We start from the raw sequence: 230686 nt of genomic DNA, 5'->3' as shown, positions 1-230686 counted from the left end.
CCTTTGATGTTCAGGACATCATTGAGGGTCATGTTGAGGGCTGTTATCTCTGTTGCTGTGAGGTTCCTTCCCAGGACTGCCTGGAGCTCTGCCATGAGGGTCTGGAGTGACTTTCCACTGTAGAATTCTAGTATAATATCTTCCATTGTCCTGTTTATTCCTGAGAGTGCCTGTGTCACTGAGAGGAATGTGTTGTTACCGGCGCTTATTCTTGGAACAGTGGCCATTGATTTTACCATGATGGTAACCTGTGTCTGGTTCAGGTCCCTTCCAAATACGTAGAGACCCAGTGGCATCATTGTACCCTCGAGTTCCCTTATGTAGTCGTCGATTCTATCAACCAGTTCATCAGGGTCAAGGTTGAGGTCCATGATTGTCTCAAGGTGGAGCTGGACTGCCTTCTCCCTTATGAGCCTTATCTCCTCTGACCTGTTGCCTGGCGCTGCATGGTACTGGTCTATGAGTGTCTTGAGTGATGCGAGGTCCCCGTAGATGGCTGTTGCCTCAAGTGGTGGTGTGAGATGGCTTATGCTCACAGCAAGGCCCCTTCTCTTGGCATGTATGACTTCCCCGACACCATCCATGATGTAGATGTAGATGCTTGGCACGTCTCCAAGGCATATGTCAGGGTAATCTGCACCTGATAGTGCTGACTCCTTCCTTGGGAGCCACTCATAGGTGCCGTGGCGTCCGAGGTGTATCATTGCATCTGCACCGAACTCTGTCTGGAGGTATGCGTAGAAGGCGAGGTACTGGTGGTGGGGTGGCACTATCTGGCTGTGGTAGAGTTTATCCACGTCACCTTCCCATCCGCGCTGTGGTTGAGGACCCACAAAGACGTTTCCATAGAACATGCCTGGTATAACAATGTACCTCTTACCGTTCCTCGTAACCGTCATTATGTTTCCTGGTGGTGCTCCCCATCCACATAGCCCCGGAACATTGAGGGCTAGGAATGCTGATTTTGCACTGTAGAAAACATCCCACTGGTTCAGGCCACTGTAAATATTCCTGAGGGCGTTGTAGGCCCTGTTAACCTGGTTCTTTGCCTCTGAGGCGTTGCTGATCTGCATATCATCTATTGTTGTTATCAGTGAACTCTGCCATCTGTCGAGTGTTTCGAGGAGTTTCGGGTTTCGGGTGGAGTACCTGAAGAGTGCCTCAATGTAGCCGAAAGGTCCCTCCTCGATTTCTTTCCTTGCAAGCTCAGGTAGTCTGCTGTACCAATCCATGTACCTCTCCACGTCCCAGAGTATGGTTGAATTTGCAAGCCTCTCAAGTTCACCCGGAGCCCAGTTTGCAATGTTAAGTCCCCTCGTCATCATCTCTGTGAGTAGATCCTCAACACCTGAAGGTGCCCCTGTAACGGTGTAGCTGTTTTCCCTCAGAAGGTGGAGTATCTCGAGTATTGATGATGGACCGTCAAGGTAACTTGCACCTGCAAGGTTCTGTTTCCCGGGTGGATAGTTGTAGTAGATGAGTGCAACCTTTTTATCTGCATTTGAGAGGAACCTTAACCGCAGCCAGGAGGATACCCTGTCTGCAAAGGTTTCCACGCGCTCATCCATTGGCTGGTAGTATTCAACCTCGAGGCCTGTTACCGGGTCTATGGTCTTTCTGGTGGATGCTGTTACCATGGTGAGTATCTGGCCCTGGAACTCTGGTAGCACCATCTGGCTGGTTATGCTTGTGAAGTCCATTCCTGAATCTGAGATGTACCATGTTTCCTCACTGTCAGAGACCACAAGTGGTCTGAAGACCAGTATATTGTTGTCCATAATCATCCTTTCAGCGATTGCTGCGGTTGCGCCCCCAAGCTTAAATGACTGGAGTGTTATGAGCCCCTGGATCCTTGTCCTGTTTTGAGAGTCAAAGAAGTAGCTCCTCATTGCGTTTATGACTGGTGTTCCATCAACAGGGTTACCCTGGGCTATTGTTGCTATGACATTTATGCCCCTTGAATCCATTTCGCTGATGAGTCTGTCGAGCATGAGGAGGTCGCCTCGTTCCCATGTGAGTGCCATCCATGAGGTTATGCCCACAGTGGGTCTTCCAGGTGTTAAGAACTGTTCGTAGTCTGTGAAGTTGTAGTAAAGTCTGCCGTTGCGGTAGAGGGCATACTTCGGAACTATGACTGGTTCTGTGAAGTTGTAGCCTCTTCCAGGGAATGCCAGTGCCAGGAGGTACATGAGGCCCTGCTCCCTGTTTTCAGGTGACGCTGTGTCTGATGTTTTGTATTCCTGGAATTTAAGGTAGGATGCCATTGCAGGGTACTGCTGCTGCAGCTCCCTCAGCACCATCAGCGGTGTCTTTGGTGGTACCGCCCTTGAAACCGAATCAAAGATTGCCTGGAGCTGGGTGTCTGTCAGTTCTGTGCCATTGGCATCAACGAACCTTGTATTGTTTATGTTTGTGAGTCTTGTAACCGGGAAGCAGTAGTATGGACTGGGGTAGGCCGCTATCACCTTACCAGCAAGTTTTCCCTGATTCTTCATTGACATCAGAAGGTCGGGTACGGGGCCGCCTGGGCCGTTTGCTGTCTGGACATTGCTTATGTAGATTATATCAGCCCATTCTATTAGCTGTTCTGTCTCTGTGAGGTTCAGCTTTGCCTGGTCCGTATTTCTCACCTTTATGGTTATTTCGGGGTGTTTCTGCATTATGTTTTTCACTGGCTGGATGAGCTGGCCTGCCTCTGTTGGCCAGGATATTATTAAAAACTTTATCTCGGTTGGATCGAAGACCCTGACACCGGCCACTGGTTCATCCATATCATCGAAGATATTGTTAGCGTTTACATCTGCATAGAGCCTTCCAGTTATCCTTGAATCCCTGAGTGATGCTTCAAGAACCATTTTTCCACTTCTTGCAGAGGCCTTTGATGATGCTGATACTGTCACCCTGAGCATGTCATCGAATCGGTGCCTTTCGGGGAGTGTCCGGCCATCGACCCAGACAACATGACTGTCACCGGTCACATTTTCGAATACAAATATCCCCTCGCTGTCTGTGGTGTTAAATGGGGTTCCTCCTTCACCCCCCTCCATCTCTGCTGCCATGCTTGATCCCTGCAGCATGAAAAAGAAAACCACTGCTATCATTAGAGTAACAATCTGTTTTCTAATTCTTTTCACCTCCTTTATGTTTTTACATTCTGGCTATGATAACAGGAATTATTTAAGACTTGTTATTAATTTTTTTATTACTAATCTGGGGTTGGATAAAGATTGAGTAATATTATGTTGGAAAAATAATACATTCAAAGCAGGTTAACGCATAATTAATGTAATATTAATTTTGAACTTATATATTACTCACTTATGTGATTCAGAAAATAAAAAATTTTTATAAATAGAATGTTAACCTGAAAGCCCCTCTAATAGTTCAATGAATCCATAACTGATTAATCAGCCATGGGAATAATTTACGTGGCATTCAATGCCCTTCTTTATAATAAATATTTTTAATATATTAATGCGCTAGAGATCAGATAATTTGGGCGTGGTGGCTGTGATCTCACCTGCTGGGGGATGCCAGATATCAAGTATCTTCACTCCTTTCGAGACAAACAGGTAATCGATCTGGTATTTCCTCCCATCAGGTGTCCTGAATGTGAAGGGATCTTCCTCTTCCATGAGAACATCCCTGAATCCAAGTTCAGATAGTCTTCCAGCCATCTTCTCTGCAAGCAGGGCTAACCTCCTCAGAGATGGGCTAAAGTTCTTATTGATGTTAAAGTCACCACCAATGATGATCATGTCCCTGCTCTCCTCAATGTATTCATAGAGGAGTTCGAGAAAGCCGGAAAAATCCCTTTCTTTTGGTCCGATGCAGTTGTATATGCTGAAGAGGGGGAGACACCTTCCCCCGATTTCTATTATGCAGGAAACATAAAAATCTTCTATACAGTGGTTCTCTGAACTTTCAAGATAGTTCCTTTTCATGGAATCCGGCGTGAGATCCTTATGAAGAAGCAACGCGTTCATCTCCCCGCGGAGGGTATGGTAATTCCTCCTTACTTCGTTGGGTATCATGTATACCTCCTGGAAAAATCCAGCATCAAATTCCAGTTCCCCCATATAACTCCAGAGGTTCCTCCGGCGGTAGGATGCCCGGTTCAGGTTCCATGTCAGAACTTTAAGTTCCATTAAATCACCCCATATGAAACATTGTGATCATCCTGACTTAAAGCACGCCAGAAAGATTTATATACGGAAAAATGTAATATATTACCTAAACATGTAATATATTACCAGACGGAGTTTTTGAGAAGATGAAAATAAATAAAATCTACACAGTAACAGGCATCATAGCACTTATGGGGCTTCTTGCAACACTATCAGGCCTTCTGAACCAGAAAACGTACCTTAATGACTCGTTATCAGCCACAGCGCAGATGATGGGCCAGGACCTTGTAACACTCACCATAGGCATACCACTTATAATCATTTCAGCATACCTCAGCAGTTCCTCAGCTAAAGCCAGGCTGCTCTGGATGGGTGGAATGTTCTACTTCACCTACACCTATGCCTCCATGGCCTTCCTGGCATCCTATAACAGCCTGTTCCTCATATACGTGGGCATACTATCTCTATCACTGTACGGACTGATGGGGGAACTGTTCACAACGACTTCCCGGGTTAAGGCTGATGAAAGCAAATCACGGGTCACAGCAGTCTACCTGACCCTCACCGGCTTGATGGTTGGAGCCATGTGGATTAAGATGATCACAGATTCCATGATAACCGGCATACCCCCTGAGGCCCTTGAGGGATACACAACCCTCGTCATACAGGCACTCGACCTGGGCGTGGTGGTTCCAGCCGCCCTCCTGACATCATACCTCCTGTTGAAGCGAGAAAAGTGGGGCTACATCCTTGCACCGGTATTCCTTGTTAAGGTATCGCTGCTGGGGACAGCCATACTCTCAATGGTGGCCTTCATGGCCATGAAGGGTGTCTCCTTCAGCTGGGGGCAGGCCTCTTTCTTTATGGTCCTCACCATCACCGGCATAGGTGTCACAGGGGGTTTCTACCGTGGAATGACAATAGGAGTTGAGAGCTGATGAAGGATATGCAGGAAATAAGAGATGCGCACGGAGAAACAAGGGAGTCCATGGAGAGGTACATACTTGTAGCTCACTTCCTCATCGAGCAGCGCTGGAGCTATATAGTGAGCCGCGAGTTCCTCGAAGATGACATAACAGCAAAGCAGTGGCTCTTCCTGGTGATCCTTGGAAACGTGTTTGAAAGGCCCCCCTCAATGCAGGAGATGGCCGATGCCATGAGCACCACCCACCAGAACGTCAAGCAGCTCGCAGTTCGCCTCGAGGATAAGGGACTCATAAAAATAAATCAGGACCCCGAAAACAGGAGGATAATGCGCCTCGAGCCGACAGAGAGGTTCCATGAATTCTGGGCTGGCAGAGATGAGAGGGACACCCACACAGTGAAATCTCTCTTCAATTCACTTGACGATGAAGAGGTCAAAAGCCTGTTTAACATATTTTCAAAGCTTGAGGAAGCCTCAAAGCAGCGATATATGGAATACCGCAAGAGATGATCATATGTTAAGAAAAAGATTTGAAATGGAAGTTAGAGAAGAACTCAGAAAAGTTCATAGTCTGAATGAGAGGGAACTGCCAGGGTTACTTGCAGGATACCTCGAAGCCTCCGGTCTCCCCCATGACCCTCAAAACCTCCTGATCAGGTGGGCTGACTCAAAAATAAGGAGAGGAGCCCGGTGGATGAATGTAGACATGACCCAGATCAATAGCCCAGCACCCTTCAGGAGCGTTTACATAAATGGGCGTTTTTTCGGAATCCCCCTTGAGGGCCTCGATATTTATTCCAGAGGCCGTGGAGAGATGATCATCAGGGCCATGAAATTTTTTAAGGTTGCAGAGGAGCGTGGAGCTCCAATGGACCAGTCGGCCCTTGTAACCCTGCTCTCAGAGGCCCCCTTCCTCCCATCCCTTTTCCTTGCAGGGTGTACAGAATGGTCCCAGCTGGATGATAAAATGGTTGAGGGTAAGATAATGGATCACGGCATTGTCGCTGGTGGCCTCTTCACCTTCGATGACCACGGCAGATTCCAGAAATTCCACACCGAGGACAGGTACTGTGCGGAGTTTGGCATGGAACAGCACCCATGGAGCGTTGAGGTGCTATCCTATCAGGATATGGGTGGTTTCATCTATCCCGCAGAGTGCACTGCAACCTGGCACCTCCCTGAGGGTGACCTGAAGTACTTCCACGGAAGGATCAGATACGCAAAGTTCAACATAAGGACGCTTTAACTGTCCGGATCACTCATGGATTGAAGAAAATTCAGGGCACTTTAAATATATTATGAAACATAGGAGATACTGTTATGAAAGAACTCTATCCATTCATTTTCAGAAGAAAATCCACGAGAAAGTACAGGGGCCCTGCATCAGAGGATGAACTCAGGGAGATTGAAGACCACCTGGGGAAACTTGAACCCCTGCTTGAGGATGTTGATACAGAATTCAGGGTCCTCGGGAGGGAGGATGTTAAGACACGGATGCAGCCGCCGGCCCCACACTACATAGCCGCCTTCTCAGATGGTGATCCTGGTAAAACAAATGTTGGCTTCATGCTCCAGCAGATGGACCTCAGAATCTCAGGGATGGGCCTCGGGAGCTGCTGGCAGGGAATCCCCCGACTGAGGGACCATGTTAAGTCGGACCTTGATTTCGTCATACTGCTGGCCTTTGGTGCTGCCGCTGAACCCGTCCACAGGGAGCATTCAGAGTTCAAGAGGAAGCCCCTCAGTGAGATAACAGAGATTAAAGGGATGGATGATATCCTCGAGGCTGTGAGACTTGCCCCCTCCGCTGTTAACAACCAGCCATGGTACCTGACCGGTGGTAATGGGAAGATCCATGCATACTGCAGAATCCAGAACCCCCTCAAGAGGCGCCTTGTGGGGAGATGGAACCCCATCGATATGGGGATAGCCCTTGCACACCTCAGGATCTCACTTGAGTACCACGGTTACAGGTCTGAATTCAGAGTTCTTGATGACGTGGATGAACTCAAAGACTACACCTACACCGGCACATTCATCTATGGTGCTGAAAATGGCCAGTAAAATTCTGGTGGAATTCCTGGGGGATAAGAAATTTAAAAATTCTGAGTTCGTGGCTGGCATTGTAGCCAACCTCGTCCTCCTCTACATCATAAACAGTGTGATGAGCTGGGATATCTCCTTCATTGCAGATTCCTTCAGGGACATTACACCACTATTAAATGCTGTGGTGGGTGCCAGTCTGGCTGCCAATGCCCTTTTCATGGTATACAGGAAGCAATGGTTCGGACCTTCATGCAGATTATCCTGAGTGCACTGGGGTACCTTATGGTATCATCCCTTTACAGTGTCTTCCCCTTCACCTTCAGGAACGTCTACGTGTTCTACTCTGTCAGGTTCGCACTCCTTGTTGCGATGGTCGTCCTTGCTGTGGCTGTATTCCTTTATGGCCTCAAATTTGTGCTGAAGTTCATCCTGAGGATTGATGTGCATCAGGGAATCAGTCCCTGAATATGGCTGATGCCGTGTTCATCGCAGAACCCGCCCTTATCAGTGCAGCCACTGCAGCGGCCTCTGCAAGTTCCCCCTCTGTTATACCTGCCTCAAGGGCCTCTTCTGCGTGTCTCCTTGTGCACGCATCACACCTGACTGCAACCGAACAGGCCACTGATATGAGAAGTTTCTCCCTCTCTGTGAGTTTACCCTCAGATCTAACTGCTTCCCTGAAGTTTTTGAATGCATCTGCAACTGCAGGTAGTTCCTCGAGAAATCTGTCTGCTCCTGTCTTCATGTTCCTTAAAGTGGCATCATCCCTTAAATACCTTAGGGTATGGGGATGCCATGGGGACACCTTGATGGGTTCCTTAGGTACCTCCTGAGGGCTGCCTCTGTTTCCCCAAAGAGCTCATGCTTCATGCGGGAGGCCTCCTCATAGGATGATTCAAGGTCCATTCCGAGGACGTTGTGGAAGAAGCACTCCAGTATCATGTGCCTCCTGAGTATCATCTCTGCAATCTCCCTTCCCTCATCTGTGAGTTCAGCCCCCATGTAGGGTGGTAGATGACAAGACCCATTTCATGGAGCCTCTTGAGCATCTGTGTTACGCTGGCTGGTCTGACATTCATTCTTGATGACAGGTCAGAGGTTTTAACGATCCCGTGACTCCTTAACCTGTATAATGTCTCGAGGTAGTTTTCCATGCTCCTTGTTAGTTCCATAAAGACACCAATTGAATATATATTCAAAACCTATTTAAGTTTTGCCATTCATATCAATGAAAGGTGATGGATGTGCTTGAGATACAGGTGCATGAGATAAGGGGTAAGTGCCCTGTGTACCGGGAGGGGGACCGGATAATAGTTGACGACCCAGAGATAGACCTTGAAAGGACAGACGCCCTCTGCACACACGCCCTATCCACGCTCCTGCACTACACCACAATCCTCGAGAGGAACTGGTGCCCGGTTGAGCTTGGACTCACAGTGGACGGCGATGAGGAGCACGCCTACATGCAGTGCGTGGACCCCGGTGAACCCTACACAGAGGGCGGCACAGTCATATTCAGGGTCAGGAGACTGAAATAAACACTGAAAAGTGGGAACATGTTCTCAGATTGCAGATTCGGATCCGTGACATACAGGGGACGTGAATACCGATCAGACATCGTGGTGCACGTTGATGGGACCGTGACACCAAGGAGGAAGGAGATATCAAGGAGAAAACATGGAACATCCCATCTCATGGCAGAGGAGGAACTCCATGAACTCCTGGAAGAGAAGCCCGACTCAATAATCATAGGCTCAGGGATACATGGAGCCCTTAAAACCGGGTTCAGATCAGAAGCAACTGTACTCCCAACCTGTGAGGCCATAAAAAGGTACAATGATGAGAGAAGTGCCGGTAAAAGGGTTGCAGCCATAATACATGTGACCTGCTAATCCACCAGGCCCTCCATGCGCAGCCGGGTCCAGTAGTACCCAAGCATCCTCCTCCTTTCAGCGAAGTCCGGCATCTCCGATTCAAGGATGGCCCAGAACCTCGGGCTGTGATTCATCTCCAGGAGGTGGGCCATTTCATGGAGCACAACGTACTCCACCATCCCCTCCGGGAGGTGGGAGAGGAGCGTGTTGAAGCTGAGGTTGCCCCTGGAGCTGCAGCTACCCCAGCGGGACTTCATCCTCCTGAAGCGGACCCTCCCATAATCTACACCCAGGACATCCGAGTAATGGTCCAGGAAGCCCCTGACAAGGGTCCTCAGCTCACCATCCCGCCGGTACTCCAGTTCGAGGTCAGATGCCCTCTCAAGCATCTCATGGAACTCATGGATCTTCCTCTGGATCCAGTCACCCCTTGATGATAGAACATCCATGGGGTCCCCCCTGAAATCTGCGGGGAGTATCAGGCGGAGGCTGTCGAATCTAAGCTCAATCCTCGGGTTCTTAACCCTCCTGTATAGGACCTCACATCTGACCTCCAGGTCTCCCACAATTAAACTGTCCATTCTATCACTGATACCTCTCAAATATATCCATAAGGGCCTCCTGGGCCTCATCGACGGCCCTTATCCTGTCCGGCGTATCATCTGGGAGGTTCCTCATGAGGAATCGCCTTATGATCCTCATAACCTCCCTTTTAACCATCTCCTTCTCTGTCCATCCAGGGAAAATTCTCCCATCGACCTCCCCTGTGAGGTCAACAGCATATTCCTTCAGTTTATCCTCTGGTATGCCACTCCCCCGGAGGGTCATCAGGACCGCGAACTCCTTCATGTTAAGCCTTCTGAATGTCCTCCTCTGAGGTTATAAAATTCATCATCCTTATATTTCAGTCCACAGAAATATCATCCCGGAGTGTTAAAGATGAAGGTTCCAAGATGCATGAGTACACAGCACCCAGACAACGTGAATCCTCCATTTTTTGCAGAAGAACCTGAACTGGGCGGTGAAGACGAGATAAGGGAGGCCTACTACGTCTTCTCGCACCTGGGATGTGACGAACAGATGTGGGACTGTGAGGGCAAGGAAGTGGACAACTACGTTGTTAAGAAGCTCCTCACAAAGTACCAGGCCTTCTTCCAGGACCATGTCCTCGGCGAGGATCTGAGGCTCACCCTGAGGGTTCCCAACCCCACAGTCGAGAGGGCCGAGGCAAAGATACTCCTGGAGACCCTTGAGAGCATACCAAGATCCTATGACACCGCAAGCCTCTTCTACGGAATGGACGTGGCCCCGGTCTTCGAGGTCATACTCCCCATGACCTCATCAAGCAGCTGCCTCAACCGGATCCACAGCTACTACCTGGACTTCGTTAAGGGCAAGGAGAGGCTGCAGCTTGCAGATGGTGTGACCGTCAAGGAGTGGATAGGTGAATTCCGGCCCGACGAGATAAACGTTATCCCCCTCTTCGAGGACCATGAGGGGATGCTGAACGCCGGTAAGATCACGGGAGAGTACCTTGATGGTAAGGACATCATGGAGCAGAGGGTCTTCCTTGCAAGGTCAGACCCTGCCATGAACTATGGTATGATATCAGCCACACTCCTCAACAGGATAGCCCTCTCAGACTTCAGGGACCTTGAGGAAGAGACCGGAGTTAAACTCTACCCGATAATAGGTATGGGTTCAGCCCCCTTCAGGGGTAACCTCCGCCCGGATAATGTGAGGGACGTTACAGGTGAATACAGGGGGGCCCACACATTCACTGTACAGTCATCCTTCAAGTACGACCATGAACCATCAGAGGTCATTAAGGGCATAAAGCAGCTCAGGTCTGTTAAACCTGGCAGGGCAGCTGAAATTGAAGGTGGAAGGGTCCTTGAGATAATCTCAGACTACTGCAGGGAGTACAGGAGGCAGGTCATGGACCTCGTGGACATCATAAACAGGGTTGCCAGGTACGTGCCAGGGAGGAGGAAGAGGAAGCTCCACATAGGACTCTTCGGATACTCGAGGAGCATGGGCAACGTTTCACTCCCACGTGCCATAACCTTCACAGCAGCCCTGTACTCACTGGGAGTTCCCCCCGAGCTCCTCGGGTTCAACGCACTATCATCAGGTGACCTTGAATTCATTGAGGAGGCCTGCCCTGGACTTAGGAGGGACCTACATGATGCTGCAAGGTACGTCAACCCTGAATCACCATTCCTGAGCCCTGAGGTTAAATCAGCCTTTGAGGAGTACCTTGAACCCGAGTATGATGAGGGGCACATGAAAACCACTGAGGAGATCATAAGGGCCCTCAGGATCAACAGGACAGCTAACCTCCAGGAGCTCATCCTTGAGGCTGCAAGCCAGAGGAAGTTCCTAGGCTAAAACCCTCACAATTTCTTCATTTTAAGCGCTGCCACCCCCATTCAGCATCCTTTAGATGATGATTCTGGAAGCATCCATAGACCCGTGTTCTTATGGTTTGATTTTGCTTGATCTATGAGTTTTGGGTTCCGGAAGCATCCATAGATCCGTTTTCATGATGGGCTGCCTGATAGAAATATTAAAATAGTTTCACTGACATAATAACTGTTATGGGGGTGTTTTATGGATAATGTTGAAAGAATTAGAATGATTGAGAAGTCCCCTATAAGTTTTGAGGGGCTCAGGAAGCTGAACATGGCAGCCGGGACCCTGCACCTCATTCAGGGGCTTCTGATGGTTGCACTGGGTTACCTGCTGACCTGGGACAGGGACATCTACACGTTCTACCTGAAGTTCAAGGTACTCTCACTGAATCCGCCGTCATTCCAGGTCCTTCCCAGCCCTGAGGTGGCCTTCACGGTGAGCTACCTGGGTGTGATCCTTGCATCCTTCCTTCTGATATCTGCGGTGGCCCACTTCACAATAGCCTTCCTCAGGAATGAGAGCTACGTTGAGAACCTTAAGAGGGGTATGAACCCCTACCGCTGGTACGAGTATGCTCTCTCAAGTTCAATAATGATAGTGATACTGGCCACCTTCGTGGGGGTGTGGGATCTCTGGTCACTTGTGATGATCTTCGTCCTCAATGCATCAATGATCATGTTCGGGTACCTCATGGAGAAGATCAACCAGTACACCGAGAGGATCGACTGGTCACCCTACATCCTTGGGTGCATCTCCGGGTTCACCCCGTGGGTGGTCATTGCAGCCTACTTCATCGCCGCCCTGGGCTCCGCCGAGACACAGCCACCTGACTTCGTCTACCTCACACTGCTCATCTACTTTGTGATGTTCAACACATTCTCCATCAACATGCTGCTGCAGTACAGGGGTGTCGGTAAATGGAGGGACTACCTCTACGGTGAGAGGGTCTACATCATACTGAGCCTTGTTGCAAAGACCCTGCTGGCCTGGCTGGTGTTCATAGGGGTGTTCTCACCCTTCTAGGTTTTATTTTTTTAAAACTGTTTCTGGAGACATTTTAAGTTCAGCGCCATGAAAACCGAAAAGTATTTATATGGGTTCCATGTAAGTTTATCTTGCCGATATGAGCTCTTTTTAAGCATAGTCCCGTGGGGTAATGGCAATCCTGATGGACTCTGGATCCATCGATAGCGGTTCGACTCCGCTCGGGACTATCCCCCCATAACACCCCCCTTTTATCGAAACCTATTTATGAAGAACATCACCACCTAATAACTGTCATAGTCCCGTGGGGTAGTGGTAATCCTGCTGGGCTTTGGACCCGGCGACAGCGGTTCGACTCCGCTCGGGACTATCAAACCACTGATTCTGTGTTTAAAATGGAGGAACTACTGGTAATAGGCGTCAACACCCGGCCTGTGGCTGAATCAGCCTTCAGATTGGGGTACAGGGTCTACTCTGCAGGATACTACTGCACAGCAGACTTCAAACACTACACCGAAAGAAGGTGCATGCTGAATGAGCGGAGCGGTGAAAGCTGCGGGAGATTCCATGAGAACTTCAGCCAGGAAAAGCTCCTCGAAGCAGCCGCAGATTTTATTGATAGGGCTGATGGGATAATACCCCTGACAGGTGCACCCCAGCTTCCCTGGGGGAAGGTGATTGGCAACTCCCGGACTGATCACGTGGAGGATAAGTACCGCCTCTACAGGAGGATCAGGAACTCGTACCCCACACCCGAGACACACCTCATCAGTGACCCGGCCGAGGCCATGGAGATTGTATCTGCGGGGGAGAAGAAGTACATCGCAAAGCCGGTCTCCGGGGCTGGAGGGTTCGGTGTCACAGATCATCATGAAATGGATGGGGAGTTCATCCTCCAGGAGTACATTGAGGGCGTCCCGGTGAGTGCCTCTGTTCTTTCAACCGGAGAGGAGGCCATGACTGTCCTTACGAGCAGACAGATCATAGACAGGAAAGTCCCTGGATTTGAGGGACAGTTCATCTACGCCGGTAACATTACACCCGGGCCATCAGGAGAGATTGAGGAGCTTGCCAGTGACCTCATACTTGACCTATCACTCCGCGGATCCAACGGCGTCGACCTAATCATGAGGGACTCCGAGCTGTATGTTATAGAGGTAAACCCGCGGATACAGGGGACCTTTGAGTGTGCTGAGGCATCCCTGGGGATCAACATGGTGGATGCCCATATCAGGGCGTGTATGGGGGAGCTTATAGAAAAACCGGAGCCCCAGAGGTATGCTGTTAAGAGGATAATCTATGCCCCTGCAAGGTGCCGTGTTGGTGAGATAGAAACTCCAGGGGCCCATGACCTTCCGGTCAAGGGGGCCATCATTGAGGAGGGTGAACCCCTCGTGACCGTGCTTGCCACCCACAGGTCCAGGGAGGATGCAGAGAGGCTTGCATCAGGTATCTGCTCCAGGGTTAAGGAGGAAATCCATTACCTTTAACAGGTAAACTGAACATCTCCCCGGATCTTAAGGAAAAAATTGGATTCACTTCTGACTGGTACCTGATGGAGCTGATTTCTTAATGCATCTGCCATGAAATCTAAGAGCTAATTTAATTACACCTGTTTTGCAGGTATCCATGTATTTTCAATGTCTATCTCCAGCCCTTACTTTTATATGATCATTAGCCGGATCTAGTGTCTCGCGGTTCACCGGTCGGTGCATGGATATCTCTCAGAATATGGCATCAGATTATGCCAAGAAGGAGGAGTATCAGTATTATGGTGCCTATCGTTATGAGCACGGTGCTCAGAATCATGCCACCTGTCATTAAAAGGAAAAGTTTGGCCCTTCTATCAGGGTCCTTAAGATACTCCTTAAGCGGATCCTTGCTCATTACATCAACCTCCCTAAAGCTCCCTCACCAGGAACATGTACTGTGTAACCGTTGGAAACCTCGCCCTCAGCACCCTCATCTCTGGTCTGTAGATATAGATCTCATCACCCTCATCATCCCTCTCAAGGACCTCCGAGACCACCCTCACCTCAATATCCCCGGCTATCCTTGCACCGGAGGTATCGGATTCTATCTCAATGTATATGGGAAGCCTCAGCCTCCTTGCCTCATCCTCAGTCAGCATCCCCTGGAGGTCCTCAAGTTCAGCCCATTTGAACCTGTGCCTGGTGCCGTCAGCCCCCATGACATGGGGTTTCTCCTCCCTGAGGAGCTCCTCGAGGGTCTTCCTCCTTGAGGGAAGATGACGGTTGAGGTTGAAGATCTCCTTCTTCACCAGCCTGTCTGATCTGTCACCCCTCATCCTATTAGGCTATGTTTTATATTCTATAAAAGATTAATATCTTAACCTGATGGAGGGTGGACCTTGGATATTGATATCGAGCAGTGCAGGGAAAATGATAAGATAAAGGAGATAATAAGCAGCAGCGGACTCCCCATAAAGTATATAAAGCTCCTTTTAAGGCTCTCAGATGGGATATACATAAACGGCGTCAACTACAATGTGAAGATAGAAGACGGGATCTCAGTCATCCTCATATCCTCAAAGCCGGAGAACAGGACAGGGGTCTTCAGGACAGGGGCCCTCACCAACATATTCTACCGTGTACGTGAAATGGAAAAGGAGAATGAGGAGATAAGGACCGAGACCCGGGTGAAGGATAATCTCATAGAGTTAAGGATAAATATCCAGTAGGGGTGATGCCGGATGGATCCTGAGGAGTATCACAGGATTCTCAGTGGACTCGCAGACTTTCAGGATCTTGACACCTCAACCATAGCCTCCACAAGGAGTTCACTGGTGGAACTGAAGGATAGAAGGGACCAGCTTCTTGAAATCAAAAAAGAACTGAAGAAGGATATCAGGGGCGTTGAGAGATACTACCTCGACAGGATGGCTGAGATAAGGAGTGATGTTGAGGAGCTGAGGGAGGGCTCATCAGGACTCAGAAGGATCATTGCAGGTAACCCTGCCGCGGCCCAGGCCCGGGCCATGAAGCAGCTGAAGCGGAACCGTGAATCCCTTGTGAGAACCTACCGGGACCTCTGGAGTACACAGAGGAACTCATTGAATACATTGATGACCTGATGATTGAACTCTACGAGGAAATAAAAAGCTTCTTTGGATAAAATATACCCTAAGAGAAATCCTAAAAACTTTTGAATACGTTGAAAGTATCAAGGTGAAGCGCCCCCAACTGAGAAATAAGAGGACATCATCTGAGGAAACTGCGGCAATCTAAAAATAAATTAGTGGGTTAATTCAACTGGTAGGATTATGAGGACACCCAGAAGGTCGTTCCTGCTGATTTTCCCATCTGCAGCAGCTACGAAGGTTGCATGGTCTGCCTTGCGGTCCATGCTTATGGGCAGGGGTGTCTCCTCACCTGCAGCTATCGGGTGACCCAGGGGGTTCGTGGCGTAGGCGCACATGAATACTATGTGGTTCGCAGGTATACTGACCTCCTTGATCTTAACCGGCTTCACCTCGCCGGCCCTCACCTCAACGTCCTCATCTGCAATGATGGCCCTGAGATTCCCGTAGACCTCACCCATCTTGAAGTCCGCGAGTTCCCTCCTGTATTTCTCCTCGGCCTCACGGACCTGGCCGAGCCTTGTGAGTATCCTAACCATCACTCCATCTCCATGGATTTCTTTATCATCTTCAACCGCACGAAGTTCTCCCTCTCCATCTCCTCGAGCCTCATCTCAATGTACTTGACAGTGTTCTTGAGCCTCGGGATTATGATGTGTTCAAGGGCGTTAACCCTTCGCTTGGTTGACTCTATCTCACCGGCAAGGAGCCTTATGGTCTTCTCGATCTCACCGAGTTCTATTATGAGTGCCAGGGACTCCTCGAATTTCTTTGCTGCCTCGTCGAGTTTTACTGATGTGTCCACAAGGCCGTATCCACGTTCAACCACGGTCCTCTGTGTTGCCCTTGCATCGACCACAGGTACAACGACACCCATTATACTCCTTGAGTCTATGTCGACCTCCACGGACTCCCTCACTGACATTGCAGCCCTCTCAACTGCAGTGTCACCCATCAGTATCTGGGCCTCAGTGAGGTCAGAGAAGGCCTCCTTGAGGTGCTCCTCCACCTTTTCACGGGAACCCTTAACCCGCTCAAGGATGTTGAAGAACTCCATGATAAGGGCGTTCCTCTTCTCCTTGAGGAGACTGTAACCCTTGACAGCGAGTTTCTCACGCTGCTTGAGTTTAAGGAGCTCCATCCTTGTGGGGTTGATCCCCTCAATCATTTCCTGTGCCATTGGCTAACTCTCCTGAAAAAGGATAATGGGGTCGTTACTCGGCACCCGGGAGGTACTTGGGTATGTGCTCCTCACGGACCCTCTTGAGTTCGGATCTTGGGAGGAGTGATAGCAGTTCCCATCCAAGGTTGAGGGTCTCCTCTATGGAGCGGTCCTCGTCACGTGCCTGGGTGATGAACCGTTTCTCAAATTCATCGGCGAATTTGAGGAACTTCCGGTCCCTCTCTGTGAGGGCCTCCTCACCCACAACAGCCATGAGGTCCCTGAGATCACGTCCCTCGGCGTAGGCACTGTATAGCTGGTCTGAGACACCACTGTGGTCCTCACGTGTCCTTCCCTCTCCGATACCACCACTCATGAGCCTGGATAGTGATGGAAGCACATCCACCGGCGGGTAGATACCCTTACGGTGGAGGTCACGGCTCAGTACTATCTGGCCCTCGGTGATGTAACCTGTCAGGTCGGGTATCGGGTGTGTGATGTCGTCCTGTGGCATGACAAGTATGGGCATCTGTGTGATTGAGCCCTCCTTGCCGACTATACGTCCTGCCCTCTCATAGAGGCTTGCAAGGTCGGTGTACATGTACCCCGGGTAACCCCTTCGTCCGGGTACCTCCTCCCTCGCAGCTGAGATCTCCCTGAGGGCCTCACAGTAGTTGGTGAGGTCAGTGAGTATAACCAGGACGTGCATGTCGTGTTCGAAGGCGAAGTACTCTGCCGTTGTGAGTGCCATCCTCGGTGTAATGATACGCTCAATGGCAGGGTCGTCTGCCAGGTTCATGAAGACCGTAACACGCTCAAGGGCCCCTGTCCTCTCAAAGTCCCTCATGAAGTAGTTTGCCTCTTCGTGGGTGATACCCATGGCTGCGAAGATAACTGCGAATTCACTCTCCTCTGCGAGAACCTTGGCCTGCCTTGCGATCTGGGCTGCCAGTTCGTTGTGTGGAAGCCCTGAACCTGAGAATATGGGCAGTTTCTGTCCCCTGACCAGGGTGTTCATCCCGTCGATGGTTGATATACCTGTCTGTATGAACTCTGCAGGGAACTCCCTTGCAGCAGGGTTCATTGGGCTACCGTTGATGTCGAGTTCCTTCTCGGGTATGATCTCGGGGCCGCCATCTATTGGTTTACCGGTACCGTCGAATATCCGGCCCATCATGTCCAGGGATACGCCGATCTTAGCGGTTTCACCTGTGAACCTTATCTTTGTTGTCTCTGTGTTGAGGTCACTGGTACCCTCAAAGACCTGTACGACTGCAAGGTCCTCCCTGACTTCCAGCACCTGTCCCCTTCTCTTCTCACCTGTGGGTGTTTCAATCTCAACTATCTCACTGTAGGCAACCCCTTCAACACCCTCAACGATCATTAGAGGACCTGAGACCTCTGTGACTGTGGTGTATTCCCGGGTTTTGATGTTAACGTTCATCTTCACACCTCACTACATTCCTTGACGATCCTTTCCTGGATCTCCTTGATCCTTGCAGGGAATTCCTCTTCAGGTATGTACTTCATACGCCCTATGTCCTCCTTAACAGGGAGGGATATTATGTCAGCGGCGGGTGCCCCCTTCTCGAGGGCTGCTGTTGCATTCCTGTGGAACATTATGATGGTCCTGAGCATCTCGAACTGCTTTGATGGTGAGCAGTAGGTGTCCACCTCGTGGTAGGCGTTCTGCTGGAGGAAGTCTTCCCTTATCATCCTGGTTGTCTCAAGGGTTATCCTCTCCCTGTCTGGAAGTGCGTCGGGTCCGACGAGCTGAACGATCTCCTGGAGCTCTGCCTCCTTCTGGAGGAGGGCCATTGCCTCGTCCCTCACACTCCTCCATTCAGGGTCCACGTTGCTGGCCCACCAGTCCTGGACACTGTCAATGTAGAGTGAGTAGCTCTGAAGCCAGTCTATGGCAGGGAAGTGACGCTTGTCTGCCAGTGATGCGTCAAGGGCCCAGAACACCTTACATATCCTGAGGGTGTTCTGTGTGACAGGCTCTGAGAGGTCCCCGCCAGGTGGTGAAACCGCACCAACAACTGATACTGAGGCTATCTTATCCTCTGATCCTATGGTGGTGACCCTTCCTGCACGCTCATAGAACTGTGCAAGCCTTGATGCGAGGTATGCTGGGTATCCCTCTTCACCTGGCATCTCCTCGAGCCTTCCTGAGATCTCCCTCATTGCCTCGGCCCACCTTGAGGTTGAGTCTGCCATGAGGGCGACGTCGTATCCCATGTCCCTGAAGTACTCGGCTATGGTTATACCTGTGTACACACAGGCCTCCCTTGCAGCCACCGGCATGTTTGAGGTGTTTGCTATGAGCACTGTCCTGTCCATGAGGGGGTTACCTGTCTTGGGGTCCTCCAGTTCAGGGAACTCCTTGAGAACCTCGGTCATCTCGTTACCCCTCTCACCGCATCCAACATAGACGATTATGTCTGCGTCGGCCCACTTTGCCAGCTGCTGCTGTGTAACTGTTTTACCTGAACCGAAGGGTCCTGGTATGGCTGCTGTACCCCCCTTGGCTACTGAGAAGAAGGTGTCCTGTGCCCTCTGACCTGTTATGAGGGGGACGTCAGGGTCAAGTTTCTTCTTGTAGGGTCGGCCCTTCCTTACAGGCCACTTCTGTAGCATCTGAATCTTTTCTGTTCCCCTCCCGGTTTCAACCTCTGCTATATCATCAAGCACGGTGTATTCGCCCTGGGGGGCTATCATTGTGAGTTTACCTTCAATGTTTGGTGGGACCATTATCCTGTGGGTTATTGAGGATGTCTCCTCAACCTCACCGATTATGTCCCCTCCCTTAACCATCTGGCCCTCCAGGGCTGTGGGTTTGAAGGTCCATTTCTTATCCTTTGGAAGTGATGGTACGTCCACTCCCCTCTCTATGTAGTCTCCGGTGAGTGCCTTGATGTTCTCGAGGGGTCTCTGGATACCGTCGAAGATTGAACCCAGTATTCCAGGTCCCAGTTCCACGGATAGTGGGCCGCCTGTTCTTTCAACGGTCTCTCCAGGTTTTATACCTGCGGTTTCCTCATAGACCTGAATTGTTGCTGTGTCACCCTCAAGTTCAATGATTTCTCCTATGAGCTTGTCTTCACCCACCTTAACCATTTCATACATCTGGGATCCTCTCATCCCCTCGGCGATGATAACAGGACCCGCTATTTTTATAATCCTTCCTTCCTGTGTCATTTTACCATCTCAACCCCAATAACTCTTTTAATAAGGTCCCTCAGTGGATCTGTTTCACGTTCTGAGGGGCCTGTCTTGTCTGGTATCTCTATTATCATTGGTAATGCGCTTGAACTTGTGGTTTCCTCTATAAATTCCCTCAGTTCATCACCAATCTTTTCTGTGACGATTATTATGGAGAAGCCATCACTTACAAGTTTTCTTATGGTTTCCTCTGCCTCTTCAGGTGTTTCAACGACGTAGCCTTCCCTGACGCCTCCGAGTCTGAACCCTGTTACAGTGTCCCTGTCACCAACCACTGCAATATTTGAAGTCATACTAACATCTCCTTAACCATTGCTTCAGGAAATCCTGGCTCCCTCTTGCTCCTTGCTATGACCTTGAGGTTCTTCACCTCAACTTCCTTCCTGCTGAGGAACCCTATCATCGGACCAACACCGAAGGGCTTCTTGACTGCAAAGTTCCTTGCCATCCTGTTGAGGTTGTCCTCAAGGACACGCTCGAATACAGCCACTGAACCCGTTGATGTGTACTCTGAGAGGGCCTCTGATAGCATCTGACCGTAATCTGTACCCTCAAGGCCGCTTATAACTCCACTGACATCCTCTGATTCCATGAGGTCCTTGAGTTTCCATTCCCTGATCTGGTAGCCGTGGGGTACTATGTATGGACTTATGTCATCGTAGCTGAGGCCATCTGCCTTTGCACGGAGTATTATTTTAAGGTTGGATATGTCAACCATGGTCCCGAAGTAGGTGTGTAGCATCTTTGTGTTGTCATCTGATGGACTTCCAACTGCCCTTATGAGTCCCTCAAGGAACCTCTTATCAAGAGCTGCCTCCATTGGGAGGAGCATGCCTGTCTCCTCGTAGTCAGATAGGGCGTCCCCAAGTACATCGGCGTACTCTGTACCCTCAAGGCCTGTTACAACCTCCTGGACACTTGAAGCGTCTGCAAGGCCCTCGATAATCTCATAGATCTCACCTCCAGGGACAAGGAGGTCCAGTGTCTCCTCGGCACTGAGACCGGCGGCCTTTGCTGTTATGAGGCTCTTGATGTTCCTCACATCCCATCTCTTCAGGTTTGCCCTGAAGGGGTCCCTTATGGATGCTGGTGCTATCTGGGATACCATCTCATAGGTCTCTGCAAGCTGACTCTCAAGGGCCTTCTCAATGGGAAACCTGTCAATGTATCTGGAGTAGTCAGGGAGTCCCCGGAGGTAGTTCTTGAACTCCTCCATGGACTCGGTTTCAAGGATCTCTGATAGCTGTTTCTCATTTAGTAGGCGTCCTATTCGTGCCCTGACTCTGGCGTTAGGGTATGCGAAGGGGAATAGATCTAATACAGGCCTTATAGTTGCTATTACAACAATAGCACCTATAATTGCCCCTCCCAGGAGGATTAAGCCTATAAAAGGTTCTATTGAAGGGAATCCGAGCGCTGTTACAATTGTTGTGATGCTGTCAGCCATCTGTTATCTCCCCTTTTATTCGAAAAGAACCCTGGCCACCTCTGAACGTAGAGCCTTTCTGAAACGGGACATCCTGGCCTCTATTGTGTTGTTAACCTCTATCAGACCATCCTTTGTCCTTACCAATGCTCCTCCAATGGTTCTGATGCTGTCTCCAACCTCCAGGGTTGTTTTTTTGCCTGTTTCGGCTTCCACTTCAGCTGCGATTTTGTCGAGTCCAGGGTCATGGGACCTGTCGTCCTCCTTCATGCTGACAACAAGGTCGCCTCCACCTATCTCAACCGCTGCCTCCTTTATCATGCCCCTGAGGGCAGTGAGGTATTCCTCATTGGAGGTGGATGCCAGGTTTTCAAGTTCCTCTTCAGCCCTTTTGAAGGCCTCCTGTATTACCTCTTCCCTTGCCTCCAGTTCTGCACGCCTTGCATTCATCTTGGCCTCTGAGATTATCTGCTGGTACCTCATATCAGCCTGCTTCCTGGCTGATTCGAGTATGCGTTCACTGACAATCTGGGCCCTTTTTTCGCCCTCCTTCAGTATACCTGCAGCTTCCTCTTCAGCTTCCTGAATTATGGCGTTAGCCTTTGCCTGAGCCTCTGACATTATACTGGAGACAATTTTTTCGGCTCCGGAACTCATCTAATTAGCCTCCTAGTATTCCGCCGAAGACCAGGAGAAGTATGGCGATCAGGAAACCATAGATAGCCTGTGTCTCTGAAAGGGCTGCGAATATAACACCCCTCGCGAACATGTCAGGATCCTCTGCAACTGCACCCACTGATGATGCTGATGTTATACCCTGACCCATACCTGAACCAAGACCTGCGAATCCTATGGCTGCACCTGCACCCACGGCAACAAGTCCGGCTGTAACATCCAGTCCCTTTCCTCCTCCAAGGAGTCCTGAGAACACCAGGAGAAGTATGGCGATCAGGAAACCATAGATAGCCTGTGTCTCTGAAAGGGCTGCGAATATAATACCCCTCGCGAACATGTCAGGATCCTCTGCAACTGCACCAACACTTCCTGCGGCTGCTATACCCTGACCTAATCCTGAACCAAGACCTGCGAATCCTACTGCAACTCCAGCACCTATTGCTGCTAAAGCAGTTCCTAATGCTATTTCAACCATTCTATTTACCTCCTTATCTTAGTGAAGTTTCTTTCAGCACGAAATGCATTGAATTTGTTTTTTCCACCCATGTAGAACTGGGCGAAGAATTCAACATAATGTAGACGAAGTGAGTTTATGAAGGCACCAAGGCTCTGGAAGGCGTTGTTGGCTATGTGCCCGAACACGAATATTATCGGGGCAAGTACCACTCCGATGACGGGTATCATCTCATAGCTGAGGCCCGTGAGGATGTTCACGGTCATGGCTATACCACCCGTTGATAGACACAGTGCAAGGAGCCTTGCATATGAGAGTAGAGTACCAAGGAACCCGGATATATCCATTAGCCCGAAGAGGCCGTTGTAGTAGATTAGCATGGCGAAGGCCAGGACTATCACTGGCGCCCCGACAATCATGCCCCCAAGCAGGTATAGGATTATACCGAGTTCAAGGATCAGCCATACAATCTGGGATCCGAGGGCATCCCTCATGTTCCCGAGCCTTATGTTGTTCCTTGCGCCTAATATGAGACCAAAGTTTATGTGGAGAACACCCACGGTGAGTGCCATTATCAGTATGTTCTGGGGGTTCACAAATGCGTCTATTGCCGGTATAACCGTTGGCAGTGTTATGTTGAGGAACCGTGGGAAGAAGTCCCCTATGAACCCGTTGGCGACCATCCCGAGTATGAATGCCCACACACCACAGGACATCATGATGATACCGAAGTTCCTCATGAAGTTGTTGACCTTACCCAGACCCCTGTAGAGTATTAAACCTATCAGGGCGTCGATTATACCGTAACCGGCATCTGTAAGGCAGAACCCGAAGAAGAATGGGAACACGAAGGCCATGAAGATCGTCGGGTCGATCTCGTTGTACTTTAGTGGTGAGTACATCTCAACGAAGGTCTCGTAGGGCTTTGCAAATCTCGGGTTGTCCAGGAGCACCGGTACCTCCTCAGGGTCTGGTTCCTCCAGGTCTGTCACGCAGTGGCCCTTAGATGATTCCTCAACCACGGCGATGACCCTATCAGCCTCCTTGAGGGGGACCCATGCCTCCAGCATCACCGTCTTCCTTGTTTCGCCGAAATGGGAGAATACCTCATTTCTCTCCTTCTCTATTTCAAGCTGTTCCTTGAGGACAAGGAGCTCGTCCTCCCATTCAGCGTTTATATCCCTTAATTTTGAGATGATCTCCTGTCGTTCCCTGCTGATCTCCTCAAGGCGGGTCTTTGAGGAAGATATGATCTCTGATGGTCTGCCACGGAGTTCACTGATCTCAAATCTTTCGAATTCCATCCTCCGGAGGACAGATGCTATGCTGTCCGCATGTTTCTTCAGTGTTACAATGATCAGAACACGTTCATCCCTGTTTTCTCCCTCTTTGTCAGATACTATCAGTTCTTCTGTGATCTCTGCAAGTTTCTCTCTGAGTTCCGGGAGGTTCTCAGCCGTTATCCTTCCTGCGATTCCTGTTATGTACTCTGAATCATGGAGATCGGAAAAATCAATATCAAAATCCTTCAGTTTTTCTGCAACAGATAGGCTTGATTCGACAGTGGACTTTTCTGAATCAAGCTCATTCAATTTTTCTTCCATAACCCTGGTCTCTGACTCGACCCTTCCCAGGATCTCCTCAGCCCTTTTGATGAGGGATTCTGTGTCCATTTCCTCAACCTCCCTCTTCTCGAATATCGGGGGGTTGATGAACTCCCTTATGGTATCCCTTAGACCCTTCTCCTCGGCTGCGACTGAGCCCAGGAAGTCCAGGATACCGGTGGTCTTCATGAGGAGAGATGACACCCTTCCGGTGTATGGTGTCGCCCTTGATGGTTTCAGTATCTGGCGCCACTCTGCATCCTGCTGGATGCGCTCTGAGATATCATCTATCTGGGTTACACCCTCCTCATGCAAGGAACGAACCACCGAATCCGAGTACTGATCCAGGGTTATGATCTTGAGTTTTCGCATCCTTGCCGGTAGAAACATGTCACTCACACTACAAGATACTTTTCACAATAACACTGGCAGCCTCCGGGACCTTCCCCATTGCCGCTGATTTCATTGTCTCCACTTCACGCTTTGCCTTCCCTGAGATTTCAATGGCTTCCTTCCTGGCCCTTTCCTCTGCCTCCAGTATTATCTCATCGCCCTTCTCACTGGCCTCTCGCTCTGCCTTCTCAAGGAGCTCCGCTGATCTGTTCCTGGCGTCTTCGAGTAACTGGGATGATTTTTCTCTGGCCTCCTGTATCAACCTGTCAGCATCATTCTCAGCCTTCTTTATGGTAGTGATAGCTTCAGATATCGTTGTCATATGAATCACCCTATTAATGCAAAGGTCTATTTCGTGGTATATTTATCTTTTACTATTTTATTCAAAAGTCACCTAATCCTATTCAGTTAACCAAGCCTTTTAAATCCCTCCTGCTATTAATTGAGTCATTCTATGAAATTTAACCGGAATTGAAGTTCTTATATGAATCTCCAGTACCTATTAGCAATCCATATGGGCTTAATGGGATGAAACCTACTCGGGCATGGGCTCCAGGTCGGCTCCAGCCGAAAGGTCTCTCTCCTCTTCGCCGTCGTAGTGTATTTCTTCGATTTCGAAGAATTTTCTGAAGGCTGGTTCCCTGACCTTTTCCTCGTATACGTGGGATATGAGTCCGGGTAGGCGTCCTATCATGAAGAGTCCTGCGCCTGTCCTCCAGTCGAAGCCCATATCTGAGAGTATGCCGGCGTTGGCCCCATCAACGTTCATGCGGACGCCCTTGCGCTTCAGTAGTATCTCCTGGACCTCCATGGCAAGGGCTGTGTGTGGCCCCACACAGTCGTAATCCTCTGCAAGTTCCAGTAACCGGACAGCCCGGGGGTCCGCGTTATGGTACCGGTGCCCGAACCCCGGAACCCTCCTGTTGGCCTGGAGGTGATCATCAACCAGCCTCACCGCAGCATCAGGGATCTCATCCTCAGAATCACAGGATGAAACCGTCTCCTGGAAAAGCTTCATGGAACGCTCAATGGCACCAGCATGATTCTTACCAAAGGCCAGAAGACCCCCCGCAATACAGGCATGAACCGGGGAACCAGCCGAAGCAATCATACGGGCAGCCTGAGTACTCGGAGGGGTGACACCATGATCACAGAAGGACACCAGGACAGCCTCAAGCATACGGGCAACATTCTGAGGGGGCAGCTCACCCCTTATCAAAAGATAAACCATCTCAGAAAAGGAAACACCACCAATCAGATCCTCCTGAGAATAACCCCTCGTAACAATACGGTTAGGCTCAACACGCGTAATGGAGGTCCTCCACCTTGGGGAACCCACCCTGAATACATTCTCAAGTGATTCCTTTCCTATAGCCATTCATTCACCTCAGAGATCTATTGTTGCCCTCCTGGGCTCCACACAGCATGCCAGCCTCATTGAGACTATCCTCACACCGCTGGCCCTCTGGGGCCCCACATTAACCATGGCCCCCATGGCTGTAGTGGATCCCCCAAGACCAAGGGGTCCTGTCCCGGTACTGTTAAGGGATTGTGTGATATGCTCCTCAATCCCGGACTGTTCGTCAAGACTTCGTGTTGCCATGGCCCTGAGCATAAGGCCAGTGGCCTCAAAATGAGTTCTCCCGACACCTATAACCGGTATGCATGGTGTGCATCCCAGCATCGGGACCTCTGTTTTCATCCATGTTATAACTTCCTCAAATACTTTTCTATAACTGTGTCTGTGGAATATCCTCCTTGTCCTCGCCCTTATCTCGGGGCCTCCTCCCAGCATGAGTACATGGATCTTAACCCCGTCACCGGGTGCTGAATCCACCAGGAAGGGTGCTGGTGGGAGTTTCGCTGGATCACTATACAGTCCCCTGCTCTGCTCTATCCTCTCCACCTCATCACCCCTTACAGCCATTGGGCGTCCCGGGAGTTCCCTGAGGCCCTCCTCAACACCCCTCTTCAGGTGGTTGAAGAAGCCTGCGGGTAGACTGGCGTCCTCCCCCACCTCCACTATCAGGTGGGGTATCCCTGTATCATCACAGAGGGGTCTTCCCTCTCTCCCTGCTATGCGGGCGTTTTCAATTAGAAGTTCAAGTACCCATGCAGATCTCTCATCCTCCTCCACCTCAAGGGCCCTCTCATAGGCCCTGAGGACGTCGGGGGAGTAGGTGGTTGATGCCTGGATGATGGCATCCCTGACCCTCGCAGCGAGATCCAAGCTATCCTCCCCCCACCGGTATGGAGAGGTCACCGCCCTCAGATAGTACTGCCTCAGGGTAGTAGCGCTCTATCATGTCCCTCACAAGGACAACCTGCCTTATCCTCTCACGGGCCTGGGCCTCGGTGGTTTCCCAGCCATGGTGCCCTGCCACGGAGCCCCCAGTCTTGAGGTAGACAGGTGCTGCGTACCTTATGATATCCGGAACCTCGTAGTGCCTTATGAATCCCCCTGAGGACTTCGGGTTCTCTGTGTGAACATCAATTGAAATGTCAATGGCCTCCCTGAGTGATGCCAGCATCGGTATCTGGAGGTCCCTCACCGGATTCAGGGAGTCCGCACCGATATCCTGGAGCAGCCTTGCTGAGGCAGGATTTCCGTGGCCGCAGTGGGCCGAGACCTTAAGGTGGAGGTCGGCTGGAAGTTCACCGTCGGCCCGCATCCTTCCAAGAACCCAGAGGAGCCCCTCGTCATAGACCACTATACCCCTGACGCCGAGTTCAGCTGCCCTCTTAACGTCCTCCACTGCGTAGACAAGGTTATCGTATCCCCTGAGCCTGTAGCCTATCCTTGCACCCTCGGGGGTCCTTGCGGAGGCACTGGTATCATAGGTCGCCCTTGGCCCTACGCTCAGGAAGAGTTCGATTCCTGTCTCCCTGGCCATCCCTGCCATCTCCTCGATCTCGGTGTCAGTGAGGAGCATTATGCCCCGGGTCTGTGTGACCCTGTGGACCCTTACATCCTGCTGCTCCATTGCATCTATGAGGGCTGCCATGGTGCCGGGCCTCTGTATGCCCGGGACCTCGAATCTGTACTGGCCTCCATCACTGAACCTCTTCTCTGATTCGCCCCTGGGGGCCCCTATTCCAATCCTATCAAGGTATCTGCGGGTTTCTTCCAATTTTTCACCTCCAGTTTAACTTTGCCCGTGTGGGATTTCCATGTCATCCGGATCATTTGCCTGACAGTTCCAGGATCACAGACCATGTTCTAGCATCACTTAAGGATCCCAGGCCCAGAGCCTGATCACCCACCCAACAACTCAAGCATCACCTCAGTAACAGGTTCCTGATCAGCCTCTCCTGTAACCTCAAGCCTTTCTGTATCATATCCAGGGTTCAGTTCCCTGAACTTCTCAACAATATCATCCCAGGTGTAGGGTTCCTCTGGTTCACCCCTGGGGAGCTCCCTGTAAGCTGTGAGGACATCACCGTTTCTGAGCCTTACAGTCACCCTTGAGGGCCTCATGTTCCGGAGTTCCTCCAGAGCAGGGTCAACCTCAATCCTTATCCTGGAGGCCATCTCCCTGCATACTTCACCTTCAAGGTCTTCAACCCTCAGCTCTCCCGACTCAAGCATTATTGCCAACGACACCGGGAGGCTCTGCCGCACCGCCTCCACAGTAGCCGGGGAGTAGCTGTCATGCTCCGCTGCGATCCTGTAGGTTGAGACAGTTACCTCCTCTATCTCCGATGCACTGAAATCGTTCTCCATGATTATCTCAGCTGCAGCATCCAGGGTGGAGTGCAGGTGCCTGCAGACAGGGTACCTCTTGAGGTAAACGTCCCTTATGTGGAAAGCCCCTATTTCTGGCGTTTCATTTATGTTTTGACCCTCCGGACGGCACATTGCACGCAGGAATCCCTCATCTCCCTCGATAACCGACTCTGCGCCTGTGAAGCCATGGGAGGCTAGCCTGGCAGATATCAGTCCGGACTGGGCTGCCCTTCCAGGGTGAAGGTGCTTTGCCATGGTCCCTGCATGGTCCGATTCCAGGAGTCCTGCTGCCTGGGTGGCTGCGATCCCCAGGGCATTGACGACGGCATCCACATCAGAGCATATGATACTTGAGGCCGCTGCTGCGGCTCCGAATGTTCCGCAGGTCCCCGTTGTATGGAATCCAAGTTCCCTGTGCCCTGGATTTGCGAGGATGCCCATGAAGATGGCGACCTCGTATCCTGCCACCATGGCTGTTATGAGGTCCCTGAAGGTCGCCCCGCTGGTCTCTGCAGCTGCAAGGGCCGCAGGGATCACACATGATCCCGGGTGCATCTGGGCCCCACGGTGTCCATCATCAAGGTCAAGGTTATGGGCGAATATGCCGTTGAGGAGGGCCGCCCTTTCAGCGTCACCCCTCCCATGACCTATGATGGTGGCCCCGCCTGAGCCTTTACCCATGGCCCTCAGTGCCATCAGACCACTCCTCTCAGAGGAGCCCCTCATTGCAACTCCAAGGAAGTCTAGGAAGCATATCCTGGCCATTTCAATGGCATCGCCGGGAATGTCACTGTATGAGAGTGATGATACAAACTCTGCAAGTTTTCTGGTCATCATTGATCCTACTATCTTGCCTTTAAATATAACAGTGATTGTTATAAATCTTCCCATTTTTTATTAAAGTGGGCTGATTGCCGGGTGCTGCTGCTCTCAGTGGCTTCGAAGGGCGGGGAGCTGATCCCCATCCTCACCAGCTGCTTTGAGAGGTGCCTTCTTGCACAGGTTGGCACCTCATAGTATCCCCCAGTAAGTGGCCTCTCAATGGCTCTCCTGACCTTCTCTGAGCTTCTGAGCCTCCTTCCACATGAGGGGCACTTGAATCCCTTGTTCCTCCCGGCAGATTTCATGCGTTTACCGCAGGTGCAGATGGGGTTTTCCTCAACGTAAAGATCTGCAAGGCTTTCTATATGGATCTTCTCGATGTTAAGGGTCCCCTGTGCTCCAATGCCCCCGTAGACCGTGACTACATCTCCGGGTATGAGTTCAAGGATGATCTTCCTGAAGTCCTTTGTGGGCTCGTAGGCTCCACATTCAATCTGGCCGGATTCATCACCAAGGGTGAAGAACACATGACCTCCCTCGATCACCCTCGGACCGTCGACCACCTCCCCCCTCACCCTGTAGCATCCGAAGGTCTCCATGTCCGCGATCCTCACTGCATCCTGTATGTGCTGGTCGGTGTGCTGGTTGGTCTCAAAGATGCAGTGCCTTTCAATCTCCTCGTCAACACAGACCATCTCCATAGCCCTCAGTAGGACCTCGGGGGACTCTCCCCTTATACCATAGAGTATGGGGCAGGGTGTGTGGGGTTCTATTGCAATGTAGTCTCCATCGATGTTATCAAAGGTTTCAGTCCCTGTTGCCTCATCCATCCTTGCAACCGACTCAGGGTCGATACGTCTGGGTTTACCATAGTTCTCAGGGACCCTGTAGGTCAGAAGCTCATAGGTGGAGTCATCCAGGGGGCACCCAATGGCTGCAAGGGCCCCTATGATACCCCTCCCCTTCTTGAAGCCGTGCACCTCTGCACCGACCTTCTCTGCGAGCCTCCGGGCGTCCTCTATCCTGAGTATCAGCCTTATGGCTGACAGGGCAAATTCCCTCATCTCATCTGTGATCTCGCCTGTGTGGAATACAACACCCGGGTTGGTCCTCTCCCTATCAAGCTCGGCAAGTTCCGCCACCACTTGAAGGACGATGCCCTTTATGGTGTTAATATCCTCAGGGGATTCTGCAAGCACAGTGAAGGTGACTGCACCGTTGCCACGGGTCTTGTGGGGTGCGAAGGGGTTGAGCCTTATCAGCCGGGGATGTCCCTCAAGGGAGAAACCGCAACTTTTAAGTTCCTGGATTATGACACATGATATATAGGTTGTGCACATCCCTTCAGGGGAATCTGTATCATCTATACCAACATGAAGCCTGTACATTACATTCACCTGGTGATATGATTGGATGGATCAGTTAAAAGGGAGCATGTATTACGTGAGATACATGAACTTCTTGCCAGCAACGGGTTTGAGACATCACACATATATGAGCGGAGCTGCTTCGACCTCATGGCAAGAAGGAAACTATTACTTCTATTGCTTAAGGTCCTTGTAAACATTGATGGTATAAATAGTTTGCAGGCCCATGAGATAAGAACCCTTGCACATACCTTCCTTGCCTCACCAATTATCATAGGGGTGAGGTCAAAGACAGAACCCCTTGAGGAGGATGTTGTCTATGAAAGGCACGGTATCCCTGCAGTGGCCCCCGAGACCTTCAGGAACATGGTGGTTGATGGTGAGTACCCTGAGATAATCGCTGACCGGGGAGGCTACTATGTTCATATAGACGGTAAAACCCTCAGGGAGGTCCGTGAGGAGTACAACCTCTCACTCAAGGACCTGGCTGACCTCGCCCATGTCTCCAGGAAGACCATCTACAAGTATGAGAATGGACTTGCAAGGGCATCACCCGAGACAGCCATGATCCTGGAGGAGATACTTAACATCAGGATAACCCTCTCCATCGACATATTCGGTGTACCCGAGAGGGATGAAATTGAGATAAAACCATCAGGTAGACTTGCTGATATTGGCTTTGGCATGATAGAAACCCACAAAACCCCCTTTGATGCTGTGGCAAAGGAGATCAGGTTTGATAATACTGTGATAACCAACCTTGAGAAGCAGAGGGATTCAAGGACCCTGCGGAGGATGGCTGTCCCCCTCAAGGATCTTTCCCTTGTAAGTGGCTCTGAGTCAGTGTTCATAATCGATAATCCCAGGATAAGTGAAAACATTGAGGGAATCCCCGTCATCAAGAGCTGGGAAATCGGTGAAATGGAGAGCAGCAAGGAGTTCCTCAAGGTCATAGCCGAGAGAAAAACCTGCAGTTAGTCTATGAACTGAGTCGAGCTCTGCATGTGGGTGACATCCCTCTGCCGGGCATGCTGTGGAAGACCTGTTTAATCAAATATCATGAGCTTTCAATAGAATACCGCCTTTTTCAATATCTCGCAACAGGCAACCAAAAAATGGATTGGAAGGGTCAGTAATAGTCCCAGACAGTAACCTCCCAGTCCTCAATCTCATAGGCGTATACAGATATGCAGTAGTATCCCGGGCCCCCTGAAACCTCGATCATTCTCTTCTTCCTTTTCGGTGACTCTTTTGGACCCCAATCAGCGGTGCCCGATGCCAGGATCTGGCCGTCCCTGAGGACATCCACTGTCACAGTGTTCACATCATAATTGATTATTGGTGCAGCCGAAATCACCACCTTGAACTTGTTTCCCCTGATATCAACGCACCTGTAATCAGATCCAGACCCGGTGAAGCTCATAACCCTGTGCCATGATGGGCCCTGAGGGCTTCCGGTCACCCCCTCGTCACCCTCAATGGTGACATCATAGTGGTCCACAGTGGACCTTTTGAGGAAAACACCGGAGAGGAATCCCAGAGATCCTATGAGAACAAAACATGCCACGATAAGTACCTTTGTTGTATTATCCAAGATTTACACCTCCCGAGATCATATGGATAAAAATTCTGTGATAACAGCGACCTGAAAGCTGTGGACGGATTAACTCAGCTCCCGAAACCTGACCTCTTACTGCAGACACACACCTGCTTCATCACCTCCAGTGCAGCTCTAACTCCAGAGAATCCATTACCTCCCGAAGAGTTCGTTAAAGGTCTCCCTTGCCTCGGATACAGATGCAACACCCACTGCGACCATATCCACATAGTCAAGACCCCCTATGAATTCAAAGGCCTCCGCTGGTGGGATTATACCCGCTGCAAGGACCTTCTCAGCGACCACTGTTTTCCCGAGTTCATTGAGGAGCCCTCCGAGTTCCTTCCGCTCATCATCAAGGAAGACAGGAAAATCTGTCATGTAGCCAAGTCTGTTGACGGGGATCATGTAGAGTTCGAAGTTATCAACACCCTCATCAATCAGCCTCACCGTTGTCTCCCGTGGCATGGTCGTTGCAAGGCCCCTTAGCATCCCCTCAACACCATCCAGAATCTCAGCAACCTCAGAGGCTTCAAGAAGATCTGTGTAGTGTTCATCAAGAAGCACTGCAGCGGACCCAAGGTCTGAGAGGGTCTGGAGGTCCTCCTCAAGGTGTTCATGCCGCAGTGTACCCATGAGGGTGAACTCACAGCCGGCGTTCCTCGCCATCTCAAGGGCCTCAAGGACCTGCCCCTCGGGTATGATCTGGAAACCCCTCACACCCATCCCATATGATTCGATAATCACCTCCGCAATGGCCTCTGGCCTGTTTTTGAGGTCCATCTCATAGAGCCTTGACCTGTGCCCGAAGTAGGTTGGGGCTGTGAAGGGTGCACTTCCAAGGAATGTTTCCGGCAGTTCCATGCCATCGACGGTGACCGATCCGCTGAACATGATAATTCATCCTCCTCTGATGGGATATTGCAGCGGGCACCCCCATGTGATGCACACTGGCAGAGGTGCCTGCTGATCCCACCCATAATTATAATATACCCTACCTCTATAGATTCTTTTATCATTCTATAAAATCTTCATTGTGATAAGTGTGGTGAAATATATGTCCAGGATGAAAGTGCTTATTGCTGATTCCATCAATGAAAAGGGAATATCTGAACTTGAAGAGGTGGCGGAGGTTGTGGTCAACACCACCATAACCCCTGATGAGCTCCTTGATGCCATAAAGGACTTTGATGCCATCGTTGTAAGGAGCAGGACGAAGGTTACACGTGAAGTCATAGAGGCGGCTCCTCGCCTCAAGATAATAGCGAGGGCCGGTGTGGGTGTTGACAACGTTGATGTTAAGGCCGCCACCGAACGCGGTATAATGGTGATAAACGCCCCCGAGTCCACATCCATAACGGTTGCAGAGCACTCAATCGGTCTCATGCTGGCACTCGCAAGGAAGATTTCGATTGCGGACAGATCCGTGAAGGAGGGTAAATGGGAGAAGAACCGGTTCATGGGTATCGAGCTCAACGGTAAGACCCTGGGTATAATCGGTATGGGCCGTATAGGCTCACAGGTCGTTGTGAGGACAAAGGCCTTCGGCATGGACATACTGGTCTATGACCCCTACATAAGCAGGGAGGCCGCCGAGGAGATGGGTGTGACCGTCACAGACCTTGAAACCCTCCTGAGGGAATCCGACATAGTGACCATACACGTCCCCCTCACCCCTGAGACAAGGCACCTCATATCAGATGATGAATTCAAATTGATGAAGGAAACCGCCTTCATAGTGAACTGTGCCCGTGGAGGTATAATCGATGAGGACGCCCTCTACAGGGCCCTTAAGGATGGTGAGATAGCCGGCGCAGCCCTTGACGTATTTGAGGAGGAACCACCTGAGGGCAGCCCACTCCTTGAACTTGAAAATGTTGTCCTGACACCCCACATAGGAGCCTCAACCGCCGAGGCCCAGAGGGACGCCGCCATCATAGTTGCAAATGAGATAAAAACTGTTTTTCAGGGCGGTGCACCGAGGAACGTTCTAAACATGCCTGTGATGGACTCAGAGACCTACAAGTCCCTCAAGCCTTACATTGAACTGGCAGAGAAGATTGGGGCCATCATTGCACAGGCACTCCCGGGTAACATAGAGAAACTGGATGTCACATACTGCGGTGAACTGGCGGAGATGCAGTTCGACATCCTCACAAGGACCATGCTCCAGGCCATACTCAACCCCATACTCACAGAACCCGTTAACCTCATAAACGCCCCCACCATTGCAAAGAAGAGGGGCATCATGGTTACAGAGGCCCGCAGGTCTGAGTCAGATGGTTACAGGTCAATCATAATCGCCACTGCAGCCTCAGATAAGGGCGAGTTCAGTGTTGAGGCGACACACATCAAGGAACCCACAATAATCGGGATCAACGGTTACAGGGTCGATGTGAAACCGGAGGGTACCATGATAATAGCACGCTACAGGGACCTGCCGGGTACCATCGGTGCCATAGGAACAAAGCTCGGCCAGCACGGTATAAACATTGCAACCATGCAGGTCGGCAGGAAGGAGATCGGCGGTGAGGCTGTGATGGTCCTCAAGGTAGATCAGAGTGTCCCTGCAGAGGTCATCGAAGAGGTTAAGAAGCTGGACAACGTGGATGATGCGGTTGCAATAGAGATCTAAACTCATATCCTGAGATCCAGCCATTACCTTTTTCTTATACCTTTATCCCCACAGAAGATCCAGTTCATGTTTTTTCTTATAAAACCTTTATCCCCCTGAATCTCATTTCATGGTTTCCTTGAGAGACGGACACACGTCTGACTCCGAAGCTCCTGCCACCATCCAATCCCCTGTTTAGTTGCAGACATCCTGTCAATCAGGGAACAACCTCAAAATCTACAGGATCACCGTTCCTTGTGTATGCCGCCACGGTATCCATGGTGTAGGGGTGGGCTATTATAATGTGGAACAGCCCATTCTTTGAAAAGAAGTGCAGATCTGCAGCTGATGGGAGGTTCACAGGTCCCGGGTGGGAGTGGACAGACCCAACAGCACCGGTGAAGGGTGGGAGCATGAGCACATCCATGACAGCCCCCTCATCTGATGTCTCTGATGGGAGAAATATCAGGCCGGTCACGTGGAGCACCTCACCCTCCTGCCTTCCCTCAAGGAGGGCTGCGAATTCATGGGGATGGGATCTTCTGGCTATCTCCAGGGCCTCATCCATGACCTCAGAATCAACGACGACACGTCTGATCGGTTTAAACCCGGCTAAAGCAAATATCTTCTCAATTAAACCCATATGATACACTCAGATAAGATTCTTACTCCCCATCATGCCAGCTAGCCCCCACACAGGATACACTCAGATACTCTTCTTACCTGCTATTTCATGAGGCCCTCAAAGAATTCTTCTGTGAAGAGGGGGAGTTCAAGGTCAACCTTCACCCTCATCCTCACAGCAGATACCTCCTCATCCCTCAGGGGGTTGTATCCCGTAACCGTGTGGGGTACGCGGTAGATCCCCACACCCCTCCTCTGCCATGCTGGGACCCTGGAGATGTTCACTCCCCTCTCGAAGAGCAGTTCATGGAGGGAATCATGCTTCAATCCATGGAGCTTCCGGGCGGCACTTCTGGCCCCAACCTCCCGACGGAGGGTCCAGTAGGCGTAGCTGTTTAGGCAGTTCCTCCAGGACTCATCCTGCCTTGACCTGAAGTATTCCGGGACAAGGTCTGAAGAGATGGGTATCACCCGGCAGTCAAAGGAAACCGGCTTAACAGGTGAAAAACCTGCCTCCAGTGCACTCATGGTGAATGATGATGATGCAAAACCCGCGAATACCGAGTCAAGCTTCTCAACCCTCCCTGCGAATGGTACAGAGTCAAGGAGCACGTTTATCTCATCAGAGAAGGTGTATATGAGGGTGGGGCTGAATTCATCCATGATGTCCTGGCATGTTCCGACCATGAGGTCCCTGAAGGCCTCATCGTAGGGCCTCTCAAAGTCAAGGGACTCTGTGAGCCTGTGGAATCCCCTGCCATCAAGTCTCAGGATGATCCTTGATGATGGTGGTGCCCTGAGCCTGGAGTAGACCTCATGTTCACGCATAGGATGACCAGCCATCATGTTCCAATGTGCATGTTTTCGCTGAGTGACTTGAGGAGTTTTATTGCTGAGTATGCCGCCATAACACTGGTTTTGGGGTTAACAGAGCAGCGGACATTCTCTGTTATTGTCTTGAACTCACCGAAATCCCCCCTGACCGTCACCTCATGGACGTTGCGGTCAACTGCAGGGTCGGCTATTATCTCAACATCAATGTCACGGTTGCATGCAAGGCTGAGGGCCGCGGCAACATTAATGTTAAGCGGGAACTTCTTAACGGCCTCGGATGCCCTGCCCCTGTAGAGGACCTTCTTCTCATCCATGCTTATTCCCAGTGACCTTGGAGGTTTCCTTGTGACGAGTTTAACAGATTCAATGTTCCCCATGGATGCGGCCTTGAGACCGTCAAGGCCCACTATGGCTCCTGATGGGACATGGATCGTTGCATCATTCATGGATGCCAGTTCAACCAGCATCTTTCTGAGTTCAGGGTCCATGAGGGCCCCTACGCTCATGACAACAACATCCTTCCCTGCCTCAAGTATCTCCGGGACAAGGTCCCTCACTGCCTCCGGCGAAGCGGCCTCAACCACGAGGTCCACATCAGAGAGCATGTCGGCAACATCGAGCACTGCCCTCCCATCAACCATTGAGGCAAGGTTCTCTGCCCGCTCAAGGTCCCTGTCATAGAAGAAGCCGAGTTTAACCGGTACCCTGCCATCCCTCACGAAACCCGTGATGAGGTTGGCTATTGCGCCGCAGCCAACTATACCCACCATCATCAGTATCACGCGAAAATAAGATCAGGATTCAAGGGGATTCACTTTCTTCTCCACTGAGACCTCGGGTGATATTATCAGTATATCCCCAACTGCCTGTACCCTGTCATAGTTTATGTCTATGATGCCCTCCTCCTGTATGGGCCTTATCTCATCGGATTCAGGCACTATCCTTATGCTTGTCTTGAGGACATCCTTTATGCCCACGTTCTTCTTGTCATGCCTCATTGGCCTCACCTTGAGGGTTGAGACGCGTCCCTTCTTGATGTTGAGGACAACATCCTGGACCCTTCCAACGTACTTACCCCTTGATGTGTATATTTCAAGTCCATATAAACTGGATAATTCAACCATTTTTCCACCACCAGACAGTTAACAGGGGCTCCACTGCATAACCCTACTGTTGCTTAATATTATTGTTTATAGCTTAAATACTTATAGGGAAATAATAGATCAGTGCAGCGGCAGAAAAGAGGCCGTTTCTTCATGATTGTGGATAGTGATTGGAATGTGGGATACCAGTAAGGATTACAGGCTCATGGTTGCAGTTAAGGCAGTTGACCTCTTCAGGAGAACCCTTGAATCCGGGGGATTCAGGGGACAGTGGAAGAAGAAGGCCGCCCTTCAGGCTGCCAGTGAAATCGAGAGGATACTTCAGGGCCTCACCTATTCCTACATGGAACCGGAGGACCTCGCCTCAAGTCCCGAGGTCACCGGGATCAGGGAGAAGGTTGAGGAGATAGTTGAGGCCCTGGGCGGTGAGGACTGGAGCCGGAGGTTCCTTGAGGAGGCCCCACGTGAGGAGAGGGAGAAAGTTGAGGAGAACATTGCAAGGGTGCGCTTCTCCCTGAACACCCTTGGAAACCTTGACAGGAGGCTCATGCTCGGAAAAATATCTGACCCTGTCATCGCAGTTGACATAATTGCCGGTGAGGTCATGAGCGTCGGTGGACACCCATCAGCAGATAAGCTGCAGGTGTGCAACGTGAATGCTGGTGGTAGGTCCATAAAGGTCGTCACCAATGACCCTGATGTCCGTGAGAAGGACCGTGTCGCTGTGGCCCTCCTACCCCCGCAGAACTTCATGGGCGTGACAAGCGAGGGGATGTTCCTCGGTGTTGATGGCGTTCTGAGGGATGTTGAAGGGGAACCAGGTGAAATACCCAGGGGGATACCCCTGGAGGCCCTTAACGAAACCCGAAACCTTGTTGAGGAGTTCCTGAAGAGTTAACCCTCAAGGGTTCCCTTATTACCGCCCTGCAAACGCCGCTGCAGCTGCCACAGTCTCTTGGGGTTCTGCAACCGGCATCCATCAATCTGTCCTCAAAATCTGTCCTCAAGTTTCAGCTCATAGGTGGGGTAGTGTCCTGAATAGTCAACTCTCAAGTCCCTCTGCCCTGCAGTCCTCAACGAGTCTCTCCATCAGCTCTCTGTCCGGGCCCCTGTGGTAGTAGAGCATGAAGTTCGGTCTGAATCCTATGAGACTGTAGGGTATCTCCGGTCAATGGAGGCTATGAAGGCTGCTATTTCAGGGATCTCGTGGTCATTGATTCCAGGGATCACCAACGTCCTGAAAACCCTTATCCTTTTTTTGGAAGTTTCTGCAAGGTGGGCTGCGTTTCGGAGTACCGGTCCCGCTGGTGCTCCGGTGAGGTTCCTGTGAAGTTCATCTGAAAGGGCCTTTATCTCAAAGCTGAAGAGGGATGCTAATCTTATGAGCCTCCTTAATGCTCCAGGGTTGAGAATCCATTTGTTGCGAGGATAACACTAACATCAATTTCTTCCTTTACTCGCCTTACCATTTCCTCAATGTAGGGAGTGTGTATGGATGGTTCTCCCCCTGTGAAGCTGAGATTGGAAATGTGCCCATGTGATTCAATCACGCTGATGGCCTCAAGTGCAAGTTCCTCTGGTTCAATGTGTCCCCTGTAGATCCAGCCAGACTGGGGGTACTGGGATATACGGTAGGCGTTACAGTAGGCGCACCTGAATGGGCAGCAGAGTAGTGTCACTGAATAACTTCTGAGGGTTTCTGAGACGGATGTATAGGCTATTTCAGTCTCTGATGCGCCGCACACGCCCCTTTCACCATCCCTTCGATTTGCACCGCACCTCCACTCGCAGAGCATGCATCTTCCATGTTCATCCATGGTAGTAGTTTATGGGAGCTGATTAATACGCTTTCTGTTGAGGAAAGGAATTTCATGCAGCTGGTGAATATTCAAAAAGTGGTGGATACTGGTATATTAAAAAAATAAAAGTGGAATGGGTTTATGCTACCTGCCAGTAGCTGGATGTCCTCTTAACGTACCTGTAGGTCCAGTAGTATCTCCACTTGTATCTCCATTTACCGCGGTACCTGTACCACTTCTTGTACCACTTCTTCACCTTCTCCTTGACATAGTAGGTGAGGGTCACCGGCTTCATGATTGTGTAGCTTGCTGAGGATATCGCTGATGATGCGCCGTTAACAACTGCCATGAATCGAAGTGTTGTTGATTTGTTTAGAAACAGTGGCACTGTGTACCTTGTGCTGTTGACCGTTGGTGTTGAGCCATCGGTTGTGTAGTATATTGTTGAGTTTGCAGGGCCTGTGAGTGTCACAGTGACATTGTTGCGGTATATTCCTGATGCAGGGCTTGCAGATGGTGCTGCTGGTGTTGATGTGACTGTCACTGGTGTGAGGTCGCCCACGGTAATGGTGTAGAGTCCTGCTGGCAGCTCGCATGTGAATTCCACTTCTTCGGTTTCTCCTGTGCCAAGGGTCACTTCCCTGCTTTCCTTCACCTCACCGTTGATCTTAAGCTCAGCTGTGTAGTCCCCTGCAACACCAGTGTTTGTGACGTTAACCTTTACTGTCACGTTGAGGGGTGCGCTGCCATTTATGGGGTTAACTGTGAGGTTTGAGAGTTCGAAGTGTGGTTGCAGGTCCACTGTGAGGTTGGTGCTGGCCAGTGTAGTTTCATTCTCAATTCCGCCGGTTGAATTAAGCTGGAATGCCACTGAACTTGCCCTTACCTTGAAGACCTTACCGGTTGCATTCTCAACGACGAAGAGCCATCTGTAACTCCTTCCATCCTCCATGTAGAGCTTTGCTGCCCCCTGGGGTACAGGTGCACCTGTGAAGGAGCTGAGCCAGACGGTCTGAACATCTTCCGGTACTGTGTAACTTGCTGAGGGTCCGCTGAGGTCACCCGTGTAGTACCAATTTATGGTTGATCCTGTGATGTTACCCTCAAGGAGTTCAAGCTTTGCATCAACTGCTACTGTAGGATCAACGTCCTGAAGGTCATCACTGTAGTTAACGTCAACGATTATCTGCGTGGGGTCCGATGCGTTCTGGTGCATTGTCAGGTTAACAGCATTGGCGGGTATAGCTGCTGCTGATGCACCTGAAATACCTGCGGCAAATGCAAGCAGGACCAGTAACGGTAGCACAATATATTTATCTTTCAATGTTTCACCTCCACATTATTTTTCAATTTTAGATTGATATACTTTATATAAAAATTTTTTGAAATAATTAAAATCATAAAATTTAAATCTAATAGTTTATTTTATTATGAAGTTATATATGGACAACAATGTTAAGTATATCTAAAAATCAATTTTAGCTCCCTTAGTTTAGAAATAGCATACTATAAATTCTTAAATCTATTTAGAATGTTCTTATGAATCAAATTAATTCAAATTCGAAGTGCCATTTTTTTTATTAAAAAATAAGTAAATAGGATTTTTTTATTAAAAGCTTTGGATGGCTCAGGGCCGTTCATCCAGGTATTGCGGATTCATGATGGCATGAACACCGTTATATCCCATATTAATCCTTAGGATCTGATATGAATTCATTCAATATATTTCAGAATTAAAATGAGGGATCACAGTGGATTGAATCAGTTTCCATTGAGCACTATCAGCTTTGTGCGTGTCATGTCCCTTATTGCGTACTTCACACCCTCCTTACCCATCCCACTGCACTTGAATCCGCCGAAGGGCATGTGGTCAACCCGGAAGGTGGGCTGCTTGTTTACAAGAACTGTGCCGGCCTCAATTTCAGTGGCCATCCTCAGGGCTGTCCTTATGTTCTCTGTGAAGACACCTGCCTGGAGGGCATAGCAGGTCCCGTTGGCAATTTCTATGGCCTCATCAGCATCTGCAAACCTTATTATCGGGGATACCGGGCCAAAGGTTTCCCTTTCAACAACCTCCATCCCTGGCAGCACACGGTCCAGCACGGTGGGTTCAACAAAGTTACCCCTCCTTGAACCGCCACAGAGGAGCTCGGCTCCATCCTCAACCGCAGCCAGGATAACCCTCTCAACCTCCCTGGCAGCACCCTCATTTATCAGGGGGCCCACATCGGTTCCCATATCCATGGGGTCTCCAGCCCTCAACCCCTTCGTTCTATCCACGAGCTTATCTGCGAACTCGTCGGCCACGTCCTCATGGACTATCATCCGCTTAACAGCTATGCAGACCTGTCCAGAGTAGAGGTAGGAGCCCCTCGCAGCGGCCTCCACTGCAGAGTCAACATCAGCGTCATCCATAACAATTAGGGGGTCATTGCCTCCCAGTTCAAGTGTAACCCTCTTCATGGAGGCCCTTCCAGATATGTACCTCCCAACCTCAACACTTCCAGTGAAGCTTATCTTATCAATGAGGGGGCTGTCGATGATAACATCCCCCACCTCTGAGCCCCTCCCTGTTACAGCGTTAACAGCGCCAGCCGGGAAGTGCTGGCTGAGGATCCATGCAAGCTTCAGTGCAGATAGGGGGGCCTCAAGGGATGGCTTCAGGATCGTGGTGTTGCCTGCTGCAAGGGCCGCTCCAACCTTGTGTATTGCAAGGTTGAGGGGATAGTTGAAGGGGGTTATCGCAGCCACAACCCCCAGGGGTATCCTGAGAGTGAAGCCCAGGAGGCCCCTTCCACCTATACCCGCATCCATGGGGATGGATTCACCGTAGAGCCTTCCTGCCTCCTCTGCACACAGCCGGGCAGTTTCAACTGACCTCTTAACCTCGTCACGTGAGAACCTTATGGGTTTACCTGACTCAAGGGTTATCAGCCTTGCAAACCCATCCATCTCTGCCTTCAGTTCATCCGCAACGTCATAGAGTTTCTCAGATATCTTCCTGGCCGATAGGTCAGCCATTGCATCCCTGGCCCGGTGGGCCGCCATGATGGCCCTCTCAACATCATTTCGACCCGCAAGTGGAACTGTATCCACCTCATCCCCATTGAAGGGGTTCCTGACTGTGAAGATTCTATCTCCTCCAGCCCCTTCACCATCAATAATCATCTCCATACTGAAAAACACCCCACCAGAAATGATGAGAGCATCCTAGAACTTGCTCTTAAGTCCCTTTATCGAGTTTGTAACATTCTGGACATCAGAGTTCATGGCTGTTTCAGATCCCCTGACATAGTTACGGTACCATACAACCGCCACTGTTACGATGACTATTATACCCCCGAATACAAGTATGAGTTCAGCGGATCCCTGACCTGATTCATCGGCAATTACTTCAAACAAAGCCTTAACCTCCTATGGTGCCATGCTACTTACAAGTGTCATTCCGAAACTTCCTATCACATAGAATATTGCATATGCCATTATGGAAAGCGGAACAGCGAATTTAACACCCTTCCTTGCACTCCCATACATTATGATGCCTATCAGGAGCCCTGCTATTATGGAGTGTATTATTATGTAGCCTGAAGCAGCGATCTTTGCAGCCCCCAGTATGGGGTTTGGTTTCCCGACTGACTCCATGAAACCTGAGTAGACCATTATCATCCCCAGGGCGAAGGGCGCTGCGATTATGGCTGCTACGATAAGGAACATGACTGACATCATGACGTTGGCCTTCCTCTCCCTCTTAAGTGCGAGTACCGCCCTCAGGTCCTCTGCAACAGTCTCAATAACATCTGATAGACTTCCACCAGCCCTTCTGCCCTCAAGTATCATTCTGAAGGTCCTGTCAAGGTTTTTTGACTTCAGGCGCTCGCTCATTGAGAGTATGGCCTCATCGAATGTTCTACCAATCTTTATCTCAATAACAGCCCTCTTAAGTTCATCATAGAGGGGTCCCTCTCCCTGTTTGGACACATCCTCAAGGGCTGATTCAAGTCCCACACCTGCCCTCAGGAGGGAGGCTATCTGCCTCAGGAAGTCCGGTGTTGACTGTTCTATGGCATCAACGCGCCTCTCCATCATGATAAAAATGTATGCACCCAGCATTATTGATGGGAGAGAGAATCCTATTAAAACTGCGAGGATAATGTTTAAACCGATAAGAGCTGCGACAACAGATGCGAGAACCGCGAAGAGGGCCCCTCCAAGGAATGCCAGGGTTACTATCTCTGATGCCTTTACATAGAGGCCTGTCCTTATCAGGGTCTCCTGCAGCCTCAGGAGCAGCCTATCAGGTATTATGTTCTCAAGGGCATCGCTCAAGGGTTTCAGTGCACTTGGTAGTACTGCCATCTCAACACCACATTCCAGAAGATCATCCAGGTAATTATGTTACTAACTATCTGGCGCCTATTATTTATAATTACTTACCAGATCAGGTAGCCATCAGAGTTAATAAGCATCTACATATCAATCCAGGACATCAGGCAGGCGGTTCATAACACCCCCACCAACCATCACCATATCCTCAACCCGCACCCCGAACTCGCCAGGGATGTATATGCCTGGTTCCACCGTCAGGACCATCCCCCTCCTGAGGATCGTCTCATCACCGGCTGCCAGGGATGGTTTCTCATGGACATCCAGCCCCACCCCATGACCTGTCGAGTGTATGAAGTTCTCACCGTACCCATATTCCTCTATAACGCCCCTTACAGCACTATCAACATCACATGCCCTTGCACCCGGCTTAAGGGCCCTCACCCCTGCCCGTTTAGCTTCAAGGACCATTTCAAGTACTTCATGTTCCCTTTCACCCTCAACGATTGTCCTTGTGGTGTCAGAGTGGTAGCCTTCCCTTACAGCCCCCCAGTCGATGAGTACCGGTGATCCGGTTGTCTCTGCTGCTGGCACCGCATGGGGGATGCTTGACCTCACCGAGGATGCCACTATGGTGTCAAAGGAGACCTCCTCAGAACCAGCTACACGCATACTGTAATCCAGTCTGGCAGCTATTTCAATTTCACTCCCCACAAGTTCAAGGCTTCTGAATGAGTCCTCTGCTATCCTGAGGGCCTCCTCCATTTTTTTAAGTTCCTCCCGGTCTTTGACCATCCGGAGATCTGATACCGGATCCATGACCCTGAAGTCCCCTCCTATTCCAAGCCTCTCAAGGATGCCCACAGGGGTTGCTGGCTCAACAAGTACTCCTTTGAGGTCAAGGGATTCACCCACATCCGACAGCCTCCTGAAGGTCCTCACATCAACAGAGGATTTCGCCAATGCTGATTCTCTATCCATTTCACTCACAAGGAGTGCAGGTTCATCCTGAAGGATCAGGAATGCTGTGGCTGTTGGCATGAATCCAGAGAGGTAGTATATATTCTCCCTTGCAGTTATAAGGGCCCTTTCACCCTCCTCATGAACATTCTCAAGAGCATATTCGATCCTGTTCAACCTATCACCCTTTCATGCATTCTACCTAATCAATCCATGAGGACAGATGCTTACCTATCATCTCCCTCATTATGCCTTCAAGTTCATCCATCACCGGCCCCGGGACCTTAACCTCAATGGGGAGGGGTATGTGACCAAACTCCCTGTCAATGAAGGTTTCACCTGCAAAACTGACACTTCTGCGGTACCTTGGATGGAAGTGCCAGTGCACCTCGGGGTCTGGATCCTCTGATCTGAAGGCAGAGTTCTTAAAGCAGCTCCAGTTGAAGAGGTCCGGATTGAAAAGTTCCCTCAGGGCAGACTCAAGGCCCCTCAGAACCCCGGCAAAATCGGCCCACTCCTCACCTGAGAGCTCCGAAAGGTCCCTGCACTTCCTCCTGAGGGCCACTACGCATGCTCCAAGGTACCGCTGACTGGGTGCAAGGTATATTATCCAGTGCCGTGTTCTGGCAAGCTCACGCCCATAGTAACCATCCAGGCCACAGTATTCACAGGAAGCCAAAGGAAACACCACGCATCATTAACAAGCTTTATATTAAGAATATGTCCACTTATATCTATAGAAGATAGCATCACTGATGAAGGTATTGAGTCCCCATCAATGAAGTGCGTTAATTCTGATCTGTGGTGGTGAAGTTGGGGGAACTTAGGAAATTCGTTACAAGTGAATTCGTATTTGGGGAAGGGGCAAGGTTTTTTGCTGGGAGATACGCCCTGAACCTCGGAGCCGAGAGGGTCCTCCTTGTGACCGACAGGGGATTAATAAAGGGGACTGGCCTTGTTGATGATGTCGGCTCATCCCTTGATGATGAGGGCCTCGAGTACGTCATTTTTGATGATGTCACGCCCAACCCCCGTGACCATGAGGTCATGGAGGGGGCTGCGGTCTTCGATGCCGAGGAATGCAACATGATAGTTGCCCTGGGTGGTGGAAGCCCCATTGACTGTGCAAAGGCCATAGGGGCGGCTGTATCAAACAGGATGCATGTGCTTGACTTTGAGGGTGTTGATATGATCCCCACCCCATCGGTTCCAATAATATGCATCCCAACCACTGCAGGGACAGGGGCGGATGTCTCCCAGTTTGCAATCATCCTCGACACCAGCAGGATGGTGAAGATTGCCATCATAAGCAAGGCAATGGTACCAGACGCATCACTCATAGACCCTGAGACCACCGTCACCATGGACAGGAAACTCACAGCTGCAACAGGTATGGATGCCCTTGCCCATGCCATCGAGGCCTATGTATCCAATGCGAGCTTCCATCTGACAGACCTCAACGCCCTGGACGCCATCAGGATCATAGGCAGGTGCCTCCCATCTGCCGTTGATGAACCAGAAAACATGGAGTACCGCGAGGCTATGATGCTTGCAAGCCTCGAGGCTGGCCTTGCATTCTCAAATGCCAGCCTGGGACTTGTCCATGCAATGGCCCACAGCCTCGGAGGAAAACTTGACATGCCCCACGGCGAGGCCAATGCACTGCTCCTTGAGCATGTGATAGAATTCAACTACCCTGGAGCCACTGAAAGGTACCTTGAAATCGCGCGGGCGATGGGCCTAAGTGGTTCAGGGCCCGGTGAACTCACCGAGTACATTGGAGAGTTCAGATCCCACCTAGGGATCGATATGACCCTCAGGGACCTGGGGGTCAGGGAGGAGGACATACCCGGCCTTGCAGAGACCTCCATGAGGGATCCCTGCATTGTAACAAACCCTGTGAAGCCCTCCCGTGAAGATGTTGAGACCATATTCAGGAGGGCCCTCTGAGGTGTTGATGAGATGTCTGATAGGGACTGGGAAACACTCAGGGAGAAGATAATCGGATTCGGTGAAAAGTCCGTAAGGAAAAGCTACTACCCCCGACTTCAGGAGTCAATGGCCGAACTTGAGAGGTTCAGGAAACTCCTTGACTGCACAGATGACGCCATATTCCTTGTTAAAATCCCTGGCGGGGAACTCGTGGACGCCAACCGTTCAGCCTGTGAAAGGCTAGGATACTCCACCAGGAACATACCCGGACACGCGGTATATGACCTCCTGCCCCCAGAAATCCACGATACATTTAGGAGGATACTGGATGGTGAGGATGATAAGGTTACCCTGGAGGGCCATCTGCTTAAGAGGGATGGCGAGGAGGTGCCCGTCGAGATAAAGGTAAACATACTTGACTTTAAGGGTGACAGATACGCTGTCCTGGTTGCTAGGGATATAACCGAGAGGCTGAGGATGGAGTCAGAGCTTATGAAATCCCTGAGGGAGAAGGAGGTCCTGCTGAGTGAGATACACCACAGGGTCAAGAACAACCTCCAGATAATATCAAGTCTTCTCAGCCTCCAGAGCCATTGCACCGATGACCCCTCATGCAGGGCCATCCTTTCAGAGAGCCAGGACAGGATAAGGTCAATGGCACTCATACATGAACAGCTCTACCGCTCAGGGGACTTCAGTTCCATAGACTTCTCATCCTATGCTTCAAGACTCCTTAAGAACCTTAGAAGGTCATACGCCCCTGAAAAGGACATCGAGTTATCACTGGAAACTGAAAGTGTGAAGCTCGGCCTTGAAACATCAATACCCCTGGGGCTCATACTCAGCGAACTGGTGACCAATGCCCTCAAACATGCATTTAAGGGAAGGGATAATGGTAGTATAACTGTCAAATTTAAAAGGGATGATGATTACTGCGTCCTTGAGGTCATAGATGATGGTGTGGGATTCAAGGAGGATGAACTAAGGAACAGCCCCTCACTGGGCTTTAAACTTGTTGAAATACTCACCGAACAGCTGGACGGATCATTGAAATACTCTGGAGAGAATGGAGGGCTCTTCAGGATAAGGTTCAGGGAGCCCCTCTACAGGGACAGAATGGGTGATTAAGTTTTTAATAATTCAAGGAATTCTTATAGGAGTCTCAGGGCTTTATAACAGATTAAGTTTTATTTTAATAATTCAAAGAATTCTTATAGGAGTCTCAGGGCTTTATGACATCTTAAAAAGACCATAAGGTTTTTGTATCCTTGCGGCTGGTGAAGGTTTATTTCAGGGCACAGTCAAAAGCCCATGGAAAGCATTATAAATGGTGCTCGATGTTAATATGAATATGGTTAGATTCAGCAGGGGAGAGGTCAGGGACATTCTCGTGTCCATGGTTGTAATTGCAGGCGTATTCGCCTACGTCTTCTCAGGAAAGAACATTGCGGCTGCACTGGTTCTCCTTCCAGCAACCCTTATAACGGTTGGCCTTGGATTTGTCCTCCACGAGATAGCCCATAAACTGATGGCCATAAGGTACGGTTACTGGGCAGAATACAGGTTATGGCCTGAGGGCCTTCTACTTGCACTGGTAACAGCCTACTTCGGATTTGTATTTGCAGCACCCGGGGCGGTCTACATCCATGGCAGCTACATTGAGAGGGATGTGAACGGTAAGATATCCCTTGCAGGACCCCTAACAAATATACTCCTCGCGATCATGTTCCTCATGGTATCCACGCTACTCCCATCACCCCTAAACCAGGTGGCATTCCTTGGATACGCTGTTAACAGCTTCCTGGCCCTTTTCAACCTCATACCCCTCGCAGTGCTAGATGGGGCCAAGGTTTTCAGGTGGAACCCCCTGATATGGCTTCTGGCAGCTGCGGCTGCATTTGGGCTGACCTTCAACAGCATGCTGAGTGGTTAACATGTTCCATGATATTCCCGTCAGGTACATTGGATGCACCCACAGGGCCATGAGGCCCTCCGAGACCCTGAAGGCCTTCGGAGACAGACTCTCCATGATAGGTGTCACCAGGATCACCGAGATAACACACCTTGACCGCATAGGCATACCTGTATTCTCCGCCATAAGGCCAACTGCCGAGGAGGGGGCTGTGAGCATATACGCAGGTAAGGGGGCCACCAGGACACAGGCAAGGGCCTCCGCCATGATGGAGGCCTTCGAAAGGTACTCAGCAGAAAGAAAGCCCCTGGATGAAACATTCAGGGCACACCGTGAGGACTGTGAAGGTCTTGATCCTGAGTCACTGATACTCCCCCCATCGGCTGACCTGGAATCTGAACTGGAGTGGATCAATGCCAGGACCCTGACCTCTGATGAGGAGGTCCCTGTACCCGCAAATGCTGTTTTTCACCCCTACAATCCCCCTGAAGGCTGTATGAGCCTTTTCAGGTCAAACACCAATGGACTTGCATCCGGGAATGTCATGGAGGAGGCCATATTCCATGGCTTGATGGAAGTGATTGAAAGGGATGCATGGAGCCTCTTTGAGGCGAGGAGGGGTCCTAAAGTGGAGGTTGACTGCTCAGGGGCAGATAATGATATAATAGCCGGACTCCTTGAGAAGTTCCGTGCCGCCGGGGTGGAGGTGACCCTGGTTGACCTGACAGCAGACACAGGGGTTGCGACGGTGGCAGCGGTTGCAGATGACACCGTCCTGAGGGACCCTGCACTCCTCACCATGGGCGTGGGCACCCACCTTGACCCTGAAATCGCAGTTATAAGGGCCCTTACAGAGGTCGCCCAGAGCAGGGCCACCCAGATACATGGAACCCGTGAGGACACCGTCAGGGCAGAGTTCATGAGACGTGCCGGATATGAGCGTATGAAGAGACTCAACAGGCACTGGTTCGGTGAAGCAGATGACACCATCGCCCTGGATGACATGGAGGACCTCTCAACAAGGTCATTCATGGGGGACCTTGAGATAACCCTAAAGAAACTGCGTGAAGCCGGGCTGAAGGATGTCCTCTACGTTGACCTGACACGTGATGTGGGGGTCCCGGTGGTGAGGGTCATAGTTCCCGGGCTTGAGGTCTTCTCTGTTGACCCTGAACGTGTGGGTGGTCGCATCCTGTCCTAGACTGGGGGCCTTTAAGGGAAGGCTACCACTCTGATATAACCTGATTGCATCTAAAGGATTAATTATCAGCGACGAGATACCAACACACATGCATGGTAAGAAAATAATCATCTTCACGGGACCATCCCTCTCACACCTGGAGGCCTCAGCTATCCTTGAAGCAGACTACAGGCCACCCGTGAGGAGGGGTGACATCCAGGAGGCCATGAAGGAGAACCCTGACATAATAGGGATAATAGACGGTGTTTTCCACCAGAGCCCTGCTGTTGGTCACAGGGAAATCATTGATGCCCTCCGGAAGGGTGTGAAGGTTGTTGGAGGGGCCAGCATGGGGGCCCTGAGGGCCTCAGAGCTCAGTGAACTCGGAATGGTGGGTGTTGGCCGCATCTTCACATCATACCTTGAGGGTGAAATTGAATCAGATGATGATGTTGCAGTGGCCTTCAACCCTGAAAACCTGGAGCCCCTCTCTGACTCCCTCGTAAGCATAGAATTCAACCTTAAAAGAGCCCTCAGGAGGGGTGTGATAGGTGACCCTGACTTCAGGGAACTTATGGATACCGCCAGGAAGATATTCTACCCCATCAGAAACTACAGGAGGATCCTCCATGAAGCCAGGATCCCAGATGATGTTAAGGAATCCCTGCTTTTATTCCTTGAATCAGAGGGCAGGGACCTTAAAAGGGAGGATGCCCTTGAGGTCATCCATCACATAAGGAAACTTGCATATGGATCAGAAAGCAAGGACTGAATACATGAAAAGAGAACATATATCCAAGTCATGGATCTGGTATCATGGATCTTGAATCAAAGGTTGAAAGGGTTAAGATGGCCCTCATGGGTGAGAAGGTAGCTGCTGGATTCTCAGGTGGTGCTGACAGCACAGCTCTCCTTGACATGGCTGCGGATGTTGCTGATACTGTTGTCGCATTCACCGTGGATACGGGTGCGATGCCCAGGGGCTTCATTGAGGGGGCTTCATCTATAGCCAGGGATATTGGCGTTGAACATGTGGTGCTTAAGATGAACCTCCTTGATAACCCTGAATTTACGAAAAACGCTGCTAACCGGTGCTTTGTATGTAAGAAAATTATGTACAGTTCCATAATCAGTGAAGCCCGTAAGCGCGGCCTTGATGTGGTTGTAGACGGCACAACTGCAAGTGACATGTTCGAGGACCGTCCCGGGGTCCTTGTGAATCGCATGTTTGGAATAAAAACACCGCTACTCGACGCCGGGATGAAGAGGAGTGACGTGATTGAATACCTCAGATCCAGGGGGCTTGAATATCTGGATGAGACCACCTGCCTCGCAACTAGGATCCGGACCGGCGAGGAAATCACTCCCGAGATTATAAACAGGGTTTCCTATGCTGAAAGCCTCATCAGGGGCTTATATGGTGATGGGAGGATCCGTGTCCGCCACGAAGGAGGATCCGCCATAATAGAGGTTGATGAGCCAGAGAGGCTCCTGGAGGCAGCCATAATCAGGCACCTTGATGATGAGCTGAGGGCCGTTGGATTCAGCAGGGTCCTTCTTGACCTTACAGGACCTAGAAAGACCCCTGATGATGCCATGATCTACAGGCCCTGCCGTGATGCCGAATCGAGGATAATGTTTGAGGTTAAACTGCCCTACAGCATTGATATTGCAGGGACCTGCAGGGAACTCCTGGATAAGGAGCCCAGGTGTTCAGAGAAGATGGGGGTCATAATGCTGGAGGTTGGTGATGGGAACCTCACCATCTTCAGGAACGGGAAGATAGTTGCAAGGAGGGTCACAGACAGGGAGGAAGCAGAGGATCTCCTCCTTGAGGTGCTCCCCCACATAGTAAGGGGCATGTCAGTTAATGAAACTGTAAGTGAGTAAGTTCACGTGCCAGTCTTAAACTCTGAACTAAAGAACCTCACACCAAAAGGAATAATCTAAATCCAAAAAAAATAAACCCCTGAACTAAAGAACCCTCCTCACATTCTCATCAACCCTTCTCCTGAAGGATGTCATCCTCCTGAGGAGGCCCCTTGAGTCCGGGCCCCTCAAAATCAGGTCCTCCCCAATACTGAACTGGACACCGTCAGCGCTTATCTCATTAAAGACCAACTCAACCTCATTAGACTCGTCAGGGATGTCATTGGTCCTCACATTGTAGTCAAGAAGTAGTTCATCATGTTCAAGGACATCTGAAACAGCAGACTTAAGTGTCATCTCCAGTACATCCAGGAAGGTTTCAATGACCGGGAGGCCGTTCCACCAGCAGTACCCGAGGAGCATCTTGAGCTGTATATCCCTTATTGAGACCTCAGCATGGTTCTTAACAGCAACCGTGAGAAGCCCCCTTGAGGTTCTCAGTGTTATCCTCTGGTCAGTCATTTCCATCAATGAGAGCATTTATAAGGTCATTGGCCCTTGCAAGCCCAACGAGGTCTCCTTCATAGTCGATGATGGGTATCTGCTCAATCTTCCTCCTCTTCATCTTCTCTGCGCAGGAAGTTACAGTTGTTGATGTGGTTGCAGTCACAATATCAGTTGTGGCAACATCCCTGACCTCCTTGTCAGGGAATTTCAGCTGATTCTTTATAACATATAGGACGTTCTTGCTGTCCCATGACCACCTGTCACCCTCTGTACCCACCGAGGTGTTGTGGACCGTGCTCTCTGAGACCACCTCACTCTCATTTATGAAGTCTGTCTCTGTGAGGACACCTGAAAGTTTTCCGCTGTTATTGAGGGCAAGGAGCACCTTTAACCTGAAGTACCTCATTATCTCGAAGGCCACATTGAGTGGCGTCCTGTCCCATGTTGTGGGGATGTTGCGTGTCATGTAATTCTCAACAGGTTCATCGATGTCCATCTCAGCGATGGCCCCTGCAACAAGGTCATAGCTTGTCACTATACCAACAAGCCTGTCCCCCTCCACAACAGGGACCCTGCGGATGTTGTTCTCCAGCATCCTCTCTGCGGCCACCCTGACGTCATCATCAGGGGATACTGTGACCGGGTTTCTTGTCATTATGAGGGCTATCTGCTCCTCGTCAGGGTTTTCAACAAGATCAGATCTCGTTATTATACCTACAAGTTCTTCTGTCCCCTTCTTAACTACAGGAAGCCCTGAAACATTTTTCTTTCTCATGAGTTCAAGGGCTGTTGCCCTGTTCCCCGGAACAGTAACATAGTGTATGTTCTCTGACATTATCTCCTTTACAAGCATGACAAACACCAGAAGTAATCAATAAAAAAAATTTTTCAGTGAACCACCAGGACCGGGCAGCCTGCGGATCTTACAACTTTCTCGGCCACACTTCCCAGGAGGAACCTGTCAAGGCCGTGTTTGCCTGATGTGCCCATCACCACAAGGTCCACACCCTCCTTCTCCACTGTCCTGAGTATGGCCTCTGCAGGTGAACCCTCATCGGTCCTCAGTGTCAATTTTATATCCGCCCCTGACTCCTCAACGAGCTTTTTAACGGCCTCCAGGGACCTTGAGGCCTCCTCCTCAAGCATCTCCCTCAGTCTTATTATGAGGTCGTCTGCTGGTAGACCCACCAGTGAAGATGTCTCCATAACAGTTAAAGCGATTATTTCAGCTCCACTTTCCCTGGCAATCCATATTGCATGTTCAGCCGCCTTGTTGGCATGTTTTGAGCCGTCGGTCGGGAGCAGGATTTTACTGTACATAGCCTCACCTCTTAACTGGTTTACCTTTTATTATTAAGTATATTATATTTTTCGATTCGGTCCGGTTTATGATTGAAAGGCAGGGATCCTCTGACATCTTCTCAACAAGGATAAGGTCCGCGGGGAAGCCCTCCTCAATTACCCCTGTGCCTGTGAAATCTGATGTGTTGGATGTGGCCATCCTCAGCACCTCCCGCGGGGGGAAGTAGCTGCGTGTGCATCCCCTTGTGACCTTGAGTGTGTATTCCATCTCACGCAGCATGTCAGGGGAGTTGAACATTAGGTTGTCTGTGCCAAGGAGGAGGTTGATGCCCATCTCATGCAGCCTCCTGATGGGGGGTATCCCCGATGAGAGCGCCCCGTTGGACCTTGGGCAGAGTACAACAGACGCCCCGCTCTCCTTCACAAGTTCAAGGTCTCCCCTGACAGGGTTTGTGAGGTGTACAAGGAGTTTGAATCCTGCGTTGATGGCCCTTTCAACCTCACTCATACCTGTATCCTCAATGGATCTTCTCTGTGACTCAATGTGCTCTGCAACGTGTATGGATGCTATCTTTCCTGCCCTTTCACATTCCTCAACGATTATTGATGCCGCTTCATCGGTTATCTCACCCATACCACTGGGGGCGAATCCATCTGAAACCCTGAGGACCCGCCTGACCTGACGGCGGATTTCAGCAGGGGACGCCCCCTCATCAAAGACCACGGGATCCCTTCCAAGTACAATCCCTGAGATGGGGAGGTCAGCGAGGGCCTCCCTGAGGAGTTCAACCCCCCCGGTACCACCTTCCCGGTAGTCAATGAATGACCCTGTCCCGTGTGTTATCATGTCCCTGGCCGTTCTTCTCATTGACTCCACGAGCACCCCTGGAGATGAAGATTCCAGTATCCTGTGCTTAAGGCCATGGGGGGGTCTAACTATATCCTCGAGTGGCATTCCATCACCCACATCAAGGGCGACTGAGTCACCAATGTGGACGTGTGAATTTACGAGTGCCGGGCAGACGATGAGATCTGAGGCATCTATTCTGTCGCCTGAGGTGACAGTTTCATCTGTTATCTCCTTTATTATGCCATCCTCAATCACCAGGTTCATCCGCTGGGGTGCAAGTTCCGGGCCCCTCAGGATGGTTCCATTTTCAACCACAAGCATGTTCATTATATAAGTTCAGGATCTTCTTTAATGCTTTCTGGACCAACATGGTTCTCGAGAAACAGGGCAAGAAAAAAGCAGGAAACCTCAGCTTAAGCAAAAAAAGAAAAGAGAGTAAAAAGATTAAAACTTCCTCAGATTGTTTGTTTCAGACTTCTCAGCGACCCTGTTGTAGTAGTCCACCTTAACCGTGCCCCTGTAGTACTTGTAGTATATCTTAAGTGTGGTGCTTGCACCCGGGTTGAGGGTCCCGGTGTAAACCTGTCTGTAGTTCTTTGTTGAGTAGCTGCCATACCAGACCCTTGTGTAGAAGTTCCTGGCAGCGACTGTGCCCTGATTCCTGATGTATATGTACAGTGTGCTACCTGACTTTCTGATCCCTGTGACCACAAGGTCCGGTTTCGGGTTTCCAACGGTTAATGTCTTCTTTTTAACTGATATGAGGCCATGGGGGTCTGTAGCTGTTAATGAGACCGTGTAGTAGCCCTCGGATGAGTAGGTGTGTGTCACATCAGGACCAGTGGCGGTTGAACCATCACCAAAGTTCCATTTAAGTGTCAGTTCGTCCCCATCAGGGTCATATGAGGTTGAAGTGAATGCAAATGTTCTGATTGATGTTGAGCCACAGTAGGCGTAGGTGAAGTCAGCCACAGGTTTGCTTCCTGTGAAGCTGGGCCTGTTCTTTGTTATGTACCATTCCTCTGCAGCTGCATCATCGTAGGGTGTTGTCTCGTTTACCCTTGGGAATGTTCCGTTCCAGTCCCCGACGAAGGCTGCGTATCCATGATCGTTGCGCCATATCAGTGTTCCATTGCATTCCGTGCTCTGATTTATAACCTCGTAGTTCTGCTGGTTGGCCTCATAGAAGTTCCTGGCGCCATTGAGGAAGTCATAAATTATCTCGGCGCCATCCCATGCAGTTGCATAGTAGTTGGCCCCTGCCCCTGTGAACATCCTTGCAAAATTGTACACCGTTTCCACAGGGTTTTTAACCTCATACTCCTCAACCCACCCGGTTGAGAAGCATGCGTGGAGTAGAATTGCGGGTATGCCCTCCTTGAAGGGGGCATAGAATGTGGTGCCGTTCACCATCATCATGTCACCGGCACCCCATATGTGCCCATCCCTTGCAACAAGGCTGAATGGGGGAGTGGCGTTGCCTCCACGGCCATCATAGTGACCCGCCATGTAGCCGCCGTGTCCAGCGTAGATCACTGCATCTGCCCCGTACATGCCTTTGAGTATGTTCTTGACAGTTGCATTGCTCCTGTAGAGTTCAAGGACCTGGTAGCCCCTATTTTTGAGGGTCGTTGCAACCTTCTTTGCCTCATCATACATGTCAGGGCTGTCGGAGAGGCTATCTGCTATTATGAGTATGTGGGCCTCTGCCACTGGAAGTGTGATGACTGATGCAATGATGAGTGCTGCGAGCATGAATCCTGGTATCTTCATCATTCTCACCAGTCAAACCCTATGGATTCACCTAAACTTAAATATATTAATGGGTCTTGGTGCCATGGTTCACATAGCAGTCAGTTTCCATGGTATTCGTCAAGGGCCTTCACTGTTATTTTCCCCATGCGGACTGCTTCAATGGCATTCAGGGCGGCCCTGGCCCCGGCGAGTGTCGTGACGTAGGGTATTCCCAGTTCAACCGCCATCCTCCTTATGAGGTAGCCGTCATCGGCTGACTGCTTCCCTGATGGTGTATTTATTATGAGACCAACTTCACCGTTGAGGATGGCGTCCCTGATGTTTGGTGACCCCTGGCTCACCTTCCTCACAACCTCTATATCTGCTATGTCACTGACTGCCCTGGCCGTTCCCCTGGTTGCCATGATCCTGAAGCCAAGTTCATCGGCCTTTTTAACGATATCTGCTATCTTATCCTTGTCCTGGTCTCTGACACTTATGAAGACCTTCCCCTCGTTGAGGAGGTCCATGCTGGCTGAGAGCTGGGACTTGTAGTAGGCTATCCCAAAGTTCTCATCTATTCCCATGGCCTCACCCGTTGATTTCATCTCAGGGCCCAGGACAGAATCTGCTCCGGGGAGCTTTATGAATGGGAATACAGACTCCTTCACAGCCACATGTTCCACATCCTTCTCCTCTGTGAGGCCAAGGTCCCTTAGCTTCGCACCCATCATGAGCCTTGCAGCAATCTTGGCGAGGGGGACCCCTGTGGCCTTGCTGACGAAGGGCACTGTACGGCTTGCCCTCGGGTTTGCCTCGAGTATGTAGACCGAAGGATCTGAGTCTGGCTTGACAGCGTACTGTATGTTTATGAGACCCACCACCTCGAGTTCGAGGGCCAGTTTCCTCGTGTAATCCTTTATGGTATCAATTATGTCCACAGGGATGCTCTGTGGTGGTATAACGCAGGCTGAGTCTCCTGAATGAACTCCTGCCTCCTCTATATGCTCCATTATACCCCCTATGTAGACGTCGGTGCCGTCGCAGAGTGCATCCACGTCCACTTCTATGGCATCCTCCAGGAACTTATCCACCAGTATGGGGTGTTCGGGGGATACCCGGACTGCCTCCCTCATGTACTCCTCAAGTTCCTCATCATCATAGACTATCTCCATTGCCCTTCCACCCAGGACATAGGAGGGCCTTACGAGTACAGGGTAGCCTATGCGTTCGGCCACGGCCCTTGCATCCTCAAAGGACTTGGCGATTCCATAGGGTGCCTGGGGTATTCCAAGTTTGTTTAAGACCTCTGTGAACCTTTCACGGTCCTCGACCCGATCTATGCTCTCATGGGGTGTTCCAAGTATCCTCACACCAGCCTCAGCCAGGGGGACCGCCAGGTTTATGGATGTCTGACCGCCGAACTGGACAACAACACCCTCAGGTTTCTCCTTCTCTATGATGGCCAGGACGTCCTCGAGGGTTAGGGGCTCAAAGTAGAGCTTATCTGAGATGTCATAGTCTGTACTCACCGTTTCCGGGTTGTTGTTCACCATTATGGTCTCATATCCATCCTCACTGAGGGCCATGGCAGCGTGCACACAGCAGTAATCGAACTCTATTCCCTGGCCTATCCTTATGGGCCCTGAACCTATGATGAGGACCTTCCTGCGGTCTGATACCTCCACCTCATCTTCAAGGTCATAGCAGCCATAGTAGTAGGGTGTCCTGGCCTCAAACTCCGCTGCACATGTATCAACCATCTTGTAGACCGGTTTTATGTTATGTTCAAGCCTCAGGGCCCTGATACCTGATTCATCCATGCCTGTGATGGATGCCAGTCTGGAATCTGAAAAGCCCATCCTCTTGGCCCTGAGGAGTATACGGGGGTCCTCCAGGGCTTCCCTGGTGAGGGATGATTCAAATTCAGCTATGTTCCTTATCTTCTGCAGGAAGAAGGGGTCTATCCTGGTTAGCCCATGTATCTCCTCTATGCTCATACCATCCCTGAGGGCAGTGTAGACCTGGAAGAGCCTCTGGTCCGTTGGATTTTCAAGGTCCGCCCGGGTGTATGGTGTCTCAGTGAATCCGTCTGCACCGATGTCCAGGGACCTTATGGCCTTGTTGAGGGACTCCTCAAGGGTTCTCCCTATGGCCATGACCTCCCCCGTGGACTTCATCTGAACCCCTATCTCTCTGCTTATTCCCTTGAACTTGTCAAATGGCCAGCGGGGGATCTTTGTGACCACGTAATCGATTGTGGGCTCGAATGATGCTGGTGTCTCCTTTGTGATGTCGTTCTGTATCTCATCGAGGGTCATTCCAACAGCGATCTTGGCTGCGATCTTGGCTATTGGGTAACCCGTGGCCTTTGATGCCAGTGCACTGCTCCTGCTTACCCTTGGGTTCACCTCTATGACCTTGTACTCCCCTGTCTCCGGGTGGACAGCGAACTGTATGTTGCAGCCACCCTCTATCTTGAGGGCCCTTATGATCTTTATGGCCGCATCCCTTAGCCTCTGGTTGTCCTCATCGCTGAGGGTCTGGGCAGGTGCAACCACCACGCTTTCACCTGTGTGTATACCCATGGGGTCGATGTTCTCCATGTTACAGACGATTATGCAGGTGTCATTGCGGTCCCTCATAACCTCATACTCAAATTCCTTCCACCCAAGCACTGACTGATCAATGAGAACCTGGTTGATGAAGCTCATCTCAAGGCCCCGGGTTGATATCTCGATGAGTTCATCCCTGTTGTGGGCCACCCCCCCACCTGTGCCCCCCAGGGTGAAGGCGGGCCTCACTATCACAGGATAGCCTATCTCCTCGACCGCCTCAAGGGCCTCTTCAACTGAACTGACGGCCCTGGCTGCAGGTACCGGTTCGTTGAGCTTCTTCATGAAGCTGTCAAAGAGGTCACGGTCCTCCACCCTCCTTATGGTCTCAATGGATGAACCTATGACCCGGACCCCCTCAAGTGCTCCCATCTCTGCAAGACCTGTTGCAACGTTGAGTCCTGTCTGACCCCCCATTGTTGGGAGTACTGCGTCAGGTTTCTCCTTCTCGATTATCCTTGCAACTATCTCGGGTGTGAGGGGTTCTACGTAGACCCTGTCGGCCATGTCCATGTCTGTCTGTATGGTTGCAGGGTTGGAGTTAACAAGTACAGTCTCTATACCCTCCTCCCGGAGTGATTTGCATGCCTGAGAGCCAGAGTAGTCAAATTCTGCTGCCTGCCCTATCTGTATAGGGCCAGACCCTATGATAAGTACCTTATTGATGCTTTCATCCCGCGGCATTTTATCCCCATTCCTCTCTTAATATTCCCTTAAAACATCCAAAAAGCGATCAAACATGTTCACTGTGTCGTGTGGCCCTGGACCCGCCTCAGGGTGATACTGGACACTGAATACAGGGAGTTCCCTGTGCTCTATACCCTCAGGTGTTCCGTCGTTTAGGTTCAGCTGTGTTATCTCTATGTCAGTGCCCCTCACTGAATCAGGGTCAACCGTGAAGCCATGGTTCTGGGAGGTTATTGAAACCGTCCCGCTCTTCAGGTCCTTCACAGGCTGGTTTATGCCCCTGTGACCGAACTTCATCTTGTATATGCGGGCCCCGAAGGCCAGTGAGATTATCTGCTGTCCGAGGCATATACCGAATATGGGTAGGCGTTCTGACAGCGTTTTAACCGTGTCTATGGCATCCCTCACCCTTGTGGGGTCCCCTGGTCCGCTTGATATGAGGAGACCGTCGGGCTCGTAATCCATTATCTCGGCTGGTGATGTATTGTAGGGTACCACCACAACCCCCAGATCCCTCTCAAGGAGGGCGTCTATGCTGTTCCTCTTGATTCCGCAGTCAACTATCACAACCCTCCTTGAGGCATCCTCATTCATGATGACCGGTTCCCTTACGCACACCATGTCCACAAGGTCTATTTCGGTTATATCTGGCTGTTTCACCGCCATTTCAAGCAGTTCATCGTCATCAATCTCCTCGGTTGCCAGGGCCCCCTTCATTGCACCCCTCTCCCTTATCTTTATTGTCAGGGCGCGTGTATCCACTCCAGCTATTCCAGGGATTTCATATTCCTCCAGGAACTCGGGGAGGGTCTTCTCTGAGAGGCTGTGTGAGGGTGCAGGGCACATTTCCCTGACGATGAGGCCCTCGGCCTTTATCCCATCTGACTGGTACCACTCCTTGGAGACGCCATAGTTACCCTGCAGTGGATAGGTTGGCATCAGTATCTGCCCCTTGTATGATGGATCTGTGAGTGACTCAACATATCCAGTCATCCCGGTTGCAAAGACGACTTCTCCGGTTTTCACTGTCTCAGATCCGAATGCTTCTCCTCTGATTATGGTACCATCTTCCAAGGCGAGTTTCGCTTCTTTAAACATTTCACCACCATGATCCTGATTTCCTTTGATTAGATTAGAATGGCCGATATTCCTTGCCATGGAGCGAATCAGTCTGGAGATCCATCCTCATGACCACAGCATCCTCTCCATCCTCATAATAGTTCTCTATTATCTTTTCCTCACTGAAGCCAAGGGCCCGGTAGAATTTTATGGCCCCCGTATTTCTTGCCCTTACCTCCAGTTTAATATTTTTAATGTGAAATTTTTCAAATATACTTATGGCTGCCATGACCAGTGCCGCCCCAACACCCCTCCTGCGGTAATCTTTATCAACTGCAAGTGAGATAATATGACCCTCATCCTCAAAACGGATCCAGAATATTATGAATCCAACGACCCTCCCATCCACCTGGGCCACGAGGAAGCCTGCTCCAAGGTTGTAGATATCCCTGAGGAGGTGGGCAGGGTATGGGTCCGTGAAGGAGTCCCTTTCAATCTTAAGAACCGTCTTAAGGTCCTGTGGTCTGAACTCTCTTATTATCATCTCTATCTCCGTGGTATCAATGTGGAAGGATCTTGCAGTTTACATAATCAGGTGCTCAGGGCCGGGAACCCGGGTTGTTGAGGTCGGTGCAGGCAGGTTCCTCTATGTTTCAGATTACATCAGGAAACATTCAAAAGTTGATCTGGTTCTTACAGATATTAAACCTTCCCATGGGGGAATTGTATGTGATGATATCACGTCCCCAAGGATGGATCTATACAGGGGGGCCTCAGTAATATACTCCATAAGACCACCTGGAGAGATCCACAGCCCCCTCATGAGGGTCGCCAATGCCGTGGGTGCCCGGCTAATAATCAAACCCCTCACAGGGGAGGATATTGTAACTGAAAGGAAGATGAAGCTTGTGAACTATGGCAGGACCTACTTCTATGAATACCTGCCTCAAGCCACAGCCGATAGATCCCCATGAATGGCTATGAATACCTGCCTCAAGCCACAGCCGATAGATCCCCATGAATGGGAGGATAGGTACCCTGAAATACCTGAGTTAGTTCTGAGCACCTATATTTTATTTATTTACTGAGATGGATATGATAATGTTACTGAAGCAGCATTGAACAGATATAAGAACAACGTTCAAAAATGACTGGACTTAAACAGAAAATGAACTTATCAATGAAGGGTTAATTAAAGATTAAAGACGTGTTCAAAATGAGATGGGCTGATATGAGTGTTGATGAAGTTTTAAAGGAACTTAAAACGTCCAGAAATGGTTTAAGCCGAGAAGAGGCATTGAGGAGGCTTGAAGAGTACGGTAGGAACGAGCTTGTTGAGGAGAAAAAGGCAGGTCCACTGAAGCTCTTCCTCAGCCAGTTCATGGACATACTCATAATACTCCTCATTGTGGCTGCAGCTGCATCCTACTTTGTGGGTGACGTCCTTGACTCCGCAGTTATCCTCTTTGTTGTGGTTGTGAACGCCACCGTTGGTTTCATTCAGGAGTACCGTGCAGAGCGTGCCATGGAAAAACTCAAGGGTCTGGTATCGACAGAGGCTGTGGTCGTAAGGGATGGTGAGACCATGAGGATCCCTGCCTCTGAGCTCACACCAGGCGACATAGTGATCATAGAGGAGGGAGACAATGTACCTGCCGACCTCAGGCTGATAGAAACCTATGATCTCCGGATAGACGAATCAGCCCTAACCGGCGAATCAATACCCGTCCGTAAGACCCATGAAAACCCTGAAGATAAGAGGGATGTTATTGCATTCATGGACTCCCACGTTGTCTCAGGAAGAGGTAAGGGGGCTGTGATAGCCACAGGCATGGAGACATCAATGGGTAAAATAGCCAGGATGATACAGGCGGATGAGGGCAAAACACCCCTCCAGGAGAAGATAATCTCCCTCGGGAAGAGCCTAGGCCTCATAGCTGTGTTAGTATGTGCCCTGGTGTTTGCAATACAGTTCCTCCGCGGGCTGCCACTTGTGGACACCTTCATGACAGCAGTCTCCCTTGCAGTCGCATCTGTACCTGAGGGGCTGCCGGCAATACTCACACTGACCCTTGCCCTTGGAATGCAGAGGATGGCCAAAAGCAACGCCATAGTGAGGAGGCTCCTTGCAGTTGAGACCCTCGGGTCATGCTCGGTGATCTGCACAGACAAGACAGGTACACTCACCCACAACCGGATGACCGTGAGGGAATCAGAGCTCACATCCCCTGAAATGGCCCTCAAGGTATGCGCCCTCTGTAACAACGCCACGGTATCAGATGGGGCGGTGATCGGGGACCCCACGGATGCCGCCATACTTAGCTTCGCGGCTGAGAAGGGTTACCTGCGGGATGAACTCGAAAGGAAGTACCCCCGGCTGGCAGAGATACCCCTTGACAGTACAAGGAAAAGGATGAGCACCATAAACCAGCTGGAGGATGGGCGCTACCTCCTGGTGAAGGGCGCCCCCGAGATAATACTAAGAATGTGCCGTTACATCGACAGCGGGGAAGGTGTTGAGGAACTTACCGATGAAGAAGTGGAAAGGTGGCTCTCCCGCCTCAATGATATGACCTCAAGGGCCCTGAGGGTGCTTGCACTGGCATACAGGAAACTCCCTGATGGGGATGATGAGGAGAAGGACCTTGTTTTCGTCGGCCTTGTTGGTATGATGGATCCGCCCAGAAAGGAGGCCGCAGAGGCCATAGAAACATGTAAGAGAGCTGGTATAAAGGTTGTTATGATTACAGGGGACCACAGGGATACCGCTGTCGCCATAGCACGTGAACTGGGACTCATGGATAACGGTATGGCCCTCACAGGGAGGGAGCTTGATGAGATCAGTGACGAGGAGTTCAATGAAATCGTTGAGGATGTCAGGGTCTATGCACGTGTTTTCCCTGAGCAGAAGGTCAGAATAGTTGAGGCCCTCCAGGGCAGGGGCCACGTTGTTGCAATGACCGGTGATGGGGTTAACGACGCCCCGGCCCTCAAGAAGGCCGCCATAGGTGTGGCTATGGGTAGCGGTACAGATGTTGCCAGGGAATCATCCGACATGGTCCTTCAGGATGATAACTTCGCAACCATCGTCAGGGCTGTTAAGGAGGGCAGGACGATATTTGATAACATAAGACGTTTTGTTAAGTTTCAGCTCTCAACAAACGTTGGAGCCATCCTGACAATTGTATCAGCCTCCCTCATCAACCTCCCTGTCCCCTTCAACCCCATACAGATACTCTGGATCAACATAATAATGGATGGACCCCCTGCACAGTCCCTGGGTGTTGAGCCCCCAGAGTCAGATATAATGCTCCGAAAACCTGAACGTGAGGAGATACTCCCAAGGAGGAACCTCCTCAGGATAATCCTCGCAGGTGCTGTGATGGCTGCCGGTACACTGGGGCTCTACATGTACATGCTATCATCAGGGGCGGGTATTGAGAGGGCCATGACTGTTGCCTTCACGGTATTCGTCATATTCCAGATATTCAACGTGTTCAACTGCAAGTCACGGACTGGCCTGTCAAACAGGGCCCTCATACTTGCCGTTGTGGCATCACTGCTGCTGCAGATCCTTGTGATCTACATCGCACCCCTTGAGGGGATATTCAGGACCGTGCCGCTATCAGCGGGTGACTGGGTACTCATAGTCCTTGTGGCATCACTGATACTCATCCTTGAGGCCATACTGAGATTCGTCGATGGAAGAAAATGAATTCAGAGACAGAGGAATCAATGAGAAAAACACCAAAGACACCACCCACGGAGAAAAAAATCATGCAAAATCCCGGAACACGCAAAAACACCAAAGACACCACCCCAGGAAAAAAAACCCTGTCTGTCCTCGTTATGGCGGGAACCCGGGACGCCAGGAGGATAATATCCTGGCTCTCAGGGATCCCAGGGGTTGAGGTGACAGCGACCACGACAACAGATCATGGAGCTGAACTTGCAGAGAAGGCAGGGGCCTCAAGGACAGTTACAGGGCCCCTTGACAGTGAAGGGCTCAGTGAACTCATACTTAAAACTGGTGCACGTCTTCTGATTGACGCCACCCACCCCTTTGCAGTCCAGGCCACAGGGAATGCCCTCATGGCCTGCAGGGACACTGAAACCTTCTATGTGAGGTTCGAGAGGCCCGAGGTTAACCCTGAGGGAGTTATAAGGGTTAAATCATTCATGGAGGCCGGTGACGTGGCTTCGTCCCTGCTGGGGGATGATGAGCTGGTGATGCACCTTGCAGGTGTATCAACCCTGGGAGATGTCCTCAGATCCCTTGAACCCGAAAGGGTCGCTGTCCGTGTACTCCCATCCACATCATCCATTGAGAAATGCCTCCAGCTGGGTGTCCCTGCCAGCCAGATAATAGCAATGCAGGGGAGGTTCTCGGCTGAAATGAACCTTGCCCTCCTGCGAGAATACCGTGCAGGTGCCGTTATAACAAAGGAGAGTGGTGAGACAGGGGGACTCCCTGAGAAGGTTGAAGCTGCATCTGAACTCGGCATACCCCTTATACTCGTGGAGAGGCCCAGGGTGAACCTTGATGGAGAGGCTGTCTTCAGTGACATGAGCAGCCTCAGGGAGCATGTTCTGAAGATTCTCAGGGATATTAGGTGAGCCAGTGATTGCACTGGAAATCACAGTGAATCCTTTAACTACCGGTTTTCAAAGAGGACAACTTCAACCTCCTCTCCCTCACCTATGATCTCAACGTTCTTGGGGACCTCAATGTAGCCATCGGCCCCTGCCAGGGCTGCCACCGCACCCGAATCCTTGAATATGGGGTGTGCATAATCACCATTCACCCTCACAAGGGCATAGTGAACACGGCCCCTTGATGAGTGGAGCCTATCTGCAAGTTTAAGGGTTTTAACCTGCCCTGATGATGCCTTTTTACCTGAAAGTTTCCTGAGGAATGGTTCTATGAGTGACATGAAAACTATGAGTGCTGATACAGGGAAACCCGGGAGTCCAACAACAATTTTATCATCAACCACCCCGACTATGGTGGGTTTACCAGGCTTTATTGAGATACCATGGATAACCACCCGGCCCAGTTCATCCAGGACCTCCGAAAGTATATCTCCTGGCCCTGCAGAGGTCCCCCCGGATGTTATGACTATGTCAGCCTCCTCAAGGCCCCTGAGGATGGCATCCCTGAGCTCTCCATAGTTATCCCTCACTATACCACCATTTTTAACAGCACAGCCAGCCTCCTTCAGGGCGGATGAAAGACCCATAGAATTTGAATCAAATATTTTACCAGGTTCTAAATGTCCTGAGGGGTCAATGAGTTCATTACCTGTGGATATAACATATACAGATGGCTTTGAAACCACATTGACCCGGGTTATCCCTGCAGCTGAGAGTGCTGCTATTTTATCGGGTGAAAGTAGGGTTCCAGCCCTGAGGAGGATGCTTCCAGCCCTTATATCAGATCCCCTTGCAGCTATGTGCTGTGATGGGTACGCTGGCCTCTGGATGTAAACCAGGTCACCGTCCTCCTCAGTATACTCCACCATGACCACAGCATCTGCACCCTGAGGTACAGGAGCCCCTGTACTTATCCTTGTGCACAACCCCTCAGCGACCTCAAGGGAAGGTACCGATCCAGCCTCAACGGTCTCAATGCACCTCAAGGTGGCAGGGTTCTCCTCGTCCGCCCCGAAGGTGTCCTCAGCCCTCACAGCGTAGCCGTCTCTGGAGGCCCTGTCAAAGGGTGGGAGGTCCAGCGGACTTTCAGTGTCATCAGCAAGCACCCTTCCAGCAGCATCCAGTATATCAACGGTTTCAGTGCCCTGGCTGTAGAGTTCATTGAACAGTTTCCCTGTTATTCTCCTGGCATCATCCAGATCGATTATCTCAAGAAATTCAACACCCATCAAATCACCGCGAATCTAGTCTCCTGAGCAATTTATTTATATCTGCATGGGTAATAAATTATAATGTCTATTTCTTTGATTGCTGGATATCCAATTCCATTAAAATCAAAGTTAACCAACGAAAATCAGGAGGAGAGTATTTGAGTAGAGGACATCAAACACAGGAAGTCAGGCGTGTTAGGACCCCGAGGAGGGGTGAGATACCTGGAGTTGTTGAACAGATAATGGGCCACGGAAAACTGAAGGTGAGATGTGCCGATGGCCATATAAGGCTCGGTCGTATCCCAGGGAAGATGAAAAAGAGGATATGGATACGTGAAGGGGACGTGGTCCTTGTTAAGCCCTGGGAATTCCAGAGCGAAGAGAAAGCAGATATCGTATGGAGATACACCCGTACAGAGTCAAACTGGCTTGAAAGGAAGGGTTACCTTAAACTCTGAAGTTGATTTTAATGGACCCCCAGGAAACAGAAAAGGCTCCTGAGATCAGGGCCCTTAAATCCAGGGCAGTCAACAGGGTTGATTCTGATCTTGGCCGGATGGAGGCTGTTAAAAGATTAAAGGGTGTTGAGGACCGCCGGGTCGGTAGCGAGGTCTTTGATGAGCTGACCCTGAAAACTCTCTACAAGCTGGCGAATTCAGGTTACCTTGCTGTTCTCAACGGTGCTGTGAGTACCGGGAAGGAGGCCAATGTCTTCAAGGGCATCACAGACACCGATGAATTCGTTGCAGTCAAGATCTACAGGGTGGCCACATCCGACTTCAAGAAGATGCAGTACTACATCCAGGGGGACCCACGATTCAAGGTCAGGACAACTAACAGGCGGCAGCTGGTCCAGGCATGGGTTAACAAGGAATTCAGGAACCTTAAGAGGGCCCTTGAGGCAGAGGTCCGTGTACCGGAACCCGTCACTGCAAGGGACAATGTGCTCCTAATGGAATTCATAGGGGAAGATGGGGTTCCAGCGCCCACCATGAGGGACGCCCCACCCGAGGACCCCGAGGAAGCCCTTGAAACAATACTTGAATACATGTACCGCCTCTATAATGTGGCCAGACTTGTGCATGGGGATCTATCATTCTTCAACATACTCAACCATTGCGGTGAACCCGTAATAATAGATGTATCCCAGGCAATGGTACTCGAACATCCCCTTGCCGGCGAACTCCTTGAAAGGGACATAGAGAACATGGTACGTGACTTCAGGAGGATAGGGGTTTCTGTAAGTGCAGATTATATGAGGGAAAGGATAACTGGAAAGTAAATTATAACAGACAGCCCCCGGGGGGAATAAGGTAACATATATACATGCAAAGACCATTATGATGGTGGAGGTCCCTGCCAGGTAATAAACAGTGAATCATGGACACGAAGCCCCTGATAATCATCAGAATCATAATAACCAGGAAAATATAATCCATAAACTATTTATTTCATTGAGGTGAATGAAATGCCTGCCGAAGAATACATTAAAATACCCCGTGAGAGGGTTGGAGTTTTAATAGGCAAAAATGGTGAGGTTAAGGCAAAGATAGAGCGCCTGACCCAGACTGAACTGGAGATTGACAGTGAAACCGGTGCAGTTACTCTCATACCACAGGATGAACTTGATGACCCGCTCTCACCATGGAAGGCCAGACACATTGTAAGGGCCATAGGGAGGGGTTTCAACCCGGAGGTTGCCCTGAGGCTCCTTGATGACGATGTAGCCCTGGACGTCATCAAGATAACCGACTATGTCGGTAAATCCAAGAAGGCCATTGCAAGGCAGAAGGGTCGTGTAATCGGCCGTGAAGGGATAACAAGACGCATAATCCACGACATGACAGGAGTGGACATATCGGTCTACGGCAAGACAGTCTCGCTCATAGGAGAATTTGAGAAACTTGCTGTTGCCAGGGAAGCCGTTGAAATGATACTTAATGGCGCAAGGCACAAATCTGTGTACGCATTTCTTGAAAAGAAGAAGCAGGAACTGAAAATGAAGGAGTTTCAGGAAGGCGCTAAATTAATGTAAACTCCACCATAATCCTAATTTTTATGGGTTTTAACTTCAATTATTCTAATGATACCCTCCAAACTGCATCTTCTGTAATAGTTACATATAGGAGTATAAGTTTATATGCCATGAATTACACATATATAGATATGAACATGGCAGTCCCCATGTATTAATCCCATGAAAAAATCTTTAAAGGAGGCGAATTTTTGGCTAGGCAAGCTTTGGATCTCTTTGATGAAGGATTCCAGGAACTCACCCCCTCAGAATTCTTCAGAAAAAACAAGCAGATGCTTGGTTTTACCGGGAAAATAAGGTCACTCACAATAGTCTTCCACGAACTCATAACCAACAGCTTTGACGCTGCCGAAGAGGCAGGTATACTCCCTGAAATCAAAATAGACCTCAAGAGGATAGGGAAGGACCACTACATACTTAGACACCAGGACAACGGGCCAGGTATACCTGAAAAGTACATCCCAAAGGTCTTCTGTACCATGTTCGCAGGGTCAAAGTTCAGGAACATCCAGTCCAGGGGACAGCAGGGACTCGGATGCAGTGGCTGTGTGCTTCTATCACAGATGACCACAGGTAAACCCGTGAAGGTCATCTCGGGTACAATGGAAAACGGAGAACTCAAGGGAGTCAAAATGACCCTCAAGATGGACGTTAAAAAGAACCAGGGCCTCATACTCGAAAAGGAGGAGGTCGAAGTCGATGGTACCGGTGTCTGCATAGAACTCCACTTCAAGGACGTCTCCTACTCACTCTCAGAACAGGGAGCCTACGAGTACATAAGGAGGACAATGATAGCCAACCCCCATGCAAGGATAATATTCAATGACCCGACAGGGAACCGTTACGTCTTCAACAGGGCGTCAGACGTCATCCCCCCAATGCCCAAGGAGGTCCCCCCCCCCCCGGGGGGTGTCACCGCCGATGACCTCATATTCATGGCAAAACACACCGATAAAAGGCGATTCAGGAGCATGCTGACAAGCAACCTGTCAAGGATGTCCTCCAAGAAGATCAAGGAACTGGAGGAACTTACAGGAATAGACCTCAACAAAAGACCAAAGGACATGAAGTGGGAGGAGGCAGAGCAGATAGTTGAAGCCTTCAAGAAGATGAAGTTCATGTCACCACCAACCTCAGGCCTCATACCCATAGGAGAGGAACAGATTGAGAAGGGTATGAAGGAGATACTCCAGCCAGAGTTCACAGCCACGGTAACAAGGAAACCAAAGACCTACCGTGGGGGTATAGCCTTCATAGTTGAGGCGGGTATCGCCTACGGTGGAAACTCAGGAAGACTGGTCGGTGATCAGAGGAAGGCTGAGATAATGAGGTTCGCCAACAGGGTACCCCTCACCTTCGACGCCGGAAGCTGCGCAATAACAGAGGGCGTTAAGAGCCTCGACTGGAGGCGTTACGGTATAAGGGACCTTGAAAATGCACCCATAAGCATATTCGTCAATGTGGTGTCAACCAACGTCCCCTACCTATCAACCGGTAAACAGAGTGTGTCACCTGAACCCGAGATACTCGGAGAGATCAGGCAGGCCACCATGATAGTTGCAAGGAAGCTCTACAAGTACCTCAGGAAGAAGAAGGCCGCCAAGGAGGAGGCCCAGAGGGCAAAGATCTTTGAGACCTATGTGCCCGTAATCATAAAGCAGGCCGCTCTCCTTGCAGAGAGGGAAGAACCAGATTACAGAGAACTGCTCGACACAGTTACAAGAAGGGCGAAACTTGAAATTCTGGGGGAATCACTGAATGAATAGAAGAGAGATAGCCATTAACAAACTCAAAAGTCTTGGAGACGTTATACTCGATGATGTGACCCGTGGTAGGATCCCCAGGATAAAGGTCCCCTCAAGGGGTACATCCAACATAATCTACGATGAAGATAAGAGGCACTACGTCCTTGGGGACCGCTACGGTACACGTTCAATGGGTAACGTTAAGCAGATCAAGAAGATAGGGCAGATGCTCTACACAGCCAACTTCTGCAAGGACCTCGTTGCAAGGGAGAAAACAGCCACCCTCAGGGAACTCTACTACATCTCCGAGGGGTGGGAGGTGGACTTTGCAGACCAGCAGGAGTCCAACATCGTTGGAGAGGACCTTGAGGTTACCCTGGGTATGACCAGGGAGGAACTCGGCCTGATGCCCGAGGAGGATGGGGCCTCTGTCTACGGAGCCCTGACCGTCCGTGAGGGTGATATAGAAATAGACGCCCTCAGATCAGGTAAATCAGGCTACAACATATCCCCAACCATCGATGAAGTTGAATTTGTTGACCATGATGTTGAACGAGTCATTGCAGTTGAGACAATGGGTATGTTCCACCGTCTCGTTCAGGAGAAGGCCTACAAGAAGTTCGATGCCCTCATAGTGGGGCTGAAGGGTCAGGCCGCAAGGGCGACAAGGAGGTTCATCAAGAGGGTCAACGAGGAACTGAACCTTCCGGTTTACATCTGCAACGACGGAGACCCATGGGGATTCCACATCGCCATGGTTATAATCTCAGGCAGTGCAAAACTCGCCCATGTAAACCATCAGCTTGCAACCCCAGATGCAAAGTTCCTGGGCGTAACTGCAAGTGACATAATAAACTATGACCTTCCAACTGATCCACTCAAGGATATCGATGTTGTGAGGCTCAAGGAGCTTCTCCACGACCCAAGGTACAGGGATGAGTTCTGGAAGACAGAGATCAGGAAGATGCTCAAGATCGGTAAGAAGGCAGAACAGCAGTCATTCTCAAAATACGGTCTTGAGTATGTTGTGGACACATATCTTCCAGAGAAGCTCGAGGCTGTGGAAAACCAGTAGCCTGACAGCCTAATTTTTTATTTTAAATTCATTATCTTTTCTATTTTAATTGCCGGTAGCAAGGATCAGATAATACCTGCCACCGGCTATGAAAACATATCAGCAACAACTATCCACTGATCTGATACCCTCACACCTCTTTCTGGAGTTAAACATCAACTCAAAACATTTCTCTAAATCCTGTTTTCACTGGAAGATCCTCCTGCCTATCCTTTTCCGTAGGAAGGCATTGAAAGACACTGAAAATTATCAGGGAGGTCCTCTAATCCCGGATCCTCAAGCCAATGCATTTTAGATAAGTATATAAAATAATCCATGAAAAAATAGTATCAGTTAATAATTAAACTCAAAGAGGTTTCCCTGGAAACACTGCTTTTCAGGGAATAGGAGGTTTTTTTAAATGATATCTGTAGCCATTAACGGGTATGGGACAATAGGAAAGAGAGTTGCTGATGCTGTAGCTGCCCAGGACGACATGAAGGTCGTTGGTGTCAGCAAGACAAAACCTGATTTTGAGGCAAGGGTTGCAATAGAAAAGGGATATGACCTCTACATCAGCATCCCTGAACGTGAGAATCTCTTTGACGAGGCAGGCATACCTGTGAGCGGTACCGTGGAGGAGATGCTGGAGGAAGCCGATATAGTGGTCGATGCAACACCTGAGGGTATAGGTGCAAAGAACCTTGAAATGTACAGGGAAAAGGGTATAAAGGCCATATTTCAGGGCGGTGAAAAACACGACGCCATAGGACTATCCTTCAACTCCTTTGCAAACTATGAGGAATCACTTGGAGCAGACTATACCCGTGTGGTTTCATGCAACACGACAGGACTCTGCAGAACCCTCAAGCCCATTGATGACCTCTGTGGCATAAAGAAGGTAAGGGCTGTTATGGTGAGGAGGGGTGCAGACCCTGTGCAGGTCAAAAAGGGGCCGATAAACGCAATAGTACCAAACCCCCCAACGGTTCCATCACACCATGGCCCGGACCTCAAGACCGTCATGAAGGGTGTTAACATCCACACGGTGGCCCTCCTGGTGCCAACAACACTGATGCACCAGCACAACATAATGGTTGAACTGGAGGACCCTGTTGAGGCCGATGAGATAAAGGCCCGCCTGGATGAGACCACCAGGGTCATGCTTGTCAGGGCCTCCGAGGGTCTCGCATCAACGGCTGAGATAATGGAGTATGCCAAGGAACTTGGAAGGTCAAGGAACGACCTATTCGAGATACCTGTATGGGAGGAGTCAATAAACGTTGTTGACGGGGAACTCTTCTATATGCAGGCCGTCCATCAGGAGTCAGATGCTGTGCCTGAGAGTGTGGATGCCATAAGGGCACTCCTCGAGCTCGAGGAGGACAACATGAGGTCCATCATGAAGACCAACAGGGCCATGGGTATCCTCTAATCATCCCCCCTTTGGAGTGGTGCTGCCTTTGATAAGGGTTGGCCCCGCAGGTAACCCTGTTGGTTACCGTGGGAGCACAGTCAATGTCTTCGGCAAGATCAGGGCCATGGGACTGGACGCCTACGAGTACCAGGCAACCTATGGCCTGAGGTTAAAGAACGAGAACGCGGTCAGGATCCATGAAAACTCAGTGAAGAATGATGTTCTTGTCTCGATGCACGGACCATACTATATAAACCTCTCATCGGCCAAGAAGGAGACCGTTGAAAAATCCATTGAACGCCTATTTGACTGTGTAGTTACAGGGAAACTGATGGGGGCCTACAGGATCGTATTCCACCCGGGTTTCTATGGTGAACAGGGAAAAGCAGGGGCCCTCGATCTATGCAGGAGGGCGCTTGGTGAGCTCATTGAACGCCTCCATGGTGCAGGGATCAGGGAATTCACACTCGCACCCGAGACAACCGGTAAGAGGTCACAGGTGGGAAGCCTCGATGAGATAATAAAGCTTTCAGAGGAATTCGATGAGGTCATGCCCACAATAGACTTCGCACATATACATGCAAGGGGTGGTGGATGTATAAGGGACGCCAGAGGTTACATGGAGATACTTGACAGGGTCGAGTCAAGACTCGGATCCCATCAACTTCACTGCCACTTCACAGGGATAGAGTACACCGACGCCGGGGAGAGGAAGCATCACAGCCTCTCCGAGGGCTACGGGCCTCCAGTAGAACCCCTCATAGAAGTTCTTGTAGATGGCGGCTGGGAAGCCACCATAATCTCAGAGACACCCATGAAGGACGCTGATGCCATGAAAATAAAGGCCATCATCAATGAATACTTGAAGAGAGAATAGAGCTTGTATCCAAGGGATCTCATCAAGTCTCCCTGAGTCGTGAGCCAATGAATACCTGAAGAGAGAATAGAGCTTCGAAAATAGGTAAGGGGGTAGGTGACTCATTAAGCCATGCACACAATTATCTATCTTTCTGAAAACCTAAAGGTTTATACAGCCACGCGCACAATTTATCTATGATGAGTTTATTTCTGAAATATGTCACAGTATCAGAATTTGTTTCTGAAGAACAGGTGATGTGGTGAAATTCAACAATATAATCTATGACCCCCAGGTATCCGATAAAAAGTTTCCAGTGCAGACATCAGACCCTGAAAGGGAGGCGAAACTTGTTGTGCTGCAGCCAGTTGGATACCCCTTTGTATGCAACCTCATGGATGCTCCAAGGATAGACGCCGTTAACAAGGAGCTCTTTGAGATATACGCCAGGGACCAGTGGGAGGGCTTCAGGGCAGCTGAGGGTTCATACCTATTTGACCAGAAACTTCTCCCAGATTATGCCTTCAAGATAATAAGGGCCCATCCTGACGGCTCAAAGATAACCAGAAACACCTCAATAATACTCCTCGAGAACGAGCGGGAGGAATTCCATGAGATCAGAAGCAGCATCACCATGGATGACGTCATCGGACAGGAGGACGCCAAGATAAAATGCAGGATAATCATGAAGTACCTTGAAGATCCTGACCGCTTCAGGGACTGGGCGCCCAGGAACGTCCTCTTCCATGGAAGCCCTGGGACAGGTAAGACCATGCTCGCAAAGTCCCTTGCAAATGAACTGAAGGTCCCCCTCTACCTCATAAAGGCCACGAGCCTCATAGGAGAACATGTGGGTGATGGTGCAAGACAGATACATGAGCTATATGAACTCGCATCAAAGACAGCCCCCTCAGTCATATTCATAGATGAAATGGACGCCATTGGCCTTGACAGGAGATATCAGTCCCTCCGTGGAGACGTATCAGAGGTAGTAAACGCCCTACTGACAGAGATGGATGGTATAAACCAGAACTGGGGCGTTGTAACAATAGGGGCCACCAACAACCCTGAACTACTTGATAAGGCCATAAGAAGCCGTTTTGAAGAGGAAATTGAGTTCAAGCTGCCGGATGATGATGAGAGAAGACTGATGCTTGAGAAGTACATCGAAACCATGCCCCTCCATGTTGATTTTCCTGTTGACAAACTTGTAAAGCTCACCAGAGGAATGTCCGGGAGGGATATAAAGGACAGGGTTCTTAAGACAGCCCTCCACAGGGCCATAGCAGAGGACAGTGAATCTGTTAGGCCTGAACACATAGAGTACGCCCTTAAGGAGCGTAAGGTCTCAGGCGAACCCAAACACATGTTTGCCTGAAAAAATTTTTTTATTTAGAGAGCCTTCTAAGACCACACATAAAGAATTTCATTTAAGAATACTTATTTTAGATTCCTGCAGTTAAAGAGTTCCGCGCACATGCTCAAAAAGTTATCATCACCCCTCTCAGCCGCCTCACGGATACTGATGGCTATATCATGGAATATCTTATCCACTATGGACCGGCTGAGACCATCAATAACCCTCTCAGGGTCAGAGGAGTTCATAATCTTATTAAGGGCCCTTTCAGCCTCACGCCTCCGGATTAACTCCATGTTACCCCTCACCTCTGCAAGGAGTGGTTCAACCTCCAGGTGCTTGAGGGAACTCAGGAGGAGCTTAAGTTCACTTTCAACAATTCTTTCAGCCTCCTTCGCCTCGGCCTCCCTCCTTCTCCGGTTCTCTTCCGCCACACCCCTGAGGTCATCGATTGTGAAGAGTCTGATGCCAAGTTCCCTCACTGATTCCTCTATGTCACGTGGGTTGGCTATGTCCACCATGACCACGGATGATCTCCTCTCTGGTGGTATTGCATCCCTGACACGTTCACGGGTCAGTATGTGGTGGGGTGATCCTGTGGCGCTTATAATGACGTCCGCGTCCCTGAGGGCCCTGTTGAGTCTGTCGAAGTGTATAGCATCCCCACCGAGTTCACACGCCAGCTGGTAGGCCCTCTCATAGGTCCTGTTGGCCACCATGATTGCGCTGAGGTGCTTCTCTGCAAGTGCCCTTGCAACCAGGGTCCCCATTTTACCGGCCCCTATGACAAGGACCTTCCTGCATTTCAGATCCCCCTGTATGGATTCTGCAAGGTCAACCGCTGCTGATCCTATGGAAACAGAGCCCCTGTTTATCTGAGTCTTCCTCCGGACTGTCTGCCCCACATGGACTGCCTTGGTGAACACCATGTCAAGGACCGGGCCGCAGGTCCCCTCACGTAGGGCCTGAACCCTTGCAGCCTTTATCTGGCCGAGTATCTGGTCCTCCCCTATTATCATGGATTCAAGACCTGATGCAAGTCTAAGGATATGACGGAGGGCATCTTCGTCCCCTTCAACTGTAAATCCATCGAAGTCAAATCCTTCAGGTATATACCTGACTAAAATGTAGTATTCGATGCGGTTGCAGGTCCTTATCGGGACCTTCTCCATCACAACTCCCAGGGACTCAAGTTCATCCACAAGTGCCTGCATCCTCTCATGGGAGGACTCCATGGTCTTCACATCGGATGTCTTGTGGTCCAGCCTTATGTTGAGAATCACCTGCAACCCCCCACCATATCCCTGATTATGATTTCAGCCCTTTCAATTGCCCCATCAAGGTCTCCCCCTTCAATCATCTCCTTCACCAGGGGATCCTCAGAAATTTCATAGAGTATGCGGCGCCTCTCCCTGTGATCACATGTCTCCGCCATTAGAACCCTCCTGGCCCTGTCCTGGACCTCGATCATGAGAAGGTCCTCAGGGTTGATGGCCTCCTGGATCCTCTTCCTCAGATACCTTGCCATTAGGGGGCTCCTTGTCCCTGTGAAGATCGAGACTGAAACATCTCCAATGCTGAAGGTGGCAGGGACCACAACATTGCCCCTTGAGGGTTCATCTGCCCGGTTTAGTAGTTTACCATCTGCAAGACGGGTTACCCTCTCATTCAGGTCCTCATCTGCACTTGCAGCCACAATGAGGTCAGCCCAGTCCACCCAGTACTCAAGGTTATCCCTACCTGCATGGATGGTTCCCTCAATTTCTGATGTGCCTATAACAGCTACCTCTGCTCCCGCCTCAAGGAATCTCTCAGCCCTCCTCCTCCCCACCGCACCGGAGCCTACGATGAGGACCCTTCTACCATCCATGTCTATGTAGAGGGGTGTGAGGGACATCATATCATCCGTCAGAGGGACTTCATTCTCAGTATCTTCATCGCAGTCCTGAGGTCGTTGCCTGCCTCCTCAAGGGCCTTCATGGCCTCCTCGGGGGTTACATGGAATGCATCTGCCAGGGCCTTCACGCTCTCGGTGTCAGGTGCTGATGTGCCCACGAGTTCCTCGGAGAGTTTCTTCTTGAGTTCCATGTACTCCTCTGTGGTCATGTTTATCCTCTTCATGGCCATGTCCCTGAGGGGGCATGGTTTTGATGGCTTGCAGCACCATACCAGGGACCCGAAGCATGTCCCCTGGCCCTCGCCGAGCCTTGTTCTCTTTGCGAATGACTCCTTGATTTCAATGTAATCCTGGGGTGTGAGTCCTGCCTCCTCAAGGGCTATCATTATGGGGCAGGGTTTAACCGGTGGGCAGCAGAAGGTGAGTGCCCTCTTATCACCACCCCTGCAAACATGGGATGGTGCATCGCTCCATACCAAACAAAGTCCTCCTTTATTAATTATATTTATTCAATTAATAAGACGTCATGGTTGACAGATACTTTTAATGCCTTTAATTACAGTTTAATAAATAATTTTGGTAATAAATTGTCCCAGATCAGGGGGGTTATCTACTCCCTGAGCATCTTGCTCTTCTCGTCTGGTGTGAGGTCGCCGACGATTGACTCGGGGTCACCTGTCTTCAGAATCCTGCCACCCCTCATGAGGGATGCCCTGTCACATACATCCAGTACAAAGTCCATGTCATGGGATATTATGAGGAAGGTCTGATTAAGTTCCTCCCTTGCCTTGAGGATGGAGTCTGTGACCTGCACCCTGGTTATGGGGTCCATTGTACCTGTTGGCTCGTCAAGTATTATTATGCGGGGCTCCTTGATTAGGACCTGTGCAAGGGCCACCCTGTGCCTTTCACCACCTGAGAGCTCATCAGGATACTTGCTCAGGATGCTCTCGGCGTATTTCTCGTCGAATCCGACAGCCTTCAGGACATATACAGCCTTCATTCTGGCGAATTCAGCTGGAAGCTCCAGACTTATGGCCTCTGTGAGGTTGCCAAGGACATCCCTGTGGGGGTAGAGGCTGTACTCCTGGTGGAGTATCCCAAGGTAGGGTGTTACACGGCCACGGCCGAGGGGACCCTTCTCTGTCATGTCAATCCATTCATCACCGAGCCTGACACATACCTTCCCGCTGCTGGGCTCTGTGATGCCTATTATTATCCTTGAGAGGGTTGTCTTCCCTGCCCCGCTGAGGCCCACAACACCGAAGATCTCTCCCTCATAGACCGTGAGGTTAACGCCATCAACTGCCTTAACAACACCCCTGTCAATGGAGTAGTAGTGTTTCTTGACGTCAATCATCTTTATTATGGGGTTCTTCTGTTCGAATTCCTTGGCCTTTTCAGGGGCGGGTACCTGTTCCATGAACTTGGCGACCACTGCATCGGGGTCTCCCTCCTCAACAATTTCACCCTTCTCGATCCATATGGCGTAGTCTGAGAGGTCGCTCATAACCTCTGGCCAGTGGGAGGTTATGATCATAGTGATGCCCTTGTCCTTGACGCCCTCAATGAGTGCGTCGTGTATCAGTTCCGCTGTCTGGGGGTCCAGTGTACCTGTTGGTTCATCGGCCAGGAAGAGCATGGGCTCCTTTGCAAGCTGTCGTGCCAGTACGACCCTCTGTTTTTCACCGCCACTAAGGTCCCTTGCAATGTGGGTTATCCTGTGGCTCATCTGGGTCATCTCAAGGAGCTCAAGGGCCCGGTAGAGGGCTGTCTCATATTCAACTTCGGGCATTGATTTTATGACGTTATCAATTACTGTGTCATCCTCGTAAAGGGCGAAGGTCCTCTGCAGCATGATGGCTATCCTTCTCCTAACCGCAGAGAATATCTTCTTGTCACAGTTCCAGAAGTCGACCTCCTGCAGTGCGAAATTTGATCCGCATGAGCATTCCCTGCCATCAAAGGATGGTGGCTCCACTCGAAGGCATTCAGGACATATGGCGACGTTGTAGATCACGCGGCCACTGTCAGGCCGGTACTCCTTCATACCACGGAGCATGTTGATGAGAACTGATTTTCCGGCTCCACTCCTTCCGAGTATGCCCAGAACCTTGCCCTCATCGATTTCTACGCTGATATCCCTCAGAACCTCAACACCCTTAAACTTCTTTGTGACATTTTCCAGCTTTATGAAAGACATTTGCTCACCCTCAGCTACCAGAATTAACATCGTCAGTAAACATGAATCTGTATATTCTTTTGATGAAGGGACTATTAAAATTTTCCTAAATTTTTAGTCTGAATTAAATTTAAGTTCCCTGAGATCGAAGCCGAGTCTGCCGGATATTGCTGCCCTTGCAACGGACACAGCATCAGCTCCGGCTGCAAGCATTGCCCTCGCGGATTCGAGATCCCTCACCGAGTTGTTACCTATGAGGACGGAGTCCCCCTTGACCTCTGAAACTGTAGATACGAGTTCAAGGTCAGCCCGATCCTCCCCGTGCTTCATTGCATCGAGGTGGATGTAGTCGACCCCAATGTCAGCCAGCATCTCAACCACCATGACGGTTTCAACTCCAGGTACATTTCCACGTATCTTGACTGAAACCTGGGATCTGGCCTTCCCCTTGACCTCAGCTGTGAAGTCCTCCAGGAATTCAGGGTCAAGGAGCATCGCCTGGCCGGCCCCTATCTCTGTTATCTCTGGCTGTCTGCAGTGTGCATTGATCTCAACAACATCTACAGACTCAATTGAGGATATATCAACTATCCTTTCAGGTTCAAGGGCCCTGAGATTCACTGAAACCCTCACATCTGAGTGTTCCCTTATCCTTAAGGCCTCATGCTCGATGATTGACCTCAGTTCAGAACAGTCAAAATCAAATTCAGGTCTGCCCCGCTGAGCTATTAGCCTGCCGGCCCTTGAGGTTTCTCTATCTGCATTGTAACCTCCAAGGGTGACCATATCGAATCCATAGGGGATAAGCTTCAGACAGAATTCCGCGTCACTTATTCCTGCCATGGGGGCTAGGACCCTTATAGTATCAGCAACCCTGATTTTATGAGGCATCAAAGGGCAATTACTCCTTCATCACATGGACAAGGTCATAGGTGAAGCCGCCCCTTATCTCCTCGAGGGCCAGGTCAGCCAGGCCAGCAGCCTTCTCGGCTGTTGGGGCCTTACCTATACCTGCCTTAAGTGCCACGTTTATTTCATCATCTATCTCATTGATTATCCGTAGAAGCCCCTGAGGTTCAAGGCCATTGCACGGGGACATGAAGTTGTCTCCCCCTATGAAGAAGAGAAGGGCTCCCTCATTTATCAGCTTCTTCATCAGGAAGTGCTGAACCCGGTTCACGATGAAGGATGTGTCATAGGCAGGTACAATATCGGTCATTGTCTCTGTGATGCCGTTGATATCGATGTGGGCTATCTGCACGTAACCCTCATCCACAAGACCGTCAATGGCAAGGACCTCCTTCCTCTCCTCTGACTGGGCACCTCCATGACTCTGAAGAGCCCTTGAAGCGTTCCTCTGAGCATCGTAGGGTGTCTCAGCGGCACCAACACCCATGCTAACGGTTATCGGGTACCTGTTGCCTATGGACTTCTGTATCTTGCGGTGGTCCTCGAGGTCCATCCCATTGGTAACTGCAAGCATGTTATCGAATCTTGTGAAGAACACCAGCCCCTGGTGGGCAGCGAACTGGCGCTGAAGGTCAGCGTAGAGTTCTGCCTGCAGTATCTGGAGATCAGCCTCATTACGGGGGGTTGGTGTGACTGTCCATGGCCCATAGTTGTCTATCTGAATTAAGGTCATCTGTATCATAATATTTCACCCAAAAGTATTCTGGCCAACATTATTTTATCCCCTATGTTTTTCATGTTGGTCTTTGTTATCGTCACCTCTTTTATTAGTTTTTCTATTTCCCCCCTGAGACCTGAATCGGTTTCATCGATTACCAGCCTGTCAAGGAAATCTCCATAGATCTCTGCAACACCGAGACTTGAGGCCTCATAGCCCTTAGCCTCCATGAATTTGCCGGCTGGACCGCTGAAGGGTCTCCCGCCAGTAAAGGGGGATACGGCAGATACATTCACCCTTTTGAGTGAATCAACGACCCCCTCCATCTGTATGATTGGCCCTATGGATGTGACAGGGTTTGATGGGCCAAGTATAACCATGTCTGCCGATTCAATGGCATCAAGTACACCTGGGGCGGGTTTAACCCTGCTGAATTTCACATCAATGACAGCCGGTTCAGATCTCCGCTCAACAAGGAACTCATGGAACTCCATATCACCCTCGTCGGTGACTATCACTATGTCAGATTCCTCATTGCTCATGGGCAGAACCCTTGATTTAACTCCCAGGGCCCTGGACTGTACCTCAACCACCCTGTGAAGGGGCATCTCCCCCATGAGGATGGTCTTCTGTATCTTAAATGCCCTGTCCCTGTCCCCTATCCTCAGGAGTTCAGGGCATCCGAGTTCCCTGAGGGCCTCATGGGTGATGAAGGTATCACCCTCCACACCATACCATGTCTCCTCATTGATGATACCCGCGAGGGTGTAGAGAACCGTGTCAATGTCAGGGGCTACATAAACTCCGGAAAAGTAGCCGTTCTCAACTGTGTTCACTATAACTGTTATCTCCTCGGGATCAACGACCCTGACGAGCCCCTGCAGCAGTTTAGGTGTTCCTGTACCTCCTGATAGAACAGTTATCATTGATTAACTCCCAAAAGGCAATTTTCATTCCTACCTTGGATCAGTCCCTGAAAGCGTCCATTTCCCTTGGCCTTAAGAGTGGTTTGATGCCTCCAGAGGATCTCAGGTGCCCCCAGGGGTAACCCCTGATAATAACGGCTGGTACGCCTTCATCTGCCTGACCCATTACAAGGGATGCCGCAGCTGCAAGTTCATCTGCAACTGCAACCCTCGTTGTCTGAAGGCTCCTCCCATAGAGGTCCGTCTCACCCTTCCGGTCCCATAGGGGTGAAAGACCCGCGACACCCACAGCAACCCCTACAGCGCCCTCCCTGAAGGGCCTTCCCTGGGTGTCAGATATTATGACGGCAAGTTCCCTTCCGGTGGCCTCCTTCAGTGTTTTCAGAATCCTCTCTGCACTCCCATCTGGGTTAACTGGGAGGGGTGTTGCAAGGCCATCGTCAACGTTGGACTCGTCAATACCGGCGTTTGCACACACAAAACCGTGGCGGGTCTCAGAGACTATAAAGTCATGGCCGATCCTGATTATTTCACTGGACTCCCCCAGGATCGCTTCAACGAGTGATGGGTCCTTACCGGTTCTCTTTGCCATATCCAGCGCCCTGGAGGATGGTTCGATTCCTTCAAGGTCTATTATGTTGCCCTCTGCCTTCGACACTACTGTCTCTGCGATCACGATTATGTCGCCATCAAGGAGATCTTCACCGGTCCCTCTTAGGGCATTGATGATGAGACATGCTATGTCATCACCCTCCCCCACCAGGGGCATGCCCTCCACTCCAATTAAGGTTATTTCCATTCAAGCACCCTTATTACTCCCTTGCTGCCAGCTTCCATCCGTCACCGACATTGAATGCAGCTGCGGCTGTAATCGGGTGGGTGAAGGAGGCAAAGACCCCCCTGTTGAGTATGAATTCAGCTGCCTCCTCCGGGCTTCCTGCATCGAATTCTGTGGGTGCTGGCTCTGTCTGTTCATAGGTGGAGATGTACATTGCTGTGTCCTCAGGGACCCTGCTAACCCTTATTCCGTCTGCAGTCACTATGCCTATGAATGCCTCTGATCCGTTGATTGCCGCTGCTATGCGTGGTGTGTTGAGTTCATCCTTCTCATAGTCCATTGCAAGGAGTGAAAGGCCTATGGCGTCCCTCAGGTTCATGCCAAGAGCCACCTTATCTGCAATGGTGTCTGTATGGGAGCCGTTGGATACAACCGCAGTATCACCAACTATCCTTATGCAGTTGTAGGCTATGTATGGGTTCCTGAAGACGTCCCCCTCATGTCCCTCAACAGGGACAACTGCCACCCTATCCTCATGTATGCTGGTTGTCCTGTTGGGGAATGATCTGCTTGAAACCCTGTATGCCACAAAGGAGCCCTTACTGTTTCTTCCGACTGCAAGTATTCTTCCAAGATACAAAAAAACCACCACTTCAAATTTTTTTTATGTGAACATGAAGGCAATGACTAGGAGGGTGTCCTCACAGCCATTTCAACTGGAAGGTCAGGGGGTGTGGTTATTATTATGGCCCCCTCCCTTGGCCTTATTATTATTTCCCCCTCATCTATGACCCTGGTGTGGACGGCAACCGCACCGTTCCTTATGCGGTCCGACATGTCAACGCCGTTCACGGTGACCCTCCTGAGGCCTGCCACCGGGATGAGGTAGTACTCTGAGGGCCCTGTGTTCTCACTTATCTCAGGTTTTCCAGATGCCTCTCCAGCCCCCCCTCCAGAGAATGTTGCTGTTACAACGAGGAAGATCAGTATTGTGAAGAGTATGTCAATGAAGGGAACCATGTTGAATCTGGGCTTCCCGTGTACCTTGTTCCTGTACCTTTCTGTATCAAGAACCATCCTATCACTGTCTCAGCTTACTTTCAATGATCTCGGCACTCCTACCGCACCTTTCAATTATAATGTTGTTTATGCTCTTCTCAAGCATGCTTGGCTTGAATGCCACCACCAAATTGGCATCGGGTTCATCAACGACCCGGACACTCACCACGCCATCGGATTCCATGAGGGCCTTCACCACGTCTTCCACATCATCATCAACCCTTATCCTCATAACAGCGTAGCCCCAGTTTGTCATCTTCTTTATGAGCTCAATCTTGTCTATCTCATCATCGATCTTTCCTGTTATGTATGAGTACAGTGGCATCAGGATTATGGCAACGGCGAGTCCGAGTATTGTTGTTATCAGGGCCACATAGATACCCTCAGCCATTGCAGCAGGGTCGGCGTTAACCCCCAGGGCCCTGAAGGTGTACCATATCCCTATAACCGTCCCTATCAGACCCAGCATGGGGGCCACCTCTATGATTGTCCTCAGGGTCCCGAGGCCCCTGGTCATGTTGCTCATCTCCACGATGAACACCCGTTCCATGGCATCTTCAACCTCTGAACGGTTACGGTACCCTATTTTAAGGGCCTCTGATATTATCTTGGATACGGGGTTCTGGTACTGGCCTATCTCTCTGAGGGCCTCCAGGGCCCCGCCCTTCTCCATGGACTCATTGACAGCCCCTATTATCTGGGGAGTGCTTACACGTGAAATCTTCCTCAGGTAGTGTATCTTCTCAAGTGCTGTGATGAATCCATAGATTCCTATCAGTGCTATGATGTAGGTGATAACACCACCACTACGGAACATCTCAAGCACTGTGCCGAAAAAGTTGATAACCGGATCGAGAAACATTTTTCTGCCTCACCTGATGGGATATTATAATCGATGTCTATTTAAGAATAGTGGTTTCAATCTAGTGCTGCGAAGGACACTGTGCAATCACGACACTGCTGAAGGCAAGATTAAAGAAATAGATATTGGCCCCAAGGTCCTAGAGTCGCCAGCAAAAACAATATACTTGACATAATTGGCCTTTTAATTGAATGTTCATCCCCTAAAATCTGCCATAACCCCCCAGGGCACTTCATTCACTGCTTCTTCCTCTGAACTGTTGCCCAGGACCTCCTTACAAACCCTGGCAGTTCCTCATATGTGAAAGATTCTAGGAATTTCCTTGTGCGCGGGTCAGCCGGGTAACCGGACCCAATATCACCGAGTTTCCTGTTCTTCTTCTTTATTTTCTCTATTTCAAGGTCCCTTTCGACTTTGGCCATTATGGATGCTGCAGCCACGGGGTAGTACCTTGTATCTGCACCATGCTCTGCAGTGACCTCAATTTCCCCGAAGTGTGACCGGATCTCCTCCTCAAGCCTCTCTGGCTTAACATCCACCGAGTCAATGATCACACGGTCAGGCCGGGCCTCTGCTATTATCCTCTTTATGGCTATCTTCTCTATCTCATTGAGGTTGAAGCCCATTTCACGCATTCTGTCAATGTCAGAGGCCGAGATCTTAACCGTGAATACCCTGGATATTCTCCTTATCTTCCTTGCAAGGAACCGTCTCCTCTCTGGTGTGAGCTTCTTGGAGTCCTTCACACCCATCTTGCGGAGTATGGAGAACTTCCTCTCAGGGATCATCACACCAGCGACAACCAGGGGGCCTATCACCGGTCCCCTTCCAGCCTCATCAATCCCGAGAACCTTCATCCGCTCGAGGCCCCTTCAAGTCTAAAAAAATATTATTTCATGGCCTTGAGCCTTACCTCTGGTTCGAGGGCCCTTGGCTCTGCAGCAACTATCGCGGCTCCCTTGGCAACCACCGTCATTGGGTCATCTGATATCTCCACAGGGATACCCACCTCATCGTAGATCCTTTCCTTAAGACCCCTCAGCTGTGATGTTCCGCCAACAACCACTGTCTTGTTGTAAACCCCGGATATGAGTTCGGGTGAGAGCCTCTCCAGGACCTCTGCGATGGAGTTTACGATACCCTTCACAACGGGTTCAGCTGCCTCTGCAACCATCTCTGAATCGATTTCAACCTTTTTGGGTTTGTTGGTTTCCATGCACTTTCCTATGACCACTGTTTTGAGGTTTTCAAGGTCCTCATCGCATTTGACCATTCCGACCTCTATCTTTGCCTTTTCTGCTTCATGGATGCCTATCTCAACATTGAATTTATCCTTAACAAGTTCCACTATGTTGCTGTCTATGTCGTCTCCACCAACCCTTATTGTCTGGATATCAGTTATCCCGCCGAGGGATATCACCACGATGTCACTTGAACCGGCGCCGATGTCAATCACCATGGTCCCTGATGCCTCGGCTATTGGAAGACCCGCCCCTATGGCTGCTGCAAGCCCTTCACTTATAACGAGGACGTAGCTGGCTCCGGCCTTCCTTCCTATCTCCTCAACGGCGTTCCTCTCCACCTCTGATGCGTCGCCGGGTATGCCTATAACTATCCGGTCTATGGAATCAGAGTCACCGGCACCCAGCTCCATTGCATAGACCAGCAGGGCTTCTGCCTGAGCCACACTCTCAATAACGCCCTTCCTCAGTGGTCTCACTGCAACTATATCCTCAGGGGTCCTCCCTAGCATCATCTTTGCCTCTTCACCAACTGCAAGGACATAGGATGGGTCATCCTTCTTGACAGCCACCACAGATGGGATCTTGTAGATATCAAATTTATCCCCTGCCGGCTTGGCAACGACAGTGTTGAGTGTACCCAGATCTATCCCGAGGGTGTTGGTGATGGCGCTCTTCTTTTCAGGTTTTTCTTCAGATTTCTTTCCAAATGAAAACATGTCACTCCTCCTCAAATATGTCTTTAAAGTCAACTGCAAATATGTTGTTACGGGATGCTATTTCAGCTATCCTCTCAACGTCCCCCCTTTCATGGACAGAGATGAGAAGTGTTACAAGTACAACGTCTGTAACCTTGAAGAGGGGGTCTATGATGTTCCTTATTACTGCAGGAAGCTTCTCTGTTAGATAAACGTCAGTCTCGATGAAACCGCTTGTTTTATCTTCAAGTATGAAGGAGAAACCCACATCGTTCTTTTCAGCTTCACCTGCAAATTTCTTCATATAGTTCTCAGGTGCAACAAGAAGGACAAGGTTGGGTTCATTCTCAACGTAGTAGGGGGCTATCTTAATGTAGGCTCCCCCCTTCTCCTTACAGATAAGTGAAAGGTCCCTTATCTTGTTGCTGTCACCATAAAGCATGATTAGGTCGAACCTCTTCCTTAAGAAGGAGTCTCTGATGGTAACGTGTTCCCTGAAGACTATCCTTACAAGGTCCCTTGATGATATTGCCTCATATGCCACAGAGTTAACCATATCCTCATTACCTGCAATGACACACCACAACCTATCTGAACTCTGGGCCGTTGAGACCTGTGCCGCCTTTCTGAGAACCTTTATCTTACTCTCTATCATCACCATCACATCTACCAGAAGGAACTCATGAATGAAGTTCACCCTCTCAGAGGGAAGTTAATCTTTAACTTGGATTACATTTACTCTTCAGTACATGAGTATATATATCTTTCACCAGAATATTCACATTCTGAGATTCTCACATGGCCCATGGAGAAAACCATGTGAATCCTATCCAGATGTTCAGGTGAGTTATTTGTTTGTAAAGGGTGTTACAAAGAGGGTCAGCTTCCTTGTGAGTGTGGCGACCATTCCCCTGCTACTTGGTTACCACGCCATAAGCATACTCATGTTCACGTTTATAGCCTTCATGATGCAGTTCTTCAGGGACCCCGAGAGGACACCCCCCTCTGATGAGAACCTCATTGTTGCCCCAGCCGATGGGAGGCGCCTTTCAGGTAAGATAGACAGGATAGAAGTGGTTGGATCAGACTACCCCCTCATTGACAGGATATTCCCTGATGGGGGTGGTGGTATCCTCATAAGTACCTTCATGTCACCCTTCGATGTCCATGTTAACAGGGCCCCTGTCTCTGGTAGGGTTGTATACACCGAGCATGTTGATGGAAGGTTCAGAGTGGCCCGTTCGAAGATACTGACTGAAAACGAAAAAAACTTAATTGTGATAAAAACAGATTATGGAAACGTTGGTGTTGTCCAGATAGCGGGCTTCGTTGCAAGGAGAATCGTGCAGTACGTTGAAGAGGGTGAATATGTGGAGAGGGGCGACCGTATAGGTATGATAAGATTCGGCTCCCGCGTGGACCTCGTACTCCCTGAGAACTGTGAGGTGCTTGTGAGGACGGGTTCAAGGCCCATGGCTGGGGAGACTGCTGTTGCAAGGTTCAATCCAGAGTGAGAAGGTATATGGACTGTGAATATAAGAAGGTGGCAGCTCATGAACGATAAGAAAATAACCTCATTTATAGCCCTTCCCGATCTTTTATCAATGTTAAATGCATCCTCAGGTTATCTTTCCATTCTGCTATCCATTAACGGCGCCCTCAAACCTGCATGCATAATGATGCTCATGGCAGTATTATTTGATTCCCTTGATGGATGGGTTGCGCGGAAAAGAGGAAGAAGGGACATCCACGGATTCGGTAAAAACATGGATTCCCTTTCGGATGTAATCTCCTTTGGTGTCGCCCCCTCAATTCTCATGTATTCAGCTGCTGCTGATTTTCGATATATTAATATATTAGTGGGTCTCTTAATAGTATTATGTGGTATACTGAGACTTTCAAGGTTCAATGTTCTCATAGGGGGTGGGAAGAACTTCACGGGTCTGCCAATACCTGTAGCGGCCGTTATAGTATCATCATTTTATCTCACGGGATTTTACAGTGAACTGAGCGCTGCATCCATAATGGTTTTAGTTTCGGTTCTAATGATAAGCAGCATAGAATACCCTAAGGTGAGTGATAGGGGGGCCATTGTCGCCCTCATACTGATAATCGCAGCCATAATCTCGGTTGCAACCGGAGAAATCCTAGGAGTCGCCAGGGTTGTCGCAGGTCCCGTGGCAATTATACTTTTCATCGCTACTTTGACCTATATTGCAGTACCTATAATATCTAAAAGAGACGTGATCTAGATGCTGGACAAGATTAAGGGTAATGATAGGGAGAAGAATAATCCTCCTGATCTCCGTAAAAATGATAAAGGTAAAGGTGATTCTGACATTGGGGGTAAACTGAAGGGACTTGTGGGTAAATTCAGCGGTGGTGGGTCTGATAAGAAAAAACTCCGCCCCATGCCCAAACCCCGCCCCAGACTGAAGCCTCCTGAGAAGCCAGAAGATCAGAAGGCCCCCAGGAAGCCCCTTAAGGGTGGTGAAAAGCCGCGGCTAGGTAGTGAGAAACCAAGGCCAAGACTCACACCACCCCCCAGGAAGCCAGATGGTCCTTCAGGGGGTATAGGTAGGAGAATACCCGAGGAGGATCAGAGAACCATAATCGGCGCCCTTGTATTCGGGCTCATAATCCTTGTGCTTGCAGGGGCAGGGTACTACTTCCTGGTCTACCAGCCATACCAGGAGACCCTGCAGAATGCCAAGGCAACAAAGATCGCTGAGGTTGACGCCCTCTTCAAGGGGCCCCTTGCAACTGATCCGCAGAAACAGGCCATACTTGCCCAGATAGACGCCGCGGTGACGCCTGAGGAGGCCCTTGCAGTTGATGTTGTGGGGCCAGCCACCCAGTCCTGGCGCACCTATCAGAACCAGCAGATAAACATCAAGAAGGACCGCGTGGGCAGGGTAATGGTGAACTACACCGATAACGATCAGGAAAAGCGTGTTATAATGAAGGTGGACGATGCCAAGAAATTTGTGAGCCAGGCAGATGCAACAGTCCTTGCCAACACACAGATCCAGACACCTGACACGGTTGCAGTCCCCATCATGATAACCAGGCTGCAGGCTGCCGGTGGACTTATAAGTGTTGGGGACATGGTGGACGTCTACCTAAACCAGAATGCGACCGGGAACAACTCATCGCCGGCGGCATCAACACCCCGTATAAGTGGTGCCACTGTGCTTGCAATTCTCCGCTCAAAGGACAGCGGAGCCGTTGATGCACGAATACTGAACACCCAGAGACTGACCCTGAACAGTATAACGTCACAGAGTGAAAACGAGAGGGCCTCATCAACGGATGTTGAACAGCTCTTAAGGGCAGCTGCATCCGGCGGTCTCAATGAGGCAGAGATCAACGCCATACTCCAGAACTATGGTATAAGGCTATCAGATTATGAGAGATCATCAAACCTCGGTGAACTGGACACCAACTACCTCATCATACTGGAGGTTCCAAGGGAGGATGTCCTGTTCCTGATACAGAACATGAACAGCATAATCCTTACAGTGCCAACACAGAATGCACCACAGTGGATGATACAGGAGCTGCAACGTATATACGGTTAATCAAAAAATTTATTAAACTTTTATTTAATATTCTGTGTGGGGACGTTTATGAAAAAATGGTTGTGCATGGCTATACTGACAATATTTATTATTTCTGTCATGGGAGTCTCAGATACCGGCTCAGCTGCAAAGCAGACCTGGGTCAAGGAGAAGCCAGAGGCGACAAGTTTCAGGCTGAAGGACCTCACCGCAGTTATCACCGTCAGGATAAAGAATAACGACAACAACGTCCAGTACTTCAAGATAGGGCAGGTATACCAGGGAAGTCTCTCTGAGAACAGCACCATAAGATGGCTCATCCAGTGGACAGACCCTGCAGCGGTCAAGATGGTTAAATCAAGGACCCCCCAGCTTGGAGGGGACTACGGATGGAAGATAAAACCCGGGGAAACAAAGACCGTCTCCTTCGGTCTTCAGGCCACAGGTGACATGGGGGAGATACCCAGCTACATCATAAACGTTGAATCTGATGACAGTAACTACTGGCCCCTCATAAACGAACCAGGTCTCATGGCCTCCTGGTTCATGCCAAATGAGATAGAGGTGCTGAACCCATCACTTGACCTCAAATACTGGAAGGGCACCTTCGGATTCACACTGGTAAATCTTGATGAGGAAACAGTCTCCGGAATAGTTAGGGCCCCAATCGCCCCTGCCAACTCCAAGCTCATATACAGCAGCCCGAAGGCCTTCGTGGATGACGACCTCTTTGTGGGTACACAGGTGGCTGCCTGGGATGTCACCATGGAACCAGAGACATCACAGAGGTTTGTCTACACCTATGAATGGCCAGCCAAGGTCAGTGGTAATGGCTCAACTGGCAGCGGATACTATCCTCCAGGTACCCTCTCTGGATCCACAGGCCCATCAACACCGTCCACTTCAGGAGCTAAAACAGGTGCTCCCTACGGGCCCCTTGTGATTGGTGTGCTGGTAACAGCCGCCGCAGTTGCATACACAAGGATCATACGCTGATCCAACCACAAAACTTTTCATTTTTCAGAAAATGAGAGCATCAACCCTTCTGATAATCACCGGCATGTTCATAGTATCCCTCTACGCCCTCATTGAGGTGAGTTTTTATTCATCCCAGGTAACCGTTCACAGCCCTGACGTCAGTGTTCCTATTATTGAAATACCATCCATAAACCTCACAGAGACCATCAACAACAGGTCAGTCTTCTATGGGGTGTACCATGAACCCATGTCCTACCCTCCCGGAAACCGGACCGTTATACTCTTCGGGCACAGGACCCTCTATGGATCACCATTCCTCCACCTGGATAAACTCAGGGCAGGGGACAGGGTATACCTGAACTGGCCGTCCATAGGATTCGCTGAATACCGCGTCAACAGTTCATTCATCGTACCTGCATCCTACCAGATGCCAGTGAATCAGGGCGCTAAACTTTTCCTCATAACATGCCACCCCCTGGGATCCACCAGGGAGCGGCTGATAGTTGAGTGTCACCTGGAGAATATAAAGCCATACCAGAGGAATATCCGGGTTGACAACCCCAAGGGCTACTACGCCATCCTGATAATCCTTGGCTTCCTAGCTGCAGGGCTCCTGGTTACACACTTCTACCCTGTTGATGAGGACCGGAGGTTCCTCCTTGCCGCGGTCATCGGATTGACCGTATTCCTGGTGCTGGGATACCTGTTCCCCATACCACCAGAATTCATATCTGATAGGCTCATGGAATTCAACAACATCCTCGGCGTTTGAAGTAAGTAGAGTTAAAGGTGTTTGATATGAAGGAACCTGGAGAGAAGTACTTTTCAAACCTTTCAGACAGGGAGAGGGCCATATTTGAGGGAGGCATAAGTATGGGGGCCCTCTTCCACCAGTTCACCGGGACACCTGTCAGCCTCAGGACAGCCGATGGACTTGAGAGTGCCATCAGTGAATCCATAAAACTTCAGCCAGCCATCAGGGACGCTGAGGTCCATATAGACAGGGATATGATCAGAAAAACTGTCGGGGAATTCGGTTACGTGTCCCTGACAGGGGAGATGCTAAGTGTGAGGCTGACCGTGGAGTGCGGTTCAGAGAGGATCAGAGTCCGTATGGAGTACATAGAGGAACTCAAATACCCGCTGATGTACATAGAGGACTGAGCAAAATAGCTATATGCTGGTGGACCCGGCTCATCATGACTGCACTGATCGGATAAAATTATGCAGAACAGATAGCTATGTACTGGTGGACCAGTATTTGACTCCCCTACCCTTGAAGGGAAACACGAGATATTATTATAATTTGATTTATAGATAATATTATCTTGATTAATTATTTAAATTCTGAAGGCAAAGCTAAGATAAGAACCATGATGGAAGATGACCATGATAAAGATAGATTCAGATCTCTGTAAGGGATGTGACATATGCAGGGAGTTCTGCCCCGAAGGGGTCTATGTTAGATCAGAGGAACTCAACAGGAAGGGTGTGCATGAGCCAGTCCCCAAGAATCTGGAAGAATGCACGGGATGCAAGCTCTGCATGCTCCTCTGCCCAGATCAGGCGATAGTGGTGTATGAAGATGACTGAAGAGTACTTCATTCAGGGAAATGATGCCTGCGCACGTGGAGCCATAAAGGCAGGTTGCAGGTTCTTCGCCGGCTACCCCATCACCCCATCAACCGAGATAGCAGAGGAAATGGCCCTACTCCTCCCCCGGGAAGGTGGTGTTTTTGTACAGATGGAGGATGAGATAGGGGCCCTGGGGGCTGTTATCGGTGCTGTCTGGAGTGGTGTCAGGGGGATGACCGCCACATCAGGACCCGGGTTTTCCCTCATGCAGGAGCACGTGGGATACGCCGCCATGACAGAAACGCCCCTGGTGATAGTGAACGTCCAGAGGGGCTCACCATCAACAGGACAGCCCACAATGGCATCCCAGAGCGACATGATGCAGGCAAGGTGGGGCTCCCACGGGGACTACGAGATCATAGCACTCTCCCCCTCATCTGTGCAGGAGTGCTTTGATTTCACGGTCCGTGCCTTCAACCTTGCAGAGGAATACAGGGTTCCGGTGATGGTCATGGGGGATGAAATAGTGGGCCACATGAGGGAGAAGATAACCATACCAGACCGTGTGAAGATCAGGAAAAGGAGGGGTCCCTCAGTTCCCCCGGAAGAGTTCCTCCCCTTCAGGGCCCCGGAGGATGGTGTCCCGGAGATGCCAGCCTTTGGTGACGGCTACAGGATACCCGTAACGGGGTTAACACACGATGAGAGGGGCTACCCGGACGCATCAAACCCCGAGGGACATCACAGACTGGTTAAGAGGCTCTGTGACAAGATACTCAGGCACCGGGACAGGATAACCGATGTCCATGAGGACCTGACAGAGGATGCTGATATAACTGTTATCTCCTATGGAGCCCCCTCACGTTCAGTTGCAACCGCCGTCAAGATGGCCCGGGAGGAGGGTGTCAGGGCAGGTTACCTGAAGATCAACACTCCATGGCCCTTCCCTGAAAAGGAAGTGAGGGCTGCTGCAGAGAGATCCGGGAAGCTCCTTGTGGTTGAGATGAACCTCGGCCAGATGTTCTATGAGGTTCAGCGTGTTGCCGCAGGGATGGCTGAGGTTGAACTCCTCCCAAAGATTGGTGGAGAGATACACAGGCCAGAGGAGATCCTCAATATGATTCGGAAGATGAACAGATAGGAGTGTTTAGATGGAGAAAAGAGAAAACCCTTACCTAAGGTATCTCAGAAGGGAGAGGCTTCCACACATATTCTGTGCAGGTTGCGGCAATGGAATAGTCCTCAACAGCTTCTTCAAGGGCATGGAGATGGCTGGCCTTGACTTTGAAAACATTGCCATGGTCTCAGGTATAGGCTGCTCCTCAAGGATTCCAGGTTACGTTAACTGTGACTCACTCCACACAACCCATGGAAGGCCCATATCCTTTGCAACCGGTCTCAAGCTCGGCAACCCATCCCTCGACGTGGTTGTATTCACAGGTGATGGTGACGCCGCCGCCATAGGGGGTAACCACCTCATCCATGGTGCGAGGCGGAACATCGACATGACGGTGATCTGTATCAACAACAGCATATATGGGATGACCGGCGGTCAGATAAGCCCCACATCTCCAGAGGGGAGCTATGGGAGCACAGCACCATACGGGGCCCTCGAAGAACCCTTTGACCTTGCAGAACTTGTAACCGCCGCAGGGGCAAGTTATGTAGCCCGATGGACCACCGCACATCCCCTCCAGCTTGCAAACTCCATAAAGAAGGGGCTGAAGAATCGTGGTTTCTCATTCATAGAGGCTGTATCCCAGTGCCCCACCTACTTCGGGAGGAAGAACAGGATGCGCTCCCCGGTGGAGATGATGAAATTCATGAAGGAGAACAGCCTTAACAGGAGGAAGGCCCTTAAGATGGAGCCCCATGAGGTTGAGGGTAAAATCATGGTTGGAGAATTTGTAAACAGGCCTCAGCCTGAACTCTGCGAAAAGATCTGCAGTATGGTCGATGAGAAGTCAGGCAGGGCACCTGCAACAAGAACAGCTTACCGGGATGATTAAAGTGAGGAAAGAAATCAGAATAGCTGGATTCGGTGGACAGGGAGTTATACTTGCAGGCATAGTCCTTGGCAAGGCTGCAAGCCTTTATGATGGCCTATACGCCGTTCAGACCCAGTCCTATGGTCCCGAGGCCAGGGGAGGGGCGTCAAGGGCTGAGGTTGTGATAAGTGACCAGGAAATAGACTACCCCAAGGTCCAGAGCCCGGACATACTCGTTGCCATGTCCCATCAGGCCCTCATGACATACATGGACGACCTCAAGATGGGAGGGACCCTCATAGTTGACCCTGATATGGTTGTTGAGGCTGAAATAGAGGACTTCATCAGGAAACGGAATGTTCAATACTTCAGGGCACCTGCAACAAGAACAGCCGAGGAAAGGGTTGGCATAACCATCGTCGCCAACATGGTCATGATGGGAGCCCTCACCGAGGCAACAGGGATCGTTAGCGTCAGGGCCGCTGAGGAGGCCATAAAGGACAGCGTACCGCCAGGCACCGAGGAGAAGAACCTCATGGCATTCCAGGCCGGCCGTGAACTTATTGGAGGGAAATAGATGAAATTCTATGAGTACAGCGCCAAGGAGATATTCAGGGCCGAGGGTATAAACACGCCCCGTGGAGGTGTTGCAGAGACCCCTGAAGAAGCTGAAAGGATAGCCGCTGAACTGGGGTGTGAGGTTGCAGTCAAATCCCAGGTCCTTACAGGTGGGAGGGGGAAGGCAGGTGGTATAAGGTTCGCATCCCCCTCCACTGCCGCCGAGGTTACAGGGGACCTCCTTTCATCAGAGGTCCGTGGTGAAGCAGTTGAGAAGGTCCTCATAGAGGAGAAGATACCCATAGACCGGGAGCTCTATGTGAGTGCCGTCATTGACCGGACAGCGAAGAAGCCCCTCATAATGGCCAGCGCAGAGGGTGGTGTTGATATAGAGGAACTGGCAGCAAGCTCCCCCGAGAAGATCGTGCGCTACCATGTAAACCCCCTCGATGAGTTCCTCCCCTATGAGGCCAGGGAGATCGCAAGGAAGATGGGACTTGAAAGTGAACTTATACCCCCGGTTGGTGGAGTGATCTGGAAACTGTATCATCTCTTCAGGAAGTACGATGCCAGGCTTGCAGAGATAAACCCCCTTGTAATATCAGGGGATAAGGTCATTGCAGCTGATGCAAAGCTGGAGGTGGATGACGACTCCATTTACCGCCACAGAGAATTTATGGAAATGGATGAGTATGAGCCTGAGGAGTTTGCCTTCGTAAAGCTCGACGGAGATGTTGCGGTTATAGGCAACGGTGCAGGGTTAACCCTCACCGCAATGGACCTCATAAAACTGAAGGGTGGGGAACCTGCCACCTTCCTCGACATCGGTGGTGGTGCCTCAGAGGACGTCATAAGGAGAGCCCTTGACCTTGTCATATCCCATCCCTCAGTGCGGGTTGTATTCCTGAACGTCCTTGGCGGTATAACGAGGGCCGATGATGTTGCCAGGGGTGTTGTGAACGCCCTGAGGGATGCCAGGAGAAACGTCCCCCTTGTGATACGCCTGACCGGAACCAATGAGGAGGAGGGTCAGAGGATCCTCAGGGAGGCCGGGATCCCCTTCGAGACGTCCCTCGAGAGGGCTGCTGAGAAGGCTGTGGAGATATCAAAGACCCTCTAAGTTCTATTCTCCCCTTCTGATTTTTTCTGAGACATTAAATGCCTGAATTCTACCCTTTTATGATTTTTTCTATCCCTGCAGCATCTGTTTTTATGTGCATTAGTTCATCAGGGGATGGTCCTCTTAACGGTGACTGTGTGGGCCATGACAAGGGCCGATATTATTATATAGGTCAGGAGGGCTGCTGAGTTAAATGACCTGTTGAATATGAAGAGTCCCACAATGCTCTGTGAAAGGAAAGCTGCAAGGGACCCTATGAGGAGAGCCTCTCTCCCAAGATACATCCTGCTACCGTTAAGCCTCTGCTCCTGATATTTCCTTAGAACCGTTAAACCAGAGAATGTGACGATCATGACCCATGATAGGAGGAACAGGAGCCCGAAGAATCCTGCATCAAAGGCCACCGCAAATATACCGGGTAGCATGTAGTCAATGTAGTCCTTCTTAACCACCAGGACCCCATAGAATATGTGGTATGGGAGCCCCAGGTTCTGGATCATGGTTACGGGCAGAGTGATGTATCCATCGGCACCGCCCAGGCAGGCAGATTTCCAGTAACAGGAACCCTGCACATGCCCCCAGAAGGTCGTATTTTTAAGTACCAGTGAAAGGCTTGGAACCGTGTTCTCCTCGAGCCTAGTGATCCTCAGCATTGGACTCAGAACACTCTTATTGAGGACCCTTGAGAGGAACTCAAGGAGGGCGAATCCAGCCACACCCGCAAGGATGAATGATATGACTGAATTTCTGGTTATTCTAGTGCTCCTCCTGAAACTCTTTGACATCAAAAGATAACCGAAGGCCCATCCCAGCAGCCAGAGCACCAGGAATGACCTGTGCATCAGTCCACCGGAAATGGCTATTACGAAGAATAGTAGAAGGGAAAGCTTCTTAACGGATGCTGATCCTATACCTGCCTCTGTGAGGAGGTTTGAGGATGCAACCATTGTAACCCAGAATAAAACCGCGAAGGGCCCGAATGGGTGGGTGAATTCATGGTGTGATAGGAAGGGTAGGAGAAGGAATGCTGCGTCAGCTGAGAATATAAGTGCGAGTATTACTGTCAGGACTGTGCCCAGGAACATGACAAGGCTGAGGGGCACCGCCACCACATTGAAGAGCAGAATTATGCCGACGTGGATTATCAATGCAACTTCCAGGATGAACTGAAGGTTATTCTGAGCTATCAACATAATTAGGAGATATTGTATAATCCTCAATATATATTATGGTCCCTGATTGCTGATTTAAGGGTCCGTTTCCGGAAGGTAATCCATGAACTGCACTCTAAAAATTTTTATGGGGATGCGATCCCCATGATATAGTTGTAGATGCTCTGCAGGAAGGCGTATATCTGGTCCAGTATACCTGACCCTCCGACCTGCTGGCTAACACCCTCCAGCCTCTGTTTGAATTCTGTGAGGTTTCCCTGAACCCTCTGTGATGCTGCAACCGAATCAGCCACCTGCTGGACCTGTGTATCTGTGAGGTTAATGTTCATCTGCTGTGATACATCAACCACGACCCTCTGTATGTCTGTGGGGTCCTGGAGGTTCTGATCCCGGGTCCTGTTTTTAACCTCATCGAAGAGCTCAGCCACCCTATCCCCTGTGGTGTTGGTCTCGTTCACAAGGCTGCTCTGGAGGTATATCTCCTCAACAGATGCCCTCTTGGCCTCCTCTGGTATCTGCTCTCCAACTGCAACCTCATATGATTTCAGGACCCCTGCAAGTGCAGCCTCCCCTGATGCAGGTACCGGGGAGGTTACAACAACGTAGCCACGATCTATCCCGGATGACCTGAGGGCGCTTGCATACATTTCAGGTGTTACAACCCGTATCTTACTGGTATCCACCGAGACCTTGATCCCGTCCCTGTAGGAGAGGTCCACCATTGCACAGGACAGTATCTGCGATGGTGAATATACACGGCCAGTTACCCCCCTTGAAACCTCGTTGACCTCTGATGCTGTTACAACCTTAACATTGGCACCCTGAAGGTCCCTATCTGTCTTTGATTTGAAGTAATCCATCACGGCACTTTTGTATGATGGATTGCTGTTTGTGGCCTCCCCCAGTGTCACAGAAAACCCTGAAACCGCAAATACGGGGGCGGCCACAAGGAATGCTATTAGCAGTAATGGAATAGCCTGCCTCATAAATTACCACCTCATTATTAATTATCGTGGAGGAATTATTTAATGCTGGTCTCCTAAGCCAGAAGAACCACCCTGCTCTCCCGTGACCCATCCACAATTTCCATTCCAGATGCAGCTGCAAGTTCCTCTGCAAATTCATGGACCTCATAGAAGAGGGGCATGTTCTCTATATCAAGGCGTCTGCGTGAGTAGCCTATGTACATGTAGGCCTTCACCTCAACAAAGTCTGGCCTGGCCGCCTCTATCATCCTGGCGAAGCCCTCAGGATCCTTCATGTTGATGTTCCTCACCGCTGTGATTCTGATGACCTTCCTGCAGTTGAATGATGGCATGAGTTCAAGGGAACCTTTGAGAAGATCCCAGGCCCCAGGTACCTGTGGCCTGCAGATTTCCTCGTAGGTGTCCCTTTCAGGGGCGTCGAGGGATATGTAGAGCTGTGTGGGTTCCTCAGAAAGTTTCTCAAGGTTCATGGGTGCCAGTCCATTGGTTACAAGGAACGTTGTGAAGTTTCTCCTGTGAAATTCCCTCAGGAGTCCATCCATGTCAGGGTAGAGCATCGGTTCCCCTGCAAGTGATATGGCTGCATTTGTCGGATCCTGAGACTCCATCACCTTGATTTTATCTGCTCTTTCGTTGCCAAGGTATCCGCATAACAGTTTCCTCTGCGCCTCTATTGCCCCCTCAATTATATCTGCCGGTTCATCATGGGGGCCATCCCATGTTTTTCCTGTTGATGAGAGGTCCCTCCAGCAGAACAGACATTTCTGCTGGCAGAATGGCACACTTGGAGACATCTGGAGGCATCTGTGGCTCCTGATTCCATAGAATTTCTCTTTGTAGCATGCTCCCTCGTTGACTATGCTCTTCTTTGTCCAGAGGCAAGTTTTAACCGCTGAGTGTCTGTGCTCTCCCACGAAGCGGTATCCCATCCTCTCCATTCTCCTTCTCTGAGATTCTTCCAGGTACATTGCCAACCCATCTCTCACATTTTTCCATCTCTCTTCGATATGATTTCTGTAGCTCCATTTAAATAATATATGTAAGAACATGAACTCCGCCTTCAATTTCTTCTGCACTTCCGGGCTCCATTTATAAATTATGTAAGGGGACAAATCATGTGCATCCAATCCACAACCTGCAGAAATGATGAGAATATAATCTCTAAATGTCCCCATTTTTAATTGTTTAAAATCCTTCTTTTCAGATTATAAGGCCCATGAAGAGTCTCTGATGCAATCAGATCTATTAAAATGCCCTTAATTATAAGTGCAGTTCTAATTGGATTTAAAAGACTTTTATGCTTTTCCAAGGCCACATATTCCGTATTCAAGAAAAATAAGGCCTTTTAACAGATTATCGAGGGCCTGTCATCAATTCTTGATCAGAGTCCTCCGAATGGTAAAAAAAGCATTATATAAGCCTTTTTGTCTTATTCTGGAAACAAAGGTTTATATATGGTTGTGATGTGATTAAGGTTCATGGTAAGGTCGGCGGGTAGACCCCGCCATCAGTGGAGGCGGTAAGATTAAGAGACACTCGCGTTACCTCGCTCTGCTTGCACTTGCAGTAGCAGTGAGTACCATACCAATCGGGGAGATGGGATTTTCAGAAGCCGGTGGCGATAAGATAACAGCAAAGTCCACTTCCCTCCCAAAGGTTGATGCGGCATCCAAGTACAAGAGGTACACAAAGGTCCATGCTTCAAGGGACACCTCAAAGAAGTACAGCTACAGGACTTCAACAAAGAAGAAGTACAGAACAAAGGCTGCCTATAAGACAAAGACAAGGAAAAAATACAGGGGCCATGCAGCCTACACCACAACAGCCAGAAAAGCGTACACAAGGGCTGTGAGCTCCGAGGAACTCAATGACCTCCAGGGCGATGAGGGCCTTGAGAAGCTTGCATCCTACATCAACAAAAACCTGAACCACAGATCAGGCGGCCCACACACAGCTGAAGGCGTTGAGAAGACAGGATACGGGGACTGCTGGGGACTCTCTGACTGGGCTGCCAGGAAACTTGCAGCAAACGGCTACAAGGTTAAGGTCGTGCAGGGTGCAACCTCAGCATCATCAAGGCACAGGTGGCTCCACGTCTACTCAGAGGATCGGTGGACAAGCTTTGAACCGTCACTGGTAACCAAACGCTATGGAAGTAAACATTATACTGCAACCTGTGGTCGCGCAACAACCGTTGTTAAGACCTACAACATGTAGTATAATGTTTACGCTTTATTTTTTTACTGCCTTTTCACCAATAATATGGTTTCTGCCCGGCACAGCCACAACATGAGTATATGACAAACAAAAAAACCAAACCCGGCAGATCAGCACCATCCACCATATTTTTATAATGCACCTCAGTCATACTATGAGATATCCATTACAATCATGCTGGAGGATTTGGAGTTGAAGGACACACCCATCGTCATACTGAATTTTAAAACATACCTCGAATCAACAGGTGAAAGAGCCCTTGAACTTGCATCAACATGCCAGGAGGTGGCAGATGAGACCGGCGTTAACATGGCTGTGGCACCGCAGCACATGGATCTCCACCGGGTGAGTGGGGCTGTGGAAATACCTGTACTGGCACAGCACATAGACCCCGTTGATGCAGGTGGACACACAGGGAGCGTCCTTGCAGAGTGCGCCAGGGCCTCAGGTGCAGATGGTACCCTCATAAACCATTCCGAGAGGAGGATGCAGCTTGCAGACATCGAATGGGTTGTATCAAGGATGAGGGAACTTGAGATGATGTCGGTGGTGTGCACAAACAACGTCATGACAACTGCTGCTGCCGCCGCCCTTGGACCTGACTTCGTGGCTGTTGAACCACCTGAACTCATAGGATCCGGGATACCGGTGTCAAAGGCCGAACCTGAGGTTATAACCGGAAGTGTTGATGCGGTTAGGAGGGTGAACCCTGAAGTCAGTGTGCTCTGCGGTGCAGGAATATCCACAGGCGATGACCTGAAGGCTGCTGTTGAACTGGGGGCCGAGGGTGTTCTACTTGCATCAGGAATTATCCTGGCTGAAAGTCCACGGGACGCCCTTCTGGACCTTGTAAGCAAAGTCTGATGGTGATCCAGGTGTCCTGTAAATTTAAAACCATGGATGACATTGAAGTTACGGGAAAGACCGTACTTGTCCGTGTTGACATAAATTCGCCTGTTGACCCCAATGATGGGACCATACTCGATGATACAAGGATCAGGTTACATTCAGAGACCATAAGGGAACTCTCAGAGAGGGGTGCCAGGACAATTGTGATGGCCCACCAGAGCAGGCCCGGAAAGAACGATTTCACAACACTGGAACAACATGCCCGGGTACTTTCAGAGATACTGGGGAGGCCCGTCAGGTACGTTGAGGACATATTCGGGTCCTCTGCAAGGGAGAGCATCTCAGGGCTGGAGGATGGTGAGATAATCCTCCTTGAGAACGTCCGCTTCTACTCAGAGGAGGTCCTCAAGAGGGACCCTGAGGAGCAGGCAGAGACCCACCTGGTTAGAAAGCTGGCACCACTCCTGGACTACTTCATCAATGACGCCTTTGCGGCGGCCCACAGGTCCCAGCCTTCCCTTGTTGGCTTTGCACTGAGGGTGCCCTCGGCTGCGGGTCGTGTGATGGAAAGGGAACTCCGTACACTTCAGGGAGCCCTAGAGAATGTTGAAAGGCCATGTGTCTATGTCCTGGGTGGGGTGAAGGTTGATGACTCCATAATGGTCATGAAGAACGTCCTTGAAAACGGCAGCGCAGACCTTGTTCTCACAACAGGGCTTGTTGCCAACATATTCCTGGCTGGCTGCGGAGTTAAGATAGGTAAGGTAAATATGGACTTCATCAGGAGCAGGGGATACTGTGACTTCATCAAGGTGGCGAAGAAACTGAAGAAGCGCTTCCCTGAAAAGATACTTGTACCTGTGGATGTGGCTGTCTGCAGGGAGGGTAAGAGGGTTGATGTCCCTGTTAAAAAGATACCCAACTATCCCATACAGGACATCGGGATGGAAACCATAAAGCTCTACGCCAGGAGGATACGTGAGGCCAGTACCCTCTTTGCAAATGGACCTGCAGGTGTATTCGAGAACCCTGAATTCAGCATAGGGACCGAGGACATACTGAATGCAATATCCTCATCAGAGGGTTTCTCAATAATAGGTGGTGGTCACCTCGCTGCTGCAGCCGTGAAGATGGGCTTTGAGGACAGGATAAACCATATCAGCAGCGGCGGCGGCGCCAGCATAAGTTTACTTGCGGGGGAGGAGCTTCCAGCAGTTAGGGTGCTTGAGGAATCCATGCAACCCTAACCACAAACTATATAAATGAGTAGTTACTAACATTGGAAATGCCTCGGTAGCTCAGTCTGGTGGAGCGCGAGACTTGTAATCTCGTGGTCGCGGGTTCAATTCCCGTCCGGGGCTTCAGAAAGGGACCATAGGGTAGCTTGGTCGATCCTTTGGGCTTTGGGAGCCTGAGACCCCGGTTCAAATCCGGGTGGTCCCATCCACAAAGCTTAAATATACATCATGTCCAACGATGTATATCAACCCGCCTTAGCTCAATTGGCAGAGCATCGGACTGTAGATCCGAGGGTTGCTGGTTCAAGTCCGGCAGGCGGGACTTCACAAAATGGTGTGAAAGCTTTAAATACCAGAAAAATAGAACTCATAACATGTATGTCATACAGCAATGGAAAAGTATATAAGCAGGTAACGAGAGAACATGATATGCTCTCATTCTGGAGACCTGCCCTGGTGGTGTAGGGGCTATCATGCGGGCCTGTCGAGCCCGCGACTCGGGTTCAATTCCCGGCCAGGGCGTTCCTCGAGGGCCCGTAGCTCAGTCTGGCAGAGCGCTTGGCTTTTAACCAAGTGGTCGCGGGTTCAATTCCCGTCGGGCCCGCTATCTAATTTTACTGTGACTTTTTATCTGGAGGACTAAATTGTGAAGAGGGAGATCTTGAAACACCAGCTGGTTCCGGAACACGTAGTTTTGAATGAATCTGAAGCAAAGAGGGTGCTTAAAGAGCTCGATGCGCATCCAGAACAGCTTCCAAAAATAAAAACAACAGACCCTGTGGCCAAGGCCATAGGTGCCAGGAGGGGGGATATAGTGAAGATAATCCGTAAAAGTCCGACTGCAGAGGAATTCGTAACTTACAGGCTTGTTCAGGACTAGTTTTTAAGATTAGCGCTGCAGGATCATTTCATCATTTAATTTGTTTTGGAGGAAGTCCATGAAAAAAAGTGCATGGGGATTGGTAGACGCGTTTTTTGATAAATACGACCTGGTGGACCACCACATCCATTCATACAACGACTTCGTTAGTAACCGCATACAGGAGATAATAGATACAAGTGAACCCATAGAACTGGAGCAGGGAAAGTACCGGGTTGAGACAGGAAAGGTTAGCATAGAGAAGCCCTTCATCAAGGAGGCCGACGGTTCAAAGAGCAAGATATATCCCACGGAGGCAAGGCTGAGGAACCTCACATACTCGGCCCACATGAGCCTGGAGATGAGGCTCATCAAGGAGGGCGGGCCTGAAACAGAATTTGAGAAGGTGTACATCGGTGAACTGCCTGTGATGCTGAAATCCGAGATATGCCACCTCCATGGCCTCAACAGAAAGGAACTCATTGAGAAGGGCGAGGACCCTGCAGACCCGGGAGGTTACTTCATTGTTAACGGATCAGAGAGGTCCATCGTCACAATGGAGGAGATAGCCCCCAACAAGATAATCCTTGAGAGAATCGGCGAAGAGGATGAAAACAGGGCGAGGGCAATAGTAACATCCATAAGGAGCGGATTCAGGGCCAGAATATCCCTCGAGTACCGTAAGCCAAGGAAGACCGGTGTTTTCCTGAGGATATCCTTCCCATACGTTCCAGGGGAAATCCCACTTGTCATACTACTCAGGGCCCTTGGACTTGCAACTGACCAGCAAATCATCACAGCCATATCAGACGACTTCAACTACCAGATGATAGCTGCAGACGATATACAGGTCTCCCTTGAAAAGCTCAACCTCAACAAAAAGGAGATGGATGAGCTTGATGAAGAGGATATGAAGGAGTACCTCATAAGAAGCGCCATAAAGTACATCGGTAACCGGGTCGCCAAGGGCATGACCGAGGACTACCGTATAAAAAGGGCTGAAGACGTTATAGACCGCTACCTCCTGCCCCATATAGGAACAGGACCCGAAAAGAGGCTCGAGAAGGCAACATACCTTGCTGAGATGACCGAGATGCTCCTGCAGGTCATATCAGGGGAGCGCAAACCCCATGACAAGGACCACTACACGAACAAGAGGCTCAGGGTTTCAGGCGACCTCATGGAGGACCTCCTAAGGGTGGCCTTCACAAGTCTCAGCAGGGATATGAGCTACCAGCTCGAGAGGAGCCTTGCGAGGGGTAAGGAGCCGTCCGTCAAGCAGGCTGTGAGATCCGATGTGCTGACAGAGAACCTCAAACACGCCATTGCAACCGGTAACTGGGTTGGTGGAAGGGCAGGTGTGAGCCAGCTGCTGGACAGGACAAGTTACATGGGTACACTCTCACACATGAGGAGGGTCGTTTCACCCCTCAGCAGGAGCCAGCCACACTTCGAGGCAAGGGACCTTCACCCGACCCAGTTCGGTAAGATCTGTCCTAATGAGACCCCTGAGGGTCCAAACTGTGGTCTTGTTAAGAACCTCGCCCTGCTGGCAAAGATATCCGAGGGCTCAGATGCCAGTGAGGTGGAGGAGATCATAAAAAAGATGGGGGTTGTGAACTAATTTTTCACCGGGAGGCTGTTAAGTGAGTAAAACCAAAATCTACATTAACGGGAAGCTTATAGGGAGCTGTGAAAACCCTGAAGAATTTGTTGAAGAGATGAGGGAGAAGAGAAGATCAGGAGAAGTCTCCCCTGAAATGAACATAACCCATTACCCTGAAAATCATGAGATATACATATTCACAGACCCTGGAAGGGCCAGGAGGCCCCTTATCATAGTTAAGGACGGGGACCCCCTACTCACAGACGAACACCTTGAAAGGCTGGAATCAGGTGAAATGTCATGGGACGACCTCATAGCTGAGGGTGTAATAGAGTACCTGGATGCAGAGGAGGAAGAAAACTCCTACATAGCCATGAGCCCCGATGAGGTCACCGACGAGCACACACACCTCGAAATAGACCCATCCACCATGCTCGGTATCTGTGCAGGTATCATCCCCTTTGCAAACCACAACTCATCACCAAGGAACACCATGGAGGCGGGGATGACCAAGCAGGCCCTTGGTCTCTACGCATCAAACTATGACCTTAGGACAGATACGCGTGCACACCTCCTCCACCACCCCCAGGTCCCAATAGTCAAGACAAGGATAATAGATGTAACAGGCTACGATGAAAGACCATCAGGTCAGAACTTCGTTGTTGCTGTAATGTCCTATGAGGGCTACAACATGGAGGACGCCCTCATACTCAACAAGGCATCCCTCGAGAGGGGCCTTGCAAGGTCCTCATTCTTCAGGTCCTATGAGGCCGCCGAGAGGAGATACCCTGGTGGTCAGGAGGACCGCTTCGAGATACCGGAGAAGGGCGTCAGGGGCTACAGGTCAGAGAGCGACTACAGGCACCTTGACGAGGACGGCATAATAAACCCCGAGACAGAGGTGTCATCAGGCGACGTCCTGATAGGTAAAACATCACCTCCACGTTTCCTTGAAGAGATAGATGAATTCGGGACCGTGGCAGAACGAAGAAGGGAAACATCAGTAACTGTACGCCATGGAGAAAGGGGTATAGTAGACGCTGTCCTGCTCACAGAAACCGTTGAGGGTAGCAGACTCGCCAAGATCAGGGTCAGGGAACAGAGACAGCCCGAACTCGGTGACAAGTTCGCCTCAAGGCACGGTCAGAAGGGGGTTGTCGGACTCATAGTATCCCAGGAGGACATGCCATTCACCGAGGACGGAGTAGTCCCGGACCTCATAGTAAACCCCCATGCCATACCATCAAGGATGTCTGTGGGACAGGTCCTTGAGATGCTGGCAGGTAAGGCTGCCTGCATGGAGGGCCGCAGGGTGGATGGAACACCCTTCACAGGTGAAGACGAAGATGACATAAAGGAGGCCCTCAGGGCAAATGGATTTGAAAGTGCAGGTGTTGAATCACTCTACAACGGCATAACCGGTGAGAGGATAGAGGCTGAAATATTCATTGGAGTGGCTTACTACCAGAAACTGCACCACATGACAACAGACAAGGTGTATGCACGATCCAGGGGTCCGGTCCAGGTCCTCACAAGACAGCCCACAGAGGGAAGGGCAAGGGAAGGAGGTCTCAGATTCGGTGAAATGGAAAGGGACTGCCTCATCGCACATGGAGCTGCCCTCGCCCTTAAGGAGAGACTTCTTGATGAATCAGACAAATATGAGGCACTGGTATGTGCAGAGTGTGGTATGGTGGCAGTCTATGACAAGATAAGGGACAAGAAGTACTGTCCAATATGTGAGGACTCGGAATCATTCCCTGTGGAGGTATCATACGCCTTCAAATTACTGCTGGACGAACTCAAGAGTCTCTGCATCTTCCCGAAACTCATACTGGAAGATAAGGCATGATGATGAATTTAAGGGAATAAATCAAAGGAGAGAATACCTTGAGAGGAATTTTAAAGAAAATTTCCCAGATAAACTTTGGCCTCATGTCCCCCGAGGACATCAGGAAGATGTCCGTGGCCCAGATCGTCACCCCGGACACCTATGACGAGGATGGGTACCCCATAGAGAACGGGCTGATGGATCCCAGGCTTGGTGTGATAGACCCAAGCCTCCGCTGCAGGACCTGCGGCGCCAAGGGTGGGGAGTGCCCGGGACACTTCGGAAGCATAAACCTTGCAAGACCCGTCATACACGTGGGATTCGCAGACACCATACACAAGATCCTGCGATCAACGTGCAGAAAATGCAGCAGGGTCCTCCTCACAGAGACTGAAATCGAGGAATACCGTCAGAGGATCCTTGATGCAATGGAGAAGGAGGAAAGCCTCACACCCATAATAAAGGAGATATACACAGAGGCGCGCCGTGATAAGTGCCCCCACTGTGAGGAGGAACAGGAGGAGATCAAACTCGACAAGCCAGTCTCAATCGTCGAGGGAGACTACAAGCTCACAGCCAGTGAGGTGAGGGAGCGTCTTGAGAGGATAAGTGATGACGACGCCCTCATCCTCGGTGTCAACCCCGAGGTTGCAAGGCCAGAATGGATGGTCCTGACAGTCCTCCCGGTCCCCCCTGTAACTGTGAGACCCTCAATCACCCTCGAGACCGGTGAAAGGTCAGAGGACGACCTCACCCATAAACTGGTTGATATACTGAGGATAAACCAGCGCCTCAAGGAGAACATGGAGGCAGGGGCGCCCCAGCTGATCGTGGAGGACCTGTGGGAACTCCTCCAGTACCATGTGACAACCTACTTCGACAATGAGGCCTCAGGTGTCCCCCCTGCAAGGCACCGATCCGGAAGGCCCCTCAAGACCCTGGCCCAGAGGCTCAAGGGTAAGGAGGGACGGTTCAGGAGCAACCTTTCAGGTAAGAGGGTTAACTTCTCTGCCCGTACCGTCATCTCCCCTGACCCCAACATCAGCATAAACGAGGTGGGTGTCCCTGAAATCATAGCCAGGGAGGTCACCGTACCCGTCTACGTCACAGAATGGAACATAGACCGTATGAGGGAGTACATCGAGAACGGGCCGGACATCCACCCGGGAGCCAACTACGTCATAAGACCCGACGGACGCAAGATAAGGATCTACAATGAGACCAAGGAAGTCGTCCTTGAGAACCTCAAACCCGGATACATAGTGGAGAGGCACCTCAAGGACGGTGACATCGTACTCTTTAACCGTCAGCCATCCCTCCACAGGATGTCCATGATGGCCCACGAGGTCCGTGTACTGCCCTACAAGACCTTCCGCCTCAACCTGTGTGTCTGCCCCCCATACAACGCAGACTTTGACGGTGACGAGATGAACATGCACGTGTTCCAGACTGAGGAGTCCCGGGCAGAGGCCAAGACCCTGATGCGTGTCCAGGAGCACATACTATCACCGAGGTTCGGTGGGCCCATAATAGGTGGTATACACGACCATATATCCGGGGCCTACCTCCTCACAAGGAAGAGAGCAGTCTTCAGTGAGGAGAAGGTCTTCCAGATCCTCAAGAAGGCGGGGCTGCCACTTCCAGACAGGAGGGGACGTGACTGGACAGGCAAGGAGATCTTCAGCATGGTTCTCCCCGATGACCTCAACATGGTCTACCGGGCCGAGATCTGCAGGAAGTGCGAGGAATGCCTTGAAATGGAATGTGAAAACGATGCCTACGTTGTGATAGAAAACGGGCAGCTGATTTCAGGGGTCATCGACGAGAAGGCCTACGGTGCCTTCGCAGGTAAGATCCTTGACCACATAGTCAAGGAGTACGGCGCCGACGCCGCAAGGGAATTCCTTGACTCAGCAACCAAGCTCGCAATAGCCGGTATAATGCACGCAGGTTTCACCACAAGTACCAACGATGAGGAGATCCCTGAGGAGGCACGTGAAAGAATAGAGGCCCACCTGCGGAACGCGGAGGCAAGGGTGGACCAGCTCATTGAGGCCTACGAGAACGGTGAACTCGAGCCGCTACCAGGAAGGAGCCTCGAGGAGACTCTGGAGATGAAGATAATGCAGGTCCTCGGTGAAGCAAGGGACAAGTCAGGGGAAATCGCAGAGAGCTACTTTGACATGGACGAGAACCACGCAGTAATCATGGCACTTACAGGTGCAAGGGGTTCAATGCTCAACCTCACCCAGATAACAGCCTGTGTGGGACAGCAGTCAGTCAGGGGTGGCCGTATCAGCAGGGGATACGACAACCGGACACTCCCCCACTTCAAGAAGGGAGAGCTCGGTGCTAAGTCCCGCGGATTCGTGCACTCAAGTTACAAGGAGGGACTTGACCCCATAGAATTCTTCTTCCATGCCATGGGGGGAAGAGAGGGTCTCGTTGATACAGCCATCCGTACAGCTCAGAGCGGTTACATGCAGAGGCGTCTCGTAAACGCCCTCCAGGACCTCACAGTCGATGAGGACGGCAGGGTAGTTGATAACAGGGGTGTTATAATACAGAACCGCTTCGGTGAGGATGGCGTTGATCCGGCAAAGAGTGACTATGGAAGGGTAGTGGACCTCGACAAACTCGTAGAGGAGATAAGGCTCAAGTCAAAGGGGTAAGGTGATTCTGTGCAGGACATTATAGGGAAGATAGAGGATTACTCCTCAAAGAACGGGATCATCCTCCCGGATCCGGTGGTGGAATATGTGGCCCGGATTGCCGATGAGGATAAGCTGAAGGAATCCGAGCTCCAGGAGATGGTGAGGCTCTTCAGCAGAATAGCTGAGAGAAACCAGGGCCTTGAGGATGATGAACTCCTGGATGCAGTGGAGGAGGATTATCAGCGGATACTCAAGGTCCAGGCGCTCGTCAAAAGGAAGAGGGCCAAGTTCCCCCCGAAACTCATTGAGGATATAGCTGAGGCCGTGAAGAAGCATGAACTCAGTGACGATGAACTGGATGAGCTCATAAGAAGTGTCAGGAGAGCCTATGACCGGGCCAGGGTTGAGGCCGGTGAGGCCGTTGGGACGGTGGCAGCCCAGTCAGTGGGTGAGCCAGGTACCCAGATGACAATGCGTACCTTCCACTATGCAGGTGTGGCAGAGCTCAACGTTACACTGGGTCTTCCAAGGCTCATAGAGATCGTTGACGCCAGGAAGAAGATATCCACGCCAACAATGAGCATCTACTTCGAGGGGGACCTCAGGTACGATGAGGAATTCGTGCGAAGGAAGGCCAACAAGATAGGTAAGAGCACCCTGAACGATGTGCTTAAAAATTTCAGCATCCAGTACGCTGACATGTCAGTTGTTGCTGAACTGGATGATGAAAAAATCCAGGAGAAGCACCTTGAATATGATGAGATACTGGCCAAGGTGGAAAAAACTTTTAAGAAAGTAGAAATAGATAACAACACACTGAGATTTGAACCCGCGAAACCCACCATAAGGGAGCTAAGGCTACTCGCAGATAAGGTGAGGAAACTCCAGATAAGCGGGGTTAAAAACATAGGAAAGGTGGTTATCCGTAAAGAGGATGATGAATGGGTAATCCACACTGAGGGTTCAAACCTTGGAGCTGTTCTTAAAGAAGAGGGTGTGGATAAGGTCCGGACTACAACCAACGATATACATGAGATAGAGACAGTCCTGGGCATAGAGGCAGCTAGAAACGCGATAATACACGAAGCAAAGAGGACCATGGAGGAACAGGGGCTAACAGTCGACATAAGGCACATAATGCTCGTTGCAGATATGATGACCGCTGATGGATCTGTCAAGTCCATTGGAAGGCACGGTATTAGTGGTGAAAAAGCAAGCGTTCTTGCAAGGGCTTCTTTTGAGGAAACCGGTAAGCACCTTCTGAGAGCAAGTATCAGGGGCGAGGTGGACCACCTCACCGGTATCATAGAGAACATTATTATAGGGCAACCTATACCCTTGGGTACAGGTTCCGTTAGTGTAGTAATGAAAGAAAGAAAATAGGAGGCAGTAGATGGACATAGATAGAGGAATACGAGTCGCTGTAGATACTGGTAATGTTATCCTTGGATCAAAGAGGACAATTCAGAGCCTCAAACTGGGTAAGGGTAAACTGGTGGTGATGGCCAGCAACATTCCAGAGGACCTCAAGGAGGACATAGAATACTATGCGAAGCTATCAGAGATTCCAGTTTACACCCATGAAGGCACCAGTGTTGAACTGGGCTCTGTCTGCGGTAAACCATTCACCGTGGGGGCCCTCTTAATCCAGGATCCAGGTGATTCAACAATACTGGAAATGGTGGGGTAGGTTGCTGTGACTATCAAATTTACCACAAATGAGATAAGGTACATTGCACTCTTTGAGAGCATGACCGGTGCAATGGTGAAGGACTGCATCGTGGATGATGAAAACGGCAAGGTAACATTCCTTGTCAAGAAGGGCGATATGGGTCTGGCCATAGGCAAAAAGGGAAGCACAGTTGCCAAGGTCCAGAAGGCCCTTGATAAGGGTGTTGAAGTAATAGAACACTCAAACGACCCCGTGGAGTTCATAAAGAACCTCATGGCACCCGCAAAGGTCAGGAGTATCAGGATACTCCAGAAGGAAAACGGTGAAAAGATAGCCACAGTCGAAACAGACCCCAAGAACAAGAGAATCGCCATTGGACGTGGCGGCCAGAACATAGAGAGGGCCAGACTTCTGGCCAGAAGACAGCATAACATAAGCAATATCATAATAAAATAATCTTTACAGGAGGAATCTTATTTGCCAGGACTTTTCGCAGCAAAGAAACTTAAAAGCAAGAGGCAGAAGTTCAAATGGAAGGACACACACTACAAGAGGAGATCACTGCGCCTTGACGTTAAGGCAGACCCCCTTGAGGGAGCACCACAGGCCAGGGGCATAGTGATCGAGAAGGTTGGTATAGAGGCAAAACAGCCAAACTCAGCCATAAGGAAATGTGTCAGGGTCCAGCTCATAAAGAACGGAAAACAGATCACCGCCTTCGCACCTGGAGACGGCGCCATTGGTTTTATCGATGAACACGATGAGGTTGTTGTTGAGGGCATAGGTGGACCTTCAGGAAGGTCCATGGGTGACATACCCGGTGTCAGGTGGAAGGTGACAAAGGTCAACAACGTATCCCTGCAGGAAATGGTTAAAGGGAAAATAGAAAAACCTGTGAGGTAATCCTTATGAGTTTAGTTTTTGATAAATGGGAACTGGACGAGGTCAAGGTTGAGGATATGGGCCTCGCCAAGTACATATGCCTTGACAGCATACTCGTCCCCCACACCATGGGAAGACACGTCAAGAGACAGTTCGCAAAGTCAAAGGTCTCCATTGTTGAGAGGCTCATAAACAAGGTGATGAGGACAGAAAGGAACTCTGGTAAAAAGAACAAGGCCTACAAGATAGTGCAGGAAGCCTTTGAAATCATAAACCGGAGGACAAAGGAGAACCCTGTCCAGGTCCTTGTCAAGGCCGTTGAAAACACCTCACCCAGGGAGGAGACCACAAGGATCAAGTACGGTGGTATAGGTTACCAGGTCGCAGTTGACATCTCCCCCCAGAGGAGGGTGGACCTCTCACTGGGATTCATAACCAAGGGCGCAATGCAGGCAGCATTCAAGAACAAGAAGTCCATAGAGGAGTGCCTTGCGAATGAGATAATGCTGGCTGCAGAGTACGACACAAGAAGCTTCGCGATTCAGAAGAAGGAAGAGAAAGAAAGGATAGCCAGATCCGCACATTAAACTTACAGGTGGTTTTAGTGAGCAGACGTGCAAAAATGATTAGTAAGATTAAGGAGCTCATGTACCAGCCAGAGTACATCCGTAACATCGGTATAGTGGCACACATTGACCACGGGAAAACAACACTCTCCGACAACCTCCTGGCTGGTGCTGGGATGATCTCCGCTGAACTGGCAGGGGATCAGCGCTTCCTTGACTTCGACGAACAGGAACAGGCAAGGGGTATCACCATTGACGCTGCGAACGTCTCAATGGTCCACTCCTACGAGGGAAATGAATACCTCATAAACCTCATCGACACACCAGGTCACGTTGACTTCGGGGGTGACGTTACAAGGGCCATGAGGGCCGTTGACGGTGCAGTTGTTGTTGTATGTGCCGTTGAGGGCATAATGCCCCAGACAGAAACCGTGCTAAGGCAGGCCCTCAAGGAAAACGTGAGACCCGTCCTCTTCATAAACAAGGTTGACAGGCTCATAAACGAACTTAAACTTGACGCCAGTGAGCTCCAGGAGAGGTTCGTGAAGATCATAGCAAATGCAAACAAACTCATCAAGAACATGGCCCCTGAGGAGTTCAGGGACAAATGGCAGGTCCGTGTTGAGGATGGGAGTGTCGCCTTCGGTTCAGCCTACCACAACTGGGCGATAAACGTCCCCATAATGCAGGAGACAGGCATAAACTTCAACGACATCTACGAGTACTGTAAGGGGGACAACCAGAAGGAACTTGCCCAGAAGGTGCCGCTACACCAGGTCCTTCTTGGAATGGTTGTTGAACACCTGCCAAGCCCCGCCGATTCCCAGGCATACAGGGTCCCAATAATATGGTCCGGGGACCTTGAAAGCGAAGAGGGACAGGCCATGCTAAAAACAGACCCTGAAGGCCCCCTTGCAGTGATGGTAACCGATGTGAGTATAGACAAACACGCCGGGGAAGTCGCCACGGGACGTGTCTATGGTGGAACAATAGAGAAGGGAAGCGAGGTCTTCCTTGTGGGTTCCCACAGCAAGGCACGTGTACAGCAGGTCGGTGTCTACATGGGACCAGAGAGGGTTAACACCGACAAGGTCCCTGCAGGTAACATCGTGGCCATAACAGGTGCCAAGAATGCAGTTGCAGGTGAAACAATCTGCGACACCGGCAGGAAGATAAAGGCCTTTGAGGGCCTTGAACACATCTCCGAACCAGTGGTTACAGTTGCAGTTGAGGCCAAGAACACCAAGGACCTTCCAAAGCTCATAGAGGTACTCAGGCAGGTCGGTAAGGAGGACCCAACCGTAAGGGTTGAAATAAACGAGGAGACCGGTGAACACCTCATCTCAGGTATGGGTGAACTCCACCTTGAGATCATAGCCTACAGGATCAACGAGAAGGGTGTTGAGATAGAGACATCAGAACCGATAGTCGTCTACAGGGAGACCGTTGCAGGTACCGCAGGACCCGTTGAGGGTAAATCACCCAACAAACACAACCGCTTCTACATAGAAATTGAACCAGTTGAAGAATCAGTGATGCAAGCTATACAGGAAGGTAAGATAAAAGAAGGTCGTGTAAAGGGTAAGGAGATGGCCAAGAACTTCATAGAGGCAGGTATGGATAAGGAGGAAGCCAGAAGGGTCTGGGATGTCTATGAGAAGAACATCTTCATCAACATGACCCGTGGTATCCAGTACCTCGACGAGATCAAGGAGCTCCTCATGGACGGATTTGAGAGTGCAATGGACAACGGCCCACTGGCCAAGGAGAAGGTCATGGGGGTTAAGATAAAACTCATGGACGCCAAGATCCACGAGGACGCTGTCCACAGGGGTCCCGCACAGGTCCTTCCAGCCATAAGGAAGGGTATATTCGGTGCCATGATGTCTGCAGAGCCAGTGCTCCTTGAACCCATACAGAAGGTATTCATCAACGTGCCACAGGATTACATGGGAAGCGCGACACGTGAGATACAGAACAGGCGTGGACAGATCGTCAACATGACCCAGGAGGGTGACATGGTAACCGTTGAATCCACTGTACCAGTGGCGGAGATGTTTGGATTCGCAGGCGATATCAGGTCAGCCACCGAGGGACGATGTCTCTGGTCAACAGAGAACGCTGGATTCGAGAGACTTCCAAACGAACTGCAGCACACCATAATAAGGGAGGTAAGGACCAGGAAGGGTCTGAGTCCTGAACCCTACAGGGCAGACCACTACCTGGGTTAATCCCATTAAACTTATATAATTAAAAAGAATATAGGAAATTACCTTAGACAAACAGCATGCCCATTTGCTGGATCTAAAAAATCAGGCTAAACCATCATATATGGAGGTATATTATGGCTAAAGAAAAAGAACACATGAACCTGGCGTTTATTGGACACGTAGACCACGGAAAATCCACACTAGTGGGACACCTGCTCCTGCAGGCCGGAGCAATCGCCGAACAGCAGTTAGCTGACGGTGAAGACAAGTTCAGGTTTGTCATGGACAGGCTCTCCGAGGAAAGGGAAAGAGGAGTTACAATCGACCTTGCACACGCCAAATTCGAAACAGACAAGTACGAGTTCACAATCGTGGACTGCCCCGGACACCGTGACTTCGTTAAGAACATGATCACAGGTGCGTCCCAGGCAGACGCAGCAGTCCTAGTAGTTGCAGTGGACGACGGTGTAATGCCCCAGACCAAGGAACACGTGTTCCTATCAAGGACACTGGGTATAAACCAGCTCATAGTCGCCATCAACAAGATGGACCTCGTCAACTACGACGAAGAGAAATTCAACGCCCTCAAGGATGAGGTTGCAGCCCTAATCAAAACAGTGGGTTACAAGCCAAGCGACGTTGAATTCATCCCACTCTCCGCCTTTGAAGGGGACAACATAACATCAAAGAGCGAAAACACCCCATGGTACAAGGGTAAAACACTCGTTGAAGCCCTTGACGACCTTGAAGCACCCGAAAAGCCTGTGGACCTTCCACTGAGGATCCCTATACAGGACGTCTACTCCATCACAGGTGTCGGTACCGTCCCAGTGGGACGTGTAGAGACAGGTGTCCTCAAGAAGGGTGAAAATGTCATATTCGAACCTGCAGGTGTAAGTGGAGAGGTCAAATCCATCGAAATGCACCATGAGATGATCGAACAGGCCGAACCTGGTGACAACATAGGTTTCAACGTCAGGGGTGTCGGTAAAAACGACATCAGAAGGGGAGACGTCGCAGGACACCTGGACAACCCGCCAAAGGTTGCCAAGGAGTTCACGGCACAGATCGTTGTTCTCCAGCACCCAGGTGTCATAACAGTGGGTTACACACCTGTATTCCACTGTCACACAGCACAGGTTGCCTGTACCTTCCTTGAACTGGTGCAGAAGATGAACCCTGCAACAGGTCAGGTGGAAGAGGAAAACCCTGACTTCCTGAAAACAGGTAACGCTGCTGTTGTGAAGGTCAAACCAACCAAGCCACTGGTCATCGAGAAGATAAAGGACATCCCACACATGGGAAGATTCGCCATAAGGGACATGGGACAGACAGTGGCTGCTGGAATGTGCATAGACCTCGTACCAGCAAAATAAACCCACCTCTTCCCTTTTTTACAGGAGGATTTAAATGCACAAAGCAAGGATTAAACTGACAGGGACAGACCCTGAAAAACTGGCATACGTCTGTGACCAGCTCAAGAAGATTGCTGAGAGGACAGGCGTGGACATGTCAGGCCCAATACCCCTCCCAACCAAGAGGCTCGTGGTTCCAACAAGGAAATCCCCTGATGGTGAGGGAACCGCAACCTGGGAGAAATGGGAGATGAGGATCCACAAGAGGCTTGTGGGTATAGAGGCCGATGAAAGGGCCATGCGTCAGGTCATGAAGGTCAACGTGCCTGACAATGTCAGCATCGAAATCGAACTCAAAAGTTAACTGGGGTGCAAACCCCTCTAACTAAATTCACCCACCAAAAACTATATAAATAAGAGTTTATCAATCTCTTTTATCTGACACTGCCGGGATAGCCTAGCCAGGTAAGGCGCGGGACTTGAGATCCCGTGGAGATTCTCTCCGCCTGGGTTCAAATCCCAGTCCCGGCGCTTAAAAAACTTTTTTCTGAATTAAAATCATAACTGTTCTGCCGGGATAGCCTAGCCAGGTAAGGCGCAAGACTGGAAATCTTGTGGAGCTCTGCTCCTCCTGGGTTCAAATCCCAGTCCCGGCGTGGAAAATAGGAGGAAGTGACCGCCTCTGGGTGGCGGTCAGGACCCTTAAAAATAAATAATCAGGTGTTTTCTTCTGAATCCCCTTTTTTAATTTCCGGAAACTTTAAAACGAGGGGTTCCTCTTCCATCGCACCAGCGTCATGAACCACACAGTCCTCTATCCTTGCAGTTATCATGGATGGATCCTCAACATCAACCATGTCCACAAGTTCAACCTGTCTCCTGAACCTCTCTATGGCCTCCTCAGGCATGTTCTCAATGTATGGTATTGCACCGGTTGCACCGATGATCCTTCCTGTTTCTCCATCAACACCATTTTCGTGGAGGGCCTTCATGGTCTGTCCTGTGATGTGTCCCATGACCTCTGCACCGCATACAAGGAGGAATCGCAGGTTGGGGTTTGCGATCACATTTCCAACAACCTTCTCTATTCCAAGGTTCTCTGTGTGCAGTGAACCTGAAATTGCAGCGCCCGCCTTCACAGGCTCATCTTCCATGTGAGAGCCCAGGGTGACAACCGCAACCGGACTTTCTGCGTCGCCAACCACATAGTCCCCTACTATGTGGGGCCAGTCTTCAGGTACGGGTTTCTTTTCAGCCATCAGAAACACCTCTTTAACCGTCAGTTAATTTTTAACTTCCGGTTAAAATTTAACTTGGAGTTAATATTATATAAAACTTCCGGTAAAAATGTTTTAAACCACCGGAACAGATATTCATAGACATGCAGGTGAATCAACATGGCGCCCTCAAGACGCGAACGTGAAAGGGAAAGGAGACGGGAACAGATCATAAGGGCCGCAGAGAAGGCATTCTTTGCAAGGGGATACGACAGGGTGACCATGGATGAAATAGCCAGGGAGGCAGATGTCAACAAGGCCCTCCTCTACTACTACTTCAAAAACAAGGAATCCCTCTTCCTAGCAGTGAACCTCTACGGTGTCCGTATACTCCACAGGATGTACAGAATGTGCATGGAGCTTGACACAGATGGATATGGTAAGGTCAGGGCCATGGTGGAGGCCCTCTACATCTTCTCAAAGGAACACCCAGATTACTTCAGGGTATACTGCTACAGTGGCACCGAGAGGTTCGAGCTGAGTGAAGCTGATGATGCGAAGGAGATAGTGGACCTCCGTACAGGAATGTGGAGGCTCATGGTTGAGGCCATAATGGAGGGCATGAAGGACGGCAGCATCCGCAGCGACCTCGACCCTGTAGAGTTGTCAATATACATCCATACACTGGCCATAAATGCCCTGAACCTTGATTTCACATCCAGGATGGTCCTGGAGGCCAGGAATATAAGCAGGGACAGGTTCTGGGAGGACCTTGAGGTTTTCATTGAATCAGCCCTCAGGCCCCGGTGATAAAACCCCCCAAAAAACAGCAGCTCAAACATCACCACATAAGTATATAAGGTTTTAGATACATAAGGGTATTAAAAGTTAAAGAGAGGAACGAATAAAAATGGATAATGATAATAACTTTGTGATAATAAACAACAGTCGAAAGGATAAAAAGAGTCTGGGACTCCTTGTTGATGGTCCAAATATGCTCAGAAAGGAATTCTGTTCAGACCTTGAATTTGTGAAGAACCTCCTCTTTGACAGGGGAAACCTCAAGATAGGAAAGGTGCTCCTGAACCAGTACGCCTCAGATAAGCTGATCGAGGCAGTCGTGAACCAGGGATTCTCACCCATGATAGTTGCAGGTGATGTGGATGTTCAGCTCGCAGTTGAAGCCTTTGAACTCATACACAACCCCAACATCGATGTGGTTGCAATTATGACAAGGAACGCCGACTTCCTCCCCCTAATAAACATAGCAAAGGAGAACGGGAAGGAGACCCTGGTTATAGGTGCAGAGCCAGGTTTCAGCGTAGCACTCCAGAACTCAGCAGACGACTCCATAATCCTTGGAAGCGAAGGGGTGTAGATGTGTACCGACGAATACTGATACCCACAGACGGCTCAGAGGACGCCAGGAAGGCAACGCTGCACGCATTCCACATGGCAGGGATGAGCGGAGCAGACATACTGGGTATAAGTGTCGTTGACACATCCTACAGAGAACTCTGGGACGAGGATATCAGCAGACGCCTCGAGGAGATAATGAGGAAACAGTCAGAGAATGCAATATCCATCCTTAAGGAAGAATTCAGCTCCCAGCAGGAGCTGGGCCATCTGAAGGGGACCCGTCTTGATACGGTTATACTTGAGGGTAACCCTGCAGAGGTGATCCTTGAGGTCATGGAGGAGGAGGACGTGGACCTGGTTGTGATGGGTAGCTCAGGCAAACACGGACTTGATCGCATAATATCCGGAAGTATAACAAGGAAGGTTCTTAAATCAGCCACAAAGCCCGTTATGGTCGTTGGTTAACGGTGATTATAATGATAGGTAAAAGGACACTGAATGATGAGAAACTTGCACTGATAACCTTTACAGGACCCCTCAGTAAGACACAGGAGGTCCTTGAAGAGGTTTCAGACTTTGTATCATCAAGTGATAAACTTGAAGCTGACGGTAACCCCACACTGATATTCTACACAGCACCCCTCAAGGACGAGGGAAGATACGATGTGGGTATACCTGTAAAGGGCGACTCCGAGGGTGACGGAAAGATAAGGGTAGTCACAATACCAGGCCATACTGTGATATTCACAGAATACTCAGAAGACCGTGAGGAGGCCTACCGAAGGCTCATAGAATACGTCGAGGAGAACTGTCTTGACGTAATAGGTGCGCCGCGGGAGGTCCTCCATGGGGATGTGAGGGAGATCCAGTTCCCTGTGGTCCTTTAAATGTTACCTCACATCATTGAGAACAGCTTACTGGAATTCACTGATTTTTTTCCCTTACTATTCTTTCATAAATAAAGAAACGTTCACTGTTCTATTTTCAAGAAACTACAGCTAAAATCACCGGTTCTCCTCAACTATATCCCTGAATGAGTCAACCACGTACTGAACCTGCTCCTCTGTCATTCCATAGATGCTGCACTTGAACCACTTTGTCTGACCCCTCCTTATTCCAACTATACCCCTCTTCTTAAGTTCCTCATAGAGGAAAAAGCCCTTCCTTGGATGTGAAGCCGCTATCTCATGGAATACTGGGGTTTCAAACCTTACAAGATCATGCTCCTTGGGCCTCACACCCAGCTGCTCTATACCCCCAATATCCTCAAGTTCAGAGACCAGGTAACGTGTCTTCTCAACCTCCTCGTCCCAGCGTGAAACCCTCTCCCTCACATAGGGCAGGGAGGCCATGAGGGTTGCCAGTGGCGCGCCCCTTGATGTGCAGCCCAGGAGTTCAAGCTCCTTCTTCTCATGCCTCCCGGACCTCCTCAGTACAAGGTCCTCCCACTCAGATCTCATCCCGAGAACACCTATCGGTCCGGAGGCTGCCATGCTCTTGTGACCGCTCCCAACAACAAAGTCAACCCCGAGTTCCCTGAGGTTAACAGGGAGCCTCCCCATGGAATAGGCGCAGTTTAGGAGTAATGGAACCCCCAGCTTCCTGCATACGTCCGCCACGCCCCGTGCATCTGTCAGGTTCCCGTAGTTACCATCGACATGGGTGAGAACCGCAAGCTTAACCTCAACCCTGTCAAGGGTCTCCTCAAGGACCTCCCTGTAGGCCTCGGGTGTTACCTCATAGGTGGGGTGTCCACTCGACGGAACCTCAACGATTTCAAGGCCGTTCCTCTCAGCTGCAAGGTGTGTGGTGTAGTGGGCATTTCCATCAACAACAACGGTGTCGCCCCTATCACAGAGTGCATGCATCACCGCAAATTTACCCTCCCTTGCACCATGAACCGTCCTCACGGCATCAGAGCCGGTGAACTCTGCAAGGTCATCCAGGAAGCAGTTTACCGCGGGCCTTGTGACCTTGTCCAGTCTGCCGTCGCAGTAGTCACAGACACTGTAACCATCCCCGAATTCATACAGGGCCTTCCTTGCAGCGGCAGGGAGAACACCACCACGCTGTAGGGGGTTGAGGTTGAGGTTATCCCTTTCAAGTTTTCTTGTAAGACCATAATCAGCGCATTCCATGATAATCACCAAGTAAGTCAATTATCCTCCCGTAAACCCTGTCCCGTTTCTCAGGATCAACAACAAATACCCTTATGTCCTCCCTCTTTTTTATACTTTGAAGGGTTCTCCTGTGAACCGCTGCGATGAGGAGGACATCAGAGTTGAGGGCCTCGTCAACAGCCCTCCTGAATTCCTGGCTCTTAAGCTCCATGGGACCGATTTCATCTATGACGAGACAGTCATCCTCATCCAGGGACCTCCTGATTGCCGGGACAGCCAATTCATCCATGGCCGCTAAATTTACGCCGTACCTGCCAATACGTGGCCCCTCTGTTTCCAGTGACGCGAGGAGAGCCCTCCTGCCCGATGCTATGTCAACGACCTCGAAACCCCACCTTGAACCACCCACCCTCACCTCGGGTGTTATGATCCCTCCAACCGAAAGGCCCTTACCCTCAAGGTAGTCCCTCAGCCTTCCAACCATGGTGCTCTTCCCGCTGCCGGGTCTCCCTGTGATCAGTATCTTCATGAGAACCCTCCTAGATAATGTTTTCAAGGCCCTCCCTCAGGGCCCACCTTCTGGCCTCCTCAAGCTCCTCAAGGTAGAGGGGGCGGTTGATCTCAGGGTAAGCTGAAGCCCTGTAGAGGGGGCGGTACTGGCCCATTATGTTCATCACAGTGTCTGTGCCCAGGTTCTCTGCCACCCATGAAATGATGGGCATGGTGCAGCATTCAAGGTGCCCTGGAAGTACCAGGTGCCTTATTATCATGTCCTCCCCTGCTATCATGAGGTGGTTCCTGGATACGACCTCAAAGTAGTCATGGACACCGGCAAGTCTCTCTGCACATTCACTGTTGCCGAACTTGAAGTCTGTGAGGTACAGGTCCGCAGCACCCATTATGAGCCTGACTGATTCCGTGGACATGTACATGTTACTGTTCCATACAACGGGTACACTGATGGACACCACTGAGAGGACCCGGAGGATGTATGGGAGTGCCGGTGTCGGGTCTCCTCCCACAAAGTTGACGTTCGCTGCTCCCATGCGCCTCCTTTCCTCTATGATCGCTGCCAGTTCATCCACCTCAATGTGTCTGCCGGTGGATGGGTTCTGGGATATGTCCCAGTTCTGACAGAAGACACACCGCATGGTGCAGCCTGAAAAGAAGACGGTATGGCTTGGTACCAGTGGTGCCTCCTCCCCGTAGTGAAGGAACTCCGATGCCACGCGGGGCCCCATGACGCCGCAGCGTCCACTCTCCATCTGGCGGTTAACGCCGCACCTCCAGGGGCACAGTGAACACTCCCCAAGGATTCTTTCAGCGATTTCAATCTTAAGATCGAGGAAAGACCTGTCACACGCCCCTGAACACTCCATACCTGCCTCTATCCTTTCATGTTCCATCCAGAGCTCAGAGATCCCTGAGTCCCCGTGAAAGGATGCTGGGGTCCTGGAGGCGACAAGGAACCTTGCATCCCTAATCCCGTCCCTTACAGACAGGTAGTGTTGAAGTGCATCCTTCAGTGACATGACCCTTAATGTGCCTATCCCGTGACATGTACTTCCTCAAACATGAGAGGTGCTGTTACAAAGCCCCCCACCTGTCTCCTTTCAAGGTCCGTTGATGAGGCCTTCATCATGAGCTCAAATATGTTTCCTGAGAGCATTGCCTTCTTAACAGGCGTGAATTCCCCTGCTTCCACCATGAATGCATTGTTGGCCTCCACCGAGAAGTCACCGGATATTGGATTTGCGGTGTGGGCACCCAGGACATCTGTCACGAATATCCCCATGAAATCCTCCAGTTGGACTGTCCTGTTAAATTCAAGTATTAAGTTAGTGGTTGAGACAGCTGGAACCTCCATGTAGCCCCTCAGACCATTACCTGTACTCTCAACCCTCCCCTTTGATGCTGTGTAGATGTTATGCAGGTATCCCCTCAGAATTCCATCCTCCACAAGGACTGTCCGCTGGGAGGGTGTCCCCTCACCATCAAAGGGGGCTGATCCAAGGCCACCCTCCATGGTGCCGTCATCGTACACTGAGAGACCCTCACTGGTGACCCGGCTCCCAAGCCTATCCGCCAGGACGGACCTCCCCCTCTGAACATTATCTGCGCTGAATGCTGCTGCGAATGTTCCAAGAAGTCCTGCAGCTGCATGGTAGTCCAGGACCGCTGGAATCTTACCGCCCTCAATACTCCTGCCACCAACCGAATCCTTTGCAATCCTGCAGGCCCTTCCAGCTATCCACTCAGGGTCGATGTCAAGTTTACAGGAGGAATCTGACTCGTAGGCCGTTGTCTTCATACCATTCCCCTCAGCTGTCACAGAGATGTGGGCTGAGAAGACTGTTGAAGCTGATGATGCCTCAACACCCTCCGAGTTTACTATAAATGTTTCAATCCGGGAAGCTGTGAAGCCGCCGCTTGTGGGTTTGCATCCCTCCTCCAGGACCCTCTCAATCATTCTACCGGCCATCTCCACTGAGTCCTCAACTTCAAGGTCACTGAAGGACCTGTCATGGATTCCCTTAACCGAGGGATATGTGGAGGGTTCAGAGAAGCCGAAGTTTTCATCAGGATCCGCGAGCCTAAGGTTCTGGGCCGCCATCCTCACAGCAGCATCAACTCCCCCAGGATCCGATGTGTAGGCAAATCCCATCCGCCCCTCCTTCAGGATACGGATACCTATCCCTGTCATGGATTCAATCTTACCAAAGTCTATGAGGTCACGCTGGATCTCGACCTCCAGTGTCTTCTCCCTTTCAATGTAGACCTCAGCCATTTCACCATATTTTAAGGCACGTTTAACAGCCTCTTCACCGATCCCCAACATAGGTCACACCCCCAAGAATCTCTGGACAGCCTCTGCAACCCCCTCTCCATGGGCCGCAGAGGTTACATAATCCGCAATCGCCTTCAGTTCAGGGTCTGCATTTGCAACCGCGACCCTGAACCCTGCATGTTCAATGAACTCCAGATCGTTTTCACTGTCGCCTATTGCCATGACATCATCCATCCCCAGTCCCATGGATTCCAGCAGGATCTCCATGGATGAGCCCTTATTCACTGCAGGGTCTGTAAGGTGTATGGCAAAGCCCGTGTCATAGACCTCAACATCGAAGCCACTGAGTGCCTCCCTCACAGTGTCTGCAGGTACATCCCGGGTCAGTGCTATCTCAGACACCCTCAGGTCAGAGAAGGGTACCTTCCTGACAGGGTAAATCCCTTTGAGGTGACTGTAGGCCCTCTCAGCCTTACTCATATCACCCAGAACCCTCACCTCGTCATTGATGTACAGTACACCACCATTTTCAGCCACAACTCCTCCAGTGGTTCCCATCAGGATAGATGTTGCCATTGCAAAGCAGAGGATATTGCCGGTAACTATTATAACAGGCACCCCCGCTTCCTCAGCGCCCCTGAGGGCCCTCACAGCCTCCAGGGACAGCCTCCTCTCTCTGTCTGTTATGGTGCCGTCGATGTCAACTGCAATGGCCCTCATCCTGACACCTAGAATGAGCTGTACCTGTAGGCTATGTTACAGGTGCCCTCCCTTGACACCATGCAAGCACCGATGGGACTGGTGGGGGTGCACTCAGTCCTGAAGAGTTTGCATTCCTCTGGCCTTGCAACACCCCTCAGCACCGCACCGCAGATGCATCCCGCAGGTGTATCAACCGTATCCTCAACATCTATATCGAACTTCTCCCTTGCATTGAATTCCGAGAACTCATCCCTTATCTCATACACCGATTCCGGTATGACCGGGAATCCCCTCCACTCCCTCTCGGTTACATAGAAGACCTCATCCATCGCCCTCTGGGCCTTAAGGTTACCCTCAGGTCTCACGGCCCTCTTATACTCGTTCTCAACCTTCGCCTCCCCCCTCTCGATCTGGCGGAGTATCATGTAGACCGCCATGAGTATATCGAGGGGGTTGAAGCCTGCTATGACCTGTGGTATACCATAGTCCCTTGAGAATGGCTCATATGGCTTCATACCGATTATGGTTGACACGTGTCCGGGTTCTATGAGGGCGTTGAGGTTCACCTCACCGGACTCTATGAGGAACCTGAGGGCGGGTGGTATGAGCCTGTGGCAAGATAGGACCGAGAAGTTCTCAGGTGGTCCTGAGAGTATCTCTGAGGCTGTTGTTGGTGCGGTGGTCTCAAATCCTGCTGCCATGAATACGACTTCCCTGTCGAGTTTCCTTGCTATCTCCACCGCGTTGCTCACACCATAGACTATCCTGACATCCGCGCCGTCTGCCCTTGCATCTGCAAGGGACCCCCTGGAACCCGGGACGCGGAGCATGTCACCGAAGGTTGTTATTGTGACGCCCTGCCTTGCAAGTTCAATGCACTCGTCGATTTCCCTTGCCGGGACACAGCATACCGGACAGCCCGGCCCTGCCACCACCTCAACCTCTTCAGGGAGGAGGGATCGTACACCATGCTGCATTATTGTGTGCTCATGTGATCCACATACATGCATTATCTTGACTGGACGTGATATCTCCTGTATCCTTGAAACCAGTTCCCTTGAAAGATTCTTCATATGACCACCATTACAGTTAAAGATCTATTTATCATGATCATATATATATCTGGATGGGCATATCAGCAATCCTATCATGCGCAGTTACAACAAACAGGGATGAGATCAGGAGGGATGGTCTCTTCGGGCTCCTGAGTATACTCATCCTCACATTATTCATGTTTATGGGCCCTGTTGGACCCCTCACGGGTCTGGTCCTCATTGCACTGTACGGTGTTTACCTCTGGATCCTTATAAAAAAACAGAGGGGCTACTACAGCAGCCACCTCATGGACCATGGCGAGGTTGACGTGAAAACCGTCATCTACGCTATCACCGGATTCCTGGGGCTTGTGGTGTTCTGCAGGATCCTGGTATACAGTGCTGTGGGTATTGCTGAGGTCATGAATGTTCCTGAGATGATAATAGGCCTCTTTGCCCTTGCAATAGGCACCAGCCTCGCTGAACTGCTCGTTGCTGTTAACTCTGCAATGAAACATATGTGCAGTCTCTCCCTGGGGACCGTCCTTGGTAGCAACATATTCAACATCCTGATAGGCATAGGGGTCCCGTCCCTCTTTGTTAAGATCCCTGTTGAGCCACTATCACTCATGCTTGACGCCCCGGTGCTCATAGGGGTGACACTGGCCGTCATGTACTTCATGTGGACGGATATGGAGCTCAGGAGAGTTGAGGGGGCTGCACTTATAACAGTTTACGTTTTATACGCTGTAATCAGAATAACACTTACACGGTAGGCTTTTGCACTGAGAACAACAATTAGACACCGGTGCATGTAATGACCATGTTCCATTAAGTTGCACTGAGAACAACCTTTAAACTGTGCTGTCCGCCATATACTAAAAACAGTAAACCACTCAAAAAATAAAAAATTAGGGAAATATTTTTATCTTCTCCTTGACATGGCTGAACCCGCAGCCAGGAGCATGAGGCCCGCCATAAGTGCAGCTACCGGAACACCCGTTGGCTGCATCGGCACCTTGCCTGGTGAAGGTCCTGGACCCGGTGAGGGTTCTGTGACCTCAATTTCGACCTCTGTTGTGTTGTTACCTGTGCTTGATGAGCCTGAGCTCACCGTTGCCACGTTGATGAATGTGCCGCGCCTTATCATCTGGGCCACTATTTCAAGGACCGCTGTTGAACCCGCTGGCAGGTCACCTATCATCCAGACGCCGGTTACCGGGTTGTATGAACCAACCGTAGCACTGGATGAAACATACCTCATTGAATCGGGTAGCCTGTCAACGACTGTCGTGTTGAGTGCAGTGTCAGGGCCACTGTTTGTCACTGTTAATGTGAATTTAACGTTCTGTCCGACACGTACAGCCCGTCTATCAGCCTTCTTAGTTATGTTAAGCTCGGCCCGTGGATTGGCTGTGACGGTGGCATTTGCGTCCCTATCAGGGTTCGGGTTGTAGGTCTCAGCCGTGACATTAGCAATGTTGGTCACAGTAGTGTTACTCACAACGACCCGGGCAATAATCTCAAGAGCCGCTGTAACACCCCTGGCAAGGTCCCCAACAGTCCAGACACCTGTTGTGGCGTTGTAAGTTCCCTGTGTAGCACCGTGAGTGATGTATGCAAGACCTGATGGTAACAGGTCATTAACAACAACACCCACAGAATCATCAGGACCCATATTCGTGACTGAAACCACGAAACTCACAGTATCATTGAAGTTAAGCACCGTCGCATTAGCCACCTTATCTATCACAAGATAGGCAGCCTCCGGAATGTCTACTGTGACGTTCGCAGTGTTGTTTTCAGGGTAGGGGTCGAACTGGTCCCCGACTGCCTGCACCCTGTTTATCAGTTCACCGGTGGTGTTCACGAGTACCGTGAAGTTGAGGGTTGCTGATGCGCCACCTGCAAGGTCTCCAACTATCCATATGCACGCAAGAGGATAGCATATACCCTGTGAAATCGCATGTGACTGGTGTACCAGTCCAGATGGCAGTATTTCTGTCACCGTAACCCCCGTCGCATCGTCGGGTCCATTGTTTGTAACCCTCACGAAGAAGGTTATCTGGTCACCGAAGTTCGGTGTGCTGTTTGACACCGTCTTTGTGATTGATATGTCTGATGATGGGTTCACAGTGAGTAGGGCTGTTGCATTGTTGTTTGAGATCAGTGGATCGTACTGGTCAGCTGATGCATTCACATAATTCGTGAATATTGCAGCAGCATTGGCAATTACCTCAAGCATCAGGGTTGCTGATGCGCCATTTGCAAGGTTACCCACAGTCCAGACTCCGCCTGCAAATGTTCCCTGTGAGGCACTGTGACTGAGCAGTGAGAGTCCTGCTGGCAGAATATCTGTTACAGCGACGCCTGTCGCATCGTTAGGTCCATTGTTGGTGACTGTAACCGTGAAGTTGGTGACCTGTCCATTGTTGATGGGTGTTACCAGGACCGTCTTCTGTACTGCGATATCTGCCAGGGCAGCTGCATTTAAGGCCCCTGCAGCATGGTTGTTTGTCATGTCAGGGTCATACTCATTGCTGGTGACTGAAACCGTGTTTACCATCTCACCAGTGGCATTGACCAGGACGGTGAGGTTCAGTGTCTCTGATGCGCCGGGTGCAAGGGAATCAACCGTCCAGACATTGAACTCTGGGAAGTAGATACCTGCAGATGCGCTGTGGGACTGGTAGACGAGACCCGGTGACATTGTATCAACTGTCCTCACAACCGTGGCGGTGTCCGGTCCAAGGTTCGTTACCGTTATGTAGAACACCACGGTATCACCGAATTCAGGTTCGGTGCTGCTAAAATTCAGGTTCGGTGCTGCTAACTGTCTTCGTGATCTTAACATCCGCGCTTGGCCTCACATCGACTGTAACCGCGTCAACATTGTCCCCTGGCAGCGGATCTGGAAGCTCTGATGATACGTTAACTATGTTAGTCTGGAAGCCTGCCTGGGTTGCCCTTACAAGGAGTGTGAGGGTCGCCTGGAACAGCGCCGGTAGTGAACCGACCTCCCAGACACCTGTGGTTGCGTTGAAAGATCCCTGTGTAACTGTGTATGATACTATTGAGAGTCCTGCTGGTAGTAGGTCTGAGACCACAACATTTGATGGTGTGTCTGGACCCGCATTCCTCACGATTATCGTAAAGGTGGCTGTCTCACCGTTGTTTATAACCGGGCTGTCAACGGTCTTCTGGATGTTCAGATCCGCTGAGACTGCGTTAAGTGTTGATACTGCGTCGTTGTTTGTCATGTCAGGGTCATACTCGTTACCAGTGACTGAAACCGTGTTATTTGAATCACCTGTTGTGTTCACAAGGACCGTGAGGTTCATCAGGGCTGATGCACCCTCATTCAGTGCTCCGATGTCCCAGACACCGGTTGTGGCGTTGTAGGTTCCCTGTGTGACGCTGTGGCTGAGGTATACGAGGCCCGGTGAGAGTATGTCGCTAACGGTTACACCTGTGGCGTTGCTTGGTCCTAGGTTTGTAACGGCAACTGTGAAGGTAACATTGGATCCGAAGTTCGGTCTCGCGTTATCCACGCGCTTAACTATACGCAGGTCAGCCACCGGGATTCCCAGAACATCAACCGTGTCATTGTTGTTATCAGGGTTCGGGTCAAAGTTCGGTGATGTGATGTTTGCAAAGTTTGTCATTAAGCCTGTTGCGTTGACCCTGGCGATTATTGTGAGTGTCGCTATTTCAAGGTAGTTCAGTGCACCAACATTCCATGTGCCCATGGAGTAGGCGCCCTTGGATGGTGTTGCGCTTATGAGTATCAGTCCAGCCGGTAGAACATCCTCCACCACAACTCCTGCTGCGTTATCAGGTCCCCTGTTGCTCACAGTGATTGTGTACTGGATTGTATCACCCACATAGGGTTCCGGATTGCTAACAGACTTGTCTATGGTTAGGTCTGATGCTGGTGGAGAATTCAGTGTCGCTGAGGCGTAGTTGTTTGCCATGTTGGGGTCAAAGACGTCACCTGTGACGTTGGCGTTGTTGATGATTGTTCCAGTTGATGTGACTGTGGCCGTGATATTCAGTGTTACTGTTTCAAAGTATCCGAGGTTCCCTATGGTCCATATACCCGTTGTACTGTTATAGGTTCCCCTGGATGCTGTTGCTGATACGAAGCTCAGCTGTGATGGCAGGAGATCAGTTACATAAACACCCGTTGCATTGTTTGGTCCGTAGTTCACAACTGTAACTGTGAATTTGACGGTGCCCCCGATGTTGGGTGCTGTGTTATTAACCGTTTTTGCAATTGCAAGGTCAGCCTTCTCAAGCGCCCTGATGGTGATATTCTCACCGAAGTCTGAGTTGTAGTGGTAGCTTGAGCCGCTCCTGTCGGTTATGAGACCAAAGAGTCTGGTCACCCCTGCACCTGTAACATTGAAGAGCCAGACAGATACGAAGTTAGTCTGGCCCGGTGCATCGAGGCGTACATTGTTGCTCGTGTTTGGTCCATATGTCACCGTCACGTTGATGGGCTGGAGAATAGCCGGGTTGTAGTTGGTAAGTGGAAGGTTAACAATATCATAGCCCGCTGATGCTGTCGTGGACACCACTGTGACTGCAATCACATCCCCAATAGCAGGTGTCGGGTTACTCACACTTATGGATACCACATCGTTACGGTTCTGTGAGACAAGTTTCTCAAGATAGAGTGTTCCATTGATGGTGTCAGGTGAACCCGTGTTTGTCCCTCCAACCGTCACAGTATAATTCCTGGATGTCAGATAGGCCAGTGAATTCCTTGAGACTTCAACAAGGTAGAACACATCCACCGTTGCACCAGGTGCTATATCACCCAGGTACTTGCTGGCTGTTTCATTCGCCGCCAGGTAGATGTAGGGATTGGTTGAAGTGAATGTGATGTTGGCTGTTACATTGTTGGCAGTGGTCAGGGCATTGTTCTTGACATGTACCTGGATGAGGTACTGATTGGGGCCGACGTTCACATTGTTATGGTCAAGCCCGATGATATCCCATGAACCCTTGGTCAGGTTCAGGGCTCCGAGTCTGAAGTCTGCCCTGGCTCTTCCTGACTCATCAAGGGTTACAGTGCTGGATGGTATCACGTGTCCAGGTGCAACTGCTGAGACAATAAATGTCCGATCGGCTGCCTGGAAACTCACAGAGTAACTTCCATCCGGACCTGTTACCCCGGATGCCACACTGGAACCATTAACTGAGGCCACGTTTATAACTGCACCCTCAAAGGGATCTGTACTGTTACACTGTGTCACAGTTCCAGTTATGAGTGCATTAGAATCAGTCTGATTGTCAGAATCGGCGGCACTTACTGTTCCAATGGTAAGAATCACCAGAAGAATCGAAAGTGCCAGTGTAAATCTCTTCATTTTTCACCCCCCTTTAAATTTTTTTACACATTTATTTATTATGTGGAGGGAGATATTTATAATCTTCTAATTTAATGCCCAGAACGGCCTTCAGGAAGATTTTATATTTAATTCCGGAGGTGGGGGGTCAGAAGGTGATATACATCACCCAACACCGGTCAGTGCAGGTACCCTCCAGAGAAAGTTGCGTCGAATAGCATTATTTTGCATCCCACATATACATCAGATGGGTGATCCATGCCTAAATCGAATGAATTTTATAGATGGTCATAGAATCAAAACTTATGAAGTCCGTGGTTTTCATTGGTAGGGGCCTCGCTGAATACATCGATATGTTCAGCCTGGATCCCATGGAACTGGAGGGCAGCAGGATACTTGACTGTGCTGCAGGTGTGAGCTCATTCCGGAGCGAAATGGATGAGATGGGATTCAGTGTAACAGCCGTGGACCCCCTCTACAGCAGGACCCCCGATGAAATTAAAAAACTGGCATGCGAAAGTTTCAGGAGCCACACCATGAACCATAGGGACTTTTTAAGGGATTTCAGGGTTGATGGGATCCCTGTTGAGGATTACCGGAGGATGGTTTTCAGAAGATTCCTGGATGACTATAAAAGGAACCCATCAGAGTACATAGCCGGTGAACTCCCCTTTCTCCCATTTGATGATGGGGAATTTGACCTGGTGGTCTCTGCAAATTTCCTTTTCCTGTATGAGGACCTGCTGGACTACAGTTTCCATGTTGAATCTGTGAGGGAGATGCTCAGGATCGGGAAAGAGGTTAGAATATTTCCTGTGTACAATATACACAGAAGAAAGCGTTCTTTACACCTTAAACCATTGATGGATGAATTTAATGATTATGACATTGAGGTCAGGAAGGTTAAGTACCATGAGGAGGCCGGCTGTAATGAAATGTTAATCATAAAATAAATGTTGAGGTTTCATTAGAGAATGCTGAGAGTATGTTAAAAATATTTCAATCCCATTTTGGTCTGATTTTAACCCTGATCTTTTATTCGTTATATCTATGTATAGCGAAGCGAATTCCCTTAGAATTTATTTCCATACTATTCAGTCCATTTTAAAGCTAGACTGTGTACTATATATATTTTCTGATTTTTTCTATTTCCATACTATTCAGTCCATTTTAAAGCTTTGTGCTCAACCACAATCTCACACAGTTCAAAGCGGAATTTCCATACTATTCAGTCCATTTTAAAGCTCTTTCTTTTTTTCGGAAACTTATCCGGGCCCTTATTATTTCCATACTATTCAGTCCATTTTAAAGCTTTTTTTGAAAGTTTTCTTTTTCATTTTATCACCTTGAATTTCCATACTATTCAGTCCATTTTAAAGCAATGGATAGAGAACCCGTTTTCTGAGTATCCACATGAATTTCCATACTATTCAGTCCATTTTAAAGCCCGGTATGAAGTACCAGAAAGGTGGCACTTCACATAATTTCCATACTATTCAGTCCATTTTAAAGCAAACCACCCCACAGGGCCCCCAGAACCTCCTGTTGAATTTCCATACTATTCAGTCCATTTTAAAGCAAGGCAATTGCGATGCTTAAATTCGAAAAAAATCCCAATTTCCATACTATTCAGTCCATTTTAAAGCCTAAAATGTCCGTCCCCAGAAGAGTACCTTGTGAACATAATTTCCATACTATTCAGTCCATTTTAAAGCCCTCTACTTTTATCCACCACAGTAACTCCCTGGATCCCATATTTCCATACTATTCAGTCCATTTTAAAGCGAGGTCTTTCCGGCTACAGATTGTCTGCATCCTCTTATTTCCATACTATTCAGTCCATTTTAAAGCTAGTCCCCCCTCGACCTCCTCGGGGGCGCTGGAAGATATTTCCATACTATTCAGTCCATTTTAAAGCGTGGTTGTGGTGGGTGTTGTGTGGTGGGGGTTGGATATTTCCATACTATTCAGTCCATTTTAAAGCCAAGGAAGTAGCAGCCATGAATGAGGAAGAGGAGAAAAATTTCCATACTATTCAGTCCATTTTAAAGCGGGATTGTCACCCTCCCCCTCTCATCAGGGAGGCCCGATTTCCATACTATTCAGTCCATTTTAAAGCCCTTGGTATGGGGCTATTTCAATGATTTGGATCCTCAAATTTCCATACTATTCAGTCCATTTTAAAGCCCATTTGAGCCCCATTTGAGCCCCATTTAGGCCCTATATTTCCATACTATTCAGTCCATTTTAAAGCTTTTGTGTTCGACCACGATCTCACACACCCCAAAGCGAAATTTCCATACTATTCAGTCCATTTTAAAGCCCAGGGAATGTAGTTAGTAGAATAGATGAAAAAATCAGAATTTCCATACTATTCAGTCCATTTTAAAGCGATCAGGACTTATGGTGTAGTTTACAATACTTAGCTGAAATTCTTCAATTTCCATACTATTCAGTCCATTTTAAAGCGCCTCTGTGAAGGCTTTGTACCTATTCAACATGTCCAATTTCCATACTATTCAGTCCATTTTAAAGCCTGGAAACCCAAGGAGACGAAGCCATAACCGAAGCAAATTTCCATACTATTCAGTCCATTTTAAAGCCTCATGAGTATACCACTCTACATTATGCGGCAGCGTAATTTCCATACTATTCAGTCCATTTTAAAGCATATGGGTGAAATCCTTGTCAGCATAGAGGAAGGTGTATTTCCATACTATTCAGTCCATTTTAAAGCCCACAACCACACCAGACACCCTAACCATAACCATAGACAAATTTCCATACTATTCAGTCCATTTTAAAGCCGAGCCAATTATTCTGTTTTTAGGTCAAAAATTCCCTAAAAATGCTTTGTTTCAACAAATTTATAAGTCTACCTATAATAGTGAGTTCTATTTATAAAGGCTGACTTAAAGTATAAAGCCAATAGTGTTCTTTTCAATTCCAAGAACATGTAAAGAAACATATTTTTTGCTGGGAAATTCATAAATCATCACAGAGTCACAGGTCTCATCTATCAATTCATGGAGACCTGTTTGTATCTCATTAAACTGAGCTTTACTAACCTCCCCCTCAAATACTGAGTTCTGTCTCCAGTGCAGATACATTTTCAAAAATTTATGAACCTTGTTAACTCTTTTGACATCAACATCATAAACTACAAGAAGGTACACCCAATCACCTTTAATGCTAAAATGAAGTTAAAATAGAAATTTTTAATTAGAAATTTTTAATTACCACCATGTCTTGAAACTTTCATATTTCTGATCGCCCAAAACATGTTTTATCAATTTATAGGCCTCAAGCCTCATCAGATACTTATATGATACCTTTCTTTTGAGTTTGGGGTGCTTTATAGTTGTTTCAAGCTTGGCCTGATACTCCTTAAGAAAAATCTGTTTACCCCTATCTTTAAGCATTACACCAACATCCCTATCAAAGTCCTTCTCCGAAATCATGTTATTATTTACCAGTTTAAAGATTACTCTGCCAACTATTAAAGGTTTAAAAATATCTGCTATGTCCAGAGCAAGCGAGAACCTCCTTTCAGCAGGTTCATGCAAAAAACTAATAGACGGATGGAGATATGTATGATATATCTCAGATAATGCTGACACATACAACAGAGAATTACCAAAAGATAAAAGGGCATTTAATTCTGTTGTTGGCGGTCTTATTTCACGTTTGCCCATTTTAAATCTTTTAAGGATGCAGTTAAAGCTTTGATAATAAGAATTCCACATGCGCCCTTCATTACTCATTACCTGAGCAACATCCCCTTCCACAACCTCTTTCTCTATCATATCAATATATTCGCTAACATCCTTTCCTCTCTTTTTATAGTACTTCATTGCCTTGAGTAAGTTATGTTTAATGCCCAGTACCATCTCCCTGGCGATTTCTGATCTTTTCATGGGATCTAGATAATGCTCTGACTGCTTTACCACTACAAGTCCAGAGTTGAGCTGTATGCGTGGGTATAAAGACCCTTCATAATAACCATATTTATTGAAAAAATTGACTGGGATGCCCTTTTTCATCAATATAGATGATGCTCCTGATTTAATTGAAATTTTACCATAACAGTTTATCTCGTTTATGCGGTTTATTGGCAAAGCCTTCTTAACGTCTTTATTGATAAAATATAACGTATTTCCCTGCCTGGACAGTATCCCATGGGAGGTTATATACAAAGGGTCCTTCATTGAATCACCTGTTTAAATCATGCAGAACTCATAATAACTACATCTACGACAGTAACGTTTAAAAACTGGCTCAGGAGGAGACTTCATTTTAACAACATTTTTTATGCCTTTAACGATTTTCTCGATTTCGGATTCTACTTCAGGCGTTAAGTTGATTTCTTCCCTCTTCTTTTCAGTAGGATACACAAGCACTCCCTTCACATTTTTCCCTGTGAATTTTCGTATATACCATAAATAATAGTAAAGCTGATACCTGACCGGCTCTTCAAGCCTGCTCGACTTTTTTATTTCGAAAATAGTCAGATTTTTCTTATTCATGAAATCTATAGAGATATCTCCGAAGTTTATGCTCTTCTTTTCTCTTGAGAAAGATTTCTCATGAAGGAGCCTCCCCATCTGTATGTCTTCGTTATCATAGTTCATGTTTATCTGGTTCGCAAAGAACCATAACTCTCGCTTACAGGCCACATAATATTGAACCATGACACCGGTTACTTTCATGAAATCACTTCTAAGCTATATAATGTTCCAGTCTTCCACATCAACAACCTCAAACCCGTATTCATAGCTATAATTGACCCCATGAATAAGGTAGAACGTTTTCATGTCATCAACCTTGCCTTCACGCAGCATCTTGACAAATAGCCATTTATATATTCCCACAGTATTTTCAAACTTATCAGGATCCTCCTCGTCGAAAAATGTGGCTGGGACTACATCAATTTTTTCAAATCTTTCATCAATATCTCTAATTGAAAGTAAACGTGAAACTTGTTCAATGTTCTCAGTCTTGAAGCGAATGGTGTAAGGACCCCTCTTTATGATTTCATCATACTTATTATAACCATTTTTGAGTTTTCTATCGAAAGAAAGGTTAATTGATTCTATCTCAAGGAGTGATCTGTAAAGATTAAGAACCATTTTACTCATTTCACCTAGGGATGGCTCTCCATCAGTTATTATCCGCTTTGAACACTCTATTAATTCCCATCCATAGGGATAAACCCATCTACCTTTTTCAGTTTCTGCTTCTATAAAGGTCTCTATGTAAACTTCACCCACTTTATCAGGATCTTTAGACCTGTTTATTCTACCCAGTCTCTGAGTTAATGCATCTATAGGTGCTATTTCAGTGAAAAGTACATCAAAATCTATGTCCAAGGAAATTTCTACTACTTGTGTCGCTACGACGACTAAGCCCTTGTTTTCCCATCTTTCTTTAAGCTCAATTTCGCTTTCTTTCTGTTTTCTATGAGCCTTAGTAAACTGAGAATGATAAAGAATCAAATCTGAATCCTGATCAAATGAATCACTCGTTCTGAAGCTTCCAGACTTTTTCAGTGCTCTGTAAACTTCTCTTGATTTATCAACAGTGTTAAGAACAACGAGGACCTTCTTGTTATCATTAAATTTACTTATTATGCTATCTATCTTATCAAGAACCGAAGAATCCTCAATCTTCATTGAGAATGGTCTGTGCTCAAAAAGATCCTCATCAGTTATCAGAGAATATGTTAGACCCTCTAAAAGAATATCCTCCATATTTTCAGGAAATGTTGCGCTCATTATAGCAAATTTACATCCCCTGCTGATAAGTTCGCCCAATATTCTTTTCAGGGCACCCATCATCTGCCAGTCATATGAATGAACCTCATCGACAATTAGAATGCAGTTTTCTATATTCAGTTGAGAAAGAGGCCACTTATAAACATTGAAAAAACTCAAAAGAAAGGAATCCAGTGTGGAAACTGTTATGGGCTTTGAAAAGGTTTTGCTAATTATCCTTTCCTTCCATATTCTCTCCTGATCATCGTTATATTCTTCCGCGAGTATAATAGAAGATGATCCGTGCAATATACCCACTTTATCTTTTCCAAAGTAGTCCTTAAGACGTTTATACATTGAATTGCTAGTTACCTGCGTGGGCATTGTATATATAATCTTGGTGTGTTTATTTTTCATGTTATTTAAGGCCCAGAGGAGGGCTGCCTCGGTTTTACCTTCCCCTGTTGGTATCTTTATAAAAATGTTGTCTGAACTTTTAGAAGCAACGAGCTGGAATCTCTTTAAACCATGAAATTCATGACCTCTTAAAGATGCCCTGGACCTTATCTTATTAATAAGTTCATCCGCAGAAATCATGTCTCCATCAGGTTCATAAGATCCGCTTGAAAGCCAGTCAGCTCTAATTAGGTTTCCTGTGATGAAACCATAGAGCTCTTTTATTTTTTTCTTTTTGGAATGATCAACCTGGTTGAGTGTGCTGTTGAGGTTATCAATTATCCCTTCTTCCATGGAGGCCCATGAAAAGGTTTCCCTCAACAAATTGTATGGATTCCCGGATGGCAAATTAAATTTGAATTCATATGGGCATGGTTTATTAAAAAATTCCTTATAATAATCTTTATATTTATTAGCAAACTCTAAGGTCTGTTTAAAAAATTTTGGGGGCTTTAGTCCTGCGAACCTTTCATCTGCATAGATGTCCTCATGAAGAAGCGTGTGGTGTGATAATATCGAAAGAGTGATGTAGTCAACACCGTCAATTTTTGGTATTTCAAGATTATAAGTAAAATAGATGGAATACAATGGGTGATATGACTTTTGTCCATTTAAAATTTTATCATTATAGAATTCAAGGGTTCCCTTACCTATATCATGGAAAAAAACCGCAAAAAATAATATGTCCAACAGTAACTGCCTTTTGATTTTGTGTCTTTTTGCAAATGAATCAAATGTCTCCGTATTTTCCTTGATAAATTTCCTTAATGATTCTAAAGCCCCCTTTGTATGATCTTCCAGAGTGAATGATTTATCATCATTGGTTTTCGCTATAAGATTTTCTTCAAAAAAAGAAGGATCTATGTCATACAATTCCTTAAATCTGCTTCTATGATCGCTGACAAAATCCTTTAAGTCCATCATTGGCATCATTGAACCCGTTACTATGAGTAAAAAGCCTAGATCAAAGGAACTCTATGTTATACTGGCGCTCTTTGTCAAAGTAAAGATCTTTATTCCTGTTCAATTCACATGAAAGACCTGCAAACTCCACTATCTGAACAAATCTGGTGGGTTTCCTAGGAGTTACATTCTTATTAAAGTTTAGATTTACTGAAATTATCCTGGGCGGGAATAAATTCGAGATTTCTGTTGTCAGCGGATGATATTTAAAGTTCATGCCCTCCTCCAAGGTAAATAAACTGTGTACTGTTTCGCTTTTCCTGCTTTCCATGGTAATCCTCTTTGGCTCTCTTATGATCACCAGCTCATCATCCATGCCAAGAGATGGAACTCTTGAAGGACACATCAGATAGTCCATAATCTCTCCCAGTAGATTGGAATCCTCTGTTACTACATAGATTAAAAATTTGCCCATGTAAATCCTTTCACGCTGGAGTATGTCTCTGCCGGCTCCTGAAGACTTCCATTTTTTAAACGTCCACGCATCATTGAAGATGGAGTTTATATAAAGGGGAACTATTCCTATCCTTAGTTTATCAAGGAGCGCGTAATAGTCCCCCTCATTTTTGCCCATAATATTTGTGAGCATGCCCACAACCTGAGTCTTTGTTGGAGCGAGATATGTGAGCTGGTAAACAGATGTCTGAGGTATCCTGAAAGAATTAATAAGACCCTCAATGATGAATCTCACTGCCTCCATTTTAACACCGGTTACAACCAACCTTTTATCATGTCAAGAGCTTTGTTAACAGATGTTACATTTTCTTTAAACTCGCCTTTTATCTCCTCTTCATTAGTGAATATACCGGATCTTATGCCTATATAGTATTCATCAATTATTTCTCCAAATTCCTCAAGAATCTCTTTAATAGGATCAATGTTGACACCACCGTCTTCATTTACGCTGAGAGAATTCAAGAAAATAGGGGTGCCTGCTTTCTGCCTTGTCACAACCACAAATTTTGGTGTCAAATCATCCAGAAGCCTTGCCTTTTTTGCTCCCCCATCAATACTTTTAATTGCATTTACCAGATATTCCACCCGTACTCTTCTTTCATCAGGGTCAATTACGGGCTCGATTTCATAACTAAGTTCATCGACAATGGATCCGATTACATCCATATCTATTACAATTGTCCCCTTCATGAAGTTAAATGTGTTTATTTCGACTTTGACAAGATCTCCGCCTTCCTGACCTTCTTTTTTCCTTGTTAAAAGATCGCTATTACCATTCCATGGGAATATACTCACAAGTGGTGAGACCTTTACCGGTGACCACCTTCTGAGAGCCATTGAGCCAGACCCTTTAACTGCTTCCATGAACCCTAATAGATCCAGATCTGGATGATTTTCAAGTATATCCTTGTATCTTCCCTTATCTTTCCCTTTGGCCTCTATTATATACTCTCCTTTATTATCCAGTTTGGTCAGTTTCATGCCAAGCTGATTCATCGTCTCTTTAAGGTAATACCTTAGTGCCTGCCCTGAAACGTATGGGTAGTAGTCACCTTTATTGTCCTGAACTTTCTTAAGGACAACCATGTTTCCGGGGTTTTCACTGCTGTTGAGGTTATCTATGTTAACCTTTGTTATGTATCCTATATTTGCAAATGTCCTGCTCATTCTAATTTCCTCCTTTGTTTTTGGCGTACTTGGCTGAAAGGTACTTCTGTATAGCATAAATTGCCAGATAATTTCTTATTAAAGCCACTCTGTTCTCCTTTGCATCCATGAGAATTTCCTGAATTAAATCACTGTACTTTTTGTCTCCTGCTCGGGAATTCCAGACAGCTCCCGCATCTTCTTTTAATATTTCGTATTCGAGGTTTTTAAAGAACTCTGTGAGTCTTTCAAAATTCCCGATTTCTCTAATAGAATATAAAATATCCTTTTTATCGTATTGGGCCGCAAAATATCCAATTCTGTCTCCGACGAGTCGGCACGTATTATGCAATTCTTTCATATCAGACATTCCAGTTACCTCCATATATTCCGTGAGAAATTCATAAAGAATGACGTTTTGAATGAAAGAAGGATTATCCTGTGATAGATTGTAAAAAGATAGGTCAGCGAGAACTGGATCTATAGGGAGCCCCAGAAGTATCCTTCTCGCCATATCTTCTCGTGGAAGGTTCTTAGTTTCGTATTTTTTTATATTTTTATAGTACGAATAATTCATCAGTAAAGTTAAAAATGGAGTATCAGATTCATTTCTTAATTTTTTAATCCTTTCAAGGAATTCTGCTATGTATGAAAATTTGTTGTAAATCTTTAAATCATCCACGCCCTTGCTCGTGACAACAAAATAGTTTATTGAAAGATAAGCAAGATTTTCCCTGTCAATTATTTTTCCTTTAATTTTTTGAATTAAGAGGAGCAATCTGGAATAAGGACCGCTTGTGACAAAATCGTCTTTTTTAATAAAGTTTGTCTTTTTTGAAGATTCTTCAAGGTAATCCTCTGGAATCATCAACATATTTTTTATGTTATATAAAAAGCGGAGGGTGGGGGCTGAGATCAGGAACACATTATTATCCACGAAATAATTATTTAATAAACCATACCTATAAATAAGGTCACACATGAAACAGGCTGTAATATCTTTTTTTGACCTTAAATCTCTGAAGGATGGCTTTGAGTCCCCCGTACCAAAATCAAATATCAGGTTTGTAGATTTTATTGAAAAAGATCCTTTTTTATTCTTATCATCTATGTACTTTGAATACTTGCTTCCGCAGAAGAAGCAGTTATCCCCCGCCACAATCTTTTTTATTTTTGAGGAAATAGATTCTCCAAGTTTCTCTGGTTCAAGGTATATCATTACATTACTACCTTTTTTACCATACTGAAGGTTGCCGCTTACCCTCCCCTCAAAGTTGTTTTTAACCTCAGCTTCTTCATTTTTGAGGGCCTCAAGTTTTTCTTTTGATACATTCATTCTGGGTAAAAGATCTTTTGTTCGTTCAGACCTCTGTAAATAGGGTTTGACATTAAGCTTTGGTGCTATAACGACCCTATCATGTACTGGATCGTAATAGGGCTTGTTATTTTTGGTTTCCTCAAATACCTTGGAGTAATAAATGCTCCTTAAGATCAGATATACGTCTTTCAATTCTTTGAATGATCCCTTAAATGTAATTTTATTATCGAGGAGCTCAAATATAGAATCCCCATATTTCACCGTGAAATCATCAATATTTTCAAACCTTTCATCCCTTCTGAGATTAAAAAATATATTCACAAGTCCATTATCGTAAAGAAAGTCCCTCTTCTCAAAATTTATTGTGATCATTTTACACTCCCCACCGTATTTAGCATCCCAAAACCAAGAGAATTCTTCTCACCGACACCACAGTCCAATAAAAACCTGTAAAACCTTTTATTGTCCATATTAAACTTCTCAAGGTTCTTCCAGAGCGTTCCTATGACAATAAACATCTTATCTGCCCTTTTAAGTCTTACAGCAACCTCTCGAGAGTACTGAAGCCTGTCAAAAATGTTTCCATCGAATTGATAGTTATCATCATAAAATGCGTTGTACTTTTTCAAAGCATTTTCTTTCAGTCGTTCCATGAAAAATGAAATTTCATTCGACTTTTTCATTGAAAAATAGATATTTTTCCTATTTTTTTCATACAACACTACAGGAGTGCTTGTTATAAATTGTCTTTCTAGCCGGGGTTTGAAAAGACTTACAGATTCAACTTCGATTGGGATTTTTCCCAGATAATACGAGTCAATTTTTTTAATCTCTTTTTCAACAGCCTTGATAAGTCTGCTCGAAGGTGAAGAAATTATTAAATTTTTGGTTTCGTCTGTTTTAAAATCAGAGACGGGAAAGATATTTGAAAAGCAAAAATATTTGAAGCCCGTTTTGTCGTGGTAGCTTTCAAATTCAGAACTTCTCTTTAAAAAAGAGTAAATAAAGCCCTGAATCGTATAGTTATTGACTGATGAGTATGCAGAATCTTCTTTTGGTCTAAATTTCACAAGGAGTCTCATCTTTCATCCCTTGATTTTATCGATATTTTGAAAGACTATTTTAATATATGCCATGTGTCAATGACTAATGTTGACATTATTGTATATAAATTTATCTATTTTTGTTTAGCTAATAATATCTCACAGATAACTCAATTCCCGCATTATTTTAAAAATGTGCTAAACCCTTCAACCTTAAAAAGAATAATATAATATGATCCTGGGAATTTGATGGCCTCTTTATGCGCAGCCCCTCTGTCTCCCCCTAAATGACCTCCTGGATCTACATGAGGTTCTGCTCCTTCCTGTTGAAGAGGAAGGCTGCGATGAGTACCGCTATCACTGCAAAGATGGTTATCACCAGGAGGTTAACCTCAAGGGGGAGCACAGATCTTCTGAGTATTGTGAACCTGAGGGCGTCCACTGCATAGGTGAGGGGGTTGATGTACACCGCGCCCTGAAGCCATGCTGGAAGCCCTGTTATCGGGAAGAGGGCCCCGCTCAGGAGGAATATGGGGAGCACTATGAAGCTCATTATGAGGTTGAATCCCTCCATGCTGTCGGTGAAGGCTGCTATCACCAGTCCGAGGCCCCCGAGGCCCATGGAGATTATGAGGGCTATCAACATGCTCACAATAAAGCACTGGGGTGACATGGTGATTCCGACTATGAATGACAGGGCAAGGAGTATTGCTGCCTGTATCATTGAGGCCGTGCTTATACCCAGCGCCTTTCCAACCACCATTGACTCCCTTGAGATGGGTGCCACCAGGATCTCCTTCAGGAACCCGTACTGCCTGTCAATTATCACCGAGACCCCCGAGAATATGCTGGTGAAGAGCACTGTCTGGCCTATTATACCCGGGTATATGAATGCCTTGTAGCCCCCAGGGACTCCCCCGAATCTGACCGCGGCCCCCAGCCCTGTCCCGAATATTATGAGCCAGAGGAGGGGTGTGACTATTGATGTGACTATCCTTGACCTGTACCTGAAGAACCTCTTCATTTCACGGAGCCATATCGTGTATATACCTTCAATTTCAGCCATCCAGATCACGCCTCACTTATTCCCCTGCCTGTGTACTTTATGAATACGTCCTCAAGGGTGGGGTGTTCGAGTTCCACTGCCCTCACATAGTAGTTGTTCCTGGCTGCCAGGTTAACTATCTCAGGGACCAGGTTCTCCCCCCTCTCAACCAGCACCTTAACCTCATCATCCATCAGGTATGCCTCCTTGACGTAGTCCTGTTTCTCAAGGATTTCATGGAATCCCCTGGCCCTGTCAACCCTGACGGTTATGGTGTCAGCGCCGAGCTCCCTTTTGAGGTTCCCTGGACTGTCGGCCTTTATTATCTCACCGTGGCTCATTATGGCCACCTCGTCGCAGAGCTTATCTGCCTCCTCCATGTAATGGGTTGTCAGGAGCACTGTGACGTCCTCCTCCCTGTTGAGCTTCTCTATGTACCTCCATATGCTCTCCCTTGTCTGGGGGTCGAGTCCCAGGGTTGGCTCGTCCAGGAAGAGCACCCTTGGGTGGTGTATGAGGCCCCGCCCTATCTCCAGGCGCCTCTTCATACCCCCGGAGTAGGTCTTCACGTACTCGTCTGCCTTGTCCCCGAGGGCTATGAGTTCAAGGACCTCCTCTATCCTCCTATCCCTTACATCGCGGGGTACGCCGTAGAGGGCGGCGTGCATCTCAAGGTGCTCCCTCCCTGTGAGTATATCGTCGAGGGCCCTTGACTGGAAGACTATCCCTATGGATTCCCGGACCTTCCTTGCATCCCTGACTAAATAGCGATCCCCACCCTTGAGAGGCTCAGCCCGGGGCCTGAGAGGAGGGTTATAGGGGATCTTTCCGATGCAGATGCGCTGAGGAGGTTCCTTGGAATCTGAGGTGGATGCCATGGAGGGGAATCTCAGGAAGTTCAGGGATCTGCTCAGGGAGATATCAGGTCATAGGAGCATGGAGTCCCTCATCAGGGACATGAGGGCAGGGGACCATATATGCCTAATATATGATGGTGATGATGAGTGGAGGGGTGCCGTTGTCCCCTTCATTGTTGAAGGCCTCCGGAGGGGTGAGAGGTGCCTGTACATATGCAGTGAAAGGGCCCCTGATATGGTGCGGGAGGAACTTGGCAGGGAGGTCCCTGTGGATGAATTCGAAGACGATGGGAGCCTCAGGATAATGGATTACAGAGGGGCCTCCGGTGAGGGCATTAAGGACCCTGAAAGGGTGGTTGCTATTCTGGAATCTGAGAGTGGGAGAAGTGTCTCTGAAGGTTTCAGTGGCCTGCGGGTTACCCTTGAAATGGGGCTTGTCCTGGGGGATATCTCAGTAATGGAGGATATCATCAGATACGGAACAGCCATAGAGGCTTCCATTGAAGAATTGGAGTGTCTGGGTATGTGCCAGTACAACAGGAGGCTCCTGAGCCCCCAGATAATGAGGGGAGTCATCCTCACCCACCCCCTACTTGTCTGGCACTCAACGGTGTACACTAATCCCTACTATATAAGCCCGCAAATCATCCTCGGAGATGAATCCGGTGACGGTGAGGTTGAAAGCTGGCTTGAGAATATCAGGAGGGAGAATGAACTTCTAAGCTCCCTGGAGAACCTCATGGGCCTCTATGACAGTTTCATAGACCACGCCCCAGGCATAGTATTCCTGAAGGATCACAGTTTAAGGTACATCCTTGCAAACAGGGCTTTATTAGAGTTATCTGGGGGCTATGATCCCACAGGGAAGACTGACTTTGATTTTATGGCCAGGGATGCTGCAGAGGCATGTTTTGAGTCCGATCTGAAAGCCTTAAGGGATGGTGAGTCCTACAGTGAGGAGGAGGTCCAGGGTAGGGTCTACGGTGTCTATAAATTCAGGGTTGCGCTTCCAGACGGTACATCGGGTGTTGGGGGTTTTGCCCTTGACATAACCGATAGGAAGGCCCATGAGAGGGAGGTTGAGATCTCAAGGAATAATTTCCTGGGTATCGTTGAGAACAGTCCAGAGCCCATGGTGATAGTTGACCTTGATGGTGTACTCCTCTACTCAAACCCTGCTGCAAGGGAGTTCTTCGGGTGGTCCCCTGAATATAGTGGTGTGCGCACTGGCATACCCCTTAGGAGGGAGCTGCAGGAGATCGAGGTTCTGTCAGCAGATGGTGAGGTCCGTGTGGCTGAGATGATGGTCACGGATACCGTGTGGGAGGGCAGAGAATCCCTCCTCATAAGGCTCCATGACATCACAAGGCTCCGCAGATATGAGGAATCCCTCAGGAGTTCCCTCCGGTAGAAGGAGGTGATGCTCAGGGAGATACACCACCGCGTCAAGAACAACCTCCAGGTGATCTCAAGCCTCCTGAACCTCCAGAAGTACCACCTAGATGATGGCAGGGCCGTAGCGGCCCTGGATGACAGCATAATCCGTATAAAGTCCATGGCAATGATCCATGAGAAGCTCTACCAGACCGAGAGCATGGTCCATGTGAACTTCTCTGAATACATAGGGGACCTGGTATCTGAAATCAGGTCAAACTATCCATCAGGAAAAATCAGGTTCCACTGCGACCTGGAAGACCTTGAACTCAACATAAACCAGGCCATACCCTGCGGGCTGATAGTCAATGAGGCCTTGACCAACACCATGAAGCACGCCTTCCCTGGGGGGTCAGGTGATGTGTGGATATCCATGCATGGAAAGGACGGGTCAGTGGAGGTCAGCGTAGCCGATAACGGCGTAGGCCTCCCCGAATCCTTTGACCCCTCAGTGGATGGTGGCCTTGGGATGGAGCTCATGCTGAACCTTGCCTCACAGCTTGACGGTGATATCAACATTGATGGCCGGGAGGGTGTCAGGGTGACCCTCAGGTTCCCCCTTGAATCTGATCAATAATTCAGGTATTAATCCACTTTTTTATCAATTCCATGGACTCTGGCTCTCAGCACAGTCAGCGTTGGAGTTAAAAAAATAAATAATATCAAGACCATAGTTGTTAGGGGGTGAGGTGCATGATATTTGAGATAATAAAATCTGAGGGGATATCCCATAACTCCTATTTTCTTGGCTCAGGTTCTGAGGCCGCCGTTGTGGATCCCAGGAGGGACGTCGATGTCTACCTGGAGCTTGCAGAGCGGCACAGGGTCAGAATAAGGTATATCTTCGAGACCCACCGCAATGAGGACTACACCATCGGGTCAGTGGAGCTTGCAGGACACGTGGATGCCGAGATACTCCACGGTTCAGCCCTCGACTTCAGGTATGGGACCCCTGTCAGGGAGGGTGACACCTTCAGGCTAGGGAACCTTGAACTGGAGGTCCTTGAAACACCAGGCCACACCTATGAGAGCATATCCATCGCTGTGCGTGATACCAGTGTATCCGATGAATGTCTGATGGTCTTTGTGGGTGACGTGCTCTTCGCGGGTGAAACAGGACGTGTTGACTTCTTCGGACCTGAAAAGATCCCTGAAACCGCCGGATTGCTCTATGACAGTATACATGAAAAGATACTCCCACTGGGGGACCATGTGCTTGTTTGCCCGGCCCACGGGGCGGGTTCCGTTTGCGGGGCCGATATAAGGGATATGGACACGACCACAGCTGGCTATGAGAGGCTCACGAACCCCTACCTGCAGATGGGCAGGGATGAGTTCATTGAACACAAAAAGTCAGAGAGGCTCTACACACCCCCCTACTTCAGGAGGATGGAGGAGAACAACCTCAGGGGATTGAAACTGGAAAGGGAGCACCTTGAAGCCCTCCCACTCCAGGACTTCAGGGAGCTCATGGGTGAAGGTGCCCAGGTCGTGGATGTCCGTAACCCCACCAGTTTCTGCGGTGGCCACATACCGGACAGCCTGAACATCTGGCAGGACGGATTCGCTGCCTTTGCAGGGTACTTCCTCAACTACGAGGACCCAGTACTTATAGTGGATGATGGGAGGGGTGTGGACCCTGTGAGGAGGTCCCTGATACGGCTGGGATACGATAACATGGCAGGATACCTTGCAGGTGGATTCCCCTCCTGGTACATGGCTGGACTTGAAATCATGAAAATGAGGGCCATCAGTGTCCATGAGTTAAGGGAGATGGAGGGTGACTTCTTCCTCCTGGACGTCCGTAAGATAACAGACAGGGAGAGGTTCCACATTGAGGGCTCAGAGCACATCTGGGTTGGTGATCTGCCAGATAACCTTGATTTGATCCCAGAGAAGGATGTTGTCATCTACTGTGACTCCGGTTACAAGTCAACCATTGCTGCGAGCATACTTGAAGGCCATGGTTTCAATGTGACCACCGTCCTTGGCGGTATCGGGGCCTGGCTGAGGGCAGGATACCCTGTAGCCGGTGATGTTTAAGTTTTAATGGATAACTGAATATGGAGGAAAAAGGATGAGTATTGTTAAGATACCCCTGATGACAAAGGAAGAGTATGATGAGTTCATAGCAGAGAACTTCATAAGCAGGATAGCCTTCAACGGTGACTATCCATACATAGCCCCATTTCTCTATGTATTTGATGGGGAACACCTCTACTTCCTATCAACGAGGTACGGCAGGAAGATAGAGCTCCTCAAGAGGAACCCCTACGTCGCTGTTGAAATCGAACACTACAGTGATGACCTTTCAGAGTACCGCTTCGTTACACTGCAGGGCCAGATAGTTGAGGAGAATGACCCCTCAACAAAGAGGCGTGTGAAGGAGATGTTCGCTGACCTCATAGAGAAGCGGGGACTCTCAAGGAACATCCTCAGGGCTCTGGGGCATTCACCAGAGGACCCACTCAACTGTCTTGTGGAGATGGACCGATCCTATGTCTGGAAACTCGTTGAAGTGGTTGATATAGTCGGGATAAAGGGTGGTGAATGAATTCAATGGTTCCAGGTCGTTTCAGGATCCACAAATCAACCATAAAACAGTTATAAAGAAATTCAATGGTTCCAGGTGGTTAACCACCCGGAACAGGTTAGGGGGATGAAAATTAGAAAAAGGGTTAGGGTGGTTTTGAAGGAGTTTAAATGAAGGTTGGGGGGATGAACATCTACCTCCTTCACCTACCCTGCTCTCTTCTAACAATTCACATACACTAAATCTTTTTTGTGAATATATTCACTGTGGCCAGTTACTTTGTGATCACCTCAGGAAAGGCCTGTGAGTGCTGTGATGGTCCCGCTGCCAGCTGCAAAGGCGATGAATGTCAGGGCCATGCCTACCTTTATCATCCTTGATACCCGGGATGCTGTGGCCCTATCCTGACCCCTGAGGATCATTATGGCTGCCCTTAGAAAAACAGCCACTGCTAGTAGGAGTACAGGAATATAGAGAGCTGAGAATATCCCTAGGAGGTAGAGGCTGGGACTTGTGAGGCTGGCGATCAGCATGAAGGAGGCTGCCAGGACCCCTGAAATCCTCATCCCGTGGGTTATGGGGAGTGTTGTTGCACCCTCAGCCCGGTCCCCCTCAACATCCTCCATGTCCTTGACAATCTCCCTCGCCATGGTCATCAGGAAGGCATAGAAGCCCAGGAGGATTGAAGCCCTCACCTCCCCCAGGACTATGCCCCCGAAGACGAAGCTGAGGCCCGTTAGGAAGGATATCGTAATGTTACCCACCAGGCACCTTTTCTTGAGGCGCCATGCATAGTAGACCATGAGAAGTGAACTTGAGACCACAACGAGTCCCGGGAGCAGGCCAAGGTAGAAACCCATCAGGGACGCCAGAGCAAATAGTATGATTGAGTAAACCCCTGCAACGCCCCTGCTGATCCTCCCTGATGGTATGGGACGTTCTGGCCTGTTTATGGCATCTATTTCATGGTCAAAGTAGTCATTGATAACATTACCTGCACCCGTGGCTGTGAAAACAACCACAGATGCCAGGAGAACACTGAAATCGAATCTGCCCGTGATGAGGGCCATCAGCATAACTGTTATCACCGCCATGACGGCATTTACGGGTCTGAGTATCTCTATATATGGATTCATATGAAAACCTCCTCTTGAACCGGTAAAATCTCATCACCTCAGGTTAAAACTGAAGTCTGTCAGTTTGTTATCCTCCACCGTAAATTGGAATCAGAGCCAGCCAGACCAGGTCAAATCAAAACCCTCATGGAAGCGGATAGTGTGGGCTGGGATGTACCCGAGCCAGCCAGACCAGGTCAAATCAAAACCCACTTATATCTTGAATTACTTCATAAATCCTATGACTGGCAGTGACATTCTTGGACTCCTGATGGTATATGTATATGTTGCAGTTTTATTACTTGTATCTGAGAGGTTCCTGGGTGATAGGCCAAATCTAAGCAGAAAGTTTGTACATATATGGTTGGTAACATCCTATTTATATTACCCCTCTTTGAGAGCCGTCTTGTCATAACATTCCTTGCAGCAGCCCCCTTCATCCTCATAACCTTCCTCATAAGTCCCTACTCCCCCCTCAGGGTGAAGCACCGGGTTTCATCCTATGGACACGGCCTTGGACTCGTATACTACTCCATCTCATGGACAATACTTGCATACCTCTTCTTTAAGGCCCCCTGGGTTACAGGTATAGGGATAGCTGCCATGTCCTATGGTGACGGGTTCGCAAGCCTGATAGGTGAGAGGTTCGGGAGGACGACCTTCAGTGTCCTGGGGGACAGGAAGAGCCTTGAGGGTTCACTGGGGATGTTCATCATCCTCCTGGTAATGCTCCCCGTGGTCCTCACCTACTACTCCCAGGGCTTCAGCCCATACCTTATCCTGGGGGTGGCCCTCGTATCAACTTTACTGGAGGCCCTCACACCCAGGGGACTTGACAACCTGACCGCCTGCTTTGGGGCTGTTGCAGCATACATCATCCTGGGGGGAATGGGTATTTGAGGTTCATAGTGATTGATGGTCTTGACGGGGCAGGGAAGGACACCCACTCGGAGCTGATAAGGAGGAGGTACCTTGAGAGGGGTGAGCGTGTTGTCTTCAGGTCCCACCCCGAGGAGGACAACCCCTACGGTAAGAGGGCCAGGGAGGCCCTCCTCAGGGGTGGTAAGGTCAACCACGTCAGGGCGGCCATATTCTACGCCCTGGACGTCATAAGGTCCCTGTGGCTCTACCGCTGGCGCTCCAACCCGGGCCCGGATACACTGATTTTTTCAAGGTACCTCATGGGTGTCGCCTACCTCCCTGGGCCCCTCGCATCCCTGCTTTACCGTCTGCTATCAAGGGTTCTGCCGACAACCGATTACATGTTCTTCCTGGATGTTTCCCCCGAGGAGTCCCTGAGGCGGCTGATGGAGAGGGATGAGCATGAAATGTTTGAAAACCTTGAGGACCTCACAAGGACCAGGGAGAAGGCCCTCAGACTTGCAGAGGGGTGGTACATAATAAACACAGAGGACCCCATCGAGGACGTTCAGAGGAGGATTGATGAGATCCTGGACAGACTTGACGGTGATTTATATGAGGATAACGTGCCTTGTTGAGGATAGAGCAAGACCACCCCTCAGGGGCGAGCATGGACTGTCACTCCATATTGAGGGTGATGTGAACATACTATTTGATACCGGTCAGAGCGGCCTCTTCATCGAGAATGCTGAACTGCTTGGTGTTGATCTGGGGGATGTGGATCTGGCCATAATATCCCATGGACACTATGACCATGGCGGCGGCCTGACCCATTTCCTGGATGTGAATGAAAATGCAGAGGTTCTGATTGGTAGGGGGGCATTCAGGGGGCGCCAGGCTGTTGAAGATGGCGCTGAGAGGTTCATAGGGGTTGAGGAGATAATGGATCCCCGGGTAAGGTTCGTTGATGGGGATATGGTACTCCATGATGGATACACCATCCTGAAGGGTTTCAGTGGCCCCTACAGGAGGCCCGATGGTAACAGCACCCTCTTCATGGAGTCAGCATCAGGTCTGGTCCCTGACACCTTCGACGATGAACTTGTGCTGGTTGTTGATGGTCCAGGGGGGCTTACTGTTGTGACGGGGTGCTCACATAATGGTATACTGAACATACTAGACACTGTGAGGGCTCATTTCCCTGATAGGGGGATTGGAATGGTTGTTGGGGGCCTCCATATATCAGGGGATGCCCCCTATGTTGCCAGTGAGATCCATGAATTTAACATCGGGAAGATTTACACCGGCCACTGCACCTCAGAGGAGGCATTTAAGGTCCTGGGCGGATCAGAGGATTTAGGTGTGCTCAGAACAGGTACGGTGATCCATGATTAACGGGGTTTTCAGGGTCCCGGCGGGATCGGTTCAGGAAAAGCATTTATTAATCAGTAAGTACACATTTATGTACATGAGAAGGTGGGCCCTGCTTATTCTTATACTCATTGTCATCACATGTGCCCCGGCTGCATACTCCCATCAGCCGCGGCTGGTGACAGGTTCAGATGAAGTTATAGTTCAGAACCCTGAGGTTTCACAGGCATTCTACGGTGAACTCAAGGGAAAGCCTGTCTACTTCAAGATAACCTCATCGAGGCCCTTCAGGTTATACGTGAACATACTCGTCCCCTACTCTGCAGATGCAGAGCCCGTTTACGTGGACATAGTCCGGGGCGATGGTAAGGTCATCGGGACCCTCAGGGGTAACCTGAGCACCTGGAGGCCCTACTTTGAAGAATTCGGTGGTGACTACTACCTCAAGGGCCCCGAGTTCAACAGCACAGTTGAGGCGGGCACATACTGGCTGAAGGTCTACAATCCAGGGAACAGGGGGAAGTTCTCCCTGGCGGTGGGGGATATTGAATCCTTCCCTCCTGATGAGTCACTTAAGGCACTGGTGCTCCTACCGGTACTTAAATCAGAGATATTCGGAGTTCCTGTACTTCTTCTCTTCACCCAGTTCCTTGGAATGATCCTGGCTATGGGTTCATTCACTGTTATTCTACTCCTCTCATGGCTGAAACTCGGATCAGATGATGTCTACCGGCCGATTGTTATGCTTGGATGGGCCGGGATCGTCCTGACAGCCATTGCCTGGATACTCACCTACATTAAAAACCCCCTCAACATACTGGGTAACATTGAAAACCTGATCCTCATATTAATCATAATTTTAACCTGGCGCTTTAATGCAGGTCTCCCTGATTATCAGAGGCTGAGGGGGCCATTCACGCTCCTGATGTGGCTCCTATTCCTCCTCATCAGGGTTAGTCTCATATCCTACTGATCAGGTAACTCACCAGCCTCTGCTGACAATTTATACTCACCATTTATCGTTTCTGAAGGTTCAATCCTGGCTCATGGATCCGATTGGGCTGCAGATTCCTCTGCAATTGAGAGGTTTTAGAGGCGGGCGAAACATTTAATAGTTTAATATGCAAATCTTAAAAAGTAGGTTGATCAATTTATAGCCTTGATTTTATGATTATCACAAGTCTCTGAAAGGTGTTTCAATTGGGTAAGATAAAGATCGCGATAGTAGGTGTGGGAAACTGTGCCAGCTCCCTGATTCAGGGGATATACTATTACCGTAATAAGGGTGCCGGTGATTCAATAGGGCTCATGCACTGGGATATAGGCGGCTACATGCCAGGGGATATTGAGGTCGTTGCCGCCTTCGATATAGATAAAAGGAAGGTGGGGAGGGATGTAAGTGAGGCCATATTCGCCCCTCCAAACTGCACAGCAGTCTTCTGTGAGGACATCCCGGAGATGGGCGTTGAGGTGTCCATGGGGCACGTCCTTGATGGTGTGGCCCCCCACATGAGGGACTACCCTGAAAACCAGACCTTCGTTGTGGCTGATGAGGAACCCGTGGATGTTGTCGAGGTCCTCAGGGAGAGCGGGGCTGAGATACTCCTCAACTATCTCCCGGTGGGTTCAGAGGAGGCCGCCAGGTTCTATGCCCGCTGCGCCCTCGAGGCAGGGGTGGCCTACATTAACAACATGCCCGTGTTCATTGCAAGTGACCCTGAATGGGCTGCAAGATTCCAGGAGAAGGGCATACCAATAGTCGGTGATGATATAAAGGCCCAGCTGGGGGCAACAATAACCCACCGGACCCTCACGAATCTCTTCAAGAGGAGGGGTGTTAAACTCGACCGCACCTACCAGATAAACACTGGTGGGAACACGGATTTCCTTAACATGCTGAACCGTGACCGTCTTGACTCAAAGAAGGAGTCCAAGACCGAGGCTGTCCAGTCAATACTCGGTGAGGACCGCCTGGATGATGAGAACATCCACATAGGGCCAAGTGACTACATACCCTGGCAGAAGGATAACAAGATCTGCTTCCTGAGGATGGAGGGAAGGCTCTTTGGGGATGTGCCCATGAACCTTGAACTCAGGCTGAGTGTTGAGGACTCCCCAAACTCTGCGGGTTGTGTTATTGACGCCATAAGGTGCTGCAAGCTTGCCATTGATCGGGGTATAGGCGGGGCCCTTACATCCATATCATCATATACCATGAAGCATCCCCCGGTCCAGTACACTGACGACGTGGCAGCGCGTATGGTGGATGAGTTCATTGCAGGTGAAAGGGAGAGATAACTACTCAATTCCTTTTTCACTTTTTGAGAAGCGCTCCATCAAATCCTAGAAGAAGACTCTTTTTTCACCTTAAAATGGAGGTAATTAGAAAACACTTAACCTGAAAAAAGTAATGAATAAGCTGGGTTGTGAAGGCATCAGTCCTCTTCAACCTCTATGCACTCGTTTGGACATACGTCCATGCACACCTCACATTCATTGCACTCCTCGGGGTGCTGGACCTCGAGCTTACCATCAACTATTATGAGTACCTCCATGGGGCATACATCAACACATTCTCCACATGCATCACATTCATCATAATCTATGATTATCTTTGCCATTTTTGATTCTCCCTTAAAATTCCATGTAAATTTGATGGTTAGGATTAGAACCTCATCCCTTATAACCATTATTACGGTGTAGTACAGAGGTCTGATGGGTTAATACATCTGCTGTGTATTTAAGGAAGTTACTACTATGTATATAAAGAATCTAATTGATCTCATGAGAGGGTCACGATGAAAGGGATAAAGGTCGTTGAAACAGCATTCAGGGATGCACACCAGTCACTTCTTGCAACACGCCTCCGTACAAGGGACATGATACCCATCGCAGAGGAAATGGACAGGGTGGGTTTCTTCTCACTGGAGGCATGGGGCGGTGCAACCTTCGATACATGCATACGCTACCTGAATGAGGATCCATGGGATAGACTGAGGGAACTTAAGGAACACGTGAAAAGGACACCGATACAGATGCTCCTCAGGGGCCAGAACCTTGTGGGGTACAAGCACTACCCCGACGACATAGTGAGGAAGTTCATTGAGAAATCCTATGAAAACGGTGTCGATGTATTCAGGATATTCGACGCCCTCAATGACATCAGGAACATGGAGTACGCCATAAAGGTCGCCAGGGAACAGGACGCCCATGTGCAGGGAGTCATCTGCTACACCATAAGCCCATACCACACCCTTGAGAGTTACGTGGAATTTGCAAGGGAACTCGAGGCCCTTGAATGTGACTCAGTTGCAATAAAGGACATGGCCGGGCTGATATCTCCACATGATGCCCACGAACTCGTGAGGGCCCTCAAGGAGGAGACCGACCTCATGGTGAACCTCCACTGCCACTGCACCAGTGGGATGACACCCATGAGTTACTATGCCGCCTGTGAGGCCGGCGTTGACATACTTGATACAGCCATATCACCACTATCATGGGGTGCATCCCAGCCACCTACAGAGAGCCTGGTGGCTGCACTCCGGGACACACCCTACGACACCGGCCTTGACCTTGAGATCCTGAAGAACATCAAGAAGTACTTTGAGGAGATCCGGAAGAAGTACAGCAGCCTCCTGGACCCCATAGCCGAGCAGATCGACACCGACGTCCTCATATACCAGATACCCGGCGGTATGCTGTCAAACCTTGTTGCGCAGCTCAAGGAACAGAACGCCCTTGACCGGTACGAGGAGGTCCTTGAGGAGATGCCCAGGGTGAGGAAGGACATGGGTTATCCTCCCCTTGTAACCCCAACCAGCCAGATAGTTGGTATACAGGCCGTTATGAACGTCCTGAGCGGTGAGAGGTACAGCATGGTCACCAATGAGGTGAAGGACTACTTCAGGGGACTCTACGGCAGACCACCTGCACCTGTAGATGAGGAGGTGGCAAGGAAGGTCATCGGCGACGAGAAACCCATCGACTGCAGACCCGCAGACATCCTCAAACCCCAGTATGATGAGTGCAGGAGGAGAGGTGAAGAGATGGGTATAATAGAGAAGGAGGAGGACATACTGACCCTCGCCCTCTACCCCGCCATTGCACCTAAATTCCTGAGGGGTGAAATCGAGGAGGAGCCCCTGGAGCCCCCTGCAGAGGAGAAACCCCCTGCAGGTGAAGTGCCAACCGTTTTCCACGTGGAGGTCGATGGTGACGAGTTCGAGGTCAAGGTGGTCCCCACGGGCTACATGACCATCGAGGAGGCGGAACCCGAACCAGTGGATGTTGAGGGTGCCGTTAAGTCCACCATGCAGGGCATGGTTGTGAAGCTCAAGGTCAGTGAGGGCGACCAGGTGAATGCAGGGGACGTTGTCGCTGTTGTTGAGGCCATGAAGATGGAGAACGATATCCAGACGCCCCATGGTGGTGTTGTTGAGAGGATATACGCCTCTGAGGGTGAAAGGATTGAAGCAGGCGACGTAATCATGGTCATAAAATAAATTTTTTTAAAACTTTCCTTATCATTCCATTGCCCCGTAAACCAGCATCAATTAGCCGGCCTCAGCCTCATTTTATCACTGTTCTATGAAGTAATGAGCAAAGTATTTCTTTGGCACTAGTATAGAAGCCAATAGAGGCCCCCATTAAGTAATGAGCAATTCCTTTGACCCAAAAGGCCCAGACTATCCATACCAAAGTAATGAGCAAAGTATTTCTCTGGCTGTTGCTTCCTTTTAATGAAAAATTGCCCCAGAATGGTTTAAGAGAAGCAGATTTTCTATCCAATCCAGCACTCAGGCCAATCATGTGTAATAGGGGATGAAGAACGTGTAATTCAAAAAATTGGTGGGGGTCAGAATTATTCGAGGTACTCTGTGGGGTCCTCAACGCCGGCAAGTTCGAAGGCCCTCTTCCTCCTCATGCAGGACTCGCAGACTCCACAGTGAACCCTGCCTCCAGCGTAGCATGAGTATGTTAACTCGAAGGGTAATCCGAGATCAGATCCAGCCTCAACTATCTCCCTCTTGGTCATTCCAATCAGCGGTGCCTCCACCCTCACACCATCCAGGGTGCCCACCTCCAGGAGCCTGTTGAATGCATCAAGGAACTCCTCAGAGTTATCAGGGAAGGTCTCAGCCTCCTCCCGATCCCAGCCAACAATAACTGCACTGGCCTTCATGGCCTCGGCGAAGGAGACCCCTATGGATGTGAATACCAGGTTCCTCCCGGGTACCCAGACCTTCCTTGCTGTCTCAAGGCACTCAAGGGTGTCATCCAGGTCAGATGGGGATGGTATATCCCCTCCAGCCGTGAGCACCGAGCCTCCAAGTCCTCCAAGCCACTGGAGGTCCAGTGTCCTGTGTTCAATTCCAAGGTGCTCTGATAGTCTCCTCGAATATTCAATCTCCATCCTGGCACTCCTCTGGCCATAATTAAAGGTGATGGCGTGGATCTCATATTCCTCCATCAGGAGCGCCGTTGCAACCGCTGAGTCCATACCCCCTGATAGTATGCTTATTGCCCTCATTTCAGTCCTCCGCTAAATCATCCTCTGGACTATCATTTAACTTTAGGTCCCTGAACTGTTTCTCAGCCATTTCAATAACATCCCTGAGTGGTATACCCGTCTCAAGTGATATCCTCCGGGCATCCTCGTATTCTATCCGTGCATTCAGGACACGTGAACCCATGAGGCCCACCTTGAACCTTGCCGTCCTGCGGCCCTTGATATCAACCTGGGCCTCCATGACCCTCCTCTCAAGGACTCCCCTGTGGACCTGGGGGAATATCCTGACACCGAGGGTCCCTGTCTCTGAGAAGATGCTTCTAAGGACCCCCTCATACTCGTTTTCCCGGCATATAACCCTTATAAGCTGCCCGGGCCTGTTCTTCTTCATTATGACTGGGGTGAGGGTCACGTCCAGTGCCCCGGCGTCCATGAGCCTCTCGAAGATGTTCCCAAGGACCTCCCCGCTGAGGTGGTCCACGTTGGTCTCAAGGAGAACCACCCTGTCATGGGGGACCGCCTCTGAGCCCCTGACTATCCTGAGTATGTTGGGGAATTCCGGGTCCATGGTCCCTGCCCCGTAGCCAGCTGCCTGAATCTCCATTGGCGGGAAGAACCTTCGGTGCCCCCTTACCATGTTCACCAGGAGCGCAGAGCCGGTTGGCGTTGCAAGTTCAAACTCTGATGGGCCCCCGGTTACAGGAAATCCCCTGAGTATCTCTGTTGTGGCCGGCGCAGGGACAGGTGTGAGTCCATGGGCGCCCCTCACCAGTCCTCCCCCAACTGCAACCGGGAGGGTGTAAACATCATCCCTGTGAAGGTTAAGGTCGAAGTATGCGAACACTGCCCCCATGACATCTGCAACTGCATCTGCAGCTCCCACCTCATGGAAGTGGACATCATCCAGTCTCACCCCGTGGACAGAGGCCTCCGCCTGTGCTATGGTGTGGAAGACGGCCCTCGCCATTGAAAGCATCTCATCATCCAGGGCGGGGTGGCTGATCCTCTCAAGGAGTTTGAGGAACTCCATGTATCCTATGCTGAGTGATTCATCAGCCCTCACATCGACGTATGTTGCCCTGATGCCAGCTCTTTTAACCTCAGATACATCCACATCTGCGCCTCCAAAGTGGGACGCGGCATCCTCCATGACCTCAGCTGTCCTCTCAGGGTGGGCCCCGAGGTCTATGAGGGCGCCCACCATCATGTTACCGGATACCCCTGCAAGCTGGGGGTCTATGACCGTTACCATCAAAGCACCGCGTGGATTCACTCTTGGGGGGAGTTCACTATTATCCTTCTTATGGGTATCTCTATTATGGTGTACTTCTCACCGGCCAGCTCCTCGCTGAACCTCCTTATTATTGGTTCAACAAGTTCCTCATCAACCACGGAGCATACAAGGATTGCGTCCCTTGCATAATCGCGTATAAGGGAAATCGCTGACCTGGGGTCCTCCTTGACTGAGAATCCCTTCCATTCTGTTGGAGAGACGCCCTTGTACTCCACTATGTAGAAGCCTGTGACACCCTCATCGGCCAGTATGTTCATTACACGGCCAAGGTTCTCAACCTCAATGAATACCCGTAGATGCACCTTCATTAATATCACCCTATATAGATATGTGGTGTGTAGATAATAAATCTGATGAGAGGGGGACAGTGTTCTGAAATCCATACGACTGTTGCATGTGAAGGTGAATTCATTGAAGGAGAAAGTGAATCTTAACGGTGCAGAAATTCTGGTTGAAGAGAATCATGTGATTGTGAGGGCAGATTCAGGACTTGTTACTGCAGATTCAAGCATCAGCATTGAGGATGAGGTCCGCCATGAACTCCCGGGGGCCCACTGCATGGTGAGGGCCGGTGATGCGGTGGCATTCTCCTCGGCAGGGAAACGGGTGGATGTCCTGTTAATCCTGGGGGAGCCATGCGGTGACCGGATACCTGAAGCCCTGAGGATCAGTGTGGAGGAGGTATCATGCACCACCGGGATCCTCACTGAGATGATGAGGCCGCAGGTGAGGGTCGTGGCACTCCCAGGTGATGGATGGCCCGGTGAGGATTCCATAAGGGGGGCTATCAGGCGCTCCCTCCGGGGCGTACTACTCGACGGGCCAGGGGTTGAGGAGCTCCTTGAGGCCCGTGGGGTCACAATTGACGGTATGGTGGAGGCTGGTATGGAACTGCTGGTTGGCGTTGATGCCACAGTGGATCTCAGGGACCGGCTGAGGTCAGAGATAAGGAGGGCCCTCGGTGACCTCAATGTCAGGGCCCTCCTTGCAGCCGCACTGCACCTTGAAGGGGACATAGAAAACAGGAGGGTCCTCGGTGTGGACCTGCGGGATGACCCAGCCTACCTCTACAGTGATGAGGTCCTGGGTATGGCGCTTGCCAACCAGGTGGCAGGTACAAAGGCGATATTCAACTTCAAAAGGTATGATGAGGAAAAACCTGGCATCCTCGGTGAACTGGGCCCCATGGTTGATGACGCCGTTGCGGGCCTCATAGCCGGCTGCATGTCACGGATCTTTGAGTGATGGGGGGTGGTCATGTGAGGACAGAGAGGTCAGCTGGGATCCGCTCAGTCAGGGGTGCCCCTGGATGAGGTTCACCGGGAAGCTCAGGGGACTTATATCCTTCTCAACGATTGTGCCCCTGAGATCAGATGCCACCGTTGAGGATATAGCTTCATTAACACTTCACTGGCCGCTGGTGGGTGCCCTAATAGGGGTGGCTGCAGGCTCGGTAGCTCTTGTTACCTCTCTGCTGCTCCCCGGGGCAGCTGTCGCCTGTGTTGCCTATGGATTCTCCATCTGGTTCACAGGTTTCCACCACCTGGATGGCCTGATAGATATGGGCGACGCCCTCATGTCCCATGGGAGCTTCGAGAGGAAGATAGAGATAATGAGGGACTCCAGGATAGGTACAGGAGGCCTTGGACTCCTTGTCCTGGTATCATCCACCACGATAGCCGCTGTTTACTCCCTTCCACATGCTATGCTGTTTCAGGGGCTCCTCATAGGAGAGTTCTCGGCCAAGGTGTGCCTCACGGGCTGCGCCCTTGTATCAAGGCCCCTTGACAGCGGGACAGGGAGGCACTTCATATTGGCGGCCAGAAATCCCCTCATCGCCATCGTATGGATTTTCTGGGCCGCTGTCGCATACATCCTTGTGGGGGTTCCGGGTGCTGTTGCCGTTGCTGTCGCTGTCATTTCAGGGATTTTCATTGGCCTTGTTGCCAGGAGGAACTTCTACTGGAGTACTGGTGACGTTCTGGGGGCCTCAAATGAGATGGGGAGGATGATGTCCCTCCTTGGCCTCCTTGCAGCCATCAGATTAGGGGTGTAGAACAGATAAGTGTCCATCCAGGAGATGCTAAAAATCCTGGACTCAAACTAAAGATAAATGGGTGTAAATCCGCGGGATGCGAAGAATTGTATTTAAGGAGATGGAGGTCAGATAATGGATGTGAAGGTTTTAAGGCTTGGCCACAGGCCATCAAGGGATGCGCGCATTACGACACATGTCTGCCTCACTGCGAGGGCCTTCGGCGCCTCGGAGGTTATACTCAGTGGTGAGGAGGACCCTAAGCTCATGGAGGGCGTTGAGGATGTTGTCAGAAGATGGGGTGGGCCCTTCAGTGTGGTCTACCGCAGGAACTGGCAGGGTGTCATAGAGTCCTGGAAGGAGGGGGGAGGGGAGGTCATACACCTCACCATGTACGGTTTACCTGCCAGGGACGTCGTGCCCGGGATAAGGGATAACGGAAGGGATAAGCTCATTGTTGTGGGGGGTGCAAGGGTCCCCGGGAAGGTCTACAGTCTTGCAGACTACAACGTTGGGGTGACCAATCAGCCACACTCTGAGGTCTCCTCCCTGGCTGTGTTCATGCACATGCTCCTTGATGGGGCTGAATTTGACCTTAAATTTGAGGATGCCAGTATAGAGGTGATACCCCAGGCGAGGGGTAAAATGCTCAGGGAGACCCATGGAGGATCAGGTGTGGATGGGGGTGATGGTAATGCTGAGGGTGATTGATAACCTGATAGTCAGGGAGAAGCTCACCACTATAAGGCAGAGGGGGATAGATCCTGCCAGTTTCAGGAGGGGAGTGTCTGATATAGGCCGCTACATGGCCTACGAATTCGCAGATACCCTGCAATGGCGTGAAGTGGAGGTTGAAACCCCCCTTGGCACTGCGGGTGGTGTTGAGATAACCGACAGGGACAGGATAGTTATTCTTAGCATCCTCAGGGCCTCACTGCCCTTTACAGAGGGGGTGATGAAGGTCTTCCCTGAGGCAGGACACGGTATTATCGGTGCCAGGAGGTCCGATGACCCCCCATTCAGGGTCTCAATAGACTACATCAGGGTCCCGGAGCTTGATGATAAGATAATGGTGATAGCGGACCCCATGCTCGCAACCGGGAACACCATGATGGGCATCCTTGATGCCCTCGAGGCCTACGGCTCCCCTGCAAGGACCGTGGTCTTCAACATAATATCCTCAAGGATGGGCCTTGAAAGGGTCCTTGAAAGGGGTGTGGATGTCTACACATGTGGTGTTGAGGAGGAGGTTAATGACATGGGCTACATAGTCCCTGGACTCGGGGATGCCGGGGATCTGGCCTTCGGGAGGCCCTCCGATTAGGCATAAACTGGTAATACTCTCTGAAGATGCATAAACCGTGAAAATGGGATGGTGGTGGCCTGATGTCCAGGCAATAAAAGGCTGTGGGGCAAATGGATCAGGAATGTGGCGGAGCTTCATACCTGTGCATGTTCACAGCAGGAGGAACGTCAGAGCATGGATAAAAAACGTCCATAAATCCAACAAAAACATGAAATCAGAAAGCAGAACCCGGCTCAGCCATAGATGGATTTTCCCCCGGCCGCTGCAACGATACCTGGTATGTCCTTAACTCGGAGTTCAAAGATGGCCTCCATGCCCTCCTCCTCAAAGGCAGCCACCCTCATCGATTTAACCCTGCTTGTGAGCAGGGCTGCTGTGGGTGGTGTTACTATGAAGACTGCTCCAGCCTCATGGAGTGCCCTTACCGTCTCATCTCCAAGTTTTCCTTTGCCTATGTGGACAAGCACACCCCTCGATGCAAGGTAGGGTATGCTCTCCTCTATGTCCTCCTTGTTGCTGCTTGTGGGGGCTATACCCGCTGGACTTACGGCCGTGTGCATTATGGCGGCGCCCATGACGTTGATGGGCTCCTCTCCAGCTTTCAGGGCCTTAACGAGTTTTGGGAGGGCCGCGTCCCTTCCAGTGTAGATGATACCATCCATTACCACCCTGTCACCGACCCTGAGTTTTCTTATCTCCTCTCCTGTTGCTGGTAACTCTATCCTGATCATGGTATCAACCTCTGACTCCCTGAGGGGTGTCCCGCATCAGACCCTCCAGGTCCCTGAGCAGCATTTCGATGTGTTCCTCACCTATATGTGGCATGAGGACAACCCTTATGGCTGGCGGGCATGATGAGACCGATACTGCCCATCCCATCTCCTCGAGTCTGGATGCCAGTTCATGGGGCCCAATTGAGGGATGGTTGAAGGCCACTATATTGAGTTCGGGTTCCACCACGAGCTGGTAGTCCAGTTCCACCAGTCCGTCCCTGAGTCTGCGGGTTACACCCATCACCCTGAGGGCGAGTTCACGGTAGCCCTCACGGCCCATGTGTTTCATGACCGCCCAGGTTGCGGCGGCCGAAGCCCCGGTCCTGGTGCCCACTATGGTTGACTGCTGCTTCTCTGTGAGGTAGGGTGTCTCTATGCTCATGGCATCCAGGTAGGAGGCGTCCCTGAAGAGTATGCATCCACTGGGGATGGGGGCCAGGCCCATCTTGTGTGGATCCACTGTTATGGATGAGACCCCCTGAAGTTTAAAATCAAATTCAGGTAGTTCAGCGCCGGTTTCCCTCAGGAAGGGTATTATGAAGCCCCCGAAGGCTGCGTCAACGTGGAGGTGTATGCCCTCCTCAAGGCAAATTTCTGATAGCTCCTCAACAGGGTCTATCCTGCCAAGTTCTGTTGTCCCTGCGACTCCAACAACGGCCACTGTGTTTCCTGATATGAGTTTTCTCACTGATTCAAGGTCTACCCTGTATTCATGGTCCAGTTCAGCCTCCCTGAGTCTGATTCCCAGGATATCCGCCGCCTTTCTGAAGGAAAAGTGGGCTGATTTAGGGACTATTATCTCAGGTTTTTCAGCCCCGGCCATGTTTCTGGCTGCCCTCATTGCCATGAGGTTCGCCTCGGTACCGCCTGTTATTATGTGGCCGGCTGCGGCGGGCTCTGAGAGGAGGTCCCCGAGCATCCCTATCACCATGGATTCAAGTTCCCTGGTGCCCCTGAAGAGTCCGGGGTCCCCCAGGTTGGACTCGAGGAAGTCACAGTACACCCTCCTGGCGAGGGGGTGGGATGATGTGCACATGGACCCGAGGATTCTTCCTGAGGTGTAGGTCATATCCCTACTCTGGAATTCAGCGAGAAGTTCAAGTACCTTTTCCTCGGGTAGGCCCTTTTCATCCATTTTTACGCCCAAAAAAAAGTAGTTCTAGAGGAGTTTCCGTGCGGCCTTGAGGAGGAGTCTCTGCTCTGCCCTTGCAACGGTTTTCCTCACCTCTGCGACAGCGTCGGTGTTTGCGGATACACTGCTTATTCCAAGTTCCACAAGTTTCTCAACTATCCTTGGAATGCTTCCTGCCTGGCCGCAGATACTTGTCCTGACACCTGCCTCGTTGCATTTCATTATAACCCTCTCGATGAGTTTGAGGACAGCCGGGTGTCCCTCGGTGTAGAGGTCTGCCACGTGTTCATTGTTCCTGTCTATGGCGAGGGTGTACTGGGTGAGGTCATTGGTTCCGAAGCTCACGAAGTCAATTCCCTCCTCAATGAAATCCTCAATTATAAGGGCCGCTGCAGGTGTTTCGACCATTATACCGAATTCAACGTCCCTGTGGGGTTTAAGGCCGGCCTCCTCGGCGATCATCTTGGCCTTTCTGAGTTCATCGGGGTGCTGTACCAGTGGTATCATTATACCTATGTTTGTGTAACCCTGCTCATGGAGTTTCTTTATCGCCCTGAACTCTGCCCTCAGGATCTCGGGTTCATCGAGTTCCCTGCGTATGCCCCTCCATCCCAGCATCGGGTTGTGCTCGTAGGGCTCGTTTTCACCACCCTCAAGGGTCTTGAATTCATCTGTGGGTGCGTCCAGGGTCCTGTACCATACAGGTCTTGGGTAGAACTCGTCTGCAACCTTCAGGATGTTCTCTGCGAGGATTTTAACGAGTTCATCCTCTCTGCCCTCCTCAATAAACTTCCTGGGGTGCACCCCCGTGGTTAACATCATATGCTCTGTCCTGAGAAGCCCAACACCGTCGGCTCCTGTGGCTGCTGCCTTCCTGGCAGCCTCTGGCATGCTGACGTTGACCTTGACCTCGGTGACGGTTAGGAGTGGTGACTCCACAGTGACTGTCTCGGCCTCAGCCTCCTTCTTCTCCTCCTCAATTACGCTACCCTCATATACCAGTCCCCTGTTACCGTCTATGCTGACGACCTGGTTCTCCCTGAGGACTTCAGTTGCATTTCCTGTACCCACGACGCAGGGTATTCCTAGTTCACGGGACACTATGGCGGCGTGGCATGTGACTCCTCCCTCATCGGTTATTATACCGCTGGCCCTCTTCATGGCAGGCACCATGTCAGGTGTTGTCATGACCGTGACCAGGATGTCACCGGTCTGTATCTTGTCCAGTTCATGGATCTCCCTGATTATCTTGACCTTACCTGATGCCAGGCCCGGGCTTGCACCGAGACCCTTAACCAGGACCTCCCTGGACTTGACCTCAGTCTCCTCGGTTGCCTCTCCCAGGGTTGTTATCGGCCTTGACTGGAGCATGTAAACCTCTCCATCCATTATGGCCCATTCTGTGTCCTGTGGTGAGCCATAATGCTCCTGTATCCTTCTACCCATCTCTGCAAGGGCTGCTATCTCCTCGTCAGAGAGAACACGTTTGTTGCGAAGTTCAGGGGGGACCTCCTTCTTGACTGTTCTACCATCCTCCCGGGTGAACATTATGTTCTTCTCACCTACCGTGAGTTCAAGGAGCTTACCTGTTCCCTTATCAACCCAGTAGGTGTCGGGTGTCACTGAACCGGACACAACAGCCTCTCCAAGGCCCCATGACCCCTCTATGAGTATCCTGTCCTCACCTGTTGAGGGGTGGACCGTGAACATGACTCCGGCCTTCTCTGCGTCCACCATCTCCTGGACAACAACTGCTATGTAAACCTTTGAGTGGTCGAAGTTGTTCTCCTCCCTGTAGAAGATGGCCCTGGCCTCAAAGAGGGATGCCCAGCACCTCCTGACGTAATCCAGGACATCCTCGGCGCCCCTGATGTTGAGGAAGGTGTCCTGCTGACCCGCGAAGGATGCCTCAGGGAGGTCCTCTGCCGTGGCTGAGGAACGTATGGCGACGTATACATCATCCCTTCCTATCCTCTGGCATAGTGCATTGTAGGACTCTATTATGAGTGTCTGTATATCCTCAGGTACCTCAGTTGATGTTATTATGTCCTTTATCTCAGCTGAAACCCTCTGGAGTTCCTTTGTATCGTTGACGTCAAGGTTTTCAAGCATCTCCATGACCACCGGCTGCAGTCCGGTGTCTGTCATGAACTTGTTATAGGTCGCCGCTGTTACCACGAACCCCGGGGGGACGGGTATACCTGCCTGGGTCAGTTCACCCAGGTTGGCCCCCTTTCCACCGGCTATTCCCACGTCATCCTTACCGAGTTCCTCAAAAAACGCCACATACTTAACCATTTTATCCCCTGGACTAGCTGTGTGATTGATTAAATTAAAGAATTAGATGTTTATTTAATCAGTTCCTCGCCCCTGTCAATGACGATCCTGCATGGAACCGGGAACTTCATGGCAGCCCTTCTGAGGGCCTCCTTGGCATCCTTGAAGTTTTTCTTGTTCGTTTCAATTGTAATTATCTTTTGGTTCTTCTTGACAAGTGCCACGGTACTTACAGGTTTACCGAAGGCCTTCCTCATACCGTCCTGTACACGGTCAGCCCCGGCACCTGTTGCCATCGGGTTTTCACGTACAATGTGGTGCGGGTAAACCCTTATCTTCAGGTGATAACCCATCCTACCAGCCCTCCTCTGCATATAACGGTTGGAGGCTATCCTGGCAGCCTCGAGGGCGTTGTGGGTTATCTGGGTGGGTGCCTTGACGGCCACGCTCAGTGAAATTGGGAATTCAGCTGAGAGGTTACCCATATCATATTGAACGATCTTTGAACCTGGGATCTTCTTGATATACTCTCTTCTTGTGTATGCACGAACCATAAATAATCCTCCTGTGATCCTATGAGAATAACTATGAAATGAGTATCTCGGTAACCATTAATAAATATTGTCTTGGACAGCAAAGAGTTAATAGATTTAACCTGAATATAAGGATACATATAATTAGCAGGGATGGTTTTTAAAAGTTTCCATGGTGTCATCATGAAGATAGCCATAACAGGTAAGGGTGGGGTCGGCAAGACAACCATAGCCGGAACCCTGGCCTGCATATTCTCAGAGAACTTCCATGTCTTCGCCATAGACGCTGACCCTGATATGAACCTGGCATCCAGCATAGGGATAAGCGGGGACATGGAGCCTATATCAAGGATGAAGGATGTTATAAGGGAGAGGACAGGTGCTGAGCCGGGCTCATCCTTCGGTGAGGTCTTCAAGCTAAACCCGAGAATAAGTGACCTCCCGGATTCCCTGTCAATCGAGCATCCCCTCCGCCCCGGCCTCAGGGTCATGGTTATGGGTACCGTTGAACATGGAGGTGAAGGATGCGTCTGCCCGGCCTCGGTGCTCCTCAAGGCCCTCCTGAGGCACCTGATACTCAGGAAGGATGAGATGGTTATACTGGACATGGAGGCCGGGATAGAGCACCTCGGAAGGAGGACCGCTGAATCCGTGGACCTCATGCTGGTTGTGGTGGAGCCCGGCCTAAAATCACTTGAAACCGCTGAAAGGATAAAGAAGCTGGCAGGAGACATTGGAGTGCAGAGGATAATGGCCATAATAAACAAGGTCTCAGATATCCATGAGGAGGAATTCATGAGAGAGAGACTCTCATCCCTTAACCTGGAGGTCCTTGGATCGGTGCCAAGGGACGAAAAGGTTATAGAGGCAGACATGAGGGGGGAGCCCCTGATGATGTACCCGGATTCAGAGGCACTGAGGGCCATAAGGAGCATATCAGAGAGGATACTCTCCCTCCACATGGGGGTGGAATGAAATGAAACAGGAAGTAAATCCCTCTGACAGACAGAGAAATAAGATCAGGATATCCATAACAATAACAGCAGAATACGAATCCCGGGAGGAGGCCGAGATCATAAAAAGGGCCCTTGAACCGGATAACAGATCATTTGTTGAATCTGAGATTCAGGGCTCAGAGGTCAGGTTCACCACAGAGGCGGACTCCATTGGCACCGCCCTCAACACTGCGGACGACCTTATATTCTCTGAAATGGTGGTTGAGAAGATGATGAAAGCTGATGATGATTGAATGACTCTAAATGAAGATGAACGGTGATCAGATGAAATTCAAACTCAAGGGAATAATAAAACTCAGTAAAGATGTTCAGGGTATAGAAGATGAGCTGGAGAAATTCTTCAATGAAGCAGAAACAGACATCCTGCGCAGGGGAGTTCCGGAGGGCCAGGAACATGAAGCAACCCATATAAAATCCTGGAAACTTGAAGGTGACACCCTACACATTGAGATGGAATCAGGTAGACGGGTCAGGGCCCATGATGGCCTCCTCAGGCTCAAGAAACCCCTTGGGCAGCTGCTCGGGCCAAGGTACAGGGTGGGTGTTAGGGGGATATCAGTCACCGATTACACCATGGAAATGGAGGCCCCAGGGGTATCAGAGATACCTGGACTGGCTGAACTGCCCTTCGTGGAGGACGCTAAAGTCTCAGATGGCACCATAAGAGTTAAATTCCAGCCACTCGATGAATCAGACCTGAGAAAACACGTTGTTGACCGTGTGGTGAAGCACGCCAGGACCCTTGTTGAATCATCAGAGGACCTCACCGTCCAGGTGACAAGGGCAACACCTGGTGAGATAATCGCAAGAAGCAAAAAGAGGGAGTTCCTCTTTGATGGTGACCCCACAGAGGAGGCCATGCGCCTTGGGTGGGTTAAGAAGTTCCCTGGAAGGGGGCAGTGGTTCTACGGTCCAAAGATAACCGCCCTCCACCGGGCACTGGAGGACTTCCTCATTGAAAGGATTGTGAAGCCCCTGGGATTTGTTGAGTGCCTCTTCCCCAAACTCATACCCCTCGACATCATGAATCGGATGAGATACCTTGAGGGCCTTCCTGAGGGTATGTACTACTGCAGCGCCCCGAGCAGGGACCCTGAGACCTTTGAGGAGTTCAAAAATGAGCTCATCATAAACAGGGAAGTGCCCATGGATCTGCTTAAGAGGGGAATAAAGGACCCCGGTTATGTTATAGCCCCTGCCCAGTGCGAACCCTTCTACCAGTTCCTCTCACATGAGGTCGTGGGTGCTGATGACCTCCCAATAAAGTTCTTTGACAGAAGCGGCTGGACCTACAGGTGGGAGGCAGGGGGTGCCAAGGGCCTTGACAGGGTCCATGAATTCCAGAGGATAGAGCTTGTATGGCTCGCCGAACCAGGAGAGACAGAGGATATCCGTGATAGGACAGTTGAACTATCACATGATGCCGCCGATGAACTGGAACTCGAATGGTACACAGAGGTGGGTGATGACCCCTTCTACCTGGAGGGCCGGAAGGTTGAGGAGAGGGGGATAGAGTTCCCTGATGTTCCAAAGTATGAGATGAGGCTCTCACTCCCTGGCCGGGAGAAGGGGGTTGCAGTTGTATCTGCCAACGTCCATGGTACACACTTCATTGAGGGATTCTCAATAAGGGAGGCCCGTAACCATAACATCTGGACCGGATGTACCGGGATAGGACTTTCCAGGTGGATATACGGTTTCCTGGCCCAGAAGGGCTTTGAAACAGATAACTGGCCAGAATTCATAGGGGAACGTGTTGAAGGAGTTGAGAACCCCAGAATCATAACCTGGCCACGCCAGGAGTGAAGGAGGGTGATCCATTGAACTGCGATAAGCACCCTGAACGTGAGGGTGTGGCCTCATGTATAATCTGCGGGAGGATACTCTGCGAGGAGTGCCGCCTTAAACTTGCCGGCAGGAATTACTGCCAGAGCTGCGCAGATAAACTGTTCCAGGAAAGATCTGGAGAAACCGTGAAAGGGAAGGGGATGGGTCTGGGGGCTAAAATCCTCATAGCCCTCCTCATAATCCTCGCTGTCCTTGCAGTGGTATCCTACCTGATCTACACGGTATACCTTGCACCATACTATGGCAGCGCTGAGAACGTCATGAGGATACTCATGAATGACCCTGAAAGGATAATAAGATTCCTATCAGGTAACATCTAAAACCACTGGAATAGGAGTCAGAAAAGTCTCAAACCATACCCTCAAGCCTCTCCGGATACTTAAGCTCCCTGAACTCAACCGTAAAGGTTGTCCAGTCATTTGAGTGGTAGTCAATACTCCCCTCCAGCTGGCCCACCAGATTCTTAACAAGCTCAAGCCCGATACCCCCTGATTCTTCAATGCTGAAATTATCAGGGAGCCCCCTCCCATTATCAGCCACCACCAGGAGGAATCCATCATCAAGGGCCTCAAGGGAATTTTGATGGTTCCACCATCGGTAAAGGCATGCCTGAGGCTGTTGGATACAAGTTCGCCCACTATGAAGCCCAGGGGGCGGCAGTCTCAATATTGAATTCCACATCAGGCACATCAACCTCAAATTCAGCGGCTGATTGATACATGTCACGGAGGTAGCCTGTGAGGCCTGAGACATGGGACGCGAAGCTGATACTGCTGGAATCGGGGCTGGATAGAAGCATCTCATGGATCACTGCAATGGACTTTATCCTCAGCTGAAGACTCCTCATGATCTCAGCGTGCTCCCGGCTCATTTTGGAGGACTGGATGTTTATCAGACTGGATATTACCTGCAGGTTATTCTTGACACAGTGATGGAGTTCTGCAAGGAGCGTTCTGTTGGCCTCAAGGGGCCTCCTCTGAATTCTTTATATCGGTGAGGTCCTCGAAGATTCCAAGGAATCCGCCCTCGATTCTGGCGATGACCACACGGAGCCACCTTCCCTCCATCCTTACCACGAATTCCCTGTCAGGGCCTGGTTCGAGGTCCGGGTGGATATCACCAATCAGCATGGCATCCAGGGAATCACCATGGACCCGCCCCATGGCAGGGTTGGATTCAAGTATTCTGCCAGAGGTGTCCATGAGGACCACTCCCACAGGGAGTTCCATGAAGAGTGAGCGGAACTTATGCTCGCTGATCCTCAGTGCCCTCTCCTTATCAGTGAGGGATCTGAGGTATAACCTGAGGAGAAAGTAGAGAAGTAAAGACGTTAAAATTATGAAGAGTGAACCCTTGATAATCGAGATATCCGCAATAAATGAGGGGTTGAAAAATCAGATAATCAGAGGATAGAATCCAGATTATGCTGAAGAGGCATAGTAGAGTGCTATCCTAAGTGCATCTCCTTCTGGATCCATGTATTGAGTCATGTTTGTGGAAATATAATAAAGTTGGTGACTCTGAGTAGGTCAAAAACAGATTAGAGGTATGAGGGAATTACTCCTCCCCCGCATCCTCAACATCTTCCTCTTCCTCGGGTTCCATGTCCCTCTTTTCGAAGACATCTGCGAATTCGACCTTCTCAACACCCTCGATGTTCTCCCAGATGTCACGGGCTATCCTGAACCTTGCAAGGGTCACGTCCATGTAGGACCTGTTATCGAAGCGGGTCATCTCATCCATATGTATTATAACCTTCCCGTCCTCTATTTTAACCTCTGTCTTGTCTATGTCCATGTTCTGGGAGGGGTAGTGGAGCTGGATCATGCTCTTCACCTTTTCAGCATCATCGGTGATTATCTCCTTAACCTTTAAATCGTATTCAAGGGTTTTCCCTGCCAGTTCATGGTTGAAGTCGACCCTCACACGGCCGCCTGAAACGTTGAGGACCCTGCCCTCATGTCCCTCAACTGTGAGTGTCATTCCAGGGTATGGCTTTATGCCCTGCCTTTTGAACTCGCCCATTGGTATGAGCTGGACAAGTTTGGGGTCCCTGTTACCGAAGGCATCCTCGGGTTCAATCTCAACGTGTTTCTCCTCGCCTTCCTCCATTCCGATTACAGCCTCATCGAGTCCCTTTATGAGGTGTCCGCCGCCAACAACAACGGGTATGGGGCCGAATATCTTCTTTATGCCGAGCCCTGCTTCCCTGGCAACCTCCTCGTATGTTGTGTCAAAGACCTCACCGGTCTCCTTGACCTTACCTGTGAACTCTATTTTTATAAAGTCTCCTTTATTCACTGCCATATCTCTAGCCTCCTGTGTGGTATTCTATCTTTAAATTCTTTCAGGATCTGTTTATCCTTAAATCCAAGAATTCGAATTACTGATGGATAATTTTCTATATATTTATGGACCGGTCCCTTATGAATCTTTGCCTCAAGGACAGAGAGTATGCGCTGCCTGTGGTGTCTGCTGAAGGATGATGGTATGGCCTCCTCAACCTCCCTGAGTGTCGTGTAGGGTCTTCCCCTGATGATGGCGGATGCTGTGACCTCATCGATGAGGTTAAGGTCCATTAGTTCGTCCAGGCCGGTTTCACTGGCGTTTCTGATTATCTCATCCTCAAGGCGCATCTCATGGAGGGGTGCCCTTCCAGCTTCAATCTCTTCCCTGAGGACTTCAAGGGTCTCCTCGGGTAACATGCCCGATACCCTCTGAAGGTCCCCATCAGAGACCGCCCTCCGTATCTCGGTACCGCTCACACCACCTATCCTCTCCACGAATATGAACTTCCCCCTGAAGTCAAAACCAGTCTTACCCATGGCCCTTGAGAGTGATGTGATGACATAGTTGTCCTCCTCGAGGGGACCCTCCATGACTGTTTCTCCTGTCTCAAGGTCCACGATCCTGTGGGGCCTCGGGACAACCCTGTGCCCCCCATTTATCCTCCTTAACACCTCATCAAATCCTGGTGTGGGCCGGTAGCCCCTGGGTATCCAGTCGGCGTCCAGGGCCCTGAACATCCCTGCAAGGCACAGTGAGTACTGTCCTGACCCCATAACACCCATGGGTGGACCTTCTACGGCTATGTCTGCACCTGCACGTATGGCTATTGCTGCCCTCGCCTCCCTGGTCATTATGTAGGGCAAACCCCTCCCGTTACGTTCAAGGGGGCCGGGTATCACTGCAACGAAGATTCCTCCAGGCACCCTCCTCTTTGCCTCCATCATGCAGTGCCTGTGTCCCATGTGGAAGGGAGAATACTCTGTAAAGTCTGCTATGATTTCAGGTTCAGTAGCGTGGTCACCGTACTCAGGCAGTGCCTCCGCGTCGTTCTTAATTATCTGAATGTCCCTTTCCATGATGTTCCTCAGAAAGGATTCCGATGGCATAATATTAATCTTGCTGGGAGATAAATAAGGTTACTTCTAGATGAATGGATGGTGTCGGAATGTTTGATCTTTCACTTGAGAACTGCAGGGTTAACAGGGACCTCACCGTGAATATAGGGGTGGATGATGGGAAGATAGTGCAGATATCCCGTGGAAGGATTGATGCTTCAGAGAGGATTGACCTGAAGGGCTACTTCGTGCTCCCAGGACTCATCGACTCCCACGTGCATTTCAGGGACCCTGGACTGAAGTACAAGGAGGACTTCAGGACTGGTTCAATGGCGGCTGCCCATGGAGGCTTTGCCACAGTCCTTGAAATGCCAAACACGGTTCCCCCGACAGATAATGCTGCTGAATTCCAGAGGAAGATAAGGATTGGTGAAAGGAAGAGTGCTGTTGATTTTGGGCTACACGCCGGTTTCAGAAGTGTTTCAGACGTGAAAGATATCCTCAAGTTCATGCCGGCCTCCTTCAAGGTATTCATGGACCTCACAGGGATCAGTGCAGTTGACGGGCTCTTCAGAGAGCTTAAGAATCTATCATCCCCGGTGCCGGTCACCGTGCACTGCGAGAACAGGGATGTGATCATGGAATCCATGAAGGAGTTAAAGGATAGGAGTGATCCCTCCGCCTATGCCCTTGCAAGACCTCCCCTTGCAGAGGAGGTCTCTGTGGCCGAGGTTCTGGCATTATCCATTCACCATGAACACCCTGTGCACATCTGTCATCTGAGCACAGTGAAGGCCCTTCAGCTTGTTGAACCCTTCAGGGAGTACGTGACATGTGAGGTCACACCACACCACCTTCTGCTTGATTCAGGGGCCTTTAGAAGATTTGGGACAATGGTGAAAACAAATCCGCCCCTGAGGCCGCCTGAGAGCCGGGTTTATCCTGAATTCCTTGATAGGATCAATGCCATCGGAACCGATCATGCCCCCCACGGTATCGAGGAAAAGAGGAAGGGTGTCTGGGACGCGCCGCCAGGGATCCCCAACCTTGAGGTTGTACTTAAACTGTTGCTCACCCTCGTCTCCGAGGGGAGGATGTCCCTTTCCACCATACGAAGGATGCTTGCAGAGGAGCCTGCAAGAATCTTCGGTTTGAGGTCCAAGGGGAGGATAAGTGAGGGCATGGATGCCGATTTTACCATAGTTGATCTTAAAGGAACTGGCAGGATCAGGTCAGATGAGTTCTATAGTAAGGCCCACTACACCCCCTTTGAGGGTTTCAGTTACACAGGCACACCAGTCATGACCATCGTCAGGGGCAGGGTTGTCATGAGAGATGGGGAAGTGTTTGAGGGTAATGGAAGGTATGTCCCCTCAGAACATGGAAAAGGTTCTGTCAAAGACTGAAAAGGAAAAATTTGAACTTAAAAAAATTTGAATGGGGTATAAACCCCCTATCCATTTCTTTTAAAGTATCCTGCTGCAACAAGGAGTATTCCCAACACCAGCAAAGCCAGTGGTGCTCCTGTTGGTTTCATCGGCACCTTGCCTGGTGAAGGTCCTGGACCCGGTGAGGGTTCTGTGACCTCAATTTCGACCTCTGTTGTGTTGTTACCTGTGCTTGATGAGCCTGAGCTCACCGTTGCCACGTTGATGAATGTGCCGCGCCTTATCATCTGGGCCACTATTTCAAGGACCGCTGTTGAACCCGCTGGCAGGTCACCTATCATCCAGACGCCGGTTACCGGGTTGTATGAACCAACCGTAGCACTGGATGAAACATACCTCATTGAATCGGGTAGCCTGTCAACGACTGTCGTGTTGAGTGCAGTGTCAGGGCCACTGTTTATCACTGTTAATGTGAATTTAACGTTCTGTCCAACACGCACGGCCCTCCTATCAGCCTTCTTAGTTATGTTAAGCTCGGCCCGTGGATTAACTTTCAAAGTCACATTAGCCACATTGTTAGAGGAATCCTGATCATGCGTACTGCTTGAAACATTCGCCACATTCACTATGGTGACATTGCTTCCAGTGACCCTTGCTATGATGTCAAGGGTTGCTATGGCACCACTTGCAAGGTCTCCGACGCTCCAGACCCCATTATCGTATGTTCCCTGCGAAGCAGAGTAACCTAAAAGTTCCAGGCCACTTGGCAGCTGATCCGTCACATTAACTCCTGTTGCATTGTCAGGCCCAAGATTCCTTACGGTTAAGGTGAACTTAACAGTATCCAAGTAGTCGACAGTTGTCTGATTAGCTGTCTTGTTTATGGCAAGATCTGCTGCAGCTGGAACATTTATTGTCACATTAGCCACGTTATTCGCCACATCCTGATCATGCGTACTGCTTGAAACATTCGCCACATTCACTATGGTGACATTGCTTCCAGTGACCCTTGCTATGATGTCAAGGGTTGCTATGGCACCACTTGCAAGGTCTCCGACGCTCCAGACCCCATTATCGTATGTTCCCTGCGAAGCAGAGTAACCTAAAAGTTCCAGGCCACTTGGCAGCTGATCCGTCACATTAACTCCTGTTGCATTGTCAGGCCCAAGATTCCTTACGGTTAAGGTGAACTTAACAGTATCCAAGTAGTCGACAGTTGTCTGATTAACCACCTTCACAATTCCAAGATCCGCCGCAGGATCCACTAAGATGGATGCACTGTCCCTGTTATTTGACATGTCGGTATCTGTTTCAGCACCTGATACATCAGCCGTATTTATAAATGAACCTGCATTTATTGCCTTAACTGAGATTCTTAGGGTTGCGCTTTCACCCACTCCCAGTGCACCTATATACCATGTTCCATTTGATTCGTTGTATGTCCCCTGGGTGGATGTAGTGGATATAATGGAGAAACCTGCGGGTATTATATCAAAGACTTTTACAGAGGTGGCCGTGTTCGGACCATTATTTATCACTGTTATTGTAAAGTTGAGGTATTCCCCATTGTATAGCCTGTTTTTATCGGCAACCTTTGTAATGGCAAGGTCGGTTGATGGGAGTGAATTCAGAGTTATTATTGCATTGTTATTATCTGGTTGTGGGTCGTGTTGCATTCCGTTTACATTTGCAAGGTTGAAAAGGGTTCCTGTCTGATTAACCCTTGCCACTATTGTCAGCGTTGCATTTTCCAGGTAGCTGAGAGCACCAACACTCCAGACACCACTTGTCGAATTATAGGTTCCCCTTGATGCGTTATGGGTAATGTAAATAAGACCTGGGGAAAGTGCATCAGATACGGTTACGCCTGTCGCATTGCTTGGTCCCAGGTTCTCAACTGTTATCGTGAAGGTTACTGAATCCCCAAAGAGGGGTGTTGAGTTGTTAACCGTCTTTAATACCCTCAGGTCAGCTGATGGTATTGAGTTTATATAAATTGTCGCGTTATTATTTTCCAGGGCAGGGTCATAGTTTTCTGATGTTGCATTTGCAGCGTTTGTTATCAGTCCATCTGAGACAACCCTTGCCACTATTGTCAGCGTTGCATTTTCCAGGTAGCTGAGAGCACCAACACTCCAGACACCACTTGTCGAATTATAGGTTCCCCTTGATGCGTTATGGGTAATGTAAATAAGACCTGGGGAAAGTGCATCAGATACGGTTACGCCTGTCGCATTGCTTGGTCCCAGGTTCTCAACTGTTATCGTGAAGGTTACTGAATCCCCAAAGAGGGGTGTTGAGTTGTTAACCGTCTTTAATACCCTCAGGTCAGCTGATGGTATTGAGTTTATATAAATTGTCGCGTTATTATTTTCCAGGGCAGGGTCATAGTTTTCTGATGTTGCATTTGCAGCGTTTGTTATCAGTCCATCTGAGACAACCCTTGCCACTATTGTCAGCGTTGCATTTTCCAGGTAGCTGAGAGCACCAACACTCCAGACACCACTTGTCGAATTATAGGTTCCCCTTGAGGCTGTGACGGACTGTAATAGAAGACCATGAGGTAGCCTGTCCTCCACCACGACGTTCACTGCACTGTCAGGACCATTATTCCTCACCAGGACAGTGTATGTTATGGTTTCACCATTGTAGGGGCTTGACCTGTCAACTGTTTTTATAACTGCCAGGTCAGATGCCTTTGGTATTTCCAGTGCGAATGAGTTATTGTTGTTTGTGGTGTTCGTGTCTGCTGTGTTGCTTGTAACATTTGCATAATTTATTATAGTCCCTGTTGCGTTGATGCGGACCGTTATGTTCAGAGTGACCATCTCGTATGGGTTAAGGCTTCCTATACTCCATAACCCTGCATTCTGGTCATATATTCCCCTTGAGGTTGTGTGGCTCAGATATTCAACTCCTGCGGGTAGTTTATCCTCCACCACGACGTTCACTGCACTGTCAGGACCATTATTCCTCACCAGGACAGTGTATGTTATGGTTTCACCATAATTTGGTGATTGTCTGGTTGCATTCTTTCTGATTTCGAGGTCTGTTCCAAGTATGTGGGTGTTGGCAACTGCTGTTCCGGTGTAGATCCTTTCCCCGGCTATTTCACCGGGAAGTGATGTGTAGCTAATATTTACTCTGTTTGTGAGGTTTCTTCCTGCGAGGGATGTGTCATTAGCGACAATGGTCGTGAAGATTATGGTGGCGTTATCTCCAAGGTTGATTGCAGAGCCCCTGTATATTACCCTATCTGGCTGTATTACCAGACTCCATCCGGGTGGAATTGACACTGTTTCAGCATAACTCATTCCAGAGGGTATAATATCCTCAACTGTAATATCATAGGCATTTGATGTGCTTGTTGCATTGTGTCCTATCCTGATGATCCATGTGCATGTTTCCCCCAGGTTAAGGTTGGCGGTTCCGGTTTTCTGGATGTCCAGTTTTGGCTCCACTATTTTTACGGATGATGATGAGGATGGACTTGTTATGGTCTCTGTACCATTGTAGTATGTCACGGTTGCATTGTTTACAAGTATTACATTATTTATGTTCTGTGTGATGTTCAGTACCGTTATATTATAATATATGGTGATGGTCCCGGCTACTGTTGCGTTAACTTCTCCGAAGTTTATTGTCCAGGTGTTTCCTGCTCTGACAGGTGTGGGGTCGGGGTACTGTGCCTGGACGGATGGATCAATGAGGTAGGTGAAGTTTGATGCCTCTAAACCAGTAGGTATCATATCCATGACTGTAAGGTTCCCTGTTCTACCTTTGGGGATCCATATTACCATCTTATGTGTCAGGGTGTTTCCTATTGGGCTTTCCTTAAGGCTCGAGTTATCAAGGAATAATTTGTTTATGGAAGGGGGTGTTGAGTTTATTGTTATGGTTGATGTCGCCCTTAGGTTGTTTATTCCACCTTCCCCTGTTCTTTCACCGGTTACGGTTCCTGGATATCCTGGAGTGGTGTCATTGGTTCCTTGGGGTCCAGGGAGACTTGTAGCCCTGACCTCCAGGGTGTTAGGTATGTTTGAACCGAATATGGTGTCTTCCCGCAGGTCTGCCGTTAATGTTATGTTGACACTCTGCCCCTGGAGAAGACGGTCAATGTAGGCCGTTAAATTGTTACCTGTCAGGTTGTAGGTCACGTTTATTGAGGGGTTACTCTTTGTTACTGTGATGTCCCTTATGTTCGTGAACCATGGATCCAGAAGGTCTGTGACATTTAAATCATAAAGTGGAGCTACGTTTGACCCTGCGGTGTTACCTATTGTGAGGGTGAATTTTACTGATCCGCCACCATCTACTACTGTCTGGTTGCTTGTCTTGTTAACGTAGAGGGAGGGTAGTCTCACTGTAAGACCCGGGGCTGTTGATGATGTGTTTAGATTAGTTCCGGCATCGTTCCTGTAATCAAGGTAGGCCGTATTTGATATAGTTCTTCCTGCAGTGTTGTTGCCGTTATTTTTAACTACAACCTGTATTAAGAGCCTTATTGTCTCATTTGAACCTGTTGGATTGTTGTTTGTGATATTTCCAAGGTAGAAAAGCAGCGGGTTTGTCCCGGTTTCTGTTATGCTCTCAAAGTTTCCCAGTCCTGCCTGGGTGAATGTGAATACATCTGAAGTTATGTTTCCACTGCTTCTGCTTATGAGTGATCTTCCTGTTATGTATTCAATGTACCTTGCATCTATGGGGTCCCTTACTGTCACATCAGCTGTTACACCTGCGGGGATTGTTATATCAATCCTGTAGGTTACGACTTCCCCTATGATCACGTTGTTCCCTGTGGAGTCAGGTTCTGATGTTGCATTAACAGTCTTTGATATGGCTGGTGCAACTGTTCTTAATGTTGTTGTGGCATATGTATTATAGACCCTTTTATCTGCATCTGGTGTTGTTGATGGGTCTAATGAATCATATGTTAAATTTACGATGTTGGGGAATGTTGAATTTGATCGGATATTATCATTTAGCACTACACTGAATTCGAAGATAACCGTTTGATTGGCATTTATTGTGCCGCCTCTGTATTCAACTGTACCGTTACTGTAGCTGTATGTGAAACCTGCTGGTGTTGTAACCGCATTTACTGTTGACAGGTTGAATACAGTTGAGTTAAGAACATCACTAACTGTTATGTTATATGCTGGTGATAGACCATTATTGGTAACATTGAAACGTACAGTAACTGTCTGTCTTCCCCTTGCAGGATTTGGTGTTACTGTCTTTGTGATGTTGAGCAGTGGCTGCAGTATACTGAAATCATAAGTGCTGGTTAGAGGGGAACCAGAATTTCCATACCAGTCAAGTTTTACATTATTTGTTCTTGATATTTTTGGGATGTGCGGATTTAAAGAACTGTTTTCAACTGTTAAATTAATATTGATCCTGAATGAATCTGTACTGTTATTGTTATCTGTGAATACTGTTGTTGTGCCATTGAACAGGAAGGTTATGTTATTACCATTTATGGTCACAGCTAAGGGGGGTAAGGTACCATTGAATCCAGCTGTGTCTACCTGGTACCCATCATATCTCAGACCAGGGGGTAATATTTCAGTTACCGTAAGGTTACTGATCTCACCCTCAGGAAGTTTTATGGTGACCTCGAAGGTCCCCTGCTCACCGATGGTGAGGTTGCTGCCAGATGTCCCGGGTTCAGTGCTTGAAATCAGATCCTTCCTTACCTCTGGGGACGCTATGATTACGGTCGCATTATCCTCATATAGTGACTGGTCAGAAACAAAATTTGGGCCTCCAGGTGTCGACGCGTAGTATGTGATTCTGGCCGTGTTGATAAGGGCCTCCCTTGGATTTGCATCGGCAGAGATCCTCGCCGTATATTTTATTATTATTGTGTCATTACCGCCTGGAGCGTTATCCCCGCCAGGAATCATGCCTATTACTATTCCTGTCGTGAAAAGGTCGCCGGTATAGGCCACAGGGTTTCCATCAGCGTCCATTACACTAATAAGTACTGGATAAGTTAATTTGGGGGGCAGGTTGTCCCTCACCGTTAAGTTATATGCGTTCCAGTGCCCTGTGTTCTCTATTATTATATTATATGTTATGATGTCCCCTGCATCTGCACCTGTAAGATCCCCCTTTGGATCTATGGTTCCTGACCCAGTGGTGCCGTTGACCCTCTTATCGAGTGTGAGTTCTGGCTCCTGGGTTAAAATCTGCTGTATCGCGGTATCTGAAAATGATTCGCAGGAGCTGTTATAATAAACAACAGACATCTGATTTGTTAAGTATAACTCATCTGCAAAGGGTTCGTCTGTAGCTGTTACGGTGAACAGGATATGGACTATCCGTTCAGTCTGGTCCGTACTGTTAAATGACCCGTATTTAAATCGGATCATGTTGTTTGATGTGTCTACTTCTATATCAGGTAATCTGCCGAGGTAAGCTGATAAGGTATCATCGGATGCTATTCTCCATTCCCCTGCACCGGGCGGGGTGTCTCCCTGAGATATACTTGTAGTTACCTGATCAGCCCTGAAGAAGGGTACCGGGAGGAAATCAGATACTGTGAAGTTACAGAGGTTTGTTGTTGGTACACTTACCCTTAGTGAAAATGTTACATTATCCCCTGGCCTTACAGGATATGGCGGAGTTATACCCATGTCACCATTTATTGCGTAGATTTCCTTACGGATTGTTGGCAGGTTTATGGTGACACCTGCCCCGCTGCCATCAGCCACCCTGTGATCATTGTGGGTTAGTTTGGCCTCAACATCCACACTGTTGGATGTGGAATCCCCTGATTTGAGGTTAGGATGGCCTGGCGGATAATTTGAGGGGTCCTCATATGCTATGTCAATTACCGTCCTGAATGTTATTGAACCTGTTGTGGCGCCCCGGTTACTGCTCCTGTTGGTATATAGTCCGCCTGTAAGGTTACCGGACAATCCAGAGTTTACCAGCTGATCTGAAACCCTGAATACTATTATCCACTTTCCTGTGGCATTATCGTGATACACATGATAATTCTCCGGGTCAAATGGTATGTTCAGGGTGTTACCTGCTTCTGTTATGACAAGTATCGGTGTGAAGCCTTCGAGGAAGGACTGTCCGTCTCCAACGGTATCGTTTATTATTATGTCCTTTATCTGGAAGTAATCTGATAACTGGAAGTTAATAATGTACTGGAGAATATCTGATGGACGTATATAACCCCCGTTTAGGTCGGTTACTGATTTCTGTATTGCAAGTGATTTGAGGTAAACCGTATAATTAGATGCTGATGATACATCCGTACCGTTATAGGATCCTTTTCCCTGTACATTATTGGTGGCGTTCACATGAGAGCCCGTATTGGGATCAAGGACACTTAATGTGTTATTATCGAATTCTGGAGCATATACCCGGTACTTTATTGTTCTATCAGTGCCCAGTGCACCGGTTACTGAAGTGAAAGCTATTGTAATGTTTCCTCCGGGTATTGCAGTGGATGGCAGGTTGATGTTCTGACCACCCGCATTATCGATCAGCGCCATGAACTGCAGATTAGCCGGCAGGTAATCTGTTATTGTCAGGTTCTGCAGTGTGGCGCCATCTGCCACATCAACATCTATTACAAAGTCAAAGGGATAATTAGGACCGGTGGCTGTCTCATCCTCATGAAGTATGGCCCTTTTATTCACTTTAAGGACGGTGGGTTTTATGCTCGCCTGCTGAGTCTCACCGTATACAGGGGGATCAGTTGATGGGTCGTCGAGGGGGTTATTGCCGAACCTGAATATGGGTCTCGCCGTTATATTTAATGGGGTGCCGAGGCTTGCATTCAGCGCCATTTTCATGTTTGCTGTTATGGTTGCTGGTGGCTGGTCAGGGGCAAAGCTTCCGAAGGGGTACTCGATGATTATCAGGCGATAGCCTGGGTTTCCTGTGGTGGTGTTTCTTGTGAGGGGGTTTAAAAGTTCTCCTGAGGAGGGGAATATTCCTGCATCAACCACATTCACAGGGAAGCCCATGTAATTTGCATTGACGAAGCTTATCTCGGGGGGTAATATGAGCTCAACTATCGGTCCAAATCCGGGTGTTGTGGCATTGTTATCAAAGGTAAGGCTTACCTGAAAGTTCTCATTTATGAATGCCTCTAAGGGCGCTGTTATGGTCACAGCTGGCTGGCCAAGGGTAAAATTCATGTTAATTGTATCTTTACCGGTTTTTATGGATTTAAAAGATTCAAGGTGTCCCGGGAACTTTACAACCACGCTTAAATTCAGATCTTCAGGCACATGAAGAACATAATTACCATCTGCATCTGTTAGATTGGATGCTGAAAAGTTAGAATTATATGCTGTTACATTGGCTCCTGAAATGGTGCCATTACCTTTACAGTCAAAAACTGTTCCATAAATCCTAGTTACTTCTGAAGAATTATCATACGCTACATTTGCCCCTATAAGGGAGAAGAAAACCGACAAAAGTATAATGTTAGTCAGTATCCTTGTGCTTTTATCCATTGATTCCCCTCCAAACGTGTATTGTAATATGTCTTTGTGGGTCCCAATAGATAAATATTGCGTTAAGTAGTCCAGCCATGCTGTGGTGGGGCCCAGGAGCTTTATTAAGACCTTAAGAGTTCAGGGTTCCATGGCGGCTGGAGAGATGGTTACTGTAATCCATGAAAAAGAACATGATTAATAATGAAAAAATTTATATTGTATAAAAATTTATATTGTATAAATAATATACTCTCCAACTCAATATGAAGTGTGGTGAAAGCATATGTGTGAATCAAGCCTCTACTCAGAAGGTGGAGACCTCCTCATGGAGGACGTTATATTCATTGAGGTCCTTGAAGATGGGATCAGGGCAACTGACATACTGGACTCTGTAAAGGAGTTCCAGGGAAAAATAACAAGGATAGACCTTGACAAACACAGAATCTATATTGAAACAGATTAGTGTATTGGAACTGAAAAACAATAACGGGAATCTAATTCTATTCCTTTCTTTGAAAAAAGAAAAATTTTCTGCTGGAATTATTTTCCAGCTGGTATGATGAGGTCCCTTTCTCCCTCTGGCATGAACTCCCTGAGGGCACCTGCTGCAATTGACTTCCTTGGTGATGTGAAGTCAAAGGAAAGGTCCTTATCTGCAAATGCAACCTTTATGAGTGGGTTTGTGCAGAAGGCGTCTCCCCTTGCAGCGTGTGGTGCCTGGGCTATACCGGCGTACTCTGGCTGGTGACCCACGTTCATGGCGTAGTTTGGATAGTTAGGTCCGCGGAGTTCGTGTATGAGACCCTCGTCGCTCCTGATTGAGAGGGAGTTGGATGCACCGCACTGGTCCTGCAGGTCGTATCCGTAGAATCCAAGCCTGCTGTGGGCCTCCTTGTGGAGTATCTGGCTGAGGTACCATCCGTTGATACCTGCATTTGAGTTTCCTGTTGCGAAGGCTGTGGAACATCCTGCTGCTGCAGCTGCAACAGCTGCCCTCTGTGATCCTCCGAAGTGGTCCTCCAGGAGGGTGGGGTATTCCTCATACTGTTCAAGTGAGTACAGTGTGACCTCTGTGGATATGTCGCGCACAACATCCATTGTAGGTTTTGTTCCGCAGATTCCGTATTTGTCATCAACGTACTCCATACCATAGTATACGAAGTCGTCGAGGATGTCGTCGGTGTAGGATGCTGTTGCGTACTGGGTGAAACCCACACCACCTGACATGTATGAGCCGAGCCATACCTGGTCGTAGAGTGCTGCTGCACCTGCGATGACCTCAAGTGATATCTTCGCAGGGTCATCTGAAACCCTTGAGGTCTGGACTATGTCTGCGAATGTTCCGAAGGCAACTCCACCGGGCTCGTTTGGTCCCCTTGCCCTCCTTGCAGGCATTATTGTACCCATCTCTATAACGTCGGCGTGTTTTGCAGCGTATGAGAAGTCAGCGATTGCTGCTTCACCTGCACAGAGCTTGTATGCTGATATGAAGCTCATACCGATCTGCATTGCAGACCATCGTGATACTGTACCACCGTCACAGGTCCTCACGACTATTGTTGGAACCCTGTTGACCTGGTATGTCCTGTTGCCGATGTAGCTCTTGAGCTGTTCGGCCTGTTCCTCAGGGAACTCCTTGTTTATGTCTATGAGTATCCTCTTGTCCAGTTCATCTGCCAGGTTGTCGTCACCTGTGAAGATCTTGGCGTAACAGTCCTCAACGAGTCCAGGGTGTACCTCAACCATGTGCTCCTGTACGACGGCACCGCCGGGGAGGGCGTGGTTGATTGCCTCCATGTACTCGTTTATTGTCTCAGGGGTCACCTCAACACCGAGCCTCTTCTCAAGGACAGCGTGTGCTGTGTCCATACCCACGATGACTGTCCTCTTTATGTCGTCCACCATCTGCTGGATGGCTGCGTTGTTGACGAAGTGGAGGTCGTCACCCTCAACGTAGGCGTCTGTGCCTGATACGCGGTAGGCCATGAGTTTCCTCTGACCCAGGGGCACACCGATGTCAGGGTTGTAGAATGGTATTCCTCCCCTCTTCTCAGCTGCCTTCTTGGCGTACTCTGTGAATTCCTTTTTACGTGCGGACTGTTCCCATCCGCCGAAGCAGTAGAAGTTTGTGTATTTTTCGTCGGGGTCTTCCCCCTCAAACTTCTTCTTTAAAGCTGTAAGGAATAGTTTCTTTTCATCCATTAATCATCACCTAGCCTTTTTCTTAGGTCATCCTTGAATACGTCCATACCAAAACCGCCCATGGTACGGCCGGTGTGTATGTTTTCAACAACTTCAATTGCCTCTTTATCATCCCTCATGGCGATGTTGTCCTTCCTGTAGATTGTGGTGATCTTCTTGAGTTCATCTTCGCCGAGGGGCTGACCCATGTCCACAGGTTCATCGAGGGGCCTTCCGACCTGGTCCTTAACGTATACCACGTGCCCCTTCTCTTCATCGAAGACGTACCTCTGGAGGGCGTCGAACATGAGACCATTTTCATCGAGTCGGAGGGAGTGTCCGTGGACTGTTGCACCCCTTATACCTGTTGTTGCAGGGTCGAAGAGTTCTGTTTCCACGAGTTCCTTGGATACACCCTCAAGGTCGAGTTCCCTCATCTCGATGACCTGTCTTCCTGATAGTGTACCTGTGTCGACACCACGGTATCTCCACATGTAGGTCCTTGCCCTGTCGTAGGGCTGGGCCGGGGCGTTGTACATGGAGTCTGCGAACTGGATGTACCTTACCCTGACACCTTCCTTTGCACCCTGTATGGGTTCAACCATGTCCCTTACTATATCCTCTTCGAAGTCCATCTCATCGAGTGGTGGGTGCACGGACTTGTAGCTCTCACCAGGGTTCCTGTGCCCCAGGACCTTGACCAGGTCCTCATCTGATACTTCCCTTAATTTACGGAATTCATAATCAGGGTCCATGTGTTTTCTTCTGTTTTCAGCTATCTGGGTTTCTCCAGGAGTGTACTGGGCTTTGTAAGACATTTCATAACCTCACAATCATTTTATGTTAATAACGGTGTCCTTCATCCTTGAGCTGGGATCCACCATGCCGATTACCCTTGGATCGATCTTTTCCTCAAATTTAAGTCCGTATTTAAGGTAATCGGAGATGGTTATGTCCTTCTTTGTGAAGGCACCTATGAATACCTTATAGGAGCAGGGGAGCACTTCATCCAGGATTTCCTCGATTGTTTCAATCTTCTCCTCCAGGGCCTCCGGGAGTATGCCCACAATGATCTCTCCGACCTTCACCCGGAGTTCAACCTCCTCTCCGCGGACTTTTATCTTCCGCCGGTCGCTGTGGTTAACCTCTGTTCCCCTTGCGGGGCCATAGTATACCCTGTCAGGTATGGATGGTCCATGGACCAGCACCCTTACTATGCCCTCAAGTTCATAGATTCTGTTAAGAATCTTCTCAACGGTCTCTGGTTTCAGCAGCCGCTGGGGGAAGATCTTAACATCGATGAATCCTGTTTCTGGCATCATGACTCCCCATTTTAACCTATAACTGGTCCTTTATCTCTGCAGCACCTTTTGCAACGTTAACTATTGGTTCTCTGAAGTAGTCTATTTCGCTGTAAACAGATCCTATGAGTCCTGATGTCTTCTCCACTGAGAACATCTGTGTCCCTGCGTCAAGGCACATTGCTGCGGCCACACATGGTAGAGCAAATCCTTTACTGTGCCTTGTAACGACGTGGTTTCCGTGGAATATACCTGGTCCACCTCCACCATAGATGGAGTGGCTGAAGAATGAGAATCCTACTGCGGTACCCATTGCCCTTCCGAAGTCCACACCTGGAAGTCCTGTCTCGTATTCGAGTATGTCGTTGTAGTAGAGTACTGTTGATGCAACACCCTGGGCTGCCCTTGCTGCTCCAACATTGACTATTGTTGCTGCAAGGAGACCTGTTGCTGCGTATGCGTTCCATAGAGCCCAGTCGGCTGGTTCGTACATCTTGTAGCCTGATTTCATTTCACTGGCCACTTTGATGACCTTGTCCTCTATGGCCCTTTCAACGAGGGATGCTATGACTGTACCCACTGTTCCCTTACCGTTCTCCTTAACAAGGTCGAATAGGAGGTTGTTTGCGTTGAGTCCCTGGTATGCAAGTCCAAGGAGGTGCATCCTTTCGAATGCTCCGACTGCGTCACCTGTTTCGAACATTGCTGTCTGTTCGAGTATGGATGATAGTGCTGATGCGTTGAGTGTGTTCTTCCTTGTGATGGCCACGACGTGGTTTGCCATTATGTTCCTTAGACCGTATCCGAGACCCTCCAGGAGTACTGGTGGTCCCAGGAGTGTTGAGAGGTTGGCTCCTGTGAAGTCAACTGTCTGTGGGTATCTTCCCATGACAGCGGTTTTGACTGCGTTTGCATCGAACATGTCCACGTCGAATTCGTCGATTATTGCCTGTACAACTGCAGCTCCTGTGACCAGGGCTGAGACGGTGTAGTCTGCAGCCACACCCATCCTTGTTGTTGGGACCTGTACGAGGATCTGCTGGCCGTTGTTTATGAGGCGGATGTTTGTGTCGTCGTCTTCAGAGGTCTGAACAAGTTTTTTAACCTTTTCAGCTACTGCCTCTGCGTTTTCAACTATTGGCAGTTCAACTTCCCTTCCAGGGATGAAGTTGGACTTTCCGCCGAGGGCTGCCTTCTTGAGGCTTCCCTCTATCCCTGCCAGGTTCACTGCAACTGACCTTTTCACGTCGCTTACCAGGTTTGCTATTGTCGGGTTTTTAAGGGGGCTTACTGCTTCAAGAGGAACGTCTTCCTCCAGGAGCTTACCATCTGCCCCGTAGAGATCTATTCTGTCTTCATACATTGGCATGGTATTCACACCTCTTGTTTTATTTATTTATTAATAAAATTTATTATTTTATTAATAAAATTGATGGGGTTATGGGATTTTCAGCGATAATCCATGGGAATGGTCACCTCATTCAGGAGCTATCCATCACCAATGTCTCGAAATGGACCTTCAGGTTATACCGAAGTTCATCCTCCAACCTCCAGAGCACAGCTCATTATAGAACAAGCCATACTGCACATGTCGTTATTATCCAGTATTAATCTGGATATAACCGCTTATGCTTCAGTTTTTTGACATCTATGACTCTATTGAATAAGAAAAAAGGATAATATAAATGTTTTCAAAAGGAAAAAAAGAAAAATTTTAAATATGAAAAATCATTTTTCATAAAAATATTATCTAAAATAATAACAGGGTCTGTGAAAAGGGAAAACCTGCATGTGAAAACAAAAAAGAGGAGGAGGTTATTTGAGTGACAGTGCGCTCTTAGGACAGGCGGGTATGCACTGGTCACAGAGTATGCAGAACCCTTTAAGTGGAACCTTCTCATCGGTGAGTTTCAGCATGTCGTAGGGGCATGCTTCAATACAGTCACCGCACTGGTCACAGAGGGCAGGATTGTACTGGACCCTCTTCCTCTTGACAACCTCACCATCAACGACCTTGTCCATATCAACAAGGCTAAGTGCGCCCTTAGGACAGGCCATTGTACATGCACCGCAGCGGGTACACATGGCAAAGGATGGTTCCTCATCAACCTTTTCATTGTCCGGGACCTTCATGCCCTCCTTAGTAACCACCCTTATGGCGTCGTTGGGGCATATGTTGGCGCATGCGCCTATGAAGTCACATTTCTCCTCATCCCAGACAAGGCCCTCTTCACTTGCAGGTTTAGCAGGGCCCAGTTCCACTTCAAGGTCTATGGCGTCAACGGGGCAGAGCTGTTCACATAGACCGCATGCCGTACAGATGGCTGGCAGTTCAACAGTGAGGCTGGATGCCCTTGGAACTATGAAGTCACCGGGACATGCCTCGACACATGTGTTACATCCTATACATGTATCTGCATCCAGCTCGAACTTCTTGATCTCCTTGGCCCTCTTCTCTGGCTTCCTGCCTGATATATAGACGGCATTCCATGGACAGGTCTGTGCGCAGACACCACACTTTATACAGGTGTCCTCATCAATCTCTATGACACCGCCGACCTTATCAAGGGTTATGGCGTCCACTGGACACTCAGGGACACACATTCCACAGCCCACACAGTCGGCTATGAATACTGGTCCCTCAATTTCCAGTTCAACCTTTGCTGGTTCCTTAATGCCCTCAACACCTATAACCCCCACAGGGCATATGTCAACGCACTTCTGGCACATGACACAGAATCCCTGAAGTGGGACCTTCTTGACCTTTCCCTCGTCGAGTTTGAGGATCTGTGGAGGGCAGACCTCCACGCAGTCCCCGCACTCGTTACACTTATCAGGGTTGAAGACTATCCTGCCCTGTGTGTTACCTGCCTCGTCAACCACCAGGTCCTCAAGTTTGAGGGCGCCTGTGGGGCATATGTCAACACACTTTGGTTCACCGCCGCAGATGTCACAGTATATGACATCCTCAGGTGTTACCTCAATGGCTGCGGTTGGGCAGGTCCCCTGGCAGGCACCACACCTTATGCAGTCCTCTTTATTGACAACTATCATTTTACCACCTTTCTGGTGAAATCAGATCCTTTTTACAAGGTCGCCTTCACTGTCGTATACTTCCAAGGTGGCAAGTCTCATCTGACTGTCAATGGTGTGTGTTGCGCAGGAGAGACATGGGTCGTATGCCCTTATAACCATCTCCATGAGGTTGAATATCTTATCATCCACTTCAACGCCAGGTTTGATGTAGTCCTGGGCAACCTTCTGGATACCCATCTCCATGGCAGGGTTGTTCTGGATTGTTGCAACCACTATGTTTGCCCTGGTGATGAGGCCGTTTTCATCACAGGTGTAGTGGTGTGTGAGTGTTCCCCTTGGTGCCTCAACTATACCCACACCGTCTCCAGCCTGCCTTTCAAGTGAATCAGGGAACTTCTCTCCTGATAGGTCTCCTTCAAGTGCATCGGCTGCGCATTCAGCACACGCAAGGATTTCTATGAGCCTTGCCCAGTGGTAGAGCAGTGTCTGCTGTGCGTATCCGAAGTTTTCCCTGAATTCCTTGAAGTAGTCCTGTGCCTTTGGAGCTGCATCAGGCATCTTGTCTGCAACGTTGAGCCTGGAGAGTGGTGAAACACGGTATACGCCGTCCGGGTATCCCAGGTCCTTTATGTATGGGAACTTGAGCCATGAGTAGGGCTTAACATGTTCAGCGATTGTGTCAGCGTAGTCCGCAGGTTTGAATTCCCTGAACATGTTTCCTTCCTTGTCCTTTATCCTCACCACACCATCATAAACGTCCCAGACACCGTCCTTCACAAGACCTGTGTGGTAGGTTTCAATGTTACCCAGTGAGTTCACGAGGTCAATGTTTTCCTCGAAGATGGGGATTGCGAGTTCGAGGGTGGCCTCTGCCAGTTCAATGTTCCTCTGGGCCTTCTTGAGGAGGTCCTTCTGTGTTTCATCGTCGAGTTCTGTTGAGATACCTCCTGGTGTTGATGATGTTGGGTGGATAGGCCTTCCACCGGTGGCCCTTACCAGTTCAAGGGAGTTTTTACGCAGTTCTATGGCCTGAAGAGCGATATCAGGGGCATCCTTTATAATCTGGAAGACGTTCCTTGTCTTTCTGTCCTTACCTGCTATGAAGTCAGGGGCTGCCAGGAAGTAGAAGTGCAGACCATGGGAGTGCATGTATGAACCCCAGTTCATGATCTCCCTCATCTTGTAGGCTGCAGGAAGGACATCCTCTGGTTCAAAACCGAAGCATGCGTCAACAGCCTTGGCTGCTGCCAGGTGGTGCTGCACGTCACAGATACCGCAGATCCTTGGAACTATCCTTGGTGCTTCCTCTATTGGTCTTCCCTGGAGAAACTTCTCGAACCCACGGAACTCCATTACATGGAGCCTTGTGTCTTCAACATTACCTTCATCATCGAGGTGTACGGTAATCTTGGCGTGACCTTCTATACGGGTCACAGGTTCCATTGTGAGTTTAACCATCTATTTACCCTCCTTCTTTATTTTCATTGGTATGAGTGCTGCTGGAAGTGTGAAGGTGTAGAATGTTCCAACAATGTCGTCCAGCTGTTCAGCCACTTCCTCAGGGTCGACGGTTTTGTCCTCTTCGACCTTGTAGTCAGAGGCAATAGCACTTATCATCTTTGCGCCCTGGTCCTCGACACGTGCTGTTGGACCGTAACAGCCACGGCAGGGTATGGCTATGCTTGGGCATTCGGCACCGCAGATGGAGACTGTTGCAGGGCCCATGCATATGAGTCCCTGTGGTATGAGACAGAGATCGTCTTCTGGTTTTCCAACCTCGAACTGTCTCTTTATGAAGTCCATTGCAAGGCCTTCTGGTGGTTTTTCCCTTGGACAGACTTCGCAGAGGTTTGTTTCTGGGAGTTCTATTTCTTCACCTGTTAGAAGTGCCATTACCACTTCCGCGGCAACATCTGACCTTGGTGGGCATCCTGGAACTTCAAAGTCAACATCTATGACTTCACCCAGTGGTTTAACCCTTCCCTCAAGGTGTGGCACCTCTTCAGATGGGATCACGCCCTCCTCGTTGGGTGTTGTGATTGAGTTTATGTAGGCCTCCTCAATAACTTCATCCTTGTCCCAGAGGTTCCTGAGACCGGGTATGCCTCCGTAAACTGCGCATGTACCGTAACTTATGACGAACTTGGCCTTTTCCCTGAGTTCCTCGGCAAATTCCCTGTTTTCATCGTTGACGATTCCGCCCTCGATGATGACGACATCGAGTTCAGGGATTTCATCGTACTTTGTGTCCATTAAAACAGGGCTGAATTCAAAGTCCGCGTGTTCCATAACGTCGAGAAGCTTTTCATGGAAGTCTGCAATGGACAGGTGGCAGCCGGAGCATCCTCCAAGCCACATTGTTCCTATTTTTATCTTTTCAGCCATTCGAAATCCTCCTTATGCTTCAGCTAGCTGTTTTTTGATTGGTGATGGGCCAAGGTCCTTTATCCTGTTAACCATCATCTTAACTGTTTCAGCGAATTTTTCACCCTCTGATGCTGATATCCAGTCGTGGTGGATTCTTTCCCTGCCAATTCCAAGCTCATCTGCCAGTTTGTAGATCAGCCTCATTCTCCTGTCAAGCTTGTAGTTTCCTGCGTCGTAGTGGCAGTCACCATGGTGGCATCCGGTTACAAGGACACCGTCGGCGCCTTCCCTGAATGCCTTGAGAACGAACTGTGGTTCTATCCTTCCGGAGCACATCACACGGATAACCCTAATGTTTGTAGGGTACTGCATCCTTGCTGTTCCCGCAGTGTCGGCTCCACCGTAGGAACACCAGTTACAACAGAACATCACAATTTTTATGTCATCTTCAGCCATAGAGTTTCCTCCTTGCTTTTGCATCGTACTATAATTGTACTTGGTATATGGTTGAGGAGTGGGAAGTATAAAGGTTACTTATGAAACAATTTCGAAAATTTTATATGTGTGGTTAAAATTTTTATTATTTTTAATACCACATCCTTCCACCAGAAGGCTTTGATGAACCCTACACCAGCGTCACCGCGTCCCTGAATTTTCCGGAAATTTTTGCAGATATCTGGGGGATGGTGGTGGACACTATCGATGAATCAGCCGAACTGTAGGCCCCCTCATCATCAGAGTTTCCCGGGTGAACATCTGTCCTGAGCTCTGATCTCAGATTATCAACCGTTACCTGCTCAACCCATGGGTCCCTGTCCACAATGACGAATTCATCCACCAGGCCGTCAAGTTTATCTGCAATAACCCATGATACGAACCTTGCACCGAATATGGCCACCTTCCCATGGATATCACCATCCTCAGCCATTTTAACAAGTGCATTCACATCCCGCTTCACCTCCACCCGCTCATAGATGGGTGTTGATGGAAGGCATGCCCAGTGGGCGTCGCCAACGTAGGTGTAACCCAGGGTCCGTGGATAGACGTTTTCTGTTCCTGAAACCTTAACAGCCGCTGCCAGGGCCTCCAGCTGGGCCTTCTGTATGGGTACCGGTGTGAGGCCAGGTTCAACCTCCTCCCTCATTATCTTCATGACCCTTGGAAGACCGAATCTACCCCTCCTGGCTGTGCCCGGACTGTATCCACACATGTAACCATGATGGTTCTTGGGGAATCCTGTTATGATTGCATTGAGGCCCGCCCTGAGGCCTACGCGGCACTCATCCTCGTATGCTCCATTTGTTGCAACTATCTTTCCAGGGGTGAGTATCCTTGCCGCTGCAACTGCACCTGCAAAGGCATCAAGCCTGTCCCCTGCAAGGTTAAAGGGGCCCCCCTCAATCACAAAGACATCGACGCCCATCTCAAGTCCTGCCTCAAAGCCTGATATGAGGTCATCGTATCCATCACCGACAAACATTATGGCCTCAACGCCCTTCCCATGTTTTCTGGCAAGTTTCAGGACTTCCTCAGCCTCCTCAAGGGGTGCTGCGTGGGTTTCAGCCCCCTGTACAGGTGTCAGGTTAACTGCAACAGATGAAGAGAGTTCAACCCATTCATCCCTGTCAGGTAGGCCCTCCCTTTCCCTGTCAAGGAGCCTTGCATGTATTCTCTCCCTTGGACAGCCCTCGAAGGGTGGCCCCTCGAGGTAGCACTGGCCGCCGCACCCTGTTATGGATCTTGGAAACCTCATTGGCCCGTATCTTCCGAAGTGGTCAAGGTCAAGGGGGACCTCCGTTGTTTCCCTCACCTCCCTCATGAGTTCCACGGGTCTCATACCATAGCTCTCAGCTATATCTGCAAATGCATAGGCGCATACATGTATGGTTGCCCCTATGGTGTCAGAGAGCATGCAGTTTCCCATGAGGTCAATCTTTTCAAGGTCAGAGGCACAGGTACCCACAATGAGCTCTGTGAGGTCACAGCCCAGGGGGAACCTCTTGAAGGTGGCTCCAAGTTTAATCTTATCGTCCCTGGATAGGTCAGAAACAGCATCCACGACCTCTGTAACATCCCTGTCCATTTTCATGATTTCCCAGGCCATCCCTGGATCATTCACAGCTTCCCTGATTAATTCGTGCATATTGTTTCACCTTCAAAGTCACTGTAATTCACTATGGAAGGGATGCCAATTTAAGCTTTGATAAAAGTGGTGGGTTAATAAAAATACAGGGAATAGGTTCATATTTTAATACTCTCCTACTTCCCTGCCCTTCTGAGTGGCCCCAGTGACTTCACTGTCTCATGGAATTCCTTCATTGTCCTCTGGAACTTCTCACCCTCTGATGCCGATATCCACTCCCACCTGAATCTCTCCTTCTCAATGCCAAACTCTGGCAGTATATCCTCTATGAACTGGGCCCTCCTCTTCCACTTGTAGTTTCCAGAATCATAGTGGCAGTCCCCTATGTGGCACCCGCCAACAAAGACTCCGTCTGCACCATCACGGAAGGCCTTAAGTATCATGGAGGCATTGACACGACCGGAGCACATCACCCTTATTATTCTGACGTTTGGAGGGTACTGCATCCTTGCTGTTCCCGCAGTGTCGGCTCCACCATAGGAGCACCAGTTACAACAGAATCCCACTATCTTTGGCTCGAAACTCATACCATCACCTCAGAATCAATTCGCAGCAGAATCCAGCTATCCTGGCTCTAAAATCATTGGAATTCATATAATCACTCAATCCTTCTCTCCACTGTACATCGGTGGCAGTTCTTCGCTCACACCTGCTGTGAAGCCTGTTCTGTCACGGTATTTCCTCTGTATTCTGTGGTAGATCCTTGCTAGGGGGATGTCCATGGGGCATACATCTTCGCACTGTCCGCAGTTGATGCAGCTGAAGCCCATATGTGATAGTCTGACACCCTGGAAGGTCAGGGGGTCGGGGGCTTTTTCATCTGACTCCAGGAGGTAATCCTTCTCAAGTTCGCATTCCCTGCAGAAACATATTGGGCACAGATCCCTGCATGCGAAGCAGTTGATGCAGCGTTTCCAGTATTCATCCCAACCATCTAGAGAAGGGTACTCATCCTCCAGATACTTGTCCTGGAACTTCCTGGCCATCTTAATCATGGCATTTTCAATTTTCTCCCTGATCTCTATCATCTTCATTGGTGGCTCTTTGACCTCGAGGTAGCCCTCCCTGCGGGCTCCCTCGATGATTTCCTCGCCCCGATCTGTGTTGACCTCGATGAAGGTCCATCCCTCCTCTGCACCCCAGTTTCCGCAGGCAATGTCTGCATTCCTGGGCACCATCAGCTCGCATCTCTGGCAGTTTTCCCTTCTTCCGAAGCCCTCCTCCTCAAGGTAATCGATTGATATTTCCTTATGACTGCCATCCTTTAGCTCGACCATGAATTTGCCCTTATCTATCTCCTCCCTGACAACGTCATCAGGGTCTATTTCATAGAAGGTCTCTATCATTTCCCTTGCAGACACCGGGCTGAGGGTGCCACCACAGTTCAATCCTATCATGTACACCCTCTGGGGATCAATCTGATGTCTCTTTTCAAGTTCCTTTATTGCCATTGCATCGCATGGTTTAACCGCCACTGCCAGGCGCATATCATTCAGGTACCTTGATATGAGATCTCCGAACATGGTCGGTGCACAGTGCAGTGAGCCGCAGGTTGATACTATCTCATCTGAGTCTTCCAGGAGGACCGGGATTCCATCGTAGATATCATCTCCCCTTTCAAGTGTCAGGACTCCGTCCACGATCTCCCTATCAAGCATGTATTTGAATATGGCGGTTACTGCTCCGCCACACTCTCCCCTTTTCTGAATTTCCTCGTCGGTGGCCCTTGCAAGAATGTATTTCATTTCAATCACCCAGCCTCTCGAGTATTCTGTCAAATATTTCACCGTCTGCGAGAACCCCCTCAGGTTCCGGTAGTGCAGGTTCCAGTTTTACAGTATGTCCTGTTGCACTGGTGTACGATCCACGCTTTTCGCACCAGGCAGCGGTTGCAAGGAAGATGTCAGGAACTGCACCTGAAGTTTTTATTGACTGGAGGGCGAATGATCCCTTAACATCCAGGGGTTCTGCGGCTGCACCCGGGTCAATGAGCCACAGGGATTCAATTTCTTCATGGTCACGGATGGGTGGTATGTGCTGCATCACACCCCTGGTGTTGAAATCCTCAAATACTGGCAGAACCTCAGCCCCTGTTTCAGCTGAGGCCTCCAGGACATCGTCTATCACATCCGGGATTTCAGCTGTAATCATTATGAGATCTGCTGGAAACTTCCTGAGTTTATCTAGAAGATCTGAATTATCTGAAAAGGTCCGGTGGGAGCTGGAGTTCATGGCCGTCCTTGTTATCTCCCTCCTATCGTACGATCGGACCTCTGCACCACCATCCATGGCCTGGAATATCCTCCTTGCGAGGAGGGGTGCGCAGTTCATTACGTCACCAATGACTGCAATATTACCATAGTTCCTTATTTTCCTCACATCTATTTCTGGATAATCGAATTCTGGAAATACGGTTATAAGACCGTATTTTTTTACATCAAATCTTTCTATGATCCTTTTGAGTTTAGCTGCCTCCTCATCTGTCAGGGTGCCTGTTGTGAGTATGGCTGTCTCCGGTGAGGAGATCATCTCTGTGAGTCCATCAAGGGCCTCATCCCAGTCTGCACCCTTAAGGTTTCCTGATTTTTTAACTGCAGGGGATGTTATTCTATCCTTTACTGGAATCTCATAGCATTCCCTTCCCCTTCTGCATGTCTTTCCCTCGTTTATGATGTGTCTCCTGTAGGGGTAGGTCCCTGCCGGGGATCCATCCACTTCTATAATGTTCACCCCACATCCTGCGCTGCAGGAGGGGCATATGGTGTGTTTCACCATCATTTTCTACACCTCCAGATTCTTTACTTTTCTCTGAAACTCATCGATGCTGACAAGTTCATTCTGGACGCTGATCGTCCTGTCACGTGTTATGTTGAAGAGTTCAACCATGATATTCAGTCCAGAGTCCAGGAGAACCTCTGAAAGGTTTTCCGGGAGTTTCTCGGAGTTCTCAAGGACAACCTTTCCTTCTATTTTAAAATTTAAGGGTATTCCATTGAGAGATTCCACATAGAATGTGTATCCGACCGAATCCTTCTCGAAATTTGTGTAGTCAATTTTCCAGTCCATGTCAAGACTCAGGGTACACGATTTTGGATTTTTTCCAGGCCGAAAAAGTCCAATTTTCTGAATCTGAATGTCCATGCTTTCACCACAACCTCCAGTTTTATCGTGTTTGTCATAATTATCTGCTAACAAGTATTACATATATAAATGTTCCTAAAATTTAAAAGGCATGTGAACCATTGTAATTACATGAAAATCACAATAAAATCCAATTTTAATCATTTAACCGTTTTAAATCCACAATAATCTAAAATTATGGCCATGCGGCCCTAATAGATCCAGAGTTAATATTCTGGCAGGAAATTATAATTCATAATAGATGATTATTTTTTAATATTTAACGTGGTTTGTACTCTGATCTCTAAGAACAACCCGCAACACGCCATTACAGAGTTAAGGGCAGCCTTCCAGTTAGGATCACTGGATTGAAGCAGCTCAGCCACAGATCCGTGATATTAATATCTTAATAATTATGATTATTTTCATATAATATTATATGGATAATGGATGGTAAAGGCTTCCCAAAGGAGGATAAAATGAAAACATTGCTTAAATTGACTTACCCTGAAATTGCCACAGGTGAATAAATTCTCCTTATAAGTTTTTTGATTTGAAAATTATCAAAAAATATATTTATATTGGAAACCGATTAATCTGTACTACTAATAATATAAGTAGTATTACAGAAATGGAGTGATAGATATGAAACTTGCAATACTAGGTGCAGGATGTTACAGGACCCATGCGGCCAGTGGAATAACAAACTTTTCCAGGGCCTGCGAGGTCGCTGAAATGGTTGGAAAACCAGAGATAGCCATGACCCATTCCACAATAACAATGGGTGCAGAGCTAAAAGAACTTGCAGGTGTGGACGAAGTCGTTGTTGCAGACCCTGTATTCGACAACCAGTTCACAGTTATAGACGACTTCGCCTACGAGGATGTCATGGAAGCCCACAAGGAGGACCCTGAAAAGATAATGCCACAGATCAGGGAAAAGGTCAACGAAGTCGCAAAGGAACTTCCAAAACCACCAGAAGGTGCAATACACTTTACACACCCTGAAGACCTTGGATTTGAGATAACAACCGATGACAGGGAAGCTGTTGCAGACGCCGACTTCATAATGACCTGGTTCCCAAAGGGAGACATGCAGCCAGGCATAATAGACAAGTTCATAGATGACATAAAACCAGGCGCCATCGTCACCCACGCCTGCACAATTCCAACCACCAAGTTCTACAAGATATTCGAAGAAAAACACGGCGACCTTGTAACAAAACCTGAAACACTCAACGTAACATCCTACCACCCAGGTGCCGTACCCGAAATGAAGGGCCAGGTCTACATTGCAGAGGGTTACGCCTCAGAGGAAGCAATAAACACCCTCTTCGAACTCGGACAGAAGGCAAGGGGTAACGCATACAGGTTACCAGCCGAACTCCTCGGACCAGTATGTGACATGTGCTCAGCCCTCACAGCAATAACCTACGCAGGTATACTCTCCTACAGGGACTCAGTTACACAGGTACTCGGCGCACCCGCAGGTTTCGCACAGATGATGGCCAAGGAGTCACTTGAACAGATAACAGCCCTTATGGAGAAGGTTGGAATAGACAAGATGGAAGAGCACCTCGACCCCGGTGCACTTCTGGGTACAGCTGACTCCATGAACTTCGGAGCATCAGCAGACATACTCCCAACCGTATTTGAAATCCTCGAGAAGAGGAAAAAATAGGCCTGGAAAATTCCAGAAAAATTTATTTATTTTTTTATCCAAGTAATTGTTACACTCAAATTTACTGACTTTTCAATCCCAAGCAGCTGAAACTGGTGTTAAATTGATAGATAAAATACTGAAAAAGGCGGCAGAAGGTTACCAGCTCCAGGATGGAGAGGTTATCCAGTTATTCAGAATAAAAAAGTCCCGGGATCTTGCCAGTCTCATGAAAACGGCCTTCAATATAATGCGTGAAAACCGCGGATCCGTGAAGCTGACATCCACGGTGCACATAACAAACATGTGCCAGGTCAGGCCAAGGTGCGGTTACTGTGGATTTGCTGCCGGTACATCAAAGAATGGTTACTATAACTCATTCTTCAAAAGTGATGAGGAAATCCTTGAAGCCGCCCTCATCATAGAGGAATCAGGAATACCCAGGGTCAGCTGCTCAGGTGCCCATGGATTCAATGGCGAGCACGCCGTGAAGGCTGCCAGGATAGTTAAGGAGAACACATCCCTTGAACTCCTCATAAACGTTGGATCTGACCTGAACAGGAGCGCCACAGATGAACTTGCAGACTACGGGACAGACACTGTATGCTGCAACCTTGAGACAACCAACAGAGAACTTTTCAGCAGGGTTAAACCTGGTGAGAGAATCGAGGATAGAATAAGGGTATGTGAAATGGTCTCTGAAGCAGGCATTGAGCTCTCAAGCGGCCTGCTAATCGGTCTTGGTGAAAGTTACGCTGATCGTCTGGAGCACCTTAAATTCCTCTCTAAATTTGAAACCCTCGGGGAGATACCCATAATGGGATTCAACCCCTACCCTGGCACTCCAATGGAGAAACATCCTCCATGCCCCCTGGATGAGCAGATGAAGACCATAGCCATTACAAGGATCCTCTACCCCGAAATAAGGATAACGGTTCCAACACCCACAATAGGCCCCGAGAACGTCAGGTTTTCCCTGATGGCCGGGGCTGATAACCTTGCGACTGTTATACCTGACGGCTATCCCCATGATGTTAAGGGTGTGGGGTCCCCCAGGTACGGAAACCTCAGGGACGTCCTGAGGGTTGTGAAGGAAATGGGACTCAGGGTCCAGTTAAGACCGGTTCCATCAGCAGAGGGAGTGGCCCTGCTCTGATCAAGTGGGTGTTGAAATGCTTGATGATGCCAGAGGGCTCAGGAAATACTTCCAGAAGAAACAAGTGGAAATCAGGGTGTTAAAATGCTTGAAGACATCATAGGGAAGGCCTACCTTGAATCTGCAGAGGACAGACGTCACGGAGACAGGTCTGAGGAGGTTGAGGCCATAAGGGAATACATAATGAGCGCCAGAAAGACAGTGGTGCCCAACTGGAATGCTGAGAAGGTCGAGGCCATAAACGATGTCCTTAGAAGTTTCAATCTGCGGGAAGCTGAACACCTCCAGTTCAACACCAACTGGGCAGACCTCACCAGGATGCCCGCAGTCACAAAGGCCCTCATGGCGCTGGATATCTCAGGTGCCGACCTAGTAATTGCCAGGGGGAGGCTGGGTGTTCCTGGTTCAGGGTCCCTCCTCGTTATCATGGACTCCAGGGGACGCCTGCTATCTGCAGCCATGTCCCCCCCGCATGTAATCCACGGCATGGACGTAAGAGATGCTGTGAAGTCAGAGATTACCCATGCACTTGAGAGAATAGGATTTGAAAGATAAATCCCAGCTAAGAGATTTATAACAGTTCCATGAAGACCTAAAAACAGCTGATCATAAATGAACCCCCATGAACCAGGCATAACAGAAACCGTGAAGACCTTCTTCTCATCCTTCACAGTCGGTGACATAGTGAGATATATATCCAGTCTTAAATCCTCTGCAGTTACTGGGTGGCTCGAAGAGGTCAGATTTAAACCCGAAAATGCCCTTATTATAGGTTCATACTTCACAGGCGCAGCAATTTCAGGTGTCCTTGACTGCCGGGTTACAGTTGCAGATATAAACCCCCAGACACGTTTTCTGCTTGGGGAAGGTGTGGATTTCCAGGAGGGTATTCATGATCTGGGGGGTGACTGGGACCTCATAGTTGATACAACAGGCATCGGTGGTGTAACCCCCAGGGATCTCTCAGGCCTCACTGCAGGTGCCTTCATCGTTGAGGACCCCACCTCAGATGGGAGTGATGAAACAATAATGGGCTACAACAGCACCGCTGAGCGACTTGAGGTGGTTGAATCTGATCTGAAGGCCTCCCTCCACACCCTTGGACTTGGTGCCAAGACATCGGGCACCATGACCCTCACCGTTGAGGCCCTTAGGAGGTCAATGGCCGATGCCCTTGAATGTGAAGGAGTGCTGTATGCAACTGCAACACTAAGGTTCTTTGAAAGGATCCTGTTCAGAGAGAAGGACCCTGATGGATTCCTCAGGGCCCTTGAATCACCGGCCCTGACCATATCATCGCTGAAGGATATCAGCTGCGATGATATACTTGAGGGGAACCTCGGTCTGATAAGATCAGAGGTTAGAGGGCCTCAATCATGACTGACGATGGGTCTAATGAGATCAGAGGTTATAGTGGGAGTCTAATACAGCTATACAACGATAACGATCAATCCCATGTTTAATGAGATCAGAGGTTATAGTGGGAGAGGACGGTGATAAGATTAGAATAGGTTCATTTGTCGAAATGATGGATGGGGTTGCCCCATCTGAACTTGCCCTGCCAGGTGACAGGATAGGGTACCATGGCCCTGAAATTGAAGTTGAAGCTGTCCTCGTCCTCATGGATTACCTCGAGGATGTACCTGTTGATGGCTACGACCTCCTGGTACTCCACCACCCCCCAGAGGTTGAACCCCCCATCCCCTACATGACAGTCCACTCCAACTGGGACGTTGCCGATGGAGGTGCCTGTGACGCCCTGGCAGATACCCTGGGACTGGATGTTGAATCATTCCTTGACCCTGAGACCGGTCTCGGGCGCATATGTCATGGTGATCTTTCCCTGGAGGAGCTCATTGAAAGGACCCGGGCCCTGAATTCCGACACCCTGCGTATTGTTAATCCCCGCGAACACGTGGACAGGGTTGCGGTGGTATCAGGCTTTGGACTCTCAGATAAATCCCTCCTGATGAGGGCCTGGAGTGAGGGTGTACAGGTTTACCTCTCAGGTGACCTCACCCATGGACCTGCCATACTCGGGAGGAACATGGACCTGACACTCATAGATGCAGGTCACCATGCCACGGAGATGCCCGGTCTCCACAGACTCCGTGAGGTCATTGAGGATTTCGGGGTGAGGGCAGAACTCTGGGACACTGGCACACCCTGGAGTGAGTACAGGCTTGTTTAGGATCCTGAATCCTTTCTGGATTCTGTAAAAACGTGTTATAATGGCGATGATATGATGGATATTTCTGAGCTTGAAGGGAAAAAGGCCCCCCATGGTGAGGTGACCCTCGTTGGTGCCGGGAGGCTGGGGCTTAGAACAGCCCTCAACCTCATGCAGATACACAGGGGAGGCCCTGAGAGGATAAATGTGATTGATGGTCAGCGCGTATCTGCCGATGACATCATATTCCGCCTTATGGGTGCCCGACTTGGGGAATACAAGGTGAAGTTCATTGAATCACTTGCAACCCCTGGCTTCTCAAGGACGGTGAGGGGCATCCCTGAATACATAGACCAGTACAACCTCCACCTCCTGAGAGGAGATGTCGTATGTGTTGAGATTGCCGGTGGTGATACACTGCCTGTGACTGCAGAGATAATAAAGTACGCCCAGAAAAGGGGTTCCGCCACCATCAGCACCATGGGGGTGTTCGGGATAGGTGAGGAGGATGTGAAGGTCCTGAGGATGGATGAAGCTGACCCCGGGAACCCCATAGTGGAGTACCTCCTTGACGAGGGCATAACTGACCACATCCTCGTGGGGACAGGAAAACTGATAAGGGACTGGGAGCCTGTAACCCCCTACGTCCTTGACCGTGTATCGGAGGTTATGACTGCAGAGATACTCAAACTCCTAAGGGGGAAACTCGAATGATGAGGGTTGCAACTGCAGAGTGCTTCACCCACGGATTTGTTGCAAGGGAGATACACGCCTACTCCATGGGCTACCCTGGAGGCTACAAGTGGAGTGTGGACGTAGAGGTGGCGCTGGTGGCCGGTCTCTTCATACCAACCCTCTCCGGTATAAGGAGCATCCTCAAATTTGAGCCTCCTGAACCCTCAGCCACCCTGAATGACATCAAGGTCTACACTGAAGAGGAGGATAAGAGGGTGGCCCTCATGATGGCAAGATCCGTGAGGGAGCTCACCTCAGCAGATCTGGGTATAGGTACGACCGCCGGTATTGGAAGGGGTGGCATTGCAGTGGTCTCAGAAGACAGGGAGGAAGTTATAAACTCCGATGTTGAAGCTGACCTCCGGTTTTCGGGGGCTGATGAGATCCTCAGGAGACAGAAATCCGGGATCCATCGCGCCCTTGAACTCTTTGAATCCTTCTTAAAATCTGATTGAACATAGGAAGCTATTTATTGTATCCTATGAATAATTTAATAAAAGGAAGAAATAGGTGGTGGTTTAACTGCTTCTTGAAATAACCGACCTTGCGGTTGAGGTTAGCGGCAAACAGGTCCTGAAGGACATAGACCTCTACATCGATAGGGGTGAGACACACGTCCTTCTCGGACCTAACGGTTCGGGTAAGAGCACCCTATTCATGACGATTCTCGGTTTTCCGAAGTACAGGGTAACAGATGGCCAGATACTCTTCAAGGGGGAGGATATAACTGATCTTAGCACAACAGAACGCGTGAAGATGGGTATAGGTGTCAGCTTCCAGAACCCCCCTGCGATAAGGGGTGTGAAGCTCATGGACCTCCTCAAGGTTGAAAGCGGTCTTGAAACAGAGGATGAACTTACACCTGAGCTTCGTGAACTTGCAGCCAAGATGAAGTTTGATGAGAGTTTCCTTGAGAGGGATGTGAACCTTGGATTCTCTGGTGGTGAGGTTAAAAGGTCCGAGATACTCCAGCTACTGGCCCAGAAACCTGACTTCATAATGTTTGATGAACCGGATTCCGGCGTGGACATTGAGAATGTGGAGCTTCTTGCAGAGGAAATCAACATCCTTCTTGACAAGGACAAGAAGCCGGGTATGAGAAGAAAGGCGGGGCTTATCATAACCCACCTCGGGTACATACTGAACTTTGTAAGCGCTGACACCGCCCATGTCCTCATGGATGGTAGGATAGCCTGTTCAGGTAATCCACAAGAGATAATTGAGGATATAAGGAAGGACGGATTCAAGGGGTGTGTTGAATGCTGCGGGATACACTGAAGAAGGCCGAGAAGGCCAGGGACAAGAAGGCACTATACGGTGAGGACATCGACCTTGAAAAATTCATAAAGGAGGAGGCAGGTGAACATGAGGAGGTGACGAGGGCCAAGGAGGTCCCCAGGGAGGTCCAGGAGACTCTACTGAAGGTCGGTGTTGATCCTGAGGAAAGGGAGAGGGCAGGTACCTTCATACAGGTTGACCAGTCAGGTATCTGCACGACCTGCGCCTCCGAGTCAATAGAGATCATGGGGATGAATGTCGCCCTGGAGAAGTATGGCTGGCTGAAGGATTACATGTGGAAGGCTGTTGCCGTTGACACCGACAAGTACACCGCCACCACGGCCCTCAGGGAGGCCGAGGGGGAAATGGGTGGTTACTTCATAAGGTCAAAGCCGGGTTCACGTGAGGTATTTCCCCTCCAGGCCTGTATGTTCATAGGAGATGAGAGGGTTATGCAGACCGCCCATAACATCATAATAGCTGAGGAGAACTCTGAACTTCACATAATTACAGGGTGTGCAACAGGAGAGGATGTGAGCTCAGCCCTCCATGTGGGTGTATCCGAGTTCTACCTCAAGAAGGGTGCCAGGATAACCTTCACCATGGTCCACAACTGGGCAGAGCAGGTTGAGGTGCGCCCCAGGACCGGTATAATGGTGGGTGATGATGCCACCTACATAAACAACTACATACTGACAAGTCCCGTGAAGAGCATCCAGTCCTATCCAACAGCCTACTGTACCGGTGAGAACTCAAGGGTCGTCTTCCAGTCCATCCTTGGTGGTCAGAAGGACTCCGTGCTTGACATGGGCTCAAGGGTCATACTTGAGGGCAGGGGCTCCAGCGCCGAGATGGTCTCACGTGCTGTCTCAAAGGACTCATCCCAGATCTATTCAAGGGGTCACCTTGCAGGGCGTGTCCCTGAGGTTAAGGGTCACCTCGAATGCCATGGCCTTGTGCTCTCAGATGACTCCATGATATACGCTGTCCCAGAACTTGAGGGTAGCGCCACTGAACTTGAGATGTCCCATGAGGCCGCCGTTGGTAAGATAGCCGAGGAGGAGGTCATGTACCTCACCTCAAGGGGTCTTACCGAGGAGGAGGCTGCATCCATGATTGTGAGGGGCTTCCTGAGCATGGATATAACTGGCCTTCCACCAGAACTGGCGGCTGAGACCAAGAGAATGCTGGATATGAGCCTCAAGGGCATGTAGATCCAGCAAAAATATTTATTTTGAATATCATGGGATGGATGAGATCCACTTTAAAATAAAGTAATCTAATGGGAAGCCGCTTAACTCAAAGAATAATGGCCGGATTAAGACACCCTAAACAAGAATTCTGAAAAATTCGAATATTGAGATAGAATCTATTCCATTCAGAATCTCCTTTTAATGAAAGGATATGGATGAAAATGTTTATTCTGCGATTATTATGAATTCGCCGACCTTTTCAACCTTGCCGAAGGGTACAAGGAGGTAGTCGCCCTTCTTCTTTGCCCCCTTGACTGTAACGTTTCTACCACTGTCCACCCGGATAACCACATCGGTTATCTTCCCGGTTTTATCGTTGATGATGAGTTCTTCAAGCTCCCCGAGGATACGTGCATTGTTGGTGGCAACCTGATAACCCTTTATTTCACTCCAGTACTTCTCTTCCCCTTTTATAAGCTTCTTCTCTTCCATCACTCTCACCTAAAATCTTCTCCAGAACCTTCAAATCCCTGCAGCTATTTATGTTAACCGCGAGCTCCAGCATGGAAGCCTCAAGGATCCTCTGTTCTTGTACTCTGTTTTTACTCATTAATATATTTACCCCGCAGGGTACTAATCCATCCAGGGCCCCTGAAAAATCAAGTCCATACCTTCTGCAGAGGGTCTCTGGTACCGCTACACACATGGCAGGTTCCGGGCATGAATGGTACTCTGATATTATCCAGTCAATGGTTGATGGCCTCACAAGTGGGAGGTCAGAGTTGATGACAAGGAGGGGTCCCTGGTATGATCCCTCAAGGTGGGAGAGGACCTCCCGAAGATCCTCCACGTAGCCTTCACCCGATGTTCTGAATGTCGGGTGCCTTCCCCTGACATGATCCTCTGTCATGGGTGTGTGGGGGCTTGTCACCACGAGTATGTCATCAACACCAGTGGCAGACTCCAGGGCCTCGAGGACATGGTCTATCATGGGTCGTCCTGCCACCTCAAGGAGGGGCTTTTCACAGTCCATACCTAACCTTGTGCCCCTTCCACCTGCCATTACAAGTGCCATCATCCTATTCAATCCATTTATATTCCTTTCTTGACTGAAGCTTTCTTCTCATCCCAAGGATGCATGGACCGTTCTGTCTTCCCCCTATAGGCGTGTGGGGTGTCCCCATTGAGTTCATGCACCTTGCCATGAGCGCTGCGCCCAGTGCCAGGGCATCTGAGACAAAGATACAGTCACTGAAGCGGTCCTTCACGTATTCGAGTATTAGCCTGGGCTTTGTACCTGTGATTCCAGCCCGACCGGTTACACCCAGGACTGAACCCTCCTCAATGACACCCTCCTCGAAGGCCTCATCTATGAGCCTCTTGGCTATGAGTGCACTCACATGGTCCAGTGTTGCGAAGAGTGTGTGTATGCCATCCTCCTGGTATATGTTGTGACCTATCTCTGTTAGTTCAGGGAGTTTATCACCATTCTTACCGGCGTCACATCCTATGAGCGTTGTTCCTGCACTGTAGGCGGCCTCTGTATCCACGGGGACTGTTCCGAATCTTTTTCTGTTTGCAGGGACCTTCCTGATGTCGATTATCTCATCATGTATCATCTCAGCATTACTTCTGGCCTTCTTCCAGTTGGCCCCCTTGAGTATGGATTTCTTGTAGAGGTCCAGTGCGGCTCCTCCCCTGCAGTCCACCATCTCGGTACCCCTGATTATGGCGTCAGGTATTGCGCCTGCAAGGCCGCAGAAGTTTCCAATGGTCCTTGCGTAGGGTTCATCCGCATTGACTATACGACCTGCCAGGGTTGTTCCAAAGTCCAGGGAGACGCAGGGGTTCCTGTAGTCCACATTTGTCCACTTTGAACCGACCTTGATACCCGCAGTTACAAGTTCTCCCTCCATCTCGTTTGCAACAACCTCCCTGCCTGTGGGGGGTATAACGCTTGCCACTGCACCATCAAATATTACACGGTCGAGGTAGCAGAAGTCCCTCAGGCGTTCTGGGATGTTCTCCTTTGAGAGGGCGGGCGCCATCTTCCTGGGGGGTATACCTGCTGCGAGGCAGCCATCTGCCAGGGCTATTATGAGTTTACCCACCTCCTCGGGTGACCCGAAGCCTGCTGTTACACCGGTGGATCTTACAACAAAATCGAGGTCCCTTTCAATGTCAACCTTTGCCCTTCTGAGGGATTCCAGTATTGTGTCTCTTACAAGTTCGGAGACAGCCTCCTTTGTGAGTTCAACACCCCAGACTGTCTTACCGAAGACCTCCTCACCCTCCCGTGGGGCTCTTATGTCACGGGTCATCTTGACGGTCTTGTCAAGGAGGTAGGTCCGGCTGGTGTTGAGGTTGGTGGCTGTGAGTATGCACTTGGTTGTGGTGTTGCCGAGCTCCACTGAGGCAACAATGTAGTAGACATCCGGGCGCATTGAGTAACCTGACCCCACCGTCTTCTTGGTAAAGGGTGCTGTTTTGGTATCCTCTATTGTTATGAATCTGCTTTTTGCTATAATGGGCCTGGGACCGAATAATCTGCTCAAAAATGACAAATGATTACCCCCTGATTTAATGTAATATTGTATCTGGGGAGTTAATATAAATCTTATGAATAGGGTCAGATGAAAAAGAATAAAAGGGTTTAAAGGGGATCCTGTGGATGATAATCTGTGAGTGGAGGGTTTTTGTTAAACAGTCCTCACCAGGTGGATTGTGCAGGGTGCATAGTGTACCACCTTCTCTGATACACTTCCAAGGAGGTGCTTGTCAACCAGGCTCTTACCTGTACCCATCACTATAACGTCGACATCCTCCTCCTCTGCAACTTTAACTATCTCATCTGCAGGGTCACCCTCACGCATAACAGCCCTGAAGCTGACATTCGGGTTTTCTGGGCCTGTAAGTCCCCTTTCCATGTCCCTTAGGATCTCCTCACCCCTCTGGGTCAGCTCCTTAACCATCATCTCCTTTACCTTCTTTGGTGTAAGGAAAGGTACTGCTGTGTCAACCACGTATAGGCATATGACCTCTGCTTCCCTCCCATGGAGGAGGTCGAGGGTGTGCTCTATGAGTTCATCCATGTATTCTCCCATTGTTGGAACCAGAATTTTCCTGTACATTTCAATCACACCAGTACAAAGAGTCTCATGACAACGTATGATATGTAGACTGCAAGTAAAACTATTCCCCCGGTCCTCTTAAGTTTCATATCCCCCTGCCTTATGAGGAGGACAAGTAGCACCGTGACAAGTATCATGACGGGTGCATCGAAGGTGAGGGAAAGCCTTTCAACGGGTACCGGTGCTATGAGGGCCGGCACACCTATACCAATAAGTATGTTGAAAGTGTTGCTTCCAAGGATTGTGCCTATTGAGAGTTCATGGAGCCCCTTCACCGCAGATGACAGTGTGACCACGAGTTCAGGTATACTGGTGCCTATGGCCAGTGTGAAAAGTCCCATTATCATGGCGGGTATTCCTGCGATGTCTGCCAGTTCAACTCCGCTGTAAACAAGTATCCGGCAGCCTATAACAAGGCCTGAAAATCCCAGTACTGTGAGGACAAGTCTTTTGAGGTCGAGGGGTTCCCTTTCATTTTTACCTGAATTTTCATCTGAATAGGTCTTCTGGGCTTTTATGAGGCGCCAGAGATAAATAGCATAGGTTAGGACCATTACAAGTGCTGCAATTTTACCTATATTTCCGAAGAACATGAAAAATAGAAGAATCAAACCCGTTATAAGGGTTGCACTGAAATCCCTCTTAAGACCGTCGGCGTTGGTCTCTATGACTCCTGCCACCAAAGCGGATATTCCCAGAATCCCCGCGATGTTCCATATGTTTGACCCTATAACACAGCCCACACCTATATCCGTGCTTCCAGATAGGGATGCTATGAGGGCTGAGCCAAATTCAGGGAGGGATGTCCCGATGGCAGATGCAGTAACACCGAGTATAACCTCAGATATCCCCAGGGAGGACCCTAGCTCAACCAGGTTATCAACAAACACATCTGCAGATTTTATAACCAGTATCAATGAGGCCACAAGGCCCACTATGAGAATCAATACCCTTTCAAGCAAGTTATCACCACTGAAGAATTTTCTTCCATACCCTCAAGACCAGTATATTAATTGAATATCCATACTTAAAAGTTTGTGTCGGAAATATATTTCCTACTTCCTATATTTAAATGTTCTTATAATTATTATATAATTCAATAAGAATAAGTATTTTAATATTAATAGTTTCAAAAAAAGAATTTAACTGCTCCTTAGAGCAGTTTGAAGAATGGGTGTTCTTCCACTGGTTCTGTGCCTATGTCCTTGGCTGCTTCACTTATGAATATGTCAGCCATTGCACAGGCAGGGAAGGCCATTTTAGCGTTTTCTATTGGACCGTAGAGGACGAAGTCACCACCGGCCATCTGCTGGATCAGGTTGGATCCGACGTCACAGACAGGCCAGGCTTCCTTGTGGTCCTTCTTGTATTCACGTAGCCAGTCCCATGCTGATGGCACGTTGTGGATACCACTACCCACAGGGTAACCCCATTTGCTCTTGACTGCAAAGGATGTCCTCACAGCCACACCGGCACCCTGACCGAGTGGTGTTACAGCCACGTCCATGAGGTACTTGTCTATACCACACTCAGCAGCCATTTCAAGGAGACCCTTGTCTATTGTGCCTGCACCATCTTCCCAGATTCCGATTTTACCCTCAACTGTTGGGTCCATTGGGTTGAAACCGAGGACAATTGAAGCTGAGAGTTTTGTTTCCTTGAGGGCCTCGAGTTCTGACTCGTCTGCAGCCATGTTGACTGAGTTGTAGATTGCCCTGTCCTCAAGTCCCACTTCACTGGCGTAGTTAGCACCTGCGATCCTTGCCTCACCGGATGTTGAGTCTATGAAGAATGGTGCGTCTGTCACATCACCCACAAATTCAAGGTACTTGACAATTGCTTCTGGTGTCTGACCGAAGGTCTGGACGATGTGCGGGTTACCTGTGACATCAGACATCTCTTCCTGGGTCTTTATGAGGGCTTCTGCCTTGTCCTTGTCAAAGACACCTGCCTTCTCATCCTCAATGATGCTGTGTCCACCATAGAATATTGTTCCTGCTAAAACAGTTGGGTACTCTCCTGGCTGACCACCAATTTTGGTTCCAGCTATATCCAGTACGATCTGTTCCTTATCAAACCTAAACATATGTAAACCTCCAAGTTATAGTCCGAATAGGGATTTTAAAAGTCCTTTTAACAGTCCTGCAAACAGTATGTTTGTTACTGCAAGGATAATCAGACCTATCACAATACCATATAAAATACCTATATCTCTACCGATCTGCTGTCCTATTCTCTGTGAATATTCACCTACGGTGAATTCCACCTTCTCCTCGATCTCATCGAGCCTCTCGTTCGCCTTGTTGAATTCATCAGCAGAGACAAGTACGCGGGGTATTGTGGTTTTATCTTCCTCTGACATCAGATCACCCCTAATATGCTCATCATTGCAGGTACACCTACAAGGAGGACAGCCAGGAGGAATCCGATGGCTATACCTGAAATCCTTGTGGCTATCAGACCTGCGAATAACCTGCCATCTCTACCGATGAGCTGGTTCCGGTATTTTATGTCCTCTACAACACGCTTAATGCCACGTATATTCGGTTTGTTGGATAGTATAATCATCTGGAAGCCTCCCTAGACCAGTAGCAGTATGCCCAGTGTCAGGGTAAATGCAAGGCCTATCATTATACCCTGAACCTTACCTGAGTACATACCTGCGAACATTCTGTTGGTGGAACCTATCATTTTAACCTGTGTCTGGATGTTCCTCATCCTGGCCTCTATGAGTGCTGTTTCTGGTGCCACAGGTTTGACTTCTTCGCCTTCCTCTTCTTCTCCGCCTTCCTCTACCTTTATGACCATTGCCTCTTCTTCAAATGCACCGGGGTCCTTTTCGATGCACTCCTTGACCTTGGCCTTGATGGCGTCGGCATCCTCAACGTCTATGAGGTTGACGATTTCCAGCTGTTTCTGGAACCTCTCAATGCCCTCATCTGGTATGTTCTCTATGTAGGGAATGGCACCGGTTGCACCTATGATGTTCCTCTTATCAGGGTCCACACCGTTCTGGTGGAGTGCCTCTATACTCTGCCCTGTGATGTGTCCCTGGACCTCTGAACCGCAGAGTATGAGGAATCTGATGTTGGGGTTGGATATGAGGTTGGCGATCATCTTTTCGATACCGAGGTTCTCTGTCTTGCATGGCCCTGCAATGGCAGCGCCGGCCTCCACTGGCACGTCTTCTATGTGTGAGGCAAGGGTGGTGGCAGCCACAGGACTTTCGGGGTCACCCACAATGTAGTCCCCGTTGACCACAGGCCATCCTTCAGCAGGTGATTTCTTTTCAACCACTCATAACACCTCCTATAAGAGCAGGGCAAACAGGATGATCAGACCAAGGATGAACCCATAAACCATGTTGGTGAGTTTACCTGCTGTGAGGTACACTCCCTCCCTTCCAGGGTATGAACCCTGGGGGATGGTTGTTGGGTCCAGTGAGTTAATCAGATCATCTGCTGTAGCCTCTAATTCTGCTATCTGTTCGTTTATCTCATCCATGGATAATATTATAACTTCCCTTCCGAGAGCAGCCCCTATCATACCGGTGGAAGGATCAAGGGTCAGGTTGTATTCCGGAGCGATCTTAACAAGTGGTAACATTTCCATTTTTAAAGCCTCCTACTGCTCTTCCTCCTTAGGCCAGAGACCTGACCATTTCACGGATGCAGCTTCCTCGAAGGATGCGCTCACGAATGACTTGAAGGCCACGACCCAGCAGAGTGCACCCACCAGTGAAACGAGCCACCAGCCAGGGTTAAGACCTATTCCAAGAAGGCCGACGATGGCCATTGATATGAACCCTGTTGATGCTGCCAGCTTGAGGGTCCTTGTCTGGTTCTCATTTGGTCCGAGACAGGCGTTGAATGGGTGCTGGATTGCCATTGTGTTGAGTATGAAGAGCAAGCCTATGAATCCAGTTGTTATGACTGATGTTAGAATTGCCTGCATGGTGTAGCTGCCTGCAATGGCTGCTGAGAATCCAAGCACTGAGAGAGCTGCTGCCCCTGAGATCTCAGCTGTACATTTTTCAAGGATCGGGATTTTCATCTTAACTATCTTCTTACCGAGTACAGCCACAACGATACCCAGTATCATGGCAAGTATGAGTCCAACAACCGGTGAAGCTATGGCAGGCAGTGTGAAAGCTGATGCAAGCCCAGCAACCACACCAACTATACCTATTGAAACTGACATGTAACCTATTGATGGGACACCAGTACCCAGACCGTAACTTGCAACCCTCCTTATGGCGTCTGCACCCCATACGATTGCACAGACAGCTCCAAGGGATGCCAGAACAGGGCCTATGATCGGGTTAACTGCTGATGCGTATATACCTGCCAGTCCACCGATTATTCCCAGGGCCATGAGCCTGCTTTCAGGTATGGCTGCGCCGGCCGGTCCTCCTGCTGCTACTGACATTAGAAGACACCTCCATATACGAGTAATGTTGAAAGGGCGCCTGCAACAATGGAGGCTATGAGACATGCCACTATTCCCCTTCCGATCCTCTTGAATTTAGGATCGTGGAAACCTTCTATGGTACCTCCAATGTTATATGATGCGATAACCGCATTTATGAAGAATATGCCGACGGCGAAGATTGCTGCAACACCTGCAGCACCCATTGCACCATATGACAGGGTCTTAAGGGCCTCGTTGAGTGCCCAGTATATGAGTCCACCGCCTATTCCACCGAGGGCTCCCCCGATTATACCGCTGACAAAGCAGACGGTTGGTAGACCATGACCCTCGGTACCAGGGGTGACATATTTTTCCTGTTCCATGCCTGTTAATGGGTCAACAGCCACCTTCGCTGATACAGGGACTGTACCCACACCATATACGTAGATGAGGTTACCCACAAGCATGGTGATACCTATCATGAGCATTGAACCAACGGCTCCAGCAGCCATTATCATGAGTGGGGACTGTCCGGTCATTGCTGCAGCTGTTATGAGTCCTGTTAAACCTGCACCTGCAGCAAGCATTGCTGTACCGGTACCCACACCAGTGGCTGTTGCCATAGCTGCTGGCGCACCACCCACAGGTACGAAGTGAACACCTCCACCTATGAGCACTCCTCCAGCGGTTATAGCTCCTATCAGTAGTAATGGATCCATCTATTCATCCTCCTTGTATGGTCCATATCTGTTTCTTGCAAAGACTTCAAGTCTGTTGTTGAGGATTATCAGTAACAAGACTATTATGAGGCCGGATATTATTCCGCCGGTTATACCGAAGACTATTGTGTTCCAGAAGCTGAGGAATACGATTGTACCGAATGCGAATCCTGTTAATGGTCCACCGTACTTTGCACAGAAGTGAACAACGTCCATTGAGTTCCTTGCACCCAGCTCTGCCTTTGTTGTTATGTCACCGTGAATCGCTACCGGGATACCTCCACCGAAGGGGTACTGCTGGTACTCCCTTTCAGCACCATAGTGGACGTCCCCTGTTGATGAACCGATTGCACCTATTGTTATACCCCAGAGCACTGCCAGCAGTGGCAGCGGGAATGGGTGTGCCAGACCAGGGATTGGTAGTGTCATGAGGTATGATAATCCTACAACACAGAATGTCACAATAAATCCATGCCCTGCAATTGGGCCTAAGTGCTCAACCAGCATGTCCATGAAGAGCGGCTGGTTGAACTGGGACTGGCTAACAATTCGTCCCATGTGGGATGTTACAGCGTAGGTTGTGTGTACCATTGCGGCTATTACAGCGCCAACTGCAATTGCCATTATCACAGGCAGCTGCATTGACTGCATCAGCACATATGCAACTGAACCAGCAATACCGCACCAGGTCCCGTAGGCAACGGGTTCCCCTGAAACGGCCTTGTTGATTATACGGTGCAGGTGTCCCATCTGTGGTGCCAGCTGAACCTGTGAGTTGGGGTTACTCTGGGATCCTACGTCAGACTCTAAGTCCTCTGCGGCTCCTGCTATGGTTGCAGCTGCACCCATGAGAGCTACAACACCTAAACCTGTTATCATAGGGTCCATATTTCTTCCTCCTTTTATTTTTTTGAATAAAAAAAATTAGGTGCATTCCACTTAAAAAGTTTGTGCAATGCACCTTCGTTAATCTATTTTGCAGGTGTTATGAGTGCTCTTTCACCGGCTGGTTCGAACTCTCGCAGAGCACCTTTGGCGAATTCGCCACGTACGTTGGTGAAGTCGAAGACGAGGTTGTCGTCTGCAAATGCTATTTTCACCAGTGGGTTGAACACGAAGGCGTCTCCACGGGCAGCGTGTGGTGCCTGTGATATACCTGCGTATTCACCCTGGTGTCCCACGTTCATGGCGTAGTTTGGATAGTTAGGTCCACGAAGCTCCAGTGGCAGTCCCTCGTCGCCCCTTATTGAGAAGACGTTGGATGCACCACACTGGTCCTGGAGGTCGTAACCATAGAATCCGAGCCTTGAGTGCTGTTCCTTGTGCAGGTACATTGAGAGGTACCATCCGCTGAGACCTGTCTGGGCGTTTCCTGTTGCGAAGGCTGTGGAACATCCGGCTGCAGCTGCAACAACTGCTGCCCTCTGGGATCCACCGAACTGGTCCTCGAGGAGTGCAGGGTATTCCTCGTACTGTTCAAGTCCATAGAATGTGACCTCGCTTGCAACGTCAAGGACTGTGTCCATGGTGTTTGGTGCCTCACAGAGTCCATATTTGTCCTCCACGTACTCCTTACCGAAGTAGGTGAAGTCGTCGAGGATGTTGTCTGTGTAGGCTGCTGTTGCGTACTGGGTGAATCCTACACCACCTGACATGTATGATCCTAGCCAGATCTGGTCGTAGAGCATTGCACCGGTTGCCACAACGTCCAGTGACACCCTGACAGGGTCCTCATAGTTGACCCTTGAGCTCTGACAGATGTCGGCAAGGTAACCGAATGGCACGCCACCAGGTTCGTTTTCACCCCTTGCACGTCTCACAGGCAGGTATGTACCCATGTGTATAACTTCAGCGTGTTTTGCAGCGTATGCGAAGTCCCCTGTTGCGGCTTCACCTGCTGCCTGTTTGTAGGCTGAAATCATGGACATACCTATCTGCATGGCGGACCATCGTGAGGTTGTTGCACCGTCACAGGTCCTTGAGACTATGGTTGGGATCCTGACGACCTGCCAGATTCCGTCTCCAACCTCTGCCTTGAGGGTTTCTGCCTGGTCCTCTGGGAACTGTTTGTTGATGTCTATGACGAATACAGGGTCGATTTCATCTGCAATTTCATCGTTACCTGTGAAGACCTTGACGTAGCTGTCTGCCACCAGTGCTGGGTGGGTCTCCACCATGTGCTCCTGCACGACGGCTGCACCGGGCATTGCGTGGTTCACTGTTTCCAGGTAATGGGTTATGGTCTCCGGTGTGACCTCCTTACCCAGCCTCTTTTCTATGACGGCGTGGGCATGGTTTAAACCGACTATAACGGTTCTCCTTATGTCGTCCCACATCTGCTGCATGGCAGCGTTGTTTACGAAGTGGAGGTCGTCACCTTCAACGAAGGTGTCTGTTGTTGAGACCTGGTAGGGCATCAGTACCCTCTGACCCAGTGGAGTACCTATGTCAGGGTTGTACTGGGGTATGCCCCTCTTTGCTGCCACTTCTTTACCAGCGTTCACAAACTCGGTTTTTCGCTCGGACTGTTTCCAGCCACCAAGTGTGTAAAATGTGGTTTTCTTCTCTTCAGGGGATTCTTCAAATTTTTTCTTTAAAGCATTTATGAACAATTTGTCAGCCATAATCTACACCTCCCCCGGATTATTCTGGGTTGTACCCTCCCTGTGATCTTAAAACGTGGATCCTCTGCATGATCTCCACGGCGTCTGTATCATCACGGTAGGCTTCACCATCCACACGGTAGATGGTTGTTTTGTTCATGAGGGTTTCCTCATCCAGTGGTTCACCAAGGTCCACGGGTTCGTCGAGTTCGTCACCGATCTGGTTCTTGACCATTTCGACTTTGCCGGTGTCCTTGTTGTAGATCTGTCTTCTCAGCATGTCGAACATCATGCCGTCTTCGTCGAGACGGAGTGAGTGTCCGTGGACAGATTTACCCCTGACACCTGATCTTGCTGGGTCAAAGAACTCTGTTTCAAGGAGTTCCTTGGATATCTTTTCAAGGTCCCTCTCCCTGGTCTCTATGATCTGACGTCCTGAGAGTGTACCTGCGTCTGCACCCCTGTACCTGCAGAGGTATGCCCTTGATCGTACGTATGGCTGTGCTGGAGCAAAGTACATTGAGTCTGTGAACTGTATGTATCGGACCCTGTCACCGGCCTTTGCACCGTCTATTGGTTCAACCATTTCTCTTATTGCGTCTTCGGGTTCATCCATCTCTTCCAGTGGTGGGTGAACACTTGGATATTCTTCCCCTGGGGCCCTGTGACCCAGAATCTTTACTACATCTTCATCTGAGATTTCTCTCAGCTTTTCGAGTTCGTATTCAGGGTTACAGAAATTCCTTCTGTTCTGAGCAACCTTAGTTGTTCCGGGATAGTATTGTGCCATATCATGCACCTCCTAATGCTAACTTAACCTTCCTTATAATCTCATCCAGTTTTTCCTGGGGACAGGTTTCTCCTCTTATGACTCCACTCACAATGTCAACAATGGTGCCCTTTGTTTTTGGTTCATCTGGCATGACAGCCCTTGTCCTTACACCTATCTTTGCAAAGTCCTCGAAGTCCACCGGGTATTCGCAGATGATTATGCATGGTCTGTCGACGTTCCTGAGTATGAGGCGCGCCTTGTAGGTGATGTGATTCTTTACTCCTCCAAGGTGTACGACCAGGAGTTTGTGCCTCTTCATCTGCTCGACTTCAGCCGGTGTCAGACCGAAGAGACTTCCTGCTCCGGCGCTTGGAGCGTCCTGCGGTACTCCCGCACCTGCATTCAGGACTATGGTGCTGGTCATTATGTTGGCTTCCCTGAGGGCGAATGTTATCTCGCAGACAGGCTTTGTGATGTGGCGTCTGCCAGGTGACATTGCCACTGCAAGGACTTCACTTCCACACTGGGCGAAGGTACCCCTCTGGGCTATTCCTCCCCCTTCACCCATTCCCATTGTTTCTCTACAGTCAACAACGTGAGTGCACTTTCCGATCATCTAATGCTCCTTTTTCCTTTTTATTATGGTGGCCCTTTCACTGAGCCGGGCGTTCTGGTCTGTGAGACCTATGAGCTCCTCCGGCACCTTATCAAGGTCCTCACCATACTTTATCTCATCCGTCACTGTCTTCTGCGTCCTTATATATTTTCCAGGAGTAACATCGTATCCAAAGGGCAGGAGATCCTCACAGACCCTTTTGATGTCAGTTATTGTGTCCTCGTCCTCTATCTCAAGGAGTACTCGGCCTGTTTTCACTTGAAGCTCGAATTCCTGACCTTTAACGCTGATTATGCGTCTGTCAGGGTGGTCCTCTGGTGGCAGGCGCTGTCCATGTATCACCATTCTCTTAATGCCGCTGATGTCCTCAAGGCGGTTAAGGAGTTTCTCGGTGGTGTCAGCCCCTAGTAGCCGGTGTGGAAATATCTGAACGTCCATTGGTTTTTTGCCCCCAGTTCTGAGAGATTATTTAAATTTCGTTTTTAATCTCAGCTGCTGCCTCCACAACATATTTGAGTGGTTCTCGGAACTCGTCAACCTGGCTGAATACTTCTTTTATGAGTCCAGAGGTTGCTTCTGGGGAGAACATCTGGGTTCCTGCATCCAGTGCCATTGCAGCTGCCACACATGGTATGGCGAATCCCTTACTGTGCCTTGTAACGATGTGGTTTCCGTTGAAGATACCTGGTCCACCTCCACCGTAGATGGAGTGGCTGAAGAATGAAAATCCTACAGCGGTACCTTCCACTTTACCGAAGTCCACGCTTGGCAGTCCTGTTTCGAATTCTATGAGGTCGTTGTAGTAGAGCAGGGTTGATGATACACCCTGAGCTGCCCTTGCTGCACCCTGGTTAACCATTGTGGCTGCCATGAGCCCAGCTGCTGCATAGGCGTTCCACATTGCAAGGTCGTCTGTGCCGTAGACCTTGTAGTCTGTGAGTTCCTTCTCAACGGTTATGACACCATCTTCCAGGGCCCTTTCAACCAGGTCTGCTATGACTGAACCCACGGTACCTTCCTTACCGTTGGCCTTAACAAGGTCGAAGACCAGGTTGTCTGCGTTCATTCCCTGGTATGCAAGTCCAAGGAGGTGCATCCTCTCAAATGCTCCTACAGCGTCACCCATCTCAAACATTGCTGTCTGTTCGAGTATGGTTGATAGTGCTGCTGCCTGGAGTGTGTTTTTGAGTGTTGCTGCAACAACATGGTTCACCATGATGTTCCTCAGTGCGTATCCTGGGCCTTCCAGTTTCTGTGGAATGTCCAGCATTGTTGCTATGTTTGCCCCCATGTACTCCACAGACTGTGGGTATCTTCCCAGAACGGCTGCTTTAACCATGTTAGCATCGTACATGCTAACATCAAATTCGTTGATTATGGCCTGGACAAATGCTGTGGCGGTTACGAGTGGTGCTGCAGAGTATTCTGCTGCAACATCGAACCTCGCACTTGGGACCTGTACGAGTGCCCTTTTACCTCCGCCGAGGAGCTCGACCTTTGTGTCGTCGTCCTCGGTCACCTGTATCATTTCCTTTGCAGCGGCTGCTATTGACTCGGCGTTCCCGACAATGTCGAGGTCGAGTTCACGGCCCATTATCTTACAGGCAGGTCCGCCGACCTTAGCTGTCTTCAGGGCGTTTTCTATACCTTCAAGGTTCACAGCCACTGTCCTCTTAATCCCCTGCACAATGCTTTTAATGGCGGGGTTCCTGAGTGGGCTCAGAGCTTCTAATGGCACCTGTTCTTCGACGAGGTTGCCTCTGTCGTCGTACAAGTCGACCTTATCCTCAAACTTCGCCATTTTTTCCCTCCTAACAATCAGTTCCGTATACTAGACATCCAAGACCCCCCCTTTTTAGAAAAGGCAAGAAGGCCCTTGGAGGGTGTTAAAACACCCGTCTTAGTATACGATGCATATTTAACTTGATTATAATTAATTAAGATTTCTTTCTGAATCAAGTCGAAAGATTTATATGTAAAAACACCTTTTTTCGGGTTTTCTGGATTTTTTATATGGGCGCGTTGATTTTTATGATCATCACAAAGGAGGGTATCATCTGCAGGGAGTAATAACAATCACGTGTGGGCCACTCAGGGATATCTGGAAACGATCCATAGGCCTAGCAATTAATTAGGAATTCACCTCTGGTCACCCAAAGTTACTGCTTCATGTGGATAAAGCTGGTAATATATAATAAATTATATTTAGAGAACTGGACAGAGAGAGTGACATGCAGATAATAGCAGATTTAGGTGGTATACCTGGAAAGGACTGCAGGGGATTCTGCAGGTACTGCTACTTCCGTAAAGTTGGTGAATTCGAACCCTTTGGATGTAAAAACTGTTCACCTGGTAGGGTTGGATGTGAAACCTGTGGAAAGGGTGTTGCAGAGATTGGTAATGAATTCCTGCCCCCATTCCTTGTTATGGGCAACGTGCAGACAACTCTCATGATGGGGAATTTTCAGGATAGGGACGTGAAGATAAACATCAGCGGCGGAGGGGATGTGAGCTGCTATCCCCACCTTGAGGAACTCACAGCAGGTCTTGGTGAATTCGGAATCCCCATACACCTTGGCTACACCAGCGGAAAGGGAATAGATGACCCAGGAATCGCCTCGAGGCTCATTGAAAATGGTGTTGATGAGGTCACCTTCACTGTGTTCTCAGCAAACCCTGATCTGAGGCGTGAGTGGATGAGGGATGAAAACGCCTCCAGGGCCCTTGAGGCCCTCAGGATATTCTGTGAATCCTGTGAGGTCCATGCAGCGTCGGTGATAATACCAGGGGTAAACGATGGCGAGGACCTCCTTGAAACATGCGCGAGACTGGAAGAGTGGGGTGCCACAGGTTTCATCATGATGAGATTCGCCAACTATGAACACCAGGGCCTCATACTTGGGAATGAGCCCATCATTGATGGCCTGGAGCCCCACACTGTTTCTGAATTTGAAGAACTTGTGCGGAGCATTGACCGGGAATTCAATCTCCGTGTAACCGGGACCCCTGTCTGTGACCCCCGGAACGGTACACCCTTTGTCCTTGCAGCTGATTCAAGCAGGGAGTACCTTGAAATCCTCCCAGAGATCAGGGGCGAGGCCACAATAATCACAGGATCCATTGCAGCACCCTACATAAGGAGGATAATACACAACCTGGGGGCCGATGACCTTGTGAACGTTGTTGGTGTCAACAAGGACATAGCCTGCCTCATAACCCTAAGGGACCTTGAGGAGGTGGATCCCGGCGATCTGAGGGAAACAGTCATAATCCCTGGAAGGGCCTTTGTGCATGATATGCAGGCCAGGGAGGTTCTCAGCCGTGATGGTGTCGACCGGATCGTTGTGAGGGGCCCTGACAGATTGACCGTTGATGGTGAAATGAGTGGCACTCTCTCAGAGTATGACGTGATCGAGAGGGAGATGGAAGGCTTCTATGAACTCATACAGGCGATAAATTTCTTTGGTGCTTCCGAATGAGTCATGTAACTGTTGTAACACCTGAACACTACAATTACGGTTCAATGCTCATTGCAGGGGTCCTGAGAGACCTTGGACACAGGGTTGAAATCAGGAAGGGATTTGATGGTGTTAAATCAGAGATCGTATTCATAAGCCTCCAGTCCACCATTCACCTCCTGAGGTACCGGGATATTATTAATAATATTGGCGGCTTCAGGGTGGTGGGTGGTCCGGTCAGCATAGACCCCGGGATGGTATTCAGGTACCTCGATGTGGACCTCGTTGTGAGGGGAGAGGGGGAGGATAAGGTCGGTGCTGTGATGGAGCTTGCAGCTGGAAATTGTAGACCAGAGGATGTCCCCGGTGCAGCCTTCAGATCACCTGAGGGAATAGTGATCAATGAATCATCACCCTGCCCCATGGAGAGGCCCCTCCCCCTTGTTCCGGGTGACATCTCCAGGGAGGATATAAGGGGTGCCAGTGTCTACATTGAAACCCACAGGGGCTGTCCAGGTAACTGCACCTTCTGTCAGGTCCCTGAATTCTTTGGTCGGAAGGTGAGAAGCAGACCCCTTGAGGATATAATCAGGGAGGTCCGTGAACTGAAGGCATCAGGTGCCAGGAGGTTCGCCATAAGTGGGGGTACAGGCACCCTGTATGGCAGCAGCAAGTTCAGGGGCATTGACGAGGAAGCCTTCAGGGGCCTCCTGAGGAGTATAAGTGAGGTCACAGGTAGCCGGAACCTCACAGTGCCAGATATACGGGTTGATATGATCAAGGGAGATGTTCTTGAGGCCATATCAGAGTACACGAATGGATGGGTCTTCTATGGTATAGAATCGGGGAGCAGGAGGATGCTCAGGAAGATGAAGAAGGGGATAACTCCTGATCAGGTTGTTGAGGCGGTTGAACTTGCAAGGGAGTATAAACTGAAGGTTGCGGGCTCCTTCATCGTCGGTTACCCCGGGGAGGACGATGATGACTACCAGGAGACCCTTGAACTTGCAGATGAACTCATGCTGGATGACTACTTCGTGAGCATAGCTGAGCCACTGCCTGGTACTGAACTTGGTGAGGAGGTCAGGGAACTCCCTGAGGATGAAAACCCTGTATTCATGAGGTCAGATAAAAGGCGATTTGATAGTCTGGCAGAGGAGAGAGCCTTCAATTTACTCCTGGAATCCTATGTATTCAGGAGCGTGCCTGTCCCCATGACGTCCCAGCTTTTAAAGTCAATCACCGATGAGGTCCGTCAGCAGCAGAATCATATAAGAACCGTTACTGAGATGCTCCAGGGAAAACTTTGATGGAGTGATCATGAGGTGCATCACCCTGAAAATTTCATTGATGCATTTTTAATGACCTCCTCAAGGGATGATCCCTCTGGAGGTACTGTTCCAAGGAGATAATCCGAAAAAAGAAGTTCTGGACCCTCTGATAATTTTTCAATCACCAGAACATCAATATTCTCATTTTTCAGGAGCTCAGCAGCTCGAATCCCCCTCTTTGTTTTCAGTGATTTCCCTGGATTTTCAACTATCCTGTAATCAAGTATCTCCCCATTGCGGGTTCTTGCAATAAGGAAAGAGTCTGCCCTTCCAAAGTGGGTGCTGATTGTGGATTCCATTCCATGGTTATCTGCAAGCGGCACCGCAACCACAACCTCCTCCCTTTTAACCGTCTCCGGCTGTACCGTGAGGTGGTCAATGGATGGGACAACCTCCTTAACCCGGGAGTTTATCTGAGAAATGATCCCCTCTATCTTATCCACAGGCAGGCCCCTTTCAAGTTCAATATGCAGCTCGCCAAAGAGGTATGGTCCAGATCTTCTTATTCTGACCTCATGAACCCCCTCAACACCTGGGACCGATAAAACCGTCTTCTTTATGACTTCCATGGAATCACGGTCAATACATGCATCAAGGAGGGTCAGAACATCATATTTTGCAAGCCTGATCCCAATATAAATTATCACCACAGATATTATCACTCCGGCGATGCCCTGAAAGCCATGAAGACCCATGTACTCCCCGAAGATCCCTAGGAAGACAAGAATGGAGGATACGACATCCACGTAGCTGTGCTTCCCATCGTTAAGGAGGGCTGTTGAACCGATTCTTCTCCCAACCCTCACCTTATAAAATGCAATGGCATAGGAGACTCCAATTGATATCAAACTCACTGCAAGGCTTGCAGTGGCCATGGAAACCTCTGAAGCTGGATTTAAGATGTAAATAATGGAGTTCCATGTTATCTCCAGGCCGGTTATGATGATCAGCACTGAAACGAGGAGGGAAACAAGAGTTTCAATTCTATGGTATCCATAGGGAAATAGTTCATCAGGTTTTCTCTGTGAGAGCTTAAGGCCAATGAATACAGCGGCTGATGAGAATACATCCGCAAAGGAATGTATGGCATCTGCTATCAGAGCTATATTTCCAGAGAGGTAACCGGTAAACCCCTTCATCACCACTAAAATCATGTTGATGATTACCGAATACTTGGAAGCGGTTTCTCCCTCCTTCAGTGGTGCTCCATCATTCTCTTTCATGTCAATCCAGCCCCATATTTAGCATTAGCTCATCAACCATCCCCCTAAATAGCTTTTTAAGGTGGGGATTGCAGATCACTGCGGGTAATCCGTTAACCAGAGCATCTGTAAATGCCAAATCGTAGGGTATCCTTCCCATGATGGGTATCTCATTCCTGTCTGCAAGATCTTCTATCTCAGCTGCGATCTCATAATTTAAATCGTATTTATTGATTATTATGGAGTGTGGGATCCCAAAATGCCTTACAAGTTCTATTGCACGTTTAGAGTCATTTATAGCTGCCTTTGTAGGTTCCGTTATTATAATGGCCCGGTCACATCCCTTAACTGATGATACCACAGGGCAGCCAATACCGGCTGCTGAATCCAGGAGAGCCAGATCCAGGCCCTCCGCTCTTCCAATTTCAGAGACCTTTCTCCTCAGAGAATCCACAATCTTTCCTGAGCCTCTCTCACCAATTTTAAGATGGCCGGATACTACACCGAATCCGTAATCAGACTTAAAATAGCAAATCTTTCCTGTATCCACTTCTCTGATATCTATCGCTCTATCAGGGCATATATATGCACATGCTCCGCATCCTTCGCAGAGAAATTCATTTATTTCAGGTTTTGAGTTCTTTGCACTCCATTTTATTGCATTGAATCTGCATACCCTCACGCATTTCTTTCTTGATTTGCATCTTTCAGCCATTAAGAATGCCTTTTCAGAGGCCCTTATGGTTTCGCACTCCACATCCCCTGAAGATCCCATGATGAGTGCCAGATTGGGTGTGTCCACATCGCAGTCCCCAACGATTATTTCTGCTCTATCAGCGAGTAAAACCGCCATTGAAGCCACTATGCTGCTCTTTCCAGCCCCACCCTTTCCTGAGAGGATACATACCTCCTTCACGTTAACACCTCTGCATCTCAAGTAACTCTGCAACAGCATCTATTTCTGGAACATTAAGGGGTTCACCCGCTGAATAGGCCTCCATTACATCCTTAGAATATCCTATTTCAGCCACAATGGGCCTCCCTGTTTCTCTGGAAACCTCGAGTATCGGGTCTGCGTTACCAATTCCTGCACGGTTGAGGATAATACTTGAAGTTACACCCAGCCTGTCAAGGAGCTTAAGTATCAGCTTCAGATCATGACTACCGAAGGGTGTTGGCTCTGTAACAGCAAAGGCAAGGTTAACATCCATGATGGCATGTATAACATTACAGTGGACTCCTGCTGCAGTGTCAATGATTATGAAGTCCATATCATGGTGCTCTCTCGCATTTTTCATGAGTGAATCCACCAATCGTGCGCTTGATTCTATATTCACAGTTGTTTCCCCGGAAAGTAACCTGAAATTTCTTCTAATTTTCTCATCATAATTTTCAGGGAGTTTGCCATCATAAAGGAAGCCTGCGACCATCTCCTCATCCTTTATTGCATTATTTCTGCATGAAAGACTGCATGTCCCACAGCCACTGCATCTATCCCTGACAAGAATTGGGTGCCTGCCCTCCACAAATACGATTGCATTTTTTCTGCACACCTCTGAACAGTTACCGCACATGGAGCAAGCTGAAAAATCAAAGGAGGGTATCTGAAGAGTTACTTCATCTGTTTTTCTTCTCTGTACGGACAGGATTATGTGGTCATCTGGACACTCAACATCTGTGTCTACGAGGAGTACCCTGAATTTATTGGCGAGGGCTATGGCAAGAGAACATGCTATGGTTGATTTTCCTGTTCCCCCCTTTCCCCCGGTTATTGCTACCATTAAGGGCTTCATCGAAACACCGGCTCATCATAATTTAGTGTCTATCTTCTTCTCCTGCCACGGCCACTGCCCGCTGATCGTATCTCCTCAAGATTTCCCTCTGTGAAGAGCCTGATATTCTCCTCAACTGATGCTCCGGTTGCCCGGTAAATCTTTATGCCCAGTTCATTCAGAACCTCAAAGGCGTTTGGACCTGGTGAAGAAGCTATAACTGCCTCCACACCATTATTTGCAATTATCTGGGCTGTTTTTATACCTGCTCCCCCTGAAGCTGATGCTGAAGGGTTTTCAATGACTTCGGAGGATTCTATATTACCATCCTTCATTTCAACAATCATGAAATAGGGAGCTCTGCCAAAAAATCTGCTGACCTCTGATTCCAGATCGGTTCCAGAGGACGCTATTGCTATCTTCATTAATTAACACCACCATCTTTAAGGTACTTCTCAAGTTTATTGAATATCTTCACCATCTCGGTGTTGATGTCTGAAATGGCTGATGATTCATTATCCCCAGATATCCCTGTTTCAAAGGGGATTTCACCCAGAAACTGGAGATCAAATTTTTCTGCAAGATATTTTCCACCATCTTTACCGAATAGAAATATCTTTTTGCCGCATTCTGGACAATGGAGATATGACATGTTCTCTATGATTCCCATGACTGGAATCTTCAGGTGATTAACCATGTTGATACATTTTTCAACGTCATGGATTGAAACTTCCTGGGGGGTTGTGACTATGACCACACCGTCAATGCCAGGAATGGACTGGAGAACCGTTAGTGGCTCATCCCCTGTTCCCGGAGGGTTATCAACGATTAAAACGTCGATTCCTTCCCAGTTAACATCTGCAAGTAGCTGTCTTATGGCCCCTGTCTTTTTTGGTCCCCTCCATATGACCGGTGTGTCCTCTGATGGGAGGAAGAATTCTATTGACATCACAGTTGCACCCACTGGTGTGGGTATGGGATTTATAAGATTTCCTGTCAGGGTGATCTCGGGTTCCCTCACATGCATCATCTTCGGGATATCAGGGCCATGGACATCTGCATCAAGTACACATACACTGTAACCATTCCTGGTAAACTCTTCAGCAAGTTTTACTGTGACTGTGGACTTCCCAACACCCCCCTTTCCACTCATAATAACGATTTTATGTTTTATTTTGGACATGGCCCTCGCGATTTTCACGTCCTGTTCCATTATGGTCAGTTTTTGAGTGTCTTCAGCAGTCATGATGCACCTCAATGAAGTCCATTGCAGGGATCTGCAGCTCCTGTGAGCTCACCCATTTTAAGCATTTTGAGTGTCTCAGCCACTGTTCCCCTGGCACCCATCAGAACATCAACACCATGTGTCCTGAGAAGGTTAATGGCCTTTGAGCCCATATTTGCGCATATGAGGAGATCTGCATCGGAATTTACCAGAATCTCTGCGGGTGTTAGTCTTCCTCCGCTGTGCCTTCCCTCTATTTTTATTATTTCCAGTTCATTTACTTCGTCATCATAAAAAGCAAATAGGGGCGTTTTTCCAAAGTGCTCTGAAACCTTTGAATCCATGCCCCTTTCTTCCATTACGGGAATACATATTTTCATCTGATGGTCCTCCTGTTCAGTCGGCGCCGCACATTGGTGCTCCGCACTTAGGACACTTCTCTGTCCTGCAGGGTACTCCAGGTGTTTTCGGTGCCTCGTATCCACATTCAATGCATTTGCAGACACGTGGAGCTCCGCGTCCAGCACCAAAGCCCCTTCCGTATCCGCCTCTACCAAACCTTGGTATTGTTTCGGCTGATACGACGTTTATGTTCTCTGAACCGCAGTCCGGACATTTTTTGTATTCCTTTTCAGGTGAGATCCATTCGAACTGGCAGTCCATGCATTTGTATCTTCTTCTGTCTGTGATATAATCACCTCCCTTCAGTATTATTGGTCTGCCCTCGACCAGAGCCACTGCTATCTTTCCCCGTGCTGATGTCAGGGTTCTGTGGAATGTTGGCTGTGATATTCCCATGATCTCAGCGGCCTTTTTCTGTTTAATGTCATGGTAGTCCCTCAGCCTTATTGCCTCAAATTCATCGAGGGTTATCTCAACCACTGTCTCATCCTCACTGGCTTCCGGAGAAAATGTGACCACACGGGGTTCTCCAAGAATTCTTCTGAATCTTCTCGGTCTAGGCATGTTTTGAATATATATTCAAAACTGGTATATATAGTTTTGCACCAGTACCATGCAATCAGCTGAAAAGCCAGTTTCATCCATGTAAATGTAGGTCCCCGGAGTTCCCCTCATCACATCCCCTTAAAGGGACCAGGTCAATAACAGTTATCTCACAGGATGATCCGAGACGTACAGGTGGACCCCAGGTACCTGTACCCTCCGAAACATAGAGGAAGCTCCCTGAATCAGAATAAAGTCCCCTCAGAAATGGGAACATCAGTCCCACGATGATGTTGAAGGGGTAGAACTGTCCGCCGTGGGTGTGGCCAGATAGCTGAAGGTCAATACCGCGCTCCCTGGCATCCTCCCAGTCCACAGGAAGATGATGGAGAAGCAGCGCTGGTCTATCCTCATCAAAATCGAGCATGTCAAGTATGGCTGGAATTGAATGCCTCTCCATGGAGTAACCAACACCTATTATCTGTATACCCTCAAATTCGATGACAGACTGATCAATACACATCATACCTGCATCAGAAACAGTTGCTCTGAAGTCACCTGCATAGGTATCATGATTACCCGAAACAAAAAATATGGGTGCCTCTGTTTTAAGGGTTGATAGAATGCTGGAATCCACAGGCCTTGAACCATCCAGAAGGTCCCCTGTTATTAAAACCGCTGCCGGTTCAACCCTGTTGACAGCCCCTGAAACCCCTTTGAGGAAACCTGCAGAGCGTACCGTTCCCATGTGAACGTCAGAGAGCTGGACGAACCTCAAACTTTCCTCAACAGGAAAAGGGATCTCAACAAACTTAATTTCAGGCCTTGCAGCTCTGAATACGCCATATGCGACAGCTACTGCAGCCGATGATACGGTCAGAACCTTCAGCCATGGGAGGTCCATGAAGAACCATATGAATTGAATTAGGGCCCATCCAGTGAGGAGATAGATCATGAAGACCAGCCACAGCATTGAAAAAATGTAGGTGGCCCTTGAAATGGGGTTCGGTTTCTCCCTCTCAATCAGGATTGATGCAGGTAGTAGAAGGGTCAGGGGGATGCTGAGAAACTCCGCGCCAAGAAATCCCAGGGCAAGGATGTTTAAAAGGTAATAGCCAAGTGTGATGAAGATGATGAAAGCAGAAACCTGTATCTCCCTCTTCATCAAATCACTGAACCACTGAAGTCAAAGCTGAGTCGCCTCTCCATTTAGTAATCACTGAACTATTGAACTCTCGGGGAGGAGCTTCACAAGGATGTAGTCATACATCATTGACTTCCTGATCTCAGAGATATCCCCCAGCCGGTAATCAGATACCCTCACGTCGGCTATCTCCTCATGGTAGCGGTCATAGTTGAGTTTGACGCGGACACCATCAAGCTGACTGGTTACAGGAGTTGGTGAGTATACCTCCCTGATGGCAGGCACCTGGTTCTCTATCTCGGTCTTCACAAGTATGGATGGGACAAGAGGAGGATCAGCAGCCATATCACGCCTTTTCTGATCAAGGAGTCCCTCAACAACCTCCACAAGCTTCCTTAACGCTCGTATATCCTCTCCCCTCTTCAGCCTCCGGGGTATCCTCCCGAGACCACCAACGTAGGCGTCTGCGCCTGGAAGGTCGCTGAGGTCAATCTCCTCGGGGGAACCAGTGACAACCACCGGGATCTTTATGTCACTGAAGAGGTGGACCTTGTCCTTTATGCACTGCTCAAAGCTCCCGAGTGCGAAAACTGCAAGGTCATGCTCCTCTATGAGTTTTTTCTCATCCTCAGATATCCTTGAGATGCCCTTACCTGCGCCACGGGCAAGTCCTATCATGTTATCCTTGGCACCGTATCTCCTGAGGTACTCTGATATGTCACAGGCAGAGTGGGGAAGGTGGTGCCTGGCAAGGGTCGGGGAGACAATGGCTATCTCGGTACCAGCCATGGGGGCCACCTTGATCTTCCCCAGGAGCTCCTTAGCCTTCTCCCTGACCTTATCCACGTCCTCTATTGGGACCGCCAGGGTGAGTATCAGGTCCATCTGAAGCATGTTCTCCTGGAGCACGAAGCCCCCCAGGTCCTCAATGAGTTCCTTCATCTCCTCATGGCGGTGCACACCGCCCTGATACGTTAAGGTTTCATACATAGTTTCCTCTCCAGATACCTGTACCTGAATAGGGCCCTCTTAACAGGGTCCAGGGGAAGGTTCCTGTGGGAGGGCACCCTTATACAGTCAAGTTCCATGTAGTCAGGACATACAGTGAAGTCAGCATCCCCATCAACCACGCTGAAGCCCATGTCCTCCACTATATCCCTTAAGAAATTTGAATAAACCCTTACTTTTATTTTGCTGTTCCTCTCCCGGAGCCGTGAGGGGTCATGCCACCATGGAGAGCAGACTTCAAAGTCAATCTCGCTGGTTGAGGAATACTTAAGACTATCAGGGTCCATTTCCTGGATTGTCTTAAAGACGGTGGCCACTGCCTCCCTTATCTGGGGGAATGTGTTGAGTTTAAGTTTAATGGCCCCGTCCAGAGGTGTCTCAGAGAGTACGAAGGCAACATCTGCATCCTCGTCCTCAGGGTTCCTGGTGACACGGTATCCCCTGACACCTGCAATCCTCAGTATCCCCTCACACATGGGGGTTGTGACGATCCTCATGAATTCACCCACAAGCCTATATACCTAATCAATAAATTCTCTATCAATTATAATAAAATGTGTGCTGATGAAGTGAAGGTGTACCGATGAGGGTAATGCTGAGCTTTGAAAGACCGGAAGGCAGTGGACTCTGCATAATGGTGGACCTCCTGAGGGCCAGTGCAACCATCACGGCAGCCCTTGACCGGTTCAGGGAGGTTATCCCTGTTGCTGACATTGAAGAGGCCCTTGAGTACTCCGGGAAGGGTTACCTGGTTGCAGGGGAACGTGGAGGTGAGACCCTCCCCGGCTTCATAGCCAACTCCCCCATTGAAGTTAAGAACTACAGTGGGGATGCGCTGGTGCTCACCACCAGTAACGGCACAAGGATCCTTGAATCTGTTGAGTCAGATGCCCTTGTTGGGTGTCTCAACAACCTGGATGCCGTGGCTGAGGCTGCAAGGGAACTTTCAGATGAAGTTGAGGTGGTTATGGCCGGTGTTAATGGGAGATTTGCCATAGAGGACTTCCTCTGCGCCGGTGAAATAATAGCGGCCATCGATGGTGAAATGGACGAATATGCAGAGGCCTCAGTACTAGCAGTTCAGGACAGATCCCTGGTTGATGATGCCATACGCAGATCCAGATCAGCTGAAAGGCTGGGAGGCCTTGGATTCATGGAGGACGTTGAGTACTGCATCAGGAGGAACATAACAGGGAACGTTCCCATCTACCGTGATGGGAGAATAGAACTCATGGAGTAGATCCGGAGGCTGCATCGAAGATGAAGGAACTGAAGATCATAGGAACAGCACACGTATCAAGTAAAAGTATAGAGGAGGTAAGAAGAACCATCCTTGAGATGGAACCAGACGTCGTTGCAGTTGAACTGGACGCTGAGAGATACCGCAGGCTCATGGATGAAAAATTCGGGGTTCAGAGGGATGAACCATCCCTTTGGGAAGCCCTACGCCATGGAAACCCTGGGGTGATCCTTGCGGGCTGGGTTTTAACCTACTTCCAGCGGAAGGTTGGTGAGGATCTGGGCGTGAAACCCGGCTCAGAGATGCTGGCAGCCATAGAGGCCGCCCATGATGTGGGAGCTGGACTGGCACTCATAGACCGTGACATCGGACTGACCATGCAGAGGGCCATTAAATCCATGGGGAGGATTGAGAAGCTCAGATTCTTCGCAGGGATAATAAGATCATTCCTCTGGAAGGATGATCCGAAGGAGATCGAAGACCTCAAAAGTGATGATACTCTCCTTGAGGTTATGGAGGAGTTCAAAAAGATCTCTCCGGCAGCATACCGTGTCCTAGTTGAAGAAAGGGATGCCTTCATGGCCCACAGGCTGCTCTCCATCGAGGAGGACCGGGTGGTGGCTGTTGTGGGCGCCGGTCACAGGAAGGGTATAGAGGAGTACCTCCAGGAGCCCGAGAAGCTGCCGCCAATTGATGAACTGATGAAGATACCCCCCGATCTGGAACCGTTGTAGAAAGATGGATGATCATCGATGAAGGAAAAAATCATTAATTAATGACCCCCCATAAATGTAAACCAGTAAGCTGCAGTGTGATATGATGTACATAATATTCAGATGCGACTGTGGAAGGGCCCTCTACTCAAGGGAGGGTGCAAAAACCCGGAAATGCGTCTGCGGGAGGACCGTGAATGTCAAAGATAGACGCATATTCGGAAGGGCTGATAGCTTCGAGGAAGCATCGGAACTTGTAAGAAAACTGCAGGAAGAAAAATATGGCTCATGCCATTTCACAAATCCCATAAAATAGGAATAGATTCAGAGATATGATAGAAGACCTGAGATCATTCACATCCCCGGGTGAGAGAAGGAACATAGAATTCAAGAAGGCCCTCTCAGCCGGGTATCACCTGAAGATGGACCGTAGAAAGGGCCTGATATCCCAGATGAAGTACCGTATGGAGAGGGGTAAGGGCAGGGCAGTGTACCTCCTGGGTGTGGAGGACAGCGGTGAACCGGTCGGCCTCCCTGCTGATAAACTGGATGAGTCAGTCAAGGTCCTAAGAACCCTCAGCAGTGAGATAGGTGCAGTTGTGGAGGAGGTTAACCTCCATGAGGGTACAGAGGGTATGGTAGCAGAGGTTGTAATCTCAAGGAAGGCGAAAACAGCAAGGGAGCACCTCCTGGTGGGTGTTGCTGGCCACGTGGACCATGGTAAGAGCACCCTCCTGGGGACCCTCACAACAGGCACCCCTGATGATGGGAGCGGTAAGACAAGGATATTCCTTGATGTCCAGAAGCATGAGATAGAGAGGGGCCTGTCGGCTGATCTCTCCTTTGCCATCTACGGCTTCAGGGACGGCAGGGTTATGAGGCTCAAGAACCCCCTTGACAGGAAGG

238 protein-coding genes, 9 tRNA genes, 1 pseudogene and 1 CRISPR repeat array (2 of these 249 only partly in view) are annotated in these 230686 nt (G+C 49.3%); of the genes and pseudogenes, 110 read left to right on the top strand and 138 right to left on the bottom strand.

Going from position 1 to position 230686, the window contains the following annotated elements:
- Both DNK57_RS06490 and DNK57_RS06485 read right to left on the bottom strand, forming a co-directional pair.
- Positions 1-3101: the 5' portion of a cobaltochelatase subunit CobN gene (locus DNK57_RS06490; protein WP_192962157.1), read on the bottom strand. 1870 nt of this gene lie to the left of the window's left edge; only the first 3101 of its 4971 coding nucleotides appear in the window; the start codon lies at positions 3099-3101; the stop codon falls past the left edge of the window.
- A 378-nt stretch (positions 3102-3479) separates the two neighbouring features.
- A complete protein-coding gene (locus tag DNK57_RS06485; RefSeq protein ID WP_192962156.1) occupies positions 3480-4148 on the bottom strand; it encodes an endonuclease/exonuclease/phosphatase family protein in 669 nt (222 codons plus the stop codon).
- A 125-nt stretch (positions 4149-4273) separates the two neighbouring features.
- Here DNK57_RS06485 and DNK57_RS06480 point away from each other — a divergent pair, with 125 nt between their 5' ends.
- The 6 genes from DNK57_RS06480 (at position 4274) to DNK57_RS09140 (ending at position 7563) form a co-directional block, all read left to right on the top strand.
- Positions 4274-5065 carry a hypothetical protein gene (locus DNK57_RS06480; protein WP_192962155.1) on the top strand — a complete coding sequence of 264 codons (792 nt, stop codon included), beginning with the start codon at positions 4274-4276 and terminating at the stop codon, positions 5063-5065.
- A gap of 8 nt (positions 5066-5073) precedes the next feature.
- Positions 5074-5562 carry a MarR family transcriptional regulator gene (locus DNK57_RS06475; protein ID WP_226891127.1) on the top strand — a complete coding sequence of 163 codons (489 nt, stop codon included), beginning with the start codon at positions 5074-5076 and terminating at the stop codon, positions 5560-5562.
- 25 nt (positions 5563-5587) lie between these two features.
- The gene (locus DNK57_RS06470) at positions 5588-6298 is read left to right on the top strand and encodes a DUF6544 family protein (protein WP_226891125.1); all 711 of its coding nucleotides are present in this window, start codon (positions 5588-5590) and stop codon (positions 6296-6298) included.
- Positions 6299-6372: 74 nt separating this feature from the next.
- The gene (locus tag DNK57_RS06465) at positions 6373-7116 is read left to right on the top strand and encodes a nitroreductase family protein (protein WP_192962152.1); all 744 of its coding nucleotides are present in this window, start codon (positions 6373-6375) and stop codon (positions 7114-7116) included.
- Positions 7106-7363 (top strand): hypothetical protein, encoded by a 258-nt coding sequence (locus DNK57_RS09145; RefSeq protein ID WP_226891124.1) that lies wholly within the window; start codon positions 7106-7108, stop codon positions 7361-7363. The genes DNK57_RS06465 and DNK57_RS09145 overlap by 11 nt, the downstream gene beginning before the upstream one ends.
- A 17-nt stretch (positions 7364-7380) precedes the next feature.
- On the top strand, positions 7381-7563 hold the full coding sequence (locus DNK57_RS09140) for a hypothetical protein (protein WP_226891122.1): 183 nt from the start codon (positions 7381-7383) through the stop codon (positions 7561-7563).
- On the opposite strand, the gene DNK57_RS06455 is transcribed toward DNK57_RS09140, so the two are convergent.
- The 3 genes from DNK57_RS06455 to DNK57_RS09130 are packed head-to-tail and all read right to left on the bottom strand — an operon-like array spanning position 7553 to position 8270.
- Positions 7553-7843, bottom strand: a complete 291-nt coding sequence (locus tag DNK57_RS06455) for a carboxymuconolactone decarboxylase family protein (RefSeq protein ID WP_192962151.1) — start codon at positions 7841-7843, stop codon at positions 7553-7555. The genes DNK57_RS09140 and DNK57_RS06455 overlap by 11 nt on opposite strands.
- Before the next feature lie 32 nt (positions 7844-7875).
- The gene (locus DNK57_RS09135) at positions 7876-8100 is read right to left on the bottom strand and encodes a metal-dependent transcriptional regulator (protein ID WP_226891120.1); all 225 of its coding nucleotides are present in this window, start codon (positions 8098-8100) and stop codon (positions 7876-7878) included.
- Positions 8055-8270 (bottom strand): metal-dependent transcriptional regulator, encoded by a 216-nt coding sequence (locus tag DNK57_RS09130; RefSeq protein WP_226891119.1) that lies wholly within the window; start codon positions 8268-8270, stop codon positions 8055-8057. The genes DNK57_RS09135 and DNK57_RS09130 overlap by 46 nt, the downstream gene beginning before the upstream one ends.
- 66 nt (positions 8271-8336) lie before the next feature.
- On the opposite strand from DNK57_RS09130, the gene DNK57_RS06445 reads away from it, so the two are divergent.
- Positions 8337-8636 (top strand): TIGR04076 family protein, encoded by a 300-nt coding sequence (locus DNK57_RS06445; protein WP_192962150.1) that lies wholly within the window; start codon positions 8337-8339, stop codon positions 8634-8636.
- A gap of 18 nt (positions 8637-8654) precedes the next feature.
- Positions 8655-8990, top strand: a complete 336-nt coding sequence (locus DNK57_RS06440; protein WP_192962149.1) for an Mth938-like domain-containing protein — start codon at positions 8655-8657, stop codon at positions 8988-8990.
- On the opposite strand, the gene DNK57_RS06435 is transcribed toward DNK57_RS06440, so the two are convergent.
- Together DNK57_RS06435 and DNK57_RS06430 are read right to left on the bottom strand one after the other, a co-directional pair.
- The gene (locus tag DNK57_RS06435; RefSeq protein WP_192962148.1) at positions 8987-9553 is read right to left on the bottom strand and encodes a M48 family metallopeptidase; all 567 of its coding nucleotides are present in this window, start codon (positions 9551-9553) and stop codon (positions 8987-8989) included. The two genes, DNK57_RS06440 and DNK57_RS06435, sit on opposite strands and share 4 nt — an antisense overlap.
- A 4-nt stretch (positions 9554-9557) precedes the next feature.
- Positions 9558-9821, bottom strand: coding sequence for a hypothetical protein (locus DNK57_RS06430; protein ID WP_226891117.1), 264 nt, complete (start codon positions 9819-9821; stop codon positions 9558-9560).
- 90 nt (positions 9822-9911) lie between these two features.
- On the opposite strand from DNK57_RS06430, the gene ppcA reads away from it, so the two are divergent.
- The 5 genes from ppcA to DNK57_RS06405 all read left to right on the top strand — a co-directional run bounded on the left by ppcA (position 9912) and on the right by DNK57_RS06405 (position 13861).
- Complete coding sequence (gene ppcA / locus DNK57_RS06425) at positions 9912-11363, top strand: phosphoenolpyruvate carboxylase (protein WP_192962147.1); 1452 nt, start codon at positions 9912-9914, stop codon at positions 11361-11363.
- A 222-nt stretch (positions 11364-11585) separates the two neighbouring features.
- The gene (gene heR, locus DNK57_RS06420) at positions 11586-12410 is read left to right on the top strand and encodes a heliorhodopsin HeR (protein WP_192962146.1); all 825 of its coding nucleotides are present in this window, start codon (positions 11586-11588) and stop codon (positions 12408-12410) included.
- A gap of 119 nt (positions 12411-12529) precedes the next feature.
- Positions 12530-12601: transfer RNA gene (locus DNK57_RS06415), tRNA-Gln, on the top strand.
- Positions 12602-12669: 68 nt separating this feature from the next.
- A tRNA-Gln gene (locus DNK57_RS06410) sits at positions 12670-12741 on the top strand.
- 25 nt (positions 12742-12766) lie between these two features.
- Positions 12767-13861: an ATP-grasp domain-containing protein gene (locus DNK57_RS06405; RefSeq protein WP_192962145.1), complete on the top strand. Its 1095-nt coding sequence runs from the start codon at positions 12767-12769 to the stop codon at positions 13859-13861.
- A gap of 247 nt (positions 13862-14108) precedes the next feature.
- Here the strand turns inward: DNK57_RS06405 and DNK57_RS06400 are convergent, their stop codons facing one another.
- Together DNK57_RS06400 and DNK57_RS06395 are read right to left on the bottom strand one after the other, a co-directional pair.
- Complete coding sequence (locus DNK57_RS06400) at positions 14109-14258, bottom strand: hypothetical protein (RefSeq protein ID WP_170130272.1); 150 nt, start codon at positions 14256-14258, stop codon at positions 14109-14111.
- Between the two features lie 13 nt (positions 14259-14271).
- Complete coding sequence (locus DNK57_RS06395; RefSeq protein WP_192962144.1) at positions 14272-14679, bottom strand: DUF61 family protein; 408 nt, start codon at positions 14677-14679, stop codon at positions 14272-14274.
- A 63-nt stretch (positions 14680-14742) separates the two neighbouring features.
- Between DNK57_RS06395 and DNK57_RS06390 the strand changes: the two genes are divergently transcribed.
- Together DNK57_RS06390 and DNK57_RS06385 are read left to right on the top strand one after the other, a co-directional pair.
- Entirely contained in the window at positions 14743-15072 is a 330-nt protein-coding gene (locus DNK57_RS06390; protein WP_192962143.1) for a hypothetical protein, read from the top strand.
- 12 nt (positions 15073-15084) lie between these two features.
- Entirely contained in the window at positions 15085-15465 is a 381-nt protein-coding gene (locus tag DNK57_RS06385; protein WP_226891116.1) for a hypothetical protein, read from the top strand.
- A 161-nt stretch (positions 15466-15626) separates the two neighbouring features.
- Here DNK57_RS06385 and DNK57_RS06380 read toward each other — a convergent pair whose 3' ends face one another.
- The 15 genes from DNK57_RS06380 to DNK57_RS06310 all read right to left on the bottom strand — a co-directional run bounded on the left by DNK57_RS06380 (position 15627) and on the right by DNK57_RS06310 (position 30347).
- The gene (locus DNK57_RS06380; protein ID WP_226891115.1) at positions 15627-16010 is read right to left on the bottom strand and encodes a DUF22 domain-containing protein; all 384 of its coding nucleotides are present in this window, start codon (positions 16008-16010) and stop codon (positions 15627-15629) included.
- Positions 16010-16651 carry a V-type ATP synthase subunit D gene (locus DNK57_RS06375; RefSeq protein ID WP_192962141.1) on the bottom strand — a complete coding sequence of 214 codons (642 nt, stop codon included), beginning with the start codon at positions 16649-16651 and terminating at the stop codon, positions 16010-16012. Before DNK57_RS06375 ends, DNK57_RS06380 begins: the two co-directional genes overlap by 1 nt.
- Before the next feature lie 34 nt (positions 16652-16685).
- Positions 16686-18077: an ATP synthase subunit B gene (locus tag DNK57_RS06370; protein WP_013296141.1), complete on the bottom strand. Its 1392-nt coding sequence runs from the start codon at positions 18075-18077 to the stop codon at positions 16686-16688.
- 2 nt (positions 18078-18079) lie between these two features.
- Positions 18080-19834 carry an ATP synthase subunit A gene (locus DNK57_RS06365; protein WP_192962140.1) on the bottom strand — a complete coding sequence of 585 codons (1755 nt, stop codon included), beginning with the start codon at positions 19832-19834 and terminating at the stop codon, positions 18080-18082.
- Complete coding sequence (locus DNK57_RS06360; protein ID WP_192962139.1) at positions 19831-20151, bottom strand: V-type ATP synthase subunit F; 321 nt, start codon at positions 20149-20151, stop codon at positions 19831-19833. Before DNK57_RS06360 ends, DNK57_RS06365 begins: the two co-directional genes overlap by 4 nt.
- The gene (locus DNK57_RS06355) at positions 20148-21305 is read right to left on the bottom strand and encodes a V-type ATP synthase subunit C (RefSeq protein ID WP_192962138.1); all 1158 of its coding nucleotides are present in this window, start codon (positions 21303-21305) and stop codon (positions 20148-20150) included. Before DNK57_RS06355 ends, DNK57_RS06360 begins: the two co-directional genes overlap by 4 nt.
- Positions 21306-21320: 15 nt before the next feature.
- The gene (locus tag DNK57_RS06350) at positions 21321-21941 is read right to left on the bottom strand and encodes a V-type proton ATPase subunit E (RefSeq protein WP_115892078.1); all 621 of its coding nucleotides are present in this window, start codon (positions 21939-21941) and stop codon (positions 21321-21323) included.
- A 4-nt stretch (positions 21942-21945) separates the two neighbouring features.
- Positions 21946-22434, bottom strand: a complete 489-nt coding sequence (locus DNK57_RS06345; protein ID WP_115892077.1) for a V-type ATP synthase subunit K — start codon at positions 22432-22434, stop codon at positions 21946-21948.
- 5 nt (positions 22435-22439) lie between these two features.
- Positions 22440-24407, bottom strand: coding sequence for a V-type ATP synthase subunit I (locus tag DNK57_RS06340; protein ID WP_192962137.1), 1968 nt, complete (start codon positions 24405-24407; stop codon positions 22440-22442).
- Positions 24408-24417: 10 nt separating this feature from the next.
- Positions 24418-24732 carry an ATP synthase archaeal subunit H gene (gene ahaH, locus DNK57_RS06335; RefSeq protein WP_192962136.1) on the bottom strand — a complete coding sequence of 105 codons (315 nt, stop codon included), beginning with the start codon at positions 24730-24732 and terminating at the stop codon, positions 24418-24420.
- Positions 24733-24945: 213 nt separating this feature from the next.
- Positions 24946-25788: a citryl-CoA lyase gene (locus DNK57_RS06330; protein ID WP_192962135.1), complete on the bottom strand. Its 843-nt coding sequence runs from the start codon at positions 25786-25788 to the stop codon at positions 24946-24948.
- Between the two features lie 9 nt (positions 25789-25797).
- Positions 25798-26640: a fumarate hydratase gene (locus DNK57_RS06325; protein ID WP_192962134.1), complete on the bottom strand. Its 843-nt coding sequence runs from the start codon at positions 26638-26640 to the stop codon at positions 25798-25800.
- 1 nt (position 26641) lies between these two features.
- Positions 26642-27541, bottom strand: coding sequence for a peptidase (locus tag DNK57_RS06320; RefSeq protein WP_192962133.1), 900 nt, complete (start codon positions 27539-27541; stop codon positions 26642-26644).
- 125 nt (positions 27542-27666) lie between these two features.
- Positions 27667-29028 carry an MmgE/PrpD family protein gene (locus DNK57_RS06315; RefSeq protein ID WP_192962132.1) on the bottom strand — a complete coding sequence of 454 codons (1362 nt, stop codon included), beginning with the start codon at positions 29026-29028 and terminating at the stop codon, positions 27667-27669.
- Positions 29013-30347 carry a tRNA(Ile)(2)-agmatinylcytidine synthase gene (locus DNK57_RS06310; RefSeq protein WP_192962131.1) on the bottom strand — a complete coding sequence of 445 codons (1335 nt, stop codon included), beginning with the start codon at positions 30345-30347 and terminating at the stop codon, positions 29013-29015. The genes DNK57_RS06315 and DNK57_RS06310 overlap by 16 nt, the downstream gene beginning before the upstream one ends.
- Before the next feature lie 21 nt (positions 30348-30368).
- On the opposite strand from DNK57_RS06310, the gene DNK57_RS06305 reads away from it, so the two are divergent.
- The gene (locus DNK57_RS06305) at positions 30369-31304 is read left to right on the top strand and encodes a transcriptional regulator (RefSeq protein ID WP_115892069.1); all 936 of its coding nucleotides are present in this window, start codon (positions 30369-30371) and stop codon (positions 31302-31304) included.
- A gap of 151 nt (positions 31305-31455) precedes the next feature.
- Here DNK57_RS06305 and DNK57_RS06300 read toward each other — a convergent pair whose 3' ends face one another.
- Together DNK57_RS06300 and DNK57_RS06295 are read right to left on the bottom strand one after the other, a co-directional pair.
- On the bottom strand, positions 31456-31920 hold the full coding sequence (locus DNK57_RS06300) for a hypothetical protein (protein ID WP_115892068.1): 465 nt from the start codon (positions 31918-31920) through the stop codon (positions 31456-31458).
- A gap of 156 nt (positions 31921-32076) precedes the next feature.
- The gene (locus DNK57_RS06295) at positions 32077-32817 is read right to left on the bottom strand and encodes a hypothetical protein (protein ID WP_192962130.1); all 741 of its coding nucleotides are present in this window, start codon (positions 32815-32817) and stop codon (positions 32077-32079) included.
- A gap of 172 nt (positions 32818-32989) precedes the next feature.
- On the opposite strand from DNK57_RS06295, the gene serA reads away from it, so the two are divergent.
- The gene (gene serA / locus DNK57_RS06290) at positions 32990-34558 is read left to right on the top strand and encodes a phosphoglycerate dehydrogenase (protein ID WP_192962315.1); all 1569 of its coding nucleotides are present in this window, start codon (positions 32990-32992) and stop codon (positions 34556-34558) included.
- Positions 34559-34754: 196 nt separating this feature from the next.
- Here serA and DNK57_RS06285 read toward each other — a convergent pair whose 3' ends face one another.
- The 4 genes from DNK57_RS06285 to DNK57_RS06270 all read right to left on the bottom strand — a co-directional run bounded on the left by DNK57_RS06285 (position 34755) and on the right by DNK57_RS06270 (position 37119).
- Positions 34755-35180: a Mov34/MPN/PAD-1 family protein gene (locus tag DNK57_RS06285; RefSeq protein WP_192962129.1), complete on the bottom strand. Its 426-nt coding sequence runs from the start codon at positions 35178-35180 to the stop codon at positions 34755-34757.
- Between the two features lie 83 nt (positions 35181-35263).
- A complete protein-coding gene (locus DNK57_RS06280; RefSeq protein WP_192962128.1) occupies positions 35264-35989 on the bottom strand; it encodes a tRNA(His) guanylyltransferase Thg1 family protein in 726 nt (241 codons plus the stop codon).
- 14 nt (positions 35990-36003) lie between these two features.
- Positions 36004-36768, bottom strand: coding sequence for an aspartate dehydrogenase (locus DNK57_RS06275; RefSeq protein ID WP_192962314.1), 765 nt, complete (start codon positions 36766-36768; stop codon positions 36004-36006).
- A 21-nt stretch (positions 36769-36789) separates the two neighbouring features.
- Complete coding sequence (locus tag DNK57_RS06270; protein WP_192962127.1) at positions 36790-37119, bottom strand: PRC-barrel domain-containing protein; 330 nt, start codon at positions 37117-37119, stop codon at positions 36790-36792.
- Positions 37120-37273: 154 nt separating this feature from the next.
- On the opposite strand from DNK57_RS06270, the gene DNK57_RS06265 reads away from it, so the two are divergent.
- Complete coding sequence (locus tag DNK57_RS06265) at positions 37274-37996, top strand: tRNA-binding protein (protein WP_192962126.1); 723 nt, start codon at positions 37274-37276, stop codon at positions 37994-37996.
- A gap of 493 nt (positions 37997-38489) precedes the next feature.
- Here DNK57_RS06265 and DNK57_RS09125 read toward each other — a convergent pair whose 3' ends face one another.
- The 7 genes from DNK57_RS09125 to DNK57_RS06230 all read right to left on the bottom strand — a co-directional run bounded on the left by DNK57_RS09125 (position 38490) and on the right by DNK57_RS06230 (position 44868).
- Positions 38490-38915 carry a radical SAM protein gene (locus DNK57_RS09125; RefSeq protein WP_226891114.1) on the bottom strand — a complete coding sequence of 142 codons (426 nt, stop codon included), beginning with the start codon at positions 38913-38915 and terminating at the stop codon, positions 38490-38492.
- Between the two features lie 121 nt (positions 38916-39036).
- On the bottom strand, positions 39037-40221 hold the full coding sequence (locus DNK57_RS06255) for a chitobiase/beta-hexosaminidase C-terminal domain-containing protein (RefSeq protein WP_192962125.1): 1185 nt from the start codon (positions 40219-40221) through the stop codon (positions 39037-39039).
- 437 nt (positions 40222-40658) lie between these two features.
- The gene (locus DNK57_RS06250; RefSeq protein WP_192962124.1) at positions 40659-42071 is read right to left on the bottom strand and encodes a lactaldehyde dehydrogenase; all 1413 of its coding nucleotides are present in this window, start codon (positions 42069-42071) and stop codon (positions 40659-40661) included.
- 36 nt (positions 42072-42107) lie between these two features.
- Positions 42108-42299 (bottom strand): class III signal peptide-containing protein, encoded by a 192-nt coding sequence (locus DNK57_RS06245; protein ID WP_115892061.1) that lies wholly within the window; start codon positions 42297-42299, stop codon positions 42108-42110.
- Between the two features lie 12 nt (positions 42300-42311).
- Positions 42312-43253 (bottom strand): type II secretion system F family protein, encoded by a 942-nt coding sequence (locus DNK57_RS06240; protein WP_115892060.1) that lies wholly within the window; start codon positions 43251-43253, stop codon positions 42312-42314.
- A 117-nt stretch (positions 43254-43370) separates the two neighbouring features.
- Entirely contained in the window at positions 43371-44357 is a 987-nt protein-coding gene (locus tag DNK57_RS06235) for an aminopeptidase P family protein (protein ID WP_192962123.1), read from the bottom strand.
- A 25-nt stretch (positions 44358-44382) separates the two neighbouring features.
- Entirely contained in the window at positions 44383-44868 is a 486-nt protein-coding gene (locus DNK57_RS06230) for an HIT family protein (protein WP_245942767.1), read from the bottom strand.
- A 119-nt stretch (positions 44869-44987) separates the two neighbouring features.
- On the opposite strand from DNK57_RS06230, the gene ercA reads away from it, so the two are divergent.
- From ercA to larE, 6 genes are all read left to right on the top strand, one after another.
- The gene (ercA, locus tag DNK57_RS06225) at positions 44988-46130 is read left to right on the top strand and encodes an alcohol dehydrogenase-like regulatory protein ErcA (RefSeq protein ID WP_320056884.1); all 1143 of its coding nucleotides are present in this window, start codon (positions 44988-44990) and stop codon (positions 46128-46130) included.
- 12 nt (positions 46131-46142) lie between these two features.
- Entirely contained in the window at positions 46143-47240 is a 1098-nt protein-coding gene (locus DNK57_RS06220) for a sensor histidine kinase (RefSeq protein WP_192962121.1), read from the top strand.
- Between the two features lie 223 nt (positions 47241-47463).
- Positions 47464-48045, top strand: a complete 582-nt coding sequence (locus DNK57_RS06215; RefSeq protein WP_170130271.1) for a site-2 protease family protein — start codon at positions 47464-47466, stop codon at positions 48043-48045.
- A gap of 1 nt (position 48046) precedes the next feature.
- Positions 48047-49225: a YcaO-related McrA-glycine thioamidation protein gene (locus tag DNK57_RS06210; RefSeq protein WP_115892054.1), complete on the top strand. Its 1179-nt coding sequence runs from the start codon at positions 48047-48049 to the stop codon at positions 49223-49225.
- An 88-nt stretch (positions 49226-49313) separates the two neighbouring features.
- Positions 49314-49976 carry a TfuA-related McrA-glycine thioamidation protein gene (locus DNK57_RS06205; RefSeq protein WP_192962120.1) on the top strand — a complete coding sequence of 221 codons (663 nt, stop codon included), beginning with the start codon at positions 49314-49316 and terminating at the stop codon, positions 49974-49976.
- Between the two features lie 44 nt (positions 49977-50020).
- Entirely contained in the window at positions 50021-51094 is a 1074-nt protein-coding gene (gene larE, locus DNK57_RS06200) for an ATP-dependent sacrificial sulfur transferase LarE (protein ID WP_115892052.1), read from the top strand.
- An 84-nt stretch (positions 51095-51178) separates the two neighbouring features.
- Here the strand turns inward: larE and DNK57_RS06195 are convergent, their stop codons facing one another.
- The 8 genes from DNK57_RS06195 to rimI form a co-directional block, all read right to left on the bottom strand.
- Positions 51179-51595, bottom strand: a complete 417-nt coding sequence (locus DNK57_RS06195; RefSeq protein WP_115892051.1) for a hypothetical protein — start codon at positions 51593-51595, stop codon at positions 51179-51181.
- The gene (locus DNK57_RS06190) at positions 51588-52433 is read right to left on the bottom strand and encodes a CBS domain-containing protein (protein ID WP_115892050.1); all 846 of its coding nucleotides are present in this window, start codon (positions 52431-52433) and stop codon (positions 51588-51590) included. Before DNK57_RS06190 ends, DNK57_RS06195 begins: the two co-directional genes overlap by 8 nt.
- Before the next feature lie 35 nt (positions 52434-52468).
- Entirely contained in the window at positions 52469-52900 is a 432-nt protein-coding gene (locus DNK57_RS06185) for a universal stress protein (protein ID WP_115892049.1), read from the bottom strand.
- A gap of 4 nt (positions 52901-52904) precedes the next feature.
- Positions 52905-54053, bottom strand: coding sequence for an amidohydrolase family protein (locus DNK57_RS06180; protein ID WP_226891112.1), 1149 nt, complete (start codon positions 54051-54053; stop codon positions 52905-52907).
- 123 nt (positions 54054-54176) lie between these two features.
- Positions 54177-55505: a PKD domain-containing protein gene (locus tag DNK57_RS06175; protein WP_226891110.1), complete on the bottom strand. Its 1329-nt coding sequence runs from the start codon at positions 55503-55505 to the stop codon at positions 54177-54179.
- An 80-nt stretch (positions 55506-55585) separates the two neighbouring features.
- Complete coding sequence (carB, locus tag DNK57_RS06170) at positions 55586-58765, bottom strand: carbamoyl-phosphate synthase large subunit (protein ID WP_192962119.1); 3180 nt, start codon at positions 58763-58765, stop codon at positions 55586-55588.
- A gap of 18 nt (positions 58766-58783) precedes the next feature.
- Positions 58784-59866 (bottom strand): glutamine-hydrolyzing carbamoyl-phosphate synthase small subunit, encoded by a 1083-nt coding sequence (gene carA / locus DNK57_RS06165; RefSeq protein WP_115892045.1) that lies wholly within the window; start codon positions 59864-59866, stop codon positions 58784-58786.
- Positions 59867-59900: 34 nt separating this feature from the next.
- Positions 59901-60371, bottom strand: a complete 471-nt coding sequence (rimI, locus tag DNK57_RS06160; protein WP_115892044.1) for a ribosomal protein S18-alanine N-acetyltransferase — start codon at positions 60369-60371, stop codon at positions 59901-59903.
- 19 nt (positions 60372-60390) lie between these two features.
- Here rimI and DNK57_RS06155 point away from each other — a divergent pair, with 19 nt between their 5' ends.
- The 3 genes from DNK57_RS06155 to cobK all read left to right on the top strand — a co-directional run bounded on the left by DNK57_RS06155 (position 60391) and on the right by cobK (position 64444).
- Positions 60391-60801 carry a UPF0146 family protein gene (locus DNK57_RS06155; RefSeq protein ID WP_115892043.1) on the top strand — a complete coding sequence of 137 codons (411 nt, stop codon included), beginning with the start codon at positions 60391-60393 and terminating at the stop codon, positions 60799-60801.
- Between the two features lie 233 nt (positions 60802-61034).
- Positions 61035-63542, top strand: a complete 2508-nt coding sequence (locus DNK57_RS06150) for a calcium-transporting P-type ATPase, PMR1-type (protein ID WP_192962118.1) — start codon at positions 61035-61037, stop codon at positions 63540-63542.
- Between the two features lie 134 nt (positions 63543-63676).
- Complete coding sequence (cobK, locus tag DNK57_RS06145; RefSeq protein ID WP_264291559.1) at positions 63677-64444, top strand: precorrin-6A reductase; 768 nt, start codon at positions 63677-63679, stop codon at positions 64442-64444.
- A gap of 38 nt (positions 64445-64482) precedes the next feature.
- Here cobK and DNK57_RS06140 read toward each other — a convergent pair whose 3' ends face one another.
- Entirely contained in the window at positions 64483-65709 is a 1227-nt protein-coding gene (locus tag DNK57_RS06140; RefSeq protein ID WP_192962117.1) for a molybdenum cofactor synthesis domain-containing protein, read from the bottom strand.
- Between the two features lie 140 nt (positions 65710-65849).
- On the opposite strand from DNK57_RS06140, the gene eif1A reads away from it, so the two are divergent.
- The 8 genes from eif1A (at position 65850) to DNK57_RS06100 (ending at position 74176) form a co-directional block, all read left to right on the top strand.
- The gene (gene eif1A / locus DNK57_RS06135) at positions 65850-66149 is read left to right on the top strand and encodes a translation initiation factor eIF-1A (RefSeq protein WP_010876635.1); all 300 of its coding nucleotides are present in this window, start codon (positions 65850-65852) and stop codon (positions 66147-66149) included.
- An 11-nt stretch (positions 66150-66160) separates the two neighbouring features.
- Entirely contained in the window at positions 66161-66973 is an 813-nt protein-coding gene (locus DNK57_RS06130) for a serine protein kinase RIO (protein ID WP_192962116.1), read from the top strand.
- Positions 66974-67159: 186 nt separating this feature from the next.
- Complete coding sequence (locus DNK57_RS06125; RefSeq protein ID WP_115892039.1) at positions 67160-67726, top strand: KH domain-containing protein; 567 nt, start codon at positions 67160-67162, stop codon at positions 67724-67726.
- Between the two features lie 191 nt (positions 67727-67917).
- On the top strand, positions 67918-69492 hold the full coding sequence (gene top6B, locus DNK57_RS06120) for a DNA topoisomerase VI subunit B (RefSeq protein ID WP_192962115.1): 1575 nt from the start codon (positions 67918-67920) through the stop codon (positions 69490-69492).
- Positions 69485-70546, top strand: coding sequence for a DNA topoisomerase IV subunit A (locus tag DNK57_RS06115; protein ID WP_192962114.1), 1062 nt, complete (start codon positions 69485-69487; stop codon positions 70544-70546). The genes top6B and DNK57_RS06115 overlap by 8 nt, the downstream gene beginning before the upstream one ends.
- 400 nt (positions 70547-70946) lie before the next feature.
- Complete coding sequence (locus DNK57_RS06110; RefSeq protein ID WP_192962113.1) at positions 70947-71960, top strand: phosphorylating glyceraldehyde-3-phosphate dehydrogenase; 1014 nt, start codon at positions 70947-70949, stop codon at positions 71958-71960.
- 19 nt (positions 71961-71979) lie between these two features.
- Positions 71980-72819 carry a deoxyribonuclease IV gene (locus tag DNK57_RS06105; protein WP_320056875.1) on the top strand — a complete coding sequence of 280 codons (840 nt, stop codon included), beginning with the start codon at positions 71980-71982 and terminating at the stop codon, positions 72817-72819.
- Between the two features lie 241 nt (positions 72820-73060).
- On the top strand, positions 73061-74176 hold the full coding sequence (locus DNK57_RS06100; RefSeq protein WP_192962111.1) for an AAA family ATPase: 1116 nt from the start codon (positions 73061-73063) through the stop codon (positions 74174-74176).
- 62 nt (positions 74177-74238) lie between these two features.
- Here DNK57_RS06100 and hemA read toward each other — a convergent pair whose 3' ends face one another.
- The 14 genes from hemA to DNK57_RS06030 form a co-directional block, all read right to left on the bottom strand.
- Complete coding sequence (gene hemA, locus DNK57_RS06095) at positions 74239-75438, bottom strand: glutamyl-tRNA reductase (protein WP_192962312.1); 1200 nt, start codon at positions 75436-75438, stop codon at positions 74239-74241.
- Entirely contained in the window at positions 75435-76052 is a 618-nt protein-coding gene (locus tag DNK57_RS06090; RefSeq protein WP_226891100.1) for a precorrin-2 dehydrogenase/sirohydrochlorin ferrochelatase family protein, read from the bottom strand. The genes hemA and DNK57_RS06090 overlap by 4 nt, the downstream gene beginning before the upstream one ends.
- An 11-nt stretch (positions 76053-76063) precedes the next feature.
- Positions 76064-76531 (bottom strand): methanogenesis marker 9 domain-containing protein, encoded by a 468-nt coding sequence (locus DNK57_RS06085; protein WP_192962109.1) that lies wholly within the window; start codon positions 76529-76531, stop codon positions 76064-76066.
- A gap of 131 nt (positions 76532-76662) precedes the next feature.
- Positions 76663-78255, bottom strand: coding sequence for a methyl coenzyme M reductase system, component A2 (gene atwA / locus DNK57_RS06080; RefSeq protein ID WP_192962108.1), 1593 nt, complete (start codon positions 78253-78255; stop codon positions 76663-76665).
- A gap of 93 nt (positions 78256-78348) precedes the next feature.
- On the bottom strand, positions 78349-79125 hold the full coding sequence (locus DNK57_RS06075) for an MJ0144 family RNA dihydrouridine synthase-like protein (RefSeq protein WP_320056874.1): 777 nt from the start codon (positions 79123-79125) through the stop codon (positions 78349-78351).
- A gap of 10 nt (positions 79126-79135) precedes the next feature.
- Positions 79136-79885 (bottom strand): GTP cyclohydrolase III, encoded by a 750-nt coding sequence (locus tag DNK57_RS06070; protein ID WP_192962106.1) that lies wholly within the window; start codon positions 79883-79885, stop codon positions 79136-79138.
- The gene (cofD, locus tag DNK57_RS06065) at positions 79882-80787 is read right to left on the bottom strand and encodes a 2-phospho-L-lactate transferase (RefSeq protein ID WP_192962105.1); all 906 of its coding nucleotides are present in this window, start codon (positions 80785-80787) and stop codon (positions 79882-79884) included. Before cofD ends, DNK57_RS06070 begins: the two co-directional genes overlap by 4 nt.
- 40 nt (positions 80788-80827) lie before the next feature.
- Complete coding sequence (locus DNK57_RS06060) at positions 80828-81586, bottom strand: coenzyme F420-0:L-glutamate ligase (protein WP_192962104.1); 759 nt, start codon at positions 81584-81586, stop codon at positions 80828-80830.
- Positions 81587-81599: 13 nt separating this feature from the next.
- A complete protein-coding gene (purO, locus tag DNK57_RS06055) occupies positions 81600-82205 on the bottom strand; it encodes an IMP cyclohydrolase (protein ID WP_192962103.1) in 606 nt (201 codons plus the stop codon).
- 47 nt (positions 82206-82252) lie between these two features.
- Entirely contained in the window at positions 82253-82642 is a 390-nt protein-coding gene (locus DNK57_RS06050) for an ExbD/TolR family protein (protein WP_192962102.1), read from the bottom strand.
- 4 nt (positions 82643-82646) lie between these two features.
- Positions 82647-83486, bottom strand: coding sequence for a MotA/TolQ/ExbB proton channel family protein (locus DNK57_RS06045; protein WP_192962101.1), 840 nt, complete (start codon positions 83484-83486; stop codon positions 82647-82649).
- 236 nt (positions 83487-83722) lie between these two features.
- Positions 83723-84343: a ribonuclease HII gene (rnhB, locus tag DNK57_RS06040; protein ID WP_192962100.1), complete on the bottom strand. Its 621-nt coding sequence runs from the start codon at positions 84341-84343 to the stop codon at positions 83723-83725.
- Between the two features lie 32 nt (positions 84344-84375).
- The gene (locus DNK57_RS06035) at positions 84376-85446 is read right to left on the bottom strand and encodes a rod shape-determining protein (protein WP_192962099.1); all 1071 of its coding nucleotides are present in this window, start codon (positions 85444-85446) and stop codon (positions 84376-84378) included.
- Position 85447: 1 nt separating this feature from the next.
- Positions 85448-86086: a hypothetical protein gene (locus DNK57_RS06030; protein ID WP_320056873.1), complete on the bottom strand. Its 639-nt coding sequence runs from the start codon at positions 86084-86086 to the stop codon at positions 85448-85450.
- A 181-nt stretch (positions 86087-86267) separates the two neighbouring features.
- Between DNK57_RS06030 and DNK57_RS06025 the strand changes: the two genes are divergently transcribed.
- The 11 genes from DNK57_RS06025 to sucC all read left to right on the top strand — a co-directional run bounded on the left by DNK57_RS06025 (position 86268) and on the right by sucC (position 95204).
- On the top strand, positions 86268-86939 hold the full coding sequence (locus DNK57_RS06025) for an archaetidylserine decarboxylase (protein ID WP_320056872.1): 672 nt from the start codon (positions 86268-86270) through the stop codon (positions 86937-86939).
- A gap of 39 nt (positions 86940-86978) precedes the next feature.
- The gene (locus DNK57_RS06020; protein ID WP_192962096.1) at positions 86979-87677 is read left to right on the top strand and encodes an archaetidylserine synthase; all 699 of its coding nucleotides are present in this window, start codon (positions 86979-86981) and stop codon (positions 87675-87677) included.
- Positions 87678-89006 carry a DUF515 domain-containing protein gene (locus DNK57_RS06015; RefSeq protein WP_192962095.1) on the top strand — a complete coding sequence of 443 codons (1329 nt, stop codon included), beginning with the start codon at positions 87678-87680 and terminating at the stop codon, positions 89004-89006.
- A gap of 99 nt (positions 89007-89105) precedes the next feature.
- Positions 89106-89981, top strand: coding sequence for a hypothetical protein (locus DNK57_RS06010; protein WP_226891099.1), 876 nt, complete (start codon positions 89106-89108; stop codon positions 89979-89981).
- Positions 89982-90012: 31 nt separating this feature from the next.
- Positions 90013-90735, top strand: a complete 723-nt coding sequence (locus DNK57_RS06005; RefSeq protein WP_192962093.1) for a class E sortase — start codon at positions 90013-90015, stop codon at positions 90733-90735.
- A gap of 26 nt (positions 90736-90761) precedes the next feature.
- The gene (locus DNK57_RS06000) at positions 90762-91127 is read left to right on the top strand and encodes a dihydroneopterin aldolase family protein (RefSeq protein ID WP_192962092.1); all 366 of its coding nucleotides are present in this window, start codon (positions 90762-90764) and stop codon (positions 91125-91127) included.
- A gap of 225 nt (positions 91128-91352) precedes the next feature.
- On the top strand, positions 91353-91556 hold the full coding sequence (locus tag DNK57_RS05995; RefSeq protein WP_192962091.1) for a 4Fe-4S dicluster domain-containing protein: 204 nt from the start codon (positions 91353-91355) through the stop codon (positions 91554-91556).
- Positions 91549-92679 carry a 2-oxoacid:acceptor oxidoreductase subunit alpha gene (locus DNK57_RS05990; protein WP_192962311.1) on the top strand — a complete coding sequence of 377 codons (1131 nt, stop codon included), beginning with the start codon at positions 91549-91551 and terminating at the stop codon, positions 92677-92679. The genes DNK57_RS05995 and DNK57_RS05990 overlap by 8 nt, the downstream gene beginning before the upstream one ends.
- A 10-nt stretch (positions 92680-92689) precedes the next feature.
- Entirely contained in the window at positions 92690-93547 is an 858-nt protein-coding gene (korB, locus tag DNK57_RS05985) for a 2-oxoglutarate synthase subunit KorB (RefSeq protein WP_192962090.1), read from the top strand.
- Between the two features lies 1 nt (position 93548).
- Positions 93549-94103: a 2-oxoacid:ferredoxin oxidoreductase subunit gamma gene (locus tag DNK57_RS05980; RefSeq protein ID WP_320056871.1), complete on the top strand. Its 555-nt coding sequence runs from the start codon at positions 93549-93551 to the stop codon at positions 94101-94103.
- Positions 94104-95204 (top strand): ADP-forming succinate--CoA ligase subunit beta, encoded by a 1101-nt coding sequence (gene sucC, locus DNK57_RS05975; protein WP_192962088.1) that lies wholly within the window; start codon positions 94104-94106, stop codon positions 95202-95204. It abuts the gene before it with no gap.
- 107 nt (positions 95205-95311) lie between these two features.
- Here sucC and DNK57_RS05970 read toward each other — a convergent pair whose 3' ends face one another.
- The 3 genes from DNK57_RS05970 to twy1 form a co-directional block, all read right to left on the bottom strand.
- On the bottom strand, positions 95312-96397 hold the full coding sequence (locus DNK57_RS05970) for a hypothetical protein (protein ID WP_192962087.1): 1086 nt from the start codon (positions 96395-96397) through the stop codon (positions 95312-95314).
- 104 nt (positions 96398-96501) lie between these two features.
- On the bottom strand, positions 96502-97362 hold the full coding sequence (locus DNK57_RS05965; protein ID WP_192962086.1) for a DUF1002 domain-containing protein: 861 nt from the start codon (positions 97360-97362) through the stop codon (positions 96502-96504).
- A 53-nt stretch (positions 97363-97415) separates the two neighbouring features.
- Positions 97416-98330, bottom strand: a complete 915-nt coding sequence (twy1, locus tag DNK57_RS05960; protein WP_192962310.1) for a 4-demethylwyosine synthase TYW1 — start codon at positions 98328-98330, stop codon at positions 97416-97418.
- A gap of 604 nt (positions 98331-98934) precedes the next feature.
- On the opposite strand from twy1, the gene DNK57_RS05955 reads away from it, so the two are divergent.
- The 22 genes from DNK57_RS05955 (at position 98935) to DNK57_RS05850 (ending at position 115957) form a co-directional block, all read left to right on the top strand.
- Positions 98935-99579: a transglutaminase-like domain-containing protein gene (locus tag DNK57_RS05955; RefSeq protein ID WP_320056870.1), complete on the top strand. Its 645-nt coding sequence runs from the start codon at positions 98935-98937 to the stop codon at positions 99577-99579.
- Positions 99580-99753: 174 nt separating this feature from the next.
- On the top strand, positions 99754-100443 hold the full coding sequence (gene tpiA, locus DNK57_RS05950; RefSeq protein ID WP_192962085.1) for a triose-phosphate isomerase: 690 nt from the start codon (positions 99754-99756) through the stop codon (positions 100441-100443).
- An 11-nt stretch (positions 100444-100454) separates the two neighbouring features.
- On the top strand, positions 100455-101675 hold the full coding sequence (locus tag DNK57_RS05945; protein WP_192962084.1) for a phosphoglycerate kinase: 1221 nt from the start codon (positions 100455-100457) through the stop codon (positions 101673-101675).
- 40 nt (positions 101676-101715) lie between these two features.
- Positions 101716-101789 (top strand) — tRNA-Thr (locus DNK57_RS05940).
- A gap of 7 nt (positions 101790-101796) precedes the next feature.
- Positions 101797-101871, top strand: a tRNA-Pro gene (locus tag DNK57_RS05935).
- A 44-nt stretch (positions 101872-101915) separates the two neighbouring features.
- Positions 101916-101988: transfer RNA gene (locus tag DNK57_RS05930), tRNA-Tyr, on the top strand.
- 128 nt (positions 101989-102116) lie between these two features.
- Positions 102117-102188: transfer RNA gene (locus DNK57_RS05925), tRNA-Asp, on the top strand.
- 8 nt (positions 102189-102196) lie between these two features.
- Positions 102197-102270: transfer RNA gene (locus DNK57_RS05920), tRNA-Lys, on the top strand.
- Positions 102271-102312: 42 nt separating this feature from the next.
- Complete coding sequence (locus DNK57_RS05915) at positions 102313-102546, top strand: DNA-directed RNA polymerase subunit H (protein WP_192962083.1); 234 nt, start codon at positions 102313-102315, stop codon at positions 102544-102546.
- A gap of 58 nt (positions 102547-102604) precedes the next feature.
- Positions 102605-104149, top strand: a complete 1545-nt coding sequence (locus tag DNK57_RS05910; protein ID WP_192962082.1) for a DNA-directed RNA polymerase subunit B'' — start codon at positions 102605-102607, stop codon at positions 104147-104149.
- A 22-nt stretch (positions 104150-104171) separates the two neighbouring features.
- On the top strand, positions 104172-105983 hold the full coding sequence (gene rpoB, locus DNK57_RS05905) for a DNA-directed RNA polymerase subunit B (protein ID WP_192962081.1): 1812 nt from the start codon (positions 104172-104174) through the stop codon (positions 105981-105983).
- Positions 105984-106021: 38 nt separating this feature from the next.
- On the top strand, positions 106022-108634 hold the full coding sequence (gene rpoA1, locus DNK57_RS05900; RefSeq protein ID WP_192962080.1) for a DNA-directed RNA polymerase subunit A': 2613 nt from the start codon (positions 106022-106024) through the stop codon (positions 108632-108634).
- A gap of 138 nt (positions 108635-108772) precedes the next feature.
- The gene (gene rpoA2, locus DNK57_RS05895; RefSeq protein WP_226891179.1) at positions 108773-109999 is read left to right on the top strand and encodes a DNA-directed RNA polymerase subunit A''; all 1227 of its coding nucleotides are present in this window, start codon (positions 108773-108775) and stop codon (positions 109997-109999) included.
- Positions 110000-110009: 10 nt separating this feature from the next.
- Complete coding sequence (locus DNK57_RS05890; RefSeq protein WP_010876679.1) at positions 110010-110306, top strand: 50S ribosomal protein L30e; 297 nt, start codon at positions 110010-110012, stop codon at positions 110304-110306.
- 6 nt (positions 110307-110312) lie between these two features.
- Positions 110313-110744 carry a NusA-like transcription termination signal-binding factor gene (locus DNK57_RS05885; protein WP_192962079.1) on the top strand — a complete coding sequence of 144 codons (432 nt, stop codon included), beginning with the start codon at positions 110313-110315 and terminating at the stop codon, positions 110742-110744.
- A gap of 21 nt (positions 110745-110765) precedes the next feature.
- On the top strand, positions 110766-111191 hold the full coding sequence (locus DNK57_RS05880) for a 30S ribosomal protein S12 (protein ID WP_010876681.1): 426 nt from the start codon (positions 110766-110768) through the stop codon (positions 111189-111191).
- A gap of 5 nt (positions 111192-111196) precedes the next feature.
- Positions 111197-111757 carry a 30S ribosomal protein S7 gene (gene rpsG / locus DNK57_RS05875; RefSeq protein WP_192962078.1) on the top strand — a complete coding sequence of 187 codons (561 nt, stop codon included), beginning with the start codon at positions 111197-111199 and terminating at the stop codon, positions 111755-111757.
- A gap of 17 nt (positions 111758-111774) precedes the next feature.
- Positions 111775-113967, top strand: coding sequence for an elongation factor EF-2 (locus DNK57_RS05870; RefSeq protein ID WP_192962077.1), 2193 nt, complete (start codon positions 111775-111777; stop codon positions 113965-113967).
- A 113-nt stretch (positions 113968-114080) separates the two neighbouring features.
- Positions 114081-115322, top strand: coding sequence for a translation elongation factor EF-1 subunit alpha (tuf, locus tag DNK57_RS05865; protein WP_192962076.1), 1242 nt, complete (start codon positions 114081-114083; stop codon positions 115320-115322).
- 34 nt (positions 115323-115356) lie between these two features.
- A complete protein-coding gene (gene rpsJ / locus DNK57_RS05860) occupies positions 115357-115665 on the top strand; it encodes a 30S ribosomal protein S10 (RefSeq protein ID WP_010876685.1) in 309 nt (102 codons plus the stop codon).
- Positions 115666-115747: 82 nt separating this feature from the next.
- Positions 115748-115832, top strand: a tRNA-Ser gene (locus tag DNK57_RS05855).
- A gap of 40 nt (positions 115833-115872) precedes the next feature.
- Positions 115873-115957: transfer RNA gene (locus tag DNK57_RS05850), tRNA-Ser, on the top strand.
- Between the two features lie 60 nt (positions 115958-116017).
- On the opposite strand, the gene mtrA (DNK57_RS05845) is transcribed toward DNK57_RS05850, so the two are convergent.
- Positions 116018-116560 (bottom strand): tetrahydromethanopterin S-methyltransferase subunit A, encoded by a 543-nt coding sequence (mtrA, locus tag DNK57_RS05845; protein WP_192962075.1) that lies wholly within the window; start codon positions 116558-116560, stop codon positions 116018-116020.
- 138 nt (positions 116561-116698) lie between these two features.
- On the opposite strand from mtrA (DNK57_RS05845), the gene DNK57_RS05840 reads away from it, so the two are divergent.
- The 4 genes from DNK57_RS05840 to DNK57_RS05825 all read left to right on the top strand — a co-directional run bounded on the left by DNK57_RS05840 (position 116699) and on the right by DNK57_RS05825 (position 118764).
- Entirely contained in the window at positions 116699-117328 is a 630-nt protein-coding gene (locus DNK57_RS05840; RefSeq protein ID WP_192962074.1) for a TetR/AcrR family transcriptional regulator, read from the top strand.
- A 100-nt stretch (positions 117329-117428) separates the two neighbouring features.
- Positions 117429-117896 (top strand): TIGR00288 family NYN domain-containing protein, encoded by a 468-nt coding sequence (locus DNK57_RS05835; RefSeq protein ID WP_192962073.1) that lies wholly within the window; start codon positions 117429-117431, stop codon positions 117894-117896.
- Between the two features lie 2 nt (positions 117897-117898).
- Positions 117899-118342 carry a universal stress protein gene (locus DNK57_RS05830; protein ID WP_192962072.1) on the top strand — a complete coding sequence of 148 codons (444 nt, stop codon included), beginning with the start codon at positions 117899-117901 and terminating at the stop codon, positions 118340-118342.
- Positions 118343-118353: 11 nt separating this feature from the next.
- A complete protein-coding gene (locus DNK57_RS05825; protein WP_226891096.1) occupies positions 118354-118764 on the top strand; it encodes a GyrI-like domain-containing protein in 411 nt (136 codons plus the stop codon).
- A 117-nt stretch (positions 118765-118881) separates the two neighbouring features.
- On the opposite strand, the gene pscS is transcribed toward DNK57_RS05825, so the two are convergent.
- The 6 genes from pscS to hypD are packed head-to-tail and all read right to left on the bottom strand — an operon-like array spanning position 118882 to position 124560.
- Positions 118882-120015, bottom strand: coding sequence for an O-phospho-L-seryl-tRNA:Cys-tRNA synthase (pscS, locus tag DNK57_RS05820; protein WP_192962070.1), 1134 nt, complete (start codon positions 120013-120015; stop codon positions 118882-118884).
- A complete protein-coding gene (locus DNK57_RS05815) occupies positions 120002-120526 on the bottom strand; it encodes an NTPase (RefSeq protein WP_192962069.1) in 525 nt (174 codons plus the stop codon). The genes pscS and DNK57_RS05815 overlap by 14 nt, the downstream gene beginning before the upstream one ends.
- 10 nt (positions 120527-120536) lie before the next feature.
- The gene (locus DNK57_RS05810; protein WP_192962068.1) at positions 120537-121529 is read right to left on the bottom strand and encodes a radical SAM protein; all 993 of its coding nucleotides are present in this window, start codon (positions 121527-121529) and stop codon (positions 120537-120539) included.
- A 14-nt stretch (positions 121530-121543) separates the two neighbouring features.
- Positions 121544-122836, bottom strand: a complete 1293-nt coding sequence (locus DNK57_RS05805) for a TldD/PmbA family protein (protein WP_192962067.1) — start codon at positions 122834-122836, stop codon at positions 121544-121546.
- A gap of 3 nt (positions 122837-122839) precedes the next feature.
- The gene (locus DNK57_RS05800; RefSeq protein ID WP_192962066.1) at positions 122840-123505 is read right to left on the bottom strand and encodes a phosphoglycolate phosphatase; all 666 of its coding nucleotides are present in this window, start codon (positions 123503-123505) and stop codon (positions 122840-122842) included.
- Between the two features lie 8 nt (positions 123506-123513).
- Entirely contained in the window at positions 123514-124560 is a 1047-nt protein-coding gene (hypD, locus tag DNK57_RS05795) for a hydrogenase formation protein HypD (protein ID WP_192962065.1), read from the bottom strand.
- Between the two features lie 53 nt (positions 124561-124613).
- Here hypD and DNK57_RS05790 point away from each other — a divergent pair, with 53 nt between their 5' ends.
- On the top strand, positions 124614-125297 hold the full coding sequence (locus tag DNK57_RS05790; protein WP_226891095.1) for a calcium/sodium antiporter: 684 nt from the start codon (positions 124614-124616) through the stop codon (positions 125295-125297).
- A gap of 149 nt (positions 125298-125446) precedes the next feature.
- Here DNK57_RS05790 and DNK57_RS09120 read toward each other — a convergent pair whose 3' ends face one another.
- Positions 125447-127300, bottom strand: coding sequence for a DUF11 domain-containing protein (locus tag DNK57_RS09120; RefSeq protein ID WP_320056869.1), 1854 nt, complete (start codon positions 127298-127300; stop codon positions 125447-125449).
- A gap of 28 nt (positions 127301-127328) precedes the next feature.
- Positions 127329-129896, bottom strand: a complete 2568-nt coding sequence (locus DNK57_RS09115; protein WP_226891093.1) for a DUF11 domain-containing protein — start codon at positions 129894-129896, stop codon at positions 127329-127331.
- A 284-nt stretch (positions 129897-130180) separates the two neighbouring features.
- Here DNK57_RS09115 and DNK57_RS05780 point away from each other — a divergent pair, with 284 nt between their 5' ends.
- Positions 130181-130828, top strand: a complete 648-nt coding sequence (locus tag DNK57_RS05780) for a class I SAM-dependent methyltransferase (protein ID WP_143485768.1) — start codon at positions 130181-130183, stop codon at positions 130826-130828.
- Between the two features lie 128 nt (positions 130829-130956).
- A CRISPR array of direct repeats spans positions 130957-132682; the repeat unit is 30 nt; unit sequence ATTTCCATACTATTCAGTCCATTTTAAAGC.
- A 105-nt stretch (positions 132683-132787) separates the two neighbouring features.
- Here the strand turns inward: DNK57_RS05780 and cas2 are convergent.
- From cas2 to DNK57_RS05730, 10 genes are all read right to left on the bottom strand, one after another.
- Positions 132788-133051 carry a CRISPR-associated endonuclease Cas2 gene (cas2, locus tag DNK57_RS05775; protein ID WP_192962064.1) on the bottom strand — a complete coding sequence of 88 codons (264 nt, stop codon included), beginning with the start codon at positions 133049-133051 and terminating at the stop codon, positions 132788-132790.
- 60 nt (positions 133052-133111) lie between these two features.
- Positions 133112-134083, bottom strand: a complete 972-nt coding sequence (gene cas1b / locus DNK57_RS05770; RefSeq protein ID WP_192962063.1) for a type I-B CRISPR-associated endonuclease Cas1b — start codon at positions 134081-134083, stop codon at positions 133112-133114.
- A gap of 12 nt (positions 134084-134095) precedes the next feature.
- Positions 134096-134584: a CRISPR-associated protein Cas4 gene (gene cas4, locus DNK57_RS05765; RefSeq protein WP_192962062.1), complete on the bottom strand. Its 489-nt coding sequence runs from the start codon at positions 134582-134584 to the stop codon at positions 134096-134098.
- Positions 134585-134599: 15 nt separating this feature from the next.
- Entirely contained in the window at positions 134600-137008 is a 2409-nt protein-coding gene (gene cas3, locus DNK57_RS05760) for a CRISPR-associated helicase Cas3' (protein WP_226891092.1), read from the bottom strand.
- A gap of 40 nt (positions 137009-137048) precedes the next feature.
- Positions 137049-137747 (bottom strand): CRISPR-associated protein Cas5, encoded by a 699-nt coding sequence (cas5, locus tag DNK57_RS05755; RefSeq protein WP_192962060.1) that lies wholly within the window; start codon positions 137745-137747, stop codon positions 137049-137051.
- Positions 137748-137758: 11 nt separating this feature from the next.
- On the bottom strand, positions 137759-138670 hold the full coding sequence (gene cas7i / locus DNK57_RS05750; protein ID WP_192962059.1) for a type I-B CRISPR-associated protein Cas7/Cst2/DevR: 912 nt from the start codon (positions 138668-138670) through the stop codon (positions 137759-137761).
- A 1-nt stretch (position 138671) separates the two neighbouring features.
- Positions 138672-140339: a hypothetical protein gene (locus DNK57_RS05745; RefSeq protein ID WP_192962058.1), complete on the bottom strand. Its 1668-nt coding sequence runs from the start codon at positions 140337-140339 to the stop codon at positions 138672-138674.
- Positions 140336-141049 carry a CRISPR-associated endoribonuclease Cas6 gene (cas6, locus tag DNK57_RS05740; protein ID WP_192962057.1) on the bottom strand — a complete coding sequence of 238 codons (714 nt, stop codon included), beginning with the start codon at positions 141047-141049 and terminating at the stop codon, positions 140336-140338. The genes DNK57_RS05745 and cas6 overlap by 4 nt, the downstream gene beginning before the upstream one ends.
- Before the next feature lie 262 nt (positions 141050-141311).
- A complete protein-coding gene (locus DNK57_RS05735; protein WP_192962056.1) occupies positions 141312-142076 on the bottom strand; it encodes an ABC transporter permease in 765 nt (254 codons plus the stop codon).
- Positions 142077-142081: 5 nt separating this feature from the next.
- Complete coding sequence (locus DNK57_RS05730; RefSeq protein ID WP_320056883.1) at positions 142082-142879, bottom strand: ATP-binding cassette domain-containing protein; 798 nt, start codon at positions 142877-142879, stop codon at positions 142082-142084.
- Between DNK57_RS05730 and DNK57_RS09325 the strand changes: the two are divergent.
- From DNK57_RS09325 to DNK57_RS05705, 5 genes and pseudogenes are all read left to right on the top strand, one after another.
- A pseudogene (locus DNK57_RS09325) lies at positions 142865-142921 on the top strand (circadian clock KaiB family protein); the annotation flags it as partial. The gene DNK57_RS05730 and the pseudogene DNK57_RS09325 sit on opposite strands and share 15 nt — an antisense overlap.
- On the top strand, positions 142911-144323 hold the full coding sequence (locus DNK57_RS05720; protein ID WP_192962055.1) for an MEDS domain-containing protein: 1413 nt from the start codon (positions 142911-142913) through the stop codon (positions 144321-144323). The pseudogene DNK57_RS09325 and the gene DNK57_RS05720, both read left to right, overlap by 11 nt.
- A gap of 9 nt (positions 144324-144332) precedes the next feature.
- Positions 144333-144923 (top strand): sensor histidine kinase, encoded by a 591-nt coding sequence (locus DNK57_RS05715; protein WP_192962054.1) that lies wholly within the window; start codon positions 144333-144335, stop codon positions 144921-144923.
- A 116-nt stretch (positions 144924-145039) separates the two neighbouring features.
- Positions 145040-146389 carry an MBL fold metallo-hydrolase gene (locus DNK57_RS05710; RefSeq protein ID WP_192962053.1) on the top strand — a complete coding sequence of 450 codons (1350 nt, stop codon included), beginning with the start codon at positions 145040-145042 and terminating at the stop codon, positions 146387-146389.
- A 34-nt stretch (positions 146390-146423) separates the two neighbouring features.
- Positions 146424-146900 carry a pyridoxamine 5'-phosphate oxidase family protein gene (locus tag DNK57_RS05705; protein ID WP_010876721.1) on the top strand — a complete coding sequence of 159 codons (477 nt, stop codon included), beginning with the start codon at positions 146424-146426 and terminating at the stop codon, positions 146898-146900.
- 269 nt (positions 146901-147169) lie between these two features.
- Here the strand turns inward: DNK57_RS05705 and DNK57_RS05700 are convergent, their stop codons facing one another.
- Positions 147170-148015, bottom strand: coding sequence for a UbiA family prenyltransferase (locus DNK57_RS05700; protein WP_010876722.1), 846 nt, complete (start codon positions 148013-148015; stop codon positions 147170-147172).
- 339 nt (positions 148016-148354) lie between these two features.
- On the opposite strand from DNK57_RS05700, the gene DNK57_RS05695 reads away from it, so the two are divergent.
- The 5 genes from DNK57_RS05695 (at position 148355) to DNK57_RS05675 (ending at position 152524) form a co-directional block, all read left to right on the top strand.
- Positions 148355-148894 carry a diacylglycerol/polyprenol kinase family protein gene (locus tag DNK57_RS05695; RefSeq protein WP_226891091.1) on the top strand — a complete coding sequence of 180 codons (540 nt, stop codon included), beginning with the start codon at positions 148355-148357 and terminating at the stop codon, positions 148892-148894.
- Positions 148891-149493 (top strand): nucleoside/nucleotide kinase family protein, encoded by a 603-nt coding sequence (locus tag DNK57_RS05690; protein ID WP_192962052.1) that lies wholly within the window; start codon positions 148891-148893, stop codon positions 149491-149493. Before DNK57_RS05695 ends, DNK57_RS05690 begins: the two co-directional genes overlap by 4 nt.
- A complete protein-coding gene (locus tag DNK57_RS05685; RefSeq protein ID WP_192962051.1) occupies positions 149471-150250 on the top strand; it encodes an MBL fold metallo-hydrolase in 780 nt (259 codons plus the stop codon). The genes DNK57_RS05690 and DNK57_RS05685 overlap by 23 nt, the downstream gene beginning before the upstream one ends.
- A 73-nt stretch (positions 150251-150323) precedes the next feature.
- Positions 150324-151199, top strand: a complete 876-nt coding sequence (locus DNK57_RS05680) for a hypothetical protein (protein WP_192962050.1) — start codon at positions 150324-150326, stop codon at positions 151197-151199.
- A 227-nt stretch (positions 151200-151426) separates the two neighbouring features.
- A complete protein-coding gene (locus DNK57_RS05675) occupies positions 151427-152524 on the top strand; it encodes an inositol-3-phosphate synthase (RefSeq protein WP_192962049.1) in 1098 nt (365 codons plus the stop codon).
- A 137-nt stretch (positions 152525-152661) separates the two neighbouring features.
- Here DNK57_RS05675 and DNK57_RS05670 read toward each other — a convergent pair whose 3' ends face one another.
- Positions 152662-152847: an ATP-binding protein gene (locus DNK57_RS05670; RefSeq protein ID WP_048061279.1), complete on the bottom strand. Its 186-nt coding sequence runs from the start codon at positions 152845-152847 to the stop codon at positions 152662-152664.
- A 177-nt stretch (positions 152848-153024) separates the two neighbouring features.
- Between DNK57_RS05670 and oadA the strand changes: the two genes are divergently transcribed.
- A complete protein-coding gene (oadA, locus tag DNK57_RS05665) occupies positions 153025-154731 on the top strand; it encodes a sodium-extruding oxaloacetate decarboxylase subunit alpha (RefSeq protein ID WP_192962048.1) in 1707 nt (568 codons plus the stop codon).
- Between the two features lie 359 nt (positions 154732-155090).
- Here oadA and queC read toward each other — a convergent pair whose 3' ends face one another.
- Genes queC through DNK57_RS05650 form a run of 3 tightly spaced genes read right to left on the bottom strand, consistent with a single transcriptional unit; the run spans position 155091 to position 157340 of the window.
- Positions 155091-155759 carry a 7-cyano-7-deazaguanine synthase QueC gene (gene queC / locus DNK57_RS05660; protein ID WP_192962047.1) on the bottom strand — a complete coding sequence of 223 codons (669 nt, stop codon included), beginning with the start codon at positions 155757-155759 and terminating at the stop codon, positions 155091-155093.
- 1 nt (position 155760) lies between these two features.
- Positions 155761-156990: a nickel pincer cofactor biosynthesis protein LarC gene (gene larC, locus DNK57_RS05655; RefSeq protein WP_192962046.1), complete on the bottom strand. Its 1230-nt coding sequence runs from the start codon at positions 156988-156990 to the stop codon at positions 155761-155763.
- Positions 156991-157007: 17 nt separating this feature from the next.
- Positions 157008-157340, bottom strand: coding sequence for an MJ1244 family protein (locus DNK57_RS05650; protein WP_192962045.1), 333 nt, complete (start codon positions 157338-157340; stop codon positions 157008-157010).
- Between the two features lie 103 nt (positions 157341-157443).
- Between DNK57_RS05650 and cobZ the strand changes: the two genes are divergently transcribed.
- The 4 genes from cobZ to upp all read left to right on the top strand — a co-directional run bounded on the left by cobZ (position 157444) and on the right by upp (position 160391).
- Complete coding sequence (gene cobZ / locus DNK57_RS05645) at positions 157444-158277, top strand: alpha-ribazole phosphatase CobZ (RefSeq protein WP_226891090.1); 834 nt, start codon at positions 157444-157446, stop codon at positions 158275-158277.
- A 64-nt stretch (positions 158278-158341) separates the two neighbouring features.
- The gene (cobS, locus tag DNK57_RS05640) at positions 158342-159088 is read left to right on the top strand and encodes an adenosylcobinamide-GDP ribazoletransferase (protein WP_192962044.1); all 747 of its coding nucleotides are present in this window, start codon (positions 158342-158344) and stop codon (positions 159086-159088) included.
- A 111-nt stretch (positions 159089-159199) separates the two neighbouring features.
- Positions 159200-159778, top strand: coding sequence for a tRNA (cytidine(56)-2'-O)-methyltransferase (locus DNK57_RS05635; protein ID WP_320056882.1), 579 nt, complete (start codon positions 159200-159202; stop codon positions 159776-159778).
- On the top strand, positions 159762-160391 hold the full coding sequence (gene upp, locus DNK57_RS05630; RefSeq protein WP_192962042.1) for a uracil phosphoribosyltransferase: 630 nt from the start codon (positions 159762-159764) through the stop codon (positions 160389-160391). Before DNK57_RS05635 ends, upp begins: the two co-directional genes overlap by 17 nt.
- A 215-nt stretch (positions 160392-160606) precedes the next feature.
- Here the strand turns inward: upp and DNK57_RS05625 are convergent, their stop codons facing one another.
- The 4 genes from DNK57_RS05625 to rplJ are packed head-to-tail and all read right to left on the bottom strand — an operon-like array spanning position 160607 to position 165109.
- Positions 160607-161104 (bottom strand): fumarate hydratase C-terminal domain-containing protein, encoded by a 498-nt coding sequence (locus tag DNK57_RS05625; RefSeq protein WP_192962041.1) that lies wholly within the window; start codon positions 161102-161104, stop codon positions 160607-160609.
- 4 nt (positions 161105-161108) lie between these two features.
- Positions 161109-162281, bottom strand: a complete 1173-nt coding sequence (gene mfnA, locus DNK57_RS05620) for a tyrosine decarboxylase MfnA (protein ID WP_192962040.1) — start codon at positions 162279-162281, stop codon at positions 161109-161111.
- Between the two features lie 24 nt (positions 162282-162305).
- The gene (gene ppsA / locus DNK57_RS05615) at positions 162306-164576 is read right to left on the bottom strand and encodes a phosphoenolpyruvate synthase (protein ID WP_192962039.1); all 2271 of its coding nucleotides are present in this window, start codon (positions 164574-164576) and stop codon (positions 162306-162308) included.
- Between the two features lie 50 nt (positions 164577-164626).
- Positions 164627-165109 carry a 50S ribosomal protein L16 gene (rplJ, locus tag DNK57_RS05610; RefSeq protein ID WP_192962038.1) on the bottom strand — a complete coding sequence of 161 codons (483 nt, stop codon included), beginning with the start codon at positions 165107-165109 and terminating at the stop codon, positions 164627-164629.
- A gap of 162 nt (positions 165110-165271) precedes the next feature.
- Between rplJ and DNK57_RS05605 the strand changes: the two genes are divergently transcribed.
- From DNK57_RS05605 to DNK57_RS05590, 4 genes are read left to right on the top strand one after another with little or no spacing between them, the layout of a single operon-like run.
- Positions 165272-166063: an ATP-binding protein gene (locus tag DNK57_RS05605; protein ID WP_192962037.1), complete on the top strand. Its 792-nt coding sequence runs from the start codon at positions 165272-165274 to the stop codon at positions 166061-166063.
- A gap of 1 nt (position 166064) precedes the next feature.
- A complete protein-coding gene (locus DNK57_RS05600; RefSeq protein ID WP_192962036.1) occupies positions 166065-166337 on the top strand; it encodes a KEOPS complex subunit Pcc1 in 273 nt (90 codons plus the stop codon).
- A gap of 31 nt (positions 166338-166368) precedes the next feature.
- Positions 166369-167910: a serine--tRNA ligase gene (gene serS, locus DNK57_RS05595; protein ID WP_192962307.1), complete on the top strand. Its 1542-nt coding sequence runs from the start codon at positions 166369-166371 to the stop codon at positions 167908-167910.
- A gap of 14 nt (positions 167911-167924) precedes the next feature.
- Positions 167925-168272 (top strand): B-box zinc finger protein, encoded by a 348-nt coding sequence (locus DNK57_RS05590; RefSeq protein WP_048175698.1) that lies wholly within the window; start codon positions 167925-167927, stop codon positions 168270-168272.
- Between the two features lie 28 nt (positions 168273-168300).
- Here DNK57_RS05590 and DNK57_RS09110 read toward each other — a convergent pair whose 3' ends face one another.
- The 5 genes from DNK57_RS09110 to DNK57_RS05575 all read right to left on the bottom strand — a co-directional run bounded on the left by DNK57_RS09110 (position 168301) and on the right by DNK57_RS05575 (position 171347).
- Positions 168301-168495 carry a sensor histidine kinase gene (locus DNK57_RS09110; RefSeq protein WP_052457365.1) on the bottom strand — a complete coding sequence of 65 codons (195 nt, stop codon included), beginning with the start codon at positions 168493-168495 and terminating at the stop codon, positions 168301-168303.
- A gap of 94 nt (positions 168496-168589) precedes the next feature.
- Positions 168590-168838, bottom strand: coding sequence for a histidine kinase dimerization/phosphoacceptor domain -containing protein (locus tag DNK57_RS09105; protein ID WP_320056881.1), 249 nt, complete (start codon positions 168836-168838; stop codon positions 168590-168592).
- 76 nt (positions 168839-168914) lie between these two features.
- Positions 168915-169181, bottom strand: a complete 267-nt coding sequence (locus tag DNK57_RS09100; RefSeq protein WP_264291557.1) for a PAS domain-containing protein — start codon at positions 169179-169181, stop codon at positions 168915-168917.
- A 328-nt stretch (positions 169182-169509) separates the two neighbouring features.
- Positions 169510-170259 carry a peptidylprolyl isomerase gene (locus tag DNK57_RS05580; RefSeq protein ID WP_048175699.1) on the bottom strand — a complete coding sequence of 250 codons (750 nt, stop codon included), beginning with the start codon at positions 170257-170259 and terminating at the stop codon, positions 169510-169512.
- On the bottom strand, positions 170250-171347 hold the full coding sequence (locus tag DNK57_RS05575) for a nucleotidyltransferase family protein (RefSeq protein ID WP_048175700.1): 1098 nt from the start codon (positions 171345-171347) through the stop codon (positions 170250-170252). The genes DNK57_RS05580 and DNK57_RS05575 overlap by 10 nt, the downstream gene beginning before the upstream one ends.
- A 59-nt stretch (positions 171348-171406) precedes the next feature.
- Here DNK57_RS05575 and pyrC point away from each other — a divergent pair, with 59 nt between their 5' ends.
- On the top strand, positions 171407-172702 hold the full coding sequence (pyrC, locus tag DNK57_RS05570; RefSeq protein ID WP_192962035.1) for a dihydroorotase: 1296 nt from the start codon (positions 171407-171409) through the stop codon (positions 172700-172702).
- A 47-nt stretch (positions 172703-172749) separates the two neighbouring features.
- On the opposite strand, the gene DNK57_RS05565 is transcribed toward pyrC, so the two are convergent.
- Entirely contained in the window at positions 172750-180849 is an 8100-nt protein-coding gene (locus tag DNK57_RS05565) for a DUF11 domain-containing protein (protein WP_192962034.1), read from the bottom strand.
- A gap of 586 nt (positions 180850-181435) precedes the next feature.
- On the opposite strand from DNK57_RS05565, the gene DNK57_RS05560 reads away from it, so the two are divergent.
- Positions 181436-181615 (top strand): CooT family nickel-binding protein, encoded by a 180-nt coding sequence (locus tag DNK57_RS05560; protein ID WP_048175702.1) that lies wholly within the window; start codon positions 181436-181438, stop codon positions 181613-181615.
- 77 nt (positions 181616-181692) lie between these two features.
- Here the strand turns inward: DNK57_RS05560 and mcrA (DNK57_RS05555) are convergent, their stop codons facing one another.
- The 13 genes from mcrA (DNK57_RS05555) to DNK57_RS05495 all read right to left on the bottom strand — a co-directional run bounded on the left by mcrA (DNK57_RS05555) (position 181693) and on the right by DNK57_RS05495 (position 195321).
- Positions 181693-183354 carry a coenzyme-B sulfoethylthiotransferase subunit alpha gene (gene mcrA, locus DNK57_RS05555; RefSeq protein WP_192962033.1) on the bottom strand — a complete coding sequence of 554 codons (1662 nt, stop codon included), beginning with the start codon at positions 183352-183354 and terminating at the stop codon, positions 181693-181695.
- Positions 183354-184151 (bottom strand): coenzyme-B sulfoethylthiotransferase subunit gamma, encoded by a 798-nt coding sequence (mcrG, locus tag DNK57_RS05550; RefSeq protein WP_010876754.1) that lies wholly within the window; start codon positions 184149-184151, stop codon positions 183354-183356. Before mcrG (DNK57_RS05550) ends, mcrA (DNK57_RS05555) begins: the two co-directional genes overlap by 1 nt.
- A gap of 15 nt (positions 184152-184166) precedes the next feature.
- Positions 184167-184655 (bottom strand): methyl-coenzyme M reductase operon protein D, encoded by a 489-nt coding sequence (gene mcrD / locus DNK57_RS05545; protein WP_192962032.1) that lies wholly within the window; start codon positions 184653-184655, stop codon positions 184167-184169.
- 16 nt (positions 184656-184671) lie between these two features.
- Positions 184672-186003, bottom strand: a complete 1332-nt coding sequence (mcrB, locus tag DNK57_RS05540; RefSeq protein WP_192962031.1) for a coenzyme-B sulfoethylthiotransferase subunit beta — start codon at positions 186001-186003, stop codon at positions 184672-184674.
- 446 nt (positions 186004-186449) lie between these two features.
- Complete coding sequence (gene mvhB / locus DNK57_RS05535) at positions 186450-187688, bottom strand: polyferredoxin protein MvhB (protein ID WP_192962030.1); 1239 nt, start codon at positions 187686-187688, stop codon at positions 186450-186452.
- Positions 187689-187709: 21 nt separating this feature from the next.
- Positions 187710-189128: a F420-non-reducing hydrogenase subunit MvhA gene (gene mvhA / locus DNK57_RS05530; RefSeq protein ID WP_192962029.1), complete on the bottom strand. Its 1419-nt coding sequence runs from the start codon at positions 189126-189128 to the stop codon at positions 187710-187712.
- Entirely contained in the window at positions 189129-190055 is a 927-nt protein-coding gene (mvhG, locus tag DNK57_RS05525) for a F420-non-reducing hydrogenase subunit MvhG (RefSeq protein WP_115891963.1), read from the bottom strand. It abuts the gene before it with no gap.
- A gap of 12 nt (positions 190056-190067) precedes the next feature.
- Positions 190068-190493: a hydrogenase iron-sulfur subunit gene (locus tag DNK57_RS05520; RefSeq protein WP_010876760.1), complete on the bottom strand. Its 426-nt coding sequence runs from the start codon at positions 190491-190493 to the stop codon at positions 190068-190070.
- 169 nt (positions 190494-190662) lie between these two features.
- Positions 190663-192180 carry a 5,10-methenyltetrahydromethanopterin hydrogenase cofactor biosynthesis protein HmdC gene (gene hmdC / locus DNK57_RS05515; RefSeq protein ID WP_192962028.1) on the bottom strand — a complete coding sequence of 506 codons (1518 nt, stop codon included), beginning with the start codon at positions 192178-192180 and terminating at the stop codon, positions 190663-190665.
- A gap of 116 nt (positions 192181-192296) precedes the next feature.
- A complete protein-coding gene (locus DNK57_RS05510; protein ID WP_192962027.1) occupies positions 192297-192707 on the bottom strand; it encodes a hydrogenase iron-sulfur subunit in 411 nt (136 codons plus the stop codon).
- Positions 192708-192782: 75 nt separating this feature from the next.
- Complete coding sequence (locus tag DNK57_RS05505) at positions 192783-193931, bottom strand: Coenzyme F420 hydrogenase/dehydrogenase, beta subunit C-terminal domain (protein ID WP_320056880.1); 1149 nt, start codon at positions 193929-193931, stop codon at positions 192783-192785.
- Positions 193927-194958, bottom strand: coding sequence for a formate dehydrogenase (locus DNK57_RS05500; RefSeq protein ID WP_192962025.1), 1032 nt, complete (start codon positions 194956-194958; stop codon positions 193927-193929). Before DNK57_RS05500 ends, DNK57_RS05505 begins: the two co-directional genes overlap by 5 nt.
- 3 nt (positions 194959-194961) lie before the next feature.
- On the bottom strand, positions 194962-195321 hold the full coding sequence (locus tag DNK57_RS05495; RefSeq protein ID WP_048060976.1) for a hypothetical protein: 360 nt from the start codon (positions 195319-195321) through the stop codon (positions 194962-194964).
- Between the two features lie 624 nt (positions 195322-195945).
- Between DNK57_RS05495 and hmd the strand changes: the two genes are divergently transcribed.
- From hmd to DNK57_RS05450, 9 genes are all read left to right on the top strand, one after another.
- Positions 195946-196980, top strand: coding sequence for a 5,10-methenyltetrahydromethanopterin hydrogenase (hmd, locus tag DNK57_RS05490; RefSeq protein ID WP_192962024.1), 1035 nt, complete (start codon positions 195946-195948; stop codon positions 196978-196980).
- A gap of 103 nt (positions 196981-197083) precedes the next feature.
- Positions 197084-198115 carry a 5,10-methenyltetrahydromethanopterin hydrogenase cofactor biosynthesis protein HmdB gene (gene hmdB / locus DNK57_RS05485; RefSeq protein ID WP_192962023.1) on the top strand — a complete coding sequence of 344 codons (1032 nt, stop codon included), beginning with the start codon at positions 197084-197086 and terminating at the stop codon, positions 198113-198115.
- 84 nt (positions 198116-198199) lie between these two features.
- Positions 198200-198670, top strand: a complete 471-nt coding sequence (locus tag DNK57_RS05480) for a DUF3236 domain-containing protein (RefSeq protein ID WP_192962022.1) — start codon at positions 198200-198202, stop codon at positions 198668-198670.
- Positions 198671-198727: 57 nt separating this feature from the next.
- Positions 198728-199495, top strand: coding sequence for a DUF1188 domain-containing protein (locus tag DNK57_RS05475; RefSeq protein WP_192962021.1), 768 nt, complete (start codon positions 198728-198730; stop codon positions 199493-199495).
- Positions 199496-199577: 82 nt separating this feature from the next.
- Positions 199578-200306: a Nif3-like dinuclear metal center hexameric protein gene (locus DNK57_RS05470; RefSeq protein ID WP_192962020.1), complete on the top strand. Its 729-nt coding sequence runs from the start codon at positions 199578-199580 to the stop codon at positions 200304-200306.
- Between the two features lie 54 nt (positions 200307-200360).
- Positions 200361-200999, top strand: a complete 639-nt coding sequence (locus tag DNK57_RS05465; protein ID WP_192962019.1) for a hypothetical protein — start codon at positions 200361-200363, stop codon at positions 200997-200999.
- Entirely contained in the window at positions 200996-201475 is a 480-nt protein-coding gene (locus DNK57_RS05460; RefSeq protein ID WP_192962018.1) for a UPF0254 family protein, read from the top strand. The genes DNK57_RS05465 and DNK57_RS05460 overlap by 4 nt, the downstream gene beginning before the upstream one ends.
- 67 nt (positions 201476-201542) lie before the next feature.
- Positions 201543-202298 carry a Fe-S cluster assembly ATPase SufC gene (gene sufC, locus DNK57_RS05455; protein WP_192962306.1) on the top strand — a complete coding sequence of 252 codons (756 nt, stop codon included), beginning with the start codon at positions 201543-201545 and terminating at the stop codon, positions 202296-202298.
- Positions 202280-203512 (top strand): SufB/SufD family protein, encoded by a 1233-nt coding sequence (locus tag DNK57_RS05450; protein ID WP_192962017.1) that lies wholly within the window; start codon positions 202280-202282, stop codon positions 203510-203512. Before sufC ends, DNK57_RS05450 begins: the two co-directional genes overlap by 19 nt.
- Positions 203513-203716: 204 nt before the next feature.
- Here the strand turns inward: DNK57_RS05450 and DNK57_RS05445 are convergent, their stop codons facing one another.
- From DNK57_RS05445 to mcrB (DNK57_RS05360), 18 genes are all read right to left on the bottom strand, one after another.
- Positions 203717-203983, bottom strand: a complete 267-nt coding sequence (locus DNK57_RS05445) for a PRC-barrel domain-containing protein (RefSeq protein WP_192962016.1) — start codon at positions 203981-203983, stop codon at positions 203717-203719.
- Entirely contained in the window at positions 203937-204569 is a 633-nt protein-coding gene (locus DNK57_RS05440; protein ID WP_226891171.1) for a TIGR00454 family protein, read from the bottom strand. The genes DNK57_RS05445 and DNK57_RS05440 overlap by 47 nt, the downstream gene beginning before the upstream one ends.
- 1 nt (position 204570) lies before the next feature.
- On the bottom strand, positions 204571-206055 hold the full coding sequence (locus DNK57_RS05435; protein ID WP_192962014.1) for a methanogenesis marker 14 protein: 1485 nt from the start codon (positions 206053-206055) through the stop codon (positions 204571-204573).
- Between the two features lie 135 nt (positions 206056-206190).
- Complete coding sequence (locus DNK57_RS05430) at positions 206191-206622, bottom strand: universal stress protein (RefSeq protein WP_192962013.1); 432 nt, start codon at positions 206620-206622, stop codon at positions 206191-206193.
- Positions 206623-206627: 5 nt separating this feature from the next.
- On the bottom strand, positions 206628-207584 hold the full coding sequence (locus tag DNK57_RS05425; protein ID WP_192962012.1) for a calcium/sodium antiporter: 957 nt from the start codon (positions 207582-207584) through the stop codon (positions 206628-206630).
- A gap of 191 nt (positions 207585-207775) precedes the next feature.
- Positions 207776-208708 carry a tetrahydromethanopterin S-methyltransferase subunit H gene (gene mtrH, locus DNK57_RS05420; RefSeq protein WP_192962011.1) on the bottom strand — a complete coding sequence of 311 codons (933 nt, stop codon included), beginning with the start codon at positions 208706-208708 and terminating at the stop codon, positions 207776-207778.
- 15 nt (positions 208709-208723) lie between these two features.
- A complete protein-coding gene (mtrG, locus tag DNK57_RS05415) occupies positions 208724-208984 on the bottom strand; it encodes a tetrahydromethanopterin S-methyltransferase subunit MtrG (RefSeq protein ID WP_048175726.1) in 261 nt (86 codons plus the stop codon).
- Complete coding sequence (gene mtrF / locus DNK57_RS05410; RefSeq protein ID WP_010876782.1) at positions 208984-209190, bottom strand: tetrahydromethanopterin S-methyltransferase subunit F; 207 nt, start codon at positions 209188-209190, stop codon at positions 208984-208986. The genes mtrG and mtrF overlap by 1 nt, the downstream gene beginning before the upstream one ends.
- 12 nt (positions 209191-209202) lie before the next feature.
- Positions 209203-209919 (bottom strand): tetrahydromethanopterin S-methyltransferase subunit A, encoded by a 717-nt coding sequence (mtrA, locus tag DNK57_RS05405; protein ID WP_010876783.1) that lies wholly within the window; start codon positions 209917-209919, stop codon positions 209203-209205.
- A 12-nt stretch (positions 209920-209931) separates the two neighbouring features.
- Entirely contained in the window at positions 209932-210234 is a 303-nt protein-coding gene (locus tag DNK57_RS05400; RefSeq protein ID WP_048175727.1) for a tetrahydromethanopterin S-methyltransferase subunit B, read from the bottom strand.
- 12 nt (positions 210235-210246) lie between these two features.
- Positions 210247-211050: a tetrahydromethanopterin S-methyltransferase subunit MtrC gene (gene mtrC / locus DNK57_RS05395; RefSeq protein WP_048175728.1), complete on the bottom strand. Its 804-nt coding sequence runs from the start codon at positions 211048-211050 to the stop codon at positions 210247-210249.
- Positions 211050-211751, bottom strand: a complete 702-nt coding sequence (gene mtrD / locus DNK57_RS05390) for a tetrahydromethanopterin S-methyltransferase subunit D (RefSeq protein ID WP_048175729.1) — start codon at positions 211749-211751, stop codon at positions 211050-211052. Before mtrD ends, mtrC begins: the two co-directional genes overlap by 1 nt.
- Positions 211752-212639 carry a tetrahydromethanopterin S-methyltransferase subunit E gene (gene mtrE, locus DNK57_RS05385; protein WP_115891952.1) on the bottom strand — a complete coding sequence of 296 codons (888 nt, stop codon included), beginning with the start codon at positions 212637-212639 and terminating at the stop codon, positions 211752-211754.
- 83 nt (positions 212640-212722) lie between these two features.
- On the bottom strand, positions 212723-214375 hold the full coding sequence (gene mcrA, locus DNK57_RS05380; RefSeq protein WP_192962010.1) for a coenzyme-B sulfoethylthiotransferase subunit alpha: 1653 nt from the start codon (positions 214373-214375) through the stop codon (positions 212723-212725).
- Positions 214376-214394: 19 nt separating this feature from the next.
- On the bottom strand, positions 214395-215144 hold the full coding sequence (gene mcrG, locus DNK57_RS05375) for a coenzyme-B sulfoethylthiotransferase subunit gamma (protein WP_192962009.1): 750 nt from the start codon (positions 215142-215144) through the stop codon (positions 214395-214397).
- A 1-nt stretch (position 215145) separates the two neighbouring features.
- Complete coding sequence (gene mcrC, locus DNK57_RS05370; RefSeq protein ID WP_010876790.1) at positions 215146-215742, bottom strand: methyl-coenzyme M reductase I operon protein C; 597 nt, start codon at positions 215740-215742, stop codon at positions 215146-215148.
- The gene (gene mcrD, locus DNK57_RS05365; protein WP_192962008.1) at positions 215743-216180 is read right to left on the bottom strand and encodes a methyl-coenzyme M reductase operon protein D; all 438 of its coding nucleotides are present in this window, start codon (positions 216178-216180) and stop codon (positions 215743-215745) included.
- A 31-nt stretch (positions 216181-216211) separates the two neighbouring features.
- Positions 216212-217543 (bottom strand): coenzyme-B sulfoethylthiotransferase subunit beta, encoded by a 1332-nt coding sequence (gene mcrB / locus DNK57_RS05360; protein ID WP_192962007.1) that lies wholly within the window; start codon positions 217541-217543, stop codon positions 216212-216214.
- 430 nt (positions 217544-217973) lie between these two features.
- Between mcrB (DNK57_RS05360) and mmp10 the strand changes: the two genes are divergently transcribed.
- Both mmp10 and DNK57_RS05350 read left to right on the top strand, forming a co-directional pair.
- Positions 217974-219221: a methyl coenzyme M reductase-arginine methyltransferase Mmp10 gene (mmp10, locus tag DNK57_RS05355; RefSeq protein ID WP_192962006.1), complete on the top strand. Its 1248-nt coding sequence runs from the start codon at positions 217974-217976 to the stop codon at positions 219219-219221.
- Positions 219218-220510 (top strand): methyl-coenzyme M reductase glutamine C-methyltransferase, encoded by a 1293-nt coding sequence (locus tag DNK57_RS05350; protein WP_192962005.1) that lies wholly within the window; start codon positions 219218-219220, stop codon positions 220508-220510. The genes mmp10 and DNK57_RS05350 overlap by 4 nt, the downstream gene beginning before the upstream one ends.
- Before the next feature lie 20 nt (positions 220511-220530).
- Here the strand turns inward: DNK57_RS05350 and DNK57_RS05345 are convergent, their stop codons facing one another.
- From DNK57_RS05345 to DNK57_RS05300, 10 genes are all read right to left on the bottom strand, one after another.
- Positions 220531-221754 (bottom strand): cation diffusion facilitator family transporter, encoded by a 1224-nt coding sequence (locus DNK57_RS05345; RefSeq protein ID WP_192962004.1) that lies wholly within the window; start codon positions 221752-221754, stop codon positions 220531-220533.
- A 1-nt stretch (position 221755) separates the two neighbouring features.
- Complete coding sequence (locus tag DNK57_RS05340) at positions 221756-222688, bottom strand: ATP-binding protein (RefSeq protein ID WP_226891088.1); 933 nt, start codon at positions 222686-222688, stop codon at positions 221756-221758.
- Positions 222651-223526 carry a nucleotide-binding protein gene (locus DNK57_RS05335; protein WP_192962002.1) on the bottom strand — a complete coding sequence of 292 codons (876 nt, stop codon included), beginning with the start codon at positions 223524-223526 and terminating at the stop codon, positions 222651-222653. Before DNK57_RS05335 ends, DNK57_RS05340 begins: the two co-directional genes overlap by 38 nt.
- 29 nt (positions 223527-223555) lie before the next feature.
- Positions 223556-223930, bottom strand: a complete 375-nt coding sequence (locus DNK57_RS05330; RefSeq protein ID WP_192962001.1) for a NifB/NifX family molybdenum-iron cluster-binding protein — start codon at positions 223928-223930, stop codon at positions 223556-223558.
- Complete coding sequence (locus tag DNK57_RS05325; protein WP_226891087.1) at positions 223930-224751, bottom strand: Mrp/NBP35 family ATP-binding protein; 822 nt, start codon at positions 224749-224751, stop codon at positions 223930-223932. Before DNK57_RS05325 ends, DNK57_RS05330 begins: the two co-directional genes overlap by 1 nt.
- Positions 224752-224759: 8 nt before the next feature.
- Positions 224760-225110, bottom strand: coding sequence for a NifB/NifX family molybdenum-iron cluster-binding protein (locus tag DNK57_RS05320; protein WP_192961999.1), 351 nt, complete (start codon positions 225108-225110; stop codon positions 224760-224762).
- 16 nt (positions 225111-225126) lie between these two features.
- Positions 225127-225696, bottom strand: coding sequence for a DUF134 domain-containing protein (locus DNK57_RS05315; RefSeq protein ID WP_192961998.1), 570 nt, complete (start codon positions 225694-225696; stop codon positions 225127-225129).
- Positions 225697-225769: 73 nt separating this feature from the next.
- On the bottom strand, positions 225770-226840 hold the full coding sequence (locus DNK57_RS05310) for a metallophosphoesterase (RefSeq protein WP_192961997.1): 1071 nt from the start codon (positions 226838-226840) through the stop codon (positions 225770-225772).
- 51 nt (positions 226841-226891) lie between these two features.
- Positions 226892-227809: a methanogenesis marker 7 protein gene (locus tag DNK57_RS05305; protein WP_192961996.1), complete on the bottom strand. Its 918-nt coding sequence runs from the start codon at positions 227807-227809 to the stop codon at positions 226892-226894.
- On the bottom strand, positions 227794-228324 hold the full coding sequence (locus DNK57_RS05300; RefSeq protein WP_192961995.1) for a hypothetical protein: 531 nt from the start codon (positions 228322-228324) through the stop codon (positions 227794-227796). Before DNK57_RS05300 ends, DNK57_RS05305 begins: the two co-directional genes overlap by 16 nt.
- 86 nt (positions 228325-228410) lie before the next feature.
- On the opposite strand from DNK57_RS05300, the gene comB reads away from it, so the two are divergent.
- From comB to DNK57_RS05280, 4 genes are all read left to right on the top strand, one after another.
- Positions 228411-229067: a 2-phosphosulfolactate phosphatase gene (gene comB / locus DNK57_RS05295; RefSeq protein WP_192961994.1), complete on the top strand. Its 657-nt coding sequence runs from the start codon at positions 228411-228413 to the stop codon at positions 229065-229067.
- Between the two features lie 20 nt (positions 229068-229087).
- Positions 229088-229801, top strand: coding sequence for a TraB/GumN family protein (locus tag DNK57_RS05290; protein ID WP_192961993.1), 714 nt, complete (start codon positions 229088-229090; stop codon positions 229799-229801).
- 85 nt (positions 229802-229886) lie between these two features.
- Positions 229887-230096 (top strand): DUF1922 domain-containing protein, encoded by a 210-nt coding sequence (locus DNK57_RS05285; RefSeq protein WP_192961992.1) that lies wholly within the window; start codon positions 229887-229889, stop codon positions 230094-230096.
- 16 nt (positions 230097-230112) lie between these two features.
- On the top strand, positions 230113-230686 hold the beginning of the coding sequence (locus DNK57_RS05280; protein WP_192961991.1) for a GTPBP1 family GTP-binding protein. The gene runs 1016 nt beyond the window's last position; the window shows 574 of its 1590 coding nt (coding positions 1-574); its start codon is at positions 230113-230115; the stop codon falls past the right edge of the window.

The sequence above is a fragment of the Methanothermobacter thermautotrophicus genome, from assembly GCF_014889545.1.
Taxonomy (GTDB): Archaea; Methanobacteriota; Methanobacteria; order Methanobacteriales; family Methanothermobacteraceae; genus Methanothermobacter; species Methanothermobacter thermautotrophicus_A.
This window is presented reverse-complemented; position numbering and strand designations above follow the sequence as displayed.

Bases quoted from the DNA above. Each gene is read 5' to 3' on its own strand.
- DNK57_RS06485 (WP_192962156.1), bottom strand. From the start codon at position 4,148: ATGGAACTTAAAGTTCTGACATGGAACCTGAACCGGGCATCCTACCGC.
- DNK57_RS06480 (WP_192962155.1), top strand. From the start codon at position 4,274: ATGAAAATAAATAAAATCTACACAGTAACAGGCATCATAGCACTTATG.
- DNK57_RS06475 (WP_226891127.1), top strand. From the start codon at position 5,074: ATGCAGGAAATAAGAGATGCGCACGGAGAAACAAGGGAGTCCATGGAG.
- DNK57_RS06470 (WP_226891125.1), top strand. From the start codon at position 5,588: ATGGAAGTTAGAGAAGAACTCAGAAAAGTTCATAGTCTGAATGAGAGG.
- DNK57_RS06465 (WP_192962152.1), top strand. From the start codon at position 6,373: ATGAAAGAACTCTATCCATTCATTTTCAGAAGAAAATCCACGAGAAAG.
- DNK57_RS09145 (WP_226891124.1), top strand. From the start codon at position 7,106: ATGGCCAGTAAAATTCTGGTGGAATTCCTGGGGGATAAGAAATTTAAA.
- DNK57_RS09140 (WP_226891122.1), top strand. From the start codon at position 7,381: ATGGTATCATCCCTTTACAGTGTCTTCCCCTTCACCTTCAGGAACGTC.
- DNK57_RS06455 (WP_192962151.1), bottom strand. From the start codon at position 7,843: ATGAAGACAGGAGCAGACAGATTTCTCGAGGAACTACCTGCAGTTGCA.
- DNK57_RS09135 (WP_226891120.1), bottom strand. From the start codon at position 8,100: ATGGGGGCTGAACTCACAGATGAGGGAAGGGAGATTGCAGAGATGATA.
- DNK57_RS09130 (WP_226891119.1), bottom strand. From the start codon at position 8,270: ATGGAACTAACAAGGAGCATGGAAAACTACCTCGAGACATTATACAGG.
- DNK57_RS06445 (WP_192962150.1), top strand. From the start codon at position 8,337: ATGGATGTGCTTGAGATACAGGTGCATGAGATAAGGGGTAAGTGCCCT.
- DNK57_RS06440 (WP_192962149.1), top strand. From the start codon at position 8,655: ATGTTCTCAGATTGCAGATTCGGATCCGTGACATACAGGGGACGTGAA.
- DNK57_RS06435 (WP_192962148.1), bottom strand. From the start codon at position 9,553: ATGGACAGTTTAATTGTGGGAGACCTGGAGGTCAGATGTGAGGTCCTA.
- DNK57_RS06430 (WP_226891117.1), bottom strand. From the start codon at position 9,821: ATGAAGGAGTTCGCGGTCCTGATGACCCTCCGGGGGAGTGGCATACCA.
- ppcA (WP_192962147.1), top strand. From the start codon at position 9,912: ATGAAGGTTCCAAGATGCATGAGTACACAGCACCCAGACAACGTGAAT.
- heR (WP_192962146.1), top strand. From the start codon at position 11,586: ATGGATAATGTTGAAAGAATTAGAATGATTGAGAAGTCCCCTATAAGT.
- DNK57_RS06405 (WP_192962145.1), top strand. From the start codon at position 12,767: ATGGAGGAACTACTGGTAATAGGCGTCAACACCCGGCCTGTGGCTGAA.
- DNK57_RS06400 (WP_170130272.1), bottom strand. From the start codon at position 14,258: ATGAGCAAGGATCCGCTTAAGGAGTATCTTAAGGACCCTGATAGAAGG.
- DNK57_RS06395 (WP_192962144.1), bottom strand. From the start codon at position 14,679: ATGAGGGGTGACAGATCAGACAGGCTGGTGAAGAAGGAGATCTTCAAC.
- DNK57_RS06385 (WP_226891116.1), top strand. From the start codon at position 15,085: ATGGATCCTGAGGAGTATCACAGGATTCTCAGTGGACTCGCAGACTTT.
- DNK57_RS06380 (WP_226891115.1), bottom strand. From the start codon at position 16,010: ATGGTTAGGATACTCACAAGGCTCGGCCAGGTCCGTGAGGCCGAGGAG.
- DNK57_RS06375 (WP_192962141.1), bottom strand. From the start codon at position 16,651: ATGGCACAGGAAATGATTGAGGGGATCAACCCCACAAGGATGGAGCTC.
- DNK57_RS06370 (WP_013296141.1), bottom strand. From the start codon at position 18,077: ATGAACGTTAACATCAAAACCCGGGAATACACCACAGTCACAGAGGTC.
- DNK57_RS06365 (WP_192962140.1), bottom strand. From the start codon at position 19,834: ATGACACAGGAAGGAAGGATTATAAAAATAGCGGGTCCTGTTATCATC.
- DNK57_RS06360 (WP_192962139.1), bottom strand. From the start codon at position 20,151: ATGACTTCAAATATTGCAGTGGTTGGTGACAGGGACACTGTAACAGGG.
- DNK57_RS06355 (WP_192962138.1), bottom strand. From the start codon at position 21,305: ATGGCTGACAGCATCACAACAATTGTAACAGCGCTCGGATTCCCTTCA.
- DNK57_RS06350 (WP_115892078.1), bottom strand. From the start codon at position 21,941: ATGAGTTCCGGAGCCGAAAAAATTGTCTCCAGTATAATGTCAGAGGCT.
- DNK57_RS06345 (WP_115892077.1), bottom strand. From the start codon at position 22,434: ATGGTTGAAATAGCATTAGGAACTGCTTTAGCAGCAATAGGTGCTGGA.
- DNK57_RS06340 (WP_192962137.1), bottom strand. From the start codon at position 24,407: ATGTTTCTACCGGCAAGGATGCGAAAACTCAAGATCATAACCCTGGAT.
- ahaH (WP_192962136.1), bottom strand. From the start codon at position 24,732: ATGACAACGATATCTGAAGCTATCACTACCATAAAGAAGGCTGAGAAT.
- DNK57_RS06330 (WP_192962135.1), bottom strand. From the start codon at position 25,788: ATGGCTATAGGAAAGGAATCACTTGAGAATGTATTCAGGGTGGGTTCC.
- DNK57_RS06315 (WP_192962132.1), bottom strand. From the start codon at position 29,028: ATGGGAAGATTTATAACAATCACTGTTATATTTAAAGGCAAGATAGTA.
- DNK57_RS06310 (WP_192962131.1), bottom strand. From the start codon at position 30,347: ATGTACAGGCTTCATGTTGGTATAGATGATACAGATTCCCCTGAAGGG.
- DNK57_RS06295 (WP_192962130.1), bottom strand. From the start codon at position 32,817: ATGTTCAGCGGATCGGTCACCGTCGATGGCATGGAACTGCCGGAAACA.
- serA (WP_192962315.1), top strand. From the start codon at position 32,990: ATGAAAGTGCTTATTGCTGATTCCATCAATGAAAAGGGAATATCTGAA.
- DNK57_RS06285 (WP_192962129.1), bottom strand. From the start codon at position 35,180: ATGGGTTTAATTGAGAAGATATTTGCTTTAGCCGGGTTTAAACCGATC.
- DNK57_RS06280 (WP_192962128.1), bottom strand. From the start codon at position 35,989: ATGCGTGAACATGAGGTCTACTCCAGGCTCAGGGCACCACCATCATCA.
- DNK57_RS06275 (WP_192962314.1), bottom strand. From the start codon at position 36,768: ATGATGGTGGGTATAGTTGGCTGCGGCGCAATAGCCAACCTCATCACG.
- DNK57_RS06270 (WP_192962127.1), bottom strand. From the start codon at position 37,119: ATGGTTGAATTATCCAGTTTATATGGACTTGAAATATACACATCAAGG.
- DNK57_RS06265 (WP_192962126.1), top strand. From the start codon at position 37,274: ATGTGGGATACCAGTAAGGATTACAGGCTCATGGTTGCAGTTAAGGCA.
- DNK57_RS09125 (WP_226891114.1), bottom strand. From the start codon at position 38,915: ATGGATGAACATGGAAGATGCATGCTCTGCGAGTGGAGGTGCGGTGCA.
- DNK57_RS06250 (WP_192962124.1), bottom strand. From the start codon at position 42,071: ATGGAGATGATTATTGATGGTGAAGGGGCTGGAGGAGATAGAATCTTC.
- DNK57_RS06240 (WP_115892060.1), bottom strand. From the start codon at position 43,253: ATGGCAGTACTACCAAGTGCACTGAAACCCTTGAGCGATGCCCTTGAG.
- DNK57_RS06220 (WP_192962121.1), top strand. From the start codon at position 46,143: ATGTCTGATAGGGACTGGGAAACACTCAGGGAGAAGATAATCGGATTC.
- DNK57_RS06215 (WP_170130271.1), top strand. From the start codon at position 47,464: ATGGTTAGATTCAGCAGGGGAGAGGTCAGGGACATTCTCGTGTCCATG.
- DNK57_RS06210 (WP_115892054.1), top strand. From the start codon at position 48,047: ATGTTCCATGATATTCCCGTCAGGTACATTGGATGCACCCACAGGGCC.
- DNK57_RS06205 (WP_192962120.1), top strand. From the start codon at position 49,314: ATGCATGGTAAGAAAATAATCATCTTCACGGGACCATCCCTCTCACAC.
- larE (WP_115892052.1), top strand. From the start codon at position 50,021: ATGGATCTTGAATCAAAGGTTGAAAGGGTTAAGATGGCCCTCATGGGT.
- DNK57_RS06195 (WP_115892051.1), bottom strand. From the start codon at position 51,595: ATGACTGACCAGAGGATAACACTGAGAACCTCAAGGGGGCTTCTCACG.
- DNK57_RS06190 (WP_115892050.1), bottom strand. From the start codon at position 52,433: ATGCTTGTAAAGGAGATAATGTCAGAGAACATACACTATGTTACTGTT.
- DNK57_RS06185 (WP_115892049.1), bottom strand. From the start codon at position 52,900: ATGTACAGTAAAATCCTGCTCCCGACCGACGGCTCAAAACATGCCAAC.
- DNK57_RS06180 (WP_226891112.1), bottom strand. From the start codon at position 54,053: ATGCTTGTGGTTGAAAATGGAACCATCCTGAGGGGCCCGGAACTTGCA.
- DNK57_RS06175 (WP_226891110.1), bottom strand. From the start codon at position 55,505: ATGAAGATACCAGGATTCATGCTCGCAGCACTCATCATTGCATCAGTC.
- carB (WP_192962119.1), bottom strand. From the start codon at position 58,765: ATGCCGCGGGATGAAAGCATCAATAAGGTACTTATCATAGGGTCTGGC.
- carA (WP_115892045.1), bottom strand. From the start codon at position 59,866: ATGTTTAAAGAAGCGAAACTCGCCTTGGAAGATGGTACCATAATCAGA.
- rimI (WP_115892044.1), bottom strand. From the start codon at position 60,371: ATGATAATAAGAGAGTTCAGACCACAGGACCTTAAGACGGTTCTTAAG.
- DNK57_RS06155 (WP_115892043.1), top strand. From the start codon at position 60,391: ATGTGGAAGGATCTTGCAGTTTACATAATCAGGTGCTCAGGGCCGGGA.
- cobK (WP_264291559.1), top strand. From the start codon at position 63,677: ATGGCGGGAACCCGGGACGCCAGGAGGATAATATCCTGGCTCTCAGGG.
- DNK57_RS06140 (WP_192962117.1), bottom strand. From the start codon at position 65,709: ATGGGTGTTGAATTTCTTGAGATAATCGATCTGGATGATGCCAGGAGA.
- DNK57_RS06130 (WP_192962116.1), top strand. From the start codon at position 66,161: ATGGACCCCCAGGAAACAGAAAAGGCTCCTGAGATCAGGGCCCTTAAA.
- DNK57_RS06125 (WP_115892039.1), top strand. From the start codon at position 67,160: ATGCCTGCCGAAGAATACATTAAAATACCCCGTGAGAGGGTTGGAGTT.
- DNK57_RS06115 (WP_192962114.1), top strand. From the start codon at position 69,485: ATGAATAGAAGAGAGATAGCCATTAACAAACTCAAAAGTCTTGGAGAC.
- DNK57_RS06110 (WP_192962113.1), top strand. From the start codon at position 70,947: ATGATATCTGTAGCCATTAACGGGTATGGGACAATAGGAAAGAGAGTT.
- DNK57_RS06090 (WP_226891100.1), bottom strand. From the start codon at position 76,052: ATGTCCCTCACACCCCTCTACATAGACATGGATGGTAGAAGGGTCCTC.
- atwA (WP_192962108.1), bottom strand. From the start codon at position 78,255: ATGTCTTTCATAAAGCTGGAAAATGTCACAAAGAAGTTTAAGGGTGTT.
- DNK57_RS06075 (WP_320056874.1), bottom strand. From the start codon at position 79,125: ATGCCTCATAAAATCAGGGTTGCTGATACTATAAGGGTCCTAGCCCCC.
- DNK57_RS06070 (WP_192962106.1), bottom strand. From the start codon at position 79,885: ATGATACAGATGACCTTAATTCAGATAGACAACTATGGGCCATGGACA.
- cofD (WP_192962105.1), bottom strand. From the start codon at position 80,787: ATGATAACTGTTCTATCAGGAGGTACAGGAACACCTAAACTGCTGCAG.
- DNK57_RS06060 (WP_192962104.1), bottom strand. From the start codon at position 81,586: ATGGAAATAACCTTAATTGGAGTGGAGGGCATGCCCCTGGTGGGGGAG.
- DNK57_RS06050 (WP_192962102.1), bottom strand. From the start codon at position 82,642: ATGGTTCTTGATACAGAAAGGTACAGGAACAAGGTACACGGGAAGCCC.
- DNK57_RS06045 (WP_192962101.1), bottom strand. From the start codon at position 83,486: ATGTTTCTCGATCCGGTTATCAACTTTTTCGGCACAGTGCTTGAGATG.
- rnhB (WP_192962100.1), bottom strand. From the start codon at position 84,343: ATGAAGGTTCTCGGGATTGATGAGGCTGGAAGGGGACCGGTGATAGGC.
- DNK57_RS06035 (WP_192962099.1), bottom strand. From the start codon at position 85,446: ATGTTTTCATTTGGAAAGAAATCTGAAGAAAAACCTGAAAAGAAGAGC.
- DNK57_RS06030 (WP_320056873.1), bottom strand. From the start codon at position 86,086: ATGGTGATGATAGAGAGTAAGATAAAGGTTCTCAGAAAGGCGGCACAG.
- DNK57_RS06020 (WP_192962096.1), top strand. From the start codon at position 86,979: ATGAACGATAAGAAAATAACCTCATTTATAGCCCTTCCCGATCTTTTA.
- DNK57_RS06015 (WP_192962095.1), top strand. From the start codon at position 87,678: ATGCTGGACAAGATTAAGGGTAATGATAGGGAGAAGAATAATCCTCCT.
- DNK57_RS06010 (WP_226891099.1), top strand. From the start codon at position 89,106: ATGGGAGTCTCAGATACCGGCTCAGCTGCAAAGCAGACCTGGGTCAAG.
- DNK57_RS06005 (WP_192962093.1), top strand. From the start codon at position 90,013: ATGAGAGCATCAACCCTTCTGATAATCACCGGCATGTTCATAGTATCC.
- DNK57_RS06000 (WP_192962092.1), top strand. From the start codon at position 90,762: ATGAAGGAACCTGGAGAGAAGTACTTTTCAAACCTTTCAGACAGGGAG.
- DNK57_RS05995 (WP_192962091.1), top strand. From the start codon at position 91,353: ATGATAAAGATAGATTCAGATCTCTGTAAGGGATGTGACATATGCAGG.
- DNK57_RS05990 (WP_192962311.1), top strand. From the start codon at position 91,549: ATGACTGAAGAGTACTTCATTCAGGGAAATGATGCCTGCGCACGTGGA.
- korB (WP_192962090.1), top strand. From the start codon at position 92,690: ATGGAGAAAAGAGAAAACCCTTACCTAAGGTATCTCAGAAGGGAGAGG.
- sucC (WP_192962088.1), top strand. From the start codon at position 94,104: ATGAAATTCTATGAGTACAGCGCCAAGGAGATATTCAGGGCCGAGGGT.
- DNK57_RS05970 (WP_192962087.1), bottom strand. From the start codon at position 96,397: ATGTTGATAGCTCAGAATAACCTTCAGTTCATCCTGGAAGTTGCATTG.
- DNK57_RS05965 (WP_192962086.1), bottom strand. From the start codon at position 97,362: ATGAGGCAGGCTATTCCATTACTGCTAATAGCATTCCTTGTGGCCGCC.
- twy1 (WP_192962310.1), bottom strand. From the start codon at position 98,330: ATGTACCTGGAAGAATCTCAGAGAAGGAGAATGGAGAGGATGGGATAC.
- tpiA (WP_192962085.1), top strand. From the start codon at position 99,754: ATGCTGGAGGATTTGGAGTTGAAGGACACACCCATCGTCATACTGAAT.
- DNK57_RS05910 (WP_192962082.1), top strand. From the start codon at position 102,605: ATGAAAAAAAGTGCATGGGGATTGGTAGACGCGTTTTTTGATAAATAC.
- rpoA2 (WP_226891179.1), top strand. From the start codon at position 108,773: ATGGTGAGGCTCTTCAGCAGAATAGCTGAGAGAAACCAGGGCCTTGAG.
- DNK57_RS05890 (WP_010876679.1), top strand. From the start codon at position 110,010: ATGGACATAGATAGAGGAATACGAGTCGCTGTAGATACTGGTAATGTT.
- rpsG (WP_192962078.1), top strand. From the start codon at position 111,197: ATGAGTTTAGTTTTTGATAAATGGGAACTGGACGAGGTCAAGGTTGAG.
- tuf (WP_192962076.1), top strand. From the start codon at position 114,081: ATGGCTAAAGAAAAAGAACACATGAACCTGGCGTTTATTGGACACGTA.
- rpsJ (WP_010876685.1), top strand. From the start codon at position 115,357: ATGCACAAAGCAAGGATTAAACTGACAGGGACAGACCCTGAAAAACTG.
- mtrA (WP_192962075.1), bottom strand. From the start codon at position 116,560: ATGGCTGAAAAGAAACCCGTACCTGAAGACTGGCCCCACATAGTAGGG.
- DNK57_RS05840 (WP_192962074.1), top strand. From the start codon at position 116,699: ATGGCGCCCTCAAGACGCGAACGTGAAAGGGAAAGGAGACGGGAACAG.
- DNK57_RS05835 (WP_192962073.1), top strand. From the start codon at position 117,429: ATGGATAATGATAATAACTTTGTGATAATAAACAACAGTCGAAAGGAT.
- DNK57_RS05825 (WP_226891096.1), top strand. From the start codon at position 118,354: ATGATAGGTAAAAGGACACTGAATGATGAGAAACTTGCACTGATAACC.
- pscS (WP_192962070.1), bottom strand. From the start codon at position 120,015: ATGGAATGCGCTGATTATGGTCTTACAAGAAAACTTGAAAGGGATAAC.
- DNK57_RS05815 (WP_192962069.1), bottom strand. From the start codon at position 120,526: ATGAAGATACTGATCACAGGGAGACCCGGCAGCGGGAAGAGCACCATG.
- DNK57_RS05810 (WP_192962068.1), bottom strand. From the start codon at position 121,529: ATGTCACTGAAGGATGCACTTCAACACTACCTGTCTGTAAGGGACGGG.
- DNK57_RS05805 (WP_192962067.1), bottom strand. From the start codon at position 122,836: ATGTTGGGGATCGGTGAAGAGGCTGTTAAACGTGCCTTAAAATATGGT.
- DNK57_RS05800 (WP_192962066.1), bottom strand. From the start codon at position 123,505: ATGAGGGCCATTGCAGTTGACATCGACGGCACCATAACAGACAGAGAG.
- hypD (WP_192962065.1), bottom strand. From the start codon at position 124,560: ATGAAGAATCTTTCAAGGGAACTGGTTTCAAGGATACAGGAGATATCA.
- DNK57_RS05790 (WP_226891095.1), top strand. From the start codon at position 124,614: ATGGGCATATCAGCAATCCTATCATGCGCAGTTACAACAAACAGGGAT.
- DNK57_RS09115 (WP_226891093.1), bottom strand. From the start codon at position 129,896: ATGAAGAGATTTACACTGGCACTTTCGATTCTTCTGGTGATTCTTACC.
- DNK57_RS05780 (WP_143485768.1), top strand. From the start codon at position 130,181: ATGAAGTCCGTGGTTTTCATTGGTAGGGGCCTCGCTGAATACATCGAT.
- cas1b (WP_192962063.1), bottom strand. From the start codon at position 134,083: ATGAAGGACCCTTTGTATATAACCTCCCATGGGATACTGTCCAGGCAG.
- cas4 (WP_192962062.1), bottom strand. From the start codon at position 134,584: ATGAAAGTAACCGGTGTCATGGTTCAATATTATGTGGCCTGTAAGCGA.
- cas3 (WP_226891092.1), bottom strand. From the start codon at position 137,008: ATGATGGACTTAAAGGATTTTGTCAGCGATCATAGAAGCAGATTTAAG.
- cas5 (WP_192962060.1), bottom strand. From the start codon at position 137,747: ATGGAGGCAGTGAGATTCATCATTGAGGGTCTTATTAATTCTTTCAGG.
- cas7i (WP_192962059.1), bottom strand. From the start codon at position 138,670: ATGAGCAGGACATTTGCAAATATAGGATACATAACAAAGGTTAACATA.
- DNK57_RS05745 (WP_192962058.1), bottom strand. From the start codon at position 140,339: ATGATCACAATAAATTTTGAGAAGAGGGACTTTCTTTACGATAATGGA.
- cas6 (WP_192962057.1), bottom strand. From the start codon at position 141,049: ATGAGACTCCTTGTGAAATTTAGACCAAAAGAAGATTCTGCATACTCA.
- DNK57_RS05735 (WP_192962056.1), bottom strand. From the start codon at position 142,076: ATGGCTGAAATTGAAGGTATATACACGATATGGCTCCGTGAAATGAAG.
- DNK57_RS05715 (WP_192962054.1), top strand. From the start codon at position 144,333: ATGCTCAGGGAGATACACCACCGCGTCAAGAACAACCTCCAGGTGATC.
- DNK57_RS05710 (WP_192962053.1), top strand. From the start codon at position 145,040: ATGATATTTGAGATAATAAAATCTGAGGGGATATCCCATAACTCCTAT.
- DNK57_RS05705 (WP_010876721.1), top strand. From the start codon at position 146,424: ATGAGTATTGTTAAGATACCCCTGATGACAAAGGAAGAGTATGATGAG.
- DNK57_RS05700 (WP_010876722.1), bottom strand. From the start codon at position 148,015: ATGAATCCATATATAGAGATACTCAGACCCGTAAATGCCGTCATGGCG.
- DNK57_RS05695 (WP_226891091.1), top strand. From the start codon at position 148,355: ATGGTTGGTAACATCCTATTTATATTACCCCTCTTTGAGAGCCGTCTT.
- DNK57_RS05685 (WP_192962051.1), top strand. From the start codon at position 149,471: ATGAGGATAACGTGCCTTGTTGAGGATAGAGCAAGACCACCCCTCAGG.
- DNK57_RS05680 (WP_192962050.1), top strand. From the start codon at position 150,324: ATGAGAAGGTGGGCCCTGCTTATTCTTATACTCATTGTCATCACATGT.
- DNK57_RS05670 (WP_048061279.1), bottom strand. From the start codon at position 152,847: ATGGCAAAGATAATCATAGATTATGATGAATGTGATGCATGTGGAGAA.
- oadA (WP_192962048.1), top strand. From the start codon at position 153,025: ATGAAAGGGATAAAGGTCGTTGAAACAGCATTCAGGGATGCACACCAG.
- queC (WP_192962047.1), bottom strand. From the start codon at position 155,759: ATGAGGGCAATAAGCATACTATCAGGGGGTATGGACTCAGCGGTTGCA.
- larC (WP_192962046.1), bottom strand. From the start codon at position 156,990: ATGGTAACGGTCATAGACCCCCAGCTTGCAGGGGTATCCGGTAACATG.
- DNK57_RS05650 (WP_192962045.1), bottom strand. From the start codon at position 157,340: ATGAAGGTGCATCTACGGGTATTCATTGAGGTTGAGAACCTTGGCCGT.
- cobS (WP_192962044.1), top strand. From the start codon at position 158,342: ATGAGGTTCACCGGGAAGCTCAGGGGACTTATATCCTTCTCAACGATT.
- upp (WP_192962042.1), top strand. From the start codon at position 159,762: ATGCTGAGGGTGATTGATAACCTGATAGTCAGGGAGAAGCTCACCACT.
- DNK57_RS05625 (WP_192962041.1), bottom strand. From the start codon at position 161,104: ATGATCAGGATAGAGTTACCAGCAACAGGAGAGGAGATAAGAAAACTC.
- mfnA (WP_192962040.1), bottom strand. From the start codon at position 162,281: ATGGATGAAAAGGGCCTACCCGAGGAAAAGGTACTTGAACTTCTCGCT.
- ppsA (WP_192962039.1), bottom strand. From the start codon at position 164,576: ATGGTTAAGTATGTGGCGTTTTTTGAGGAACTCGGTAAGGATGACGTG.
- rplJ (WP_192962038.1), bottom strand. From the start codon at position 165,109: ATGGTTCGTGCATACACAAGAAGAGAGTATATCAAGAAGATCCCAGGT.
- DNK57_RS05605 (WP_192962037.1), top strand. From the start codon at position 165,272: ATGAAGATAGCCATAACAGGTAAGGGTGGGGTCGGCAAGACAACCATA.
- DNK57_RS05600 (WP_192962036.1), top strand. From the start codon at position 166,065: ATGAAACAGGAAGTAAATCCCTCTGACAGACAGAGAAATAAGATCAGG.
- serS (WP_192962307.1), top strand. From the start codon at position 166,369: ATGAAATTCAAACTCAAGGGAATAATAAAACTCAGTAAAGATGTTCAG.
- DNK57_RS09100 (WP_264291557.1), bottom strand. From the start codon at position 169,181: ATGGAACTCCCTGTGGGAGTGGTCCTCATGGACACCTCTGGCAGAATA.
- DNK57_RS05580 (WP_048175699.1), bottom strand. From the start codon at position 170,259: ATGGCAGTGAATAAAGGAGACTTTATAAAAATAGAGTTCACAGGTAAG.
- DNK57_RS05575 (WP_048175700.1), bottom strand. From the start codon at position 171,347: ATGCCATCGGAATCCTTTCTGAGGAACATCATGGAAAGGGACATTCAG.
- pyrC (WP_192962035.1), top strand. From the start codon at position 171,407: ATGTTTGATCTTTCACTTGAGAACTGCAGGGTTAACAGGGACCTCACC.
- DNK57_RS05565 (WP_192962034.1), bottom strand. From the start codon at position 180,849: ATGAATTTTACCCTTGGCCAGCCAGCTGTGACCATAACAGCGCCCTTA.
- DNK57_RS05560 (WP_048175702.1), top strand. From the start codon at position 181,436: ATGTGTGAATCAAGCCTCTACTCAGAAGGTGGAGACCTCCTCATGGAG.
- mcrA (WP_192962033.1), bottom strand. From the start codon at position 183,354: ATGGATGAAAAGAAACTATTCCTTACAGCTTTAAAGAAGAAGTTTGAG.
- mcrG (WP_010876754.1), bottom strand. From the start codon at position 184,151: ATGTCTTACAAAGCCCAGTACACTCCTGGAGAAACCCAGATAGCTGAA.
- mcrD (WP_192962032.1), bottom strand. From the start codon at position 184,655: ATGATGCCAGAAACAGGATTCATCGATGTTAAGATCTTCCCCCAGCGG.
- mcrB (WP_192962031.1), bottom strand. From the start codon at position 186,003: ATGCCAATGTATGAAGACAGAATAGATCTCTACGGGGCAGATGGTAAG.
- mvhB (WP_192962030.1), bottom strand. From the start codon at position 187,688: ATGATAGTTGTCAATAAAGAGGACTGCATAAGGTGTGGTGCCTGCCAG.
- mvhA (WP_192962029.1), bottom strand. From the start codon at position 189,128: ATGGTTAAACTCACAATGGAACCTGTGACCCGTATAGAAGGTCACGCC.
- mvhG (WP_115891963.1), bottom strand. From the start codon at position 190,055: ATGGCTGAAAAGATAAAAATAGGAACAATGTGGCTTGGAGGATGCTCC.
- DNK57_RS05520 (WP_010876760.1), bottom strand. From the start codon at position 190,493: ATGGCTGAAGATGACATAAAAATTGTGATGTTCTGTTGTAACTGGTGT.
- hmdC (WP_192962028.1), bottom strand. From the start codon at position 192,180: ATGCACGAATTAATCAGGGAAGCTGTGAATGATCCAGGGATGGCCTGG.
- DNK57_RS05510 (WP_192962027.1), bottom strand. From the start codon at position 192,707: ATGAGTTTCGAGCCAAAGATAGTGGGATTCTGTTGTAACTGGTGCTCC.
- DNK57_RS05500 (WP_192962025.1), bottom strand. From the start codon at position 194,958: ATGATGGTGAAACACACCATATGCCCCTCCTGCAGCGCAGGATGTGGG.
- DNK57_RS05495 (WP_048060976.1), bottom strand. From the start codon at position 195,321: ATGGACATTCAGATTCAGAAAATTGGACTTTTTCGGCCTGGAAAAAAT.
- hmd (WP_192962024.1), top strand. From the start codon at position 195,946: ATGAAACTTGCAATACTAGGTGCAGGATGTTACAGGACCCATGCGGCC.
- DNK57_RS05480 (WP_192962022.1), top strand. From the start codon at position 198,200: ATGCTTGAAGACATCATAGGGAAGGCCTACCTTGAATCTGCAGAGGAC.
- DNK57_RS05475 (WP_192962021.1), top strand. From the start codon at position 198,728: ATGAACCCCCATGAACCAGGCATAACAGAAACCGTGAAGACCTTCTTC.
- DNK57_RS05470 (WP_192962020.1), top strand. From the start codon at position 199,578: ATGAGATCAGAGGTTATAGTGGGAGAGGACGGTGATAAGATTAGAATA.
- DNK57_RS05465 (WP_192962019.1), top strand. From the start codon at position 200,361: ATGGATATTTCTGAGCTTGAAGGGAAAAAGGCCCCCCATGGTGAGGTG.
- DNK57_RS05460 (WP_192962018.1), top strand. From the start codon at position 200,996: ATGATGAGGGTTGCAACTGCAGAGTGCTTCACCCACGGATTTGTTGCA.
- DNK57_RS05450 (WP_192962017.1), top strand. From the start codon at position 202,280: ATGCTGCGGGATACACTGAAGAAGGCCGAGAAGGCCAGGGACAAGAAG.
- DNK57_RS05445 (WP_192962016.1), bottom strand. From the start codon at position 203,983: ATGGAAGAGAAGAAGCTTATAAAAGGGGAAGAGAAGTACTGGAGTGAA.
- DNK57_RS05440 (WP_226891171.1), bottom strand. From the start codon at position 204,569: ATGATGGCACTTGTAATGGCAGGTGGAAGGGGCACAAGGTTAGGTATG.
- DNK57_RS05430 (WP_192962013.1), bottom strand. From the start codon at position 206,622: ATGTACAGGAAAATTCTGGTTCCAACAATGGGAGAATACATGGATGAA.
- mtrH (WP_192962011.1), bottom strand. From the start codon at position 208,708: ATGTTTAGGTTTGATAAGGAACAGATCGTACTGGATATAGCTGGAACC.
- mtrG (WP_048175726.1), bottom strand. From the start codon at position 208,984: ATGTCAGAGGAAGATAAAACCACAATACCCCGCGTACTTGTCTCTGCT.
- mtrF (WP_010876782.1), bottom strand. From the start codon at position 209,190: ATGATTATACTATCCAACAAACCGAATATACGTGGCATTAAGCGTGTT.
- DNK57_RS05400 (WP_048175727.1), bottom strand. From the start codon at position 210,234: ATGGAAATGTTACCACTTGTTAAGATCGCTCCGGAATACAACCTGACC.
- mtrC (WP_048175728.1), bottom strand. From the start codon at position 211,050: ATGTCAGTAGCAGCAGGAGGACCGGCCGGCGCAGCCATACCTGAAAGC.
- mtrD (WP_048175729.1), bottom strand. From the start codon at position 211,751: ATGGATCCATTACTACTGATAGGAGCTATAACCGCTGGAGGAGTGCTC.
- mtrE (WP_115891952.1), bottom strand. From the start codon at position 212,639: ATGGACCCTATGATAACAGGTTTAGGTGTTGTAGCTCTCATGGGTGCA.
- mcrA (WP_192962010.1), bottom strand. From the start codon at position 214,375: ATGGCTGACAAATTGTTCATAAATGCTTTAAAGAAAAAATTTGAAGAA.
- mcrG (WP_192962009.1), bottom strand. From the start codon at position 215,144: ATGGCACAATACTATCCCGGAACAACTAAGGTTGCTCAGAACAGAAGG.
- mcrC (WP_010876790.1), bottom strand. From the start codon at position 215,742: ATGATCGGAAAGTGCACTCACGTTGTTGACTGTAGAGAAACAATGGGA.
- mcrD (WP_192962008.1), bottom strand. From the start codon at position 216,180: ATGGACGTTCAGATATTTCCACACCGGCTACTAGGGGCTGACACCACC.
- mcrB (WP_192962007.1), bottom strand. From the start codon at position 217,543: ATGGCGAAGTTTGAGGATAAGGTCGACTTGTACGACGACAGAGGCAAC.
- mmp10 (WP_192962006.1), top strand. From the start codon at position 217,974: ATGCAGATAATAGCAGATTTAGGTGGTATACCTGGAAAGGACTGCAGG.
- DNK57_RS05350 (WP_192962005.1), top strand. From the start codon at position 219,218: ATGAGTCATGTAACTGTTGTAACACCTGAACACTACAATTACGGTTCA.
- DNK57_RS05345 (WP_192962004.1), bottom strand. From the start codon at position 221,754: ATGAAAGAGAATGATGGAGCACCACTGAAGGAGGGAGAAACCGCTTCC.
- DNK57_RS05340 (WP_226891088.1), bottom strand. From the start codon at position 222,688: ATGCTGTTGCAGAGTTACTTGAGATGCAGAGGTGTTAACGTGAAGGAG.
- DNK57_RS05335 (WP_192962002.1), bottom strand. From the start codon at position 223,526: ATGAAGCCCTTAATGGTAGCAATAACCGGGGGAAAGGGGGGAACAGGA.
- DNK57_RS05330 (WP_192962001.1), bottom strand. From the start codon at position 223,930: ATGAAGATAGCAATAGCGTCCTCTGGAACCGATCTGGAATCAGAGGTC.
- DNK57_RS05325 (WP_226891087.1), bottom strand. From the start codon at position 224,751: ATGACTGCTGAAGACACTCAAAAACTGACCATAATGGAACAGGACGTG.
- DNK57_RS05320 (WP_192961999.1), bottom strand. From the start codon at position 225,110: ATGAAAATATGTATTCCCGTAATGGAAGAAAGGGGCATGGATTCAAAG.
- DNK57_RS05315 (WP_192961998.1), bottom strand. From the start codon at position 225,696: ATGCCTAGACCGAGAAGATTCAGAAGAATTCTTGGAGAACCCCGTGTG.
- DNK57_RS05310 (WP_192961997.1), bottom strand. From the start codon at position 226,840: ATGAAGAGGGAGATACAGGTTTCTGCTTTCATCATCTTCATCACACTT.
- DNK57_RS05305 (WP_192961996.1), bottom strand. From the start codon at position 227,809: ATGTATGAAACCTTAACGTATCAGGGCGGTGTGCACCGCCATGAGGAG.
- DNK57_RS05300 (WP_192961995.1), bottom strand. From the start codon at position 228,324: ATGAGGATCGTCACAACCCCCATGTGTGAGGGGATACTGAGGATTGCA.
- comB (WP_192961994.1), top strand. From the start codon at position 228,411: ATGAGGGTAATGCTGAGCTTTGAAAGACCGGAAGGCAGTGGACTCTGC.
- DNK57_RS05290 (WP_192961993.1), top strand. From the start codon at position 229,088: ATGAAGGAACTGAAGATCATAGGAACAGCACACGTATCAAGTAAAAGT.
- DNK57_RS05285 (WP_192961992.1), top strand. From the start codon at position 229,887: ATGTACATAATATTCAGATGCGACTGTGGAAGGGCCCTCTACTCAAGG.